Source organism: Pseudomonas sp. NFR02, from assembly GCF_900119375.1.
In the GTDB taxonomy this organism is placed as follows: Bacteria; Pseudomonadota; Gammaproteobacteria; order Pseudomonadales; family Pseudomonadaceae; genus Aquipseudomonas; species Aquipseudomonas paracarnis.
The window spans coordinates 398,043-628,728 of the sequence record NZ_FPJJ01000002.1; the positions used below are offsets into that span (position 1 = coordinate 398,043).

201 protein-coding genes and 2 pseudogenes (2 of these 203 only partly in view) are annotated in these 230,686 nt (G+C 60.0%); 123 read left to right on the forward strand and 80 right to left on the reverse strand.

Annotation, left to right across the window (positions count from 1 at the left end; all coding sequences use genetic code 11):
• The 4 genes from BT199_RS07570 to BT199_RS07585 form a co-directional block, all read right to left on the reverse strand.
• A protein-coding gene (locus BT199_RS07570) for a valine--tRNA ligase (protein WP_072434232.1) crosses the window boundary here: on the reverse strand, positions 1-1,883 show its 5' portion. 964 nt of this gene lie to the left of the window's left edge; the window shows 1,883 of its 2,847 coding nt (coding positions 1-1,883); its start codon is at positions 1,881-1,883; the stop codon falls past the left edge of the window.
• Positions 1,884-2,093: 210 nt separating this feature from the next.
• Positions 2,094-2,468: a hypothetical protein gene (locus tag BT199_RS07575; protein WP_003188844.1), complete on the reverse strand. Its 375-nt coding sequence runs from the start codon at positions 2,466-2,468 to the stop codon at positions 2,094-2,096.
• Positions 2,469-2,475: 7 nt separating this feature from the next.
• Positions 2,476-2,904, reverse strand: coding sequence for a DNA polymerase III subunit chi (locus tag BT199_RS07580; RefSeq protein WP_072434233.1), 429 nt, complete (start codon positions 2,902-2,904; stop codon positions 2,476-2,478).
• 74 nt (positions 2,905-2,978) lie between these two features.
• A complete protein-coding gene (locus BT199_RS07585; protein WP_072434234.1) occupies positions 2,979-4,469 on the reverse strand; it encodes a leucyl aminopeptidase in 1,491 nt (496 codons plus the stop codon).
• Positions 4,470-4,753: 284 nt separating this feature from the next.
• Here BT199_RS07585 and lptF point away from each other — a divergent pair, with 284 nt between their 5' ends.
• The 10 genes from lptF to tadA all read left to right on the forward strand — a co-directional run bounded on the left by lptF (position 4,754) and on the right by tadA (position 15,344).
• Positions 4,754-5,872: an LPS export ABC transporter permease LptF gene (gene lptF, locus BT199_RS07590; RefSeq protein ID WP_003188848.1), complete on the forward strand. Its 1,119-nt coding sequence runs from the start codon at positions 4,754-4,756 to the stop codon at positions 5,870-5,872.
• A complete protein-coding gene (lptG, locus tag BT199_RS07595) occupies positions 5,865-6,944 on the forward strand; it encodes an LPS export ABC transporter permease LptG (RefSeq protein WP_003188851.1) in 1,080 nt (359 codons plus the stop codon). Before lptF ends, lptG begins: the two co-directional genes overlap by 8 nt.
• A gap of 243 nt (positions 6,945-7,187) precedes the next feature.
• Entirely contained in the window at positions 7,188-8,987 is a 1,800-nt protein-coding gene (gene lepA, locus BT199_RS07605) for a translation elongation factor 4 (protein ID WP_003188853.1), read from the forward strand.
• A gap of 5 nt (positions 8,988-8,992) precedes the next feature.
• Positions 8,993-9,847, forward strand: a complete 855-nt coding sequence (lepB, locus tag BT199_RS07610) for a signal peptidase I (RefSeq protein WP_003188855.1) — start codon at positions 8,993-8,995, stop codon at positions 9,845-9,847.
• 144 nt (positions 9,848-9,991) lie between these two features.
• A complete protein-coding gene (rnc, locus tag BT199_RS07615; protein ID WP_003188856.1) occupies positions 9,992-10,681 on the forward strand; it encodes a ribonuclease III in 690 nt (229 codons plus the stop codon).
• A complete protein-coding gene (gene era / locus BT199_RS07620; RefSeq protein WP_005785147.1) occupies positions 10,674-11,576 on the forward strand; it encodes a GTPase Era in 903 nt (300 codons plus the stop codon). Before rnc ends, era begins: the two co-directional genes overlap by 8 nt.
• 154 nt (positions 11,577-11,730) lie before the next feature.
• The gene (gene recO, locus BT199_RS07625) at positions 11,731-12,417 is read left to right on the forward strand and encodes a DNA repair protein RecO (RefSeq protein ID WP_019817662.1); all 687 of its coding nucleotides are present in this window, start codon (positions 11,731-11,733) and stop codon (positions 12,415-12,417) included.
• A 51-nt stretch (positions 12,418-12,468) separates the two neighbouring features.
• Entirely contained in the window at positions 12,469-13,212 is a 744-nt protein-coding gene (gene pdxJ, locus BT199_RS07630) for a pyridoxine 5'-phosphate synthase (protein WP_069558075.1), read from the forward strand.
• A 249-nt stretch (positions 13,213-13,461) separates the two neighbouring features.
• The gene (locus BT199_RS07635) at positions 13,462-14,844 is read left to right on the forward strand and encodes a multicopper oxidase family protein (protein WP_038452078.1); all 1,383 of its coding nucleotides are present in this window, start codon (positions 13,462-13,464) and stop codon (positions 14,842-14,844) included.
• The gene (gene tadA / locus BT199_RS07640; RefSeq protein ID WP_072434236.1) at positions 14,844-15,344 is read left to right on the forward strand and encodes a tRNA adenosine(34) deaminase TadA; all 501 of its coding nucleotides are present in this window, start codon (positions 14,844-14,846) and stop codon (positions 15,342-15,344) included. Before BT199_RS07635 ends, tadA begins: the two co-directional genes overlap by 1 nt.
• Before the next feature lie 138 nt (positions 15,345-15,482).
• Here tadA and cmoB read toward each other — a convergent pair whose 3' ends face one another.
• The 5 genes from cmoB to lon form a co-directional block, all read right to left on the reverse strand.
• On the reverse strand, positions 15,483-16,439 hold the full coding sequence (cmoB, locus tag BT199_RS07645) for a tRNA 5-methoxyuridine(34)/uridine 5-oxyacetic acid(34) synthase CmoB (RefSeq protein WP_020301206.1): 957 nt from the start codon (positions 16,437-16,439) through the stop codon (positions 15,483-15,485).
• On the reverse strand, positions 16,436-17,179 hold the full coding sequence (cmoA, locus tag BT199_RS07650; protein WP_014717080.1) for a carboxy-S-adenosyl-L-methionine synthase CmoA: 744 nt from the start codon (positions 17,177-17,179) through the stop codon (positions 16,436-16,438). The genes cmoB and cmoA overlap by 4 nt, the downstream gene beginning before the upstream one ends.
• A gap of 36 nt (positions 17,180-17,215) precedes the next feature.
• Positions 17,216-17,872, reverse strand: a complete 657-nt coding sequence (locus BT199_RS07655; protein WP_014717081.1) for a lysoplasmalogenase — start codon at positions 17,870-17,872, stop codon at positions 17,216-17,218.
• A 1-nt stretch (position 17,873) separates the two neighbouring features.
• Entirely contained in the window at positions 17,874-18,263 is a 390-nt protein-coding gene (locus BT199_RS07660; protein ID WP_020301204.1) for a protease inhibitor I42 family protein, read from the reverse strand.
• A gap of 185 nt (positions 18,264-18,448) precedes the next feature.
• Entirely contained in the window at positions 18,449-20,869 is a 2,421-nt protein-coding gene (lon, locus tag BT199_RS07665) for an endopeptidase La (RefSeq protein ID WP_019817668.1), read from the reverse strand.
• Positions 20,870-21,201: 332 nt separating this feature from the next.
• On the opposite strand from lon, the gene BT199_RS07670 reads away from it, so the two are divergent.
• Positions 21,202-23,538: a putative bifunctional diguanylate cyclase/phosphodiesterase gene (locus tag BT199_RS07670; protein WP_072434237.1), complete on the forward strand. Its 2,337-nt coding sequence runs from the start codon at positions 21,202-21,204 to the stop codon at positions 23,536-23,538.
• On the opposite strand, the gene BT199_RS07675 is transcribed toward BT199_RS07670, so the two are convergent.
• From BT199_RS07675 to BT199_RS07690, 4 genes are all read right to left on the reverse strand, one after another.
• On the reverse strand, positions 23,535-24,941 hold the full coding sequence (locus tag BT199_RS07675) for a pyridoxal phosphate-dependent decarboxylase family protein (protein ID WP_072434238.1): 1,407 nt from the start codon (positions 24,939-24,941) through the stop codon (positions 23,535-23,537). The genes BT199_RS07670 and BT199_RS07675 overlap by 4 nt on opposite strands.
• A gap of 34 nt (positions 24,942-24,975) precedes the next feature.
• Positions 24,976-25,821, reverse strand: a complete 846-nt coding sequence (locus tag BT199_RS07680) for a 2OG-Fe(II) oxygenase (RefSeq protein WP_072434239.1) — start codon at positions 25,819-25,821, stop codon at positions 24,976-24,978.
• A gap of 167 nt (positions 25,822-25,988) precedes the next feature.
• Positions 25,989-28,406 carry a glucose/quinate/shikimate family membrane-bound PQQ-dependent dehydrogenase gene (locus BT199_RS07685; RefSeq protein WP_014717088.1) on the reverse strand — a complete coding sequence of 806 codons (2,418 nt, stop codon included), beginning with the start codon at positions 28,404-28,406 and terminating at the stop codon, positions 25,989-25,991.
• 480 nt (positions 28,407-28,886) lie between these two features.
• Entirely contained in the window at positions 28,887-30,905 is a 2,019-nt protein-coding gene (locus tag BT199_RS07690; RefSeq protein WP_072434240.1) for a TonB-dependent receptor, read from the reverse strand.
• Between the two features lie 170 nt (positions 30,906-31,075).
• Here BT199_RS07690 and BT199_RS07695 point away from each other — a divergent pair, with 170 nt between their 5' ends.
• Positions 31,076-31,309, forward strand: coding sequence for a VF530 family protein (locus BT199_RS07695; RefSeq protein WP_072434241.1), 234 nt, complete (start codon positions 31,076-31,078; stop codon positions 31,307-31,309).
• Between the two features lie 4 nt (positions 31,310-31,313).
• Complete coding sequence (locus BT199_RS07700) at positions 31,314-31,940, forward strand: Pr6Pr family membrane protein (protein WP_072434242.1); 627 nt, start codon at positions 31,314-31,316, stop codon at positions 31,938-31,940.
• A 113-nt stretch (positions 31,941-32,053) separates the two neighbouring features.
• Here BT199_RS07700 and BT199_RS07705 read toward each other — a convergent pair whose 3' ends face one another.
• Both BT199_RS07705 and BT199_RS07710 read right to left on the reverse strand, forming a co-directional pair.
• Positions 32,054-32,827 carry a siderophore-interacting protein gene (locus tag BT199_RS07705; RefSeq protein ID WP_072434243.1) on the reverse strand — a complete coding sequence of 258 codons (774 nt, stop codon included), beginning with the start codon at positions 32,825-32,827 and terminating at the stop codon, positions 32,054-32,056.
• Positions 32,824-33,333: a PadR family transcriptional regulator gene (locus tag BT199_RS07710; protein ID WP_072434244.1), complete on the reverse strand. Its 510-nt coding sequence runs from the start codon at positions 33,331-33,333 to the stop codon at positions 32,824-32,826. The genes BT199_RS07705 and BT199_RS07710 overlap by 4 nt, the downstream gene beginning before the upstream one ends.
• Positions 33,334-33,824: 491 nt before the next feature.
• Here BT199_RS07710 and BT199_RS07715 point away from each other — a divergent pair, with 491 nt between their 5' ends.
• The 5 genes from BT199_RS07715 (at position 33,825) to BT199_RS07735 (ending at position 39,536) form a co-directional block, all read left to right on the forward strand.
• Positions 33,825-34,322 (forward strand): CS1 type fimbrial major subunit, encoded by a 498-nt coding sequence (locus BT199_RS07715; protein ID WP_172832672.1) that lies wholly within the window; start codon positions 33,825-33,827, stop codon positions 34,320-34,322.
• Between the two features lie 122 nt (positions 34,323-34,444).
• Positions 34,445-36,967: a CS1-pili formation C-terminal domain-containing protein gene (locus BT199_RS07720; RefSeq protein WP_072434245.1), complete on the forward strand. Its 2,523-nt coding sequence runs from the start codon at positions 34,445-34,447 to the stop codon at positions 36,965-36,967.
• 21 nt (positions 36,968-36,988) lie between these two features.
• Positions 36,989-38,233, forward strand: a complete 1,245-nt coding sequence (locus tag BT199_RS07725) for a hypothetical protein (protein ID WP_072434246.1) — start codon at positions 36,989-36,991, stop codon at positions 38,231-38,233.
• 68 nt (positions 38,234-38,301) lie between these two features.
• Positions 38,302-39,054: a hypothetical protein gene (locus tag BT199_RS07730; protein WP_014717096.1), complete on the forward strand. Its 753-nt coding sequence runs from the start codon at positions 38,302-38,304 to the stop codon at positions 39,052-39,054.
• Positions 39,051-39,536: a CS1 type fimbrial major subunit gene (locus BT199_RS07735; RefSeq protein ID WP_072434247.1), complete on the forward strand. Its 486-nt coding sequence runs from the start codon at positions 39,051-39,053 to the stop codon at positions 39,534-39,536. The genes BT199_RS07730 and BT199_RS07735 overlap by 4 nt, the downstream gene beginning before the upstream one ends.
• 14 nt (positions 39,537-39,550) lie before the next feature.
• On the opposite strand, the gene BT199_RS07740 is transcribed toward BT199_RS07735, so the two are convergent.
• The 3 genes from BT199_RS07740 to BT199_RS07750 all read right to left on the reverse strand — a co-directional run bounded on the left by BT199_RS07740 (position 39,551) and on the right by BT199_RS07750 (position 53,295).
• Complete coding sequence (locus BT199_RS07740) at positions 39,551-44,731, reverse strand: NEL-type E3 ubiquitin ligase domain-containing protein (RefSeq protein WP_072434248.1); 5,181 nt, start codon at positions 44,729-44,731, stop codon at positions 39,551-39,553.
• Positions 44,732-44,957: 226 nt separating this feature from the next.
• Entirely contained in the window at positions 44,958-50,048 is a 5,091-nt protein-coding gene (locus BT199_RS07745; RefSeq protein ID WP_072434249.1) for an NEL-type E3 ubiquitin ligase domain-containing protein, read from the reverse strand.
• Between the two features lie 157 nt (positions 50,049-50,205).
• Positions 50,206-53,295, reverse strand: coding sequence for a transglycosylase domain-containing protein (locus tag BT199_RS07750; RefSeq protein WP_072434250.1), 3,090 nt, complete (start codon positions 53,293-53,295; stop codon positions 50,206-50,208).
• Between the two features lie 181 nt (positions 53,296-53,476).
• On the opposite strand from BT199_RS07750, the gene BT199_RS07755 reads away from it, so the two are divergent.
• Together BT199_RS07755 and BT199_RS07760 are read left to right on the forward strand one after the other, a co-directional pair.
• Positions 53,477-58,069: a coiled-coil domain-containing protein gene (locus tag BT199_RS07755; protein ID WP_072434251.1), complete on the forward strand. Its 4,593-nt coding sequence runs from the start codon at positions 53,477-53,479 to the stop codon at positions 58,067-58,069.
• Positions 58,070-58,414: 345 nt separating this feature from the next.
• Positions 58,415-59,833, forward strand: coding sequence for an amino acid permease (locus tag BT199_RS07760; protein ID WP_014717102.1), 1,419 nt, complete (start codon positions 58,415-58,417; stop codon positions 59,831-59,833).
• A 41-nt stretch (positions 59,834-59,874) separates the two neighbouring features.
• On the opposite strand, the gene BT199_RS07765 is transcribed toward BT199_RS07760, so the two are convergent.
• The 5 genes from BT199_RS07765 to BT199_RS07785 form a co-directional block, all read right to left on the reverse strand.
• Positions 59,875-66,369: an NEL-type E3 ubiquitin ligase domain-containing protein gene (locus tag BT199_RS07765; RefSeq protein WP_072434252.1), complete on the reverse strand. Its 6,495-nt coding sequence runs from the start codon at positions 66,367-66,369 to the stop codon at positions 59,875-59,877.
• A gap of 65 nt (positions 66,370-66,434) precedes the next feature.
• Positions 66,435-67,565, reverse strand: a complete 1,131-nt coding sequence (locus BT199_RS07770) for an OpgC family protein (RefSeq protein WP_014717104.1) — start codon at positions 67,563-67,565, stop codon at positions 66,435-66,437.
• Between the two features lie 125 nt (positions 67,566-67,690).
• On the reverse strand, positions 67,691-67,987 hold the full coding sequence (locus tag BT199_RS07775) for a cupin domain-containing protein (protein ID WP_014717105.1): 297 nt from the start codon (positions 67,985-67,987) through the stop codon (positions 67,691-67,693).
• 60 nt (positions 67,988-68,047) lie between these two features.
• Positions 68,048-68,332, reverse strand: coding sequence for a putative quinol monooxygenase (locus BT199_RS07780; RefSeq protein WP_014717106.1), 285 nt, complete (start codon positions 68,330-68,332; stop codon positions 68,048-68,050).
• Positions 68,333-68,344: 12 nt separating this feature from the next.
• Positions 68,345-69,964 (reverse strand): FMN-binding glutamate synthase family protein, encoded by a 1,620-nt coding sequence (locus BT199_RS07785; protein ID WP_020301187.1) that lies wholly within the window; start codon positions 69,962-69,964, stop codon positions 68,345-68,347.
• A 302-nt stretch (positions 69,965-70,266) separates the two neighbouring features.
• On the opposite strand from BT199_RS07785, the gene BT199_RS07790 reads away from it, so the two are divergent.
• On the forward strand, positions 70,267-70,539 hold the full coding sequence (locus BT199_RS07790) for a type B 50S ribosomal protein L31 (RefSeq protein WP_014717108.1): 273 nt from the start codon (positions 70,267-70,269) through the stop codon (positions 70,537-70,539).
• Positions 70,540-70,559: 20 nt separating this feature from the next.
• On the opposite strand, the gene BT199_RS07795 is transcribed toward BT199_RS07790, so the two are convergent.
• From BT199_RS07795 to BT199_RS07810, 4 genes are read right to left on the reverse strand one after another with little or no spacing between them, the layout of a single operon-like run.
• Positions 70,560-71,939 carry an ATP-binding protein gene (locus tag BT199_RS07795; RefSeq protein ID WP_072434253.1) on the reverse strand — a complete coding sequence of 460 codons (1,380 nt, stop codon included), beginning with the start codon at positions 71,937-71,939 and terminating at the stop codon, positions 70,560-70,562.
• Positions 71,936-73,753 carry a DAHL domain-containing protein gene (locus BT199_RS07800; RefSeq protein ID WP_014717110.1) on the reverse strand — a complete coding sequence of 606 codons (1,818 nt, stop codon included), beginning with the start codon at positions 73,751-73,753 and terminating at the stop codon, positions 71,936-71,938. Before BT199_RS07800 ends, BT199_RS07795 begins: the two co-directional genes overlap by 4 nt.
• On the reverse strand, positions 73,750-74,715 hold the full coding sequence (locus BT199_RS07805; protein WP_072434254.1) for a cytochrome-c peroxidase: 966 nt from the start codon (positions 74,713-74,715) through the stop codon (positions 73,750-73,752). The genes BT199_RS07800 and BT199_RS07805 overlap by 4 nt, the downstream gene beginning before the upstream one ends.
• A gap of 34 nt (positions 74,716-74,749) precedes the next feature.
• Positions 74,750-76,624 (reverse strand): putative bifunctional diguanylate cyclase/phosphodiesterase, encoded by a 1,875-nt coding sequence (locus tag BT199_RS07810; protein ID WP_072434255.1) that lies wholly within the window; start codon positions 76,622-76,624, stop codon positions 74,750-74,752.
• A 199-nt stretch (positions 76,625-76,823) separates the two neighbouring features.
• Between BT199_RS07810 and BT199_RS07815 the strand changes: the two genes are divergently transcribed.
• Genes BT199_RS07815 through BT199_RS07825 form a run of 3 tightly spaced genes read left to right on the forward strand, consistent with a single transcriptional unit; the run spans position 76,824 to position 79,050 of the window.
• Positions 76,824-78,137 (forward strand): response regulator c-di-GMP phosphodiesterase, NosR family, encoded by a 1,314-nt coding sequence (locus BT199_RS07815; protein WP_014717113.1) that lies wholly within the window; start codon positions 76,824-76,826, stop codon positions 78,135-78,137.
• Positions 78,134-78,547 carry an NUDIX hydrolase gene (locus tag BT199_RS07820; protein ID WP_072434256.1) on the forward strand — a complete coding sequence of 138 codons (414 nt, stop codon included), beginning with the start codon at positions 78,134-78,136 and terminating at the stop codon, positions 78,545-78,547. Before BT199_RS07815 ends, BT199_RS07820 begins: the two co-directional genes overlap by 4 nt.
• Positions 78,544-79,050 carry a GNAT family N-acetyltransferase gene (locus BT199_RS07825; RefSeq protein WP_032903295.1) on the forward strand — a complete coding sequence of 169 codons (507 nt, stop codon included), beginning with the start codon at positions 78,544-78,546 and terminating at the stop codon, positions 79,048-79,050. The genes BT199_RS07820 and BT199_RS07825 overlap by 4 nt, the downstream gene beginning before the upstream one ends.
• 240 nt (positions 79,051-79,290) lie before the next feature.
• Here BT199_RS07825 and metR read toward each other — a convergent pair whose 3' ends face one another.
• Both metR and BT199_RS07835 read right to left on the reverse strand, forming a co-directional pair.
• Positions 79,291-80,208 carry a transcriptional regulator MetR gene (gene metR, locus BT199_RS07830; RefSeq protein ID WP_058410480.1) on the reverse strand — a complete coding sequence of 306 codons (918 nt, stop codon included), beginning with the start codon at positions 80,206-80,208 and terminating at the stop codon, positions 79,291-79,293.
• Positions 80,209-80,285: 77 nt separating this feature from the next.
• Positions 80,286-85,856, reverse strand: coding sequence for a dermonecrotic toxin domain-containing protein (locus tag BT199_RS07835; RefSeq protein WP_256575934.1), 5,571 nt, complete (start codon positions 85,854-85,856; stop codon positions 80,286-80,288).
• A gap of 190 nt (positions 85,857-86,046) precedes the next feature.
• On the opposite strand from BT199_RS07835, the gene BT199_RS07840 reads away from it, so the two are divergent.
• The 5 genes from BT199_RS07840 (at position 86,047) to BT199_RS07860 (ending at position 89,704) form a co-directional block, all read left to right on the forward strand.
• Positions 86,047-87,066 (forward strand): alpha/beta fold hydrolase, encoded by a 1,020-nt coding sequence (locus BT199_RS07840; protein WP_019817689.1) that lies wholly within the window; start codon positions 86,047-86,049, stop codon positions 87,064-87,066.
• A gap of 58 nt (positions 87,067-87,124) precedes the next feature.
• Entirely contained in the window at positions 87,125-87,778 is a 654-nt protein-coding gene (locus BT199_RS07845; protein ID WP_058410460.1) for a DsbA family oxidoreductase, read from the forward strand.
• Between the two features lie 227 nt (positions 87,779-88,005).
• The gene (locus BT199_RS07850) at positions 88,006-88,926 is read left to right on the forward strand and encodes an arginase family protein (RefSeq protein WP_072434429.1); all 921 of its coding nucleotides are present in this window, start codon (positions 88,006-88,008) and stop codon (positions 88,924-88,926) included.
• A complete protein-coding gene (locus BT199_RS07855; RefSeq protein ID WP_003188930.1) occupies positions 88,923-89,303 on the forward strand; it encodes a DMT family transporter in 381 nt (126 codons plus the stop codon). Before BT199_RS07850 ends, BT199_RS07855 begins: the two co-directional genes overlap by 4 nt.
• Entirely contained in the window at positions 89,300-89,704 is a 405-nt protein-coding gene (locus BT199_RS07860; protein WP_014717122.1) for an EamA family transporter, read from the forward strand. Before BT199_RS07855 ends, BT199_RS07860 begins: the two co-directional genes overlap by 4 nt.
• Positions 89,705-89,838: 134 nt before the next feature.
• Here BT199_RS07860 and BT199_RS07865 read toward each other — a convergent pair whose 3' ends face one another.
• Entirely contained in the window at positions 89,839-90,609 is a 771-nt protein-coding gene (locus tag BT199_RS07865) for a MipA/OmpV family protein (protein WP_072434258.1), read from the reverse strand.
• A gap of 241 nt (positions 90,610-90,850) precedes the next feature.
• Between BT199_RS07865 and BT199_RS07870 the strand changes: the two genes are divergently transcribed.
• The 6 genes from BT199_RS07870 to BT199_RS07895 all read left to right on the forward strand — a co-directional run bounded on the left by BT199_RS07870 (position 90,851) and on the right by BT199_RS07895 (position 98,214).
• Positions 90,851-91,555, forward strand: coding sequence for an MtnX-like HAD-IB family phosphatase (locus tag BT199_RS07870; protein WP_020301178.1), 705 nt, complete (start codon positions 90,851-90,853; stop codon positions 91,553-91,555).
• Positions 91,548-92,942 (forward strand): aspartate aminotransferase family protein, encoded by a 1,395-nt coding sequence (locus BT199_RS07875; protein WP_003188936.1) that lies wholly within the window; start codon positions 91,548-91,550, stop codon positions 92,940-92,942. The genes BT199_RS07870 and BT199_RS07875 overlap by 8 nt, the downstream gene beginning before the upstream one ends.
• Positions 92,939-93,832, forward strand: a complete 894-nt coding sequence (locus BT199_RS07880) for an alpha/beta hydrolase (RefSeq protein WP_058410457.1) — start codon at positions 92,939-92,941, stop codon at positions 93,830-93,832. Before BT199_RS07875 ends, BT199_RS07880 begins: the two co-directional genes overlap by 4 nt.
• Positions 93,833-93,924: 92 nt before the next feature.
• Positions 93,925-95,049 carry a GNAT family N-acetyltransferase gene (locus tag BT199_RS07885; RefSeq protein ID WP_020301176.1) on the forward strand — a complete coding sequence of 375 codons (1,125 nt, stop codon included), beginning with the start codon at positions 93,925-93,927 and terminating at the stop codon, positions 95,047-95,049.
• Complete coding sequence (locus BT199_RS07890) at positions 95,049-96,827, forward strand: sensor histidine kinase (protein WP_032903293.1); 1,779 nt, start codon at positions 95,049-95,051, stop codon at positions 96,825-96,827. Before BT199_RS07885 ends, BT199_RS07890 begins: the two co-directional genes overlap by 1 nt.
• Positions 96,817-98,214 (forward strand): sigma-54-dependent transcriptional regulator, encoded by a 1,398-nt coding sequence (locus BT199_RS07895; RefSeq protein WP_072434259.1) that lies wholly within the window; start codon positions 96,817-96,819, stop codon positions 98,212-98,214. The genes BT199_RS07890 and BT199_RS07895 overlap by 11 nt, the downstream gene beginning before the upstream one ends.
• A 150-nt stretch (positions 98,215-98,364) precedes the next feature.
• On the opposite strand, the gene BT199_RS07900 is transcribed toward BT199_RS07895, so the two are convergent.
• The 11 genes from BT199_RS07900 to BT199_RS07950 form a co-directional block, all read right to left on the reverse strand.
• Positions 98,365-98,703: a GlpM family protein gene (locus BT199_RS07900; RefSeq protein WP_014717129.1), complete on the reverse strand. Its 339-nt coding sequence runs from the start codon at positions 98,701-98,703 to the stop codon at positions 98,365-98,367.
• Positions 98,703-100,040, reverse strand: a complete 1,338-nt coding sequence (locus BT199_RS07905) for a two-component response regulator AauR (protein WP_014717130.1) — start codon at positions 100,038-100,040, stop codon at positions 98,703-98,705. The genes BT199_RS07900 and BT199_RS07905 overlap by 1 nt, the downstream gene beginning before the upstream one ends.
• Positions 100,037-101,938, reverse strand: a complete 1,902-nt coding sequence (locus tag BT199_RS07910; RefSeq protein WP_014717131.1) for a two-component sensor histidine kinase AauS — start codon at positions 101,936-101,938, stop codon at positions 100,037-100,039. Before BT199_RS07910 ends, BT199_RS07905 begins: the two co-directional genes overlap by 4 nt.
• Before the next feature lie 172 nt (positions 101,939-102,110).
• Positions 102,111-102,845 carry an amino acid ABC transporter ATP-binding protein gene (locus BT199_RS07915; protein ID WP_003188952.1) on the reverse strand — a complete coding sequence of 245 codons (735 nt, stop codon included), beginning with the start codon at positions 102,843-102,845 and terminating at the stop codon, positions 102,111-102,113.
• On the reverse strand, positions 102,842-103,513 hold the full coding sequence (locus BT199_RS07920; protein WP_003188954.1) for an amino acid ABC transporter permease: 672 nt from the start codon (positions 103,511-103,513) through the stop codon (positions 102,842-102,844). Before BT199_RS07920 ends, BT199_RS07915 begins: the two co-directional genes overlap by 4 nt.
• Complete coding sequence (locus tag BT199_RS07925) at positions 103,513-104,259, reverse strand: amino acid ABC transporter permease (protein ID WP_014717132.1); 747 nt, start codon at positions 104,257-104,259, stop codon at positions 103,513-103,515. Before BT199_RS07925 ends, BT199_RS07920 begins: the two co-directional genes overlap by 1 nt.
• Before the next feature lie 194 nt (positions 104,260-104,453).
• The gene (locus BT199_RS07930) at positions 104,454-105,380 is read right to left on the reverse strand and encodes a glutamate/aspartate ABC transporter substrate-binding protein (RefSeq protein ID WP_005785249.1); all 927 of its coding nucleotides are present in this window, start codon (positions 105,378-105,380) and stop codon (positions 104,454-104,456) included.
• Between the two features lie 362 nt (positions 105,381-105,742).
• Entirely contained in the window at positions 105,743-107,281 is a 1,539-nt protein-coding gene (gene glpD, locus BT199_RS07935; protein ID WP_072434260.1) for a glycerol-3-phosphate dehydrogenase, read from the reverse strand.
• Between the two features lie 286 nt (positions 107,282-107,567).
• Entirely contained in the window at positions 107,568-108,323 is a 756-nt protein-coding gene (locus tag BT199_RS07940; RefSeq protein WP_014717134.1) for a DeoR/GlpR family transcriptional regulator, read from the reverse strand.
• A gap of 94 nt (positions 108,324-108,417) precedes the next feature.
• Positions 108,418-109,923, reverse strand: a complete 1,506-nt coding sequence (gene glpK, locus BT199_RS07945; protein WP_014717135.1) for a glycerol kinase GlpK — start codon at positions 109,921-109,923, stop codon at positions 108,418-108,420.
• A gap of 76 nt (positions 109,924-109,999) precedes the next feature.
• Positions 110,000-110,857: an MIP/aquaporin family protein gene (locus tag BT199_RS07950; protein WP_014717136.1), complete on the reverse strand. Its 858-nt coding sequence runs from the start codon at positions 110,855-110,857 to the stop codon at positions 110,000-110,002.
• A 325-nt stretch (positions 110,858-111,182) separates the two neighbouring features.
• On the opposite strand from BT199_RS07950, the gene ybaK reads away from it, so the two are divergent.
• Positions 111,183-111,653, forward strand: coding sequence for a Cys-tRNA(Pro) deacylase (ybaK, locus tag BT199_RS07955; RefSeq protein ID WP_014717137.1), 471 nt, complete (start codon positions 111,183-111,185; stop codon positions 111,651-111,653).
• 133 nt (positions 111,654-111,786) lie between these two features.
• Here the strand turns inward: ybaK and BT199_RS07960 are convergent, their stop codons facing one another.
• Positions 111,787-112,896 carry an ABC transporter ATP-binding protein gene (locus BT199_RS07960; protein ID WP_014717138.1) on the reverse strand — a complete coding sequence of 370 codons (1,110 nt, stop codon included), beginning with the start codon at positions 112,894-112,896 and terminating at the stop codon, positions 111,787-111,789.
• Positions 112,893-113,813, reverse strand: a complete 921-nt coding sequence (argF, locus tag BT199_RS07965) for an ornithine carbamoyltransferase (RefSeq protein ID WP_072434261.1) — start codon at positions 113,811-113,813, stop codon at positions 112,893-112,895. Before argF ends, BT199_RS07960 begins: the two co-directional genes overlap by 4 nt.
• A gap of 433 nt (positions 113,814-114,246) precedes the next feature.
• Between argF and BT199_RS07975 the strand changes: the two genes are divergently transcribed.
• Together BT199_RS07975 and grxD are read left to right on the forward strand one after the other, a co-directional pair.
• Complete coding sequence (locus BT199_RS07975; RefSeq protein WP_072434262.1) at positions 114,247-116,355, forward strand: molybdopterin oxidoreductase family protein; 2,109 nt, start codon at positions 114,247-114,249, stop codon at positions 116,353-116,355.
• 77 nt (positions 116,356-116,432) lie between these two features.
• On the forward strand, positions 116,433-116,771 hold the full coding sequence (grxD, locus tag BT199_RS07980; protein ID WP_054898038.1) for a Grx4 family monothiol glutaredoxin: 339 nt from the start codon (positions 116,433-116,435) through the stop codon (positions 116,769-116,771).
• A gap of 77 nt (positions 116,772-116,848) precedes the next feature.
• Here the strand turns inward: grxD and bfr are convergent, their stop codons facing one another.
• Both bfr and BT199_RS07990 read right to left on the reverse strand, forming a co-directional pair.
• A complete protein-coding gene (gene bfr, locus BT199_RS07985; RefSeq protein WP_012722487.1) occupies positions 116,849-117,319 on the reverse strand; it encodes a bacterioferritin in 471 nt (156 codons plus the stop codon).
• Between the two features lie 201 nt (positions 117,320-117,520).
• Positions 117,521-117,739 (reverse strand): bacterioferritin-associated ferredoxin, encoded by a 219-nt coding sequence (locus BT199_RS07990; protein WP_003188977.1) that lies wholly within the window; start codon positions 117,737-117,739, stop codon positions 117,521-117,523.
• Between the two features lie 243 nt (positions 117,740-117,982).
• Between BT199_RS07990 and BT199_RS07995 the strand changes: the two genes are divergently transcribed.
• Entirely contained in the window at positions 117,983-118,585 is a 603-nt protein-coding gene (locus tag BT199_RS07995) for a peroxiredoxin (protein WP_003172097.1), read from the forward strand.
• A 64-nt stretch (positions 118,586-118,649) separates the two neighbouring features.
• Here the strand turns inward: BT199_RS07995 and rnt are convergent, their stop codons facing one another.
• Positions 118,650-119,321: a ribonuclease T gene (gene rnt / locus BT199_RS08000; protein WP_003188980.1), complete on the reverse strand. Its 672-nt coding sequence runs from the start codon at positions 119,319-119,321 to the stop codon at positions 118,650-118,652.
• The gene (pyrC, locus tag BT199_RS08005; RefSeq protein WP_014717142.1) at positions 119,318-120,364 is read right to left on the reverse strand and encodes a dihydroorotase; all 1,047 of its coding nucleotides are present in this window, start codon (positions 120,362-120,364) and stop codon (positions 119,318-119,320) included. The genes rnt and pyrC overlap by 4 nt, the downstream gene beginning before the upstream one ends.
• Before the next feature lie 156 nt (positions 120,365-120,520).
• On the opposite strand from pyrC, the gene BT199_RS08010 reads away from it, so the two are divergent.
• From BT199_RS08010 to BT199_RS08020, 3 genes are all read left to right on the forward strand, one after another.
• Entirely contained in the window at positions 120,521-121,429 is a 909-nt protein-coding gene (locus tag BT199_RS08010) for a flagellar protein MotY (protein WP_019817696.1), read from the forward strand.
• A 128-nt stretch (positions 121,430-121,557) separates the two neighbouring features.
• Positions 121,558-122,775, forward strand: a complete 1,218-nt coding sequence (locus BT199_RS08015) for an argininosuccinate synthase (RefSeq protein WP_003188984.1) — start codon at positions 121,558-121,560, stop codon at positions 122,773-122,775.
• Positions 122,776-123,382: 607 nt separating this feature from the next.
• Positions 123,383-124,015, forward strand: coding sequence for a response regulator transcription factor (locus BT199_RS08020; RefSeq protein ID WP_003188986.1), 633 nt, complete (start codon positions 123,383-123,385; stop codon positions 124,013-124,015).
• Positions 124,016-124,098: 83 nt separating this feature from the next.
• On the opposite strand, the gene BT199_RS08025 is transcribed toward BT199_RS08020, so the two are convergent.
• The 4 genes from BT199_RS08025 to metG form a co-directional block, all read right to left on the reverse strand.
• Positions 124,099-124,281: a PA3496 family putative envelope integrity protein gene (locus tag BT199_RS08025; protein ID WP_014717144.1), complete on the reverse strand. Its 183-nt coding sequence runs from the start codon at positions 124,279-124,281 to the stop codon at positions 124,099-124,101.
• A gap of 107 nt (positions 124,282-124,388) precedes the next feature.
• On the reverse strand, positions 124,389-125,027 hold the full coding sequence (gene nth / locus BT199_RS08030; RefSeq protein WP_003188989.1) for an endonuclease III: 639 nt from the start codon (positions 125,025-125,027) through the stop codon (positions 124,389-124,391).
• 60 nt (positions 125,028-125,087) lie between these two features.
• Positions 125,088-126,056 carry an electron transport complex subunit RsxB gene (gene rsxB, locus BT199_RS08035; protein WP_072434263.1) on the reverse strand — a complete coding sequence of 323 codons (969 nt, stop codon included), beginning with the start codon at positions 126,054-126,056 and terminating at the stop codon, positions 125,088-125,090.
• 87 nt (positions 126,057-126,143) lie between these two features.
• On the reverse strand, positions 126,144-128,195 hold the full coding sequence (gene metG, locus BT199_RS08040; protein ID WP_072434264.1) for a methionine--tRNA ligase: 2,052 nt from the start codon (positions 128,193-128,195) through the stop codon (positions 126,144-126,146).
• Between the two features lie 173 nt (positions 128,196-128,368).
• Between metG and apbC the strand changes: the two genes are divergently transcribed.
• Entirely contained in the window at positions 128,369-129,463 is a 1,095-nt protein-coding gene (gene apbC / locus BT199_RS08045; protein ID WP_014717147.1) for an iron-sulfur cluster carrier protein ApbC, read from the forward strand.
• A gap of 522 nt (positions 129,464-129,985) precedes the next feature.
• Here apbC and fdxA read toward each other — a convergent pair.
• The 3 genes and pseudogenes from fdxA to BT199_RS08060 all read right to left on the reverse strand — a co-directional run.
• Positions 129,986-130,309 (reverse strand): ferredoxin FdxA, encoded by a 324-nt coding sequence (fdxA, locus tag BT199_RS08050; RefSeq protein ID WP_014717148.1) that lies wholly within the window; start codon positions 130,307-130,309, stop codon positions 129,986-129,988.
• 142 nt (positions 130,310-130,451) lie between these two features.
• Entirely contained in the window at positions 130,452-133,043 is a 2,592-nt protein-coding gene (gene mutS, locus BT199_RS08055; protein ID WP_038449077.1) for a DNA mismatch repair protein MutS, read from the reverse strand.
• A 214-nt stretch (positions 133,044-133,257) separates the two neighbouring features.
• A pseudogene (locus BT199_RS08060) lies at positions 133,258-133,461 on the reverse strand (DUF3077 domain-containing protein); the annotation flags it as partial.
• A gap of 451 nt (positions 133,462-133,912) precedes the next feature.
• On the opposite strand from BT199_RS08060, the gene BT199_RS27395 reads away from it, so the two are divergent.
• The 4 genes from BT199_RS27395 to BT199_RS08075 all read left to right on the forward strand — a co-directional run bounded on the left by BT199_RS27395 (position 133,913) and on the right by BT199_RS08075 (position 138,055).
• Complete coding sequence (locus tag BT199_RS27395; protein WP_256575935.1) at positions 133,913-135,298, forward strand: phosphoenolpyruvate carboxylase family protein; 1,386 nt, start codon at positions 133,913-133,915, stop codon at positions 135,296-135,298.
• Positions 135,295-136,254 carry a hypothetical protein gene (locus BT199_RS27400; protein WP_256575936.1) on the forward strand — a complete coding sequence of 320 codons (960 nt, stop codon included), beginning with the start codon at positions 135,295-135,297 and terminating at the stop codon, positions 136,252-136,254. The genes BT199_RS27395 and BT199_RS27400 overlap by 4 nt, the downstream gene beginning before the upstream one ends.
• A gap of 64 nt (positions 136,255-136,318) precedes the next feature.
• Positions 136,319-137,374 (forward strand): NAD(P)-dependent oxidoreductase, encoded by a 1,056-nt coding sequence (locus BT199_RS08070; RefSeq protein ID WP_072434265.1) that lies wholly within the window; start codon positions 136,319-136,321, stop codon positions 137,372-137,374.
• Between the two features lie 27 nt (positions 137,375-137,401).
• Positions 137,402-138,055 (forward strand): RraA family protein, encoded by a 654-nt coding sequence (locus tag BT199_RS08075; RefSeq protein WP_072434266.1) that lies wholly within the window; start codon positions 137,402-137,404, stop codon positions 138,053-138,055.
• A gap of 297 nt (positions 138,056-138,352) precedes the next feature.
• On the opposite strand, the gene BT199_RS08085 is transcribed toward BT199_RS08075, so the two are convergent.
• Together BT199_RS08085 and BT199_RS08090 are read right to left on the reverse strand one after the other, a co-directional pair.
• A complete protein-coding gene (locus tag BT199_RS08085) occupies positions 138,353-138,724 on the reverse strand; it encodes a hypothetical protein (protein ID WP_072434268.1) in 372 nt (123 codons plus the stop codon).
• Positions 138,717-139,205 carry a Panacea domain-containing protein gene (locus BT199_RS08090; protein WP_014717156.1) on the reverse strand — a complete coding sequence of 163 codons (489 nt, stop codon included), beginning with the start codon at positions 139,203-139,205 and terminating at the stop codon, positions 138,717-138,719. Before BT199_RS08090 ends, BT199_RS08085 begins: the two co-directional genes overlap by 8 nt.
• A 225-nt stretch (positions 139,206-139,430) precedes the next feature.
• On the opposite strand from BT199_RS08090, the gene BT199_RS08095 reads away from it, so the two are divergent.
• The 41 genes from BT199_RS08095 to recX all read left to right on the forward strand — a co-directional run bounded on the left by BT199_RS08095 (position 139,431) and on the right by recX (position 169,424).
• A complete protein-coding gene (locus tag BT199_RS08095; protein WP_172832690.1) occupies positions 139,431-140,174 on the forward strand; it encodes a LexA family transcriptional regulator in 744 nt (247 codons plus the stop codon).
• A 590-nt stretch (positions 140,175-140,764) separates the two neighbouring features.
• A complete protein-coding gene (locus BT199_RS08100; RefSeq protein WP_005785384.1) occupies positions 140,765-141,103 on the forward strand; it encodes a phage holin family protein in 339 nt (112 codons plus the stop codon).
• A gap of 23 nt (positions 141,104-141,126) precedes the next feature.
• The gene (locus BT199_RS08105) at positions 141,127-141,642 is read left to right on the forward strand and encodes a hypothetical protein (RefSeq protein WP_014717158.1); all 516 of its coding nucleotides are present in this window, start codon (positions 141,127-141,129) and stop codon (positions 141,640-141,642) included.
• 3 nt (positions 141,643-141,645) lie between these two features.
• Positions 141,646-142,257 carry a phage baseplate assembly protein V gene (locus BT199_RS08110; RefSeq protein WP_038449087.1) on the forward strand — a complete coding sequence of 204 codons (612 nt, stop codon included), beginning with the start codon at positions 141,646-141,648 and terminating at the stop codon, positions 142,255-142,257.
• 9 nt (positions 142,258-142,266) lie between these two features.
• Positions 142,267-142,599, forward strand: a complete 333-nt coding sequence (locus BT199_RS08115) for a phage baseplate protein (RefSeq protein ID WP_014717160.1) — start codon at positions 142,267-142,269, stop codon at positions 142,597-142,599.
• On the forward strand, positions 142,596-143,591 hold the full coding sequence (locus tag BT199_RS08120) for a baseplate J/gp47 family protein (protein WP_014717161.1): 996 nt from the start codon (positions 142,596-142,598) through the stop codon (positions 143,589-143,591). The genes BT199_RS08115 and BT199_RS08120 overlap by 4 nt, the downstream gene beginning before the upstream one ends.
• Entirely contained in the window at positions 143,588-144,226 is a 639-nt protein-coding gene (locus tag BT199_RS08125; protein WP_072434269.1) for a phage tail protein I, read from the forward strand. Before BT199_RS08120 ends, BT199_RS08125 begins: the two co-directional genes overlap by 4 nt.
• Positions 144,223-144,753, forward strand: a complete 531-nt coding sequence (locus tag BT199_RS08130) for a tail fiber protein (RefSeq protein WP_014717163.1) — start codon at positions 144,223-144,225, stop codon at positions 144,751-144,753. The genes BT199_RS08125 and BT199_RS08130 overlap by 4 nt, the downstream gene beginning before the upstream one ends.
• Before the next feature lie 53 nt (positions 144,754-144,806).
• The gene (locus BT199_RS08135) at positions 144,807-145,559 is read left to right on the forward strand and encodes a hypothetical protein (protein ID WP_020301162.1); all 753 of its coding nucleotides are present in this window, start codon (positions 144,807-144,809) and stop codon (positions 145,557-145,559) included.
• A 9-nt stretch (positions 145,560-145,568) separates the two neighbouring features.
• Positions 145,569-145,805 (forward strand): phage tail assembly chaperone, encoded by a 237-nt coding sequence (locus BT199_RS08140; protein ID WP_014717165.1) that lies wholly within the window; start codon positions 145,569-145,571, stop codon positions 145,803-145,805.
• An 88-nt stretch (positions 145,806-145,893) separates the two neighbouring features.
• The gene (locus tag BT199_RS27215) at positions 145,894-146,067 is read left to right on the forward strand and encodes a hypothetical protein (protein WP_003189022.1); all 174 of its coding nucleotides are present in this window, start codon (positions 145,894-145,896) and stop codon (positions 146,065-146,067) included.
• 2 nt (positions 146,068-146,069) lie between these two features.
• A complete protein-coding gene (locus BT199_RS08145; RefSeq protein WP_072434270.1) occupies positions 146,070-147,236 on the forward strand; it encodes a phage tail sheath protein in 1,167 nt (388 codons plus the stop codon).
• On the forward strand, positions 147,236-147,742 hold the full coding sequence (locus BT199_RS08150; RefSeq protein ID WP_014717167.1) for a phage major tail tube protein: 507 nt from the start codon (positions 147,236-147,238) through the stop codon (positions 147,740-147,742). Before BT199_RS08145 ends, BT199_RS08150 begins: the two co-directional genes overlap by 1 nt.
• Before the next feature lie 180 nt (positions 147,743-147,922).
• Positions 147,923-148,495 (forward strand): phage tail assembly protein, encoded by a 573-nt coding sequence (locus tag BT199_RS08155; RefSeq protein ID WP_072434271.1) that lies wholly within the window; start codon positions 147,923-147,925, stop codon positions 148,493-148,495.
• Positions 148,496-148,622: 127 nt separating this feature from the next.
• Entirely contained in the window at positions 148,623-150,452 is a 1,830-nt protein-coding gene (locus BT199_RS08160; RefSeq protein ID WP_072434272.1) for a phage tail tape measure protein, read from the forward strand.
• A complete protein-coding gene (locus BT199_RS08165) occupies positions 150,452-150,835 on the forward strand; it encodes a phage tail protein (protein ID WP_057701379.1) in 384 nt (127 codons plus the stop codon). The genes BT199_RS08160 and BT199_RS08165 overlap by 1 nt, the downstream gene beginning before the upstream one ends.
• The gene (locus tag BT199_RS08170) at positions 150,828-151,040 is read left to right on the forward strand and encodes a tail protein X (protein WP_072434273.1); all 213 of its coding nucleotides are present in this window, start codon (positions 150,828-150,830) and stop codon (positions 151,038-151,040) included. The genes BT199_RS08165 and BT199_RS08170 overlap by 8 nt, the downstream gene beginning before the upstream one ends.
• Positions 151,041-151,049: 9 nt before the next feature.
• A complete protein-coding gene (locus BT199_RS08175; protein WP_072434274.1) occupies positions 151,050-152,060 on the forward strand; it encodes a contractile injection system protein, VgrG/Pvc8 family in 1,011 nt (336 codons plus the stop codon).
• 54 nt (positions 152,061-152,114) lie between these two features.
• A complete protein-coding gene (locus tag BT199_RS08180; RefSeq protein WP_256575938.1) occupies positions 152,115-152,312 on the forward strand; it encodes a hypothetical protein in 198 nt (65 codons plus the stop codon).
• Positions 152,313-152,404: 92 nt separating this feature from the next.
• Complete coding sequence (locus BT199_RS08185) at positions 152,405-152,896, forward strand: phage tail tube protein (RefSeq protein WP_072434276.1); 492 nt, start codon at positions 152,405-152,407, stop codon at positions 152,894-152,896.
• Between the two features lie 8 nt (positions 152,897-152,904).
• Positions 152,905-153,255 (forward strand): phage tail assembly chaperone family protein, TAC, encoded by a 351-nt coding sequence (locus tag BT199_RS08190; RefSeq protein ID WP_032893278.1) that lies wholly within the window; start codon positions 152,905-152,907, stop codon positions 153,253-153,255.
• A gap of 29 nt (positions 153,256-153,284) precedes the next feature.
• Positions 153,285-153,539, forward strand: coding sequence for a hypothetical protein (locus tag BT199_RS08195; protein ID WP_032803291.1), 255 nt, complete (start codon positions 153,285-153,287; stop codon positions 153,537-153,539).
• 152 nt (positions 153,540-153,691) lie between these two features.
• Positions 153,692-154,762 carry a phage tail tape measure C-terminal domain-containing protein gene (locus tag BT199_RS08200; protein ID WP_256575939.1) on the forward strand — a complete coding sequence of 357 codons (1,071 nt, stop codon included), beginning with the start codon at positions 153,692-153,694 and terminating at the stop codon, positions 154,760-154,762.
• 28 nt (positions 154,763-154,790) lie between these two features.
• Complete coding sequence (locus BT199_RS08205) at positions 154,791-155,129, forward strand: phage tail protein (protein ID WP_005785426.1); 339 nt, start codon at positions 154,791-154,793, stop codon at positions 155,127-155,129.
• A gap of 218 nt (positions 155,130-155,347) precedes the next feature.
• Positions 155,348-156,031, forward strand: coding sequence for a phage minor tail protein L (locus tag BT199_RS08210; RefSeq protein ID WP_072434277.1), 684 nt, complete (start codon positions 155,348-155,350; stop codon positions 156,029-156,031).
• A gap of 2 nt (positions 156,032-156,033) precedes the next feature.
• Positions 156,034-156,807 (forward strand): C40 family peptidase, encoded by a 774-nt coding sequence (locus BT199_RS08215; protein ID WP_057711472.1) that lies wholly within the window; start codon positions 156,034-156,036, stop codon positions 156,805-156,807.
• A gap of 33 nt (positions 156,808-156,840) precedes the next feature.
• Complete coding sequence (locus tag BT199_RS08220) at positions 156,841-157,470, forward strand: tail assembly protein (RefSeq protein WP_072434278.1); 630 nt, start codon at positions 156,841-156,843, stop codon at positions 157,468-157,470.
• A gap of 32 nt (positions 157,471-157,502) precedes the next feature.
• On the forward strand, positions 157,503-158,111 hold the full coding sequence (locus BT199_RS08225) for a tail assembly protein (protein ID WP_072434279.1): 609 nt from the start codon (positions 157,503-157,505) through the stop codon (positions 158,109-158,111).
• Between the two features lie 59 nt (positions 158,112-158,170).
• Positions 158,171-162,001, forward strand: a complete 3,831-nt coding sequence (locus BT199_RS08230; protein ID WP_072434280.1) for a TipJ family phage tail tip protein — start codon at positions 158,171-158,173, stop codon at positions 161,999-162,001.
• Complete coding sequence (locus BT199_RS08235) at positions 161,998-162,327, forward strand: hypothetical protein (RefSeq protein ID WP_032893270.1); 330 nt, start codon at positions 161,998-162,000, stop codon at positions 162,325-162,327. Before BT199_RS08230 ends, BT199_RS08235 begins: the two co-directional genes overlap by 4 nt.
• Positions 162,324-163,007, forward strand: coding sequence for a hypothetical protein (locus BT199_RS26800; RefSeq protein WP_139271605.1), 684 nt, complete (start codon positions 162,324-162,326; stop codon positions 163,005-163,007). Before BT199_RS08235 ends, BT199_RS26800 begins: the two co-directional genes overlap by 4 nt.
• A 95-nt stretch (positions 163,008-163,102) precedes the next feature.
• The gene (locus tag BT199_RS08240) at positions 163,103-164,134 is read left to right on the forward strand and encodes a pyocin knob domain-containing protein (RefSeq protein ID WP_072434281.1); all 1,032 of its coding nucleotides are present in this window, start codon (positions 163,103-163,105) and stop codon (positions 164,132-164,134) included.
• Positions 164,135-164,136: 2 nt separating this feature from the next.
• The gene (locus BT199_RS08245) at positions 164,137-164,463 is read left to right on the forward strand and encodes a hypothetical protein (RefSeq protein ID WP_072434282.1); all 327 of its coding nucleotides are present in this window, start codon (positions 164,137-164,139) and stop codon (positions 164,461-164,463) included.
• A 68-nt stretch (positions 164,464-164,531) separates the two neighbouring features.
• Positions 164,532-165,611, forward strand: a complete 1,080-nt coding sequence (locus BT199_RS26805) for a hypothetical protein (protein ID WP_139271606.1) — start codon at positions 164,532-164,534, stop codon at positions 165,609-165,611.
• Positions 165,602-165,955 (forward strand): hypothetical protein, encoded by a 354-nt coding sequence (locus BT199_RS08255; protein ID WP_072434284.1) that lies wholly within the window; start codon positions 165,602-165,604, stop codon positions 165,953-165,955. Before BT199_RS26805 ends, BT199_RS08255 begins: the two co-directional genes overlap by 10 nt.
• Positions 165,952-166,164 (forward strand): hypothetical protein, encoded by a 213-nt coding sequence (locus tag BT199_RS08260; RefSeq protein WP_072434285.1) that lies wholly within the window; start codon positions 165,952-165,954, stop codon positions 166,162-166,164. The genes BT199_RS08255 and BT199_RS08260 overlap by 4 nt, the downstream gene beginning before the upstream one ends.
• Before the next feature lie 39 nt (positions 166,165-166,203).
• The gene (locus BT199_RS08265; RefSeq protein WP_072434286.1) at positions 166,204-166,743 is read left to right on the forward strand and encodes a glycoside hydrolase family 19 protein; all 540 of its coding nucleotides are present in this window, start codon (positions 166,204-166,206) and stop codon (positions 166,741-166,743) included.
• Complete coding sequence (locus tag BT199_RS08270) at positions 166,731-167,225, forward strand: lysis system i-spanin subunit Rz (RefSeq protein ID WP_034135795.1); 495 nt, start codon at positions 166,731-166,733, stop codon at positions 167,223-167,225. The genes BT199_RS08265 and BT199_RS08270 overlap by 13 nt, the downstream gene beginning before the upstream one ends.
• 80 nt (positions 167,226-167,305) lie before the next feature.
• Entirely contained in the window at positions 167,306-167,806 is a 501-nt protein-coding gene (locus BT199_RS08275; RefSeq protein ID WP_020301157.1) for a CinA family protein, read from the forward strand.
• Positions 167,807-167,889: 83 nt separating this feature from the next.
• Positions 167,890-168,948, forward strand: a complete 1,059-nt coding sequence (gene recA / locus BT199_RS08280) for a recombinase RecA (RefSeq protein ID WP_014717176.1) — start codon at positions 167,890-167,892, stop codon at positions 168,946-168,948.
• A gap of 8 nt (positions 168,949-168,956) precedes the next feature.
• Positions 168,957-169,424, forward strand: coding sequence for a recombination regulator RecX (recX, locus tag BT199_RS08285; RefSeq protein ID WP_072434287.1), 468 nt, complete (start codon positions 168,957-168,959; stop codon positions 169,422-169,424).
• 61 nt (positions 169,425-169,485) lie between these two features.
• Here the strand turns inward: recX and BT199_RS08290 are convergent, their stop codons facing one another.
• On the reverse strand, positions 169,486-170,598 hold the full coding sequence (locus BT199_RS08290; RefSeq protein WP_014717178.1) for an LOG family protein: 1,113 nt from the start codon (positions 170,596-170,598) through the stop codon (positions 169,486-169,488).
• Between the two features lie 294 nt (positions 170,599-170,892).
• Positions 170,893-171,327, reverse strand: a complete 435-nt coding sequence (locus tag BT199_RS08295) for a PA3611 family quorum-sensing-regulated virulence factor (protein ID WP_014717179.1) — start codon at positions 171,325-171,327, stop codon at positions 170,893-170,895.
• Between the two features lie 178 nt (positions 171,328-171,505).
• Here BT199_RS08295 and BT199_RS08300 point away from each other — a divergent pair, with 178 nt between their 5' ends.
• From BT199_RS08300 to BT199_RS08310, 3 genes are all read left to right on the forward strand, one after another.
• Positions 171,506-172,225, forward strand: coding sequence for a tRNA-uridine aminocarboxypropyltransferase (locus tag BT199_RS08300; RefSeq protein WP_032903391.1), 720 nt, complete (start codon positions 171,506-171,508; stop codon positions 172,223-172,225).
• 251 nt (positions 172,226-172,476) lie between these two features.
• The gene (gene erdR, locus BT199_RS08305) at positions 172,477-173,127 is read left to right on the forward strand and encodes a response regulator transcription factor ErdR (RefSeq protein ID WP_003189050.1); all 651 of its coding nucleotides are present in this window, start codon (positions 172,477-172,479) and stop codon (positions 173,125-173,127) included.
• A 75-nt stretch (positions 173,128-173,202) separates the two neighbouring features.
• Positions 173,203-173,565 (forward strand): diacylglycerol kinase, encoded by a 363-nt coding sequence (locus BT199_RS08310; RefSeq protein WP_019817716.1) that lies wholly within the window; start codon positions 173,203-173,205, stop codon positions 173,563-173,565.
• Between the two features lie 3 nt (positions 173,566-173,568).
• Here the strand turns inward: BT199_RS08310 and BT199_RS08315 are convergent, their stop codons facing one another.
• Positions 173,569-174,495 (reverse strand): LysR family transcriptional regulator, encoded by a 927-nt coding sequence (locus BT199_RS08315; RefSeq protein WP_003189054.1) that lies wholly within the window; start codon positions 174,493-174,495, stop codon positions 173,569-173,571.
• A gap of 125 nt (positions 174,496-174,620) precedes the next feature.
• Between BT199_RS08315 and fpr the strand changes: the two genes are divergently transcribed.
• On the forward strand, positions 174,621-175,400 hold the full coding sequence (gene fpr / locus BT199_RS08320) for a ferredoxin-NADP reductase (RefSeq protein WP_003189055.1): 780 nt from the start codon (positions 174,621-174,623) through the stop codon (positions 175,398-175,400).
• Between the two features lie 134 nt (positions 175,401-175,534).
• On the opposite strand, the gene tsaA is transcribed toward fpr, so the two are convergent.
• From tsaA to BT199_RS27655, 7 genes and pseudogenes are all read right to left on the reverse strand, one after another.
• Positions 175,535-176,230 (reverse strand): tRNA (N6-threonylcarbamoyladenosine(37)-N6)-methyltransferase TrmO, encoded by a 696-nt coding sequence (tsaA, locus tag BT199_RS08325; protein ID WP_014717182.1) that lies wholly within the window; start codon positions 176,228-176,230, stop codon positions 175,535-175,537.
• A 4-nt stretch (positions 176,231-176,234) separates the two neighbouring features.
• Positions 176,235-176,696, reverse strand: coding sequence for a YehS family protein (locus tag BT199_RS08330; RefSeq protein ID WP_005785469.1), 462 nt, complete (start codon positions 176,694-176,696; stop codon positions 176,235-176,237).
• 68 nt (positions 176,697-176,764) lie between these two features.
• On the reverse strand, positions 176,765-177,475 hold the full coding sequence (locus BT199_RS08335) for an rRNA pseudouridine synthase (RefSeq protein WP_032903270.1): 711 nt from the start codon (positions 177,473-177,475) through the stop codon (positions 176,765-176,767).
• A 207-nt stretch (positions 177,476-177,682) separates the two neighbouring features.
• Complete coding sequence (locus tag BT199_RS08340) at positions 177,683-178,153, reverse strand: GNAT family N-acetyltransferase (protein WP_072434288.1); 471 nt, start codon at positions 178,151-178,153, stop codon at positions 177,683-177,685.
• A 100-nt stretch (positions 178,154-178,253) separates the two neighbouring features.
• Entirely contained in the window at positions 178,254-179,594 is a 1,341-nt protein-coding gene (gene rimO, locus BT199_RS08345; RefSeq protein WP_003231334.1) for a 30S ribosomal protein S12 methylthiotransferase RimO, read from the reverse strand.
• Positions 179,595-179,775: 181 nt separating this feature from the next.
• On the reverse strand, positions 179,776-180,111 hold the full coding sequence (locus BT199_RS08350; RefSeq protein ID WP_014717185.1) for an addiction module antidote protein: 336 nt from the start codon (positions 180,109-180,111) through the stop codon (positions 179,776-179,778).
• Positions 180,108-180,431 (reverse strand): annotated as a pseudogene (locus tag BT199_RS27655) (type II toxin-antitoxin system RelE/ParE family toxin). Before BT199_RS27655 ends, BT199_RS08350 begins: the two are co-directional and overlap by 4 nt.
• A gap of 414 nt (positions 180,432-180,845) precedes the next feature.
• Here BT199_RS27655 and BT199_RS08360 point away from each other — a divergent pair.
• From BT199_RS08360 to BT199_RS08375, 4 genes are all read left to right on the forward strand, one after another.
• A complete protein-coding gene (locus BT199_RS08360) occupies positions 180,846-182,747 on the forward strand; it encodes a potassium transporter Kup (protein ID WP_014717187.1) in 1,902 nt (633 codons plus the stop codon).
• A 135-nt stretch (positions 182,748-182,882) separates the two neighbouring features.
• Complete coding sequence (locus BT199_RS08365) at positions 182,883-183,989, forward strand: NADH:flavin oxidoreductase/NADH oxidase (RefSeq protein ID WP_072434290.1); 1,107 nt, start codon at positions 182,883-182,885, stop codon at positions 183,987-183,989.
• A 103-nt stretch (positions 183,990-184,092) separates the two neighbouring features.
• Entirely contained in the window at positions 184,093-184,629 is a 537-nt protein-coding gene (locus BT199_RS08370) for a GNAT family N-acetyltransferase (protein WP_014717189.1), read from the forward strand.
• Positions 184,630-184,834: 205 nt separating this feature from the next.
• Positions 184,835-185,020: a hypothetical protein gene (locus BT199_RS08375; protein WP_014717190.1), complete on the forward strand. Its 186-nt coding sequence runs from the start codon at positions 184,835-184,837 to the stop codon at positions 185,018-185,020.
• A gap of 54 nt (positions 185,021-185,074) precedes the next feature.
• On the opposite strand, the gene BT199_RS08380 is transcribed toward BT199_RS08375, so the two are convergent.
• The gene (locus BT199_RS08380) at positions 185,075-186,700 is read right to left on the reverse strand and encodes a glucan biosynthesis protein D (protein WP_072434291.1); all 1,626 of its coding nucleotides are present in this window, start codon (positions 186,698-186,700) and stop codon (positions 185,075-185,077) included.
• A 304-nt stretch (positions 186,701-187,004) separates the two neighbouring features.
• Between BT199_RS08380 and BT199_RS08385 the strand changes: the two genes are divergently transcribed.
• The 15 genes from BT199_RS08385 (at position 187,005) to BT199_RS08455 (ending at position 203,263) form a co-directional block, all read left to right on the forward strand.
• On the forward strand, positions 187,005-187,712 hold the full coding sequence (locus BT199_RS08385; protein WP_014717192.1) for a tellurite resistance TerB family protein: 708 nt from the start codon (positions 187,005-187,007) through the stop codon (positions 187,710-187,712).
• 210 nt (positions 187,713-187,922) lie between these two features.
• Complete coding sequence (locus tag BT199_RS08390) at positions 187,923-189,545, forward strand: methyl-accepting chemotaxis protein (protein WP_014717193.1); 1,623 nt, start codon at positions 187,923-187,925, stop codon at positions 189,543-189,545.
• Positions 189,545-190,057, forward strand: a complete 513-nt coding sequence (locus BT199_RS08395) for a chemotaxis protein CheW (RefSeq protein ID WP_014717194.1) — start codon at positions 189,545-189,547, stop codon at positions 190,055-190,057. Before BT199_RS08390 ends, BT199_RS08395 begins: the two co-directional genes overlap by 1 nt.
• Positions 190,054-191,316 carry a CheR family methyltransferase gene (locus tag BT199_RS08400; RefSeq protein ID WP_072434292.1) on the forward strand — a complete coding sequence of 421 codons (1,263 nt, stop codon included), beginning with the start codon at positions 190,054-190,056 and terminating at the stop codon, positions 191,314-191,316. Before BT199_RS08395 ends, BT199_RS08400 begins: the two co-directional genes overlap by 4 nt.
• A complete protein-coding gene (locus BT199_RS08405) occupies positions 191,313-192,014 on the forward strand; it encodes a chemotaxis protein CheW (protein ID WP_072434293.1) in 702 nt (233 codons plus the stop codon). Before BT199_RS08400 ends, BT199_RS08405 begins: the two co-directional genes overlap by 4 nt.
• Positions 192,011-194,287 (forward strand): hybrid sensor histidine kinase/response regulator, encoded by a 2,277-nt coding sequence (locus tag BT199_RS08410; RefSeq protein WP_032903262.1) that lies wholly within the window; start codon positions 192,011-192,013, stop codon positions 194,285-194,287. Before BT199_RS08405 ends, BT199_RS08410 begins: the two co-directional genes overlap by 4 nt.
• Positions 194,284-195,294, forward strand: a complete 1,011-nt coding sequence (locus BT199_RS08415) for a chemotaxis response regulator protein-glutamate methylesterase (protein WP_003189079.1) — start codon at positions 194,284-194,286, stop codon at positions 195,292-195,294. Before BT199_RS08410 ends, BT199_RS08415 begins: the two co-directional genes overlap by 4 nt.
• Positions 195,295-195,346: 52 nt before the next feature.
• Positions 195,347-196,348 (forward strand): response regulator, encoded by a 1,002-nt coding sequence (locus BT199_RS08420; protein ID WP_014717198.1) that lies wholly within the window; start codon positions 195,347-195,349, stop codon positions 196,346-196,348.
• Positions 196,349-196,523: 175 nt separating this feature from the next.
• Positions 196,524-197,619 (forward strand): peptide chain release factor 2 gene (gene prfB / locus BT199_RS08425; RefSeq protein ID WP_096001736.1). Its coding sequence is split into 2 segments (ribosomal slippage): positions 196,524-196,595 and positions 196,597-197,619, totalling 1,095 coding nucleotides; the frame shifts between segments, so codons are not numbered across the junction.
• A gap of 79 nt (positions 197,620-197,698) precedes the next feature.
• A complete protein-coding gene (gene lysS / locus BT199_RS08430) occupies positions 197,699-199,201 on the forward strand; it encodes a lysine--tRNA ligase (RefSeq protein ID WP_003189082.1) in 1,503 nt (500 codons plus the stop codon).
• Between the two features lie 143 nt (positions 199,202-199,344).
• Positions 199,345-200,061, forward strand: coding sequence for a TetR/AcrR family transcriptional regulator (locus BT199_RS08435; protein ID WP_014717200.1), 717 nt, complete (start codon positions 199,345-199,347; stop codon positions 200,059-200,061).
• A gap of 95 nt (positions 200,062-200,156) precedes the next feature.
• Positions 200,157-201,434 carry a flavohemoglobin expression-modulating QEGLA motif protein gene (locus BT199_RS08440; protein ID WP_014717201.1) on the forward strand — a complete coding sequence of 426 codons (1,278 nt, stop codon included), beginning with the start codon at positions 200,157-200,159 and terminating at the stop codon, positions 201,432-201,434.
• Positions 201,435-201,526: 92 nt separating this feature from the next.
• Complete coding sequence (locus BT199_RS08445; protein WP_014717202.1) at positions 201,527-202,432, forward strand: alpha/beta hydrolase; 906 nt, start codon at positions 201,527-201,529, stop codon at positions 202,430-202,432.
• Positions 202,429-202,755, forward strand: a complete 327-nt coding sequence (locus tag BT199_RS08450; RefSeq protein ID WP_003172217.1) for a PA3694 family proteiin — start codon at positions 202,429-202,431, stop codon at positions 202,753-202,755. The genes BT199_RS08445 and BT199_RS08450 overlap by 4 nt, the downstream gene beginning before the upstream one ends.
• 151 nt (positions 202,756-202,906) lie before the next feature.
• Positions 202,907-203,263: a hypothetical protein gene (locus tag BT199_RS08455; RefSeq protein ID WP_014717203.1), complete on the forward strand. Its 357-nt coding sequence runs from the start codon at positions 202,907-202,909 to the stop codon at positions 203,261-203,263.
• A gap of 491 nt (positions 203,264-203,754) precedes the next feature.
• On the opposite strand, the gene BT199_RS08465 is transcribed toward BT199_RS08455, so the two are convergent.
• From BT199_RS08465 to BT199_RS08475, 3 genes are all read right to left on the reverse strand, one after another.
• Positions 203,755-204,540 carry a lipotoxin F family OmpA-related lipoprotein LptF gene (locus BT199_RS08465; RefSeq protein WP_003189093.1) on the reverse strand — a complete coding sequence of 262 codons (786 nt, stop codon included), beginning with the start codon at positions 204,538-204,540 and terminating at the stop codon, positions 203,755-203,757.
• Between the two features lie 56 nt (positions 204,541-204,596).
• On the reverse strand, positions 204,597-205,022 hold the full coding sequence (locus BT199_RS08470; RefSeq protein WP_003189094.1) for a DUF4398 domain-containing protein: 426 nt from the start codon (positions 205,020-205,022) through the stop codon (positions 204,597-204,599).
• Positions 205,023-205,305: 283 nt separating this feature from the next.
• Positions 205,306-205,650 carry a pilin assembly protein gene (locus tag BT199_RS08475; protein WP_072434294.1) on the reverse strand — a complete coding sequence of 115 codons (345 nt, stop codon included), beginning with the start codon at positions 205,648-205,650 and terminating at the stop codon, positions 205,306-205,308.
• 199 nt (positions 205,651-205,849) lie between these two features.
• Between BT199_RS08475 and ppc the strand changes: the two genes are divergently transcribed.
• The 6 genes from ppc to BT199_RS08505 all read left to right on the forward strand — a co-directional run bounded on the left by ppc (position 205,850) and on the right by BT199_RS08505 (position 212,232).
• The gene (ppc, locus tag BT199_RS08480) at positions 205,850-208,495 is read left to right on the forward strand and encodes a phosphoenolpyruvate carboxylase (RefSeq protein WP_060767075.1); all 2,646 of its coding nucleotides are present in this window, start codon (positions 205,850-205,852) and stop codon (positions 208,493-208,495) included.
• Positions 208,496-208,775: 280 nt separating this feature from the next.
• Positions 208,776-209,423, forward strand: coding sequence for an adenylate kinase (gene adk / locus BT199_RS08485; RefSeq protein WP_003189104.1), 648 nt, complete (start codon positions 208,776-208,778; stop codon positions 209,421-209,423).
• Between the two features lie 90 nt (positions 209,424-209,513).
• Complete coding sequence (gene tsaB / locus BT199_RS08490; protein ID WP_072434295.1) at positions 209,514-210,200, forward strand: tRNA (adenosine(37)-N6)-threonylcarbamoyltransferase complex dimerization subunit type 1 TsaB; 687 nt, start codon at positions 209,514-209,516, stop codon at positions 210,198-210,200.
• Between the two features lie 160 nt (positions 210,201-210,360).
• Positions 210,361-210,663: a hypothetical protein gene (locus BT199_RS08495; protein ID WP_034126521.1), complete on the forward strand. Its 303-nt coding sequence runs from the start codon at positions 210,361-210,363 to the stop codon at positions 210,661-210,663.
• Positions 210,663-211,523, forward strand: coding sequence for a DUF72 domain-containing protein (locus BT199_RS08500; RefSeq protein ID WP_038449171.1), 861 nt, complete (start codon positions 210,663-210,665; stop codon positions 211,521-211,523). The genes BT199_RS08495 and BT199_RS08500 overlap by 1 nt, the downstream gene beginning before the upstream one ends.
• 10 nt (positions 211,524-211,533) lie before the next feature.
• Complete coding sequence (locus BT199_RS08505; RefSeq protein WP_014717211.1) at positions 211,534-212,232, forward strand: extensin-like domain-containing protein; 699 nt, start codon at positions 211,534-211,536, stop codon at positions 212,230-212,232.
• A gap of 3 nt (positions 212,233-212,235) precedes the next feature.
• Here BT199_RS08505 and BT199_RS08510 read toward each other — a convergent pair whose 3' ends face one another.
• Positions 212,236-212,856 carry a hypothetical protein gene (locus BT199_RS08510; RefSeq protein WP_019817732.1) on the reverse strand — a complete coding sequence of 207 codons (621 nt, stop codon included), beginning with the start codon at positions 212,854-212,856 and terminating at the stop codon, positions 212,236-212,238.
• Positions 212,857-212,952: 96 nt separating this feature from the next.
• Here BT199_RS08510 and BT199_RS08515 point away from each other — a divergent pair, with 96 nt between their 5' ends.
• On the forward strand, positions 212,953-213,735 hold the full coding sequence (locus BT199_RS08515) for a class I SAM-dependent methyltransferase (protein WP_014717213.1): 783 nt from the start codon (positions 212,953-212,955) through the stop codon (positions 213,733-213,735).
• Between the two features lie 603 nt (positions 213,736-214,338).
• On the opposite strand, the gene BT199_RS08520 is transcribed toward BT199_RS08515, so the two are convergent.
• Complete coding sequence (locus BT199_RS08520; RefSeq protein WP_072434296.1) at positions 214,339-214,995, reverse strand: TetR/AcrR family transcriptional regulator; 657 nt, start codon at positions 214,993-214,995, stop codon at positions 214,339-214,341.
• Positions 214,996-215,088: 93 nt separating this feature from the next.
• On the opposite strand from BT199_RS08520, the gene BT199_RS08525 reads away from it, so the two are divergent.
• The 3 genes from BT199_RS08525 (at position 215,089) to BT199_RS08535 (ending at position 219,642) form a co-directional block, all read left to right on the forward strand.
• Complete coding sequence (locus BT199_RS08525) at positions 215,089-216,189, forward strand: efflux RND transporter periplasmic adaptor subunit (RefSeq protein ID WP_072434297.1); 1,101 nt, start codon at positions 215,089-215,091, stop codon at positions 216,187-216,189.
• Positions 216,190-216,194: 5 nt separating this feature from the next.
• A complete protein-coding gene (locus tag BT199_RS08530; protein WP_072434298.1) occupies positions 216,195-219,260 on the forward strand; it encodes an efflux RND transporter permease subunit in 3,066 nt (1,021 codons plus the stop codon).
• Positions 219,261-219,402: 142 nt separating this feature from the next.
• Positions 219,403-219,642 carry a type III secretion protein gene (locus BT199_RS08535; protein ID WP_072434299.1) on the forward strand — a complete coding sequence of 80 codons (240 nt, stop codon included), beginning with the start codon at positions 219,403-219,405 and terminating at the stop codon, positions 219,640-219,642.
• 93 nt (positions 219,643-219,735) lie between these two features.
• Here BT199_RS08535 and BT199_RS08540 read toward each other — a convergent pair whose 3' ends face one another.
• From BT199_RS08540 to plsB, 3 genes are read right to left on the reverse strand one after another with little or no spacing between them, the layout of a single operon-like run.
• Complete coding sequence (locus BT199_RS08540) at positions 219,736-220,425, reverse strand: DUF4197 domain-containing protein (protein WP_003189124.1); 690 nt, start codon at positions 220,423-220,425, stop codon at positions 219,736-219,738.
• Between the two features lie 27 nt (positions 220,426-220,452).
• On the reverse strand, positions 220,453-220,854 hold the full coding sequence (locus tag BT199_RS08545) for a YbaY family lipoprotein (protein ID WP_014717218.1): 402 nt from the start codon (positions 220,852-220,854) through the stop codon (positions 220,453-220,455).
• A gap of 51 nt (positions 220,855-220,905) precedes the next feature.
• Entirely contained in the window at positions 220,906-223,425 is a 2,520-nt protein-coding gene (gene plsB, locus BT199_RS08550) for a glycerol-3-phosphate 1-O-acyltransferase PlsB (protein ID WP_072434300.1), read from the reverse strand.
• A gap of 181 nt (positions 223,426-223,606) precedes the next feature.
• On the opposite strand from plsB, the gene BT199_RS08555 reads away from it, so the two are divergent.
• Complete coding sequence (locus BT199_RS08555; protein ID WP_003189131.1) at positions 223,607-223,816, forward strand: cold-shock protein; 210 nt, start codon at positions 223,607-223,609, stop codon at positions 223,814-223,816.
• A gap of 119 nt (positions 223,817-223,935) precedes the next feature.
• On the opposite strand, the gene BT199_RS08560 is transcribed toward BT199_RS08555, so the two are convergent.
• From BT199_RS08560 to BT199_RS08575, 4 genes are all read right to left on the reverse strand, one after another.
• Positions 223,936-224,313, reverse strand: a complete 378-nt coding sequence (locus tag BT199_RS08560) for a hypothetical protein (RefSeq protein WP_014717220.1) — start codon at positions 224,311-224,313, stop codon at positions 223,936-223,938.
• A gap of 54 nt (positions 224,314-224,367) precedes the next feature.
• A complete protein-coding gene (locus tag BT199_RS08565) occupies positions 224,368-225,177 on the reverse strand; it encodes a putative RNA methyltransferase (RefSeq protein WP_060767067.1) in 810 nt (269 codons plus the stop codon).
• Positions 225,177-226,328: a succinyl-diaminopimelate desuccinylase gene (gene dapE, locus BT199_RS08570; RefSeq protein ID WP_005785553.1), complete on the reverse strand. Its 1,152-nt coding sequence runs from the start codon at positions 226,326-226,328 to the stop codon at positions 225,177-225,179. The genes BT199_RS08565 and dapE overlap by 1 nt, the downstream gene beginning before the upstream one ends.
• Before the next feature lie 256 nt (positions 226,329-226,584).
• Positions 226,585-229,176 (reverse strand): glycosyltransferase, encoded by a 2,592-nt coding sequence (locus BT199_RS08575; protein WP_014717222.1) that lies wholly within the window; start codon positions 229,174-229,176, stop codon positions 226,585-226,587.
• Positions 229,177-229,393: 217 nt separating this feature from the next.
• Here BT199_RS08575 and tcdA point away from each other — a divergent pair, with 217 nt between their 5' ends.
• Positions 229,394-230,203 carry a tRNA cyclic N6-threonylcarbamoyladenosine(37) synthase TcdA gene (gene tcdA / locus BT199_RS08580; RefSeq protein ID WP_370706277.1) on the forward strand — a complete coding sequence of 270 codons (810 nt, stop codon included), beginning with the start codon at positions 229,394-229,396 and terminating at the stop codon, positions 230,201-230,203.
• Between the two features lie 117 nt (positions 230,204-230,320).
• Here tcdA and BT199_RS08585 read toward each other — a convergent pair whose 3' ends face one another.
• On the reverse strand, positions 230,321-230,686 hold the 3' portion of the coding sequence (locus BT199_RS08585; protein WP_072434302.1) for a SufE family protein. Its footprint extends 48 nt past the window's final position; the window shows 366 of its 414 coding nt (coding positions 49-414); the start codon falls outside the window, past its right edge — the gene reads right to left on this strand; it ends in the stop codon at positions 230,321-230,323.

The following is a 230,686-nucleotide window of genomic DNA, read 5'->3' on the forward strand; positions in this document are numbered from 1 at the left end:
TCGAACTTGATGTCGCGACCGGTGGAGGCCAGCGAGCAGAAGGTGAAGCGCAGAGCGTCGGTGCCGTAGCTGGCGATGCCGTCGGCGAATTCGTCGCGGGTCTGCTTCTCGATCTTTTTCGCCAGTTTCGGCTGCATCAGGCCCGAGGTGCGTTTCTGCACCAGAGTTTCCAGGTCGATGCCGTCGATGATGTCCAGCGGGTCCAGGACGTTGCCCTTGGACTTGGACATCTTCTGGCCCTGGCCGTCGCGTACCAGGCCGTGTACGTACACGGTCTTGAACGGTACCTGCGGGGTGCCGTCTTCGTTCTTCACCAGGTGCATGGTGAGCATGATCATCCGGGCAACCCAGAAGAAAATGATGTCGAAGCCGGTGACCAGCACGTCGGTGGAGTGGAATTTCTTCAGGAACTCGGTCTGCTGCGGCCAGCCCAGGGTAGAGAAGGTCCACAGGCCCGAACTGAACCAGGTGTCCAGTACGTCGTTGTCCTGTTGCAGCGCGATGTCGGCGCCGAGGTTGTGCTTGGCACGCACTTCGGCTTCGTCGCGGCCTACATAAACCTTGCCCGATTCGTCATACCAAGCCGGAATACGGTGGCCCCACCACAGCTGACGGCTGATGCACCAGTCCTGGATGTCGCGCATCCACGAGAAGTACATGTTTTCGTACTGTTTGGGCACGAACTGGATGCGGCCATCTTCCACGGCGGCAATCGCAGGTTCTGCCAGCGGCTTGGTGGACACGTACCACTGGTCGGTCAGCCACGGCTCGATCACGGTGCCGGAGCGGTCGCCCTTCGGCACTTTCAGGCCGTGGTCGTCGACGCTGACCAGCAAACCGGCGGCGTCGAAGGAAGCTACGATCTGCTTGCGCGCTTCAAAACGGTCCAGACCTGCGTATTCGGCGGGGATCTTGCCGTCGATGCTGTCGTTCAGCGAGCCGTCCAGGTTGAACACCTGGCAGGCCGGCAATACGGCGGCATTTTTGTCGAAGATGTTCAGCAGCGGCAGGTTGTGGCGCTTGCCGACTTCGTAGTCGTTGAAATCGTGGGCCGGGGTGATTTTCACGCAGCCGGTGCCGAACTCAGGGTCGCAATAGTCATCCGCGATGATCGGGATGCGGCGGCCAACCAGCGGCAGTTCGACAAACTTGCCGATCAGCGCCTGGTAGCGCTCGTCGTTCGGGTTAACAGCGACGGCGGCATCGCCGAGCATGGTTTCCGGACGGGTAGTGGCGACGATCAGGTAATCATTGCCTTCAGCGGTCTTGGCGCCGTCGGCCAGCGGGTACTTGAGGTTCCACAGGAAGCCTTTCTCGTCGTGGTTTTCCACTTCAAGGTCGGAAATCGCCGTGTGCAACTTGGTGTCCCAGTTGACCAGGCGCTTGCCGCGGTAGATCAGACCGTCTTCGTGCAGGCGCACGAAGGCTTCCTTTACGGCTTCGGACAGGCCGTCGTCCATGGTGAAGCGCTCGCGGCTCCAGTCTACGGACGAACCCAAGCGACGGATCTGACGGCTGATATTGCCGCCGGACTGGTCTTTCCATTCCCAGACTTTCTCCAGGAATTTCTCGCGACCCAGGTCGTGACGGTTCTGGCCGGTGGCTTCCAGTTGGCGTTCCACCAGCATCTGGGTGGCGATGCCGGCGTGGTCGGTGCCCGGTTGCCACAGGGTGTCGCGACCCTGCATGCGGCGGAAGCGGATCAACGCATCCATGATCGCATTGTTGAAGCCATGGCCCATGTGCAGGCTGCCAGTGACGTTCGGTGGCGGAATCATGATGGTGTACGAGTCGCCCGCACCTTGTGGGGCGAAATAGTTCTCGGACTCCCAGGTGTTGTACCAGGAAGTTTCGATAGCGTGGGGCTGGTAGGTCTTATCCATGCGCGGCGGGACCCTAGTTGGCATTTATTCAGGAAAGCCGGCAAGTATAACGGGGGATAGGGGCGAGGGCGAGGCGAAGACGGTTAAGACCGATGCAGAATTAATGTGGGAGCTGGCTTGCCTGCGATGGCGGTGTTTCAGTCAGCATCGTCGGCGACTGATGCGCCGCCATCGCAGGCAAGCCAGCTCCCACAAGGATGGGGGGGACTTTCAGTTCTGGTATTGGCTGAGCAACCGCTCCATCCGCGCATCCATCCGACGCTTGATCTCGGCTTCGATATGCGGCGCAAAGTCGTCGATCACATCCTGCATGATCAATTGCGCGGCGGCGCGCAGTTCGTTGTCCAGGTGCAGCAGCAGGGCATCGGGGGCTTTTTCGGCGGCTGGGGCGGGTTCAGCAACCACAGGTGCCGGCGCGGCAGGCTTGCCGCCGACCATGTCGAACAGCAGCGGGATCTGTACCTCGCCATCGGCCGTCTCGGTCAGCAGCGGCGGTTGCAGGTTGTCATCACCCAGCAACTGACGGATCGACTCCAGGTCATCCAGCAGGTGGTCGTCTTTTTTCAGCGGGTTTGGAGTGTCCATCATGTACTCAAAGTCGTTGTAGCCGGTGATCTTGCGGAGGATAGCCCTGTTCGCGGTAGAAACGGAAACTCTCCCGCGCGGCCTGACGAATAGCCGGGTCTTCCACCACCACTTCCGCCACACGGGCGAACGCTTGGGCAAAGGCCGGTACTTTCAGGTCGAGGTTGACCAGCAAGTCATGGTGATCGCCGCAGTTGTCTCCCAAGCCCAGCACAACCAGGCTTTCAGGTTCGGATTCGGCGTGGCCGTGGGGCACGAAGCTTTCGCCCTTGAAGCGCCACAGACGGGCATCAAGTTCGTCACGTTGGGCGGCATCGCTGCAGTGCAGGTAGATGCGATGGCCCATACGCCAGGCTTTTTCGGTGAGTTTGCAGGCAAAGTCCAGGCGCGCGAGGGGATCGGCGCTGGGCAATATATAGAAGTCGACTTGGGGCATTGAAAATCCTGGGGTTGGCCTGATGGCCCCTCTGTAGGAGCAAGCTCGCTCCTACAGAGGGGCGCAGGGGCCGCTTAAGCCTTGGCGCGATCCAGCAGGTATTGGGTCAACAGGGGCACCGGACGGCCAGTGGCGCCCTTGTCCTTGCCGCCGCTGGTCCAGGCCGTGCCGGCGATGTCCAGGTGAGCCCAGTTGAAGTTCTTGGCAAAGCGCGACAGGAAGCAGGCCGCCGTGATGGTGCCGGCTTTCGGGCCACCGATGTTGGCGATGTCGGCGAACGGGCTGTCGAGCTGTTCCTGGTACTCATCGAACAGCGGCAGTTGCCAGGCGCGGTCGTCGGCGGCCTTGCCGGCGCTGAGCAGTTGCTCGATCAGTTCGTCGTTGTTGCCCAGCAGGCCCGAAGTGTGGGCGCCCAGGGCAACTACGCAGGCACCGGTCAAGGTAGCGATGTCGATCACGGCCTGGGGCTTGAAGCGCTCGGCGTAGGTCAGGGCGTCGCACAGCACCAGACGGCCTTCAGCGTCGGTGTTGAGGATTTCCACGGTCTGGCCGCTCATGGTGGTGACGATATCGCCCGGGCGAGCCGCGCCGCCGCTCGGCATGTTCTCGGCGCAGGCCAGGATGCACACCAGGTTGATCGGCAGCTTGAGTTCCAGCACGGCACGCAGGGTGCCGAACACGCTGGCGGCGCCGCCCATGTCGTACTTCATCTCGTCCATGCCGGCGCCCGGCTTGAGGCTGATGCCGCCGGTATCGAAGGTGATGCCTTTACCTACCAGGGCGTAAGGCTTCTCGGACTTCTTGCCGCCGTTGTATTGCATCACGATCAGGCGTGGCGGCTGGGCGCTGCCCTGGCCCACGGCATAGAACGAGCCCATGCCCAGGTCCTTGATCTTCTTCTCGTCCAGCACTTCAACCTTCAGGCCCTTGAACTCTTTGCCCAATGCCTTGGCCTGTTCGCCCAGGAACGTCGGGTGGCAGATGTTCGGCGGCAGGTTGCCCAGGTCGCGAGTGAACGACATGCCGTTGGCGATGGCCTGGGCGTGGGTGACGGCGCGCTGGACTTCAGCCTGGGCAGCCTTGATGGTCAGCAGGGTGATTTTCTTCAGGGCGCGGGGTTCGGCTTTCTGGCTCTTGAACTGGTCGAAAATATAGCCGCCGTCCACCAGCGACTCAGCCAGCAGTCGGGTCTTGCCGTAGCTGTCGCGGCCCTTGACCACGATTTCATCGAGTGCCAGCACCGCATCGCTGCCGCCCAGGCCCTTGAGGGTGGTGAGGAGGCCGCTGACGATCTTGCGAAACGGACGGTCGCCCAGTTCGGCATCCTTGCCCACGCCCACCAGCAAAACGCGCTCGGCTTTAAGGTTGGGCAGGCTCTGCAGCAGCAGGCTCTGGCCGACCTTGCCGGCCAGGTCACCGCGCTTGAGCACTGCGCTGATAGCGCCGCCGCTCAGTTCGTCCAGTTGCTTGGCGGCGACGCCGAGTGTGCGGCCTTCGCCGACAGCGACCACGAGGGTGGCGGTTTTCAACGTTTCGGGGCTAACGCTTTTTACAACCAATTCCATTTTCGGGTCCCTTATCAAGGTCTGTGAGCCGGGAGCTTGTACTCCGGCTTTAAAGCTCGGCAGCGTTGTAAACCGCCAGCGACAAAGGCCGCAGTTTGAACCTCGCCAGCGGAGCCTGACAACCCTTGGCGCACGCTTTGTGCGTGCGCATGAGTAAGCTCCGTGACAGGCGCGGTCAATCACAGGATAATGCGCCATCTTTTTAGCCGGCCCGTGGTAAACGGGTCGACTCGGTATGCTTGCTTGTTTGGCCGCCTTAGCCTGACAACCCTGGAGTGTCTGGTTTGATTGTCTTCCGTTATCTGTCCCGCGAAGTCCTGTTGACCCTGAGTGCCGTGAGTGCGGTGTTGCTGGTCATCATCATGAGTGGTCGTTTCGTCAAGTTCCTGGCCCAAGCCGCCGCTGGCGCCCTGGATCCGGGCTCACTGTTCCTGATCATGGGCTACCGGATGCCCGGCATGCTGCAGTTGATCCTGCCGCTTGGCCTGTTTCTCGGCATATTGCTGGCCTATGGCCGGCTGTACCTGGAAAGCGAGATGACCGTGCTGTCGGCCACCGGCATGAGCCAGCAGCGCCTGCTGGCCATGACCATGGTGCCTGCCGCCGGTGTTGCCCTGGTGGTGGCCTGGTTGAGCATGAGCCTGGCGCCCCAGGGGGCCATGCAATTCCAGCTGCTGCTGAACAAGCAGGATGCGATGACTGAGTTCGACACCCTCGAGCCCGGTCGCTTCCAGGCGCTCAGCGACGGTTCGCGGGTGACCTACACCGAAACCATGACCGACGACCGTTCCAACCTCGGCGGCGTGTTCATTTCCCAGAAGAACCTCGGCCAGAACCAGAAAGACCGTGGCATTACCATCTTGGTGGCCGACAGCGGTCGCCAGGAAATCCGCCCCGATGGCAACCGCTACCTGATCCTGGAAAACGGCTACCGCTACGACGGCAGCCCTGGCCTGGCGGATTATCGGGCGATCAAGTACGACACCTACGGCGTCATGCTGCCCAAGGCCGAGATCAGTGACGAGGTCACCGACCGCGACGCACTGCCCACCTCATCGCTGTTCGGCAGCCCGGAGTTGCGCTCCATCGCCGAGTTGCAATGGCGCCTGTCCCTGCCGCTGCTGGTGTTTATCGTGACCTTGATGGCCGTGCCGCTGTCGCGCGTCAACCCGCGCCAAGGGCGTTTCCTCAAGTTGCTGCCGGCGATCCTGCTGTACATGGCCTACCTGACCATCCTGATTTCTGCCCGTGGTTCCCTGGAAAAGGGCAAGTTGCCGCCAGCGCTGGGCCTGTGGTGGGTGCACGGGGTTTTCCTGATGATCGGCCTGGGGCTGCTCTACTGGGAACCTATCCGTTTGAAAATGAAGAGCCGTCGTGGCCTGAAGGAGTTGGCCCGTGGCTAAGCTTGATCGCTACATCGGCATTAGCGTACTGATCGCCATCCTCGCGGTACTGGGCATCATCCTCGGCCTGGCCTTGTTGTTCGCCTTCATTGATGAAGTGGGCAACGTTACTGACACTTACACAGTCACGGACGTGCTGAGCTACGTCGCACTGACCGCGCCGCGTCGTCTCTACGACATGATGCCAATGGCCGCGCTGATTGGTTGCCTGATCGGCCTGGGTACCCTGGCCAGCAACAGCGAGCTGACCATCATGCGCGCCGCCGGGGTGTCTATCGGCCGTATCGTCTGGGCGGTGATGAAGCCGATGCTGCTGCTGATGGCGTGCAGCGTGCTGATCGGTGAGTACGTCGCGCCACCGGCCGAAGCCACCGCCCAGGCCAATCGCGCCCTGGCCCAGGGTTCGGGCGATGCGCAAAGCGCCAAGCATGGCCTGTGGCACCGCCAAGGTGACGAGTTCATCCACATCAATGCCGTGCAGCCGGGTGGCCTGTTGATCGGGGTGACCCGCTACACCTTCGACAAAGAACGGCACATGCTGTCGTCCAGCTTCGCCAAGCGCGCGCAGTACAGTGGCGAGCAATGGCAACTGAGCGACGTCACCACCACGCACTTCCGTAACGTGGGCCAGGGCACCCAGTCCAGCACCGAAGTGGTCAACGTGCCGACCGAACAGTGGGATATCGCCCTCAAGCCGGAATTGCTCAATACCGTGGTCATGGTGCCGGAAGCCCTGCCGATTTCCGGTTTGTGGAGCTATATCCACTACCTCAAGGAACAGGGTTTGAACAATGGCCGCTACTGGCTGGCGTTCTGGGTAAAAGTCTTGCAGCCGGTGGTTACCGCCGCCTTGGTGTTGATGGCGATTTCCTTCATTTTCGGGCCATTACGCTCCGTGACCCTGGGTCAACGGGTATTTACCGGCGTGCTGGTGGGCTTCACCTTCCGCATCGCCCAGGATTTGCTTGGGCCGTCGAGCCTGGTATTCGGCTTCTCGCCGCTGTTTGCGGTGCTGGTGCCTACGGCCATCTGTGCCGTGGCTGGGTTCTGGCTGCTGCGCCGGGCGGGTTGAAGCCGCGCTAACTGTAGGAGCGAGCTTGCTCGCGAAAATCTGCGAAACGCCGCGTTTATCCCGGATAAGCGCGTTATCGTTGACGATCTTCGCGAGCAAGCTCGCTCCTACAATTTTAAGCCCCATTAAGATGGGGCTTTTTTGTATTGGTCAGCAAAGATGACGTCTGGCCTGAGCATCAGGTACAATTCCCGGCTATTTTTCAGCGGGCAATCTGCCTGCAGCCTTTTTGAGTGTTGATCCGTGAGTGATTTGAGTCATATCCGCAATTTCTCCATCATCGCCCACATTGACCATGGCAAGTCGACGCTGGCCGATCGATTTATCCAGATGTGCGGCGGCCTTGCCGAGCGTGAAATGGAAGCCCAGGTACTGGACTCCATGGACCTCGAACGCGAGCGCGGGATCACCATCAAGGCCCACAGCGTCACGCTGTACTACAAGGCCAAAGACGGCATCACTTACCAACTGAACTTCATTGACACCCCTGGCCACGTTGACTTCACCTACGAAGTCAGCCGTTCGCTGGCGGCCTGTGAAGGTGCGTTGCTGGTGGTCGATGCCGGCCAGGGCGTCGAGGCGCAGTCGGTTGCCAACTGCTACACCGCGATCGAGCAGGGCCTGGAAGTCATGCCCGTGCTCAACAAGATCGACCTGCCCCAGGCCGAGCCTGAGCGCGTCAAGGAAGAGATCGAGAAGATCATCGGCATCGATGCCACCGACGCCGTCACCTGCAGCGCCAAGACCGGCCTGGGTGTCGACGAAGTGCTCGAACGCCTGGTGCACACCATTCCCGCGCCGACCGGCAACTACGAAGATCCGCTGCAAGCGTTGATCATCGACTCCTGGTTCGACAACTACCTGGGCGTTGTGTCCCTGGTGCGCGTGCGCCATGGCCGTGTGAAGAAGGGCGACAAGATCCTGGTCAAGTCCACCGGCAAGATCCACCTGGTGGACAGCGTCGGTGTATTCAACCCCAAGCACACCGCTACCGTTGATCTGAAAGCCGGTGAAGTAGGCTTCATTATCGCCGGCATCAAGGACATTCATGGTGCGCCAGTGGGTGACACCCTGACCTTGAGCTCCACGCCAGACGTCGACGTGCTGCCCGGCTTCAAGCGCATCCAGCCACAGGTCTACGCCGGCCTGTTCCCGGTCAGCTCCGATGACTTCGAAGATTTCCGCGAAGCCCTGCAAAAACTGACCCTCAACGACTCGTCGTTGCAGTACACCCCGGAAAGCTCCGACGCCCTGGGCTTCGGCTTCCGTTGCGGGTTCCTGGGCATGCTGCACATGGAGATCATCCAGGAGCGCCTTGAGCGCGAGTACGACCTGGACCTGATCACCACCGCGCCAACCGTTATTTTTGAGTTGCTGCTCAAAACCGGTGAAACGATTTACGTCGACAACCCCTCCAAGCTTCCGGACCTGTCGGCCATCGAAGACATGCGCGAGCCGATCGTGCGGGCCAATATCCTGGTACCGCAGGAACACTTGGGCAACGTCATTACACTGTGTATCGAAAAGCGTGGCGTGCAGCGCGACATGCTGTTCCTCGGTACTCAGGTACAAGTGACCTACGATATGCCGATGAACGAAGTGGTCCTGGACTTCTTCGACCGTCTCAAGTCCACCAGTCGCGGCTATGCTTCGCTGGACTACCATTTCGATCGTTACCAATCGGCTAATCTGGTGAAACTGGATGTGCTGATCAACGGCGACAAGGTAGATGCCCTGGCACTGATCGTGCACAAGGACAACGCGCATTACAAAGGTCGCCAACTGACCGAGAAGATGAAAGAACTGATTCCGCGCCAGATGTTCGACGTCGCGATCCAGGCCGCCATCGGCGGGCAGATCATTGCACGGACCTCCGTCAAGGCTCTCAGAAAGAACGTACTGGCCAAATGCTACGGCGGTGACGTAAGCCGTAAGCGCAAACTGCTTGAGAAGCAAAAGGCCGGTAAAAAACGCATGAAGCAAGTAGGCAACGTGGAAGTTCCACAAGAAGCCTTCCTTGCGGTGCTCAGGTTGGATAGTTAGGTCCTATGTCACTAAATTTCCCGCTGTTGCTGGTCATTGCCGTTGCCGTCTGTGGTCTCCTGGCGTTGCTCGATCTGGTGTTCTTCGCCCCGCGTCGTCGGGCGGCCATTGCTTCCTATCAGGGCAGCGTCAGCCAGCCCGATGCGGTGGTGGTCGAGAAGCTGAACAAAGAGCCCTTGCTGGTTGAGTACGGCAAGTCGTTCTTCCCGGTGTTGTTCATCGTGCTGGTGTTGCGCTCGTTTCTGGTAGAGCCGTTCCAGATCCCTTCGGGGTCGATGAAACCGACCCTGGATGTGGGCGACTTCATCCTGGTGAACAAGTTTTCCTACGGCATTCGCCTGCCGGTGATCGACAAGAAAGTCATCCCCGTGGGTGACCCGCAGCGCGGCGATGTGATGGTGTTCCGCTACCCAAGCGACCCGAACGTCAACTACATCAAACGTGTGGTCGGCCTGCCGGGCGACGTGGTGCGCTACACCAGCGACAAGCGCCTGTTCATCAACGGTGAGTCGGTGGCCGAGAAGCTGCTGGGCGCCGAGCCGAATACCCTGGGCAGCGCCGAGCTGTACCAGGAAAAACTCGGCGCGGTGGAGCACCAAATCCGCAAGGAAATGAGCCGCTACCGCGCGATGCCGGATGGCCAGTGGAAAGTGCCTGCCGGGCATTACTTCATGATGGGCGACAACCGCGACAACTCCAACGACAGCCGCTACTGGGATGACCCCAACATTCCCAAGGACCTGCTGGGCATGGTGCCCGACGAGAACATTGTCGGCAAAGCCTTCGCGGTCTGGATGAGTTGGCCGGAACCCAAGCTCAGCCACCTGCCGAACTTCTCGCGGGTCGGGCTGATCAAGTAATACAAGCGGCGCTGTGAACACAGCGCCGAATGCTTTTCTGGGGCTTGGACATTTTCCGATGCCCGGTACCCATCAGGATTTGAATTTGAACACTGCGTCAATCGTCGATGGCCGCCGGTGCCATCAACTAGATATGGATAAACCGTGACCGTTTCTCTAAGTCGTCTCGAGCGTCAGCTCGGCTACACCTTCAAGGACCAGGAATTGATGGTCCTTGCCCTCACACACCGCAGCTTTGCAGGGCGCAATAACGAGCGCCTGGAATTCCTCGGTGACGCTATCCTCAATTTCGCCGCCGGCGAGGCGCTGTTCGAGCGCTTCCCCCAAGCGCGAGAAGGCCAGCTGTCGCGCCTGCGCGCACGCCTTGTGAAAGGCGAGACCCTGGCTGTGCTGGCTCGAGGCTTTGGCCTGGGCGAGTACCTGCGGCTGGGTTCCGGTGAGTTGAAAAGCGGCGGTTTCCGTCGCGAGTCAATCCTGGCTGATGCCCTGGAAGCCTTGATCGGTGCGATCTACCTCGATGCCGGGATGGAGACGGCCAAGGAACGCGTTGTCGCCTGGCTGGCCTCGGAAATCGAAAGCCTGACGCTGGTAGACACCAACAAGGATCCCAAGACCCGCCTGCAAGAGTACCTGCAGTCCCGCGGTTGCGAACTGCCACGCTACGAAGTGGTGGATATCCAGGGCGAGCCCCATTGCCGGGTGTTCTTCGTGGAATGTGAAATCACTTTATTGAACGAAAAAAGCCGAGGTCAGGGTGTGAGCCGTCGTATTGCCGAACAGGTAGCGGCCGCTGCAGCACTGATTGCCCTGGGCGTGGAGAATGGCCATGACTGATTCAACCGCAACACGCTGTGGCTATGTTGCCATCGTCGGCCGCCCGAACGTGGGCAAGTCCACGCTGCTCAACCACATCCTCGGCCAGAAGCTCGCGATCACCTCGCGCAAGCCCCAGACCACCCGCCACAACATGCTGGGCATCAAGACCGAAGGCAACGTGCAAGCGGTGTATGTCGATACCCCTGGCATGCACAAAGGCGGCGAGAAAGCCCTGAACCGCTACATGAACAAGACCGCCTCGGCCGCGTTGAAAGACGTCGACGTGGTGATCTTCGTGGTTGACCGCACCAAGTGGACCGACGAAGACCAGATGGTCCTCGAGCGTGTGCAATACGTGACCGGCCCGTTGATCGTCGCGCTGAACAAGACCGACCGTATCGAAGACAAAGCCGAGCTGATGCCGCACCTGACCTGGTTGCAGGAGCAACTGCCGAACGCCCAGATCATGCCGATCTCGGCCCAGCACGGCCACAACCTCGAAGCCCTGGAGCGCGTGATCGCCGGTTACCTGCCAGAAAACGAGCACTTCTTCCCGGAAGACCAGATCACCGACCGCAGCAGCCGTTTCCTTGCCGCTGAACTGGTGCGTGAGAAAATCATGCGCCAGATGGGCGCCGAGCTGCCGTACCAGATCACCGTCGAAATCGAAGAGTTCAAGCAGCAGGGCAAGACCTTGCACATTCATGCCCTGATCCTCGTCGAACGTGACGGCCAGAAGAAAATCATCATTGGCGACAAGGGCGAGCGCATCAAGCGCATCGGCACCGAAGCGCGCAAGGATATGGAGTTGCTGTTCGACTCCAAGATCATGCTCAACCTGTGGGTGAAGGTGAAGGGTGGCTGGTCCGATGATGAGCGTGCGTTGCGCTCCCTGGGCTACGGCGACCTGTAACGGGCCTCGAACACACTGCAAAACTTTGTGGGAGCGGGCTTGCCCGCGATGAGGATGTAACATTCGGCAGAGATGTTGACTGTGACGCCGCCATCGCGGGCAAGCCCGCTCCCACATTGGATCGGCGCTGTTTCACGTTCTGCGAGAGAGCCTCATGTCCGCCTCCCCCCCCAGCCAACTTGCCTATGTCCTGCACAGCCGCGCCTACCGCGAAACCAGTGCGCTGGTGGACTTCCTCACGCCCCAAGGCCGCCTGCGCGCGGTATTGCGCAGCGCGCGGGGCAAGGCGGGCACCTTGGCGCGGCCGTTCGTGGCGCTGGACGTGGAGTTTCGCGGCAAGGGCGAGCTGAAAAACGTCGGCCGCCTGGAAAGCGTTGGCACCTCGGCCTGGCTGAATGGCGATGCGTTATTCAGCGGCCTTTACCTCAATGAGCTGCTGATCCGCCTGCTGCCCGCCGAAGACCCGCACCCGGCAGTCTTTGATCACTACGCTGCCACCTTGCTGGCCCTCGCTGAAGGCCGTCCGCTGGAACCGCTGCTGCGCGCTTTCGAATGGCGTTTGCTCGACGACCTTGGCTACGGCTTCGAACTGGCCAACGACTTGCACGGAGAGCCCATCGCCGCCGATGGCATGTATCGCCTGCAAGTCGATGCGGGGCTTGAGCGCGTGTACCTGCTGCAGCCCGGCCTGTTTCAGGGCACCGAACTGCTGGCCATGAGTGAGGCCGACTGGCACGCTCCCGGTGCGCTGTCCGCCGCCAAGCGCCTGATGCGCCAGGCCCTGGCCGTGCACCTGGGCGGGCGTCCGCTGGTCAGTCGCGAGTTGTTTCGAAAGCCCTGACATCCCCGTGTATGCTGTGCACCGATTCTTTCCCTTTTCAGGAGCGCTTCCGTGACCACCAGCAATCGCATTCTTCTTGGCGTCAACATCGACCATGTCGCCACCCTGCGCCAGGCCCGGGGCACCCGTTACCCTGACCCGGTCAAGGCCGCGCTGGACGCCGAAGAAGCGGGCGCCGACGGCATCACCGTGCACCTGCGCGAAGACCGCCGTCACATCCAGGAGCGCGATGTGCTGCTGCTCAAGGACGTGCTGCAAACCCGCATGAACTTCGAAATGGGCGTCACCGAAGAAATGATGGCGTTCGCCGAGCGCATTCGCCCGGCGCATATCTGCCTGGTACCGGAAACTCGCCAGGAGCTGACCACCGAAGGCGGCCTCGACGTCGCCGGCCAGGAAGCGCGGATCAAGGCCGCGGTGGAGCGCCTGTCGCGGATCGGCAGCGAAGTCTCGCTGTTTATCGACGCCGACGAACGCCAGATCGAAGCCTCCCGCCGCGTCGGCGCCCCGGCGATCGAGCTGCACACTGGCCGTTATGCCGATGCCACCACGCCGACCGAAGTGGCCGACGAACTGCAACGCATCATCGACGGCGTGAACTGCGGGCTCAACGAAGGCTTGATCGTCAATGCCGGCCATGGCTTGCATTACCACAACGTCGAAGCCGTGGCTGCGATCAAGGGCATCAACGAACTGAACATCGGCCATGCGCTGGTCGCGCACGCGCTTTTCGTCGGTTTCAAAGGCGCCGTGGCCGAGATGAAAGCCCTGATTCTGGCCGCTGCCAAGGCCTGAGTGAACGCAGTCTAAAGAACACTGGGGACCAAAATGTGGGAGCGGGCTTGCTCGCGAATGCGGTGGGTCAGTTAAAGATGCATTTACTGAGACCCCGCATTCGCGAGCAAGCCCGCTCCCACATTTGATCTTCATCGGGTTTTACAATTGCGCCATGCGGCAATGCGAAGCCTTACTGTTTAGCCGACGCAGGTGTATCGTATCAGCCCTTTGCGGGCCCTTGGCCTGCGGCAGATACGCGAGGTTGTTGTGTCCCGATCCTTTTCCCGTCGACAAATCCTGGGTGGTCTTGCTGGCCTGGCCGTAGTAGGCGTCGGTGCCGGTGGTGGCTACCGCTACTGGCTGGGGAAAGTCGCTGAGTCCGAGGCGGGGCACGATTACGAGCTGATCGCCGCGCCCCTGGACGTAGAGTTGGTGCCGGGGCACAAAACCCCAGCCTGGGCGTTCGGCCCTTCGGCGCCAGGCACCGAGTTGCGGGTGCGCCAAGGCGAGTGGCTGCGGGTGCGCTTTATCAACCATCTTCCAGTCGCCACTACCATCCACTGGCACGGCATCCGCCTGCCGCTGGAAATGGACGGCGTGCCCTACGTCTCGCAATTGCCGGTGCTGCCTGGCGAATACTTCGACTATAAATTCCGCGTACCCGATGCCGGCAGCTACTGGTATCACCCTCACGTGAGCAGCAGCGAAGAACTCGGCCGTGGCCTGGTCGGCCCGTTGATCGTGGAAGAGCGCGAACCCACCGGTTTCAAGTACGAACGCACCTTGAGCCTGAAGAACTGGCACATCGACGAAGAGGGCGCGTTTGTCGAGTTCAGCATCCCCCGTGAAGCGGCGCGTGGCGGCACGGCCGGGCGCCTGTCGACCATCAATGGGGTGCCCCAGGCGGTCATCGACCTGCCGGCTGGGCAAATCACCCGCGTGCGCCTGCTCAACCTCGATAACACTGTGACCTATCGCCTCAATATTCCCGGGGTCGAAGCGCAGATCTACGCGTTGGACGGCAACCCCATCGAGCCGCGCCCGTTGGGCAAGGAATATTGGCTGGGCCCGGGCATGCGTATTTGCCTGGCGATCAAGGCGCCACCGGCGGGCGAAGAACTGTCGCTGCGCAACGGCCCGGTGCGCCTTGGCACCTTCCGCTCTGTCGCCAATACCGACGCGCCTACCGCATGGCCACCGGCATTGCCGGCCAACCCGGTTGCCGAGCCAGACCTGGCCAATGCCGAGAAACTCAACTTCAATTTCGAATGGGTCGGCTCAGTGTCGGTCAACGTCGAAAACGGCAAGCCGCCGAGCCTGTGGCAGATCAACGGCCAGGCCTGGGACATCACCGACAAGACCTGTGCCGACCGCCCGATTGCCAAGCTGGAGAAGGGCAAGAGCTACATTTTCGAATTGAAGAACATGACCCAATACCAGCACCCGATCCACCTGCACGGCATGAGCTTCAAGGTGCTTGCGTCCAACCGCCACAAGGTGATCCCGTATTTCACCGACACCTATCTGCTGGGCAAGAACGAACGCGCCCGCGTGGCCTTGGTGGCGGATAACCCAGGGGTGTGGATGTTCCATTGCCATGTGATCGACCACATGGAAACCGGCCTGATGGCCGCCATCGAGGTGGCGTGATGCGCCAGATTCGTCCCGCCGCGATTATCGACCGCAGCCGCGACCAGGACTTTATGCGCGAAGCCCTGGCGCTCGCCGCCCAAGGTGCTGCATTGGGCGAAGTGCCGGTGGGTGCGGTGCTGGTGCAGGGCGGTGAAATCATCGGCCGCGGCTTCAACTGCCCCATCAGTGGCAACGACCCCAGCGCCCATGCCGAAATGGTCGCGATCCGCGCTGCTGCACAAGCGATCAGTAACTATCGGCTGGTGGGCAGCACGCTGTACGTGACGCTGGAACCGTGCAGCATGTGTGCCGGGCTGATCGTGCATTCGCGGGTGGCGCGGGTGGTGTATGGCGCGTTGGAGCCGAAGGCGGGCATCGTGCAAAGCCAGGGGCAGTTTTTTACCCAGGGTTTTCTTAACCATCGGGTGTTGTTTGAGGGCGGGGTATTGGCCGAGGAGTGTGGGGCTGTCCTGAGCGAGTTCTTCAAGGCTCGCCGGGCCAAGCCACCTTCTAACTGACACTGAAAAAACCCATGTGGGAGCGGGCTTGCTCGCGAATGCGGTGTGTCAGTCACATTATCTTTGACTGACACACCGCATTCGCGAGCAAGCCCGCTCCCACAGTTTGATCTCCATTTATTCAAGAAGATCGGCGGGTTATTTGCGCGCGATGATCACCGCCCGCATCGGTGCCGGCAGCCCTTCAATGGTCTTGCTGTGATCCTCAGGGTCCAGGAAATCACTCAGCGACTGATACTTCATCCACTGCGTTCCACGCTGCTCCTCAACCGTGGTCACGCTCACATCCACGCACCGCACATCACTGAACCCGGCCCGGCGCAGCCACAGCATCAACGCCGGCACCGACGGCAAGAACCACACGTTGCGCATCTGGGCGTAACGGTCTTCTGGCACCAGCACTTGTTGTTGGTCGCCTTCCACCACCAATGTTTCCAACACCAACTCGCCGCCCTTGACCAGGGTGTCCTTCAACGCCAGTAGATGCTCGATGGGCGAGCGGCGGTGGTAGAACACGCCCATGGAAAATACCGTGTCAAAGCCTTCCAGGTTCGCCGGCAAGTCTTCGAACGGGAACGGCAGGTGCCAGGCCTTGGGCTCGGACAAGTAGCGCTGCACTGCCTGGAACTGGCAGAAGAACAGCCAGTTGGGGTCCACGCCAATCACGCTGTCGGCCCCGGCGCCGAGCATGCGCCACATGTAGTAGCCGTTGCCGCAGCCCACGTCGAGGATGCGCTTGCCTTTGAGGTTCAGGTGCGGCGCCACCCGCGACCACTTCCAGTCCGAACGCCACTCGGTGTCCACATGCACGCCGAACAGATGGAACGGGCCTTTGCGCCAGGGGCTCAGGCCCATCAGCGCCGTGTGCATCTGTTCGCGGGTGGCGTCGTCGCAATCGGTGTCCAGCACCAGGCCGTTGAGCAAATCTACGCTGTTGGGCTGGATCTTCGGCAGTGCATCCAAGGCGCTCTGCCAGCGCTCCAGGTCGCCATGGCCTTTTTCCATCTTGCTATCGAGCTGCGCTTGCAGGCCCTGGGCCCACACGGCCAGGGGAGTGCCGACCAGATGGCGGGCGAGGGGGGACAAATCAATCATGGCAAGGCAATCAACGAGGCAAAGTTAAGACACTGGAACCACGGCACGACTTTCGAGAACCCGGCCGCCAGCAGGCGTTCGCGGTGTTCTTCGAGGCTGTCGGGCTTCATGACGTTTTCGATGGCGCTGCGCTTCTGGGCGATTTCCAGTTCGCTGTAGCCGTTGGCGCGTTTGAAGGCGATATGCAGGTCGGTCAGCAGCGCGTGCTCTTCAACATCGTTAAAGCGCAGCTTTTCCGAGAGGATCAACGCCCCGCCCGGCAGCAGCGCCTGGCGAATGCGCCCCAGCAACGCCAGACGCTCCTGGGGGGCGATAAATTGCAGGGTGAAGTTCAGGGCCACCACCGAGGCGGGCTTGAATTGCAGGGCGAGGATGTCGCCCTCGATCACCTCCACCGGCAGCAACTCCTGGAACATCGAGTCCTGGCCATTGAGGTATTCGCGGCAGCGCTCGACCATCGCGGCGGAGTTATCCACGGCGATCACCCGGCAACCCTCGGTGCGTACATGGCGACGCAGGGCTTGGGTCACGGCGCCCAGGGAAGAGCCCAGGTCATACAGCACGCTACCCGGTTGGGCAAATTGCGCGGCCAGCACGCCGAGGTTTTCGACGATGGTGGGGTAGCCCGGCACCGAGCGCTTGATCATGTCCGGGAACACCCGCACCACATCCTCGTTAAAGGCGAAGTCCGGCACCTGGGGCAGGGGCTGGGCGAATAGGCGATCGGGTTCTTTGCTCACGGCTGTTCCGGCGACGATGGGGGAAAGGCCGGCATTTTAGCCAAGTTGCTCCTCGGATGCGCGGGTTGTCTGATGGAAAGCCGAGGCGGTGATGCCCCACTGCCCGAGCCAGTAGGTGGTGATCAGCAAATACGGCGCTGCCTCGAACGCCAGCACAAACCGGTTGATGCCGATCAGCGCGTCGGAAACCACAAACGACACCGCACCCACCGCCGCCAGCCACGCTGAACGTTTGGGCACCTCGCTGCCCAGTCGCGCCAAAGCACGCCAGAGCATGGCGCTGATCACCAGCGCGTAAACCACCACCGGTATCAGCAGTTCACCGAGGCCGTGGGAGATCAGGATGCTCAGCAAGATTGCGCCTACGCCGAGGGCCAGCACCAGCGGCAGCAGCGCCAAGCGCCGACAGTCACTGAAATAAGCTTTGAGATAAGCCAAATGCGCGAACAGAAACGCGCCCAGGCCAAAGATAAACAGGTCGCCTGGCCAGGCAAGTAACACGTCGCCCACCACGGAAAAAATCAACCCCAGGCTGATCCAGCGTCGATACTCGGTGGGCGGCGCGTCATGCAGCCAACCCAGCAGCGCCAGCACCGGCAGCGGCTTGACCAGCAGGCACAGCAGCGTTGCATGGGTCGCCAGGCCGTAGACAAAGGTGCCGGCGCCCATCAAGGCAAGGATCAGCCAGGGCATATCAGTTCACCGTAATGGCGCAGTCAAAGGTTTCGACAGGTTCGGCCTCCGGCTCCCAAGGTTGCTGGGATGTCAGGCGCAAACGCCCTTGCCCTGGGGCAAACGCCTGGAAGCGCCAGGTGGACTGGCCGCCCCCGCCGATCACGCCGGACTCGGTGCTGCTGTAGACCTCAGGGCTCAAGGCGCGCAACACGCCGCCCGCGGAGTCCTGGATGGCCCAGCGGTAACCGGTGGTGGGGTTGCTGGGCAGGGTGAGGATCAGGTTTTGCCCGTTTTTAAGCTGGAGCGGGCAGGCGCTCTGGTTGTCCACGCTGACGTTTTGCTTGGGGGCACTGGCGCATGCGGCCAGCAGGGCAAGGCTCAAGGGGAGAAACAGGCGGGCAGCGGTCATGAAGGCTCCGTTAATACACGACGAAGGGGGAGCATAACCGAAGATGAGACAAGGTGTGACAAGGTGGGTTTTTGCGTTGATCTGGCTGGCCTCTTCGCGAGCAAGCCCGCTCCCACATTTGGAATGCGATCAAATGTGGGAGCGGGCTTGCTCGCGAAAGGGCCAGCTCAGGCACTACATAACCGTCAGAAGAGCACCTTCGCCACATCCGCAAACCGCTTGGCAAAGTGCACCGTCATCCCTTCCTTCAAATAGTCCGGCAGCTCTTCAAAGCTGCCACGGTTGGGCTCCGGCAAGATCAACTCGTGAATCTTCTGGCGCCGCGCCGCGATCACCTTCTCGCGCACCCCGCCAATCGGCAGTACATGCCCGGTCAAGGTCAGTTCGCCGGTCATCGCCACGCCTTTTTTCGGCGGTTGGTTGCGGGCCAGGGACAGCAACGCACTGGCCATGGTCACGCCGGCACTCGGGCCGTCTTTCGGCGTGGCGCCTTCCGGCACGTGCAAGTGCACGAAGGCCTCGTCGAAGAATTTCGCATCGCCGCCAAACGACTTCAGGTTGGAACTGATGTAGCTGTAGGCGATTTCGGCGGACTCTTTCATCACTTCACCCAACTGCCCGGTGAGCTTGAAGCCGCGATTGAGCGTGTGGATGCGCGTCGCTTCGATCGGCAAGGTGGCGCCGCCCATGCTGGTCCAGGCCAGGCCGGTAATCACGCCGGTGCCGGACAGCACTTGCTCATTACGGAATACCGGCATGCCCAGGGAGCTTTCCAGGTCCTTGTTGCCGATCTTGATCACCGACTCCGGTTCATCCAGCAGCTTGACCACCGCCTTGCGCACCAGCTTGCCCAGTTGCTTCTCCAGTTGGCGCACGCCGGCTTCCCGAGCATAACCATCGATCAATGCGCGCAGGGCGCCGTCGGTGATGGTCAGGCTGTTTTTGGCCACGCCGGCTTTTTCCAACTGCTTGGGCCACAGGTGGCGCTTGGCGATGGCGACTTTTTCTTCGGTGATATAGCCCGACAGGCGAATTACTTCCATGCGGTCCAGCAACGGGCCCGGGATCGAGTCCAGGGTGTTGGCGGTGCACACAAACAGCACTTTGGACAGGTCCAGGCGCAGGTCCAGGTAATGGTCGAGGAATTCGACGTTCTGTTCCGGGTCCAGGGTTTCCAGCAACGCCGACGCCGGGTCGCCCTGGAAGCTCTGGCCCATCTTGTCGATTTCGTCGAGCATGATCACCGGGTTCATCACTTCCACGTCTTTCAACGCCTGCACCAGCTTGCCGGGCAGGGCGCCGATGTAGGTGCGCCGGTGGCCCTTGATCTCGGCCTCGTCGCGCATGCCGCCAACACTGAAGCGATAGAACGGCCGCCCCAGGGATTCGGCGATGGACTTGCCCACACTCGTCTTGCCCACGCCGGGCGGGCCCACCAGCAACACGATGGAACCGGCGACTTCGCCTTTGTAGGCGCCCACGGCGAGGAATTCGAGGATGCGGCTCTTGATGTCATCCAGGCCCGCATGGTGCTTGTCGAGCACTTTGCGCGCGTGCTTGAGGTCGAGTTTGTCTTCACCGTACACGCCCCACGGCACCGAGGTGGCCCAGTCCAGGTAGTTGCGCGTGACGGCGTATTCCGGCGAACCGGTTTCCAGGATCGACAGTTTGTTCAGTTCTTCATCAATGCGTTTTTTCGCTTGCGCCGGCAGCACTTTGCCTTGCAGGCGCTGTTCGAACTGTTCGACGTCGGCGCTGCGATCGTCCTTGGTCAGGCCCAGCTCCTGCTGGATGACCTTGAGTTGTTCCTTGAGGAAGAACTCACGCTGGTGCTCGCCGATCTTGCGGTTCACTTCGGCGGAGAGTTCTTTTTGCAGACGCGCGACTTCTACCTCTTTGCGCAGCATCGGCAGCACTTTTTCCATGCGCTTGAGCATGGGCACACAGTCCAGCACTTCCTGCAGCTCATTACCTGTCGCCGAGGTGAGTGCCGCGGCAAAGTCGGTGAGCGGCGACGGGTCGTTGGGGCTGAAGCGGTTGAGGTAGTTCTTCAACTCTTCGCTGTACAGCGGGTTGAGGGGCAGCAGTTCCTTGATCGCATTGATCAGCGCCATGCCGTAGGCCTTGACCTCATCGGTCGGCTCGCTGGGCTGGTGCGGGTATTCGACTTCCACCAGGTAAGGTGGGCGGTGGTGCTTGAGCCAGGTCTTGATGCGCACGCGGGTCAGGCCCTGGGCGACGAACTGCAGCTTGCCGTTCTCGCGGCTGGCGTGGTGCACCTTCACCAGGGTGCCGTACAGCGGCAGGGCGGAGGTGTCGAAGTGGCGTGGGTCTTCGGGCGGCGTGTCCATGAAAAACAGCGCAAGGGAGTGGTGGTCGGATTTGCTCACCAACTCCAGGGTTTCGGCCCAGGGCTCTTCATTGACGATCACCGGCAACACTTGGGCCGGGAAAAACGGCCGGTTGTGGATCGGGATGATGTAAACCTTGTCCGGCAGGTTTTGCCCAGGCAGCGCCAGGCCGGTGTTGGACGAGGAGGTTTCGGCGTTTTCGGGGTCGGCGTAATCGTTGAGGTCGTAATCTGGAAATTCTTGCTGGTCGCTCATGGGGCACCTGCATCAGTAAGTATGCAGGTTAGATGGGGCGGGGTTGCGGTGGTTTCAATGGGGCGGCGTCGTTAGCAACAATTTGCATGAAATAACGGGAGAGGTGGGGTCAACGTACTTTACCCCTCCGCTTCTCGAATTGATCGTCAATAATATGACAGTCAGGCCCAGCTTTTATTGGGTTTACTTATCCTCAGTCCCAGCTAACCTGCCTAAATAAAATAATCCATTAAAAAGGATGTTTTTTTGACGCCGGTTAGCAGTCGGCAGGGACGCGTATGACACAAGGAAAGCACGGCCAAGAGCGACGAGCACGGCCCGAGGGCGCGGCCATGCATTGGCGCCACACGTTTCAGACCCGCATAGCCGGGGTGCTGGCGCTGTTGTTACTGGTGGTCGTGGCCGCCACCTATTTTGCCGTGAACGCTGCCACCACTCGGGCGGTGGAGAACCAGGCCGACGTACAGCTGAACACGGGGCGGCAGGTGTTCGAGCGCCTGCTGGACCTGCGCGGGCGGCGCTTGCAGTACGGGTTGGACTGGCTCACCGCCGATGGGCCGTTCAAGCAGGCGGTGGCCGGCGGCCGGACGCTGCCGATCCTGGAGGCCCTGGGCACCCATGGCACCGGGGTCAGTTCCAGCGAAGTGATGGTGCTGGGCCTGGATGACAGGGTCATGGTCAGCACCCTGCTGATGCAGACGCGCGGCCAGCTGTTCCCGTATGCCGATGCCTTGCGCAAGGCGCGGCGCAGCGGCCAGCAAATGTTGATCGTCGCCATGGCCGGGCGCCCCTATTTGCTGGTGCAAAAAGATGTGCTCGGGCCTGTGCCGATCGCACGCGTGGTCATGGGCTTTCCCATGGACACGCAATTCGCCCATGAACTGCGCTCCATGAGCAACCTGGAGGTGTCGTTCCTCAGTGTGCAGGACGGCCATCTCGGTCAGCTGTTCACCACCCACCCTGGCAATTGGCGCCCAAGCATCATCAGCCTCTTGCATGGCACGCAGGTCGATCCTGAGGCGAAGATCCAGCTGTTCCACGGCCAGCGTGTGCTCAGCCAAGTATTGCCCTTGGCCAACAGCGGCGAAGGCGATGAAGTGCGCGTGTTGCTGCAAAGCCCGCTGGACCATGCGCTGGAATCCTTCGCGCCGCTGGACCGGCAGTTCATGGGGATTGCCCTGGCGGTGCTGCTGGTCTCGCTGGCGGTGGCATTATTCCTGGCGCGGCGAGTGTCACGCCCGCTCAATGCGCTGGTGCAAGCCGCTGAACGGATCGGGGCTGGTGACTACCGTACCCCGGTGCGGGTGCGCAGCCACGACGAGTTCGGCCTGCTGGCGCGTGCGTTCAATGCCATGCAAAGCGGCATCGCCCTGCGCGAGCGGCAACTGGCCCACAATGCCTTGCATGACCCGCTCACCGGCCTGCCCAACCGCGCCCTGGCCATGGAGCGCCTGGGCAGCGCGATCAGCGCACGGCGGCCGGTGGTGTTGCTGTACGTGGGGATTGAAAACTACCGGGTCATCAACGAAGGGTTTGGCCCCGAAGGTGTCGAGCACATGTTGTGCGAGGCCAGCCGCTGCTTGTCCAGCAGCCTGTTGGCCAGCGACACCGCAGCACGCATCGCCGGCAGTGAGTTTCTGTTGTTGCTGGAAAACACCGAGATCGACTCAGCCGTGGCCCGCGCCGACCAGTTGCATGGGGCGTTGACCGAACCCCTGCGCATCGGCAATGACGAAGTGCGCCATGAAGTGAGCATCGGCATCGCCGCGTACCCTGCTGATGGGCAGCAGGTGGAAGAGTTGATCAACCGCGCGGCCATCGCCCGGCACGACGCGGCCAACCTGCCGGGGCATTTGCAGATCTACCAACCGGACCGCGACCTCGCCCACCAACGCCAGATCACCCTGATTCGCGACTTGCGCCGCGCCGTGATCGAAGGCGAGTTGTACCTGTGCTACCAGCCCAAGCTCGATCTGCGGCACGGCCATGTGAGCCAGGCTGAAGCCTTGCTGCGTTGGCAACACCCGACGCTGGGGCAAGTGTCCCCCGGGGAGTTCATTCCCCTGGCCGAACGCACCGGTAGCATGAGCGCGCTAACGCTGTGGGTGATCGAGGAAGCCATCCGCCAGATTGCCGAATGGGCGCAGCGTGGGCTGGTTATCCAACTGTCGGTGAATATCTCCGTGAACGACTTGGCGGATGATGACTTGGCGATTCGCGTCACTGCGCTATTGGCTCAATACCACGTGGACGCCGAGCATTTGATTTTTGAAATCACCGAGAGCGCCATCATGCACAACCCGCAGCAGGCCCTCAGCGTGCTGGAGCAGCTGCGCAATTGCGGAATCAGCCTGTCGGTGGATGATTTCGGCACCGGCTACTCGTCCCTCGCCCAATTGCAGCGCCTACCGGTGCAAGAGCTGAAGATCGACCAGTCCTTTGTGCGCAACCTCGACAGCACCAGTGGCGACGGCGTGATCGTGCGTTCCACCATCGAGATGAGTCATAGCCTGGGGCTCAAGGTGGTGGCCGAGGGCGTGGAGTTCGAGCACAGCCTCACCTTGCTCAAACGCTGGAACTGCGACACGGCCCAGGGCTACCTGATCAGCCGGCCGCTCAACGCCATGGCGTTCGAGCGGTGGTTGCGGCGTGAGCGGGTGCCTACTTAGACCAGTGTTTGCAACCGCGCCCACAACCTTTGAACATGCTGGCGTTCGGTGCCCAGCGCGCCGATGGACACCCTCACCATCCAGCGCTCATCGAGGAGGGCGGGGGTGACGTAGGCATCGCCTGACTGGTTGAGTTTTTCTGCCCAGGCTCGGGTGTGATGGTCCAGTGCCTGGCCTTGCAAACCCGGCGGCTCATGGCGAATGCACAAGGTTTGCAAGGCGGGCGTGGCCACCAGCGTCCAGTGTTCGCTGGCTTCGATCTGCTCTGCCAGCCAGCGCGCATTGGCCAGGTCTCGCCGCAACCGCGCTTGCAGGCCGCTGACGCCTTGCTCGCGTATCAGGAACCACAACTTCAAAGCGCGGAAACGGCTGCCCAGAGAGATCCGCCAGTCACGGTAGTTTCGCACTTGGCCGTCTGCGCTGGACTGCAGGTAACTCGGGTTGGTGGTCATGATGCGAATCAAATGCTCGGGGTCGCGCACGAAATACACCGAGCAATCGAAGGCCGCGCCCAGCCATTTGTGCGGGTTGAGCACTAGGGAGTCAGCCTTTTCGATGCCATGCCACAAGGCCCGGCATTCTGGCAGGATCATCGCGGCGCCAGCCATGGCCGAGTCTACATGCAGCCACAGGCCGTGGCGTTGGGTCAGGTCGCCAATGGCCGCCAGAGGGTCGATCGCCATGGCGGCCGTGGTGCCGGTGGTGGCAATCACCACGCAGGGCGTGTTGCCGGCGGCCAGGTCCTGTGCGATGGCGTGCGCCAGTGCCAGGGGCGACATTGCATTGTGTGCATCGGTGGCGATGGTGCGGATATGGTTCTGGCCGAATCCGGCCAGGATCGCCGCCTTGTTGACCGAGCTGTGGGCATGGGCTGAGGTGTAGACGATCAGGGGCGCGCCGCTGTTTTGCAGGCCGTTGTGCATCAGCGCGTAATCGGAGCTGCGTTCCCGGGCGCTGATAAGCGCCACCAGCGTGGACGTGGACGCAGAGTCCTGGATCACACCGCTCCACGTGCTGCCCAGGCCGAGCATGTCGCGCAGCCAATCGGTGGTGACTTCCTCGATTTCGGTGAGGGCCGGGCTGGATTGCCAGGACAACCCAATCACACCCAGGCCGGTGCTCAGGCAATCGCCCAGCACTGAGGACAGTTCCACATTGGAAGGGAAGAACCCGAAGAAACTGGGATGCTGCCAATGCAGCAAGCCGGGCATGATCAGTTTTTCGACATCGCCCATGATCTGTTCGAACGGTTCGGCGGTTTCAGGCGGGCTGACCGGCAGGGCGGCTTTGATCTCGCCAGGTTGGGTGGTGGGCTGCACGCCGCGTTGTTCGATGTTCTGTCGGTAGTCTGCAATCAGGTCGATCATGGCATAGCCATGTTGGCGGAATTCTTCGGGGGTCATAGATAAACGTCCATGTGCACGAGCAATAAAAGTATTAGCACCAGAAGTAAAACGGTTCGCCGGCGTTATAGCCGATAAACGACTGCATGCTGACGCGTTTTCCCGAATCGAACCCGCAGATGGCGTGGGGGCGGCGGGTATTGATGAGCACCAGTTCGTTCTGGCGTGGGCGGATGCGCAGCGGTTTTTGTAAACACTGTTCGGGCAGTTGGGCCCCCTCGAAGCGCTTGACCTCCTCATAGTCAAAGGCTTGGGTATCCCAGATGACCAACTCGCCCCCCGAAGGCGGTGTTTGCAGGTAGATATTGGCGCTGAATTGATGCTGCAGTTCAGCGACTGTGCGGGGCAGGCAATCCACATGGGGCACCGTTTCCGAGAGGTGCGCCGTCTCCGGGAACATGACGCGGATGATCCCGCAAAACATTGGGCGGCCCTGGAACGCAGCGGCTGTTGCACCTTGCGGCCAGAGCGCCTGGAACTGTTCCATCAGCTGTTGAATGGGCGGCGTTTGCGGCGCACAGAGGCTGTCGATAAGGCCGCGCATACGGGCCGCGTCTGCATAATATTTTTCTTGGGCGTCACCGCCGGCGGCCTTGCCGTACGTGGAGTTGAACGGCGTGCCCCAGCGATGCACACCGTAGAAGTGCTGAACGACGCGCCCCTCTTCGTAGGTTTCATGGCCGTAGTGTTCCAGGGTGGCGGTATCGTCGATGGCCTGAATCAACCGTGCGCTGGTGGTTGCGTTGGCAAACTCAGGTACCCGAATGGCAAGCACTTCACCACTGATGAGTTTTTTCAAACTGGCAGTATTGAGGTGTTCAAGTTCCAGGATTTTTGTGGGGGTGGAAAGCATCGGTTTTGTAGCGACATGGTCCGTCATGCAGTGAAGCTCCCTTTAAAGTTTTATCCGTACGCCTTTTGTATTACGCAGGGCGTGCGCACTAAATTAGTTTTAAAGGGTTGAGGGGAAACGCTGGGGCATTATCAGCAGGCAAAAAAAAGCGGCTGCCCATTCGGGCCGCCGCTTTTTTGTACCGCCAGCGTTGCTTAATCCGGCAGTTTGAACGCCATTACATAGTCACCCTGCTTGGTCCCCAGGGAGCCGTGACCGCCCGCCATGACCAGCACGTATTGCTTGCCGTCCTTGCCGGTGTAGGTCATCGGGGTGGTTTGCGCGCCTGCAGGCAGGCGGCCTTCCCACAGTTGCTTGCCGTTTTTCACGTCATAGGCACGCAGGTACTGGTCCAGGGTGCCGCTGAGGAACGCGACGCCACCGGCGGTGGTGAACGTACCGCCCAGGCTAGGCACGCCCATGGTCAGTGGGATTGGAACCGGCGAGCTATCACGCACGGTGCCGTTCTTGTGCATCCAGATGGTCTGGTGGGTGGTCAGGTCGACCGCCGCCACGTAGCCCCAGGCCGGTGCCTGGCACGGCAGGCCCATCGGCGACAGCAGCGCTTCAAGGATCACACCATACGGGGCGCCTTTGTTCGGCTGCACGCCTTCGGTTTCGCTGACGCGTGGGCCTTGCTTGGCAATGTCGGCAGCCGGGATCAGCTTCGATTTGAACGCCATGTAGCTTGGGTTCACGAAGGCGATCTGGCGCACCGGGTCAACCGAGATGCCGCCCCAGTCGAACACGCCGAAGTTGCCTGGGTACACGATCGAACCTTGCAGGGACGGCGGTGTGAACGGGCCGTCGTAGCGCATGGATTTGAAGTCGATCCGGCACAGCATCTGGTCGAACGGGGTCACGCCCCACATGTCGCGTTCTTTCAACGGCGGCGGCATGAAGTTCAGGTCGGACTTGGGTTGGGTAGGGGAGGTGCGGTCGCCCGCCACTGCGCCTTGTGGCACCGGGATTTCATTGACGGGCACCACTGGCTGGCCAGTGGCGCGGTCCAGCACGTAGATGCTGCCTTGCTTGGTCGACGCCATCACTGCCTGCTTCACGCCCGCAGCGGTCTTGATGTCGATCAGCGAAGGCTGGCCGCCCACGTCCATGTCCCACAGGTCGTGGTGGGTGAACTGGAAGGTCCACTTCACGTGGCCGGTGTCGATGTCCAGGGCGGTCAGGCCAGCGGCGTACTTCTCGGACTCATCGGTACGGTCGCCGCCGTACTGGTCGGGCATCTGGTTGCCCATCGGCAGGTAGAGCATGCCGAGTTTTTCATCCACGGCGAACATGGACCACATGTTCGGCGAGTTGCGGGTGTAGGTCTTGCCCTCGGCCAACGGGGTGGTGTCGTCCGGGTTGCCGCTGTCCCAGTTCCACACCAGCTTGCCGGTGTGCACGTCGAACGCGCGGATCACGCCGCTTGGCTCGTCGATGGAAACGTTGTCGGTCACGTGACCGCCGATCACGACCAGGTTCTTGGTCACGGCCGGTGGCGACGTGGAGTAGTAACCGCCTGGGGCGAAGCTACCGATGTTGGCACGCAGGTCGACCTGACCTTTGTCACCGAAGTCTTCGCACATCTTGCCGGTGTCGGCGTTCAGGGCGATCAGACGGGTATCGGCGGTCGGCACGAAGATGCGTTTCGGGCAGGCATTCGGAGCGGCGGCCGGGCTGGCAGTGCCAGTCGGGCTCTGCTCGGAAGCGTAGGCGGCGTCATCGTGGTACGACACGCCACGGCAGGTCATGTGCGCCCAACCTTTGAAGCTCTCAGCACCCTGGGTGGTGATCTTCGGGTCGAAACGCCAGATTTCCTTGCCGGTATCCGGGTCCAGGGCAATCACTTGGCTGTGCGGTGTGCACACGTAGAGCATGCCATTGACTTTCAGCGGGGTATTTTCCGCGGTGGTTTCACCGGGATCGCCTGGGCCAGGGATGTCGCCCGTGCGATAAGTCCATGCCGGCACCAGCTTATGGGCGTTCTCCGGGGTGATCTGTGCCAGTGGCGAGTAACGGTCACCGAAGGCCGAGCGGCCATAGGAGTTCCAGTCGCCATCGGCCTGGGTTGGCGCAGCGCTGGCCATGCCCGGCACCGCGTCGCGGTCCAGTTGGCCGGTCTTGACCATTTCACCTGGGTTGGTGAATTGGCTGGCCAGGGCGGTCGCGCCCGCCAGCACCACGGCAACGCTCAGCGCGCCGGTACCCAGCGGGGCCGCTTGGCCACGCAGCAACGGACGACGAAACCACGGCAACAGCATGACGATGCCCAAGGCGAACAGCAGGGCCAGGCGCGGCACCAACTGCCACCAGTCCAGGCCGACTTCCCACAAGGCCCACACGGTGCTGGCGAACAACACCAGGGCGTACAAGCCCAGCGCGGCGCGGCGGGTGGCCAGCAGCAACACGCCGGTCAGGGTGATGCCGATACCGGCGAGCAGGTAGTACAGCGACCCGCCGAGCATGCTCAGCTTGACGCCGCCAGCCAGCAAGGCCAGCCCCATGATCAGCAGCAAGACGCCTAGCAGCCTGGGCAACAGGCGGCTTGGGCTTGAGGCACCATCAGTGCTCATAGTGTGTTTCTCCGTTACGTTGGAATTATGTAACCCCGTGCTTCACTCACTGTAGATGACGATTCGGCTCGGGCTTGGTTCATCGTTATTTTTGGTTTTTTCTGTGGGTAACCGGGTTATCCACAGGCAGGCAATAAACTCCCGAGCGCAGGTCGGATTAAGACAGCGCTGTCTTTGAGCAAAAAGAGATTCGGCAAAGGAGTCGACCGGGAGCTGAAGCGTTTCAGATTGTTGCGAAGGATAATGCGGCGGGGCGTTTTGAGAAAGGGTGAATCGCAAGATGCATCATTTCAGTTTTGGTAACAGTGACAGATAGTCGCCCCGATCCCGATCAGTCAAGCGAACGCAATGCTCAACGCAACGACGTTCAAATGTGGGAGCTGGCTTGCCTGCGAAGACGTCGGCCCAGCAAAAATTGATGTTGACTGACCCAACGCTTTCGCGGGCAAGCCCGCTCCCACAGGGGATTTTCGGTGATGATTAGAAGGTAGTGCGAACGCCGAACTGCACGCTTCTACCTGGCGCCGGCGCGATATCGCGCAGGATCGAGCTGGCATAGCGCACGGTCTGGTTGGTCAGGTTTTCTCCGTTGACGAAGGCCAGCCACTGGCTGCCGCCCACATTGAAGCGATACCCCGCGCTGGCGCCGAGGGTGGTGTAGCCGTCGGTGCCGCTTTCGTTATCCGGCACGCGCCCTTGGCCTGCGGCATGTTCCACATCGATACGTGCCTGCCAGCGATCCAGTTCCCACAGCAAGCCGCTGTTCAAACGCAGGGGCGCAATGCGCGGCAAGGCTTCGCCGGTGTCCAGGTTGGTGGCGCGGGTGTAATCGCCCGACAGTTCCAGCGCGAACTTGCCGTAGGCGCCTTCGCCGAGCTTCCAGTGATCCTGGGCTTCGAAGCCGGCGAAGCGTGCTCGTACGCCAGAATATTCGTACTCGGGAATACCGCCCGCGTCCTCTTCACCTTCGTCGTTTAGCGTACGGCCAGTGCCGAGCAAACCGATGTAATTGGAGAAGCGGCTATAGAACACGCCAAAGCTGCCCTTGTGGGTGCCGTTGTCAAAGCGCAGCGCCAGGTCGCTGGACACGGCTTTTTCTTTCTTCAGGTTGGCATCGCCCAACTCGTAGGTGCCGGTGGCGACGTGGGCGCCGTTGGCATACAGCTCGTAGAAGGTCGGTGCGCGTTCGGTGTAGCCCAGGGTGGCGGCCAGGGACCAGACCGGCGTAAGGGTGTAGACAGCGCCAGACGACAAGCTGCCGGCGGTGAAGTTATTGCTCTTGTCGGCATTGGCAAAACGCTCGTTGCCTTTGGCGTTCGGGTCGACGCTGGTGTGTTCCACGCGTGCGCCGAGGCTGAGCTTCAGGCGTTCAGTGGCTTGCATTTCTTCGAGGATAAACAGCGCGCCGGCGTTGGTGTCGCTCTGTGGCACGAAAGCTTCTTCGCCCAGGGCCGAGAATTCGTTGCGCGTCACTTGGGCGCCGACCACGCCATCGAACGGGCCAATCGGCTGGTGTCGGGCTTCAACGCGGGCTTCATAGCCTTTGTTCTTGAAGGTGGTGCCGGTTTCGCCGCCTTCGATTTCCCGGTGTTCGTAGTCGGTGTAACCGGCGTCTATTTTCACCGAGGTAAACGGCCCTTGCAGGTTGCGGATCTCGGACGCAAAGGCGTAATGGTCCTGTTTCATGCGGATGCGCACATCCTGCTCGGCGGGTGAGCCGTAGTTACTGTCGTAATTGCTGTATGACAGCCCGGCATAACCATCGTCCCAGGTGTAGGAACCGCCCACCGCACCGCCGTCCTGGCGCCCATTGCTGTTGCCCAGGCGCCCGTTTTTGCCGGGGCCGTCCTCGCTCTCCGGTGCATGCCGGCTGCGGGCATAGCCTGGGATTTTCAAGTCATTGAACTCGCGCCCATTGGCATCCAGATGCAAAGCGAAGGTACCGTTACCGGCCTCCAACTTGCCCGCGCTGCTGCGGGTGGTGTCGGCACCGCCGTAGCGCAACTCGCCAGCGCCATGGATGCCCTCGATGGCCTCGGTGGGGATGCGATTGTCGAAGGTGTTGACCACCCCGCCGATGGCGCTGCCGCCGTACAGCAGGGCGGCCGGGCCCCGCACGATTTCGATGCGGTCAACGTTGATCGGGTCCAGCGGTACCGCGTGGTCGTAGGACAGCGACGAGGCATCCAGCGCCCCCACACCGTTGCGCAGAATACGAATGCGGTCGCCGTCCTGGCCGCGAATGATCGGGCGGCTGGCCCCCGGGCCAAAGTACGAAGACGACACACCCGGCTGCTTGTTCAGGGTTTCACCGAGGCTGCCTTTTTGTTGCAGGGTCAGGTCATCGCCTGTCAGCACAGTGGTGGGCGAGGCCAGCTGTTCGCTGCCCAGCGGGTTGCCAGTGATCACTTGGGGTGGCAGTTCCAGGGCATGGGCCTGGGAGCCAATCAACAGGGCGGCGGCGAGGGGCGACAAGCGCCAGAGAGAAGGCAGCGACATCGGAGATTCCTGGGCAAAATGACTGATAATTTAAGTTACAATATAACATCTCTTTTTTGTGTAGAAGGGGAACTTTTCCTGGCGGGCTATATTCAATGCGATGCTTCCACCTGCACGCCCCGTCGGCTAAGGTGCGCGGCTGTGTTTCCTCTTTTTGCAAAAGGCCTGGCATGACCGCGACAAGCAACGACCCGCTCCACGGTGTGACCCTGCAACACGTGCTCACCACCCTGGTGGAGCATTACGAGTGGAGCGGCTTGGCCGAGCGCATTGATATCCGCTGCTTCAAGAGTGACCCGAGCATCAAGTCGAGCCTGACTTTCCTGCGCAAAACCCCGTGGGCGCGGGAAAAGGTCGAAGGTTTGTACGTCAAGCTGATGCGTACCAAGCGCCCAATGGATTAAAGGCATGAAGCGCTTTGTCGCAGCGGCAGCCTTGGCGGGTTGGGTGGGGTTGGCGATCCAGCAATACCTGATTCTCTATTCGCGCTGGACCAGTGGCGCGAGCTTGCTGGGCGGCCTGGTCAGTTTCTTCAGCTTCTTCACCGTGCTGACCAATACCCTGGTGGTCGTGGTGCTCAGCTACGCGCTGGTCAAGCGCGACTCTGGCGCCAAGCGGTTTTTCCTCGCGCCTCGCATCAGTAGCGCGATTGCCGCGAGCATCGTGGTGGTAAGCCTGGCCTACAACCTGCTGCTGCGGCATCTGTGGAGCCCGCAAGGCTTTCAATTTATCGCCGATGAGTTGCTGCACGACGTCATGCCGTTGTTGTTTGTGGTGTATTGGTGGCGGTGTGTGCCCAAGGGTACGTTGCGGCTCAAACACATTGCCGGCTGGGTGATCTACCCATTGGTGTACTTCGGTTATGTGCTGCTGCGGGGGCATATGCTCGGGCAGTATCAGTACCCGTTCATGGATGTGGACAGCCTCGGTTATCCACAGGTGTTTATGAATGCCGCAGGGATTTTGGTAGGGTTTATAGTGATCGCTTTGGCGATGGTGGGGCTGGATAGGCGCCTGAAATCATCCTCGTCTTAAAGTGAGCACCGTCAATGTGCGGGCTTGCTCGCGAAGGCGATGGGGCAACCAGTACATCTGCTGCCTGATACTCCGTCTTCGCGAGCAAGCCCGCTCCCACAGTATGAGTTGAGTCAGCTCTGTTCTTCTTCGCTGCCCTCAGCACGCCAGTAACCCACGGCCTTGAGGTATTCCTCGTTGACCTTGTGCGTATCCAGCAGTACCCGCCGTACCTGGCGCGACAGCTTGGTTTCGGTGGCGACGAAGCTGTACAACGCCCCGCTGGGCAGCGTCAGGTTGCGCACTACATCGAGCAGTTCATCGTGGCCGCGCAGAACCCAGATCACCTCGACTTCGGCTGCGCTGCCGAGCACCTGTTGTTCCGCCGCATCGGCGATTTCAATCACCGCCAGCACCTTGCGCCCGGCCGGTAATTCTTCCAGGCGTCGACCGATGGCGGGCAGGGCGGTTTCATCACCGATCAGCAGGTAGCTGTCGAAGATGTCCGGCACGATCATCGAACCCCTTGGCCCACCGATATACAGGTGCTGACCGACCCGTGCCTGCTCGGCCCAGGTGGAGGCAGGGCCATCGCCGTGCAGCACGAAGTCGATGTCCAGCTCGCCGATGTCCAGGTCGTAACGCCGTGGCGTGTAGTCGCGCATGGCGGGTTGCGGGCCGTCGCCCTTGATGGCGAACGTCGGGCTTTCCAGCGCCGCTTGTTCGGCGGCGTTCTGCGGGAACAGCAGTTTGATGTGATCGTCGCTGCCCAGGCTGATGAAACCTTCCAGTTCCGGCCCACCCAAGGTGATACGGCGCATACGCGGGGTGATATCCACCACCCGCAGTACTTGCAGGCGGCGGCGTTTGATGTCGTGGGTCACGCGATGGATGGCTTGTGTGGTCATTGATCTCTCCCGTCGGCAATAGCTTGGGCGGTGCCGTTGAGCAGCGCCGCGACACGAACGATTTCTTCCGGGCTCCAGTGCCCGTGGTGTGAGTGCAAGGCATGGCGCAGGTTGTGCACCGCCTCGTGGATCTCGGGTGGGCGGTCGTGCCCGCGCAGCGAGCGCTTGCTGACATCGATACGCATGCGCACGCCGTCCAGGGCAACGGCTTGCTCGCTTAAGAAGAGACGACCGGCGTCGGTGATTGTGTAGCGCTTTTTTCCGCCATCGGCGTCGCCGCTGATCAACTCGCTCTCTTCAAGAAAGGTCAGGGTGGGGTAGATCACGCCGGGGCTGGGGCTGTAGGCGCCGTCGAACAAGCCTTCGATGCGGCGGATCAGGTCGTAGCCGTGGCAGGGCTGTTCAGCGATGAGGGCTGATAGCAGCAGCTTGAGGTCGCCTGGGGCGAACACCCGGGGGCCACGGCCACCCCGTTTTTCAAATTCGCCGCGATGATCATGCTTCATGTAGGGCTTCTCTGCTCAGGTTTAGATATTACGTAAGATATATCTTATGTCGTTGGTAGACTATGGCGACCAACGGTCGTGGCAGCGTGAGACGCAGCCGGAAATCGGAATATGTGAATAGACGAATAGCGTCTTTAGAGTTATAACTTTAATTAGAGTTGGCGCTCCAATTCGAGCTAAGTGTCGTGAGTTTTTAATCGAGTGTATGTATGGTGTAGTCCAGTTCTTACAGTAGTTTTCAGGTTATGCTTTTACTGCCGTGTAGCCTGTTTCTTACAGCGGATTTTAAAGTTTGGTCAAAGTGCCATTTTTTTCCCGCACGCCCTGATTACAAGGGCTACGAGCGTGTGAGAAGAAGACTGCATACCTGCTTTTAATTTTATTGAATGATTGTTTGGCGTTGTGTGGTTCAACTAACCAGCGGCGTAATTCGTTGTTGAGGTGGTACTTGGCAACGAACCAATCAATGTTAATAAATGCAGGTACTGATCATGTTCAAGAAGTTTGCTGTTGCTGTTCCCCTGGCTGTTTTGGCTTTGTCTTCCTCGGTAACAGCTATCGCTGCAGGTGAAGCCAGTCACACCGTCAACCTCAAGGCAAACATCCCGACCACCGTGTTCCACGCACAACCGCGTGACCCGAACTGGGGCCGTGACGAAACCATGAGCTACAACCTGGTCAGCGGCGAGTTGGCTCCGTTGAGCGCCATCTACGATCTCAAGAACACCAACGGTTCGGTACACGCTTACATCGAAGGTGGCCCGGCTGTGTTGTTCAATGGTGACGTGTCGCAGAACATCCCGCTCACCACCAGCCTCAATGGCGTCACGCTGACCGGCACCCCCCAGGAAGTAGTCAATGAAGCCGACTCCACCCCTGGCGTGGGTGCTGAAATGCGCATCGTCGCGGCCAAACCGTCGGCCACCCAGCGTGGTTCCTACACCGCGGTGATGCCGGTGGTGTTCGACGCGGTATTGCCAACGCCTTGAAACCCATAAGTGCCCGCGACGTACGGGCACCCCTTGTATGACTTGCAGGTCGGCTGATTTTTCCTCCTCGGTCTGCCGACCTGATTTTCATTTTTGGCCCTGGCATTCCGAGTATTCCGTTCATGTTTCCGATGACGCCTATCGCGGCAGCGCTTGCGCTGTTGGTGTGTACGAGTGCCCTGGCAGCGCCCGCCACTTCTGGCGCTGCCACCCCCGGCAGCCTGATTTCTCAGGCCCAAGGCTTGCCCGCAGGGTTTGCCGACCATTTTTTTGATGTGCCGCTGGCGGTGCGTGTGGACCTGGACCAACAACTGCTCGGCGAAGCCTTGATCGTGTTGTCTCAAGACGACCGCGTGACCCTTCTGGAATTTACCGATACCGGTGACAGTAAAGTCCCGGCGGCCACCCGCGACACCTGGCAGGCCGTGCTGGAACAAGGCGTGGCGCTGGGCGCCTGCACCCAGTCCTGCCCGCAAAAAATGATCTCGGCGTACTACAACCTTGAAAGCTCGCAGTTGTCGATCCTGACGCAAAACGTTGAATTGGCAGACGACACCCCGCGTTTCTATGACCAACCGGAAGGCGGCAGCCTGGGGTTGATCATCAATAACCAGCTCAATCTCAATGGCAGCCAGCAAGACAGCCTGGGTGGCCGCTATGGCCTGCAAGCCAGCTCCAGCGTGGGTAACTGGAGCCAGGTGTTCAACCTGCAGTTGGCCCGCCAGAGTGGCGATGAGGCGCAAATGCGTCATGCGATCCACGAGCTGTACACCCAGCGCGAACTGCAAGGGCAGTTTTTCCGCCTGGGCCACTTCACGCCGAATTCCGATGGCCTCACCCGTCAACTGCGCAGCTTCGGCGCCAGCCCCGATACGGCGCTGGGTGTGATGTATGGCAGTTCCGACACGTTGGCGATCAATGACGCCAAGCCCAGCGTGTATCCGATCTACGTCACCGCCAGTCGGCAGGCGGCGGTAGAGATTTATCGCAATGGCTTGTTGATCAACACCCAGTCGGTGACGGCCGGCCTGCAAACCCTGGACACCCGGCCACTGCCGGGCGGCATCTATGAGGTCGAAGTGCGCCTGGTGGAAGATGGTCTCACCACCAGCACCAGCCAGGAACTGGTGTACAAGCCCAGCAACTGGCGCAACGCCGACGACCCGTGGCGCTACAACCTGTTTGCCGGGCGCGAGACCAAGCTGTTCAGCAACTGGGATGAGCAGGCCTCCGGCGCGATCACCGCCGGTGCGTCACTCAACTACCTGGTGCATCCGCGCGTGATCCTCGGCCTGTCTGCTCGCCAGGTGCGCGAGCAACTGCAGTACGGCGGCTCGGTGGATTGGACCGTGGCCGGCAATACCAGCCTCTACGCCAACCTGTATCAAACCCAGGAACATGGCACTGGCATGGACCTGCAAGGGCTTTACAGTTTCGGTGCGACCAACCTGGTGTTCAGCCATAACCGCAGTTGGCTCGACACTCGCGACACTTACGAAACCCTGCCCGACGGTACACGCCTGCGGCGCAACACCTTCGTCGGCCAGGCGAGCAATTCTGCCCTGTCGGTCAACCACCGCCTCGACGCACAGAACACCTTGAACCTGCGGGTTTCCCACAGCCAGGGCAATGTGGAAGGGGCAGGCGTGGACTTGGGCTGGAGCCGCCACGACAAACTGTTCGGCAGTGATGCCAACTGGCGTTTCTCGGTATTCGACCGACCCGGCAGCAGCGGCACCAACGACCAACGCAACCGTGGCGTCGACGTGACCCTGAGCATGAACCTGGGCACAAACGGCCGGCAGATTTCCGGCAGCGTCGGCACCCGCACCGCCCGCGATGGTGGGCGTGACAACAACGCCTCGCTGACGATTCGCCAGGACCTCACCGACCACGTGCTGCAAAGCGTTTCGGCCACCGCCATAACCGACACCTACGGCGTCGGCTTGTCGAGTATGGCCAGCTTCAGTACCGATGCGCTCAGTGGTGACGGCTTTGTGCAGCGCAGCTCCTTCAACGGTGATTTCAGCGGTGGCTTGAACCTCAACAGCACGTTCGTCGCGGGCGCCGGCAAGATGTTGCTGAGCAGCCAGTACCAGGGCAATGGGGCAGGCATGATCATCGATGTGGAAACCGACCTCGATGAAATTGCCCTGCGCGCCGACGACCTGGGCGGCGGCAGCGCCGTGTTGCGGCCAGGACGCAACTATGTGCCGGTCTCGGCCTACAAGAGCAGCAGCGTGAGCTTCGACTTCGAAGGCAATCACCCGCCGGCAGCCAATATCCAGCCCACCCGTTCCAGTTACCACTTGAACAAGGGCGGTGTGGACTACCGCAAGGTCACCGTGATGAAAACCGTCACCGTACTGGGTCGCCTGCTGGATGGGCGAGGCACCCCCCTCAAGGGGCATCACGTGATCAACCACGCCAGCCGTGGCGTCAGCGAAGTGGACGGGTTTTTCTCCATGGAGATGAGTTCCAGTTCACCGACCCTGCAAGTGCGCTACCAGAACCAGTTGCTCTGCCAGTTCCGCCTCGACCCGAGGCATACGACTAATGAAAACGATGTGTTGATGATCGGTGATCTGCGCTGCACGCCGGACACGCTGGCTGAAGCTAACCACAAGGCCGACACCGCCGGTTGACGGCGGCTTGGATGGGATTCGATGACTTTTATCACTGCAATAAAAACACTGTTGAGGCCGTTGCCCCTGGCACTCGCCCTCGGCTGTACGAGCTTGACGGCGCAGGCGTTCGTTGAGGACATCACCGCCGTGTTTCGCCCTGATCCGACGAACCCGATGAGTAACAAGTTCAAGAATACGACGGTGCACAGTGGCGTATGTGCTTGGCATATACCGGCGCGATGCGAGGCATTGAATATTTTCAGCATCCGCAACATGGAATTTCGGGCTCAATCGAATGCGCCGATTTCCGCCGGGCATACCGACCCACGACAAGGCGCCTACTTCAAACTGCCATCCGCCTGGCGCGATGTTCAAGTCACCCATACCGCAACCGGCGAAATGGCAACGGTACAAATGCGCATCGCCGGTATTGGGACCCGCTGGAATATTGCCTATCCCCCCGGCGTCAGCGCCTGGACCTATGGGGGTGTTAACTGGGATTACTATTGGGTAAGTGGCCCGCCGCCTTGTGTAGGGCTGGGCTATCAAGCGGCTGGGGTTAATTTTGGCTTGTTTTTCTGGAGTGTTCCCGAAAACGCAGGGGCCTGCAGCATCACGCCGGGATACGATATTCCGTGGTTGACTTACAACTATCTGGAGTATGGCTACGAACTCAGGACGCCGAACCCGTTGACGATGGCCGCCGGCGAGTATCGCGGGTCGTTGACTTACAGCATGGGGCCTGGCGGTGACTTTGACTTCGGTGACGTGATGATTCCCAGCGACAACATCGCCACCTTCAATTTCACCCTGCAAGTCGAGCACATCCTCAAAGTCACCCTGCCTCCGGGCGGCAACCGTGTCGAACTGCTCCCCGAAGGCGGCTGGCAAGCCTGGCTCAACCGCGGGCGGCAACCCTCGCGATTGTCCCGTGATCAGACCTTCAGCATTTTCTCCAGTGGGCGTTTCAAGATGACTCTTGAATGCGGCCTGGCGATCGGCAACACCTGCGGCCTGCGCAACGGCGCGGGGGATGAGGTGCCGTTGCAGGTCGCGGTCAGTTTGCCGTTTGGCCTGCACAACCAGCGCGACGAGCCCGTAAACCGGCAGCCGTTACGCCGGGATGGGGTAGGCACCGAGTTGATCCAGTCCGTGCACTACGTCAACAACCGCCCCGGCACGCTGCACTTTCAAGTCGACAAAGAAGACGTGGGCGACATGCTCAAGCATCCCGGGAGTACCTATTCAGGCGTAGTCACCGTGATCTGGGATTCGGAAGTCTAGGCGGGTTTGCCCGCACATCGGCCCGCTGTCGTGGCGGGCCGCGTTCAATCAACAAGGCGTAATCAACTATGAAACATGCAGTGCTATGGGCCGGGCTTTTCCTGATGTCGTTGACAGCGCAGGCGGGGCCGGCAATCAACGTCGGCGTCGTGTACGACTACCTGGAAGGCGACCGCAGCTCCTACCTCAAGCGGGTATTCAACGGCGGCACCAGTACCGCGTTCATCAAGGTCAATGTGCTGGAGATTATCTATAACGCCGACGGTACCTCCCGGGAAGTGCCGGTCGCCTCGATGACCGACGCCAAGGGCAGCACCACCAATCGCGACGGCCTGATGGCCAGCCCGGCGCGCCTGATCGTGCCGGCCGGCGGACGCCAGGGCACTCGTCTGTTGTACATGGGCCAGCGTGACAAGGAGCGTTACTTTCGTGTGCGCTTTATCCCCGTCGTGCCGGAAAAGGAAGATGACTTTGCGGTCACCGACGCAGAGCGCAGCGAATACAAAAAAGACCTGGCAGCCGGGGTCAACGTCATGGCGGGCTATGGCACGGTGTTCTTCGTGCGCCCCAAGGATACCCGCTTCGATACGCAGATCAGCGAGACCGCCAGCCAGTACACCCTGCGCAATGCCGGCAACAGTACGGTCGTGCTCGATGAGTTCCGGGACTGTTCAGTGGCAAAGAAAACCGACTGTGAACCCACCACCAAGCACCACATCCTGCCTGGCCGCCAGCTGGTATTCGAGAAGAAAGTCGAACGTCAATTTAGCTTCCAGTTGGTTGAAGGCCGGGACAAAAAACCGATGAAGGTCACCCGATGATATTTAGACAATTGACGCGACTGGCGGCGCTGATGGTGCCGTTGACCCTGGGCGGGCAAGCGATGGCGTTTCAGGAACGCCAGAGCTTTGATGTGTCGGTGACCATCCCGGTCCACGAAGCCTATGTGTTGCCTTCCGAACCCGACTGGATGGGGCAGGATCAGCTGCTGGCCTGGGACTTGGCGACCTCCCGGCTCGGCCGCCTGCGCAAGAACTTCGACGTCAAGAATCTCAATGGCGGCGTTGCGGCACGCCTGGGAGACGTGCCCTATCTGTTGAGCGGCAATGACCGTATCGATTTGCGCGTGCTGTTCAACCGGGTGCCCCTGACCCTGGACTCGACCCAGGTACTCAGCGCTGACGAAGCGGGCATGGGCCGGCGCGTCGAGCTGGATATTTCGGCGATCGAGCCGCAGGGGGGGTACCAGGGCGGGGCCTACTACGGCACGGTGCATCTGATGTTTGATTTTCTTGCGCCTTGAACGCCAGGGCCGCATCAAGCTCGGTTTTTACGTGCTCCGGCCCGGTTCAGCGCAACACGCGTCAGATCTCGCAGCCACTGATTGTGCCGGTACCCCAGCTCATTGAGTGCTGTGTCGTACTGTGTTGAACTCATAGGGTTGCCGGATAACACGCTGTCTTCGTCCAATCCCAGGGCTTGCGCCAGGCCGCGCAGTTTTACCCGCTGGGCTTGCCGATCAATCTCCGGCAGCTCCTGTGACTGCGCGTATTGCGCTTGCAGTGCCTGTAATTCATCGAGTTGGAGGTACTTCAAGTCGAAGGCTGTGTCATTGTTCCATTTGGCGGTGGGGTTGTGCTGCTCAAGGTAACGCTCCCAACCTTTGTCCAACAGCATCTGGTTCACCAGCCCGTCACCCTCTTCCAACCTGGCTACTGCGGCGGCCACCTTTTCGATCTGCGCGGGGGTTACATCGGCAAGTGTGCGGTAAGTCATATGGGTCGATAGCCACGGCAGGTCCAGCCGGTCTGCCAGGGTGCTGCGATAGGCTAAGTGAATGCCGGCCTCGTCGACCTCGCCATGCTCGCCGTCGATGACCTGCGACCATAGCCGTTGCCCCAGCCCGCCCTGATCTTTGGGTTTGAGGCGGTGGGCGATGTCTTCACCAATGGCTTTGCCCATATAGGCATCGCGCGCGGCTCCGCGGGCCAGCACCACCAGCCTGGCCTCGAGTTCTGCCGGTGTGGTGCTGGTTCGATAGGCTTCGCTGGCGAGTACTTCGACGCCCAGTTTCTGGAATATCAGCGCGCCGGCGTCGGGGCACAAGCCGGGGTAGCGAGTATCCTTGAACACGCGCTCGCGCAGGTTGCTGTCGGCTTCGACCGCCCTCAGCAGGCGCCATACCCTCTGGCTCAGCTCAGGCCGGTTGTTCTGATAGGCCAGGCGGTCTTCCTCGGCCTGGAACTCGTCCGGCTCTTCGAGCGATTTGATCACCTCAAACAGACCCTGAGAGCCGGGTTCCTTTTCAATCGCGTCCCACAGCTGCCGGTGCTGCTCATGCTCCTCAGGCTTGATGTCACTCAGCCAGGGTGCGCTTTCACCTCTAGGCGCGTAGAAGCGCAGCGGGTCCAGCCCCACAGACTCGCGGTATTCAGCGAGCAAGTCCTGAAAGTCCGAGGTGAGCCTGCTCTGGTCCAGGCGGGTACGGGCAATGATGTCGGCATCATCCGAACCTGGGGCGACATGGGGTAACTGGGTGATCGGGTTCTCGCTCAGGTCCAGTTGGAACCCGCGCGCGCGTGAGCGACCGACGAGCCCGACGGGCCAGTCCTTTATTTGCGTATTGCGCAGGTTCAGCAAGGTCAAGGCCGGCATTTGGCTGATATTCGGTGTTTGCCCCAGTGGGTTGCCGGCCATCTCAAGCTGTTTGAGACGCTTGAGCCGTCCAAGTGTTGCAATGGCGGCATCGTCCAGAACCAGGGCATTTGCTTCCAGATGCAAGCGTCGAAGACGTTTGAGCTTGCCCAGGGTCGCAGGTAACTGGGTGAGCTGGTTGTGACTCAGATCGAGGTCGCGCAGATGCGGAAAATTGTCTAGAAAGGCGGCGTGGCGATCGGAAAAATCACAACCGCGCAGGTCCAGGTCGCTGATGTGGTTCAGTGGCACGTTAAGGGTGGGCAGTTCGTCGGGCATGGGCGTATTGAACAAGTCCAGAGCGATACCGCCGCGGTGTTCGAAGCTTTCGTCCAGATGCACCGTCAGGCCATTGCTCCAGCCATCATAGAGGCGGGTCGCGACTTGCGCCCGGCGTTTGCGGACTTCGGGCTCCAACAGCGTGCCCGCCCTGGGCGTCGGACCCTTTATGTAGGCGTCGAGCTGATTGAACAACTGCTGTTTTTGCGACTCCATCTGCATCAGCGTTTGCTCGCCTTCGGCTGTGCTCATCGTGATTGATAAGCGTCGAACGCTGTCGTTGCTCATCGCGGGCAGTAACTGTTTGATGCGTTCTTCAATGGTTTTGGGTTGCATGTCATAGCTGTCGACCCGGGACATTTTGCAGGATGCGCCTCCGCCCAGCAGCACCTCGGTCTCGGGAGCGGGCCGCATGCGTAAGGGCGGCTCAGCCAATGCCAGGCGTCGCTCGGCCGGTGCCTGGTTATGTTCGATCACCCACTGCCTGAGCTGTTCACCTTCGCCGACGGTGTAGGGCGGGGCGCGCTGCGGATCCTGCGCCAGGGTCCACAGCAGGGACTCGTACAGCGTGGTGGCTGGGTTGAGTGGGTTGGCATCGGCGTCGAACACGGTGTAGGTCCCGTCTGCGCTGCGTACCAGTGTGCGGGCCTGCGGCGCGTCGGTTTCACCGACGCTGCAGCGCAACGGGCCGGTGGGGCTGTTGTCCCGGATGTCGATGTTCAGATGGCTGAACACGTCGCTGTGCAGGCGCAGGGTATTGAGCACCAACCGTTCGCTGTGCGCCGAGGGTTGCCGGGGAGGGTAAAGCCCTTCGACAGCGCGGCTGGCCTGATGGTCGAAGTCCAACTCCCGTGCCAGGCTTTTGAGGCGCAGGGGCAGGCGCTGTGTGTCGTTCATCACCGTTGTTTCTTCAGGCCAGGCCTGCTTGAGCAACGCGTTCGCACTGCTCAGCGCCAGCTCGGGAAAGTCCTGGCGCAACAGGGCCACGTGTGGGTCGCTGCTGGCTTGGCCCAACTGGTAATGACTTTTGGCGACATGCCCGCCATAACCCTCTACGTAGTTCGCCAGTTTATTGCGCAGTGCCTGGGCCTGTTGAGCCTGGGGCAAGGTTTCACCCAACAACGTATTGACCTGATGTTCGTCCAGAAAACCCAGCACGCGCTCGGGCAGCCTGGCAGCCATCACGTCAGCCAGGCTGATGCGCAGAGTATCGGCGGGCGCGGCGTGGGTATCGCCGTATTTGCGCGACTCGCCGCTCAGATCGCTGTTGTGAAACACCTCCAGGGCTTTGCTCGGCGGCCAGCCGGGGAGGTCGGTAACGGCTTGTTCGAACCAGTAGGAATAGGGGGCGAGTGTCTGGCCCGTACGTATTTTCTGGACAGACGCCTGGGCGAAACGGTCTGCGCTAAAGCGTTCGATGCTGTCGGCCAGCAGCGGCGGGGACGGCTGGTTGCGCGCATACATGTGGCGCAAATGGTCTGGCTCGCTGCCGCTGATGATACGGATCTGTTCAAGCTGCTCGTTGGTGAGCGCCTGGGTAGCGGGGCTGATGCGGCGCATCAGCGTGTGATCGTCCCAGCTGCGCGGTTGTTCGCCTTCATGTACCCAGGCGCCGTGACCATTGAAGCGCACTTTCGGTTGATAGGCGTGTGGCCGGCTGGGGTGCACGATTCGGTGATGCGGCAATTGCGGGTCCGGTTCTACCTGGTAGTGATGGTCGGCATGGGCCAGCCAGTGTTTCTGGGCATGCTGATACAAACCCTGTGTATCAGAGGCGATGCCTTGGGGCAGGCTGATGGTCTGCTGGTAAGGCGAAAGATCGGGGTTCCACAAGCGCTTGTCACCGCCATCCAGCGTCACCGGGTGCAGGCCCTCGACGAAGGGCGACAGCTTAAGGGTGACAGCCTGGCCGACAGTACCGGCCCCCGCCAAAATGCCTAGTTGCACCACCGTTTCCACCACGTCCATGACATGCCCGATGGCTTCCAGTCCGTTGCCTTGCGCCCAGTCAACAATACCTTCGAACACATCGCTGGCCACCTGGTAGGCGGTGTAGGCGAGCATCAACTCCCCCAGGAACGGCACGAAGGGGGTGACCACCAGGAGCGCCGCATTGAAAATATCCGAGAGGATCTTGCCCAGGTTATTCCACCAGGCCCAGCGCGCCATCAAGTCGGCGTAAGCGGTGCTGATCGCCACGTCCCGGGTATCGTTGACAATTTTATTGACGTTGACCCGGTACAGGTAGTGCCACAGCGTGTCAGGCTCCGAATGCCCGGAAGGCGCTCGGTTCTCGTGGTCGTCAAAAATGTTTTGCACGCTGAAGTGCAACCGCGGCGTGTCCACCGCGATGGTTTGCCAACTGGGGCCACTATCGGTGCGCTTCTTTTCGTGCCACTGCACCTTGAACAGGCGGCTTTGCAGCTCGGCAAAAAAAAGCCCGCGTTGTTTATGGTCGACAAATCGACTGAAAAACTGCCGGTAGGTGGTCTTTGCAGGCGCTTGGCCGTGGGCATCCAGGGTGGCGGTGCTGTCGCGCAATTGGCGCGTCAACTCATTCATGAACTCAATCGGCGAGGGGTACTCCTTCAACGGATGCTCCGGGTCTTCAGGAACATAGGCAATCAGGCGTTCGATGTGTTTGTCGCTGCCCTGTGGCGCGGCAATCAGCACGATACCGCTGAGCCGGGCATTCAGCAGGCTGAGGTTGTAGTACTCCACCGGTATGCCGTCCAACGCTGGGTCGGGCTTGCCCTCGACAATATCGAACAGCAGACGTCGGGCGTCCTCCTGAATGTGCTGCTGCGACCAGGCGATGCAGGTGGCGTTTTTCAGCGTGGCCTTGTCGCAGGCAATCACTTTGCGCCGTAGCGTATCGGCCTGGACTTGATTGCCGAAGCCAAGGGTGCGCAACAATCGCGTCTGGTACTGCCGGCCCATATCGAGGGTGCGGCACAGGTTTTTGAATACTTGCGCGGTCAGGGGCTGGCCGCTGGTATTGGAGGTGAACGTCAGGATGGCCTGCTGGCCGCGGGCGTCGGGCTTGGACAAGAACCCATAGTCGGCAAACTGCTCGCTGGCGGAAAAGTTATGCAGAGCGGCATCCAGTAGTGTCACGGTCCGGCTGGTTACGCCTTTGCGAACGCCAATGACCCACCAGCTTTTTTCGGCGGGGGCATACAGGCGAATGAACGTGTTTTTTACATCAATGTCGCCGTATTCACGCAAGGCCTTTTTGAGCAGAGGCTCTGCGAATGAGTACACGTCCTTGATGTATTTGAAGTGTTCATCCAAGGCATTCCTGGCGGTCCACTGCTCGGCCATGGTCTCTGTGGAAACCGTATCTGCGCGCGTGTCGAGCGACTTGAGTCGGGTGTAGACAAAAGGGCTTGCGGCTTTCAGTGCGCGAGCGCGTGTCAGCGTGGTCGCGCTGAGCCAATGTGGAATGGAGCGCTGGATGACATCAAAGTGCATGCCCTTGTGGGCATGGCTCGCAGCCTGTGGGTAGGGGCGTTCGAAGAACATGGTTGTGTTGCCTTGAGATGAGTAGTGGGGTGGTCAACCCGATCTACACTAATCACCCTCATGAAAAGTCCAGGCATACATAACCACTACTTGGCCCCTCCCATATTCACACCGCGACCATCAGTTGGATACTTATCAGTTGTCAGGCCGTCACGGGAGCAAGCGCCCTCGCCACAGGTTCGGCGGCGCACACAACGTTAGGCAGGGCCGCGCATCGTGTGCCTGCTTACGAAGCGCGGTTGCTACGCCCCGTGTCACGGGCGAGGGCCTGGCGGGTCAGTTGGCGCAGCCAATCCTTTTCCTTGTACCCCAGGTCGTTGAGCAGCCCGTTATACACCTCATCGGACATGGGCTCGTCGGCAAATACCACACTGTCCGGGGCCTGGAGCGCTTCGCCCAGCGTGCGCAATGTGTCGCGCAGCAGGGCTTTTTTTTCCGCTGTCAGCTCGTCTGCTCGCGCCCATTGGGCCTGCGCGGTTTGCAGGTCATCGAGTTGCAGAAAACGTGTGGAATACAGCTGGTCATTGTCGCGCAATGCCTGGTCGTGGCTGTTGCGCAGATACTGTTCCCAATAAGGTTCCAGCAACATTTGATTGACCAATCCGTCGCCTTCACTCAGCGCCAGCACCTGGGTGTAGGCGTGGTTGATTTGCTCCTCGCTGACGTTGGCCGTTGCGCGATACAGCATGTGGTTGGAGATCCAGGGCAAATCCAGCCTGGCCGCCAGGTCGGTCTGGTAGGCCAGATGCACATCGACTTCGTCGACCTCTCCTGGCACGCCGTCGCGTACATCCGACCTGAACCGTTGTCCCTGCCCGCCTTCGCTCACCGGTCGCACGCGTTGGGCGATGTCTTCACCAGCCACCTTGCCCAACAGCTTGAGGCGCGCACTGCCTTTGGCCAGGGTCACGAGTTTTTCTTCACACTCGGCGGCGTCTTGTGAGTAACGCAAGGCTTCACTGGCCATGACCTCGATCCCCATCTCATTGAAGATCTGCGCACCGGCGTCGGCGCACAGGCCTGGGAAACTGGACATCTTGAACAGTCGTTCGCGCAACGGGGTGTCTTCATGGGCGGCGCGTATCAGTCGCCAGACCCTTTGCGTCATGGCCCTGCGGTTGTTGTCGTAGCGCAGGCGGTCCTCGGCCTGTTCAAAGAACTCGGGAAGTTCAAGGTAGCGGATGACTTCGAAGAAACCCTGGGATCCATGCTCGTGTTCAACCGCATTCCATACCTGCTCGGCGATGGGGCGGGTTTGCGCGTCAGCCTCCAGCATCCATGGGCCGCTGTTGCCCATGGGTTCGTAGGTGCGGTTGGGGTCCAGGCCGGCAGCGGTCCGGTAGTGTTCGTAACGGGTAAGCGCCTCGACCGTCAGGGCGTTTCGATCCAGGCGTGCGCGGGCAATCACACGAGCCTCGGGCGTGCCTGCGGTGGCGTCCGGTAGCGCGTCGATGGGATTGGCGCGCAGATCGAGCAAAAATTCGTCAACACGAGGTTGTGCAAACAGGCCGCGTGGCCATTGGGTGATCGCCGTGCGGCTCAAGCCCAGGTGGCGCAGCGCAGGCATCAGGCTGATGTCGGGTGCGAGTACCAGCGGGTTGTTGCTCAGTTCAAGACGTTCCAGGCGACGGGCTTTCCTCAGGCTGCGAATATCGTCGGGGCTGAACGTCAGGTCATTGCCGCTCAAGTCGAGGTCTTTGAGCAAACGCATGTGCACCAGCGCCGGCGGAAGATCCATGAGCTTGTTGTCGTGCAAGTCCAGGCTGCGCAGGGTGGGGAAGTGTTTGAGAAAGTCGCTGTGTGCTGGGCCAAATTCGGTATTGCTCAGGTTCAGGGCGGTCACATGTTCGAAATTGGCGGTCAGTCGAGGCAGTGTCGATGGCAAGGGCCAATGGTGCAGATCCAGGCGGGCACCGCTTTGAGGGTGGCCGTAAGCATCGGTGTGTTGTGCAAATCGATCGCCCCAGCATCGCTCGATGGCCACGGCTAAATGTCTTCTCCTGGCTCGTTGCACACGGTCATCTCGACTGCCTCTGGCGTGTTGTGTCGGGCTGTCTTTCCAGGTTTGCAGCTCGACATGCAGGCGTTGTTTTTCTTCGGTCAGCTCGTTGAGCAGATTGCGCAGGTGTCGAGGAGGGACGCTGTCGATAAACAGCTCAAGGCGCTGTTCGTCGAGTGTGGGAAACAGCAGCTGCAACGTTTGCCGGGCATGTTGAGCGTAGGTTTCGACAGGGGGCTCGGCGCAGCGGCTCACACCGCCGCCGCCCAGCAGTTGCACGGTTTCTCGGTCGGCCCGACGGTAGGTCGGAGGCTCGGCCAGCACCACACGCCGTTCGGCCAGTGATGCGACCTGGTCCATCAGCCACTGTTTGAGTTGCGCGCCTTGGCCTGGGTGGTAACCCAGCGCCTGGGCTTTATCGGCGGGTAATGTACCGAGCACCGCCTCATACAGGTCTGTGTGGGAGGACAGCCGCGTGCCCGCTTCATCGAACAGGTCATAGCCACGTACGGTCGGCACCAGGACTCGTCGAATCGTCGCTTCGACAGGGCCGGCCTCACAACGCAAGGTGCCGGTGGGCGTCTGCTCGCGGATTTGAAGGTGCAGGTCGGCAAAGCTGTCGCTGTGAACCTTGAGGGTGTTCAGGGCCATCCGCTCGGTGGTGACCGGCAAGGGCGGTGCCGCATAAAACCCTTCGAAGGCCTGCACCGACTGCGCGGCCACGTCCAGTTCACGGGCCTGGTTATGCAGGCGCAAGGGCAAGCGTTGCTCTGCCATGCTTGTATGCTCTTCGCTGCTGGCAGTACTGAGCAGGCGTGTCTGCATGGCCGTATCCAGATGTGGGAAGGATTGGCGCAACAGCAAGTGCTCCGGGTCGTCCGTCATTTCCCATACCTGCCGGTACACGTTGTCGGTGAAATCCCGGCGCCAGTGCAACACGTGATCTGCCAGTAGCTCTCGCAGGTGTTGCACCCGTTGCGATTGAGCAATGTCGCCACCCAGCAGTCGGCGGCTCGCTTCTTCATCGAGAAAGCCCAGGACATGTTCGGGCAACTGTCCCGACATCACTTGAGCAAAACTGAGGGGCAAGGTGTCTGTCGGTGCTGCGTCGGGGTTGCCGACCTTGATGCTGCGTCCCGACAAGTCGGGGTTGAGGAACACTTCGATGGCTTTGTCAGAGGGCCAGCCGTCCAGCTCGGTGACCGTTTGTATGAACCAGTCTGACGAAGGGTCCGACGCCAGCGCTTGGCCGGTGCGGATTCTTTCGCTGGCAATGGCCGGATAAGCCTGAGCCTCGAAGCGCCTGAGCGTGCCCGCCAACAGCGGCGGCATGGGCTCGTGGTACAGATGCATGGCGCGCAACACGGCCTCGTCGGTGCCGCTGGCCCGGCGCATTTGTTCCAGCTGCTGATCGGTGAAACCTTCGACCCGATGTCCCAGGCGACGCATCAGGGTGGCGCTGTCCCAGGTTTGCGGCTGCTCTCCTTCATGCAATACCGCGCCGTCACCGTTGAGAAATACCTGCGGGCGATAAGCATCCGTGCGTGTTGGGTGGTTGATCCGATGCTCTTCTGTATCGGCGTCGGGCAACACCTCATAGTGCTCGCCGTTCAGTGCCAGCAGATGCTTGCCTTGATGCTCATGCAGGCCCGATGGCGACGGCAGCGAGTCGGCAGGCAGGCCATGCGCCTGTTGCGCGTAGGGGCGCAGGTCAGGGTTCCATAATTTGAGTTGGCCGTCGGGCACGCGCACCGGGTGCAGGCCGTCGACAAACGACGAAGGCTTGAGCTGGATGACCTCACCGAGTTTTCCCGTGCCGGCAAAGAGCGCTGCCTGGATCAGGTTCTGCGCCACGTCGAGCAGGTGTTGTGCAGCTTCCGTGCGCTGGCCTTGAGACCAGTCGACAATGCCTTCAAACACCTCATCGAGCACTTGATAGGCGGTGTAGGCCAACATCAGTTCTCCCACCAGGGGCACAAAGGGGGTGATCAGCAGTAGGCTGGCATTGAGCAAGTCCGACAGCACCTGCTGCAAGTTATCCCACCAGGCCCAACGGGCCAGGTGGTCGACGTAGGCGGTGGACACCGCCATGTCCCTGGCGTCATTGACGATCTTGTTCAGTTGGACACGGTACAGGTAACGCCACAGGTTGTCGGCGGCCGGGTCGTCCGAGCGGTTCTGATAATCCTCGGTGATGTCCTGCAGGCGAAATTGCAGGGTGGGCCGTTCGGTCTTCTGGCTGAGTCGCGCATTGAGCTGTGCGAAAAACCGGCCGCGCAATTGGTGAGGGACAAACTGGCTGAAAAACTGCGGGTAGGGGCCAGTGGTTTGCATGGAGCTGCCCTTCAACTGGCGGGTCAGTTCTCGTACAAAAGCGATGGGGTCGGGGTATTCCTTGACGGGGTGTTCAGGGTCTCCCGGTACATACGCAATGAGCCGGCCACTGGCGGGTTGTGCCATGAACAGCAGGATGCCCGTGAGTGGGCAATCCAGCAGGCTCAGGTTGTAACTGTTGATGGGCAGGCCATCGAGCCGCACGTCGGCGCGTTCTTCGATCAAGCCCCGCACGGTCTCCAGTGCATCGGCGCGCAGATCGCCTTTGAGTTGCGCCAGATGGGCCGCGCTCTTGAAGGCGGCCTTGTGGGCGCTGACAGCTTCATCGCGCACGGCGACTGCAACGGGGGGGTTATCGAACCCCAGTCGTTGCCGGAGGCTGGCCTGGTAACGAGCGCCGATGTCCAGGCTTCGGCAAATGTTCTTGAAGGTGTCTGCGTCAAGTCGCACGCCGGTGCGGCAGTGGGGAAAATGCAGGATGTCTTGTTGCCCACGCGGGCCTTGCGCGCTGAGAAAGGCAAAATCGACAAAGCGGTCTTTCGCGGAAAAGTTACTCAGGGCGGCATCCAGCAACGACAGGGTTTTGCTGTGTACGCCTTGTGTGACATTGACCGTCCACCAGGCCAGGGCGGCATCGGTATACAGGCGCAAAAAGGTGTTCTTGACGTCAATGTCGCCGTAGTCAGTGAACAAAGCCGCTTTGAGTAACGGCTCGGCAAACGCGTAGAGATCGTTGATATCCCCCAGGCGTTTGTCCAGGGTGTTCTGGGCCCGCCAATGCTCGGCAATGGCCTGTTTGAGTGGTGAGTGAGCTTCGGTGGGAGCGTGCGGATAAGGCCGCGCCAAGGGCAGTTTTGCGGTTTTGAGCGTGTTGATACGCGCCAGGGACGCGCCTGTGAGCCAGTCGGGCACGGCGTTTTTCAGGTGTTCGATATGGCGGCCCTGAAAACTGTCCGTCGTGGCTGGGGGGAGCAAAATGGGCATTTCTTTTAACCTGAATAGTCCTTTAAAGGCTTTGGAGTCTATTCAGCTGAATGCTTGAAAATAAGCTTGAAAAATAAAACCCAGGGCCCTGGAAGCGGGCGTTTTGGATCAATAAACCAGGAGTAAGCTACAGCGGGTTACCACCCTGGTGCGGCTGTCATCGAGGCAGGCATGCGCTCTGACTCTCGCCTTGCAGATAAGGCATCAATAGCGGTGCCATGCCTTTGAGCACTTGTACCGGCAACGCCGAGGTGAACTTGAAGCCCTGCGCCGAACTGCCTGGTACGAACGCGGTGAGTGTGCCGAAATGCCGCTCGCCGATGTAGAACACGAAGGTGGCGGTGCGGTTGATCGCCTTGGAACTGATGATGCGTCCGCCCGAACCGATCGCTTCGATGCGGTTGTCGCCGGTGCCGGTCTTGCCGCCCATGGCCAGTGGTGTGCCGTCGGCCTGTTTGAAACTGCCGGCGACGCGTTTTGCAGTGCCGGCGTCCACCACTTGGGATAACGCGCCGCGCAAGGCCGTGGCAACTTCGGAGGGCATGACACGATGCGCCCGGTCGGGGTCGTTGATCACGCGGGTGTCGTACGGTGTACCGGCGGCAAAGTGCAGGCTGTCGATGCGCAGTACCGGGATGCGCACGCCATCGTTGAGGATGATGCCCATCAACTCGGCCAGTGCGGCAGGGCGGTCGCCGGAGCTGCCGATGGCGGTCGCCAGGGACGGCACCAGATGATCGAAGGGGTAGCCTACGTCCTTCCAGCGTTGATGAATCTCCAGGAACGCTTCGATCTCCAGCATGGTGCGGATACGGCTGTCGCGTGCGCTCTGGTGGCGGCTCTTGAACAGCCAGCTGTAGACCTCCTGGCGCTCGAACTGGCTGGCCTTGACGACTTCGCTGAACGTCGCCTCCGGGTGGTTGATCAGGTAGCCCAGCAACCACAGGTCCAGGGGATGCACCTTGGCAATATAGCCCTGATCGGGCAGGTCGTAGGCGCCGGGGCCGTAGCTGTCATAGAGTGCATCGAGGCGCTTGTCGGTCAGCGTCTGCTCGCCCTTGGTGCCGGCCAGGCGCGCGCGCACGAAGCTGTTGAAGCTGTCGCGGCTGGCCTCCGGCAGCAGATAACGGTGGACCGCGGCCAGGCAGATCGCCGTGGGATGCAGGCTGTCGAGGAAGGTTTCCTGGCGCGCCTGGGTGTCTTTCTTCTGGTATTTCTTCCAGAACTTGAGCAGGAACGTGGTGCCTTCGCGGTCGGCGAATTGCGCCAGGTATTCCTGACGGCGCGGCTCGTTGTCGTCCTTGAGCAAATGCGCGCTGTTGTTGGCACTGGTGTAGGTGGTGTAGCGCACCAGATCGCGCATCAGGCGGATAAAGGGCAGGTTGATCGATTCACGCAGGGCGTCACGCAGGGTGGGGTTGCGGCCATTGTCTTCGTTGCGAAAGTTATGGAAGCGGTGCAGGCCACCACCGGTGAAAAAGCTCTCGCCCGGGCTTGCCGAATAGGTGCGGTCAAGCGCAGCGTCGAGCATGTCGGCCAGGGATTTGCGGGGGTTTTGGAGCAGGTAATCGACGGCCCAACGGCTGATGCGGTCCTGCTCCGCAACCTCGATTTTTTTCAGTGCCGCAGGTGTTGCGGCGCCGTAGCGCTCATGCAGTTCGGCGACGATTTGCAGGTAAGTGGTGAGCACCCGCAGCTTGGCGGTGGAGCCCAGTTCCAGTTTGCTGCCGTTGTTGATGTCGAAGGGTTGGTCCGTGTTGTCGGTCTGCACCCGTACCCGTGCGCCGCCGTTGGTGCGCTCGAACAAGGTGAAGCTGTAGCGTACCTGCGGGGTACTCGCCGGGGTGAGCAAGCGCTCGCCGAGTAACCCGACCTGGGCGGCATAGTCAGGGGCGGCAAGGCGTTTGAGGTAGGCGGTGACTTGCTCTTGCAACTGGCCCTGCAAAGTACTGGTGGCCGACAGGTCCAGGCGGTCCAGGTCGTACAGTGGGCGGTCGAGCAGGGCGGCCAGGCGGCTGCGCGCGACGCTGATACCTTTGTTGGTCTCGACTTTTTGCAGGGTCGGCTGCTGCTGCCAATCACGGTAGCTGACCTTGCTTGCCAGCGCCGCCGTCACCCATTCGGCCGGCACCACACCATTTTGCGCCAGCAACCGCAAGTGGCTGTCGGTCAGTTGCACCAGGTCGTCACGGCCCTTGGTCAAATAATAGGAGGGGCGGCGCTGGGCGATGATCAGCGAGAGCACTTGGCGCAACGCCAGGCCGCGCGCTGCGAGGCTGGCCGGGGTTTGTGCGGTGTCGTTCAAGGCCCGGTTGACCTGGGCAAACTCGGCGCCGTACCACACCCGCAACCCCTCGGCGATGCCATGCACTTCGCCGTGCCCAGGGACCGCCGACAGGGGCACGCTGTTGAGGTAGTCGCGCACTACGTTTTGCCGTGCGGTGAGGGTGTCGGGCCCGTTCTGGTAGGCGCGTACGCTGGCGGACAGCATCTGGCGGATCTTTTCGCTGCCCGACAGGGTCAAGCCGTCCGGGGAGTGGCGGTACTTCTCCAGTTGCGTCGCCAGGGTACTGCCGCCCGCCGATTGCCCTGGCAGGTGCAACTGACGGGCGACTTGCGACCAGGCAGCCTTGGCAAAGCGCGGCCAGTCCACGGCGGGGTTCGCCTGGGGCGGGTCAGGGTCGAGCAATTGGCGGTTTTCAATGAACAGCAGGCTGTGGACCATTAGCGCTGGCACCTCGTTGAAGTGCTTATACAGCTGAGGCGGATAGTTGAATTGATAAAGCGGTGCGGCGCGGCAGTCGGTGATGGTCAATCCGGCTTGCAGCTTTTCGGCATAGGGAATGAACAGGCCATGGCGGCTGTAGTCCATCAGCGCGTCGGAAAAGCGCGCCTGGGATTCGATCAGATAGTTGCGCTTGAGCAGGCGCGGCAGGAACTCACCCAAGGCGCTGTAGCCCAGGCGCCGATCGAACGGACCGTCGCCGGGGTACACCATGGCATCGCTGGCGCCGGGGGCCACCGTGTAGGTCAGTTGGGCCGCCCACTGGCTGAATGTGCGGGCTTGCCAGTGGGCCGTGTGCATTTCACGGGTGGCGGCAAACCCCAGGGCGATCAGAGCCATCAACAGAATCATCCAGTAGAGCCGGCGCCACGACTGGGCGGGTTTGAGTTTTTTTGCCAGCGGCGTGGCTGACGGGCTGTCAGCTTGCGCCTGGTGTGAATCGGTTTGCCACAGTGCGCCCATAGTCGATTGACCATTCTTATAGATTGATCGGACTTGTCTGAAGCGTAGACGCTGATTGACTGCACTACGAAGTTTGTAGGGCGCTAAAGATCGAGTCGTCAGACGGGAGAGTAGATAACTACCGCGTCGCCAGGATGGCAGCGGGTAGCGTTCGTGATTTAAACCATCATAGAGCTCTGCCATGACCCTTTCCGACACCGCTTCAGGCTCGCCGCGCCAAGCCACCATTGAGCAAATCCAAACCTTGTTCGGCGAGCCGCCGAGCCTGCTCACAGTCGCGAACGACAGTGTCCAGGCTTATCTGGACGAGCATTTGGGCGCGGGAAAATGGCAGGTTGGCTTGATTTACATCGCCACCCCGACCGATGACGACGACGCGCTGGCCTACCGGTCTTTGCCCGAGTGGGTGCTGCAACGCTTGGCCAGCAGCAAGCCCTTGCTGTTGGTGGCGGACTATCACGTCGTGGTGCAGCGCGTGCGGGAAGTGTTTGTGGTCGGTGGCCCGACCCTCAGCGAGCTGGAGCCGCTGCTCAATCGCTGCGGCGCGGGGTTGTTGGGGGCGTATGCACAGCGCTTGCAAGCCTGGTGGCGTGAGGCGTTGCCGGTGGAGATGACGCGTTGGGGCTACCTGTCGGATGATCTGCTGACGTTGCTGTACGATGCCGGCAAACCACCTGGTTTCAATGACGAGGGGTTTGCCCGGCTGTTCCCCAAGACCCTGCTGCACCCGACGCGGCCCGACCGCGAGTGGAGCGCCCACGGTGAGGCGTTGCGTGTACAGGCGGTGTTCCTGGCCGGCGCGACGCCGCTGATGTTGCCGTTGCTGATCCTCAGCCACGGGCAACAGACGTTGCTGTTCAGCCCGGCCAGCGGTGTTCATCCATTGGGCAGCATTGACGATGTGGCGGCGCTGTTACCGGCCTGTGTGCCCGAAGACGCCGACACTGAGCAGTGGTTTGCCCAGGACGTGGAAAGCGATCCCTTCGATGCGTTGGCCGCCAGTTACCTGGCGCTGCAGCTGCGGGAAATCGATCGCATCGACCGCAACCTGCCCCTCGCGCCGGGCCAGCACCAAGCGTTGCTTGCGTACATCACCAACCCCCACCGCTGGTTTGTTGCGCACCTGAGTGCAGGCCAGCGCAAGCTGCGTGAGGCCCTGCCGTTGTGGCTGGTCCATGCCAACCGTGACGACAGCATCACCTACGCACGTCTGGTCCAGGCGCTGGTGCTGGCCCGTGAGCACAGTGGCGGGCAACATTTTCTGGACGGTATTGATTCAATTCAGGTGTTTGCCGACCGGGCCTTGCGCACTTGCCTGCAAGCCGAACCCGCCGCCAAAACAATGCGGCCCGCCGACGTTCAGTTGACCTTCAACCGCGTGATTGCCGCGGCGATTCCAGTCCCAGGGGGCTTTGTCGCCGGTGAAGTCGACCCGGTCACGGTGAGCCTGACCGAGTTGGCCCTGGAAAACCTGGCCGGCTTCCCGCATACCGTCACCGAGATCACCCTCAAGGGTGCCCAAGCCCCCAAGTGGTTGACCTATGGCCTGCTTCAAGGTTGTGTGGAAAAAGCCGATGTGGGCCAGACCTACCCGGACCTATTGAAGAAAAAGCTGCTGGATGACCCGTTGGAGCGCAGTCGTCGCTCAGGGTTGTTCACCCGCCAGTTACGGGTGCAACTGCCGATGCTGGCGCTGGAACTGAAACTCAAAGGTGAGCACGGCCTGACTCAGGAAGGTGTCGACCGCGTACAGGCCGCGTTGCAAGCCAGCCTTGCCGAGCGCAAGGTGCAAGGCCAGGCGATGACGTTGTGGCCGCTGGCATTCAAGGCTTCGCCTGAGGCTGCGCAGGATGTGGTCACTAATCACTTCATCATTGGGCCTGCTACCGGGAACGCTGGCGTTCATCTGCTGTACCGGCCCTTGCTCAAGCCGATGTTGCAAGGGTTCGAGTCGATCAAGGCTTTGTTTGACGCCATCAAGGCTAACGGCCCGCTGCAGGATGACGTGCTGACGTGGCTCGCCCCGGCACGCCAGGCGGTGTATGCCAACGGCGGCTTCCTTGAACCGCATATCCGCCGCTTTTTACCCGGTGATGAATTTACGCTGTACGAGAAACCTGCCCCGGTCCAGCTCAGCAAACAATTGAACGACGAGGACGCTTGCAGCCTGGTCTTTGAGGGCACTGCCCAGGCCCTGGTGGCTCTGGCTGACCGGCAATCGGTATCGAATGCCGAGCAGCGCTGGGCCAGGCTCAAAGAGGTGGGGTGGCTGCTGTTCGGCAGCGTCCTGCCGTTTGCCAGCGAGCCCTTGCAACTGGGGGGGTGGTTGGTGCAACTGATCGACAGCCTGCAGCAAGACATTCAGGACTTGGCCAGCCAGGATGAACAGGTCCGGAACAAAGCGGTCATGGACGTGTTAAGCAATCTGATGGTTGTCCTTGCCCATCAAGCCACGCCCCATGATCCTTTACCGCCATTGCAGCTGGAGCATCCGGTGTTCGCCCCCCTGGCCCGAGCCACTGCCACCACCAGGGTGCCCACACGTGGCGCACCGCCCGCGACGTTCAGCTCGCCGACCCGTTGGAGTAACGCCCGCGATACCCTGACCGCCGCGCAACATGCACGGGCCCGTACCTTGAGCCTGGGCGCGTTCTCAGGCGGCTGGGACCACGCCGAGTCAAGCGGCCCGCGCCGTGGCTTGTTGCGTGACACCGCTTATTCGCCGCCGCAATGGCGAGCCTTGGTGCGTGGGCATCTTTATCGGGTGGTGGACGAGTCGGGCGCGTGGCGGGTGATCAGCGCCGATGGTGCCCAGAAAGGGCCGTGGCTCAAGCCGTTGGGGGACGGGCATTGGGATTTCGATGGGCGCTTGCGCTTGGTCGGCGGCAATGCCGATGCGGCGATGGAGGCTCAGTTGCAGGCGCTGGAGCTTTCACTGCCACGCCTTGAAGAACAGTACCGTGAGGCTGGACGTTCGCGTGCCAAAGCGGCTGCCGCCATGCAGGTGGCGCGCAAGCTGGTGGTTGAGTCCAAAGATAAAATCGACGCCCAGCAGCTTGCCAGGCTTGAGCAGCGTTACCAGCAGGAACTGCGCAACAAGGTCGAGTTTTCCGAGAAGGAACTGCAACTGCTCATGCGTCTGCGGGCAATCAAGCCCCGTCCCCGTTACGAGGAAAATCTGTGTGAAATACTCGAGTCGCTGATTCTCACCTTGCGATTGATGGACGCTGACACCCGTGAGCGCATGATCCAGATCAATCGGCGGATCAAACCTTTGTTGGATCTGCTGCAAGACGAAACCGATGACGAAGCCGGCTCCGACCTTAACCGTCAGGCCCATGCCAACCTGGAAAAAAACATGCGCGAACAGGTGGCGGCCGAGGACGCAGCTATCAGCAATCGCAAGTTGGAAAGCGCCTATATGGAGCAGTTGAACAGCGTACCGCGCCTGGGCCGTGACAAAGCCCGGGCGCTGGACGCACAGCTGCCTTCGCGCCCCTCCATTCTGGATTTGCAGGCGTTGCAGGTCACCACGCTGTGGGGCATCACCATCGACATTGAAGGGCCGCCCCTGGAAGTAGAGTTTTTCGACAGCTTGAACCGGGTGATCAATCGGGCCCGTTGGGCCAGCCGCTCCCTGGCCGAATTGGAGAACCTGACCACCACGGTTGAGGAGCGTATCGAACTGCTTAAAAGCCTCAGTCATGTCTACGCGGTGACCGACGACCATATTCAGTTCTGGCGAACCATGGCACCGGACACCTTTGACTTGCCCAACCTGGAAAAACTGCAGGCGCTGTTGGCCGACCTGCACCAGCAAGCCGATGGGCAACTGGCTGATCTGCTGGCACCGTTGCCTGGCGGCAGACAACCCAGACAACCCAGGCCGCCCAGCGCAGCAGGGGCGCGGGTCAAAAAGATCATCCGCACCCGTAACCGGGATGTTTATGTGGCACGCATCAAGACGCCAGCGGGCACGGCAGAGCTGGTGGATGACAAAGGCAGTGTGCTTGCCACCTTCACCGAGGCTGAAGACGGCATATGGGAGCCGGTTGAGCCTGCGCCCCGGCGCACGGCCAACCCACAATTGGGCGCGCTGCTGAACAAGGGCCAGCGTTTGTTGGCGGATGTAGATATCGCCATCCTCAAGGTGCAGGCCTTGGCCAGCAAATGCGAGCCTTCATCTCTGCAAGCCTTACTGGCGGCTCAGGCCAACAGCCGGCGGATGGTCGCTGCGGATATCGACAAGAAACTGCTGACCTTGAACCCGTCACGGCTGAAGCCTACCCAGCAAAACACGGCGAGAGTGCGTGCCACCCAGTTGCGTGCCGCCGCGCTGCGGTTGGACGCAGCGGGTGTGGAGGCGCGGGTGCGCGCGAGCAAGCTGAAGTTGAGTCGCGCCGAAGACGTGGACTTTCTGCACGGGCTCAATGAAGTTCGCATCGTTCGCCAAGACGCGCGCGTGCCCATCAAGGACAAAGCCCGGGATTTTATCCAAGTGTATGTCGTGCTGGACGCGGACACTGGGCTGCCCCTGTGTTACGCACATTTTCACTATGAAAACCGCCAGGGGCCGGACGACCACTACACCGCTGCCCACCTCAAGAGCCCTGAACAGGAACGCCTCGGGCGCCAGGCCCAGGCCCAGGCCGAAGCCCAGGCGTTCGCGCGGATTCGCACCGGCCAGACCGGCCGTGTACAGCAGACCCTGGAGATCGAACGGGCGAGCATTTCCAGGCTGTTGGCGCGGCGTTTGTTCTTCAGTGTTGACTGACTGCCAAGGTGGGCTCGCTCGCGCCTGCGGCGGATGAGCGAGCCCAACCGGTAACAGGTTATGCAATACTCTGCGCCGTTTTACCCTGGGAAGGCCGGTCTAGAGGCCTGGTACTTCCCCCGCCCAAGGACTTTTTTACGGGGCATATCGCCAAATTTGTGTGTTTATAGAGTGAAATATCCTACCGCTTGCTTTTTATACTGACGCCCCGCTGACCTGGCCGCCTACGCCCGCCAGGCGGGTTTGCCCACGAGGCAGACCCGGTCAAGCCGGTGTATCGGCCTATACGCTGCTGCACCACAGGCTCGGTGGCTTAATCCAATAACAAAATGAGGTTGTATCCCTATGCCTGTCGGCAAACCACTGCCCCCTGGCGAGACCGCTCAAGGCGGACCGCTCAAACGCGAACTCGGTGAACGGCATATTCGCCTGATGGCGCTTGGCGCCTGTATCGGTGTGGGCCTGTTCCTGGGTTCGGCCAAGGCGATTGAAATGGCCGGCCCGGCGATCATGCTCTCGTACATCATCGGTGGCCTGGCCATTCTGGTGATCATGCGCGCCCTCGGTGAAATGGCGGTACACAACCCCGTGGCCGGTTCGTTCAGCCGCTATGCCCAGGATTACCTCGGGCCGTTGGCGGGTTTTCTCACCGGCTGGAACTACTGGTTCCTGTGGCTGGTGACCTGCGTCGCGGAAATCACCGCCGTAGCGGTGTACATGGGCGTCTGGTTCCCCGACACGCCGCGTTGGATCTGGGCCCTGGCGGCACTGATCAGCATGGGCACCATCAACCTGATCGCGGTAAAGGCTTTCGGTGAGTTCGAATTCTGGTTTGCACTGATCAAGATCGTCACCATCATTGCCATGGTAATCGGCGGCGTCGGCATCATTGCCTTCGGCTTCGGCAATGACGGCGTTGCACTGGGCATTTCCAACCTGTGGGCCCATGGCGGCTTCATGCCCAATGGCGTGCAGGGCGTGCTGATGTCATTGCAGATGGTGATGTTCGCCTACCTGGGCGTCGAGATGATCGGCCTCACCGCCGGTGAGGCGCGCAACCCGCAGAAGACCATCCCCAGCGCCATTGGCTCGGTGTTCTGGCGCATCCTGTTGTTCTACGTCGGCGCGTTGTTCGTGATCCTGTCGATCTACCCGTGGAATGAAATCGGCACCCAGGGCAGTCCGTTCGTGATGACCTTCGAGCGCCTTGGCATCAAGACTGCTGCCGGCATCATCAACTTCGTGGTGATCACCGCCGCGCTGTCCTCCTGCAACGGCGGTATCTTCAGCACCGGGCGCATGCTCTATAGCCTGGCGCAGAACGGCCAGGCGCCAGCTACCTTTGGCCAGACCTCCAGCAATGGCGTGCCGCGCAAGGCGCTGCTGTTGTCAATCTTTGCCTTGCTGCTCGGCGTATTGCTCAACTATCTGGTACCGGACCAGGTGTTCGTCTGGGTGACCTCCATCGCCACCTTCGGCGCGATCTGGACCTGGCTGATGATCCTGCTGGCTCAGCTCAAGTTCCGCAAAGGTTTGAGCCCTGCCGAGCAGGCAGGCCTCAAGTACCGCATGTGGCTGTACCCGGTCAGCTCCTACCTGGCGCTGGCGTTCCTGGTACTGGTGGTGGGCCTGATGGCGTACTTCCCGGACACCCGCGTGGCCTTGTATGTGGGGCCTGCGTTCCTGGTATTGCTGACTGTGCTTTACCATGTGTTCAAATTGCAGCCAACGGCTACCCATAGCACTGCAACGCGCTCGGTTTAACCTGTTGCAACGGCCTGCCGCAGCAGGCGGGCCGTTTTCTTTCAGGGCCGGGTGATTGACGCCCGTATGGCTTGCGTCAGTTGTCGCAGCAGCGAGGCCAACTCCTCCTTTTCATCGTCGATGATTGCCTGGCGCCGGTCCAGGTAGGCGTCCGAGCGTCTGTCCAATTCCTCCCGATTAAGCCTTTCGATTTTGTGGCGCGTGGTGTCCCGAATGGCCGTGAATGGCTCTGGCAGGTGGCGCGTCATGAACTCGATCCAGAAGGGTTCGGTCATCAGCGCTTCGTACGCGGCGTCGGTGTTCTTGAGCGCTTGCAGCCGCTGGCGAGCGCGGGTGACGTCTGCGGCGCTGACCCAGCTGTCGACCGAGTACAGCATTTCCTCGCGACCTACCGGCAGGCTGAACTCCTGAGCCAGCGCTATGCGCAAGTAAAGCTTGATTTCAACGTCGTCCGGGTTTTTGTCAGCGGCACGCAGCGCCAGAATATGTTCCTCGGCGAATTGGTCCAGTTCACGCAGGAAGAATACGCTGATGCTCAGTTCCATCAGTTCGCGGCTGGCTTGCAGAGTGGCGGGTTGCACCTTGGCCTGGTGACGCCGGTGCGCGATTTCCATATCAATGAAGGTCAACAGCGCACCGTCGCCGCAGGTGCCTGCCAGGTAGGTGTTGAGGAAGATTTCATTGCGCAATTCAGTGGAGTCGCCCATGGCCTCCATCAGTTTCCAGACACGTTTGGTCAATGCTGGGCGCAAATGCGTATTGCGATAGGCATAAGCGCTGGTCAAATCCCGGAACACCCGAAAGGCGTCATCGGGCCTGGGCTCTTCGATCTGCAGCAGTTGGTCCCAGAGGGTGCGGCGTTGTGCGTGTTCAGCCTGCGGTATGCCGCTCAACCAATCGGAACAATCTGCCGGGAGCAGTTGATGGACAATTCCGGGTAGTGGCCCACCGGCGGTGTTCCCGGTGCGCAGGCGGTATTCACCTATCAATGCCAGGGACTCGGCATTCAGCGGGTTGTCATGCAAATTGATATTGCGGCTGGAGCGGACCCTTCGATCGGATTGGAACAGCGTCGGCGGCAACGTCGTCAGTTGATTCTCTTGGAGCAGCAGTTGGGTCAGGAGAGGCCTGCTTTCAGCCCCGGCGGGCCATTGATCGAGCTGGGTGTTACGCAGGTTGAGGATTCGTAAACGCTCCATGGCGCTGACGTCCGGAGCCAGGCGCAACGGGTTGTCGTTCAGGTTCAACTCCTGCAACGCCGTCATTTGCCCCAAGCGTTGGCGAGCCTCCTCGGTCAAGGTGATGTTGTTGCCACCCAGGTTCAGAATTTGCAGCTGGCGCATCTGGGTGATTTCGACGGGCAGCTCGTTGAGCAGGCAATCGATATTCAGCGTACGCAGATTGGAAAAGCGACTCAGAAAGGCGTTGCCGGTGGGCGGGAAAGCATTGCCCGAGATGTTCAGGTATTCAATGTGTTCAAAGCCCCGTGTTCCCAGGATGAAGTCGGCGTCGGGCAGGTTGTTGTCATCCAGACGCAGGATCATACAGTGGGTATCGAACTGGCCGTGGATATGGCCGCGCCAGGTTTCCCGGCGCCAGGCCCGACGAATGTGCTGGGCCAGGTGGCGCCGCCGGCCCATGTTCAGCCCCAAGGGGTCGGTGGCAGAGTCGTCAATGGGCTGCGGGGTTTCTGCCCACCGGGTCAAACCGTAATCCAGGCTGGCGTATTCGACTCTGCGCCGTTCCAGTTCCAGCAGCAGGGCGGGTTGTGACAGGCCCAGTGAGTCGATCAGATCACCGGCGTGCATCGCATTGAGGCTGGGGTAGAGCGCCTGGACTTTGCTGATCAGGTCTGGCGACCGAAGGGGGCGGGCGGGCCACAGGTTTTGCAGCGAAAGCGGGTACACCACGAACGAGCTGTTTACCTGCATGGGCGGCTGCAGCCATGGCGGAATATGGGGCAGGTCGAGCAACCGTTTGATCGACACACGCTGGTTGAGCGCCAGGTCGACGATACGCGCCTGCAGCGCCGTTGGGTCCAGCCGGTCAGCCACGCCCAAGGCCTCGCATTCGCGTGTCGACAGCAGCAGGATAATCGCGCTCAACAGGTCACAGGTACTGTCTGCCGGATCGTTGAGTGAACGGCCTTGTGCGTCGAGCGCACGGTAACGCCCACCCTCCCGGACAAGTGAGCGGCGATCGGTGCCGTTCAGATTACCGCCGCTCTCGAGCAGGCGCCCCGGGTCGCGTTCAGAGTGAACATCCAGGCGCAATTGTGCAGGCCAGCCCGGAAGGGTTTTGAGCAAGTGCAGGATGATGGAGTCGCTGTCGGGGTTCATCAGGGTGGTCAGGTACAGGCCTTCATACGCACGGTTGAGGCGCAGATCGTTGGCGGTCAGCCGGGCTTGTTCGGCCAGGCGCAGGCCGACCTGATCCTTGTCCTGGAGCTGGCGCTGTTCTTTGAGCGTGGCCTGGCCGAGGATAGCCCTGACGGCACTGACGGGCAGATGGGGATGTTGAGCTTTCAGGCGCGTCTCCAGAAGTGTTCCGGGCTGTTCGCTTTGCGTGTAAAACTGCTCGAACAACTGGGCCCGTTCCTGGTAGGCGTACTCGGCGATTTTCTTTGCCAACTTGAACTGGCGTTCTTGCACGGTGCCTGGCAGTTCCCCCAGCAGCGCCTGGACCAGGGCGTCATTGAGTGCCGCATCGTGCAGCGGCGTCGGCCCTCGGGCGTCGGCTTCTGAAATCAAGATCTTCTCTATGGGGTTTTTGACCCTGGCCGGGTATTGCGCCAGTACTTGGCGTTGTCTGCCCACCACTTGCAACACATGGGTCTCAGGCCAGCCCGGCAGCAGGCTCAGCAACATCAATTGCAGGGTCGGGCGGGCGTTGTGGCGGGCTGACGCCGTGCGCATGGCCTCGATGAAGTGCAGGATTTGCCGCTCGATAGCCACCCGCTTACGGGTATCGGCAAGCAGCGGCGGTGGCGGCAGGCCGGCGCTGTGCACTTCACGCAGGGCCCGAGCCGGGGTATCGGTGATGGCGAGGATGCGTGCCGAGGTTGGCCGGTCGATGTGGAGCTCTTGCGGGCCCAGGCGATAGAGCAATGCATGGTCATCCCAGCTAAGCGGGTCTTCGCTGGCCAAGCGCCAGGCGCCGTGGCCATTGTGTTCGAGCCGTGGTGTATCGACGCCGACTTTCTGCGGATGCTTGAGCCGCCACTTGAGCACTTGTTGATCGAATGTGATCGGATACAGCGAGCCGTAGAGGGCAATCAACTGCTGGTCTCGCCATTGATAGATGCCCTCGGCATTGGCCTGCACGTGCGCCGGCAGCAGCACATTCTGTTCGTACTGCCCCAGAGAACCGTTGAGCAGGCTGACACCTTCGGGGCCGCGCCGTTCGCTCATCAGGTCGCCCAGGGTTTTGCGCAGGCCCTTGGCATCGGTGTCGGCGGTCATGCCCAATTGGGTGCGTTCGTGAGGTTGCAGCACCGAGGCAATGGCCAGGTAAAAACTGTCGGTGGTGGGCGATACAGGAATGGTGCCGCCGTTGCGCATGTCATACGCCTCGTAGCGGCCTTCGCCGTAATGGCGCAGTTCAACGGTGGTGTCATCAGGCCCCGTCGAGACATAGGGCCGGGTGATGACGCCATCGACGACCTCGGTCACCACGAAAGCGCGGTTGAGCCGCGTGCGTAGCAGGCTGGATGCAAACTCCCGGGCCCACTGGTCGTTGTCTGGATTGAACGGGCGCGAATGGTACAGGCCGTCGATGGTGGCATCGAGACGCAACGCGATGCGGTGTTGTTCCAGCCCTTGATGGACTGTGGGTGGCAGGGTGGCGTCCTGTAAAAAGCGTGCTTGCTGCTCTGAGGTCAGTGGGTGTTGCTCAAGCAATTGTGCCAGGTTGGCTGGCGTGAGCGGGGGATAGCGTTCGTGCAGTTTTCGCAGCAATGGCGTGATCGCTACCAGCGGTTGAGCCACCCTGGTGGGTACAAGCGAACGGGCCGGATGGTCCGCAGGCATTTCGTGGCGGGCGTAACCGGCGAAACGAGTCATGGCGTTGAACAGGTCGGCACGTCGGGCCTGGGCCAGGGCGCTGATTTGCAGGCGCAAGCGGGCGATACGCTGGGTATTGTTGAGCAGCGGGCTACCGGCCTTGCCCAATACGGAACCGGCGGGTTGCTGACGCAGGATCAGCTCAAACAGTGCCTGCCTCGTCGTTTCGCTGTCAGCAGGATCATCAAGCCCCGCGTAGCGGCCATCGTCGCGCCGCTTGATATTAATGGCCGTGGTCGTCTGCTCACTGGCGCTGTAGGTTTCGCTCAGATTGCCTTGGCCGTCATACACATTGATTGCCGCGCCCGCCGGCCACTCCGGTAATTGAGTCAGCAGGCACAGCACGGCACCGTCGGCGTGGGGCGGCATGTGGCCGCGTCGATGAAAGGTGTGGATGAGTTGTTCGATCACACGGTCGGCCTGCAGTCGACGCACCCCTTCGGTAAGGTTGACCGGCGTCGGCTGGCCTGCCCAGATAGCATCCAGGGTACTGCGGCTGGTGGCCGTGCTGCGCAGCAGGTTTTCCATGGACTCAATGGGCACGGCGGCAGCGCCATTGGGCAGCATGCGTTCGGCCAATTGCACGTTGGACAGGGTGTGTGCGTTTTGCAGGTCCAGCGTCCAGGCGTCCAGGTGCGGGGCGAACACAATCGGTGGGGCAAAGCCGCCCTGGTGGTCGTTCTTGAGCACAAAGCGCATCAGGCGGTTGTCGTAGCCCACCTCCACCACGTGTTTTTGCTCGGCCGCTTGAAGCCACACGTACTGTTTGCCCCTGAGCGAATAGATCCCCTGGGCATTGGCTATCTGGCCGTTGAGCAGATGCTGGTCGAGGATCGCGTAAGGGCTGATGTCGGGTTTCCACAGCGCAGGGCTGCCATCGTTGCGCGTGACTTTGCGCGGGTTGCCCAGTTGCTGGAGCAACTGGTTCATGCGGCGACGATGTACTCGGCCGGCGGTAGAGATCAGCAGGCCGCTGATTGCCAGGTCGGCGACGTCACCTATCGCGGCGGCAAAGGTACTGGCCTCGCCCTTGAGCGCTTCGTTGACGCCCTGCGTGACGCTGTGGGCCAGGCTGCCGAATACCGCCACTTGCATGACCCGGTTCAAGCCTGTGACGCCGCCCGGTACAGGCGTCAGCAACAATTCCAGGACTTCGGCGGCAATCGCGGCGGCGCCATCGATGACGGCTTGCACGTCGCGGTCCGTACGGGTATTGGCCAATGTGGCCAGGTTGGACTGCAATTGTTGCACCATCGAGGCGGTCAAGGTGTCGACCACTGAAACGGGACGCGGGCTCTTGGGCACGGGTGTGAAGCGCAGGTCTGCCAGCGTGTGCTCGGGGAACAGGTAGTGCAGGCTGTCGTACAGAAAAGCGGCAGCGGCAGACAAACCCTCGGGGCGCTCTTGCGCGTACAACAGGCGTTTGAACTCGTTGAGTTCGGTGATCGGCAACTGGCGAGAAAACCAGCCCAGGTCGTGTTTGCGATGGCTTTCTTTGAGTTGCGCCAGAAATTGGGCATGGGCGCTGCGTGCATCGGGATGGAAACGCAGCGCGCCACCGGGGCGGAAAGGGAAGTAGGAGACTACTCCAAGGCTGGCGACCGGAATCAGCAGCAGCGGCAATGGAACAGCGCTGGCGGGCGGCGTGAGGGTGACCTGCGGAAACGCACCTGACGGTTTGCTCAGCGCCAATTGCTCAATGTGCTGGACCGTTTCATCCTTGTCGATGGCCTCGATCAACGTGTTGTAAAGCCCAAGGGTCAGGCCAGAGCTGCGGCGATTGCGATAGGCCTCTAGGGCCTCGAAGCGCAGGCAGGCGCGTGCACTGGTGCGCAACAGGGCATGCAGGTTGCCGTCCGGGCGCAACTGCGCATTGAGGGTTGCTTGCAGCGCGCCGCCCAGGTCCAGCTCGCGGGTGATCGCGATAAACGACTCCACCGTCAGCGACTTGTCGTGGCTGCCGGACAGGTAGGAAGCGTCGACGAATGTGTGGCCGGAAGCCTGGCGCGTCTGGGTGGCGAAACTGAAGTTCAGGCATGCGGCTTCCCACAATGACATCGTCGACAGGTGCGGCCGGTATTTCCATTCGTCATACGCCCTGCGAAAGCGCTTGGGGTTCAGGCCGTTGACCGTGCTGGCACGGGGCTCCCACGGGAGGGGCGGCGAGACCGGTTCCAGATAGCGTGTGTGCAGGTAGATTTTTTCTGGATCCTGGCCGCCGACCTTCGCCCTCAGGCGTGCCAGGCCCTGCGCCTTGAAGGTGCTGATCAGGGTGTTGTTGGCGGCTTCCACCGCCATGAGTGCGCGATGTGCTTCGCGCTGCAGCTTCACATACTCACGTTGTTGGGTGGGCGTGAGGCTGGCCAGGGTTTGGGCGACGGTGTCGCGGATCATTGCCAGGGCTTGTTGCCGGTTCCAGGACTCGCTGTCTTGCAAGGTCCCGGATAAACCGTTGAGCAGTAACTGGGTGGGCATGGCGCCATTTCCTTTCACGGTGAGGTGGAAGGGCAATGGAACCATCCTGCTGATGGGCGCCGTGGCTAACTATGTAGCGATGCGGCGCGGGCGGCGGCGCGTTGGTTCAGTTGCTTGTTGACGTCCAGCCACCCCGCGAGTGCCGCCATCAGCGCCGCCCCTGCCAGGGCCGTGGTCAGCTTGATCGCCAGGGAGTCGCCGGCCATGGCATTGAGCATATCGGCCAACGGTGCCAACACCACCCCCAGGCAAAACACTTCCAGGGAATAACGCCCCATCCGCGCCAGTTGTCGGGCCAGCCACTGTTGCGTCCAGCCGACATCGGGAAGGAGTTTGGCGGTGACGTAGGCCAAGGCCAGGAAGTGCAGCAGGCGCACGGGGGACAGGTCAGTCTTGCTGATGGGGTACAGCCATTCGCCAATCGCCCTCGGCATCCAGGCGTCGTGCACCTCGGGCCAGCGCCACGACAAGGTGATCACGCAGGTCACCAACACGTAGACCGCAGCGGCAACGAATAGCGGTTGGCGCAGCAGCGGGCGTGCATCGACCGGGCCTGGCGAACGCAAGGCCGACGCACCGCCGAGGATAAACAGGCATTGCCAGGTGACAGGGTTGAAGTACCACACGCCGCCGTTGCTGGCCGGCAGGTTCCAGCCTTGCCAAGGCGCCAGCAGATACACCGCTAACGATATCGCCACCATCAGCGTGGGCGCTCGCACCAGCAGCGGCAGGGTAATGGGCAGGCTCATCATCAGCACGATATACAGCGGCAATGGGTCGGTCAGGTTGGGTTTGAAGCGCAGCAACAGCTCATCGAGCAGGGCCTGCTGGGTGTGAGTGAGGAAATACTCGAGGCCCATCTCCTGCACCAGATCGCGGGTTTCGATATGGCTGTTGGCAAAAATCACGATGCCCATCAACAACGCCAACAGGAAAATATGCACCACGTAAAGCGTCCATACCCGGCGCAGGACCTTCACGCAGGCAAACACGTAGCCGTCGCGCAGCAGGATCTTGCCGTAGGCCAGCACCGCCGCGTAGCCGGCCAGGAACACGAAGATTTCGGCGGCGTCACTGAAGCCGAAATTTTGCACGGTGACATTGGCCAGGGGGTTGTGAGGCACGTGATCCCAGAAAATGAAGATCAACGCCAGGCCCCGAAAAAAATCGATGCGCGGGTCGCGTCCGTTCAGCATGGCAGCGGGCTCTTGAACAAGTAGTTGATTGACGATAGGTGAGCGTGGGCGTCGCCGCACGTAGGGCGGGCGCAGGTTGGCGGTATTTGTAAGCAATTGCAAAGGCTGGGTATTACTGAATGTCTCTAGAGATCAATGATCACCAGGGTGCCCTGGCTGCCTATGAGCACACCGTGGGCAGTGCCGGCTTCCACCAGGTACATCTGGCCGGCGTCCACCCTGATGGCTTGATCACCGATGCGCAGGTGCAAGTACCCGCTGATCACCAACAACCCTTCGTTGTAGTCGTGGGTCTCTTCCTCGTACGCCTGTTCATCCATGCGCAGTACTTTGATCCGCGCCGGGCCAACCTGGCCCAGACGTGTGGATGTCCAACTGTCGGGCAGTTGCGCGGCGATAGCGACGAAGTCCAATAACGGCATGTGAATCTCCTTGTTTCAACGATGCCGTCGGTGGTCCGGTTCAGCAGGCGGCGGGTCTTGTCAGAAAGCGTCCATCAACAAGACCCGGCATGGCTTGGCTTGATGCTCATTGATCTGGGGCACCAACCGGGTGAAGTGCTCGGTCTGGCAGTGCGCATCCAGCGCCGCCTGATCGGGCCATTGCTCGATAAAAATGAAGTGCCCGGGGTCTTTTTGATCGACAAACAAGTCGTAGGCAATGCACAGCGGTTCCTGGCGGGTTTTTTCCACCAGTTCGGCGTACCAGGGGCGCACGGTTTCCACATGTTCGGGCTTGATAAAGTCTTCGGCGATGACTTTCAACATGCTAGGTGTCCTTTAGGCTGCAGCAATTTCATGCGGCTCAAAACTGTCCGCCCGCGCCATCTGCCACATCCGCGAATAAAACTCGCCGTTCACTTCCCCGGTGAGCAATTCCCCAGGCTTCAGGAATACATGCAACTGCGAAAACAGTTTGATCTCGGTCGCCGACATGCGTCGCACCAAGTGCTTGGCCGACAACTGCGACGGGTGATCGAGCCCGGCGGCGGCGAGCATTTCGGCCAAAGCGTGCAGCGTGTTGCGGTGGAAGTTGAATACCCGCTGGGCCTTGTCCGGCACCACCAAGGCACGTTGACGCAGTGGGTCTTGCGTCGCCACGCCGGTCGGGCATTTGTTGGTGTGGCATGACTGCGACTGAATGCAGCCAATGGCGAACATGAAACCACGCGCCGAGTTGGCCCAGTCGGCGCCGATGGCCAGGACGCTGGCGATGTCGAACGCACTGACAATCTTGCCGCTGGCACCCAGCTTGATCTTGTCGCGCAGGTTCAGGCCCACCAGGGTGTTGTGCACGAATAGCAAGCCTTCACGCAGTGGCACGCCAATATGGTCGGTGAACTCCACGGGGGCGGCGCCGGTGCCCCCTTCCTTGCCGTCCACCACGATAAAATCCGGAAGGATGCCGGTTTCGAGCATGGCCTTGGCGATGCCCATGAATTCCCACGGGTGGCCCAGGCAGAACTTGAAGCCCACCGGTTTGCCGCCGGACAGTTCGCGCAATTGGGCGATGAATTGCATCAGCTCGATGGGCGTGGAGAACGCACTGTGGCGTGACGGTGATATGCAGTCTTCGCCCATCATGATGCCGCGCGTATCGGCGATTTCCTGGGTGACCTTGTGCTTGGGCAGGATCCCGCCATGGCCGGGCTTGGCACCTTGGCTCATCTTGATTTCGATCATGCGCACTTGCGGGTTCTGGGCCTGTACGGCGAAGCGTTCGGGGTCGAAACGGCCGTCGCTGGTGCGGCAACCGAAGTAACCGCTGCCCAGTTCCCAGGTCAGGTCGCCGCCGTTTTCTCGGTGATAGGGGCTGATGCTGCCTTCGCCGGTGTCGTGGGCAAAGTTGCCGAGCTTGGCGCCGTGGTTGAGTGCCCGGATCGCGTTGGCGCTCAATGAGCCGAAACTCATGGCCGAGATATTGAACACCGACGCCGAGTATGGCTGTGCACACTGCGGGCCGCCGACCATCACGCGAAAGCTGCTGGGGTCGCTCAGTGGCGCAGGGCGCATGGAGTGGCCGATAAATTCAAAGCCTGACTGGTACACGTCAATCAGGGTGCCGAAGGGTTTGTCCGCCGTTTCGTTCTTGGCGCGCGAATACACCAGCGAGCGCTGGGCGCGGGAGAAGGGCAGGGCGTCGCTGTCGGACTCCAGCAGGTACTGGCGGATTTCCGGGCGGATGGTTTCTACCAGGTAACGGATATTGCCCAGGATCGGATAGTTACGGCGCACCGCATGGGGGCTTTGCAGCAGGTCGACAATGCCGATCAGGCTGAGTACGCCGGTGACCAGCGTGATCGGCCACAGCCATTCATGTTCGATAAAGGGGAGGCTGGCGAGGGTGAAAATGACGCACACAGCAAAGAAGGCGTAGCGGCTTAACAAGGACAGGCTCATACGGTTTCCTTGGGTTCGGACTCTTCAGGTCGATCCGCCATTCTGCGCCTGTCAGGAAACCATAGACAACCTGTGGGAATATTCAGTTTGGCAACGCGGGTGGGACAGACTGGCCTGGGATAGACACCTGTCGGCGCTTGATTCGGTTCAACCCTTGTCAGCATTGATAGTTTCGGGCCGCTCTCAGCATCGGCTTACTAGACGCAACAAGCCTAACCTTATTGCAAAAGGTTCTCGTTTGGGTGCTTTATGTTGTGTTACTGTATAACAAATCAACCGCACCCAGACGCCCCGGAGGCCTCATGAAAGCTGGTATCCACCCCGACTACCGCACCGTGCTGTTCCACGACACTGCCGCCGACGTGTTCTTCCTCATCGGTTCCACCGCCGACAGTGATCGCACCCATAAGCACAGCGACGGCAACACCTATCCCTACATCCCGCTGGACGTCTCCAGCGCCTCGCACCCGGTCTACACCGGTCAGCAGCGCAAGACCCAGGCCGAAGGCCGGATTGCCGGGTTCAACAAGCGTTTTGCATCGTTTGGGTCGAGCCCGAAAAAAGCTGACGCATGAGCATGATTCGGCGGCGTGCCCTACGCCGCCGTCTGCCGAATCGGCAGTACTACCCGAAACTTCGTACCCTTGCCTACCTCACTGCTGACGCTGATATCGCCACGGTGTTTCTTGACGATCCCGTAGGACAACGACAACCCCAACCCCGTCCCTTCGCCCACCGGCTTGGTGGTGAAGAACGGGTCGAAAATCTTCTGCACGGTGTCGGGGGCAATCCCACAGCCGTTGTCTGCGACTTCCAGCCACACGTTTTCGCCTTCCACTCCGTTGCTGATGGTAATGGTGCCGCGCTCAGGGCCCATGGCTTGTGCGGCGTTGATCACCAGGTTCATCACCACCTGGTTGAGTTGGGAGGCCAGGCATTCGATTTCCGGCAGCGGCGTGTAGTGCTTGACCACATCGGCCTTGTACTTGAGTTCGCTGGCGACGATGTTCAGCGTCGAATCGATGCCTTGCTGCAGGTTGGCGAATTGCCAGGTCTGGTCGTTATCCACCCGTGAGAAGTTCTTCAGGTCCTTGACGATCTGCACCACACGGCCGATGCCGTCCTTGGATTCGCGGATCAGGATCGGAATGTCGTCCTTGAGAAAATCCAGGTCCAGCTCGTTGCGCAATGCCGTGAGCGGTTCGCGATGTTCTGGCGCCCCGATGTGCGCTTCGCTGCGCTGGTAGGCATCGAGCATCTGTTGCAGCTGCTTGAAGTAGCTGTCGAGGGTGCTGAGGTTGGAGGAAATAAAGCCCACCGGGTTGTTGATCTCATGGGCGACACCGGCCGCGAGTTGCCCCAGTGAGGCGAGTTTTTCCGACTGCACCAGTTGGCTTTCCAGGAGCTTGCGCTCTTCAATTTCCAGTTGCAGCGCTTGGGTGCGTTCTTCCACCAACCGCTCCAGTTGCGAGGTTTGCAGGGACGCGCGGCGCGCCATGTCCCATTTGTTGGCCAGGGTGTTGGCCATTTGCTGGACTTCAATGTTGTCGAACGGCTTTTTCAGGATCAGCAGGCGGTCGTGGGCGTGCAGGCGAAACAACAGGTCATCCCAGGAATAGTCCGAGTAGGCGGTGCACACCACCACTTGCAGGTCAGGGGCGACTTTCCACAGTTCTTCAATGGTCTTGGCGCCGTCCCAACCCTGGGGCATCCGCATGTCAACGAAGGCCAACGCATAGGGGCGCTCTTGCGCCATGGCGCTGGTCAGCAAGCCCAGGCCTTCTTCGCCGCCATAAGCCCCGTGCAGTTCGAATGCCTGGGTTTGAGGTTTGGCCGCGTCGCCAAACAGTGCCGACTCCATCTCATCCAGCGCTTCGGTTGAGGCTTCGTCGGGCATCAGGATCTTGCGAAAATCCTCATGGATGGACGGTGTGTCATCGATCAGCAGGATGCGCCGGTTGGGAGGTTGGTTCATGAGCTGCTTCCGGCAAGGGTCAAGGGGATGGTCAAGGTGAAGACGGCGCCAAGGCCCGGCCCGTCGCTGTGGGCGCTGAGCTGGCCGTTCATTTCCACGGCGGCCAGGGCGCAGCTGTGCAGGCCGAAGCCGTGGCCTTCCTTGCGGGTGGTAAAACCGTGGGTGAAGATGCGTGCCATGTTCTCGGGCGGTATGCCTTCGCCGTCGTCCTTCACACTGATCTTCAGGGTCTCATCGCCTACCGATTCCACCGCCAGGGTGATTTGCCGTGGCCGCTCAGACAGTTTGTCCATGGCGTATTTGGCATTGCTGATCAGGTTGACCATGATCAGCAGTAACCGGTGCTTGTCCGCCAAGATCTCCGGCACCGGGGCGTACGCCTTCACAACAGTGACATGGTGACGGCTCAGCGCGCCGGCGTTCATGCGCAGGGCGTCATCCATCAAGGCGCTGATATTGACCGGCTCCAGCAAGGTAGACGCACCCGCATAGGATTGCTGGGTCGAGACGATGTCCTTGATGTGGTCCACGCTTTTGCTCAACTGCGCCAGCTCATCGCTCATGCCTTGCTGTTCGGTGGCAATCGCTTCGACCAACTGGTTCAGATAGCCCGGCAGCAACTTGCCCTTTTCATCCTCGGTAAGGAAGGTACCCAGGTCGCCTTGGTGAGCGTTGATCAGTTGCATGGCCTTGCCCAGGCCGAGCGCCTTGCTGCTGCGCAACTTGCGGCTGACCAGGTCGGCGGAGATGTTCACACTGTTGAGCACGTTACCGACGTTGTGCAGCACGTTGGTGGCGATCTCCGCCATGCCGGCCTGGCGGGCGCTGTCCATCAGCTCGCTCTGGGCATCCTTGAGCTGTTGCGTGCGCCGCTCCACCCGTTGCTCCAGGGTTTCGTTGGCGGCCTGCAACGCGCGGTTGACGCGGTTGATCTCGGCGAAGCTGCGCAGCAGGCGCACCGCCAGATAAAGCAGTAACACCACCAGCAAGGTCGAGAAGATCAGCAGGTAGCGATGGTACTGATGATCGATGAGGTCTGTAGCCTGCTGGTCCTGATTGAGGTGAGTGGTCAGGTCATCGAGGTGTTCGGCCACCGGTACGGCGGCAATCCGCTCGAGCAGGCTGTTGACCAGTGGCTGTTCGCGCAGGATCAGCGAAATATGATTGCTGAGGATCTCCACCGGTGCCTGGAACTCGCTGGGCAGGCTCTGTTGGTTGATGGCCAGCTTGCCCAGGCCCACCAGGATATCGGCGGCACGTTCGTCGCTGGTGACCTGGGCGAACTCCAGGCTGCTGAGCAGCAGGTCGTAAGTGTCGGTGGCCACGCTTTGCAGTTGCAGGCGGCCTTCGTCGGTCATGCTGTTGAATTGGGCCTGGATGTCGTCTTCGGCCGTCGGCAAAAAAGCCAATGAGTTACGCAGCACTGCGTTGTGGGATTTGAACTGGTCGACGAGCCGGGCTTTTTCCTCGATGGCCGTCAGGTACGCCGCATGGCTGGCTTGCCAACCGGGCAGGTCGGCAGCGCTGTGGTAGGTGTCGCGGCTCTCCAGTTCAGCGCCGATGCGGGTCATTTCGGTCAGCGGTGTGACCAGTGGGTCGTAGTTGTGGGTGATCGCGATGCGGGCCTTGAGTACTTCGCTGTCCCACTGGGCATTGAGCTGCTGGAGTTGGCGGATCAAGTCGCGCGACTGGGTATAAGTGGCTGTCTGGTCGCGTGAAGACTTGAAGTACAAAAACACCAGGGTGGAGGCCAGGAGCAGGGTGATGAGACCTAGCAGGATCTGACTGGTGCGTCGGCGTGACAAGGGTCTCATAACGGCTTGCCCGCCCATTCACCGGTCAGGGTCTTGAGAAACTGGATAATCAGGTCCTTGTCTTCCTGGGACGGGTTGCGCCCCAACTGGTACTTGAACATCACGTCAACCGCCTCTTCAAGAGTCTTGGCCGAGGCGTCGTGGAAGTACGGCGCCGTGACGGCCACATTGCGCAGGCTGGGCACCTTGAACACATGGCGGTCCTCTTCATCCTGGGTCAGCAGGTAGCGCCCCAGGTCTGATTCCAGCGGGTTGCCGCGGGCCTTGAAGTAGTCGCCCATCACGCCGAACTTCTGGAACATATTGCCGCCAATGTTCACGCCCTGGTGACAGGCGATGCAGCCGTAATCCTTGAAGCGTTGGTAGCCGTATTTTTCCTGGCGGGTCAGGATATCGGTGTTGCCCAGCAAGTATTGGTCAAACCGCGAGTTGGGTGTCAGCAGCGTGCGCTCGTAGGTGGCCAGGGCGTTTTGCACATTGGGAGCGGTAAGGCCATCGGGATAGGCCTGTTTGAACGCGTTCTGGTAGGCGGGCAGGGCAGACAGGTTGCGCACCACGGTATTCCAGTCGCTGCCCATTTCCACCGGGCTGATCACCACCTGCTCGACCTGGGCCTCCAGCGTGTCCACCCGACCGTTCCAGAACTGTTTGAAGTTCAGGCTGGCGTTGAACACGGACGGGGTGTTGATCTGCACCGGTTTGCCGTCAAAGCCAATGGAGAATGGCTTGTTGTCGGCGCCGCCGCTGGTCAGTTGGTGACAGCTCGCGCAGGACAAGGTGTTGTTGACCGACAAACGCGGCTCGTTGAACAGTTGGCGACCCAATTCAACCTTGGCCGGGTCCAGTACTGGAACCGCCGGCAAGGGCTTGAGTGCTTCGTCCAGCGGCGCGGCTGACAGCGATGCGGTGCCCAGGCATAACGCGAACATCAGGCCGGAACGGTGGTTTACGACATTGCTCAAGCGAGCACTCCTTGCAGGCCCAGGGCTATTGATTTTATTGATCCGGCATCAGTGTCGCGCTATCCGTTTGCAGCAACTGCACGAAATCTTTCGAAGGCAGCGCCTTGCTGAACAGAAAGCCCTGGCCCTCCTCACACTGCTGGGCTTTGAGGAAATTCAGTTGGTCGACGGTTTCCACGCCTTCGGCAATGATGTTCAGTTCCAGGCTCTTGCCCATGCCGATGATAGCGCTGATCAGTTGTTCGTCCTGGCTATTGATGCGCAGGCCGCGCACGAAGGATTGATCGATCTTCAGCACGTCGATGGGAAAGCGCCGCAGGTAGCTGAGGCTGGAGTAGCCAGTGCCGAAATCGTCCAGGGCCAGGCGGATGCCCATGGCCTTGATCTTTTGCAGGGTTTCCACGGTTTCGTCGACGTTCTGCATCAGCACGCTTTCGGTGATTTCCAGTTCCAGTTGGGTGGGCGGCAGGCCGGTGTCCTTGAGGATGGCGGCCAGGTTGTCGACGAAGTCCCGTTGGCGAAAGTCGATCGCCGAGATGTTCACCGACATGCGCAGGGGCGCCAGGCCCATCTCGCGCCAGGCTTGGGCCTGTGTACAGGCTTGGCGCAGTACCCACTGAGTCAGGCGTACGATCAGGCCGCTGTCTTCGGCGACCGGAATGAACTCCGTCGGGCTGACCCAACCCGACTGCGGTCGAAACCAGCGTGTCAGCGCTTCCGCACCGACGATGCGCCCGGTCTCCAGCGCCAGCTTGGGCTGGTAATGCAGCACAAACTCATCGCGGTCCAGCGCCTGGCGGATCGCGCTTTCCAGGTTTTGCTGGTGCTGGGCGCGCAGGTTCATGTCTTCGGTGTAAAAGCTGAGATCCCCCGGGCCGCGCTCTTTGCTGGTACGCATCGCGGTTTCAGCATGCTTGAGCAAGCCCACGGCATTGTCGCTGTCATCGGGGTAAATGCTGATGCCCAGGCTGGCGCTCACACTGAGGTCATGCCCCGCGACATGGCGAGTCGCGCTGACGGCATTGAGTACCTTTTGCGCAATGTGCTGGGTTTGCTGGGGATGCTGGATATCGTTGAGCAGCACCACGAACTCGTCGGAGCCGTAACGAAACACCGAATCCGACGCCCGTACCGCCGCCACCAGGCTCAGGCTCACCTGCGCAAGCACATCGTCGCCTGCCGGATAGCCCAGGGCGTTGTTGATGCGCTTGAAGCGGTCGAGCCCCAGAAACATCACCGCCAGTTGCGTGTCGTGCCTGCGGGCCAAGGCGATCGCCTGGGTCAGGCGGTCGCCCAGCAACGTGCTGTTGGGCAACTCCGTCAGGGCGTCGTATTGCAATAAGTGCGAGACCTTGAGCAGCTCCTGCACGCGTTCCTCGATGGTGCGCTCCAGGCTGATCACCTTGAGGGCCGCGTCCTGGGCCAGTTGCCATTTCCAGGTCAGGGCGCTGGCCATCTGGCGGATTTCCAGGTGGTCGAAGGGCTTTTTCAGGATCAGCAGTTGGTCGTTGTACTTCAGGCGCGCTTCGATGGCCTCGAAGGAATAGTCGGAATAGGCCGTGCAGAGCGCGATTTGCAGGTTGGGGTCCACCTCCCACAACTGTTCGATGGTGTGCAGGCCGTCCCAGCCAGGGGGCATGCGCATGTCGATAAACACCATGGCGTAGGGCGAGTGGGCGTCCAGGGCTTTCTTGACCAGCGCCAAGGCTTCCTGGCCCTGATAGGCCGAGTCCAGGTCAAACGCCTGGCGCACCGGCACCGTGGTGCCGAACAGGGCGGACTCCAGAGTGTCGAGGGAGGGCTCGCCGTACTCGTCGGCACAAAGGATCTTGCGGAAATCCTGGTGGATCGAAGCCGTGTCATCCACGATCAGGATGCGCCGGTTGGCCCGGCCCGATTCCGTCCTCATGGCGCACTCGGCACGTGCAAAAGGCTTGATGGCATGACAATTCCTTCCCTGGTTCTACAACTGAACGGGGCGCGAGCATGCAGTGCAGCATAGTTGAGTTCCCTTGATATCGACGGCCAGTTGGCGTCAAATCAATCGCGCTTTGTATTGCGCGGATTCAATTTAGCCTAACTTCGTTTAATTTGAAGGCAGAGTCGCCATGGATGAACAACTCGCTACGAAGTCCGTTGTTTTGCTGGTCGACGATGAAGAGTCGATCCTTAACAGCCTGCGCCGCCTGCTGCGCGGCCAGCCCTATGACGTGGTATTGGCCACCAGCGGCGCCCAGGCGCTGGAGATCATGGCGACCCGGCCTATCGATCTGGTGATGAGCGATGCGCGCATGCCCGGCATGGACGGCGCCACGCTGCTGGCCGAGGTCCACCGCCTGTATCCCGCCACCAGCCGCATCCTGCTCACCGGCTACGCCGACCTGACCACCATCATCAAGGCGATCAACGACGGGCAGATCCACCGCTACATCAGCAAACCCTGGAACGACGAGGAGTTGCAACTGGTGTTGCAGCAAACCCTCGAGCACCAACGGCTTGAACGCCTGGCCCGAGACCAGACCGAACAGCTCAAGCTGCTCAACGCCACCCTGGAAAAACGCGTGGCGGCGCGTACCGCCGAGTTGCAACAAACCGCCGACATGCTCGACCTGGCCTACGACGAGCTCAAGCGCAGCTACGTGACCGGCACCGAAGTCTTCTCGCTGCTGGCCAACCTGCGCTTGCCCAAGGACAAACAGACCAACCGTGCGTTGATCGAGTTGATCCGCGTGTATTGCGCCGCCCAGTCCATGGACGAATCCAGCACCCGTGACCTGACCATGGCCGCCGCGTTGTACAACATCGGCAAGTTGAGCTGGACCGACAGCATGATGGTTGCACCGTCGGACAAACTGCATAGCACCGACCGCGGTTTGTACCGTGAGTATCCGGGGCAGAGCGAGTCGTTGCTGATGACCCTGGAGCCGATGAAGGACGCGGCGCGGATCATTCGTCATCACCAGGAACGTTGGGACGGCACGGGGTTTCCCGACCACCTCAAGGGCGATACCATCCCGCCCGGTTCACGGCTGCTGAAGCTGGCGGTGGACTTTATCGAATTGCAGAAAGGCCTGATCCTGGAGCGACACCTCAACAGCGACGAAGCGCTGTTGTATATCCGCAAGTACGCCGGGCGCCTGTATGACCCGGCGTTGGTGGAAGATTTTGTGCAAGCCTGCGCCACCTTCCTCAGCGACGTGACCCTGGGCGACCCTACGGTCAAAGTCCTCACCACCCGTGAGCTTGAGGCCGGTATGGTGTTGGCCCGTAACCTCAACGCCGATAACGGCATGCTGTTGCTCAATGCCGGCAAAGTGCTGAACTTGCCGCTGGTGGACAAATTGATCGCGTTCGAAGCGATGGAAGGCGCCAAGTACAGCGTATTTATCAAACAGCCCGAAGAGACCTCGATTCTTTCATGAATGATTCAACCATCCGCATCGCCGCCGCCATCCTCATTGATCAAGCCGGCCAGACCCTGCTGGTGCGCAAGCGCGGCACCCAGGCGTTCATGCAACCTGGCGGCAAGATCGACGCGGGCGAACAACCAGTCCAGGCGCTGGCCCGTGAGCTGTATGAAGAGTTGAACCTGCACATCAAGGTAGAGGACGCCACGTACCTCGGCCAATTCTCGGCGCCTGCCGCCAACGAACCGGGCTTCACCGTGCAGGCCGAGCTGTTCCAGGTGCAGATCGACGTTGCGGTCACGCCAGCGGCGGAAATTGAAGAAATCCGCTGGATCGACCCCTCGGGCGATGGCGGCCTGCAATTGGCGCCGCTGACCCGCGATACGATCCTGCCGCTCTACCGCGCGTCGCTGATCGACGCATGATCATTCGCGCGCTGGAGGCTAAAGACGCGCCTGCTTACCGGGCGTTGATGCTACAGGCGTATGGCGCTTATCCCCAGGCGTTCACCTCCAGCGTGGCCGAGCGTGCTCTGATGCCCCTGAGCTGGTGGGAAAAACGCCTCGACAGCCCGCTGGACCGCCTGTTTGGCGCCTTCGACGGCGATCAGTTGGCGGGTATTGTCGGCCTTGCGTTCGAGCCACGGGAAAAGGCCCGGCACAAAGTCACCTTGTTCGGCATGTACGTGACCGAGGCTTATCAACAGCAGGGGCTTGGGCGGCAACTGGTGCAAGCGGCACTGGAAGAGGCCCGCCGCCACCCGCGCCTGAAGCTGATCCAACTGACGGTCACCGCCGGCAATGACGCCGCCTTTGCGCTCTACCAGCGCTGCGGTTTCATTCAGTACGGCCTGGAGCCACTGGCGGTGCGGGTAGGCGTCGAATACTTCGACAAGATCCACATGTGGCGTGAATTGCACGTTGACTGAAATTCACTGTGGGAGCTGGCTTGCCTGCATCGCTGGCAAGCCCTGATCCCGGTCAGTTAAGCGAACGCAATACTCAAAGCAACGAAGATCAAAATGTGGGAGCGGGCTTGCTCGCGAAAGCGCGATACCAGTCACTGGATACGTTGACTGACCCACCGCATTCGCGAGCAATCTCCCACAGGGGGGGCTGCGTTTAACTGACCAGCATTACTCACACAAGGCCACACACTTGAAGCCCGCTCAACGCACCGCGCTGACGCCATCCAAGGTGGAAAATGAGGTGTCCTTGGCCGTCAGCAAAAAGTCGCGCATGTAAGGCGCATCGAGCATGTCGGCACGAATGCCCGCATACAAGGTGGCGAACAAACCCTTCTCACCCAAACGCTTGGCCTTCACATACCCGCGCGAGCTGTATTCATGCAGCGCCCAGTGAGGCATGCCGCACACCCCACGGCCGCTGGCCACCAGTTGCATCATCATCACCGTCAGCTCCGAAGTCCGTACCTGGGCCGGTTCAACGTCGGCCGGTTCCAGGAAGCGGGTGAAGATGTCCAGGCGGTCACGTTCCACCGGGTAGGTGATCAGGGTTTCTGTCAGCAGGTCTTCCGGCACGATGTAGGACTTGTTCGCCAACGCGTGCTGGTTGGCCACCGCCAGCATGGCTTCGTAAGTGAACAGCGGCACGTAGGTGATGCCCGGCAGTTCCAGCGGGTCGGAGGTCACCACCAGGTCCAGGTCGCCACGGGCCAGGGCCGGCAGCGGCGCGAAGGCAAAGCCCGAGGCCAGGTCCAGCTCGACTTCCGGCCAGGCATCGCGGAACTGGTCGATGGTCGGCATCAGCCACTGGAAACAACTGTGGCATTCGATCGCCATGTGCAAACGCCCGGCGGTGCCCCCGGCCAGCCGCGCAATATCGCGCTCGGCGCCGCGCAGCAAGGGCAGGGTGGCGTCGGCCAATTGCAGCAGGCGCAGGCCGGCACTGGTGAAGCGCACAGGCTTGGTCTTGCGCGCGAACAACTGCATGCCCAAGCGCTCTTCCAGCTCCTTGAACTGATGGGACAGGGCGGACTGGGTCAGGTGCAGGCGTTCGGCGGCCTCGACCAGGCTGTCAGCTTCGCGCAAGGCGTGAAGCGTCTTGAGGTGGCGAATTTCGAGCATGGCGGCCTTCATGAGTGCAATTTGCGTTCAATGATAATGCATTGAGCTTTGTTCATGTTGGCCGCAGCGTAACGGCGTCAACCCAATGGCAGGAAGTGGGTTTCGGCGATCGACTTGTCGATGTTGCCGCGCCAGATCCTGGTGTCGGCAAAGGCAGCGCCAGCACCCTCTTTGGCGGCTTGCCATTTCATCCCGAGATATTGCTGATGTTGCAGCTTTAAATGTGCTTTGCGAAAACTGTCGAATGCCGAGTTCGGCGCATCGTAATGAAAATGGGCGTACCAGATCGGTTTGTCGGTTTTCGCCTGCTTGCTCGCCTCGTATATTTCATATTCTTGCAGGTAGTCGTCTTGTCCATCGGGACGTTTTTCGCGCATTTTTTGCCGTGTGCCTTTTTTGCGGATTACCACGCGACCTTTGTCCATCAGGTAATCCAGGTAGCCCTCGGTAGGCGTACTGCTTTGCAGGCTGCGCGTGATACGCAACGCTTCACCGGACTTTTCAAGCGCACTGGCTCGAGTGTTCAGTTGTTCGATGATCGGGTTGTTTGCATCCAGGCTCTGCACTTTGCTGGCGCGGGCACGCAGATCGTTGGCCTCGGTCACCAGCATATGTTCAAGATTGATCGGTTCCATGGTTTTGTAGCTTCGCACCTTATTTTCAAAGGCATCCGCCGCCGCCAAGCGTGCACGGGCGTTGGCGAGCAAGGCGTTTATGTCGGTGGGGAGCTTCGGTGGGGCGGCAACCGTTCGGCTTTGGTTGGTGTTCAAGCGAAAGGTGTTGCTGTCGCCAATCTTGTCCCACACTTCAACAGTCGCCCCATCCGCATCGTTGATGATGAATTGCCTCGGCGATTGTTTTCCGGCCGGCTTCTCGATACCAATCAATAACTGACCCTCTTCAGTTTCAAACACCGTTTGGGTGGTGTTCGATGTTGACTGGGAAGCGGGCTTTTTTATCGTGCGCTGGGCTTTTCGTATCAGGCGGGCAAGATCCTTCTGCAGCAGCGCCAGAAAGCTTTGGTCGAAATGGCTGGGCGATTTTTCGTTCCAGGTTATCAAGTCAAGCGACAAGTCTTCATAGACCTTGATGCAGTTTTGCAGGACCCGGTTGCGTTCGACACGGCTGATGTTGGCATCGGGCAACGTCATGTGGCTGGTGACGGCACGATCGAACTTGCTTCTGGCTCGATGCACTGCGGCCTCCAGAAACAGCCAGTCAATGCTCAAGGTGTCTGGCCGCAGGCTGAGCGCTTGCATGAGATTGCTGCTTCTCGTGCTCGCCATGCGCAGGTCGGTAAACCTGTTTTTCCAGGCATCCAAGTAGGTGGAGACCTCCGTGCGCGTGTGCCTGACGGTGATGCGTTTGACCCACGTGCTCATGTCTTTCATCGAGGCCTCTATCCGGTTCAGCTCATCGAGCAAGTCCAGGCGACACTGTCTGATTTCTTGGGTCAGTGCTTGAAGAGCCCGTGGTGTGTGAGATGAGCGGTTCAGTTGGTGGTTGATCTCGATGATTCGATCGATAAGCACACCGGCCCGGTCTTTTGCATTCTGGATCAGATGGTTCAGGCGGTCCGCTACGATGTGGGCTGTCCGGTTCAGTTCCTCGGAATAGTCGAGGTCGCGAATATGCACTTGACGCTGTTTAGCCGTTTCGAACGATGCATACAGGTGCTTGGCATCGTCGACGTCTTTGGTCAGCGCGATATCCAGGATTTTGCTGTCCGTTAATTTTTGTGGCGATACGTCTGACGGGGCCGGATAGTCGCTGGCAAATTTCTTTAGCTTGCTGGTGGTCTCGCTGACCTGACCGTAACAGGCACGGGCCTGGTTTTGCAGGGATTGGCCGAGTTCGAGGCGCTGCATATTGACCTCAAGCGCGTCTGCAGGCAGTTGCCGAGCGACGGTTGCTGGCACGTTGGCCCGCGCCCGCGATGCGTCACGTCCTGTGCGCCTGCTGCCGCCGCCATAACCCGTGAGGTGGCCGCCATGCAGTGCCGAGTAAGTGTCCCACTGCAACGCGTGGTCCAGGGCAACGGCCGGTGAGTAATACTTGCCCTTGGCGACCAGACGCATCTCGTGAGCCGTTGGGTCAAACTTGACGTTGTAATAGCGCCCCTCACTGAGGATGAAATGCTCGCCAGAGGTGTGGCGCAGGGTATGGCGATAAGGCCCGGTATGTACCGGTTGCAGGCTGTCGATACTGAAGATATGCGGGTGTTCGTAACCGGCAAAACGCTGGCGTGCGGTTGTGCGCTGGTGTGTTTTGACAGAGCGCCAAAAGTTTGGGCGTCGCGGATGCTTGAGCTGGTGTGCGGCGCTCAATCGCCGGGCCGAACTGCCGCGTGAGCCGGGCACGGCCGCCAGCGCCAGGGTATCCATCGCCGCGTATACCAGGCACTCGAACACCGAGGCTAATTGTTCGATGCCATGCCCGGTGTCACCGCGCCTGAATGCAGCTACCGCTTGATACAGGCTGGTAGTGGCGTCTGCCAGGGACACTGCAGTGCCGATAAAGGGTACGAACGACAGAGCGATTTTGATGCCGTTGAACACCTTGCCGCTTTTGAGAGAATATTTTTCGTGGGCCAGGTCATCATTGGATCGCGCATCATTACGATGCGCTTCCAGCAAACGGCCCATCTGAGCATTCAACTGATGGGCGGCCAACGAAGTGGTGACTGGCCAGGGGAGTCCGGCCTGTATCATCGCGTCGTAGCCTTTACCGGTGGCATGGTCGATACGACCCAGGTGTGCTCGCACATCACCCTTGATTGCGCGACCCGCCACGTATAGCGCCATGCTGTCGAGACGGCAGAGTTCGAACAGGGCAATGCGCGCCTGCTCCAGATTGGCATAACGGCGCAGGTAGCGTTCGTCAGGCGCGTCCGGAAGGTAAAGCAAGGTGCTGCCCGAGTTTTGTTCCTCGATGAATGTGATGCCCGACAGGGTAATCTGGCTCTCCTGCCGGGTGTCCGCACCACCAACACTCAGATGAGCCGGCAGCAGACGGATGCGCTTCGCGCTGGCGTGCCAGGCGGCCTGGGTATCGGCGTCGATGGCGGTGTTCAACACCTGTACTTCGTCGGCGCTGATGTGGTTCTGCATGTGCGCCAATATGCCCTGCGTTTTGAGCATCAGGCGCAAAGGCTCCACCAGGCATTCGCGGCGGTAGAGTTTTTGATGGATGGATTCGCCCTGGGCGCCCTTGAACGCGTCGAGGATGCGGACTTCGTACTGTTTAGCCAGGTCAAGGCCGGTGACTAGCTTCTTCAGGTAGCTTTTTGTGATGCCAGCTTTGAGTGTGTCACGCTCCTCGACATCGTCGGCCGTCACCTGGACAGTCACGAACCCCAGGCGCTGGCTCAGCTCGGCGTCGATGTTGCGTAGCGCCAGGTCGTCCAACGTCATCTGGCTGCGCCTGGCACTGGGTACATCAATGATTTTGACCGGAGTACCCGGTGCTGCGCCGGCAATGATGTCGCGTTTTTGCTCCACCGAGTCAGGCAGTTCCAGTTGAAGAGTAAAGCCTTTGCGGATGGAAAAATCCTTGCGTATACGCGCATCGAGCTTGTGCCTGACGAACGCGTCACGCGGTGGCAGGGAGCGCTCCAGCAGCGTCTGGGCATTGTTCAGCGCCGGTATATAGGCGCGTAGCAGGGCCTTGAATGCCTCGCGTTTTTCAACGGGTTGAGTGATCAGCCATGACGGCAGTCGTTCGGCCAGCAGCCGCGCATTATGTTGTTCGACAAGTAGCAGAAACGCCGCCTCACGCGCCGAGTTTTCGGGCACCAGCAAGCCAGGCAGCGTTTGCTCAACCCGTTGCTCCAGTTCACCGACGCGCTGTGACGCGTGTTCATCGGCTGACCACGTCTGGCGCACGCGGGCGGCCTGTTCTTCAAAGGCGGCCTGTTGACTGCTCAAGCTGTAGTCGAATGGGTCCTGGGTCAGTGTCGTGAATTGCAGCGCCAGTTGTTGATCCTCGGGCTGGATGCCAAATATCCCATCCTCCAGTGCCTGGCGCGACGAGAAACGCTGCAAACCACCGTCGCTGCCGGGCCAGTAAATGATATGCACGCCTTCACGTATCCCGGCCGTGGATTCGTCCTGGGGTGGAAGGAAAACCAGTGGCCCGTTGAGTTCGGTGCGGGTAGGCGTTGGATTCCCGGTTTGAGTGACCGACAAGGTCAACGCGACGACATCCGGCGAGGGTGCGGCCAGGGCGTTTTCGATCAGTTGCAGTTCGTCCTCACTTAGTTGATCGAGGGTTCGCTGGATACGCGCTTCGGTCTTCACCCCCTGCAAACGTGCCTGGTACAGCGCAGTGTAGTGGGTGTTGAGCGTGTCGAAATCCAGGGGCGCTCGGTTGAGCATGGCCCGCGCCGCCGCTTCGGCAGCGTGTTGTAGCGCCTTGAGTGCGTCCAGTTGTTGCTTGAATGACTGCCAGCGCTCACTCGTTGGTGTGTCGTTGCCCAACAGGTTTTCCAGGGCGCGCCGTTGGTGCTCGATCAAAGCTTTGCGTTGGCGGGTATCGACACCGTTATGCAGCCGGCCGAATTGGGGAACGGGTGGGGGGCTAGTGGTGCCGACGGCCGATTCCGGGTGTTCAGGCTCCGAGGCAAACAGACAGCGGGTTTTACGCATGTCATCAAGCCGGTCGACGTGCTGGAGGGCCAAGTAAGCGTTGTGGATCTGTACGTTCGCAAGAGGACTCAGCGCGTCCTGATATTGCGCCTCGGTCAATTGCTTCAGCCAAAGGGTGATGCCCGTTTCCAGCGGGTTGTGGCTGGCCTTATAGTCGATCCTTGCCAAAGGATCGACCTCGGTGATGCCGAACAGCGCTTGCTGTCGGTCGAGCAGCCAGCGTTCCAGGTCTTCGCGTCTGCTCAATACCTTCCATGTCGGAACCTGAGTGGGCAGGTACAGCAGTTGACTGGCCGGCGTTTCCGTATCGAGGCTCAATACCCAGGCACCAGGCAGGGCGATGGCTGGGGCGTCGTGGGGCTTGAGAAATAGGTGTTCGGTGTAGCGGCGAGGTGTCTGCGCTGTAGCCGACTGCGAATGGAGCAGTGAAAACACGGGATCGAGGACTTCGGCATGCACCTTCCCCGAGGCGAGTGACCGCTCAGCGCTGGCTTCAATGTGAATCCGGTACAGCTCCAGCACCCGCTTGTAGCAAGTTACCGGCGAGCGGGGCGCTCGCTCTGTACGCCAGTAGCGCAGCCAGTGGTCATCCAGGCTTTGTTCCAGGTCCAGGCCCTTGAGCTCGTCGAGCAGCATCGCCGCGGTGTAGCGCGACAACGCGTGGGACCGCGGCAGGTTGAGCACACGTACGTCTGGCACCTGCGCTGTATCCAGGGCCGGATGCTGTTGCATATAGAGGCAGGCATCTGTCAGGACAATGCGGCTGCGCCCACGTCGCTCGGTGGCGGGAAACTCCAGTGCTACGCGCTCGCCGTCCAATTGAAGCTGCGCTTGGAGCATCCGATTGATGGTGTCGCGCACCGTCGGGATACCCTCCATTAGCACGAGCAGCTCGGCGCGGCAGTTCTGCAAGCGTTGCGTGGCATCGGCGAGCAGGTGTTCGTCGATGGCCGGTTGCATCAGTGGGTGTGTCGCAGGAGGTAGGGCAATGGAAGAAGGCATGGGGCGGAGTCGCTCTATCTAAAAGGCCAAAGCCCTATTAGAGATCGACATGCCAAGTGGGCTGCGGCACATAGCTATCGACATGACCGCTGGGCACTCTTCATCAAACTGTCATCGAACTGTGGCAGCGCGCTTGAACAAACTTCATCAGACTCGCGCTCTACTGGGGTTCTGCGTTTTGGTGTTTTTCATGCGTGCGTTGTTTTTAGTGGCCGCTCTCCTGTTCGGCCTGCCGTCTTTTGCGGCTTCTCGGTGTGATGTCAATGTCCCGACCCAAACGGTCGACCTGGCTCAGGTGAGCATCGCCTATCAAAGTATCGGCCGTGCGTCCGACCCTGCGTTGCTGCTGGTGATGGGGCTGGGCGGGCAGTTGATTCACTGGCCGGATGAAGTGGTGGTGGCCCTGTGCGAACAAGGCTTTCGGGTGATTCGCTACGACAACCGCGACGTCGGCCTGTCCACCTGGCGGCAGGCGCCGGCGAGCGCCAACCTGACCTTCGAAGTGCTGCGCTACAAGCTCGGTTTGCCGGTGGCGGCACCCTATACGTTGACCGACATGGCCGACGACGCGCTGGGCTTGATGGATGCATTGCAGGTGCAGCAATTTCATGTCCTTGGCGCAAGCATGGGCGGCATGATCGCTCAACACCTGGCGGCCATGGCGCCACAGCGTGTGGAAAGCCTGACCCTGATCATGACCAGCTCCGGCGCCGAGGGCCTGCCCGCACCGAACGCAGCCCTGGTGCAATTGCTGTCGCGGCGCAGCGCGCCCAATCGTGAGGTGGCGCTGGAGCAACAGGCAGACTTGCTCGCGGCGTTGGGCAGCCCGGATATCAAGGACGATCGCCAGGCGTTGCTGCACCAGGCGGCGCTGTCCTATGACCGCGCCTTCAACCCCGAAGGCGTGAAGCGCCAGATCATGGCGATCCTGGCCGAGCCGAGCCGTGTGCCCTTGCTCAACCAACTGCGGGTGCCGACCCTCGTCGTACACGGCACCGCCGACCCGTTGTTGCCGGTAATGCACGGCGTGCATCTGGCCGCGCATATCCAGGGCAGCCAGTTGAAATTGATTCCCGGCCTGGCCCACCGTTTTCAGGAAGCGTTCAAGGCGCCCTTGCTGGCGGCGGTGTTGCCCTACCTGCAAGCCCATCGCCAGGATGCCGCGCACTGGGCGCAGATCGATTTGAGCGAGCCTTCGAAGGTGCTGTGAAGGTGGTGTATCGTGCAACCTTTATGTATGCGCATGACTGCACGCGAGGTTGCCCACCATGAGTACTCCCCTGAAAATCGATTTCGTCAGCGACGTATCCTGCCCCTGGTGCATCATCGGCCTGCGCGGCCTGACCGCAGCCCTCGACCAGCTCGGCAGCGAAGTGCAGGCCGAGATTCATTTCCAGCCGTTCGAACTGAACCCGAACATGCCCGCCATCGGGCAGAACATCGTCGAGCACATCACCGAAAAGTACGGCTCCACGGCGCAAGAGTCCCAGGCTAATCGTGCGCGTATCCGCGACATGGGCGCCGCATTGGGCTTTGCGTTCCGCACCGACGGCCAGAGCCGTATCTACAACACCTTCGACGCGCACCGCCTGTTGCATTGGGCCGGGTTGGAAGGTTTGCAATACAACCTCAAGGAAGCGCTGTTCAAGGCGTATTTCAGCGATGGCCAGGATCCTTCCGACCACGCGACCCTGGCGATCATCGCCGAGAGCGTAGGGCTGGACATTGCGCGCGCCGCCGAGATTCTTGCCAGCGATGAATACGCCGCCGAAGTCCGCGAGCAGGAGCAGCTGTGGGTTTCTCGTGGGGTGAGTTCGGTGCCGACCATTGTCTTCAATGACCAATATGCGGTGAGCGGTGGGCAACCGGCGGAAGCCTTCGTCGGCGCGATTCGCCAGATCATCAACGAATCGAAATCCTGAGGCCGAGCACGGAGCAAAATGTGGGAGCTGGCTTGCCTGCGATAGCGGACTGTCAGTTGCAAATGGGCTGGCTGACACACCGTTATCGCAGGCAAGCCAGCTCCCACACGTGATACTCATTGTTTGCAAACATGGCGCTCATCCAAGCGCTGGCCCATCCCTTGCATTACCCCCCTAAAGCCCAACCGGCCTGCGGTTGGGCGCTGCCATTAGGGGTAAAACTTACCTTGAACATTCTAGACCTTGACCACAGCCTCACCGGCCAGGCACCGATTGCCCGGCGGTTGGCCAGCGGTCGGGCCACGCGCCTGGACCTGCTGGACCTGGGCCCGAAATTGCGTTTGTGGTCCACCGAAAAAACCTGGAAGCGTTTCGTCGAGCGCCTGGCCCAACGGCCACGGCCCCGTGACGCGCGCCCGGAAATCCTGTTTGTCGGCTCCGGCGATTATCACCACCTTACGCCGGCGTTTTTGGCCGACCTCAAGGAACCTGTCAGCCTGATTCACTTTGACAACCACCCCGACTGGGTGCGCTTTGCGCCCAAGCGGCACTGCGGTTCGTGGGTCAACCGGGCGCTGAAGATGCCGGCGATCCAACGCATCGTCACCCTCGGCCCGTGCAGCGATGACCTGCATAACCCGCAACTGCGCGGCGGCAACCTTGGCGCCCTCAAGCGCGGGCGTTTGCAGTTGTTTCCCTGGCAGCATCCGCCGTCCAAGGTCTGGGGCCGGGTGGGGGACGGCGCCGGCCACCAGCAACAGGAAAACCACCTGCATTGGCGCAACCTGGCGGACCTGGATTGGGCAGCCTTCCTCGACCAGATGATTGCCAGCCTGCCCACCGAGGCGATCTGGATCACCATCGACAAAGATGTGCTGGCCATTGAAGACGCCGCCACCAACTGGGACCAGGGCGGCATGCGCCTGACCCATTTGCTCCAGGCCCTGCGGGCGTTGGCGGCGGGTAAACGCATCATTGGCATCGACATCTGCGGTGAGTTCGCCACACCGGCGTTCAGCAACGCGTTCAAGCGCTGGGAAGCCAAGTCCGACCAGCCGCCACCGGAGCGCTGGAGCCCGCAAGACTTGCAGCGCAATGCCGCAACCAATGAAGCCTTGATCGACCTGTTTGAGGAGCTGTTCCCGTGACCCTGACCGTGGTGTTGTTACTGGCGTTTTCCATCGTCCTCGATGTGATTGGCCAGCTGTGTTTCAAATTGGGCGTGGACCGTTTGCCCCAACTCGATGGCGGTTTTCGCCTGCGTGCGTTCTGGGGCCAGGTGTTCAATGCGCCGCTGCTGTGGGCCGGCGTCGGCGCCTATGTGATTGAGTTTTTTGTGTGGCTCGAAGCGCTGTCCCGTGCGCCTTTGAGTCTGCTGTTTCCGCTGGCGGCGTTGGCCTATTGCCTGGTGGTGTTGGCGGGCAGGGTGGTGCTCAAGGAAACCGTCAGCCGACGTCGCTGGCTGGGCACATTGGTGATCACTTTGGGTGTGATGTTGGTAGCAATCGCGGGGAACCAGGCATGACAACGCAAACAATCAATACCGGCTGGCTGCATGGGCGGCTTGGCACCCTGGTGCTGTGGGCACTGCTGATCGCCACCGAAAGCGCCGGGCAGTTGTTCACCAAGGTGGCCGGCGATCAATTGGGGCCGATGGACTTCAGTTGGCAATGGCTGGCGGACGTGGCGCGCAACCCGGGGATTCTGGCGGCGATTGCCAGCTATCTGGGTGCGTTTTTTGTGTGGATGCTGATCCTGCGGCGTAGCAGTTTGTCCCTGGCGTTTCCGCTGAGTTCGCTGGTGTTTGTGGCCGTATTGCTGGGGTCTTGGCTGGGGCTGGGCGAGCACATCAGCGTGCTGCATTGGGTGGGCGTGGTGGTGATTATCGGTGGTATCGCGCTGTTGGCTGAAGGCGAAGAACACTGAAGTTAGTGCTATGAAACACAGGCTCAATGTGGGAGCGGGCTTGCTCGCGAATGCGGTGGGTCAGTTAAGTATCGGGTGACGGACACACTGCTTTCACGAGCAAGCCCGCTCCCACAATTTTGCTCCCGTGTAATTCAGTCGAAGGTGTAGCTGATCGCCGTCTGCACCTGGCCCTGATTCACATGGCCAGCCTCCTTGACGATGCTGCTCTTGGCCGCCGACCCCACCAGGTGTACCCAGCTGGCGCTGGTCAGCAGCGACCAATGGGGCGCCAGGGGGAAGGCGAAGCTTTGGCTCAGCGTCACATTCTGGAAGCCCCCGCTCGCGTTATAGGGTCGCAAGCCTGAAGCGACGGCTTCGTTGTTGTCCACGCCGAAGAAGGTATTGGTCTGGCGCGCATCGGCAAAATGCGCAACCAGGCTATTGCTGCCGATAATCCCGCCACCCACGGGGTAACCCAGTTCGCCGCCGATTTTACCCAGGGCGCCGCTTTGGGAATGCCCGCCGCCCACGGCCTGGCCCAATTGCGCATAGACCCGCCAGAAATTGGCCGGGGCGTATTGGACGAAGCCGCCCACCTCGGCCATGTCCGACACGTTGCGCAGGCCCTGCAATTCGCCGTTGGAAGTACGCCCCGGAAGGTAGTTGATATAGGGGCCAGCGGTCAGGCCGTGGGTATCCAGGGCGCTCCAGGTGAGGCCGTCATCGGTACTCAGGCTGACGTCGCCCCAATCCAGGTCCAGGTAAGGCACAGGCCGGGTTTCGTAGCGGCTGGCGCTGGGGTCGTGGGGCTGATAGCTGAGGCCCGCGCCCACGTCGCCTGTGATGCCGTCTGCCCACGCGGCACTGCAAAGGCCCCACCCTCCAAGTAAACCGGTGAATACAGCAGCAGCGAGCTTGGACATGGAGACGTTTCCTGAAGGTGGGCAGGCGCGCATGAACGCGCAAACCGACGCGCCTGCGCAAGCACTCATGTTGTTTGTAGCAAGCTACAAAAATTGTAGCTCCTGCGACATATATCGCTGCGCATTTCGCGCTCACCCCCAGCCCTGCGGGGTTTTGGCCAGTTGGCACAGTCCCTGCTCTATCCCTTGGCAAGCGCAGACAGCGCGCTCCTCCAAGGCCCTTTACCTAAAGGAAAGGCAGATGATCAACTGGCATATCGTGTGTGACTTCGACGGGACCATTACTCCCACGGATGTCATCGACAACGTCCTCCAACGCTTCGCCGGCCCCGAGTGGGAAACCATTGAGCAGGAATGGCTGGATGGGCATATCGGTTCACGCGAATGCCTGAGCCGCCAACTGGCGCTGATCAAGGCCACCCCGGCTGAACTGCTGGCGTACTTTGACAGCGTCGAGATCGACCCGGACTTCCCGGATTTTGTCGATCACGTCATGGGCCTGGGTGCTTCCATCGAAGTGGTCAGCGATGGCATCGAGCAGGGCATTGCCCGCATCCTTTCGCGCAACTACGTGACCTTGTTGCCGATCCTCGCCAACCGCCTGCGCCAGGTCGACCAGGACAGCTGGCGCATCGACTTCCCGTATGCCAGCGATGCCTGTCGCGCCGCTGCCGGCAACTGCAAGTGCAAATCCACGCCGCGCAACAAGCGCGTGCTGGTGATCGGCGACGGCAAGTCCGACATGTGCGTGGCCTCCACCGCCGACTTCGTGTTCGCCAAGGGCAGCCTCGCCGACTACTGCGTCGCCCACCAGATTCCTCATGCGCGCTTCGACAGCTTTGCGCAAGTGCCGGCGTTGCTGGCCAAGCTGCCACAAGGCCTCGCCGCCAACGCCACCACCTTCAACACCTCTTCTGACAATCAGGAACTCTTCCATCATGTCTGATATCCGTATCGCTACCGCTGAAGACCAGGTGCTTCTGGATAAAGAAGCCAAGTATTGCTCCTACGGCGACACCGTTCACTACATCGAGCCGCCGCGTATTTTCAGCCGCTGCGAAGGCTCCTATGTGTGGGACACCGAAGACCAGGCCTACCTCGATCTGCAGATGTGGTACTCGGCCGTCAACTTCGGCTATGCCAACCCGCGCCTGAACAACGCGCTGAAAAAGCAGATCGACACCCTGCCGCAAATCGCCAGCCAGTACCTGCACAAAGGCAAGATCGAGCTGTCGGAAATGATCGCGGTCGATGCCAAGAACAAGTTCGGCCTCGACGGCCGTGTGCACTTCAACGTCGGCGGTTCGCAGTCCATCGAAGATTCCCTGAAGGTGGTGCGCAACGCCAGCAACGGCAAAAGCTTGATGTTCGCCTTCGAAGGCGGCTACCACGGGCGCACCCTCGGCGCCTCGTCGATCACCTCTAGCTTCCGCTATCGTCGTCGCTACGGCCACTTTGGCGAACGCGCCAATTTCATCCCATTCCCTTACCACTTCCGTGGCCCGAAGGGCATGACCAAGGAAGAGTACGGCAGCCATTGCGTGCAGCAGTTCGCCCGCTTGTTCGAGACCGAATACAACGGCGTGTGGGACCCTAAGACCAACCAGTGCGAATACGCAGCTTTCTATGTCGAGCCGATCCAGGGCACCGGCGGCTACGTGATCCCGCCGATGAATTTCTACCGCGAGCTCAAGCACGTCCTGGACCAGCACGGCATCCTGATGGTGTCCGACGAAATCCAGATGGGCTTCTATCGCACCGGCAAACTCTGGTCGATCGAGCACTTCGATGTACAGCCGGACGTGATCGTGTTCGGCAAGGCGTTGACCAATGGTCTCAACCCATTGGGCGGTATCTGGGCCCGTGAAGAGTTGATCAACCCGAAGGTGTTCCCGCCAGGTTCGACTCACTCCACCTTCGCCTCCAACCCGTTGGGCACCGCGGTGGGCCTGGAAATGTTCAAGATGACCAGCGAAGTCGACTACGGCGCCATGGTCATGGCCAAGGGCAAATACTTCCTGGAAGGCCTGCAAGACTTGCAAAAACGCTTCCCCATCATCGGCGATGTGGACGGCCTGGGCCTGGCGCTGCGCTGCGAAATCTGCGGCCCGGATGGCTTCACCCCGGACAAGGCGACCCTGGACTACATGGTCGAAGAAGGCATGAAAGGCGACATGCTGGTAGACGGCCAGAAGCTCGGGTTGATCCTCGATGTGGGCGGTTACTACAAGAACGTGATCACCCTGGCGCCGTCCCTGGAAATCAGCTACCCGGAAATCGACCTGGGTCTGAAGTTGCTGGAGCAACTGCTGGTGCGAGCGACCACGCGGTGAATGCTCAAGGGATCGACCTCGGTGAAGGCACTGCCGGTTTCGTTCTCGGTGATGGTCCGGTCGGGATCCTGTTGATCCACGGCCTGACCGGCACACCGACCGAGTTGCGCCAGGTCGCCAAGGGCCTGGCCAAGGCGGGCAACTGCACGGTGTATGTGCCCACGCTGGCCGGGCACTGCGGCGACAACAGCGACTTGCAGGCCACCGGCTGGCAGGACTGGTACGAAGGCGTGCGCAAGACCTTCGTACAGGTCAAGCAACGCCACGGGCAGGTGTTTGTCGGTGGCTTGTCCATGGGCGCGGTGATGTCGATGTATGTGGCGTCCGAACACCCAGGGCAAGTCGCCGGGTTGCTGATGTATTCCACCACCTTGAAGTACGACGGCTGGAGCATCAACAAACTGGCGTTTCTCACGCCCTTGCTGATGAAGATTCCGTTCGGCGTGCACATTTGCAGCTTCGAAGAGAAGCCGCCCTATGGCATTAAGAACGAGCGCCTGCGGGCCATCGTCGAGCGGCAGATGAAGGAAGGCGAGAGCAGTGAGGCGGGGTTGCTGACCATGGAAGGCATCACCGTGCGCGAGCTGCACCGCATGAACGCGGTGGTCAAGAAACGCATGCCCCAGATCAAGGTGCCGGCGCTGGTGCTGCATTCCATCGAGGACGACATCACCAGCCGCTGGAACGCCGATTACGTGGAGCGCCACCTCGGCGGGCCGGTGACCAAGATCCTGCTGGACAACTGCTACCACATGATCACGGTCGATTTGCAGTACCGCCGGGTGATCGAGTTGAGTGCCAGGTTTGTCGAGCAGCACGCAGTCTTCAAGCCAACGCAGGCACCTGTGGGAGCTGGCTTGCCGGCGATGGCATCACTGCAATCTGCCTGATACACCGCGGCGCCTGCATCGCAGCGATGCGGCGACCCGACAAGCCAGCTCCCACATTGGATCGGCGTTCGCCATTGAAATAAGGGCAATCTGTGATAACCACCCAAGCCTTCCCGACCATCCGGGCTATCCAGCGCGATGCCTGGAACGACTGTTTTCCCGGTGCCCTGGAGGATTGGGACTATTACCTGGCCGTGGAAAACGCCGCAATTGATGACTTTCAGTGGCGTTACCTGGCGGTCTTCGAGGATCAAACGCTGGTGGCCGTGGCTGCCGCGTTCATCACCCATTATCGCCTCGACACTACGCTGTCGGGGGCCGGCAAACGCTTGACCGAGCGCCTGGAGCGGCTGTGGCCGGGCGTTTTGCAACTGGCGTTGTACGCCATCGGTTCGCCGGTGGCTGAGCGCTGTGATGCCGGTGTCGCCAGCCATGTGGCCGAATCCCGGCGCCCGTTGCTGTTGCAGCAGTTACTGGCGGCTGCGCGCAGCGATGCCAACGCGCTCGGTATCGGCTTGCTGGCGGTCAAGGATGCGCCCACCAACGACCCGCATTGGGCCCAGAGCTGCCTTGCCGCAGGCTTTCAAAGCATGCCCAGTTTGCCCACGGGGGTGTTGCCCCTGCCTTATGGCTCGGTGGATGCCTACCTGGGGTCGCTGGGCAAATCCACGCGCAAGGACCTGCGCCGCAAACTGCGCGCACCAGGGCCGCGGGTCGAGTGGCGGCGCAATATCGATGACGTGCTGCCCGAGGTCATGCGCCTGTACGAGGCCACGCTCGCGCGCGCAGACTTGCAGTTCGAACGCCTGCCCGCCGGTTACTTCACGGGGGTGCTCGAACACCTGCACGAGCGGGCGGTCTGTGTTCTGTACTGGGTGGACGAGCGCCTGGTGGCGTTCAACCTGATCCTGCTGGATGAGCATCGGCTGGTGGACAAGTTCTTTGGCCATGACCTTGCGTTCAGCCGCGAGTACAACCTGTACTTCCGTAGCTGGTTGACCAATGTCGACTACTGTATTGAACACCGTATTGCGCTGTACGAGTGCGGCCAGGCCGGGTATGCCAGTAAACTGCGCCTGGGGTGCGAGTTCGAGGGCAACAGCCTGTTCTTCCGCCACCGTAACTGGCTGGTCAACGGCCTGCTCAAGCTTGTAAAACTGTTTATTCGACCGGATCGTTCCGACCCTGCCATGGCTGCTGCGATAAGCGAAACCTGATGATTACCAAGACCCGCCAGAAAGCCCGCCCCTTTGCCATTTCGCGTTGGAGCGTCCAGCGCAAGCTGGTGCTGGCGTTCTGGCTGGTCAGCGTGATTCCTACGATGATCGCGGCTGAGCTGGCTGCCACCACGCTGTCGCAGATTTTCGACAGCAACGTGCGGATCTGGCTGCAAGAGTCGACCAAGATCGTCAAGGACGAAATCGGCGACATCCTTCACGACAACGCGCGCATGGCCAAGCTGTTCCTGCGCTATACCAGCCCGCCGTCGTCCAAAAATGCCGAAAAGCATGACCGGCTCACCGCCGACATTGCCGATGCCACCGATATCGACGTGGTCGCGCTGATTCGCACCAGCGACCGCAAAGTGATGTTCAGCACGGCCGCCGATGACATCGTCAGGCAGATCAACCTCACCAGCAACGCGGTGCTGCAAACCGTGCAAGTCGCCGGCGTGAGCACGGGCCTGGTGGTGTCCACCTTCGAAACCAGCCGTGACGGCGTTGATTACCTGTTGCTGGTCGCCACTTACCTGGACAGCAGTTTCCTCACCAGCGTGGCCGATGTGCATTCCCTCGACCTGCGTCTGTATTTGGCCAACCCTGCCGGGTTTTCCGAAATATTTTCCACCCAGCGCTTCGCCAATCATCCCTCGCGCATCCCCAAGAATGTCGAGGCCTACCTGCGCAGCACCAAGCAGCCCAGCGAGCAGTTCACTAACCAGTACAGCGGTTTGTATTGGCCGATTTTCAATGACGCCGGTGAGTTGCAAGGCGTGATCTTCAGCGGCCTGCTACGCCATACCAGCCTGGTGGGGTTGGTGAACCAGAGCAACCTGTTCGTGCTGATCTTCCTGGTCAGCTCGGCGCTGTCATTGGCGGCTGGGTTGTTGGTGTCGCGGCGCCTGACCAAGCCTCTGCGCGATTTGTCCCAGGGCGTGGATGCGGTGATCTCGGGCAGTTATGCACACCGTGTGGTGGTCAGTGGCGGTGACGAACTGGCGCAATTGAGCAGCACCTTCAACCACATGACCGAACGCCTGGGCGAGTTGCATCATCTGGAAGCCCAACTGCGCCGGCGTGACCGCTTGCATGCCCTGGGTGAAGTCGCCATGGGCCTGGCTCACGAAATTCGCAACCCATTGGGCATCATCAAGACCGCCACCCAACTGTTGCATCGGCGCGCTGACCTGGCGGAAACCGACAAGCGTCACCTGGAATATGTCATCAGCGAGGTCAGCCGCATCAACGAGCTGATTACCGAGTTCCTCGATTTCGCCAAGCCCAACCCGCCGATACGCGTGCAGCAACCGGCACGCGCCCTGGTGGAAGAAATCCTCGGTTTCTGCGGCCCGGAGCTGAGCAGCCATCGCATTGACGCGCAGATCGACGACCAGGCGCCTGGCGCGACGATCTACGCCGATGCCAAGCAGCTCAAGCAGGCCTGTCTCAACCTGATTCTCAACGCCATCGACGCGATGCCCGACGGCGGGCGCCTGACCCTGGGCATTCGCAGCGTGGGCGACAACACCGTGATCAGCATCGCCGATACCGGCGAGGGCATCCCTGCGGACATGGTGGAGCGTATCTTCACGCCATTCGTCACCACCAAGGCCTCGGGCACAGGCCTGGGCCTGGCCAAAGTCTATTCGATCATGGAAAGTCACGACGGCAGCATCGAATGCGCCAGTGAGAAAGATGCCGGCGCGACCTTCAGCCTGTACATTCCGGCTGACGGTGAAGACGACGGTGAAGATGAGGAAGGGCATGACGCATAACGTATTGGTGGTCGACGACGAGCCCAAGCTCTGTGATCTGCTGACCCAGGCCTTGAGCCAGAACGGCATCCAGGTGTTCAGCGCGGGCAATGGCCTGCATGCGCTCAAGGTGCTGGGGGAGGAGGACATCGACCTGGTCATCAGCGACTGGCGCATGCCGGGCATGGACGGGCCGGCGTTGCTGGCCGAAATCAAGGTGCGTTATCCGACCTTGCCGGTGATCGTGATGACGGCCTACAGCACGGTGAAAAACGCCGTGCAGTCGATGCGTAACGGTGCCTATGACTACATTGCCAAGCCGTTCGACATCGACGAGCTGGACATCACCGTGGCCAAGGCCCTGCAGTTTCGCGACATCATGCGCGACAACGCGCGCATGCGCGCCGAGCTGGACGAGCATGCGCAGTTCGACAGCCTGGTGGGCGATAGCCCGGCGTTTCGCCAAGTGCTCCAGGCGGTCGATTCGGTGCGCGACAGCAACGCTACTATCCTGCTGACCGGCGAAAGCGGCACTGGCAAGGAAATGGTCGCCCGCGCCATCCACAAGCATGGCAGCCGTGCCGACCAACCCTTCGTGGCGGTCAATTGCGCGGCCATCCCTGAAGGCTTGCTGGAAAGCGAGATGTTTGGCCATCGCAAAGGCGCGTTCACCGGCGCCGTGGCTGACCGGGTAGGGCGCTTCATGCAGGCCGACAAGGGCACGCTGTTTCTGGATGAGGTGGGTGATATGCCCTTGGCGTTGCAGGCCAAGATTCTGCGCGCCTTGCAGGAGCGGGTTATCGAGCCGGTAGGCGACCCCCGCGAGCGCAAGGTGGATGTACGAGTAATTGCCGCCACCAACAAGAACCTGCTGGATGCGGTGGCGGCCAAGGAGTTTCGCGAAGACCTGTATTACCGCCTGAATGTCTTCCCGATTCCGTTGCCGTCGTTGCGCGAACGTGTGGAAGACATTGCGCCCCTGGCGCGCCACTTCGCCCACACCCTGAGCGCCACCACCGGCAAGCGCATCGCCGGTTTCAGCCCCGAGGCCTTGCAGGCCATGGCGGCGTATCACTGGCCGGGCAATATTCGCGAGCTGCAAAACTGCGTGGAGCGCGCAACCATCGTCGCGGCTTCATCGGTGATCGAGGATATTGATTTGCCGGGGTATCTGTTTGCTTCCAAACCGAGCGAGGGCGATGTGACCGCGATCCTCAGCGACGGGCCGGGCGTGCCGCGGGATCTGGATGCGGCGCTGGCCGAGGTGGAGAAAGCCTACATTCTTGCAGCGTTGCAGGAGAGCAATGGGGTGCAGGCCGCGGCGGCGCAGCGGATCGGCATTTCCGAGCGCAGCTTCTGGTATCGCCTGAAAAAGCTGGGGATTCAGGTAGACAAGATCGTGCGCTGATCTGAGTGTGGGAGCTGGCTTGCCTGCGATGATCGCTCCCACGCTTCGCGTGGGAGTGCCGCTGGTGACGCTCTGCGTCACGCGCGTGGACGCGGAGCGTCGTTGGCTGCATTCCCACGCGGGAGCGTGGGAACGATCTGCCGCGTTGTGTCAGGTGTGCAGGCGTACCCACACGCTGACCAACACCGTCGCGGCCATCAACCAGGCCACGGCGGCGACTGCCAGCGATGCCTCCAACCGCAGCCGATCGACCATTACATACAGCGTCGCCAAATACACAAAGTACGGAATGATCGACCACATCCCGAACAAGATGGTGGTCTTCAAATCCGCAACTGTTCGGCCTTTGCCGACGATGTAATGGGCGATCAGCGCAAAAGTGGGAAACAGCGGCACCAAGCCTGCGATGTAATAGTTTCTGGTCTTGGCCAGCGCCGCCAGGATCAGCACCACTGCGGCGCCAAGTGCAGCCTTCAAGAACAGATCCATCAGTGACTCAACCCGTATTTCTTGACCTTGTCGAACAGGGTGGTCTTGGCCATCCCCAGTTCCTGGCTGGCCTGGGTCAGGTTGCCGCCGCTGCGTTGCAGGGCATCGTTGAGCAGGTTGCGCTCAAAGGCTTCCACCGCCTCGGTAAAGGCAACCCCTTGGTTGCCGCTGCCGGCGCCGCTTTTCTTGAAGGCGGGCAGGCCCAGGGCGAAACGTTCGGCGACGTTGCGCAGCTCACGCACGTTGCCGGGCCAGTCGTGGCTCATCAGGCTGGACAGGGTCTGGTTGTCCAGCTCCGGCACGGCGCGGTCGAAGCGTAGCGACGATTGCTGCAGGAAGTGTTCGAACAGTTGCAGGATGTCTTCGCGCCGCTCGCGCAAAGGCGGCAGTTCCAGGGTGACGACATTGAGGCGGTAGTACAGGTCGCTGCGGAACTGGCTGGCGCGGCTCAACTCGTCGAGGTCGGACTTGGTGGCAGCGATTACCCGACAATCCACCGCCACGCTCTGGTTCGAACCCAGGCGTTCCAACGTACGTTCTTGCAGCACCCGCAGCAATTTGATCTGCAGGTTGATTGGCATGCTCTCTACTTCATCGAGGAACAGCGTGCCTTGATGGGCATGCTCGATCTTGCCGATGCGACGTTTGCCGGCGCCGGTGAAGGCGTTGGCCTCGTGGCCGAAAATCTCGCTTTCGAACAGGTTCTCCGGCAGGCCACCGCAGTTGAGCGCGACGAACTGGTGGGTATGGCGTCGGCTGAAATCATGCAGGCAGCGCGCGACCAGTTCCTTGCCGGTGCCGGTTTCGCCTTCGATCAACACGTTGGCCGAGGTGTCGGCGACGTTGGCGATCAGTTCACGCAGGTTTTGCATCGCCGGCGAGCGGCCGATGATGCGGCCTTCCAGCGAGTCGCGCTCGGCCAGTTGCCGGCGTAACGACCAGACTTCCCGCGCCAGGCCGCGCTGTTCCAGGGCGCGGCGTGCCACGTCCACCAGGCGTTCGGGCGAGAAGGGTTTCTCCATGAAGTCGTAGGCGCCGTTACGCATGGCGCCCACCGCCATGGAGATATCGCCATGCCCAGTGATCAACACCACCGGCAGGCTTTTATCCATGGCCTTGAGGCGGGTCAGCAGTTCCAGGCCATCGATGCCCGGCAGGCGGATATCGCTGATGACGATGCCAGCGAAGTTCTCGCCGATGCGCTTGAGCGCTTCTTCGGCGCTGCCCACGCCGACGCTGGTGATGTCTTCGAGCGCCAGTGCTTGCTGGCAACCGAGCAGTACGTGGGGGTCGTCTTCGACGATCAGGACGGTAAGGTCTTGGGCTTGTGTATTCATGTCGACTCAGCTCGTTGAGCGCCCACCAATGGCAGGTTAAGGACAAAGGCGGTACCACCATTGGCCGGATGTTCCACGGCAAGGCTACCGCCGGTAGCGGCCGCGAGGCTTGCGGAAAGGGTCAGGCCCAGGCCCAGGCCTTGTTCGCCGGGCTTGGTGGTAAAAAAGGGTTCGAACAAATGCTTGCGCGCCTCGGGGTCGATGCCGTGGCCATTATCACGCACCAACAGGCGGTATTTGCCATCGCCGCTCTGGCCTTCCAGCCACAGTTGCGGCACCGCTTGGGCTTGCATGGCATCGAGCGCGTTACCGATCAGGTTGACCAGGATCTGCTCCAGGCGGGTCTGGTCGATCTGCAATTGGGCGTTGGCAAAGTCACGGTGCACGGTCAACGGCAGGCTGTCCAGGCGCGCGCCGAGCACCTGGAACGCGGCGTCCACGGCCTTGCCGAGGCTGGCTTCGCCCTGGTCGTCGCCGCGCCGAGCAAAGGAGCGCAGGCTGGCGGTGATGCGGCCCATGCGGTCGATCAGTTCGTTGATGGTCTTGAGGTTGGTGCTGGCGGTGTCCAGGGCGCCGCGCTCAAGGAAGCGTACGGTGTTGCCCGACAGCGTGCGCAAGGCCGCCAGCGGCTGGTTCAGTTCGTGGGCGATGCTGGTGGACATCTGGCCGATGGCCGCGAGTTTGCCGGCCTGTACCAGTTCGTCTTGGGCGCGGCGCAAGGTTTCTTCGGCCTGGCGTCGTTCGCGAATCTGGCCCTTGAGCCGTTCGTTGCTGGCGCGCAGGTCGGCGGTGCGTTCGGCAATCCGACGCTCAAGCTGGCTGTTGGCTTCCTGCAAGGCTTCCCGTGCGGCGAGGCGGGTGGCGATGACCTTGCGTCGCTCGTTCCAGGCAATCAGCAGGAAGGCGACCAGGCCGAAGGCGACGGCCACCAGGATGCCCTGGTTGATCGCGGCGCGGCGCAGGTCGTTGAGCGGGGTGAGCAGGGTGAAGTTCCACGGCGTGTCGTTCAGCGGGCGGGTCTGCGCCAGGTAGCTGACCGCGTGCTGGTCGTTGACCACTTCGGTGTTGGCCGGGAAGGTCAGTTTCTCGGTGCCTTCGTTCAGGCGCTCACGGGCCAGGGGTTGCAGTTCATTGAGCGTCGCCCAGTAATATTGCAGGCTGTGGGCCAGGCGGTCCTTGGTGTCATCGCTCAGCGGGCGTACGGCCTTGAGGCGACGCGCCGGGTCGCTGGAAAGAATAATGATGCCGTTCTCATCGCTCACGAAAGCTTCGAGGCGCGCACGTTGCCAGCGCTCTTCTAGCGCTTCGAGGCGTACCTTGACCACAGCGACGCCGATGATCTTGCCGTGTTCTTCCAGGCCATGGGCCAGGTAATAGCCGGGCTCGCCGTTGGTGCTGCCGATGCCGTAGAAACGGCCGGGCTGGCCGCGTACGGCATTCTGGAAATAGGCGCGAAAGGACAGGTCTTCACCTTGGTAACTGTCGGCATCGCGCCAGTTACTGGTGGCCAGTACGCGGCCGGTGGTGTCCATCACATAGATAGCGCGGCTGCGACTGCGGCGGTTCAGGCCTTCGAGGTAGTCGTTGACCGTCTTGCGGGTTTCCTGGTTCGGGTCGGCGAGCAGTTGGGAAACACTGGACTCCAGTTCCAGCAGGCTGGGCAGGTAGGTGTACTTGCTCAGTTCGCTTTCGACGGTGCGGGCGTGCAGCTCCAACTGGCGTTCGCCATTGTCGCTGAGGGTGCGGATGCCGTAGTAGTCACTGACCCAGAAGCCGATATAACCCAGGCCGACCATCAGGGCGATGATCAACGGCGGCAGGAACAGTTGGCGTATCAGACGAGGCTTCACGGCAAGTGATGGCGGCGCGGCGCGATATTGATTGGGGTCGCATTTCATCACAGATGCCTTGGGTCAACCAGAGCGTGCAACCTGCGCGGTTCAGTGTGGGAGCGGGCTTGCTCGCGAATGCAGTCTGCCAGTTGATGCATCAGTGACTGACATGCCGCATTCGCGAGCAAGCCCGCTCCCACATTGGTCCAGTTTTTACAGGGCAAGCTATGTGTTGCTTTTAGTGCTGCAGGATTTTCTCAAGGAAGTGCTGCGCACGTTCGGAGCGGGCGCTGATGTCGCCGAAGAACTCTTCTTTCGGGCAGTCTTCGATGATCTTGCCGGCGTCCATGAAGATCACGCGGTCGGCCACTTTGCGCGCAAAGCCCATCTCGTGGGTCACGCACATCATGGTCATGCCTTCGTGGGCCAGTTGCACCATCACGTCGAGCACTTCGTTGACCATTTCCGGGTCCAGCGCCGAGGTCGGTTCGTCGAACAGCATGACGATCGGGTCCATGGCCAGGGCGCGGGCAATCGCCACACGTTGTTGCTGGCCGCCGGAGAGTTGGCCAGGATGCTTGTGGGCGTGAGCCGACAAGCCCACGCGGTCGAGCAGTTGCAGGCCCTTCTTGGTGGCTTCTTCCTTGCTGCGGCCCAATACCTTGATCTGCGCGATGGTCAGGTTTTCGGTGATGGTCAGGTGCGGGAACAGCTCGAAGTGCTGAAACACCATGCCCACGCGCGAACGCAGTTTTGGCAGGTTGGTCTTCGGGTCGGCGATGGAGGTGCCGTCGACGACAATGTCGCCTTTCTGGAACGGTTCCAGCGCGTTCACGCATTTGATCAGGGTGGATTTGCCCGAGCCGGACGGCCCGCACACCACGATCACTTCGCCTTTTTTAACCTCAGTGCTGCAATCGGTCAGCACCTGGAAGTCGCCATACCACTTGTTGATGTTCTTGATAGAGATCATACGGCAAACCTTTTTTGCAGACGCTTGACCAGCAGCGAGGCGGAAAAGCTGATGATGAAGTAGACGACACCGGCAAAGATCAGGAACTCGTTGGAGCGGCCGATGATGTCGCCGTTGGAGCGGGCGGAGTTGAGGAAGTCCACCAGGCCCACGGTGTAGACCAGGGAGGTGTCCTGGAACAGGATGATCGACTGTTGCAGCAGCAACGGCGTCATCTTGCGGAACGCCTGGGGCAGGATGATCAGGCGCATGGTCTGGCCGTAGGTCATGCCCATGGCTTGTGCCGCCGCCATCTGGCCCTTGGGAATCGACTGCACGCCGGCTCGTACGATTTCGCAGAAGTACGCAGCCTCGAACATCATGAACGCCACGACGCAGGAGGTGAACGCGCCGATCGGGGTGTCTTCGCCGGTGATCCAGCGCAGCACGAACGGCACCGCCAGGTAGAACCAGGTGATCACCAGCAGCAGCGGGATCGAGCGGAAGTAGTTCACATAGGCGCCGGCCACGCGGGACAGCAGTTTATTGGACGACAAGCGCATCAGGGCCAGAATGGTCCCGATGATGATGCCGCCGACCACACCCATGACCATCAGCTTCAAGGTCATGACCATGCCGTTCCACAGGCCCGGGATGGCGGGGATGATGCCGCTGAAATCGAAGTCCATTATTTGCCCCCCACGGAGATCAGGCCGGGCACTGCGACTTTCTTCTCGACCACGCGCATCAGCAGCATCAGGCTCATGTTCAGGGTGAAGTAGATCAGCGTGGCCAGGGTGAAGGCTTCAAACAGGTTGGCCGAGAACTCGGCGGTCTGTTTGGTTTGCGCCAGCAGTTCCATCAAGCCGATCAAGGACGCCACGGAGGAGTTCTTGAACACGTTGAGGAATTCCGAGGTAAGCGGCGGAATGATGATGCGGTAAGCCTGGGGCAGCAGCACGTTCCAGTAGATCTGCGGCAGCTTGAAGCCCATGGCGCGCGCCGCGGATTCCTGGCCCCGTGGCAGCGCCTGGATACCGGTACGCACTTGCTCGCACACACGGGCGGCAGTGAACAGGCCCAGGCACACTACGACACTCAGGTAGGCCGAAGTGGTCGGGTTCAGGTCTTGTTTGTACCAGTCCTGCAGGTTCTGCGGCAGCATGTCCGGTACCAGGAAGTACCAGATGAACAGCTGAACCAGCAGCGGCACGTTACGAAACAGTTCCACGTAGCAGGTCGCGATGCCCGATACGAGGCGGTTTGGCACCGTGCGCATGACCCCCAGAATGGAGCCCAGCAGCAAGGCGATAATCCATGCCACGACAGCAATGGCGATGGTCCAGCCCAGCCCGGAGAGGTACCAGTCGAGATAAGTCTCGCTGCCCACGCCGGTGGACTTGAAGAACACGCCCCAGTCCCAGTTGTAATTCATTAGGGTCTCCCCTCGAGATCGATCGATGTACAAGCACCCGCTTGGGGAAGATCCGTTCCCGCCTGACGTTGAACGCCAGGCACACACGATCGGCTCGAAAACCGCCAGGTCGAGTGTTCCAAGTTAAAACCAGCAGGTAATTACAGACGCCTGAGGGAGGGTTGGCTCCCTCAGGACATAAGCTTAGTCAGGTATCAGATTTTTACTTCTGGCGCTGGTTTGTCGCTAGGGTTAGCGATCAGCTCCTTGACCTTGTCGCTCATCGGGAAGTTCAGGTTCAGGCCTTTCGGTGGGATCGGGCTTTCGAACCATTTGGCGTAGATCTTGTTGATCTCGCCGGACTTGTACAGGGCGACAATGGCGTCATCCACGGCTTTCTTGAAGTCCGGGTCGCCTTTGCGAACCATGCATGCATAGGCTTCGAATGACTGCGGAGTGCCGGTGATAACCCAGTCATCGGGCTTCTTGGCCTTGGCTTCTTCACCGGCCAGCAGGGCGTCGTCCATCATGAATGCAACGGCACGGCCGCTTTCGAGCATCTGGAAGGATTCGCCGTGGTCTTTGGCGGAGATAACGTTCATGCCCATCTGCTTGTCGGCGTTCATCGCCTTGATGATGCGCTCGGACGTGGTGCCGGCGGTGGTCACGACGTTTTTGCCTTTCAGGTCGGCAAAGTCAGCGTAGGACGGCTTGCCTTCCTTGTCTTTCTTGACCAGCAGGCGGGTGCCGATTTCGAAGATGTTGACGGTGAAGTCAACTTGCTGGGCGCGTTCGGCGTTATTGGTGGTGGAGCCGCACTCCAGATCCGCGGTGCCGTTCTGGATCAACGGGATACGGGTTTGCGAGGTCACCAGGTTGTACTTGGCTTTGAGGTCGGGTTTGTTCAGGTCTTTTTTCAGTTGCTCGACAACGGCCAACTGGATGTCGTGGGAGTAGCCCACGGGTTTGCCCGAACCATCCGCGATGTAGGAAAACGGAATGGAGCTGTCGCGGTGAGCGAGAGTGATGGTGCCGGAGTCGTTGATTTTCTTCAGTGTGCCGGTGAGTTCGGCGGCAAAAACTGGAGTGCTGATCAGAGCAGCAGCGATAGCTGCGCCCAGGATATGGGGAACGATGCGCATCAATACTTCCTCGACATTTGTTTTTTTTATGAAGCCAGCTGAACGGCTCTCTTGTACAGCAACTGCCCGTGACGGCTCCTAAGGCGCCTCAGGCAATCGTTGAAGAGTGTAGAGCATGAGTCGTGCCATACCGAAAATAAAAGGATAACTGCATGATTTATATGGAAATTAACTTTTTGTTTCGGTGATATTTTCGGTCTTTGATCCGGCAAACCGAATAGAGTTGAGGGGCGCGTTCGGAAAACCGAATAGTCTGTAGGAGCGAGCTTGCTCGCGAAAAACGCAAAAACGCCGCGTTTATGCTGAATAAACGCGGCGCTCTCTAGTTTTTCGCGAGCAAGCTCGCTCCTACAGTGAGGCGGTCAGGCCGCTTCGATCTTGCTGCGGTTCTGCTCGACCTTGGACAAATAGCGTTGCAGGTTTTCCTGCTCCTGCTCGGTGGTGAACAGGCCAAGCTTGGTACGGCGCCACAGCACGTCCTGCGGTTGCGTCACCCACTCTTCGGCGCACAGATAGTCGACTTCGCGGCTATACAGGCCGCCACCCAGATGGTCACCCAGATCGGCGAGCGTTTGCACGCCCTCCAGCAAGCGCCAGGTGCGGCTGCCGTAAGTGGTGGACCAGCGGCGGGCGATCTCGCTCGGTACCCAGTCGAACTTGGCGCGGATGGCGTCGGCCAGGGCTTCAGGGGTGGTCATGTCTTCACCGCCGGGCAGGCTGGCCGTGGCGGTCCAGCTAGGGCGCATCTGGGTGAAGTACGGCGCCAGTTGGGCCATGGCCGACTCGGCCAGTTTGCGATAGGTGGTCAGCTTGCCACCGAATACCGACAGGATCGGCGCTTCGCCGGTGCCGCCGGACAAGGCCAGGGTGTAATCGCGCGTGATGGCCGATGGGTTGTCGGACTCGTCGTTGCACAGCGGGCGCACGCCGGAGTAAGTGTGGACGATATCGTCACGGCTCAGTTGTTTCTTGAAGTGCGCGTTGACCACTTTGAGCATGTAGTCGGTTTCGCCTTCGGTGATCGCCACTGCAGCCGGGTCGCCGGTGTATTCGCGGTCGGTGGTGCCAATGATCGTCAAGTGGTTCAGGTACGGAATGGTGAAGACGATGCGCTGGTCTTCGTTCTGCAGGATGTGCGCGTGGGCGCCTTCGTACAGGCGCGGCACGATCAGGTGGCTGCCTTGAATCAGGCGGATGCCGTAGGGCGAATCCAGCTTCAGGTCGTCCCTGATGAATTTGGCCACCCAAGGGCCGGCAGCATTCACCAAGGCGCGGGCGCGGATCGAGAACAGGCTGCCGTCGGCACGCTCCATGTTCATTTCCCACAGGCCGTTACTGCGATGGGCGCTGACGCAACGGGTCTGCGTGTGGATGTGCGCGCCTTTCTCGCGGGCCGCCATGGCGTTGAGCACGACCAGGCGAGCGTCATCGACCCAGCAGTCGGAGTATTCGAAGCCTCGGGTAATTTCACTTTTCAGCGGGCTGTCGGCACCGAACTTGAGGCTTTTGGAGCCTGCCAGTTTTTCGCGCTTGCCCAAGTGGTCATACAGGAACAAGCCAGCGCGAATCATCCACGCCGGGCGCAGGTGCGGGCGGTGCGGCAGCACGAAGCGCATTTGCTTGACGATGTGTGGAGCTTTGCCTAGCAGCACCTCACGTTCGGCCAGGGCTTCGCGCACCAGGCGGAATTCGTAGTGTTCCAGGTAACGCAGGCCGCCGTGGATCAGCTTACTGCTGGCCGAGGAGGTGTGGCTGGCCAAGTCATCCTTTTCGCAAAGGAATACCGACAAACCGCGACCGGCTGCGTCTGCCGCAATCCCGACGCCATTGATCCCGCCACCAATTACGGCAACGTCATAGACTTCGGCAAGCGGTGGAGCAGGCAAGGTGGAAGGGTTCATCGGCTGGCCTCGCGATCTTTTCGTCTTGGAATTCGAACATTAATGTTCATTTGCGAAAATGGTAGCTGATAATTGCGGGCACAGCCACCCGACTTCGATTGAAAAAACTCATCGAAGGGCGGAGAAAGGAAAATTTATGAACATTAGCCTGGGGCAGGCTTGAGGTAGGGGCTACCAGATAGATCGCCTTCGCGAGCAAGCCCGCTCCCACATTTGATCGAGTTCCAACATAGGAATGCGGTCAAATGTGGGAGCGGGCTTGCTCGCGAAGGCGGCGGTACAGGCGCTACACGACTTCCAGCCGCACCTTGTGCTCATTCAGCACTTGCACCAAGGCCGGCACCGGCTGCTGGTCAGTCACCAGGCAGTCCACCAGGCTGATCGGCCCCAGGCGAATCATGGCATTGCGCCCGAATTTGCTGGAGTCTGCCGCCAGAATCACTTGCCGCGCATTGGCGATGATGGCCTGGGAAACCCGCACTTCTTGGTAATCGAAGTCCAGCAGGCTGCCGTCCTCGTCGATCCCGCTGATGCCCACCAGGGCAAAGTCGACCTTGAACTGGTTGATGAAGTCGACACTGGCTTGGCCCACCACGCCACCGTCACGGCGCACATTGCCGCCGGTGAGCAACACATCGAAGTCGTCCTTGGCGCTGAGCATGGTGGCAACGTTGAGGTTGTTGGTGATGATTTTCAGGTGGTTGTGATTGAGCAGCGCACGGGCGATGGATTCGGTGGTGGTGCCAATGTTGATGAACAGCGAGGCATGATCGGGAATCTGCGCGGCGATGGCTTCACCGATGCGTTGCTTCTCGTCGCGCATCTGGTCGGCACGCATGGCGTACGCGGTGTTCTCGACACTGGAGTCATAGGCTGCGCCGCCGTGGTAGCGGCGCAACAGGTTGGCGTCCGCCAGCTGGTTGATATCGCGGCGGATGGTTTGCGGGGTGACAACGAATAGCTGCGCCATTTCCTCGATACTGACGTAGCCGCGTTCGCGGACCAGTTCGAGGATTTGTTGTTGGCGGGGAGGCAGATTCATGGGGCGTCCTTTGGGCTGCCATACAAAAGTGGCCCATGATGACGCAGGAATCCGCTCCCTGCCAGTTACAACCTACCGTAAGCCAGCGCTTGGCTTATTCGGCGCCTTCGTGCGGCTCCCAGTCACGGGTGCGGCTCACGGCTTTTTGCCAGCCGGCATAGAGTTTTTCTTTGGCCGCTTCATCCAGCTGTGGTTCGAACTCGCGCTCGATCACTGCTTTGCCGCGCAACTCGTCCAGGCTGCCCCAGAAGCCACACGCCAGGCCGGCCAGGTAGGCTGCGCCCAAGGCAGTGGTCTCACGCATTTGCGGGCGTTCTACCTGGGTGCCGAGGATGTCGGCCTGGAATTGCATCAGGAAATTGTTGGCAACCGCGCCGCCGTCCACGCGCAAGGCCTTGAGGCGTTCGCCCGAGTCCTGTTGCATGGCGTCGAGGACGTCGCGGGTCTGGTAGGCAATAGATTCCAGGGCTGCGCGAATAATGTGGTCTACGCGTACGCCACGGGTCAGGCCGAACAGTGCGCCACGGGCATACGGGTCCCAGTAGGGCGCGCCGAGACCGGTGAAGGCCGGTACCAGGTACACGCCGTTGCTGTCCTTGACCTTGCCGGCAAAGTATTCGGTGTCGTGGGCATCGTTGATGATCTTCAGCTCGTCACGCAGCCATTGCACGGTGGAGCCGCCGTTGAAGACCGCGCCTTCCAGGGCATAGGCCACCTCACCGCGCGGGCCGCAGGCAATGGTGGTGAGCATGCCGTGTTTGGATTTCACCGCCTTGTCGCCGGTGTTCATCAGCAGGAAGCAGCCGGTGCCGTAGGTGTTCTTGGCCTGGCCCGCTTCCACGCACATCTGGCCAAACAGGGCCGCTTGCTGGTCGCCGGCAATGCCACCGATAGCGATGCCGCTCTTGGTACGGCCATAGATTTGCGACGATGACTTCACTTCAGGGAGCATTTCCCGTGGGATGTCGAGAATCTCCAGCATCTTCGCATCCCACTCCAGGGTGTGGATGTTGAAGAGCATGGTGCGCGACGCGTTGGTGTAGTCGGTGACGTGGGTCTTGCCGCCGGTGAATTTCCAGATCAGCCAGCTGTCGACGGTGCCGAACAGCAGTTCGCCATTGCGCGCACGTTCGCGACTGCCTTCGACGTTGTCGAGGATCCACTTGAGCTTGGTGCCGGAGAAGTACGGGTCGGTCACAAGGCCCGTGGTGTCGCTGATGTATTGCTCATGGCCGTCGCGCTTGAGCTGCTGGCAGATCTCGGTACTGCGACGGCACTGCCAGACGATGGCGTTGTAGATCGGGCGGCCGGTGATCTTGTCCCAGACCACCGTGGTTTCGCGCTGGTTGGTGATACCGATGGCGGCCACCTGGTCATGGTGCAGGCCGGCCTGGGCCAGCGCTTCGACCATCACCGCGCTCTGGGTGGCGAAGATTTCCATCGGGTCATGTTCAACCCAGCCCGCCTGCGGGTAGTGCTGGACGAATTCACGCTGGGCGGTACACACCACGTTGGCGTCACGATCGAAGATGATCGCCCGGGAACTGGTGGTGCCCTGATCAAGGGCAATGATGTAGTTCTTATTCTGAAGGTCGGTCATGTCAATTGCCTTGGACGAAATAAGGAAGTCAGAAATCAGCCTGGGCCGCGAAGGGCAGGGGACCAGGCTGGCGCTTTCAGGAAATACGAGTCTTGCCGTTGACAGCCGTGTCAGGTGTTTCTTCAGCGATAGCCGGTGCGGCGCTCGGCAGATGGCGGGCAATCAGCCCGCGATAGGCCGCAGCACCCAGGCATGCGCCGACAATCGGGGCGAAAATCGGCACCAGGAAGTAAGGAATATCTCGACCGCCAGTAAAGGCCATTTCACCCCAACCGGCGAAAAAGGTCATCAGCTTGGGGCCGAAATCCCGTGCCGGGTTCATCGCAAAGCCGGTCAGGGGGCCCATGGCGCTACCAATCACCGCGATCAGCAAACCGATCAGCAGGGGCGCCAGGGGGCCGCGTGGCAGGCCGTTGTTATCGTCGGTGAGGGCCATGATCACGCCCATCAGGATGGCGGTGATGACCATTTCCACCAGGAATGCCTGGGCCGTGCTCAGCAGCGCATGAGGATAGGTGGAGAACACCGAGGCCAATTCCAGGCTGGCTTGGGAGCCGCGGACCATGTGGTGGGTTTGTTCGTAATCGAAAAACAGATTGCTGTAGAGCGTGTACACCAGGGCGGCGGAGCAAAAGGCGCCGGCGACCTGGGCAAGAATATAGAAGGGCAGTTTGCGCTTTTCAAAATCGGCAAAGATGCACAGGGCGATACTGACCGCCGGGTTGAGGTGAGCCCCGGAAATACCGGCACTCAGGTAGATCGCCATGCTCACGCCGACCCCCCAGATGATACTGATTTCCCACAAGCCAAAGCTCGCACCCGCGACCTTGAGCGCGGCGACGCATCCTGTGCCGAAGAAGATCAGCAGCGCGGTGCCCAGGAATTCGGCCATGCATTGGCTCGAAAGTGAAGGCTGTTGAAGAGCAGTTGTCATGGAAAACCTCAATTGTTGTTCTTGTCTTGCGCACGGCCTCAACGGGCAGTTGCGCGATATTCACCACGAGAAGGATCCCCATCCTGGATCGCGGCTTACTGCGGAGTACCAGAGGATTATTCCTACGGTATTCGGAAACGAAAAAATATAGACAAGAATGACCGCTGTCAAAGGTCGAAAGTGAACCATTGGTCATTTCCGAACTATTGGTGTGATGAATGATCATGGCCAAGGCGCGTTGCTTAAGCGGTAATAGGTCTGTGCTAGAGCGTTTTAGGTAGGCTTGGCCTAGAATTGGCCATCAGTTTGCCCGCCCGGAGCCGCTATGACCCCTGCATTGGACCTGTTGAAAAAAGTTCGCGCCGAACATCGTGTGCATAGTTATGAACATGATCCCAAGGCAGCCTCGTATGGGCTGGAGGCCGCGGAGAAATTGAGCCTGGACCCGGCCCAGGTGTTCAAGACGCTGCTGGCGAGCAGTGAGAAGGGTGAATTGTTGGTGGCGGTGGTGCCGGTCGTCGGAAGTCTGGACTTGAAAGCCCTGGCTCACGCTGCGGGTGTGAAGAAAGTCGAAATGGCTGACCCGGCAGCGGCGCAGCGCTCCACGGGTTATCTGTTGGGCGGCATCAGTCCGTTGGGGCAGAAAAAGCGCCTGCGCACGTTTATCGATGAAACGGCGCAACCCTTTGCAACGATTTTTGTCAGCGCGGGCAGAAGAGGCCTGGAAGTTGAATTGCCAGCGGCGGTGCTGGCAGAACACACCCAGGCCAAATTCGCACCGATCGGGCGGGCCTGATAATCATCTTTGAAGTCTATGAGGATCAAATGTGGAAGCTGGCTTGCCTGCGATAGCATCAACGCGGTGTAACAGATAACCCGAGTTGTCTGTATCGCAGGCAAGCCAGCTCCCACAGTTTGATCCGGTTTCGTCAGTGAGCGACGCTGTGGCGGCGCACGCCTGACTCAACAGCGGGAATCTGCGCCGCTGTGCTGCCGGATGCCTGGAACACCACCAAATGTTCAGCCGCCACACGGATCCCCACCTCTGCGCCCACTTGGTGATCGGCATGGCTGGGGAAAATCGACTCTAATTGCGCGCCGGTCGGCAGCTGTAACCGGTACAGCGTTGAGGCGCCGAGGAAGGTCTTGCCGACGATCCGGGCTTTCAACGCGCTGTCCGGCGCATACACGATGTCGTCCGGGCGCAGCAGCACATCCACTGCTGCACCGGTCGGCAAGGTATAGGCTCGGTTTCCGCGCAAGTCGCCCAGTTCAGTGCTGACCGATTCCGGTGAGTTCAGCCGCCCACGGATGAAATACCCCTGGCCGATGAAACTGGCAACGTAAGGCGTCTGCGGTTCGTGATAGAGGTTGTAGGGTGTGTCCCACTGCTCTAGTCGGCCTTCCTTGAAGACCCCGACGTGGTCGCTGACGGCGAAGGCCTCTTCCTGATCATGGGTCACCAGGATCGCGCTAGTGCCGCGTGCCTTGAGGATGTCGCGCACTTCATGGCTGAGCTTGCGGCGCAGTTCGCCATCGAGGTTGGAAAAGGGTTCATCCAGCAACAGCAGCTGCGGCTCCGGCGCCAGGGCGCGGGCGAGGGCGACGCGTTGTTGCTGGCCACCGGAAAGCTCATGGGGGAAGCGCTTGCCCAGGTTCTTCAAGTTGACCAGTTCCAGCAACTCGGCGACCACGCGCTCTTTTTGCGGGTGTTTGCGAATGCCAAAGGCGATGTTGTCAGCCACGCTCAGGTGCGGGAACAATGCGTAGTCCTGGAACACCATGCCGATGCGACGCTTCTCCGGCGCGAGGGTGAAACCGGCGCGGGAGATGACGTCGCCCGCCAGGCTGATTTCGCCTTCATGCACCGGCTCAAAGCCTGCGATCGCGCGCAGGGTAGTGGTCTTGCCGCAGCCCGAAGAGCCGAGCAGGCAACCGATATCACCGGCGTTGAGGTGCAGGTTGAGGTTCTGCACCACCCGCTGGTCTTGATAGCCGCATGCCAGATTGCGCAGGTTCAGCAGTAATGGCTGGCTCATGCGTGGTGGTACGACGGCGGGACGAGGAATTCGAGCAAGGCTTTTTGCGCATGCAGGCGGTTCTCGGCCTGATCCCACGCGACTGAGCGCGGATCGTCGAGCAGGTCCTGGCTGATTTCTTCGCCCCGGTGGGCGGGTAGGCAGTGCATGAACAGCACGTCCGGCGCGGCCAGGTCGAGCAACGCGCGAGTCACCTGGAACGGCGCGAACCGGGCCAGGCGCTTGGCGGTTTCGTCTTCCTGGCCCATGGAGGTCCAGACGTCTGTGCTCACCAGGTGCGCGCCGACCACTGCGTCTTTTGGATCGCGCAGCAGTTGCACACGGCCATCGGCCTTGGCCATGAACTCGGCGCTGGGCTCGTAGCCTTCAGGGCAGGCGATACGCAGGTGGAAGTCGAACTGGATCGCCGCTTCTATATAGCTGTTGCACATATTGTTGCCGTCGCCGATCCAGGCCACGGTCTTGCCTTGGATCGAGCCACGGTGTTCGAGGAAGGTTTGCATGTCGGCCAGCAACTGGCAGGGATGCAGGTCATCGGACAGGCCGTTGATCACGGGCACACGGGAGTTGGCGGAAAATTCGGTCAAGGTGCTGTGGGCGAAGGTACGGATCATCACGGCATCGAGCATGCGCGACATCACGATGGCGCAATCGCTGATCGGCTCACCACGGCCCAACTGGGTGTCGCGCGGTGACAGGAAGATGGCCTGGCCACCCAGCTGGATCATGCCGGCTTCGAACGACAGGCGTGTGCGCGTCGAGGACTTTTCGAAAATCATCCCGAGCACCCGGTTTTTCAACGGCTCAAACAGTACACCGCGGTTACGCAGGTCTTTAAGCTCAATGCCGCGACGGATCACGCTGACCAGCTCTTCGGGCGTGCAATCCATCAGGGAGAGAAAGTGCCTTGCGCTCATCATTAACTACCTTTTGCAACAGACCGCAGATACTCAAAGCCTTGTTTATTGCGACAACGGGCGAGACCTGCGGCGAAAGCCGCACGGGGCGACGAAATAGGGGAAGACGCGATATTGACATTAAATGTCGCGTTTTACCAATAGGGCTACGGCTTTAGGGATGTTCAAGCAGGGCGCTGGCGCGCGTTTGAAGACGATTTCCTGACAGCAGCGAGCCATTTGTACACTGGCGTCCAGGCCTTTTGCAATGCGCGGAGGCGGGCTTGGGCCAGGCCGCGTCGGTTTCAGCGCCTGCTGGCAAGGTTTCTGAAACATTTGCTCATGCTTAGCCATGCCCTGGCCTATGCCTGTCGATTCACAACGCGAAGGTTGCTGGCGCCCCAAGTGGTCGCGGCCCATAGTTGAGCCAAAGCCCCTATAAAAGAGACTGGCCATGACCAAGACTCTCCACCACCGTGCCTGCCACCTGTGCGAAGCCATCTGCGGCCTCACCCTGGAAACCACCCAAGGCGAAGACGGTCGCCTGGCGATCACCTCGATCAAGGGCGACCCTCTGGACAGTTTCAGTCGCGGCCACATCTGCCCCAAAGCCGTGGCCCTGCAGGACATCCAGAATGACCCGGACCGCCTGCACCAACCCATGCGGCGGGTGGGCAGCGAATGGCAGCCGATTGGCTGGGATGAAGCCTTTGCCCTGGTGGCCGAGCGGCTTGCGGGTATCCAGGCGCGGCATGGGCAGAACGCGGTGGCGGTGTATCAGGGCAACCCAAGCGTGCATAACTATGGGTTGATGACCCACAGCAACTACTTTCTAGGGCTGTTGAAGACGCGCAATCGCTTTTCCGCGACCTCGGTAGACCAGTTGCCTCATCACCTCACCAGCCACCTGATGTACGGCCACGGCCTGTTGTTGCCCATCCCCGACATCGACCAGACCGACTTCATGTTGATCCTCGGCGGCAACCCGCTGGCCTCCAATGGCAGCATCATGACCGTGCCCGATGTGGAAAAACGCCTCAAGGCCATCCAGGCGCGGGGCGGAAAAGTGGTGGTGGTCGACCCGCGGCGCAGCGAGACGGCAGCCATCGCCGACCAGCACGTGTTCGTACGCCCCGGCGGCGATGCGGCGTTGTTGTTTGGGGTGCTCAACACGTTGTTCACAGAAGGGGTGACACGCGACAGCCATTTGCCGGTGGAAGGCCTGGATGATGTACGCAAGGCGATTGCCGGCTTCGATGCCGAGGCCATGAGCCGCCAGTGTGCGGTGCCTGCCGAGCAGATCCGCCAGTTGGCCAGGGACTTCGCCGGCGCTGACAAGGCCGTTTGTTATGGCCGCATGGGGGTCTCGACCCAAGCGTTTGGCACGCTGTGCCATTGGCTGGTGCAACTGATCAACCTGGTGACCGGCAACCTGGACCGTGTCGGCGGCGCGCTCTGCACCAGCCCCGCGGTGGACCTGGTGGCCTCCACCAGCGGCGGCCATTTCAACCGCTGGCAGAGCCGCGTGTCCGGGCGGCCGGAGTACGGCGGAGAACTGCCGGTGTCGGCGCTGGCCGAAGAAATGCTGACCGAGGGTGATGGGCAGATCCGCGCCCTGGTGACGGTGGCCGGCAACCCGGTACTGTCCACGCCTAACGGCCGCCAATTGGAACAAGCCCTGGACGGGTTGGAGTTCATGGTCAGCATCGACCTGTATATCAACGAGACCACGCGTTATGCCGACCTGATCTTGCCCTCCACCTCGGCGCTGGAAAACGATCACTACGACACCACCTTCAATCTGTTTGCGGTGCGCAATGTCACGCGTTTCAATCGTGCCATCCTGCCCAAGCCTGAGGGGGCGTTGCATGACTGGGAGATTTTTGTCGGCTTGGCCAAGGCGTTTGCGGCGCACACTGGCGCGGTGCTCAAGCCCACCCTGCCACCGGCACAGATGATCGACTTCGGCCTGCGTGCGGGTGCCTATGGTGACGCATCCAGTCATAAACTGTCGGTGGCCATGCTGGCGGATCATCCCCATGGCGTGGACCTGGGGCCGCTCAAGCCCAACCTCGGGGCACGTTTGAAAACCGCGGATGGCAAGGTGCAAGCGGCACCGGCCGTGATCCTGGCAGACCTGGCGCGTTTCACCGCGCAGCCGTTGCCGGTGGCCGACGAACTGCTATTGATTGGCAGGCGGCATGTGCGCAGCAATAATTCCTGGATGCATAACTATCACCGGCTGGTGAAGGGTAAGCCACGCCATCAACTGCTGATGCACCCCGATGATCTGGCTAGCCGTCAGTTGAGCGATGGCCAGCGGGTGCGGGTGAGTTCGCGTATCGGTATGGTCGAGGTGGAAGTAGCGGCCAGCACGGACATGATGCCGGGTGTGGTCAGCTTGCCTCACGGCTGGGGCCACGGTCGCCCGGGCGTGCAGATGAGCATCGCGAGCAACCAGCCGGGGGCGAGTGCGAATGACTTGACCGACGAGCGGCAATTGGATGAGTTGTCGGGTAATGCGGCGCTCAATGGCGTACCGGTGAAGGTGGCGGCGGCCTGAGCATCCTGCTGGATTTTTGCGTTACAATGCGCCACCGTGCCGACCCGTGAGTCGCAAAGTTCCTGCAGAGGTGTTCCATGGATATCATCGAAACGATCAAAGAGCAGATTGCCAACAACACCATTCTGCTTTACATGAAAGGCGCTCCAAACGCGCCTCAGTGCGGTTTCTCCGCGAAAGCGTCCCAGGCAGTCATGGCATGTGGCGAGAAGTTCGCTTACGTGGATATCCTGCAAAACCCCGAGATCCGCGCCAACCTGCCAAAGTACGCCAACTGGCCGACTTTCCCGCAGTTGTGGGTAGCCGGTGAGCTGGTTGGCGGTAGCGACATCATCACTGAAATGGCAGCTGATGGTTCGCTGCAAGCGCTGATTAAAGACGCAGCGCAAAAAGCAGCAGTCAAGACTGACGCCTAATTGGCGAGCAATAAAAAGCCCCGCTTCTCACAAGAGAGCGGGGCTTTTTTTGAGCTTTTCTTTAGGAGCGAGCGCAGTTATTCGCCCATCTGCGATTGCAGGTAATTCTCCAGGCTGACCTTGTCGATCAGGCCCAACTGGGTTTCAAGCCAGTCGATATGCTCTTCCTGATCTTCCAGGATATCTTCCAGCAGTTCACGGCTGCCGAAATCGCCCTTGGTTTCGCAGTGAGCGATAGCGGCTTTCAGATCGCTGTGGCTCTTGCGCTCAAAGCCCAGGTCGCTGCTGATCATTTCCTGGGTGTGCTCGCCGATGTTCAGCTTGCCCAAGTCCTGTACGTTCGGCAGGCCTTCCAGGAACAGGATGCGCTTGATCAGCGCGTCGGCGTCCTTCATGGCCTTGATCGACTCTTTGTATTCACGCTTGCCGAGCTTTTCCAGGCCCCAATCGTCGTACATGCGCGCATGCAGAAAGTACTGATTGATCGCGACCAGTTCATTGGCAAGGATTTTGTTGAGTTGCTGGATGACTGAGATGTCGCCTTTCATGACTGGGGTCCTGCCCTGTAATAGCTGTGTATAGGGCGGAGTCTGAGCGGTGAAAATCCTAGTGTCAAACCTAAGTTATTGAATAATAAATGAAAATTAATCGGAATAAGAATGTTTGTGTTCCGCGTCTTGGCGCTAACTATTTGAATTGATGGCATAAAAAAACCGGACACTAGGTCCGGTTCTTCAAAACATGCCTATTCAGGCGTGTTTAAATTCTGCTGGGTAGGGGAGCGCGGCCTGGGCTGTTTGCAGCTGCGTCAGGGTTTCCCGTACCACTTGCTTGGCCAGGCAAGCACATTTGCCACACTGGCTGGCAACGCCGGTGGTTTCACGTACTTCCTTATAGCTGCAGCAACCTTCGTAGATTGCTTCGCGGATTTGTCCGTCGGTGACGCCAGTGCAGAGGCAGACATACATAAGTGAGAACCGTCGCGGGTTTATGGCTTAAGTGCGATGGATCTTAATGTTAACGAGAATGATTGTCAAAATAGTTTCAGCAGCAATCCGGGGGGAATTGCCCGTGCGCTGACGAACGGTTTTTTCGGTGTATGATGGTCGGTCTTCACGAAGCGTGATTGCGTCATATTTTTGTCTGTTTCCACAGGCAGATTCGACCGGTCCTTTTACTTCAATCGTCACCCCTATATCAGGAGATATCCAATGAGCGTACTCGTCGGTAAACAAGCCCCGGATTTCGACGTACCAGCCGTCCTCGGCAATGGCGAAATCGTAGACAGCTTCAAGCTGTCTGAAGCCATCAAAGGCAAATACGGCCTGGTGTTCTTCTACCCGCTGGACTTCACCTTCGTCTGCCCTTCGGAGCTGATCGCCCTGGACCACCGCATGGACGATTTCAAGGCGCGCAACGTTGAAGTGGTCGCGGTTTCCATCGACTCCCATTTCACCCACAACGCCTGGCGCAACACCGCCATCAATGACGGCGGTATCGGTAAAGTCAAATACACCATGGCTGCCGACATGAAGCACGACATCGCCAAGGCCTACGACGTTGAGTCCGAAGGCGGCGTGGCGTTCCGTGGCGCGTTCCTGATCGACGACAAGGGCGTTGTGCGCTCGCAGATCATCAACGACCTGCCGCTGGGCCGTAACATGGAAGAGCTGATCCGCCTGGTCGACGCGCTGCAATTCCACGAAGAGCACGGCGAAGTCTGCCCTGCCAACTGGAAAAAAGGCGACAAAGGCATGAACGCTTCGCCAGAAGGCGTTGCGGCTTACCTGACCGAGAACGCTGGCAAGCTGTAAGCCAACGTCACGGTAAAAAAAACCGGCCTGAAAAGGCCGGTTTTTTTATGCGCGGGATTTGACTTCAGTCGTTGAAGTCTTCCCAGCCGCCCATCTGCTTCCAGCGGTTGACGATGCCGCAGAACAGCTCGGCGGTCTTCTCGGTGTCGTAGCGGGCCGAGTGGGCTTCACGCCCGTCAAAGTCGATACCGGCCGCCTGGCAGGCTTTGGCCAGAACGGTCTGACCGTAGGCCAGGCCTGCAAGCGTTGCGGTGTCGAAACTGGAGAACGGATGAAACGGGTTGCGCTTCATGTCCAACCGCGCCACGGCGGCGTTCAGGAAGCCCAGGTCGAAACTGCTGTTGTGGCCGACCAGGATCGCACGTTTGCAGCCATTGGCCTTCAATGCCTTGCGCACGCCACGGAAGATGTCGGTCAGCGCCGCTTCTTCACTTACCGCCATGCGCAGTGGGTGGTCGAGCTTGATCCCGGTGAATTCCAGGGCAGCGGCTTCGATATTGGCGCCTTCAAACGGCTCGACGCGAAAGAAATGGGTGTGCTCCGGGTACACAAAGCCCTGTTCGTCCATGCCGATGGTGGTTGCGGCGATTTCCAGCAAGGCATCGGTGGCGCAGTTGAAACCACCGGTTTCTACGTCGATGACAACCGGCAGATAGCCGCGAAAACGCTCGGCCATCGGATGGCGCGAGCCACCACCGCCGTGCTCTTGTTCGTCGTCGTAATGGTCTTCACTCACTTGCTTTCCTCCAGCAGGCGCCAGCGCAGTGTTTCACCGGCGCGCAGCGGGATAACGGTCAGCTCGCCAAACGGCAGGCTGGCAGGGGCGGTCCAGTCTTCACGAACCAGGGTAATGCGGTCGGTATTCGCCGGCAGGCCGTAGAAACGCGGGCCGTTGAGGCTGGCGAAACCTTCGAGCTTGTCCAGAGCATTACGTTGTTCAAACGCTTCGGCGTACAACTCGATGGCGGCAAACGCGGTGTAGCAGCCGGCGCAGCCGCATGCGGCTTCCTTGGCGTGCTGGGCGTGGGGCGCCGAGTCGGTGCCTAGGAAGAACTTCGGGTTGCCGCTGGTGGCGGCATCCAGCAGGGCTACCTGATGGGTGTTGCGTTTGAGGATCGGCAGGCAGTAGAAGTGCGGCCGAATCCCGCCCACCAGCATGTGGTTGCGGTTGTAGAGCAGGTGATGGGCCGTGATGGTCGCGCCAACGTTGGCCGACGCCTCGCTGACGAACTGCACCGCATCGGCGGTGGTGATGTGTTCAAACACCACCTTGAGCGTGGGGAACAGCTCGACCACACGACGCATGTGTTCATCGATGAAGATTTTTTCGCGATCGAACACGTCCACATCGCCACGGGTGACTTCCCCGTGGATCAGCAATGGCATGCCGACCTCCGCCATGGCTTCGATTGCCGGCAGGATCTTATCGATGCTGGTCACGCCGGAATCGGAGTTGGTGGTCGCGCCTGCCGGGTACAGCTTGGCGGCGTGCACGTAACCGCTGGCCTTGGCTTCACGGATTTCTTCAGGCTGGGTGCGGTCGGTGAGGTAGAGCACCATCAACGGTTCGAAGCGGCTGCCGGCCGGTCGCGCAGCGAGGATGCGCTGGCGATAGGCGTCGGCTTCTGCGGCATTGCGCACCGGAGGTACGAGGTTAGGCATGATGATGGCGCGGCCAAACGTGCGCGCGACATCGGCCACGGTTTGAGGTAACGCAGCACCATCGCGAAGATGAATATGCCAGTCGTCGGGACGCAGCAGGGTCAGGCGGTCGGACATTGGGGATTCCAGGCGGGTCAATCTGGTGGGAATGCTACCGGAAAAGACTCTTGCAGGCACTCGCTATCAAGTTTTGCCGGATGCTACCGATATCTCCGGGTATGCCTTAACGATGTATGACGCTTTGAAGTGTTGTAGAAACCAGTGGAGCCTCCCGTGCGCCAGTATTATCTAGCCCTGCTCAGTGTGTTCGCCAGCCTGCCTGCGGCGGCCCTCACGTTCCAGACACGTCTGGAGAATATTGAGTGGAAGGTAGAGGGCGATCAGTTCGAGTGCCGCCTGACCCAGCCGATCAGCGATTTCGGTTCCGGTGAATTCGTACGCCGGGCCGGCGAACAGGCGACGTTTCGTCTGAAAACCTATGGCGGCACCCTTGGCGCCGGCTCGGCAACCTTATTGGCCGCGGCCGCGCCGTGGCAGCCGGGCCGAGGTGATATCAACCTTGGAGCCGTGCGTGTCGGCAGCGGCGACGTCCTGTTCAATAGCTCCCAGGCCCAGGCCGGCCGCCTGTTCACGGGTTTGCTTGAAGGGCGCAGCCCGACCGTGCGGCATTACGGGCGTCAAGGCGGCTACTCGGAAATTCGCCTGCTGCCTGTGAAGTTCAACAAGGCGTACAACGATTATCAGGTGTGCACCACCAAGCTGCTGCCCATGAATTACGACCAGGTCAAACAGACTGAAGTGGGCTTCCCCGGTGGTGGTATTGAGCTGGACGCGGCGGCCAAGAAGAAGTTGTCGGTGATCCTGGCATTCATGAAAGCCGATCCCACGGTCAATCATGTCGAGTTGAACGGTCATTCCGATAACAGTGGCAATCGCCTGACCAACCGTGACGTCTCACGGCGCCGCGCCCTGGCGGTGATGGACTACTTCAAGGCCAACGGCATTCAGGAATCGCAAATCACGATGCGCTTCCATGGCGAAAGCTACCCCTTGGCGCCCAACACCAATGCCGCCAACCGTGCGCGTAACCGCCGTGTGAATATTCAGCTGGAGCGCGTGGCTGCCCCCGAGAAACCGGCGCCCCAGACCATTGCGCCAAGCAACCCGGCGGCTACCTCATAAGGGCGACCATCGGTCGCCCACTCGACATAATCTGTCGCTTTATCTTCATTTGCTGTCGCGCCCCTGTAATTTCACGGTTTTGATCGGTAGAATCGTCGCCTTTCCGTACAACCCCGTGGAGTGATGGCATGGCCGACGTAAACAAGGTCGTTCTCGCGTATTCCGGCGGCCTGGACACTTCGGTGATCCTCAAGTGGCTGCAGGATACTTATAACTGTGAAGTGGTGACCTTCACCGCTGACCTGGGTCAGGGTGAAGAGGTCGAGCCTGCACGTGCCAAGGCGCAAGCCATGGGCGTGAAAGAGATCTACATTGACGACCTGCGCGAAGAGTTCGTCCGCGATTTCGTCTTCCCGATGTTTCGCGCCAACACTGTCTACGAAGGTGAGTACCTGCTGGGTACCTCCATCGCACGTCCACTGATCGCCAAGCGCCTGATCGAGATCGCCAACGAAACCGGCGCCGACGCCATTTCCCATGGCGCCACCGGCAAGGGCAACGACCAGGTCCGTTTCGAACTGGGTGCCTACGCACTCAAGCCAGGCGTTAAAGTCATTGCGCCGTGGCGTGAATGGGACCTGCTGTCCCGTGAAAAGCTGATGGATTACGCTGAAAAGCACGCCATCCCGATCGAGCGCCACGGCAAGAAGAAGTCGCCGTACTCAATGGACGCCAACCTGTTGCACATCTCCTATGAAGGCGGCGTGCTGGAAGACACCTGGACCGAGCACGAAGAAGACATGTGGAAATGGACCGTCTCCCCGGAGAACGCTCCAGACAAGGCGCAGTACCTGGAACTGACTTACCGTAACGGCGATATCGTTGCGCTGGACGGCGTTGAAATGACCCCGGCCACCGTACTGGCGACCCTGAACCGGATCGGTGGCCAGCATGGTATCGGCCGTCTCGACATCGTCGAGAACCGTTACGTGGGCATGAAGTCCCGTGGCTGCTACGAAACCCCAGGTGGCACCATCATGCTGCGCGCCCACCGCGCCATCGAATCCATCACCCTGGACCGCGAAGTCGCTCACCTCAAAGACGAGCTGATGCCCAAGTACGCCAGCCTGATCTATACCGGTTACTGGTGGAGCCCTGAGCGTCTGATGCTGCAACAGATGATCGACGCCTCCCAGGCTCATGTGAACGGTGTTGTGCGCCTGAAGCTGTACAAGGGCAACGTGATCGTCACCGGCCGCAAGTCCGATGAGTCGCTGTTCGACTCCAACATCGCCACCTTCGAAGAAGACGGCGGGGCCTACAATCAGGCGGACGCGGCAGGCTTCATCAAGTTGAACGCACTGCGCATGCGCATTGCTGCCAACAAGGGCCGCTCGTTGTTCTGAACCGTGCGCCTGTCGTGAAGAATGGCCCCTTATGCAAGGGGCCATTTTTTTTGCTTGGATTTTAGATGTCGCACTGTTTATTAGCGTTTAGCGTGTGTTTAAGGTTTTTTCGTAACTTGCGCAATTATTTACCGGTTTATTTTTTTTAAGGCTGAATCATTTTTTACATCTGGGGAGGAACTATGTCTGACAGAAAATTCACTCATGTAGTTGCAATGGAGATGTGAGTTGTTGAATTTTCTGTAGGAATTGCGGAAGTGTTGAAATATGTTAAATGGAACTAATGCGGACGGTTTTTCCGGGTCGGTTTGCGGGCGTCATTGCGACAAGCAAGGGGCATTTCCTGAAAGTCTTGTGCGGCACGTTTACCTTCAGGGGCTCATGCCCCAGACATTTCACTCAAAATATGTGCGCGCCGGGAAAGGTCTGAAAGCAACCATAAAGCTACATGCATCTAAGTTGGCGAATTTTTGTAGGTTAATTCCTATCTTCTTGTGGGTTGGGTCTCTGCCTGCTCTTGCTCGGGGTGGAATGCTATGCCAACTAGTAATCGACTAGGCTATTGTGTTTGCTCTAAATAATTCGAACAGCGAAATTGGACTTTCTCATGAATAAAGTGCTGATCGTGGATGATCATCCCGTCATTCGTCTTGCTGTGCGCATGCTAATGGAGCGTCATGGTTATGAGGTCGTTGCCGAGACTGATAACGGTGTCGATGCGTTGCAACTTGCACGGGAACATATGCCGGATATTGTGATACTGGATATCGGAATCCCCAAGCTCGACGGCTTGGAAGTTATTTGTCGGCTGGCTTCGACCAAGCAAGCCGTCTCGTTCAAGGTGCTGGTGCTGACGTCCCAGGCGCCTGGCCATTTTTCCATGCGCTGCATGCAGGCGGGTGCCGCCGGCTATGTGTGCAAGCAGCAGGATCTGACAGAGTTGCTCAGTGCCATCAAGGCGGTGCTTTCCGGCTATAGCTATTTCCCGAACCAGGCGCTCAACTCAGTGCGGTCAACCATGGGCAATGCCAGTGAAGCCGACATGGTCGAACGCTTATCGGGGCGGGAGATGATGGTGCTGCAGCAACTGGCCCGTGGCAAAACCAACAAGGAGATTGCCGATGGCATGTTCCTCAGCAACAAAACCGTCAGTACCTACAAGACGCGCTTGCTGCTCAAGCTCAATGCCAGGTCCCTCGTGGACTTGATCGAACTGGCCCAGCGCAACGGCCTGGTCTAGGAGGATATTGCATCTCTTGAATACCCGTGTAACCGGCAGAAAAAAGCCTCCGTCAGGGAGGCTTCCGGCCGCCAACGGCTCGATCAGAGATCGAAGTCGTAATCGGCCAGCTGTTTTTGCAAGCGTCGCTCTTCCAGAAGATTGTCGATAGTGCGGCGTTTGCTTAAATTGGTCTTGGCCACCTCTGCCACAGGTGCCTCTACCACATCGTCATCCGACTCAACGAGGTCGTCTTCCACTTCCAGTTGTTCGTTGCCAGCGCTCATAAGGTCAACTCCAGGCTAAGACTGCCGTTGGGGCTCCTTATAGCGATAATCCGCGAACGGGTAAAAAAGATTTTTTCAATCGCCTGATCACAAAAAGCAATGATCGCTCAATCGTCGGAGGTCTTGTCCTTGTATTCGCACAAGTCTTCGATACGGCAGCTGCCGCAGCGCGGCTTGCGGGCCTGGCAAACGTAGCGTCCGTGGAGGATCAGCCAATGGTGGGAGTCGAGCAAATAGGGCTTGGGCACGAACTTCATCAATTGCTTTTCCACCTCAACCACATTCTTGCCCCGTGCAATGCCGGTTCGGTTGCTGACGCGGAAAATGTGCGTGTCCACCGCCATGGTCAACTGCCGAAACGCCGTATTGAGCACCACGTTCGCCGTTTTGCGGCCCACGCCTGGCAAGGCTTCGAGGGCTTCGCGGGTTTGTGGCACCTCACCCCCATGCAGCTCCAACAACAGGCGGCACGTTTCGATCACATTCTTGGCCTTGCTGTTATACAGGCCGATGGTCTTGATGTATTCGGACAAGCCTTCCACACCCAGGGCGTAAATCGCGGCGGGTGTATTGGCCACGGGGTACAACTTCGCCGTGGCCTTGTTAACGCCTACGTCTGTGGATTGAGCCGATAGGATCACCGCAATCAGTAATTCGAACGGTGAGGAGTAGGCCAGTTCGGTTTTCGGTTCCGGATTGTCTTCGTGAAACCTGCGGAAGATTTCCAGGCGTTTTGCGGCATTCATAGGGACAGGCGTTTCCTTGCAGGCGGTCGGCGTGATGTTAGCAATACACAGCGCACTGGGTCAGCCGTTGGCCTCGGCATCTTGCAGCGTTTGCTCGGCGGCATTCAATGCGGCTTTCAAGGTTGCCAATTGATGCTCGTCGGCATGGTGATCCTGAGCCTTTTTCAACGCTGCACGGCGCATGGCCAGCTGGATTTTTGCGCGCTTGAACTCGGCGCTTTTAGTGGTCGTCTTTGGTGGCTGCGGTGAGCTGTTGGCCTCCAGTGCGGCAAGCGCCTGCTCGGATGCCTCGAACTGCCGCTGCAGCATAATCAATTGCGACTGTTGCTCAAAGGTCGGCGGATGCCCAAACGCTTTCAAGGATTTGTGCAACTGAGCGCGACTCATGGCGACGCTGCTTTTGGCCTGCTTGATCGCAGTGTCCTGAGCGGCCTGAGTGTTATCAACCGGTGCCACCTCCATCGGCGCTGTGCGCTTGGCTCGTGCCAGGCGTTCGGCGAGCTTGTAGGCTTCTTCACGTTGCAGGCGGGCGTTACGTTGCTCGAAGCGCCGCCGCGCCCGGTTGCGTTTGCGGTCGCGTACACGCCGTTCATCATCGTTGCTGGCTAAGTCACCGACGATAGGCAGAACGTCAGCAAGTGGGCGCATCTCGATACAGTCGACAGGGCAAGGCGCAACGCACAGGTCGCAACCGGTGCACTCGTCGACAATCACGGTGTGCATCAACTTGGCGGCACCCACAATGGCGTCCACCGGGCAGGCCTGGATGCATTTGGTACAGCCGATGCATTCGGCCTCGCGGATATAGGCGACTTGCGCAGGCGCATCTCCACGGCTGGTGTCCAGCTCCAGTACCGGCAGGCGCAGCAGTTGCGCGAGCCCGGCAATGGTTTCCTGCCCACCGGGCGGGCACTTGTTGATGGCTTCGCCTTTAGCGATGCCTTCTGCGTAGGGCTTGCAGCCCGGGTGCCCGCACTTGCCGCATTGAGTCTGCGGCAGCAGCGCGTCGATACGTTGAATGAGGTTCATGCTGTGATCATAGCGTTGATGCCCGGTCCAGGGAGGAGGGCAAGCTGAGAAGCCCCGCTGTAGCAACAGCGGGGCATTTTGCAGAGGTTACTTGATGCGTTGACCCGGCTTGGCACCGCTGTCCGGGCTCAGCAGGTAGATTTCTTCGCCGCCAGGGCCCGCAGCCATCACCATGCCTTCGGAAATGCCAAACTTCATTTTTCGTGGCTTGAGGTTGGCGATCATCATGGTCAGGCGACCATCGAGCTTGGACGGGTCCGGGTAAGCGCTCTTGATGCCGGAGAACACGTTGCGCTGTTCGTCACCGATATCCAGCGTCAGGCGCAGCAGCTTGTCGGCGCCTTCCACGGCCTCGGCCTTGATGATCAGCGCCACGCGCAGGTCCACGGCGGCAAAGGCGTCGAAATCGATTTCCGGGGAAATCGGGTCCTTGACCAGCTCGCCATTGCCCGCCGGCGCGGATTGGCCGGTATCGGTCTGGCTGGCCACCAGGTCTTCTTTCGAAGCATCGGTCATGGCCTGGACTTTCACCGGGTCAATCCGGGTCATCAAGGGCTTGAACGCGTTCAACTGATGATTACCGAGCAAGGTGGTGTGATCGTTCCAGCTCAACGGCGCCACGTTGAGGAACGCCTCGGCATCGGCGGCCAGCAATGGCAGCACCGGCTTGAGGAAGATCACCAACTGACGGAACAGGTTGACCCCGGTGGCGCAGATCGCCTGAACCTCCGCTTCCTTGCCTTCCTGCTTGTTCAGCGACCATGGCGCCTTGTCGGCGATCCAGGCGTTGGCGCGGTCGGCCAGGCCCATGATCTCGCGCATGGCGCGGGCAAAGTCGCGGGCTTCATAAGCGTCGGCGATGCTCGGCGCGGCGGCCAGGAAGGCGTCGGTCAGTTCCGGTGCGGCGTTCTCGGCTACCAGTACACCGGCGTTGCCCTTGTGGATGAACCCGGCGCAACGGCTGGCGATGTTGACGACTTTACCTACAAGGTCCGAGTTGACCTTCTGTACGAAGTCTTCCAGGTTCAGGTCCAGGTCGTCCACACCACGGCCCAGCTTGGATGCGTAGTAATAGCGCAGGTATTCCGGCGACAGATGGTCCAGGTAGGTGCGCGCCTTGATAAAGGTGCCACGGGACTTGGACATTTTCTGGCCGTTGACCGTCAGGTAGCCGTGCACGGCGATGCCGGTCGGCTTGCGGTAGCCCGAGCCTTCAAGCATTGCCGGCCAGAACAGCGCGTGGAAGTTGACGATGTCCTTGCCGATGAAGTGGTATAGCTCGGCGGTGGAGTCCTTGCCCCAGAACGCGTCGAAGTCCAACTCCGGGGTGCGATCGCACAGGTTCTTGAAGCTGGCCATGTAGCCGATCGGCGCGTCCAGCCATACATAGAAATACTTGCCTGGCTCGCCCGGAATCTCGAAGCCGAAGTACGGCGCGTCGCGGGAGATGTCCCACTGCTGCAGGCCACTGTCGAGCCATTCGGAGAGTTTGTTGGCCACGGCGTCCTGCAAGGTGCCGCTGCGCGTCCAGGTTTGCAGCATTTGCTGGAAATCCGGGAGCTTGAAGAAGAAGTGCTGCGAGTCCTTGAGCACCGGCGTGGCGCCGGAGATCGCTGACTTGGGATCCTTCAAGTCGGTCGGTGCGTAGGTCGCACCACATTTTTCGCAGTTGTCGCCGTACTGGTCTTCGGTGCCGCATTTCGGGCAGGTGCCCTTGATGAAACGGTCGGCCAGGAACATTTTCTTTTCCGGGTCGAAATACTGGGTCACCGAACGTTGGTCGATGTGCCCGGCTTCCTTCAACCGCAGGTAGATCTGGCTCGACAGCTCGCGGTTTTCGTCGGAGTGGGTCGAGTGGAAATTGTCGAAGTCCACCAGGAACTCGGCAAAGTCGGCGCTGTGTTCAGCCTGCACATTGGCGATCAGCTGTTCCGGGGTGATGCCTTCCTTTTCGGCGCGCAACATGATGGCCGAACCGTGGGCGTCGTCCGCGCAGACATAAATGCATTGATTGCCGCGATGCTTCTGGAAGCGCACCCACATATCGGTCTGGATGTACTCAAGCATATGGCCAAGATGGATCGAACCATTGGCATAGGGCAGGGCGCTGGTGACGAGGATCTTGCGTGGCTCGGACATGGGGCTCGGCTACTTGATGAAACGGAGGTCGGCCACTATAAAGCGCCGGGAAATTTATTTCACCCCGTGACGCTGTTTCAGAATCTTCCGTACTTTCGAAAGCATGCCGTTCGGCGGCTGGAACGGTTAGGATAGCCGCCTGTTTCAGTCAGTCTTTTTTTCGGGAGTAGCCCATGAGCGCCGTCAATCGCGCAGCGGTGGAAGCCGTTCTTCGCCAGTACACCGACCCCTATTTGAACCAGGACCCGGTCAGTGCCGGCTGTGTACGTGCCATCGAGGTCCAGGGCGACCAGGTGTCGGTGCAGTTGCAACTGGGTTATGCCGCGGGCCTGTTCAAAAGCGGTTGGGCGCAGATGCTGCAAATGGCTATCGAGGGCCTCGACGGTGTGGGTTCGGCCAAGGTCGACATCCAATGCGTGATCACGCCGCACAAGGCCCAGGCGCAGATCCCGGGTCTGGCCAACGTCAAGAATGTGGTGGCGGTGGCTTCCGGCAAGGGTGGCGTGGGTAAATCCACCACCGCGGCCAACCTGGCCCTGGCCTTGGCCCGGGAAGGGGCGCGCGTGGGCATTCTCGATGCCGATATCTACGGGCCGAGCCAGGGCGTGATGTTCGGCATCGCCGAAGGCACACGGCCGAAGGTCAAGGATCAGAAATGGTTTGTACCGATCGAGTCGCTGGGTGTGGAAGTGATGTCCATGGCGTTTCTCACCGATGACAACACGCCGATGGTCTGGCGCGGGCCAATGGTCTCTGGTGCGTTGCTGCAACTGGTCACACAAACAGCTTGGGGCGACCTCGACTACCTGGTGATCGACATGCCGCCAGGCACCGGCGACATTCAACTGACCCTGGCGCAGAAAGTGCCGGTGGCCGGTGCGGTGATTGTCACCACGCCTCAGGACCTGGCGCTGCTGGACGCCAGGAAAGGTGTGGAGATGTTCCGCAAGGTCAACATCCCGGTGCTGGGCGTCGTGGAAAACATGGCGGTGCACATCTGTTCCAACTGCGGGCATGCCGAGCATTTGTTCGGTGAAGGTGGGGGAGAGAAGCTGGCTACTCAGTATGGCGTTGAACTGCTGGCATCGCTGCCATTGGCGATGGAGATTCGCGAGCAGGCCGATGGTGGCAAACCTACCGTCGCGGCAGAGGCCGATGGGCAGATCGCGATGATCTATCAGGAATTGGCCCGTCACGTCGGTGCGCGGATTGTTTTGCAGGAAGCGACGGCGCCGGCAATGCCGACCATTACCGTGAGCGACGATTGATTAGGCTTTAACGGTTACGCGAAAAGCCTGACGATCCGTGGTGCTCTCAGGTTTTTCGCGAGCGAGCTCGCTCCTACAGGTGGGGCGCCAAAAGGGCTTGTTGCTACTTTGCGCAATGCACGTGTAAGCATTCGCTTACTTTTTCGTAAGTGTTTGGTTTTTTTAGCGGTTGCGTACGTCTTGAATCGACGAAGCTATTATCTATCTTTTTGAAAAATAACGATTATTTTCATGCTGGCGAGCGGCAAAGTTTGTCAGCCCGCCGTGGGGATCGCGTTGAACTTCCCTTGGAACGCTCTAACATCAGCCCTGTGTCCACGGATTGGCACAGCCATCAAGGAACGATGGTTTGAAGGAACGTCGCAGGATGCGATTCATCAGGATGATGAAAAGGAATACAGGGACTAGGGAAAAAATGTGGGCGGGTCATACCGCCCCTTTTTTTGCCTGTAGAAAAGTGAACCCAGGCACCCGAACGCAAAAAAGGCCCTCAAGGGCCTTTTTTTGTTGGGCAGTGGCGCTTTAGCGCTCTAGTTGCTCAATCTTGTTGGGCTTGCCATCCCATTCGGCGGCGTCCGGCATCGGATCTTTGCGCTCAGTGATGTTTGGCCAGATGTCTGCCAACTCGACGTTCAACTGAATGAATTGCTCCATGCCCGCAGGCACTTCGTCCTCGGAGAAAATCGCGACGGCCGGGCATTCTGGTTCACACAGGGCGCAGTCGATGCACTCATCCGGGTGGATAACCAGGAAATTCGGGCCTTCGTAGAAGCAGTCCACCGGACAGACTTCTACGCAGTCGGTGTACTTGCACTTGATGCAGTTGTCGGTGACGACGAAGGTCATTTCTAATTTTCTCCTCAGGCGGCGGCAGCGAAACCCCTTGTGGTGGGGTTCGCGAGGTTTGAGAGCGATAGTCTGCGGACCAGGCTAAAAGCCCGCAGCATCCCAAACCGCGCGAGATTCTATCAGCTTGCAAGCGTCTGCGTTATATCCGAGTCTTCAGTGCATATAACATTTCGAGCGCTTTACGCGGCGTCAAGTCATCCAGATCAAGCTTTGCCAACTCATCCAGCACTGGATGGGGCAGGCTGGCGAACATATCGCTCTGGTGCGGCGCGGCGGGTTTCTTGCTGGCTTTGGCCGGGCTGGCGACCACCGTTTCATGGGGCAGGGCCGTGGTTTCCAGGCGGCTGAGGTGTTCGCGGGCACGGGTGATCACCTCGTTCGGCACACCGGCCAACTGCGCCACGGCCAGGCCGTAGCTCTGGCTCGCAGGCCCTGGCAGCACATGGTGCAGGAACACGATGCGCTCGTTGTGCTCGGTGGCATTGAGATGCACGTTGGCCACCAGCGGCTCGCTTTCCGGCAACACCGTCAGCTCGAAGTAGTGCGTGGCGAACAGCGTGTACGCACGCAAATGCGCCAAGCGTTCGGCCGCGGCCCAAGCCAGGGACAGGCCGTCGAAGGTGCTGGTACCGCGACCTACTTCGTCCATCAGCACCAGGCTGCGTTCGGTGGCGTTGTGCAGAATGTTGGCGGTTTCGCTCATTTCCACCATAAAGGTTGAACGGCCACCGGCCAGGTCATCGCTGGAGCCGATCCGCGTGAAAATGCGGTCCACCAGCGACAATTCGCAACTGGCTGCGGGTACGAAGCTGCCGATATGCGCCAACAGCACGATCAACGCGGTCTGGCGCATGTAGGTGGATTTACCACCCATGTTCGGACCGGTGATTACCAACATGCGGGTATCGTCGTCCAGCGACAGGTCATTGGCAACGAACGGCGTGGTCAGCACCTGCTCTACCACCGGGTGACGGCCTTGCACGATGCGCATGCACGGTTCGCTGACAAACCGTGGGCAGTTGAGGTCCAGGTTCAGCGCCCGTTCGGCGAGGTTGCTCAACACATCCAGCTCCGCCAGGGCGGCGGCGGTGTCTTGCAACGGCGCCAGGCGGCTGATCAGGTCCTCGAGCAAGGCTTCGTACAGCATCTTTTCCCGCGCCAGGGCGCGGCTTTTGGCCGACAGCGCCTTGTCTTCGAACTCTTTGAGCTCTGGGGTGATAAAACGCTCGGCGCCTTTGAGGGTCTGGCGACGTTGATAGTCGATAGGCGCCGACTCCGCCTGCTTGCTCGGCAACTCGATAAAGTAGCCATGCACGCGGTTGTAGCCGACTTTCAGGTTAGCCAGGCCGGTACGGGCTTTTTCGCGGGCTTCCAGGTCGATCAGGAACTGCCCGGCGTTTTCGCTCAGGGATTGCAGCTCATCCAGCTCACTGTCGTAGCCGGTTTTCAACACACCGCCGTCACGAATGATCGCCGGCGGGTTGTCGATGATGGCTTTTTCCAGCAGTGCTGCGAGGTCTGGATAAGTACCGGCCGTCACGGCCAGCTGTTGCAGGTGCGGCGTGTCCAGTTCGGTCATCGCCACTTGCAACTGCGGCAGGGCGCTCAAGGCATCGCGCAGACGAGCCAAGTCACGGGGCCGCGCATTGCGCAGGCCGATCCGCGCGAGGATGCGCTCGATATCGCCAATCTCTTTCAGTTGCGGCTGCAATTTTTCAAAGCGGTAGCCGTCGAGCAGGCAAGTAATAGAAGACTGGCGTGCTTGCAGCACGGTCAAGTCCCGCAGCGGACGGTTCAGCCAACGGGTCAGCAAACGGCTGCCCATGGCGGTCTGGCAACGGTCTACCACCGATTGCAGGGTGTTATCGCGGCCACCGGCCAGGTTGGTGTCCAGTTCCAGGTTGCGACGGCTGGCGCCATCAAGCACCACGGTATCGTCCAGACGCTCATGGCGCAGGCTGCGCAAGTGCGGCAGGGCGGTACGCTGGGTTTCCTTGGCGTAGCTGAGCAGGCAGCCGGCAGCGCCGATAGCCAGGGTCAGGGTTTCGCAACCAAAGCCTTTAAGGTCCTGCACCGAGAACTGCTGGCACAGACTTTTCAGTGCCGAATCACGTTCAAAATCCCACGGTGCACGACGTTTGGTTCCCCGACGCTTCTCGGCGGGCAAGTCCTTGGGCCAATCATCCGGGATCAACAACTCCACCGGATTGATACGCTCCAGCTCCGCCAGCAGGTTTTCCCAACCCTTGATCTCCAGCACGCTGAAGTTGCCACTGGTGATATCCAGCACCGACAGGCCGAACAGACGCTCATCGCCCAATACCGCAGCGATCAGGTTGTCGCGACGCTCATCCAGCAACGCCTCATCACTCACCGTGCCTGGGGTGATGATGCGCACCACCTGGCGTTCCACCGGCCCTTTGCTGGTGGCCGGGTCACCGATCTGCTCACAGATCACCACCGACTCGCCCAGCTTGACCAGCTTGACCAAGTAGCCTTCCAACGAGTGATAAGGAATCCCACACATCGGAATCGACTGCCCCGCCGACTGCCCGCGCGCGGTCAGGGTAATGTCCAGCAGCTTGGCGGCCTTCTTCGCGTCTTCGTAGAAGATCTCGTAGAAGTCGCCCATGCGATAGAACATCAACTGATCAGGGTGCTGGTTTTTCAGGCGCCAGTACTGCTGCATCATCGGGGTGTGGGAGGACAGGTCTGAAGTGTTTTTACTCATTGGGTAGTAGGCAAATTCGTTGAAAGTGATGGGGCAAAGGGGGCGCTTGGCCCAGCATTTTTTGCGATGGCGGCAAGGTTAACACGCGAGGTCGGGGGTTCGCAGGTCGCAAACGGATAGGTAAAAAGCAAAAGTGGTGCCGCCCCGATATCCACCACTAAAGGAGCGGCGCCGCCACAGGTTAGCGGTTGCCCGCCTTTTCTATTTTCGCGGCTTACTGGGTATTAACCGGCGAATCCAACACCTTCACCCCATCATCAACCACCGCCTTGACCATTTCCTGCAAGTCATGCGAAGCCCAGGCGTAACGGTCCGTCTCCTTGGTCATCGCCGCATCTTCTACGAGCAGCTTGGCGACGTGGAGAAGATTGGAGGTGGGGTGCAAGGCGTTTTGCAAGGAGACACCGCTGTTAATGCGTGAACCTGCTCTGGTTTTTCATAAAGCCGTGTTTATGAAGAATTGTTTAAGTTGCGCTCGCAGGTCGTGCCTTCGCGAGATCCTTCCTGGGGCGAGCGTTTTTGAGCGGGTGAATATAATTTCGAATAATCAGGGTTTTAGAAAAAACATCCGCACTAAAAAGAATCGTTGATGTGATTTTTATTAGCTTCCTATCATTTTTTTCTGGCTCTCTATTCCAAAAAGGTCTTTTGTCGAAAAATTCGGAGCATGTTTTATTGCTCACAGATGTAACAAATTGTTTCATTTTTTTTGCCGTTTTTCGGTATCGACAAGGGGGCTTTCTGTCGGCGAACAGGTGAGTTCCGTTCGTTGCGACGCAGTGGGTTAAGCCTGGGACATTGATGATTTTGCGTGTGTCTGTTCGGCGCGCTGCAAACAAGGGATTTGACAATTATCGAGGCTTGAACCCATGAATCATGTGATCAACTCCATACTGGAAAATGCATCAACTCGCCCCTCAATCGGCCATACCAACCCCGCGCTACTGCATGACGTCCTATGGCGAGCCCTGGAGCACGCACTCAAGGCCAACACGGATGATGCTTCCCACACCCCGCATGCCCGTGCCTGTCTCAGGATCTATGCTGAAATCGATACGCTGTCGTATCTGGACAAGGGTGATTCGAAATTGGCCGCAGCTCTGGGCAAGGCGTTCTTCGAATCGCGCTCCAGCAAAGACGTCGAGGCATTCTGGAAGTTGTTACTGATCAAGCAACTGCTGTTCGAATTGTCGGTCAGGGGTGTGGCGACCCAGATTGCTTCGCAAGCCAGTCTGCCTCGTCAGTTGCTCACGCTCGATCCGCAGTTGATTGCAGCGCCTGCGGGCGTGAATATCAGCCTGGGAGTGCTGTGCAAAGAAACCGATCAGCTCAAGCATTCCGTTGTGCTGGTCTTGCAGAAACTGGCACAGCACGTCGAGGATCGTGGCCTGAAAAAGCCTCAAGTCACTGCGCAGCTTCTGCTGGAGTTGTACAACGCCGTGTGGTCGGGCAGTAATGGCACCGATATCGAGTCACAGATTTTTTACGCCGACAGTGTGTATGACGCGTTGCCCGACGTGCATCACGCCCTGGGCCTGGCGCCGCAGGAAAAATGGCTGACTTTGTTCACCTGGTTATACGGCGACAAGGATGGCCGCCCCTATGACACCAACCAGCACACCGAAACCCTGGTGGTGGCGCTGGAAACGGCGCTGCGCAATCGCTACATCGCTGATATCGACAGTCTGATCAAGGACGGCGGCGCACGGCATCGCCTTGAAGAGATTCGTGCTCGCGTGGGCAAGGATCATCCCGAGCATTTCAAGCGTCCCGCCGAACTGATCGACGCACTGAGCAGCATCCGTTTTACCCAGCCCGCCGCCATCGACCGTCTGCTGCTGCGGGTGCATGCGTTTGGCTTTCACTATCTGGATATCGAGTTTCGTGAAAACGCCGAGATGTTCAGCTGCGTGGTCGATGAGATCCTTTCCAGTCAGTGGCTGGAAACCATCGGCCTGGGCCAGGGCCGGCACTATCACGAGCTGGATGAGCGTGCGCGTCAGGCCGCCCTTGAGGTCGCGCTGGAGGGCGGGGCGGCCCGGACGCCCGCTGCCCTGTGGCAGGAGTATTTGCAACGCACCACGCCGATTTACACGCGGAAAGTCGAGCAATATGCCGGCCAGGATTACATTGCGCTGATGGAGCAGGATGCGAGCTATATCCGCATGCACGATGCGCGCAACGCGGTGGAACGGTTTGAAATGATTGACCGTTATCGCGACCGGATGAAAATCCCGCACGGTGTAATGGGGTGATCGCCGAGACCTTGCAGGAGTTCGGCGCGCTGGAGGGCCCGGAAACCCGCTTCATGCTGGCCGGCTGCGCGGAGATGCGCGCTCATCTGCTGACCCGCAACCAGTCCGTCAACTTTCTCAGCCAGTTGTACCGTATGCACGCCGAGCCCAAGCCGCAGCCGTCCGAGGAGGTCATTGCCGGCAGGGTTCAACGTTGGGGGGGCGTGGTGCGCCGCTACCAGGCGACGTTCTTCGAGCATCCGGCGCTGCCTTCCCTGCTGCGGGACCTGGCGCGATTCGATGTGGTCAGGGCCACCGCCAAAGGCACCCGGCCGCCTTCTCGTATCTTCAACATCAAGGTGTTCGAGTCGCGTCCCGATGCCATTCGTGCGATTCCCTGGACCCGCGCCTTGCTGGCCGGTGGATTGCACAGCGAACTGATCGGCGTCGGGCAGTTTGCGCAAGAGCCGGCAACTTGCTTGTCCAAGGCCTTCAACGAGGATGAGAGCTTTCACACCTACGTCAAAGGCATGGCCTACGCCATTGCGCGAACCGACCTCAAATGCGCCTGGCTGACCCTGACCGGCAGCATCCCGGAAAAGGCCCACATCCAGAGGCTGGCGCAAGCCTTGAAGACCGAAGCCGTCGGTACCGCCGAACAGCTGCTGGCCAGCCTGCACCTGGAAGTGATTGAAGGTAAGCGCTTCGTGTACAAAGCCACCAACGGCACCGAGCCGGCGGATCCATGGAAAATCAAGGAAGGCAGCTTGCTCAACCTCTGGCCCAGCCTCAGGGCCGAGGTCTATCTCAAGGAAAAGAACTTGCGAATCTATCGCTTGTTTCTGCTCTACGCCAAAAGCAATCCCGCGTTCATCCAGTCGTCATCGCTGAATGATTTCTACAGCGGGTTCCTCGCGGCCGTGAGTACCGATGCAGGTTTGGTCGATCCCGCAAGCGCCCACCATTTCACCTGGTGATTAACCCCGATGCCCAGGGCAACCTGGGTATCGGCAGGCGCTACCCTCCAAGAGGATCAACTGTATGGCATTTACCACCTTGATACTGGATGCCCCCGGGCCGCCGTTACTGTTTGAGGAAGTCGATCGCTTTCTTGAACTGGGCCTGGGCGTCACCCTCAACCTGCATTATTTCGCGGACAAAGAGTGCATCCGGCAGCACTACGGCACGCGCATTCACTATGCCGAGATCAACTGCCATGACGAGCCTGGCTTTATTGCCGCCGTGAGTCAGGCCGGGGGTTACAGCGTGTTCAAGACGCGCCTGAACATCCCGTTGGGCGCTGGCCTGATCCGCGCTGCCACCTCGCCGGCGTTGGCCACGCCACTGCGCGCCATTGCCCAGGCTGGCACAGGGATCAATCATATTGATCGGCTGGCGTGCGAGCAGTGTGGCGTGGCGATCCTCAACACACCGGGCTCCAACGCGACCGCTGTTGCCGAATACGTCGTGGCCCAGGCGCTGTTTCTGTCGCGCGACCTGGATGACTACAACGCTGAAACGCACAACGGCCATTGGGCAAAAGGCTCCTTGGCACCTGCCTGCGAATACGCCGAACTGACGCTTGGGCTGGTGGGCACCGGCAGCATTGCCCGGCAGGTGGCGCGCAAGGCTGCGGCGCTGGGCATCAAGGTGATCGCCACCGGATCCGAACGTTTTACCGAACCGGTGGCGCACAGCCTTGGGCTTGAACGGCGGGCAGGTCTTGAACAGTTACTGGCCGAGGCGAACATCGTCTCGATCCACGTGCCGCTCACCCCGCAGACCCGAGGCTTGTTCGGCACCGCCGAGTTCCAGCAGATGCGCCAGGGATCAATCCTCATCAATACCGCGCGCGGCGGGATCGTCGACGAACACCGGTTGGCCGCTTTCATGCGCCAGTTTCCCAGGCATATCAAAGCCGTCGCCATCGATACCTTTGCCCTTGAAAAAGACCGCTTCGACTCGCCATTGACCGCTATTGCCAATGCGCAATTGACGCCGCACATCGCTGGCAATACCACCACGGCAATCCGGACGGCGTCACGCCAGATCGTCGACAAGATCCACGCATTCAGTGCCGACGCCACCGCGCGTTAACCCACAGGACACAAGGAAGGCCACATCATGCAAACCTCTATTGTTACCCGCCTCGAAGCCCTGAGTTGCACCGACCTCAGCGATGCGATGGACCGCCTGAAAATCGTTTGCCAGTGCACCGACATCCTGCCTCTGGACGGGTCGTTCAACCTCACAGGCAAAGCCTGGACCCTGCGCTACGGCCCTATTGGCCTGGACGGCGGCTCGGTGGGTGACTACATCGACGACCTTGAGGCTGGCCAGGTGGTAGTGATCGACAACCAGGCGCGGCTCGACACCACCGTGTGGGGCGATTTACTGACCTCTACCGCCGCCCGTAAGCAGTTGGCCGGGACGGTGATTGACGGTATCTGCCGCGATGTCGACCGTGCGTTGGAGCTTAACTACCCGATCTTTTCCCGGGGGAACTGGATGCGCACTGGCAAGGATCGCGTGCGTGTCGAAGCGATCCAGGCGCCCGTTACGCTGGGTGGCGTGCGGGTACAACCCGATGATTGGTTGCGCGGCGACGCTGACGGCCTGGTGGTGATTCCGGCCGGCTCACTGAGCGAAGTGCTGGAGGTGGCCGAAGAAATCCACCAGGCCGAAGAACATATTCGTGCGGCTATCGAGGCGGGCGTTCCTTTACGCAAAGCTCGCGCCGATTACGGCTACCACGCCTTGCAGACTCCGCGCCGCTGACTGGCCGACGACAGAAGCCGCCGCGGCTGCGGCTTCAGTTGATGCTGGTCGGGGTGGTCAATAGCACCGACCCGGTTAAGCGGGACCGGGTCTTGCGCAATACAGACGTGGCGGAAATCCGAGGTGTTGGCCGCAAGATGAAACTCCACCTCGGTGCGATTTTTGCAGCCGGTCGCTGCTGGATAGCTCGGCAAAAACTAAAAAAACCGATCAGTGCCTTGAAGATGATTAACTGACTTTTGCGTGCTCACACCTCAATGCCGGATAGAGAGAAGTCAGGGTATGAGTACGACCAGACTATTTGGATTTACGCCCACTAGCCGGAAACAACCCTCTGATCACCCCAAGAAACGCCGCAAACAAGTTGATTGAAGTCGCCGTAGTGATGGCAATCAACACATTGTCCGAGAACGGCGCGTTACCCGAGTAATACGTCGACCAGCCATTCCACACCAGCAGGACCCCCCAGAAGATCACCCCGCACGCAGCGAACCAAAACGCACGCCCCGCATATTTCTTGCGCAGTTGCCTTTCAGCCTTCTGGTCTTTGAGGTTCTGGCTTCTTTCATCGTCGGTGCCTATGGCTTGCTCGCCACCGGCTTGGGTGTCCTGGTCAGGCCCTGCCACGGGGGGCAAGGTGAGTTCCAGGTTGTCGAGTTCTTCACTCACGGATGCGGCTCTTTGGGTGAATGAGTGTGGCCATGTCTTCCCAGTCGATGGCCGAACCGTCGGCGCCCTTGAGGGCCCAGGCTGTGCCGTCCTCGTGGGAGAGGTTGGACAGTTGGGTGCCAGACCACTTGCCGTATTTGTTGATGATCCGGTCAATCAAACGATGGGTGTAGGTATCGCTCTCAGGCACTCTCGGTGTCACGAAGACAATGTCTTCGGCGTCGGGCTTCAGGTTGCTGAGCAACGCGGTCACCGGGCGATTACCGTAGGATTTTAACTCATGGTAAAGCGACGGAATGACCGGGCCATATTGCCAGCGGGCGAAGTGATCATCCATGAGGGGCTGATCCCGTTCGCGCAAATGCCAGGACTGCGTATAAAACAGCAGTTTTTGCAGCTTCATGGGCGTCAGGCCCGAAAGCTTGCCTTCCTTCGCACGTTCAATGAAGGCGTTAGCGACAGCTAGCGCTGAATAAGCCATGAGCACCTCCGTCGTTGCTGGCTACGTTGTCAAAGAGTTTTATACATAGGCCTTGAGTTGTCGACATGCAAGGTGTTGATCGGCAGCAATACCAAGCTGTCGGAATAATAGAGCGTCGATAACTGGTTGTATATACAGTATTCCGATTCGAATTAAGTGAGGTCCGGATGTTTAATGCATAAATATGCAAATTAGCATTTGCCAACCCCCCAAACTCCCGTCACTATCCGCGCTATGCAAAAACGCAACGTTTCTATCGTCTTAAGAGAGCTGCTGGACCGCGACCGGATCTCCCCCACGGAGCTTCACCGACGCACTGGCGTGCCTCAATCCACACTGTCCCGGATCCTCAGCGGCAAGATCGTTGATCCGTCGGATAAACACATCTCCCGTATCGCCGAGTATTTTCGCGTGAGCACTGATTACCTGCGCGGGCGCGCAGCAGTGGGCGCTTTGCGCGATGACGGGCGCGACCCGATGCATTCGGAACTCAAGGACATAAGCCTGTGGGACGACGACACCCCCGTCAATGATGACGAGGTGTCGATCCCCTTTCTGCGCGAGGTTGAATTGGCTGCTGGATCAGGAAGATTCGTCATCGAGGAAAGCGAAAAGGCCAGCCTGCGGTTCGGCAAGCGCAGCCTGCGGCATAACGGTGTGCAGTTCGACCAGGCCAAGTGCGTGACGGTGCGCGGCAACAGTATGTTGCCGGTGTTGCGCGACGGCGCCACGGTGGGGGTCAATGCCGGCAAGAGCGGCATTGGCGACATCGTCGATGGCGACCTGTATGCCATCAATCACAACGGCCAGTTGCGGGTTAAACAGCTCTACCGCCTGCCTTCCGGTATCCGCCTGCGCAGCTTCAATCGTGATGAACACCCCGATGAGGACTACAGCTTCCAGGATATCCAGGACGAGCAGATCAGCATCCTCGGTCATGTTTTCTGGTGGGGTATGTACGCCCGCTAACCCCCACGCGTAAGAAGAAACCCGCCCATGTGCGGGTTTTTTTTCGCCCGCAGAAAACCGGCAAACCCCAATCCAGTAAGGCTTCTAATGCATATGCGCATTTCCGCAGCAAAAATAAATGCGTTTGTGCATTGACTGGATATGCATACATGCATATTCTTCATCTCAAGCCAGCCAACAAGGCCTGGTGGAGGCGGCAAGGATGCTGCCAAGGAAGACAAGGAAGGCACGCAACATCGGCAAGGACGCCATCGAAGCGATGGCAGGGATGCCAGGCAACACCGGCAAGGATGCCGACGCTCTTTAGTTTCACCGCTTCAACAACAGGCAGCGATGAACCGGCCTTAACGGTTCAGAGGGTTGGCAACTGACCCGGGTGTGCAGCATAAAGCACCAGAAGCAGTTATCCGGCAGACAGGGATCGTGGTCGGAAAAACATCGAGGAAAGGACCGTACCGCGCCAGTAGCGCCGAAAGTCCGAGGACATCATTACTGAAAAGCCCGGGCGACCGGGCTTTTTGGAATGCCTACCTACTCAAGCATTTGTAAATGAAAGACGGACTATCTATTGCTCAGCCAGGAGGCGTGACATGACAAATGAACAGCAAGCGTTAGCGGAAATGCCTATCTGGCTGGTGATCGTATTGGCAGTGATCGGCGGCGTATCCGGCGAGATGTGGCGGGCCGACAAGGAGGGCGCCCGCGGTTGGTCACTGATCCGCCGTCTGGCCCTGCGTTCCGGGGCGTGCATGGTTTGCGGGGTTTCCGCCCTGATGCTGTGCTACGCCGCCGGAATGTCGATCTGGACCGCCGGCGCCATTGGTTGCCTGACCGCCATGGCCGGTGCCGACGTGGCCATCGGTCTTTATGAACGGTGGGCAGCCAAGCGCATCGGGATCAACCAAGGCTCCCGCCAGGACCCGCAGTAATTGTTGCAAGGACGCTACTTAAAATGACGCTTATCGAAAAGCCATCCCAACTGCCCCAGGCCATCGGCGCGGTGCTGCACGCGGCCTTCCCGGACATCAAGGTCGGTAGCCACCAGGACTTTAAGGGCGACGCCGAAAAAACCGGTGTGCAGGTCACGGTCGAAGGCAATGGCCCGGGCATTCGCTCTCGCGAAGGGCGCAAGGCTCACGTGCTGAGCATTTCACTGAGGGCCATGGTCGCCCCCGGTGCATTGCCGTTCGATGCCTGCGACCTGGCCAGCCAACTCATGGACCTGGTGTTGGATAACCGTTGGAACCTGCCCCAGACGCAGTGCGATTTGCCGGCGAATATCGTCGCCGCTCCCGCTGCGCGCACTTCCGTGGAAACGGACTACGACACCTGGACGGTTTCCTTCACGCAAACCCTCTATCTGGGGCCGGTGTTACTCGACGATCCCACAGGCCAACCGCTATTTGCCTGCACTTGGGACGTCTCCAACATCGACGACCCAACCCAATACCAGCCACTGGCGGAGTAGCCCATGTTCGACGCGCTGTTACGCATGCAATTGGGACCGATCGTCGAACGCCTGGCTGAGATGGAGTCCCAGCTTGAGGACCTCTACCGCCGCGCCGAGAGCTTCTGCCGGATCGGCATCTGCCAGCACGTCGATGCGGCCAGCAACACCTGCAAGGTCAGCCACGGTGACCTGCTCACCCCGGCGATCCGCTTTTTCAACCCCAGTGCCGGTGCACAAACCGAAACCCGCATCCCCACGGTGGGTGAGCAATGCCTGCTGCTTAACTACGGCGGGGGGGAGGGCGGTGTGCAATCCGTGGCCCTGTTCGGCCTCAACAGTGATCGCTTCCCGCCGGTCTCCAGCGTGGCAACGCTGACCCGGCGGCGCCATCAAGACGGCACCCAAAGCGACTACGACGATGCCAGCCATACCTTCAACTGGGTCAACGGCCCAACCACCGTCAGCGGCTCCCGTGAACAGGTCGACATTAAAGTCGGCGCTGCCAGCCTGACCATGAATGCCCAGAGCATCACCCTGCAAATCGGCGGTACCAGCCTGTTGCTGGATGCCGGCGGCGCGCACTTCAGCGGCCCGGTGGTGGACCATCAAGGACGCGTCATCAGCCCCCGATAAGGACACCCCATGCTCGGAATCGATAGGAACACCGGGGCGGCCGTCGACGACTGGCTGCAATTTGTGCAGCGCGCCACCCGAGCGCTGACCACCCCCATCGGAACGCGGCAAAAGCGCCCGCTGTACGGCTCACTGATCCCGCAATTGCTCGGCCAGAACCTGGGCGATGACTTGCTGATCCTCGCCCAAAGCCACGCCGCCCAAGCGTTCTACAACATTCATAACGGCATTGGCGATTTTGACCCTCAGGTCATTGTCGCTACCCGCCAGGGCGCCGGCCTGCTGCTGCGGTTTGCCGGCACCTGGAAAAACCGCCAACAATCCTTCGAGGTCGTGACATGAGTATGCTGATCCCCGGCCAGAACCAACTGGCGGAACCGGCCATCATTAAGGTCGATGAGTTCGAACCGTTGCTGGCCGAATTCAAAGCGTTTGTCATCGACTACGTCGCCACTCGCGCGCCGCAAAGCGCAGCCAAACTCCAGGTCAGCCTCGACAACGAAAGCGAACTGCTGACCCTGGCCCTGGAAGCGTTTTGCGTGCGCCTGCAAACCCATGAGCGCAAATACAACGCCCGCATCAAGCAGATGCTGGCGTGGTGGGCCACCGGTAGCAACCTGGATGCGCGCCTGGCCGATATGGGCCTGGAACGCCAAGTGCTCGACCCAGGCGACCCGGCCGCTTTCCCGCCGGTGCCGCCCACCTTGGAAAGCGACGACGACGCCCGCCTGCGCTACTACCTGGCACCCCACGCCCCAGCGGCGGGCTCGCGCATGCAGTATCGCCGCGAAGTGTTCACCTTGGGCGAGCGCCCAGCAGTGAAAGTACAAAGCGCGACGCCCGGTGTGGTCACGGTCACCTACACCTTCGACCCCGACGGCTACGCGGCCCAGGTCAAGGACGGCAACGCTCGCCGCACCGCACCGGGGGAAGTCATGGTCACCGTGCTTTCCAGGGAGGGCGACGGCACGCCATCTGTCGACTTGCTTGACGGTGTACGTCGACATTTCGCACGGCCGGATGTACGGCCAGAAACCGATCTTGTCAGCGTCCAAGGCGCGCAGATTCAACCCTATAAAATTCGTGTGGTGGCCAAGATCAACGCCGGCCCGGACTCGGGGCTGACCCAAGTGGCCGCGCAGAAACTGCTGCAAGACTACGCCGAGTCCTGCCACCGTCTGGAAGGGCGGGTGGACCCCAGCTGGATCGACTACGCCATCCACAGTGCCGGGGCCGCGCAACTGCACATCCTCGAACCGCTGGCGCCGATTGTCAGCACGGCGTTCCAGGCCCCGTATTGCACGGGCGTCGAGGTGGAGGTGCGCACACTATGAGTGAACCCAAAGCGAGTTTGCTGCCCGCCAACAGCTCACCGCTGGAAAAGGCGTTGGACCTGGGCTTCGGCACATTGCTTGAGCGTGTCGCCCCGCCGTTTCCGGCGCTGATGAACCCGCTGTATACCCCTAGAGAGTTCCTGCCTTACCTGGCCGCCGACCGTGGCGTCAGCGAATGGGATGCCGAGGCCAGCGAAGCGGAAAAACGCCTGACCGTGGCCTTGTCCTGGCAGATTCAACGCCAGGCCGGCACGCCCAAGGCACTCAGTTATGCGGTGGAGTCACTTGGCTTCACGCCCAATATCAGCGCCTGGTACCAGCAACGTCCGCTCGGCGTGCCTTACACCTTCGACGTGCAGGCGATCATCGGGCGCAGTTGGTCCAGCGGTGATCACAACCGGCTGATTCGGCGTATCAATGCGGCCAAGAGTGAGCGGGATCTGGCGACGATTACCATCGTGCATGAGACCGAAGGCCAGCTCGCGCTCACGCAAGTGCTCGACGCGCCTTTAAGCGACGGCGAGTTCTACCTGAACGGCGCATTGCCGGACCTGGCGCTGGTGGCTCGCCTAAACAGTGCCGGGGTTGCCCAGCACTACACCATTAACGATTACGACCTCAGGGCGCAGCCATGACAGATGAAATCACGCGCCTGGTGCGCTTCACCTCCAAAGGTTTGGATGAAGTGCTGCAGGCAAAGAACCAGGGCCTCAAAGGCGAAATCACCCACATCGGCGCCGGCACCGGCCGCTACAACCCCGACGGCACGGAAGTGGCCTTGCGTGACGAGCGCCAACGGGTGGCCATCGTCGATTACGAAGACCTGGGCGAGCGCCAACTCAGGATGGCCGCGCTGTTTGATGGCGACGGCGAATATGAGATTGGCGAGTTCGGGTTTTACCTCGCCAGCGGCACCTTGCTGGCGGTGTATTCCGTGGCGGGGAAGTTGCTGACGTATAAAGCGGCGGCGGCGCGGGTGCTGCAGAAGTTTACGCTGGATGTTTCGCCGTTGCCGGCGGATAGCGTGACGATTGTGGTGGGGAATGACAATTTGAATGTGTTATTGACTGATGAAATTGCGGCCTTATCGGCCGCGAGCATAGACAATATGGCACGCGGTGTAGGGGTTCTATTTCGGGTGATGGAAGTCGAAAAGAAATAGGGCGTTTTTAATTGATTTCATATGACGCTCATCAGGCGTTTAGGAGCATCCATTTGAGTACTGAACAGCAACTTGCTGCCGTCGTTAGTGCGGCAAACAACTTAACTAACGTTATTACTGGAAAAGTCGGAGAAATTGACAAGGCGATAGCTAATGCCCGCTTGGCGTATGACGCACAATTGGCGGAGTTGAAAAATAGACTCCCAAGGTTAGCGGTCACCAAGAACTTCAATCTTTCCCCCAACGCCGACGGAACACTGATTGAAAATTGGGGGATTCATGCTGAAGTGACGCCCACTAAGCTGCGAACTATTACCCCTGTTTCTCAAGCGGCCGGACGCCCGCAAGCTGATGTGGATTTCATGCTCCAGGTGCAGGCAGATGTGCGGGAACAATATCCAAGCTTTGAAATCAGGGCGAGCGACTATTGGCGCACGTTTGTATATCTGTGGCAAATGAAGTGGTCGGTGTCAGACGTTAGTCCTTGGCTTGCGTTCCCATACACGGTCGATATGGCGCTCGCGAATGGCTCTGGTGCAGTACCGCAGAACTCCTACCTGACGGTAGGCGCCTTCGTGCGTCTTTTGGAAGGTAACGTGTCTGGAGCATGGAGTAATGGCGTTGAAAAAGGTAAATGGCGCTGGTGTTCCAGTGTTATTTCTCCTACTGAACTTTTTGGGAGTTATTACCATCTGCACCCAATGCGCACCTCTTCCACTGGCGTTGTTGAGGTGATGCTGGCAGGGGCTTGCACAGGCGTTGTAACCAACCCAGGTGATTGGGGAACGATGTTGGCTCTAGGCTAAGGAGAAAATATGAAACCGCTATTTGTACCTGCTGAACTTCATCCGATTATCAAGTGGGAAATGATCCGTAAGGCAAGGGATCAAGACTTGTCGGCGAGTGATTATGCTGCAATGCCAGACTATCCGATGCTCGAAACCCATAAGCTCATATTCGCTGAGTATCGTAAAAAACTGCGTGATATTCCAGATCAGGGAGAAGATCCAGACGCAGTGCTCTGGCCATCCAAACCCGATTTCCTGAAATAACTGATTACCGCGAAAGCGGTTTTTTTCCGCCTCCCCAAAGCCCCTCCCCGCAGGGGCTTTTGCATTTCCCACTCGGAGATTTCCACCCATGCCCACCCGCCAAACCTACACCGTCCTCATCCCATTCCCCATCGGCAACGGCCATTGGTCCACCGCCGGCGAGGAACTGGAACTGCTCGACGTCGAAGCATCCGCCCTGCGCACCGCTGGCCGTCTGGAACTGACCAGCGTCCTCAACTCCACCCCCAAGAAGGCTGAATAACCATGGCAGAAGTCCTGAACTTCGAGCACAACGGCATCACTGTGAATGCCACTGAATCCCCCGAGGCCATGGGTGGCCTTGGCGATAACGTCATTGGCCTGGTCGGCACTGCGCCGAATGCCCATGCGTCGATCCCCAAAAACGCGCCGTTTCGCATTAACAGCTTCACCGCCCAGGCGCTCCTGGACCCTACCGGCACTGAGTCGGGCACCTTGTTCCAGGCGGTGTACCAGATCCTCAAGGTGGTCAAGGTGCCGGTCTATGTGGTCATCGTCGAAGAAGGCACCACCCCGGCCGATACGATCAATAATGTGATCGGCGGCAACGACCCGGTCACCGGTCGCAAGCTGGGCCTGGCGGCCCTGAGCAGCGTGCCTGAAGACCTGACCATCATCGGCGCTCCAGGCTTTACCGGCACCAAGGCCGTGGCTGGTGAGTTCGCCTCCTTCGGCAAGCGCATCAAGGCCCGTGTGGTACTGGATGGCAAGGATGCGTCCGTTGCCGACCAAGTGACCTACAGCGGCGAACTGGGCGGGGCCGACCTCGGCTTCGACCGTTGCCTGCTGGTGCACAACATGCCGTCGGTGTACTCCAAAGCCGCGAAGAAGAACGTGTTCCTGTCGCCATCCTCGCTGGCCATCGCCGCATTGGCCAAGGTCAAGCAGTGGGAAAGCCCGGGTAACCAGGTGACCTTCGCCGAGGACGTTTCCCGCGTGGTCGAGTACAACATCCTCGACACCTCCACCGAAGGCGACCTGCTCAACCGCTACGGCGTGAGCTACTACGCCCGCACCATCCTCGGCGGCTTCTCGCTGTTGGGCAACCGCTCCATCACCGGCAAGTTCATCAGCTACGTCGGCCTGGAAGATGCCATCAGCCGCAAGCTGGTCAAGGCCGGCCAAAAAGCCATGGCCAAGAACCTCACCAAGTCCTTCATGGACCAGGAGGTCAAGCGCATCAACGACTGGCTGCAAACCCTGGTGGCCGACGAAACCATCCCCGGCGGCAGCGTGTACCTGCACCCGGAACTGAACAGCGTCGAGAAATACAAGAACGGCACCTGGTTCATCGTCATCGACTACGGCCGCTACGCGCCGAACGAACACATGGTTTATCAACTCAACGCCCGCGATGAAATCATCGAGCAGTTCCTGGAGGACGTTCTCTAATGTTTACCAACCGAGTCAGACAGGCCATTGCGGCCACCCTTCAAGGCCTGCCGTTGTCCGCAACCGTGGAAGAGTTCACCCCGCCGAAGATCGAGTTCGACATGGAGGCCATGTCCGGCGGGCGCTTTATCGCCGAGGAAATGGCCAAGAGCGGCAAGGTGCTCAATGCCAAGCTGGTGCTGCAAGGTGCCGGCCCGCAAATCATGCTGGCCCTGGGCGTGCGCATGGGCGACGACATTTTGCTGAACGTGCGTGAAGCCGGCCAGGATCAAGACGGCAAGACCTATTTCACCTACCACACCGTGGGCGGCAAGCTCAAATCCCTGGAGGAGGCGAAGCTGAAAATGGGCGACAAGGCCACCACCACGCTGGAGCTGTCCTGCCGTACCTACAACCGTCTGGAAAATGGCATTTCGGTGATCGATATCGATGTGCGCACCCAGAAGTTCGTGCTCAACGGCGTCGACATCCTTGGCGATGCCCGCCGCGCCGTGCTGATGCCTTAAGGGCCGGCGCAATCTGAAGCGAGCACGGTCAAGGTGGGAGCTGGCTTGCCTGCGATGCAGGCGACTCGGTATCTCTGGAGCATCGAGTGGATGCCATCGCAGGCAAGCCAGCTCCCGCAGGGGCCGTGCTCAGGTTTAGATTTTTTGCACTTTTCAACACCGCTCAACAAGGAATTCCCCATGGCCTGGATGCCACCGTTGCACATCCTGCTGTCCCCGATCACCGCCGACACCGGTGCAATGATCGAGCAGGTTCAACTCAAACCGTTGTTCTACGCCGCGCAAAAAGACGCGCTGGCCCGGGCCGGTGATGACGAGGACGACCAGTTCTTCGAACTGGCGAAACTCGCCACCGGCCTGTCGGAAAAAGAGCTCGACCAACTCAAGCGCCCGGACTACGTGAGCATTGCGCAGTACGTACACGAAATGTCGACACGCCCGGCCTCGTTCTTCCTGAAAGAACAGGACGTGACGACCCACGACCAGCCTGTCCACCTGCTATTGCCCCTGGAAGCCGCCGGCCGAACCCTGACCGAACTGCCCCTGGAAATACCCGCCTTGCGCGCCACCAAAGTGATGAAAAAACTCGCCACCAACAAAGAGCGCGCCGAGTTCATCACTGCCCATTGCACGGGCCTGATGATCCCCGACCTGGCCGGCTTGACCGTGCCCGACTGGACGGAACTGCAGGAGCGTATCGACGATTTTTTAAATCAACCGGCGGACTTCTTTCGCAGCGCGACATCGAAGTAATCCTCGATGTGGTACCGCTGATCTACTCGGTCAATGAGGCAGAGATCCTCGACTGGGACGCCGGAAAAGCATTGCGCCGCTACGACATCGCGATCACTCGCCTTGGCGTTAAACAGGAGTAAGCGGGATGCAGAACAGCTATTCGCTCGCATATGCCGTCGCCTTGAATGGCCGGGATGCGTTCGGCAATACAAACGGCGCACATGACGCCGATATCCTCAGCCCCGGTGCGTTGTCGGTTGGCAGCCCACCTCCGTCAACGGATTTGGCTGCTTTGTCCGGGACAGTTGCCGCGCTCGCCAACGCAACGCTGAAACTTGATGAACTGGCACTGTCGCTCGGCTCATTGCGTGAGGGTGTAGATTCGCTCGACACCGCCTTGTCGACGCTGCGGGCAATTGATGTGCGTTCATCCAATGTGGGTGAGCGAACAGAATCGAAGACGGTGTCTGAATCCGCTTCGCGCACTTCTGAGGATCTACGCCATACCCGCGAGGCTATGACCCTGGGCAACGCCCAGATACTAGACCTGGCAAGCGCGCTGCAGCATTCAGGCAGCTATTTGAAGTTCGACAAATCCGCGACGTCGGAGAAGTCAGTCAAGGTGCTGCGTGAGGAGTCGAGCGAAAGCAGCAAACGCTTCTCTACAACCCTGGATGCCACATCGGTCTGGGGAGAATCGCTTTGGCTGAAAGCCAAGACGAGCCTGACGGACAGCGCCAATGTCGCCGCTGAAGACTCACCGGTTCTGGCGAGCGCGATCAAAACGGCTGGAGCTGTTACGCCGGTGTTTACCGAACTGTTCTCAGGTTTGGGAGACACGATAAAAAGCCGCGTTGCCGGCAATGTGGTCGATGCGACGCTGGGTAAGCTCCCCGGTGTTGGCAAGCTGTTCAAGGATGGCGGTTCGGAGAAAGACAAAGCGTGCTGCTGTGCGACCGCAACTGAGCGCCCGATTGGAAGTCGACGTTCGCGCTCGCAGGGCTCCCGGGGGAAAAAGAGTTCTCGTCAGTCGTCCTCGCAAAAACCGCAGAGATCTCGAAGCCCTCAAAGCGCGCAGAGCATGCAAAAGAAACAGCCGCTTGCGCCGAAGACAGCTTCGACCAAACGATCACCGGCAGGCAGGAAAGGCGGTGTGTTTGCCAGGATTCTAAGCGGCCTCGAGCGTGATGCAAAAGTGTTGTTACCGCCGCCATTTTTAGGCCTGAATGCCGCTGGCCCGGCTCAGCGGTTGCAACCCCGTGAGGTGCTGGCGAACGGCCGAGCAAAGAACCCATCCGCAGGCCCGTTGACCGCGAACAAAGGCCCCGGGCTGATCGAGGCACTAGAGCGCAAGCTCATCCCCATGCCTTTCGAAAGCCGGGTAACGACTCCGGCCAATACTCCCGATTTCAAGCGTGAACCTCTGCCTGGCACGCTGAAGATGCCTGCCAACCCGCTGGGAACCGTGAGTAGATTGGGATTGGCCGGCGCCCGCCGTCTTGGTCCACTGAAGTACGTCGACACCGCCGTGGATGTGATCCAGGGCGTGCGCACAGGTGACGTCAAGGCTGTCGGTTCTGGCCTGAGCACCGCCGGTGGCGCTTGGGCCGGGGCGTCCGCCGGCGCCGCGCTCGGCACCCTGGTTTTCCCAGGTATCGGCACCGCAGTCGGCGGCGCCATCGGTGGCTTGCTCGGCAGCGAAGCAGGCAGTTGGCTTGGGGATAAGTTGTTCGCTTCAAGCGATCGTCTACCTGCGCCGAACGCCCTGAGTAAAGAGCTCAACAGCGCGCGAACAGACAACGTCCAGGTCACGCTCTCACCGAGCATCCAGATCACCGGCGTCAACCCGGCGGACGCTCAGCAGGTGGTCAATCAGGTGATCCAGGCCCTGCAGTTTCAATGCGTGCCGATGGTTACCGACTCCCTGGGCATCCGGCGCAACGCGGCCCTGGCCGATCCTTCAGGAGGTGATTGATGCGACAACAAATGGTGCTGGGCGACTTTATTTTTGGCTTGTCCCGAGGTTTTGCCTATTCGTCGCTGATGCGCAACAGCGACGGCGGTTGGAGTGACCTGGCGATCATTGCCAGTAAACCGCAGTCGCGCCAGAACGGCCAGAAGCTGGAAAAACTCACGTTCAGCGGCACCGCCATGTACGCCGTCGGTATGCAACGCCTGGACGAATTGCGCGCTCTGCAAAATGCGCGGGCGCCGTTGCCGCTGGTCGATGGCATCGGCCGTAACTGGGGCCAGTGGCGGATCAATGCGGTGGTGGAAAACCAGAGCCATGTGATCGATGACGGCACTGCCATGGTCATGACCTGGACCCTTGAACTGGAGGAATTCGTCAATGCGTAGAGTGCGAAGTATTGCCGGTGACTCGGTCAACCTGTTGCTCTACCGCGAATTGGGGCGTTGCGATGACGCGGCGGAAGAAACCCTCTGGCGCTTGAACCCTGAACTCGCCGAATACGGCCCGGTACTGCCCGCAGGTATATGGGTGATTGTGCCTGAGATGCAAGCCAGGCCGGCCGCGGTGCGTCCCGTCCTGGCCTGGGATTAAGGAGGCGGTATGGCACAGGGATTCACCCCGATCGTGGAGTTCTATGGCGCCAATGCGACGCTGCTCAATCAACGCCTGATGCACTGGAGCCACACCGACGCGGCGGGCATCGAGACCGATCGCCTGGAGCTGACCCTCAACATCGAAGGGTTGGAAGGCTTGCCCAGCCTCAGTGGCAAGATCGGCCTGCGCGTCGGCTATCAGGAAACCGGCCTGGTGGAAAAAGGCGAATTTGTCGTCACCCAACGAACCCCGGTGCTCTTTCCAATGCGCCTGATGATCGTGGCCACCGCCGCACCCTTCAGCGGGACGGATAAAAGCGGCTACCGCCAGCGCCGTTCCGCCAGTCATGGGCCGACCACCCTGGGCGCATTGTTCCGGCAACTGGTCAGCCGCCACGGTTTTTCGCCGCGTGTGGCACCCACGCTGGACGGTATTACGATCGAGCATATCGACCAGTCCAACGAAAGCGACATGGCCTTCATCACCCGCCTGGCCAAGCGTTACAACGCGGTCACCAAGCCGTTCAACGAGCTTTATGTGCTGGCCGAAGCGGGGCAGGCCAAGTCACTCACCGGCCAGTTGCTGCCCGAAGTAAAGCTGTCCGTGACACACGATAACCGCCCGGGAAACCAGGCCTTTATCACCGCCAAGCTTGATGAAAAATCGCGCTCCAAATACATGGGCAGCCGCGTCAGCTGGTGGGACGCCGCTGCAGGCAAACAGCGTGTGGTTCAGATCGGAATAGCCCCGTTCAAGACCTTGCGCCAGCCTTGCCAGAACGAAGCCGAAGCCCGCGCCGTGGCCGAAGGTGAACTACGCCGCGTGGGCCGTGAAGGCTTGAAGTTACAGATCGATTGCCCAGGCAACCCGTTGCTGGCAGCCGAAGGGTTGCTGGTGCTGGATGACACCTGGCCTGTTTACATGCAGGGGCGCTGGTCGATTACCAAAGTGACCCACGTTGGCGACCCGGCGACGGGGTATCGCAGTTCGATCATGGCTGGTGGGTTGGCGTCTTGATCGCCACCGTTGCACGTTGCGCACGCTCACCACTGACTCGCTACAGGAACCAGGATGCCTATGAATGACGAAGAATTGGCGGCGATCAACCGTTTGATCGCCGCCCTGCAAACCCAGACCGATGGCCAGGTGGCGCTAAATGCCGCCATTCGGCTGTTGGCCCAGAGTAACCAGGCGTTGGTCGAAGTGATCAAGAGCCGAGAACCGGACCCGAATGCACCGCCTTACCTGGACGGCAAACCGGCGCCCTGATCCCGTCTCGACCTGCCTTGTACGCAGCAACATAGCCGTTGCACCCCACAACCCGCCTTCGCGGGTTTTTTATTGTTCATGGAGAACACTCGATGTCGATTCTTACCCAAGGTACCCAGATTTTCGCCCTCGTTCCGCCGGTCTCCGGCACCGGGCCCTATACCGTGCTGGAAGTTGAGCACGCCACTTCGTTCGAGCCGGGCGGCGCGCCGGCTGAGCAGATTGAAGACACCAGCCTCAATGCCGAGGAGCGCAGCTACAAAAAAGGTTTGCGCACCCCAGGTACGGCGAGCCTTGGCCTGAATGCCGACCCGACCAACGCCAGCCATATCCGCTTGCACCAGCTGTCTGAAGCCAAGGGCGATACCGGCGTGAAGTGGGCCGTGGGCTGGTCCGACGGCAAGGATGTACTGCCGGCCGTCAACGCTAAAGGCGATGGCTTTGAACTGCCGGCGACGCGCACCTGGTTCACCTTCGACGGCTACGTGTCGGACTTCCCGTTCAACTTCGCCCTGAACGCGGTCGTGACCACCACCGTCACCATCCAACGCACCGGCGCCAGCGCCTGGATCAAGAAAGCCTGAGAGACGCCATGAACCTCAAACAACTGAAAGCCAAGGGCGGCATCGTCGATGGCCAACTGGTGAAGAAGGAAATCAGCTGGACGCACCTGGACAGCAAAACCGGCAAGGAAGTGACTGACACCTTCACGTTGCATATCCGCCGCCAGTCTTTCGGCGTGATCGAGCGTCTGTTCAGCCAGGGCGAATCAGCACAGAGCCGTAACGCCAGCTACCTCGCCGCGTCAGTGTCGTTGGGTGCCGAGGGTGATGAAGCCCTGAGTTATGACGATGCCTTCGGCCTTGAGCCGTCATTGGGGTTTGTGATGCTCAATGCAGTCAATGAGGTCAATGGCACCCAGGGTGGCGGCGCAAAGAACTGACGGTCGCCGATGAGTTCTGGCACGAACTGGTGCTGAACGGAGTCGGCGGCCGCACGATCGCCGAAGCCAAGGAACGCATGACCTACCACGAAGCCCTGGCCTGGGGGCGCTATATCGACCGATATGGCTCCCTGCACGCCGGTAGGCGGCTGGAGGCGGGCAGCGCGTTGGTGGCGCTGCAGACCCACCGGCTGGGCGGCGGCACGGCCGAGATGATTGACTTCATGCCCCACGAGCTGCGCCGGGGTGTGTCGCTCGAACGTGCGATGAACGAGTGGCGTTAAGGACGACGCGACTTTCCATGAAACCCGTTTCGACGGGTTTTATCCATGACCCGGAGAAACCTATGGCAACTGCTTCCCAGGGTAATCTGACGCTCAACCTCGGCAGCCTGGAGCAGGCCCTGGCGAAGGCGTCACGGATTACCGAAAACAGCATGCGCGAGATGCAGCAGAAGATCGAGGACGCCAGCAAAAAGGTCAGCGCCTCTGCCGCAGCGGCGCTACAGGTCACGTCCGGCCAGTTCAAGAGCTTTCAAAGGGCCTATGACCCGGCCACGGATGCGGCAGAAAAATTTATCCAGAAAAATGCGCAGTTGATGCAAGTGCTCAAACAGAGCCAGGGTGCGCAGAATGATTTTGTTGGGGCGTTGGATGCGCAGTCCAGTTATACCGAGCGGGCGGGGCTGAAGTTTCCAACGGGTGGGCCGTATGGGGATGCAGCTTCATCGGATCAGGAGGGGATGGCTCTTCTGAGTGAAGAAAAAACTGGGCAGGTTAAAAGTAATTTCGCCGATATGACCCAACTGCTCGATGATTGGCGCGAAGGCGCCAGTGCTGCGTTCAGAGAGTATTCTACTAACGCAGGTACGGCAGCCGAGCAATCGAAGGCGGTGTTCGCCAGTGCTTTTGAAAAGATGGACGCCGCGGTCCTGACGTTTGCGACTACGGGGAAGTTCAACTTCTCTGACTTTGCCACCTCGGTACTTAAAGACATGGCGGCGATGGCTGCCAAAACGGCGGCCTCTAGTGCCCTGAAGTCGTTGTTCAGTTTGGCCGGCTCGGCCATCACCAGTTGGTTGAGCCCTTCTGTTCCAGCAGGTTCAGTGCTGGGGCCAAGCGGGTATCAAAATGAACTCAATGTCTCCGGCATTAAGTATGCCAATGGGGGGGTATTCACCAACTCCATTGCGACCAGCCCCACACTGGCCCCCATGGCCCTCTTCGGCGAAGCCGGCCCCGAAGCCATCATGCCTCTGAGCCGTGGTTCCGACGGCTCCCTGGGCGTGCGCGCATTGGGCGGCGGCCAAGCAGGCAACACCAGCAGCAACCAGGTGGTGATCCAACAAACCATCAACGTTGCCGACGGCCAAGGCTCAGGCACCGACACCAACGCCCAGAACGTCGCCCGCGCCTACGCCGGCTCAGCCCGCCAGGGCGCCGCCGAGCAGATCGCCCGTGACCTCAAACCGGGCGGGCAAATCTGGTCGGCCATCAACGGCCGCTGACCCTCAACGGCTTACGCCTGGAGAAAACATGAGCACAGAAACTTTCACATGGGTGCCCAAGGTGGAGCCCGTCGGCAGCGTCGAGTTTCGTCTTAAGACGGCCAAGTTCGGCGATGGCTACCAGCAGACGGCAGCAGACGGGATCAACAACAAAACCCAGTCCTGGCCACTGACGTTCGTGGGTGACGAGGCGCGCATCAAAGCGATTGTTGCTTTCCTTGATCGCCATGCCGGCGCCAAGGCGTTCAACTGGACCGCACCACTGGCAGCGCCTGCGTTGTATCGCTGCAAGGGTTATCAGCCAACGCCCATGGGCGCCGGGCTCTATTCCCTGACGGCGACGTTCGAGCAAGCCTTCCACCCCTAGCGCCGCCTCCACCCCGCCACAGTGCGCAATGCCGTTCAGTTAAGCGTATATCGCCTCTGTAGGAGCGAGCTTGCTCGCGAAAAACGTCAACGATAACGCGTGTTTCCTGATTGAACGCGGCGCCTGTGAGTTTTTCGCGAGCAAGCTCGCTCCTACAAAAAGCCTTAACTGAACGGCATTACGCCACAGTGCGGGGTTTTCTTTGCCCGGAGAAACATATGTCTATCACCGCAGATATCCAGACCCTGGAGCCCGGGGCCTGGGTGGAGCTTTTCGAACTCGATGCCACCCCTTTGGGCGCCGAGCTGTACCGGTTTCACGGTTACCCCCAGGAATCATCGATCTTCTGGCAGGGCCACGAATATTCACCTTGGCCGATCCAGGCCGAAGGCTTTGAAATGTCGGGGCAGGGCACCCAACCGACGCCGACGCTGGCCGTAGGTAACGTCGGCGGTTTCATCACGGCGCTGGTGCTGTATTTCGAGGATCTGGTAGGCGCGCGGCTGATCCGCCATCGTACCTTGGCCAAGTACCTCGACGGCCAGCCCGAAGCCGACCCTGAAGAGGAACTGCCGCGGGACATCTGGTACGTCGAGCGCAAAGTCGCCGAAAGCAGCGAGACGGTGAAGTTTGAACTGGCCAGCGCGCTGGACTTCAACGGCGTGCAGCTACCACGTCGGCAGATCGTCGCCAACGTGTGTTGGTGGCTCAGTTGCGGTGGTTACCGCGGCCCTTATTGCGGCTATAACGGCGGCCCGGTGGCGGATGCCAATGATGTGATCGTCACCGACGCGGCCAAGGATAAATGCGGTGGGCGGCTGACCAGCTGCAAGCTGCGTTTCGGCGAAAACAACCCACTGCCCTACGGCTCATTCCCGGCAGCCGGACTGTTGCGGAGCTGAGCATGAACAAGACCAACCTGGCGGCGATTACCCGGCACGCCGTGGCCGCGTATCCCCATGAGTGCTGCGGCCTGCTGATTCGTGAAGGGCGCAAGCGTGTGTATGTGCCGTGTCGAAATACGGCGAGCACGCCCAGCGAACATTTTCGTCTGGCGCCCGAGGATTACGCCGCCGCCGAAGAGCGGGGCGAGATCCTCGCAGTAGTGCACAGCCATCCGGATTGTCCGGCGACACCCAGTGAAGCAGACCGTGTGGCGTGCGAAGCCTCCGGGTTGCCCTGGCACATCGTTGAAGTACACAAAGGCGACGACGGGCAGGTACGCACCGGAGAATGGGCCGGTTGCACGCCAAACGGTTACCAGGCGCCCCTGATCGGTCGTGCCTTCGCCCACGGCGTGCATGACTGCCTGAGCATTATCCTTGACTACTACCGCCGCGAGCTGGGTATCGAGCTGGGTGACTATCAGCGTGAAGACGGTTGGTGGGACAACGGCGGCAACCTCTACCTGGACAACCTGCCGGCCGCTGGCTTCGTGCAGGTCAGCCAACTGCAACAGGGCGATATCGTGCTCATGCAGATCCGCTCGCCAGTGCCCAACCATGCCGCGATCTACCTGGCCAATGGCGTGCTGCAAAGTGAACCCGAACATTACCCCGCGCCAGGTTCGATCCTGCACCACCTGTATGGCCGCGACAGCAAGCGCGACACCTACGGCGGCTATTGGGGCGAGGTGACGGTGAGCTATTGGCGACACGGCCTGCGGGCCAAACATTAACCACATCGGCGGATCATTCGCCGGGAGGATGCCATGCATCATGAAAAAGTCAGGACGGTGCGCCTCTACGGCAGCCTGGGCGCGAGCTTCGGGCGCGTGCATCGACTGGCGGTGAGCAATGCCTCGGAAGCTATCCATGCGCTGTGCATTCTGGTGCCAGGGTTCGAGCGTTTCTTGATGGAGTCCAAGGACCGGGGCGTGACGTATTCGATCTTCCTGGGCCGGGACAACATTGGTCAGGATCGCCTCAAGGCACCTCCAGGCGCTGCGGATATCCGTATCGCACCGGTACTGGTGGGCAGTAAGCGCGCAGGGTCGATGCAAACCATTATTGGCGTTGCGCTGATTGTGGCGGCGTCGTACTTCTCTGGCGGTCTGGCATCGGGAAGTTCCTCTACCCTGATCGGTGCTTCATCCGCCACCGGCTGGACCTTTGCCGCGAGCATGGGGATCTCCATGGCCATGGGCGGCGTCGCGCAGTTGATGTCGCCCATGCCCAAGGGCCTGGGCACCATGGACCGCCCGGATAATCGCTCCAGCTACAGCTTCAATGGCCCGGTGAACACCAGCATCCAGGGTGGCCCGGTAGGCCTGTTGTATGGCGAACTGACGGTGGGCAGTGCGGTGGTCAGCGCGGGTATCTATGCGCAGGACCAACTCTAGCCAACGTTGCGAAGATGACCAGGAGAGTGCTCATGGGATTGGCAGTAGAACAAAATATGATGCGAACCGTCCTGCTATCAGGCTCGCTCGCCAGGCTTTTCGGTCGAGAGCATCGTGTGACCACCACGGGTGGTTTCAAGGACGTGATGGGCTACTTCAAACAGTTTCCCGGCTTTGAACGTTACATGCTGCAGAGCGCTGACAAAGGTTTGCGCTTTGCGGTATTCAACGGCAAACGCAACATTAGCGAAGACGATATCCAAAAGCCTCTTGGCAAGGACGTGATTCGTATCGCGCCAGTTTTAACCGGCTCCAAGCGGGCCGGGGGGCTACAGACCATTATCGGCGCGGTATTAATCGCGGTGGCCTACTACAACCCGTTTGGCTTTCTCACGGGCCCGGCGGCCAGCATGATGATGATGGCAGGTGCGTCCATGGCGATGGGGGGCGTCATGCAGATGTTGTCACCTCCCCCCAAAGGGCTTGGCGCCCAGGATAGCCCCAACAATCGCCCGAGCTACAGCTTCAATGGCCCGGTCAATACCAACGCCCAGGGCAATCCGGTAGGGCTGCTCTACGGCGAGTTGGTCGTCGGCAGTGCTGTGATCAGTGCTGGCATCTACGCCCAGGACCAACTCTAACCGTCCTCCTTTTCACCCAGCCCGCCGAGTGCGGGCTTTATTTCGCCTGAAGGAAAGCCATGACTGACCTCACTCTCGCTGGCAGTAAAGGCGGCGCGTCCAAGCCCCGTCCCTCCGTGGAGGCGCCAGACAGCCTGCAAAGTACGGCCTATGCCCGTATCCTCGATCTCGTCAGCGAAGGCGAGATTGTCGGTTTGAAAAACGATAAGCGCTCGGTGTTTCTCGACGAGACCCCGCTGGCCAACGCCGATGGCAGCCTCAACTTCAGTGGCGTGACCCTCGACACCCGCAATGGCAGCCAGGACCAGTCACATATCCCTGGCTTCCCGGCAGTGGAAAACGAAAGCCCGGTGTCGATCGAGCTGCGCAGCGATCAGCCCTGGACCAAGTCCTATTCCAACCTGCAACTGTCGGCGGTACGGGTTCGCCTGGCCGTGACGCGCCTGTCGCAGACCAACACCAGCAACGGCGACACCAACGGTTATACCGTGCAGTACGCCATTGACCTGTCCACCGACGGCGGCGCATTTACAGAGGTGCTGGCCGCCGCGTTCAGTGGCAAAACCACCACCAAGTACGAACGTTCCCACCGTGTCGACTTGCCACCCGCGAAAGTCGGCTGGACCTTGCGCGTGCGCCGTATCACGCCGAACTCCACCAGTGGCACGATTGCCGATACCACCACCGTGGAATCGTCCACCGAGGTGATTGACGCCAAGCTGCGCTACCCGGGCTCGGCGCTGATCGGCCTGCAATTCGATGCCGCGCAATTTCAGTCGATCCCCTCGCGCTCCTTCGAACTGCGCGGGCGCATCATCAAGGTGCCAAATAACTACGACCCGCAAACCCGCACCTACAGCGGTGTATGGGACGGCACGTTCAAATCGGCCTGGACCGACAACCCTGCCTGGATTTACTACGATCTGCTGTTGCACCAACGCTATGGCCTGGGCCACCTGCTCAACGCCGGTCAAGTAGATAAGTGGGAGCTGTACCGCATCGGGCAGTACTGCGACCAGCCGGTGTCCGACGGCAAGGGCGGCACCGAACCGCGCTTCACCTGCAACCTGTACCTGTCGGTGCGTGCCGATGCATTGAAGGTGCTGCAAGACCTGGCGACTACCTTTCGGGGCATGTCCTACTGGGGCGCGGGTTCCGTGATGGCGGTGGCGGATATGCCGGAAGACCCGGTCTACACCTACTCCAACGCCAACGTGATCGGCGGCCAGTTCATCTACGGCGGTTCGGCGAAAAAGACCCGCTACACCGTCGCCCTGGTCAGTTGGAATGACCCGACGGATTTCTATCGCCAGAAGGTGCAATACGTCGACGACGCCGAAGGCATCGCGCGCTACGGCATTCAGCAAACCGAAATCAGCGCCACCGGTTGCACGTCGCAAGCCCAAGCCCAGCGCATCGGCAAATGGGCGTTGCTGACCAACCGCCTGGAAACCGAAAGCGTGACCTTCGCGGTCGGCCTCGACGGCACCCTGGCGCGGCCCGGCCAGATCATCCGCGTGGCCGACAACGACCGCGCCGGCCGCCGCATTGGCGGACGCCTGCGCGCTGCCACTCTCGACACCCTGACCCTGGATGCCGAAGTCACCGCCACTGCCGGCGACACCATCACCCTGGTGATGCCCAACGGCAAGGCTGTGTCCCGAGAGGTCAAATCCGTCAGCGCCGCAGGTGCGGATGAGCAGTTGGTTACGCTGCAAACCAAGCTCGACGACATGCCGCCGGCTCAATCGATCTGGGCTATCGATTCGGCGACCCTGGCTTTGCAACAGTTCCGCGTGCTGTCGATTTCCGAAGACTTTTCGGATGACGAAATCAAATACAGCCTCAGCGCGGTCAAGCATGTACCGAGCAAGTTCGCGGCCATCGACAACGGCGCCAAAATCGACAGCCCGCCGATCACCGTGATCCCACCGAGCGTGCAAGCGGCGCCGACCGGCGTGATGGTCAGCAACGACCATTTCGTCGAGCAAGGCAGCGCGGTCAATGTCATGACCATCGAGTGGCAGCGAGTGGCCAATGCCATTGCGTACGAGGCTTACTGGCGCAAGAACGACGGTGAATGGGTTTACGCAGGCCGCACGGGCGGCGGTTCTATCGAAGTGTCCGGCATTTATGCCGGGCGTTATGTGGCCAAGGTACGGGCGATCAACGCGCTGGATATCGGCTCCCTGTATAGCGAGTCTGTAGAGACTGTACTTAACGGCAAGACCACATTGCCGCCGACCGTGGCAGCGCTGACGACGGAGTCGTTGGTGTTTGCGATCAAGGTGAAATGGCTGATTCCGCAGGGAGTGAGCACGGCGGATTTGCAGCGTACGGAAATCTGGTACGGGAAGACCTCCGACTTGGCGCAAGCGACCAAGCTCGGGGATTACGCGTTCCCGCAGACCGATTTGACCATGATGGGGCTGGCGGCGGGGGCGTCGTTGTTTTTCTGGGCGCGGCTGGTGGATCGTACGGGGAATATCGGGCCTTGGTTTCCAAACGGATCGGGCGTCAACGGGCAAGCGAGTTCGGATGCATCTCCGATCCTGGATCTGATCGCCGGGCAAATCAGCGAGACGGAACTGGGTAAGCACTTGCTCGACCGTATCGAGCTGATTGATGGATCGGGCGCGGGTTCGGTCAACGACCGATTGGACAATACCCGTAAAGAACTGCAAGCACTGGTTGATCAAGTCACGGATGCGTTGCTGTACGACGCGGCCAGGGCATATGCCAGTGGCGAGTTTGTACGCCAGGAGAATCATCTTTACCAAGCTATCCAGGCAGTACCGGCTAACAGCCCACCGCCTAACGCGGCTTATTGGCTGGACATTGGCTCCCTTGTGCAAACCAGCAATGCATTGGCGTTGCAGATCCAGCAGAACAAAACGGCGATCGAGACGGTGGACGGCAAGGTCACCAGCACTGCCCAGAAAACCGACGGGGTGTATGCCCAGGTCAACCCGAAGATGGCAGGTGATGAGCAAACCTCATTCGCGGGTGATGACGTTTCCATGGCTGGCACCTGGTCGGTGATGTCAGCGATTGTCGAGGGTGATATTGCTCAGGCGATGAAGACCGATGCGTTGGAGGTGAGGGTCAGTCAGAACCAGGCCAGTATTACCAACGTAGACAGCGCTTCTGCTTCCCGGGATGAGGCCCTTGCCCAGCGGGTTACGCGGCTGGATGCAAGGGTCAGTCAGAACCAGGCCAGTATCACCAACGTAGACAGCGCTTCAGCTTCCCGGGATGAGGCCCTTGCCCAGCGGGTTACGCAGCTGGATGCAAAGGTCAATAACAACTCGGCGTCGATTGATACGCGACTGACGACCTTGGCCACTGCGGACAAAACGCTGGCCCAAAGTATTGAAACGGTGCAGACCAAAGTTAACCAACAGTCAGTGAGTATCCAGACCAATGCCTCGGCGATTGCGGATACCAATGGGAAGTTGGCGGCGAATTGGTCAGTGCGGATGCAGGTTGCCGCAGGCGGAGGGTACAAGTTCGCCGGTATTGGGTTGGGTATCGAGAATGGTCCAGGTGGATTGCAAAGTCAGTTTCTGATTTCGGCGGATCAGTTTGCGATTTATAACGAAAATACGCCGGGTATGCCTTCGACACCGTTCGCGGTTAGAGGTGCTGAAACATTTATCGATAGTGCGTTTATTCAAAATGGCACGATCACCAACGCCAAAATTGGCAGCACTATTCAATCTGATGCACTGGGAGTCAATGGGAAACCAGTGTGGATTTTGGACAAGTCAGGGTTGTTTGAACTCAATAGTTCCGGGCCAGGAGGGCGCCGTGAAGTTCGACCAAACGTTGACAAAATTTACGATGCGGAAGGAAATCTAAGGATAAAAATTGGAGATCTCAACTCATGACGCATGGTATCCAGTTTTATGATGATCAAGGAGGCGAAACCTTAGGGCTTAATTCAAAAACCATGAGAGCAGTTTCCCTTGTTCATGGACAGGGCTTGCCAACGAATGGTGCAATGGTAGCACTTCCAAAGTTTGATCCTCTAAAGGGAGTGGTTATGGTGGAGGCTTATGGCATAGAACAAACCATAATGCCGGGCTACTCCATTGTGGGTGCCTATCCAAATGCAAGTTTAAAATTCGATGTGCTGAATGCGGAATGGGCAGCTGCTTTCGCCGCGCAGTATGCGAATCAGCAATATTCGATTATGGCGGTGCACTATAAATGAGCTATGGAATACTATGTGTTGGTAACGAAGGTCAGACGATCATCGATGATGAAAACTCTCTATTTCATGTCATCTCATCAGGAAGCTATGCCGCTGCTGCACCCAATATTCAAGGGTGTTGGATCTATGTGACTTACACAGCGACGATAAGTTCGCCCAGACCACCGCTGGTATTTATTTCGCCGGACGGTGCGGGTGTTTATTTTCCGATTGTGCATACGGGCGCTGCTGGAGCATGGACGGGTTTTTCGGTTTACTTTGCTGGCAATTACCCAACTGTAGGTCTCGCCTACACTGGGAAATACTGCGCCTGTGTCGCTCATCCACCGGCAACAAGTGGTTATGGGTTCCAGATTTTTGATAAAAGTGGTCAGGTGGTGTTTGACAGCAATTACAAAATAATGAGTTTTGTAGGCGGGGTTCAGGATTGGGTCCCCCATGACTATCTGGATATGAACTTTTTCTTTCGAGTGTGGACGTATAGCCTGCCTTGGACCTACGGTAAGAATTCATATTTTTTAATGAATATGTTTCGGCAGGACTTTTTGTCTGGGTTGAGTTTGTCATCAGTGACTGTAGGGTTCCCCAATGCATCGAGAGGAACTATTGAGTTATCCATTGTGACCGGTAAAACGGCTGCGCCGAAGGTAAATTGGCCGCTGCTCGTCGGTATCCCTTAATCCTATGAAGCTGATTTTTAGTGCGAGTCCCCCTGTAGATATTTATGTGTGCGACGAGTGCTGAAGGTTCTTTGATCTATTAGCGGAAGGAAAAAATGGCACGACAAGAAATTGAACTAGGTACAAAACCCGCGGGCATCGGCGGGGATACCCCCCGCAGTGCTAATTTAAAAATCAACGCAATGACTCAAGAGCTGTATAGCCGGATGGATGCACTTGGCTCAGCGGCTTCCGGTATATTGACTACAAGTGCCGATGATCATACTCCAGGCCGAGTCGTTCGCGTGGGTGATTTTGGTGTGGGTGCCTACAATCCCCTCCCGGAGGCGGATCTTGATGGTGTGCGCAAAGCTGGCACCTATTACTCAATATCCGGCTTGCATACCCCGACAGGCCAAAACGGTTGGTTGACCGTCAATGAGGCCGGGGCCGGTTACACCATGCAAGAGTACTTCGTCGTCAACGACGCTTCTAAGTGGATCCGCGTGGAGGTCGTGGGCGTTTGGCAACCCTGGCAAAAAGTCCTCACCGACGGCCCGGGCCTGGCCTCCACCCAGCAGCGGTTGGGCCTCAAGTCACGTGCCTTTCAGGCCGATGGTGAGCGGGTATTGGGGCAGAACACTACGGAGGCGGGGAAGGCCAATGGCTCGCTGGTTTCCTCGCTCACAATCCATACCGCCATCCGCTATACCGAGAGCGAATCGCCGTTGATTCGGTGTGTGGGCTGCATAAACGGCTACACGTCGCCGTTTACGCTCGACTTGTCCTGGTACTACTACCAGGGCTCGTTCAGTTCCGGCGTTGCACTGTTGAATGCGGCATCCCCGGCCATTGGCAATTTGCAAGGCGGACCCTCGTTGAAAGTCCGCGTGTACCGTCGTCCAGAGACCGGCCTGATGTCGATCTACATCGGTTTTCCTGGAGTGGTCTATCTACCCCGATTTGCGATGTACTCAATTCAGACCGGAGCCCTTGAAGTGCCAGCAGCCTTCGCATCGAACTGGCTCACGGAAGTGGACATTGCGCCGCCTACGTCGGACATGAACGTGGGCGTGTTGAATGTCATCACCACTCTGAATACGGCCAACTGCGCAAAGCAGGCTGATGGCTCTATAAAGGCGATTTGAAAATGAGAGCAGTCGTTGAACTACGTGGGGCCGAGGGCACTTGTACGGTTGTTCCGTTCAGCAGCCAAAAAGTCACTTCGAAGCGGAAGGCTCAGGGTGTTTATGAAGTGCGCGGTACGGTAGGGCTTATCCCGCTTGCGCCTGAAGGAAGTGGGTGGGGATACAGCATGGGCGTGGGCGAGAAAGAGGTGTTAGCAGTGATTACGTATTCCAGGAAAGTCATGACCATCAAATTGCAAAAAGATGGGCAACCCTATGAGTTGGTTGGGGGCATTTCTCTGCACTGTGAAATTGCAGACTCCGTTGCGGTGTTGTTGCCTGCATTTTGATTGAATAAACGGTGTTTTTTATACCGCCTTCGTGCGGCTTTTTTTTGCCTGCTTTTTGGGAGACTCAAATGGCACGACTGGAAATAGATCTAGGTACGCGGCCCAGTGGGGTAGGCGGTGATACGCCTCGCAGTGCAATGGTCAAACTCAATGCAATGACCGAAGAATTATACAAGGGGGATGCGCTGTCCAAGGCAAGCGGATGGGGGGCAAGCGCTCCTATTGCGATGAAGCCTTCGGACAGTGCCGATGCCTTACCAGCAATCAACGGTCTATTCATGTTCGGCAACGGCGGGGCTTCACTGCCATCGAGCTATGTTTTTATCATTCAAACCGTTAGTAGTGCCGGTGGAGGCTATGTACGACAAGTCGCTTTCGATCTGCTCAGTGAGCGGGAGTGGAGCCGGCAATTTGCTCAAGGAGCAATTGCTAAACCTTGGCAAAGTGGTGTTTACGGTGAATTGGATATTAGCTCTGCACTGACACTGCGTCATCGCCTCAAAACCTTTAATCCCTATACCTATATTGCTGATATCGATGATGTGACTGCAGCTCAAGTTCCTGGGTATGGGTATGTTTCTCTCAATACGAAAGGCACAATACCTCCGGGTTATGCATATGGCGTAGTCAATACGGTTTTGAATCCGAGCGATCAGGTCTTTCAGGACTTTGTAGGTTTGACAGGTCTTCCAGGCGCTACCCAGAACGCTTTTAGGCGGACCGGTTATGGCACTGGCGAGACTCGCTGGGGCCCTTGGCGACTGATCATGGACAGTGCCAGTGCGCTGCAACCAGTGAATGAAAGTGAGCGCAGCGGGTTGATGGATGTGACCATCATGAACGGCAACGCTGCGGTATGGCGCTACAAGAACGGGAAAGCCGTCATCAATATCTGGACCGGCACCAGTGTATCTCTACAGCCGGGTGACATCATCAGCCAAGTCGTTGCACTGCCCATCCAAATTGTCGATGCGCGTTTCGCTGTGTGCGACGTTAACTTTCAACCCACTATCAGCTATGACCATTATGGAATCAATACGAAGTGGGTCAACGGTGACGGTACCTCGGTAGGTTTTACTTGCCGTAACGGTGCGACGGCACAGCAATTTACAAACTTCAAGGTACAGGTAGTGGGAGCGTGGAAGTGATCATTATCAAATTATTTGCTGTGCTGATGGATGGTGAGTTGACTGCAAGTCTCAAGGGTGAACGCCTGACCGTTGGAGAAGATGTCTTGGACCTGTCCATGATCCCTGACGGTTACCAAGTCCATTCGAACGATATCGAGTGCAAATGGTTGGCGCCCATGTCGGTGATTGAGCGCAATAACGGAGTGTTGAGCTTGACCCTGAAGTTGCCAGTAACCCCGGACTCGCCTGAGTCGATGCGCAATCCGGAACCGCTGGCTGTTACGCGAGACGGGCCAGTCTCTATTCCCCGTGCACCGGTTGTCGCCGTCTCGGTTATCAAACCCATCGAGGTTGAAGTATGAGTCTGATAAAACTTGATGCCATTCAGAAGATTGGGAGTGTTGCAGAGGATCGCGAGTTGGCCAGAATGAAGGCGGTGGCTTATTTACAATCAACCGACTGGCAGGTAATCGCCAAGTATGAGCGTGATCGGCCAATCCCTCATGAGGTCACACTGAAACGCAAGGCCGCTTTGAATATCGTCAACGATGTGCCTGATGCACAAAACTGACTGCAAGCGGGGGCGCGTATTTATCATCTGGAGCAACTCATGCCGATGACACAGCAGCAGCTACTGCAGATCCTCCCTGACGCCGGCCGAAAAGCCGGCGCTTTTATTCCTGTATTGAACAGCTCAATGGGTAAATATGGCGTTGTCACCCCGCTGCGCATTGCTGCCTTTATTGCTCAAGTTGGACATGAGTCCGGTCAGTTACGTTGGTTGAAAGAACTTTGGGGGCCGACAGTTCAGCAGGCGAAGTATGAGGGGCGGGCTGATCTGGGCAATTCGGTTGTGGGAGACGGTTTCAAGTTTCGCGGACGAGGCTTGATACAGGTCACAGGGCGAACTAATTACGCTAACTGTGGCAAGGCGCTCGACCTGGATTTACTCGAGCATCCGGAGCTTTTAGAGATACCCCGATGGGCCTGCGAATCCGCCGCCTGGTTCTGGCAAAGCAACGGCCTCAACGAGCTCGCCGACAAAGGCCAGTTCACCACCATCACCCGCCGCATCAACGGCGGCCTCAATGGCCTGGACGCCCGTTTGCAATTGTGGGCGCGGGCGAAGGCGGTGCTATGCGTTTCCTAGGCGCGTTTGGCTTGATCGGTGTGTGTCTGCTCATGGCGCTTGTGTGGCAGGTGCAGGCATGGCGATACGGGGCGCAGTTGGAGCTGCAATCAGTCCGACATGCACAGGCGCTCAGCCAGCAAAACCAGGCAATCCTCGACCAGCAACAGGCCGAACAGACCAAACGCCAGGCCCTTGAACAACAGCTCTCTACTAGTGACCATCAATACATTCAGGAATTGAACGATGCCCAACGCAACCAAGCTGCTCTGCGCGACCGCCTGGCCACTGCTGATGTGCGGCTGTCAGTCCTTCTCGCCACCGTCGCCAGTGGCTGCACAGTGCCAGCCGCCCCCAGCGCCGGCGGCGTGGTTCATGCAGCCTCGCGAGCCCGACTTGACCCGGCGCATGCTCAGCGAATTATCCGCATCACCGACGACGGCGATAACGCCCTGATCGCCTTGCGTGCTTGCCAGGCCTACGTGCAGGCCGTCGCGCATTAGTCTCTTGATGCACTCTGTGTCTTGCATGGTCGATGGGCTCCTGTAGGGTAGGCAAACCCCGCTCATTCTTGGAGACGACCGTGAAGGAAATCACTCAACTGGCTGCCGAACTGGGGCGCCGTTTGCAGGTGCTCAGTGCCCACGTCACCACTGCCGAGTCCTGTACCGGCGGCGGTATTGCCGAAGCCATCACGCGGATCCCGGGCAGTTCGGCCTGGTTCGAGGCGGGCTATGTCACTTATTCCAACCGGCAGAAGACCCGGCAACTGAATGTGCCGGAAAAGCTGTTTGCCAAAGTCGGGGCCGTCAGCCAGGAAGTGGTGGAAGCGATGGCCCGCGGCGCGCAGGAAAAAAGCCTGGCGCGGTTTGCCGTGGCGGTCAGTGGGGTCGCGGGCCCCGATGGCGGTTCGCCGGACAAGCCGGTGGGTACCGTTTGGCTGGCCTTTGCCGTGGGCGACGAGGTGACGGCCGAGCTTGCGCACTTCCCTGGCAACCGCGACGAGGTTCGCCGACAAACGGTAAAAGCCGCGCTGGAGGGCTTGTTGCGACGAGCTGCAGCAGAAATAGACAATCAGGGGTAGGCGATCACCGATCTTTGTGGAACAATACTGTCTACTTATACAGGTGTTGGCCGTCAGGCCTTATTGATTACGTGAGGACTTTAATGGACGACAACAAGAAGAAAGCCTTGGCTGCGGCCCTGGGTCAGATCGAACGTCAATTCGGCAAGGGTGCCGTAATGCGTATGGGCGATCACGACCGTCAGGCGATCCCGGCTATTTCCACTGGCTCTCTGGGTCTGGACATCGCGCTCGGCATTGGTGGCCTGCCAAAAGGCCGTATCGTTGAAATCTACGGTCCTGAATCTTCCGGTAAAACCACCCTGACCCTGTCGGTGATTGCCCAGGCGCAAAAGATGGGCGCTACCTGCGCGTTCGTCGACGCCGAGCACGCCCTGGATCCTGAATACGCCGGCAAGCTGGGCGTCAACGTCGATGACCTGCTGGTTTCCCAGCCGGACACCGGCGAGCAAGCCCTGGAAATCACCGACATGCTGGTGCGCTCCAACGCCATCGACGTGATCGTGGTCGACTCCGTGGCGGCCCTGGTGCCCAAGGCTGAAATCGAAGGCGAAATGGGCGACATGCACGTGGGCCTGCAAGCCCGCCTGATGTCCCAGGCGCTGCGTAAAATTACCGGTAACATCAAGAACGCCAACTGCCTGGTGATCTTCATCAACCAGATCCGTATGAAGATCGGCGTGATGTTCGGCAGCCCGGAAACCACCACCGGTGGTAACGCGCTGAAGTTCTACGCTTCGGTCCGTCTGGATATCCGTCGTACTGGCGCGGTGAAGGAAGGTGACGAGGTTGTCGGTAGCGAAACCCGCGTCAAGGTCGTGAAGAACAAAGTGGCCCCGCCATTCCGTCAGGCTGAGTTCCAGATTCTCTACGGCAAGGGTATCTACCTGAACGGCGAGATGATCGACCTGGGCGTACTGCACGGTTTTGTCGAGAAGTCCGGTGCCTGGTATGCCTACAACGGCAGCAAGATCGGTCAGGGCAAGGCCAACTCGGCCAAGTTCCTGGCAGACAATCCGGATATCGCTGCCACGCTTGAGAAGCAGATCCGCGACAAGCTTCTGACCGCAGCGCCGGACGTGAAAGCGGCTGCCAACCGCGAGCCGGTAGATGAAATGGAAGAAGCCGATACTGACGTCTGAAGCAAACGATGACTGTTGTACTGGATACACTCGTCGCCGTTCGGCGCACTGCGATGGACCTGCTCGCTCGCCGCGAGCATGGTCGAGTCGAGCTGACACGTAAGTTGCGTCAGCGCGGCGCAGAGCCAGAGATGATCGAAACAGCCCTCGACCGGTTAACGGAAGAAGGGCTGTTGTCGGAAGCCCGTTACCTTGAAAGCTTTGTGTCTTACCGCGCACGTTCCGGTTACGGCCCTGCGCGGATTCGCGAGGAGTTAAGCCAACGTGGACTGCAACGTGCCGATATTGACCTTGCGCTACGTGAGTGCGGTATCAATTGGCAGTCGCAGTTGGAAGACACCTGGCGTCGCAAATTTGCGGGGCATCTTCCGATTGATGTCAAAGAACGTGCGAAGCAAGGTCGCTTCTTGAGTTATCGCGGGTTTTCGATGGACATGATCAGCCGCTTGTTGAGCGGCCGGGATATGGACGACTGAACGCCAAAAAACAAAAGGCCCACTATGAAAATAGTGGGCCTTTTTTTTTGCCTGCAAAAAATCACGCTGTCTCTGGCGTCATCCGTTGCTGGGCCTTGCCCTGAGCCTCTGCCCAGTTCTCCGGCAGGTTGATGTAATCCACCAACTCCCGCAATCGCCCCTGATCGCGACCGTTGAAATTGAACACCAGGCGCGTCAAATGGCTGAATCTCGGCTCGTCATGGTCTTCGCCCGTATAGGCGAGTTGCTGGAATTCGCCACTGAGCCGCAGGCTGGCAAACGCTTGCTGCATATGGGCGAGGGCGCGCTCACTCAGGGGATGATTCATGCGCACCACAAACTCACGCTTAAGCCAGCGGGTGGAGTGGAAGTTGGCGTAGAACTGGTTGATTTCGTCTACGGCCTCTTCGGCGCTGTAGACCAGGCGGACCAGTTTGAGGTCGGTGGGCAGGATATAGCGATTGGCTTCCAACTGACTGCGGATGAAATCCAGGGCGCCTTGCCAGAACCCACCGCCCGGCGCATCCAGTAGCACTACCGGCACCAGTGGGCTCTTGCCGGTCTGGATCAGGGTCAGCACTTCCAATGCCTCGTCGAGGGTGCCGAAACCGCCAGGGCACAACACCAGCGCGTCGGCTTCCTTGACGAAGAACAGCTTGCGGGTAAAGAAGAAGTGGAATGACAGCAGGTTGTCGGTGCCATCAATGGTTGGGTTGGCATGCTGTTCAAAGGGCAGGGTGATATTGAACCCTAGGCTGTGCTCCAGGCCCGCACCTTCGTGGGCCGCGGCCATGATGCCGCCACCGCCACCGGTGATGACCATCAGGTCGGACCGTGCCAACGCCGCACCTACCTCTCGGGCTAGCGCATACAGCGGGCTTTCCACTGGCGTACGCGCCGAGCCAAATACCGTGACTTTGCGCCGGCCCTTGAATTGTTCGAGCACCCGAAAGGCATGGTCCAGTTCGCGGATAGCCCGCAGGGTGATCTTGGCGTTCCAGCGATCACGGTCGTCCTGGGCCATGCGCAGGACGGTGAGGATCATGTCTCGATAAAGGGAGATATTCGGGCTGTTGGGGGCGATCAACTGAATTTGTGCGTCGACCTGCTGGGTGAGGTCGGTCCCGTTTTCTTCAAAATGACGAAGCAACAAATCATTCGATTCATAAGGCATTCAATTTCTCCTTCTCTACAGGGCCTGGGTAGTCGACGAGAACGTCGCCTGGGCCACGACACTGCTTGTGTCGCGGCATGCCGCAGGAGGGCAGGCCTTTTTTGCCCTGAAAATGTGACAGAACAGCGTTAAAAACTGTGGTGGGCGGGCATCTGGGATGAGCTGATCATGGGCCGAAAAACCCTTGGCTGGCAACCGCTTATTGATGGCTCATTAGGCAGTTTAGTCGTTGACAGCAAACGCAGCGGGGGCGTGCGCGCCGCTGGGCAGCGGCGCGGGAGGGGCAAGCAAAGGTTACTTTTTCTTCTTCGTCGGAGCCGGGCAATCGGCCTCTGCGAACTTGACCGAGGCCACCGGGCGATTGGTCTTGTTCTCGGTGATTTCATAGCGCATCACTGCGCCCTTGGCCATCAGCTCGCGGTAGCCCGGGTTGGTGCATACACTGCGGCCCAGCTGGAAATACACAGCCTTGGGGTTGGCGCGCATCTGTTCGGCACGGTCAGGCAACACGCTGAGGTGATCGATCAGTTGCATCCCTTCAACGGTGTAGGCGACTTCCAGGGTTTTTTCGTCGATTTCCCGGGGCAGGTCCTTGTTGCTTTCGGCCGCGACGCTTTGCAGCTTCTTGTTCATTTGAGCCTCCAGCAGCGAGGCCGCGTGGGCGCCCATAGGCAAGACCAGCGCAAGGGCGACGGATGGGGCAACAAGGCGCAGCATGGAACGCAGCATGAAACTCTCCTGATTCGGTTACTGGTGCATAGACCAGCCACTGGGCTGTGCGTTCAGTGGCGCGCAATTATAGGTGAGCCCTTGCCACTACAGCCAGGCGTATCGCTGGTAAACTGCGGGACTTCTGTTTTTCACGAGTTTGTTCCGTGTCGATTTCTTCTACTTCGCCGCGTGCCCGATGAGTCACGCCGTCTCCCGTTTGCGTACCCAGCGTCTGGCGCGTGCCGTCAGGCCGTTTCTCAATCGGGGTTCCCGTGCTGAGCGCTGTCCCGGCTGTCGGGTCATTCCTGAGTACTGCCTGTGTGCCTGGCGGCCGCAGGTAGAAGCCAAGTCCGCCATGTGCCTGTTGATGCATGACGTTGAACCGATGAAGCCCAGTAACACGGGCTGGCTGATCGCCGATGTCATACACGACACCACCGCGTTTGCCTGGTCGCGTACCGAAGTCGACCCCGAGTTGCTCAGGTTGCTGGCCGACCCGCAGTGGCAACCCTACATTGTATTTCCCGGTGAATTCGTGGCGCCGCAACGGGTGGTCAGTGAAGTGCGCGTGGAGGAGGGCAAGCGCCCACTGTTCATCCTGTTGGACGGCACCTGGAGCGAAGCGCGCAAGATGTTTCGCAAAAGTCCCTATCTGGAACATTTACCGGTGCTGAGCCTGGCGCCCGAACAGTTGTCACGTTACAAGCTACGGCGCTCCAAGCGTGATGACCATTTCTGCACCGCCGAGGTGGCGGCGCTGTGTCTGGAGCTGGCCGATGACCTGGCCGCTAGCGAAGTGCTGGATGCCTATCTTGATGTGTTTAGCACCCATTACCTGGCTGCCAAATTCCAACTGCCATTGGATGCGGCGGACACCGTGCATACCCGCCTTGCACCCTACATCCCGGCGGGATAACCAGACGACGTTTGCATGATGGCACTGTAAGCCCGCAACCCGCTAAAATCCCCACGGGCGTAGTGCTTGACCCTCCAGGCTACGCTGGGCATGCTGTGCGCCGATTGGGCGCAACCGTGAATTATCGACGTCGTTTCATGTGTTTTTGACGTTGAGCGGGCCCTGTGGCGATCGCTGCCTGGCCGTCGCCTCGTGTATTGGTGAACCCTGAACCCATCAGGGCTCCCATAAAAAACAGGATCATTTAACCAATGGCCACATACGAAATCCTGATTGCCGATGACCACCCGCTGTTTCGCAGCGCACTGCATCAGGCCGTAACCCTGGGCCTTGGCCCCGATGTACGTCTGGTCGAAGTGGCCAGCATTGCCGAACTGGAAGCCCGCCTGACTGAAAAATCCGACTGGGATCTGGTGTTGCTCGACCTGAACATGCCGGGCGCGTACGGTTTCTCCGGGCTGGTGCTGCTGCGCGGCCAATACCCGCAGATCCCCGTGGTGATGGTGTCGGCCCAGGAAGAAGCCGACGTGGTGGTGCGCTCCAAAGAGTTTGGCGCCAGCGGCTTCATTCCCAAGTCCAGCGCGATGGAGGATATCCAGAAAGCCGTGCGCACGGTGTTGGACGGCGATGTGTCCTGGCCACCCCAGGCGTTTGAAGAAATCAATGTGTCCGATGAAGCCAAGGCCGCCCGCGATGGCCTGGCCAGCTTGACGCCCCAGCAGTTCCGAGTATTGACCATGGTCTGCGAAGGGTTGTTGAACAAGCAGATTGCTTACGAATTGAGTGTGTCGGAAGCGACCATCAAGGCCCACGTTACGGCGATTTTCCGTAAGTTGGGCGTGCGTACGCGCACTCAGGCGGCGTTGCTTTTGCAGCAACTCGAGTCCATCTCGCAACATTAAGTTACAGCCGCTTCACGCTTTTTTGACTTTGCGTGATCTAGCTTCCCCACTTCTTTGGTTCAGTTGCCTACATCTATGTCGCCTTTCAAGGGTCAAACCGGTATCAAACGTATCTTCAATGCAGGGGGCTATTCCCTGGATGGCCTGCGTGCGGCTTTCACTGGCGAGGCGGCATTCCGCCAACTGGTATTGCTGAATGTCATCCTGATTCCCGTGAGCTTTTTCCTGCAGGTCAGCCGGGTTGAACGGGCGCTGCTGATTGCAGTGTGTTTGTTGGCGCTGATCGTCGAATTGCTCAACTCAGCGGTAGAAGCGGCCATTGACCGTATTTCCCTGGACCGCCACCCGCTGTCGAAAAACGCCAAGGACATGGGCAGCGCCGCGCAATTCGTGGCACTGACCATGATCACCCTGGTATGGGCCGTAATCCTGATCTGACGATCACGCGATACTCGGCAGCACGATCTCGTCGCTGCGCTGCACCCCAGCGGTGAAGGCGCGGCACAGTTCGAGAAACTCGCGCATCGCCGAGGTCTGGTACTTCTGCTTGTGCCAGATGAAGTAGAACTGCCGGGCCAGGTCCAGGTCCGGGGTTTCTACCGGCACCAGGCTGCCACGGCGGAAGGCATCGCGCAGCGCCAGCCGCGAAATGCAGCCAATCCCCAAGCCCGACTCCACTGCCCGTTTGATCGCCTCGGTGTGTTCCAGCTCCAGGCGGATATTCAGCGCGCTGCGGTGATGACGCATTGCCTGATCAAAGGTCAGTCGCGTGCCCGAGCCCTGTTCCCGCAGGATCCACGCTTCGTGGGTCAACTCGTCCATGGTGGCCACGCCACGCTTGGCCAAATGATGCTGGGGCGCACAGAACACCACCAGCTCATCTTCTACCCACGTCTGCACCTCGATATCCGGGTGGCTGCAGTCGCCTTCAATTAGACCCAGGTCAATTTCGTAGTGGGCAACCTGATGCACGATATGGGCAGTGTTCTGCACATGCAGCTTTACCTGGCTCTCGGGGTGTTGCTGCATAAAGCTGCCAATCAGCAGCGTCGCCAGGTAATTGCCTATGGTCAGCGTGGCGCCGACCGCCAGGGAACCGAAGCCTGACTTGCCGTTGAGCAGGTCTTCGATCTCCTTGGCCTGGTCCAGCAATGCCACCGCCTGGGGCAACAGCTGGTGACCGAGGGCGTTGAGGCTCAGGCGTTTACCGGCGCGGTCGAATAATTGACAGCTGGATTGACGCTCCAGCTCGGTGATTGAGGTGCTGGCGGCGGATTGAGATAAGGCCAGAAGGCCAGCAGCGCGCGAGACGCTTTCCTGCTGGGCGACGGCGACGAAAACTTGCAGTTGACGGAGAGTAAATCGCATATCGATATAACCGATAACCCTTATCTTAATAATCCAGTTAACAGATATTGTCGCCGCCATTAGAATGCTGTGCAATTGCGCATCCTTACCTTTGGCGCAGACCCATTTCCAGGAGTCCCCCGTACATGAGCAACATGAACCACGAGCGTGTCCTCAGTGTTCATCACTGGAACGACACTCTGTTCAGCTTCAAGTGCACCCGCGATCCGGGCCTGCGCTTCGAGAACGGTCAGTTCGTGATGATCGGCCTGCAACAGCCCAACGGCCGCCCGCTCATGCGCGCTTACTCCATTGCCAGCCCGAACTGGGAAGAGCATCTGGAGTTCTTCAGCATCAAGGTGCCCGATGGCCCGCTGACTTCCCAGTTGCAGCATCTGAAGGAAGGCGACGAGATCATCATCAGCAAAAAACCGACAGGCACCCTGGTGCTTGACGATTTGAAGCCGGGCAAGCATCTGTACCTGCTCAGCACCGGTACTGGCCTCGCCCCGTTCATGAGTGTGATCCAGGACCCGGAGACCTATGAGCGTTTCGAAAAAGTGATCCTGTGCCACGGCGTGCGTTACGTCAACGAAGTTGCCTACCGCGAATTCATCACCGAGCACCTGCCGCAGAACGAGTTCTTCGGTGAGGCCCTGCGTGACAAGTTGATCTACTACCCGACCGTGACCCGCGAGCCGTTCGAAAACGAAGGCCGCCTGACCGACCTGATGCGCAGCGGCAAGCTGTTCAGCGACATCGGCCTGCCGCCAATCAATCCCGAGGACGACCGCGCCATGCTGTGCGGCAGCCCAAGCATGTTGGACGAGACCAGCGAAGTGTTGAACAGCTTTGGCCTAAAGGTTTCGCCACGGATGCGTGAGCCGGGTGACTACCTGATCGAGCGTGCGTTCGTCGAGAAGTAATACGAGAGTCAGTAACACCAGCGATCCCAAAAAATGTGGGAGCTGGCTTGCTTGCGATAGCATCACCTCGGTTCAACTGAACCACTGAGGTGTCTGCATCGCAGGCAAGCCAGCTCCCACATTTGGTTTTCGCCCTATTTAGCCGAAACCACTTCCAGCACACAAATCATCCCCGGCTCCGGGTAGTGCCAGCGCACATCCACATCCCAGAACCGCACACCGTATTCCCGTTCTGAGGTAGGAACCTGATACGCCGGCCGCGGATCCTGTGCCAGACACTGTTCAATCAACTCCACCAACGGTTCACCAAGGCGCTGTGCATGGCCTTGCGCCTGTTGCAGTGCAGCCTTGAGCCATTGCACGCCGATCAGCGCGGGCGCATTGCTGGCGATGTCGTTGGTGGCCGCATCCACGATATCGGCATACGGCACATACGGCTTGATATCCAGCACCGGCGTGCCATCGAGCAAATCTATGCCCGATATCCACAACCGCCCCGGTTCCACCTTGTCCAGCTTCACCACCGACTGGCCGATGCCATTGGGACGATGGGTTGCGCGGGTGGCAAACACACCCATGGACGTATTGCCGCCCAGGCGTGGCGGGCGCACTTTCAGGCGTGGCTTGTCTTCCAGTGCCTGATGAAACAGAAACAGCAGCCACACATGGCTGACCTGCTCCAGCCCCTGCACCGCCTCACCCTGGTCGAACGGCGCCACCAGCTCCAGCACGCCACGGGCAGCCGGTGCCAGTTGCGGTTGGCGCGGGATGGCGAACTTCTCCTTGAAACAGGAGCGTACGAAGCCGACGGGCGAGACCTGGTAACTCATGGGCTTAGGCACGGACCCGCAAGGTCAGGCCCTTGAGGAAGTTACGCAGCAACTGATCGCCACAGGTGCGGTAGTTGGTATGACCAAACTTACGGAACAGCGCGCTCAGCTCTGGCTTGGACACCGGGAACTCCGCCGCCTTGAGGATTGCATGCATGTCGTCTTCCTTCAGTTCGAAGGCCACGCGCAGCTTTTTCAGGATGATGTTGTTGGTCACCGGGGTTTCGATTGGTTGCGGCGGGCGGCTTTCGTCCTTGCCGCGCTTGAAGATCACCAGACCATCGAGGAAGTGGGCCATGACTTCATCCGGGCAGAACACAAAGCCTTCTTCCTCATCTTTCTTGAGGTAGGTCAGCAGGTCTTCCTTGGTCACGTCCATGCCGCCGAGCTTGATGATCTCGACCATCTTGTTGTCGCTGATGTCGAGCATGTAGCGCACGCTGCGCAGTACGTCGTTGTGAATCATGGTGGGCAATCCTGGTATTCAACTGATGACACCGCCGGAATCAGGCGGTGTCGGGAAAAGGGAACGGCTTAAAACTTTTCTTTGCCGGACAGGTAACGCCATTGGCCCACTGGCACCTTGCCAATGGACACGCCGCCGATGCGGATGCGGCGGATGGCGATGACTTTCAGGCCAACGGCTTCGCAGAACAGCGCGATCACGCCGGGTTGCGGGTTTTTCAGCGCAAAGCGCAGGCGGTTCTCGTTCTGCCAGCTGGCTTTGACGGCAGGCAGCTCTTTGCCTTTGTAGGTCAGGCCGTGGTTCAGGCGGTTAAGGCCGTGGGCAACCATGTCGCCTTCGACTTCCACCACGTATTCCTGCTCGATCTTGGCGGCATCGGCGGTCAACTTGCGCAGAATCTTCCAGTCTTGGGTGAACACTAGCAGGCCACTGGCCTTGGCTTGCAGGTCGGCGCTGGCGCTCAGGCGCAGGAAATGCCCCTTGAGCGGACGCTTGCCGAAGCGGTGTTCTTCAGAGAGGGTTTCGGCGCTGATCGAGGCCATGGCGGTTTCAGCATCCATGCCTGCGGGGGCGTGCATCAGGATGGTCACCGGCTCTGGCGCGGTGGCTTTAGCTTCCGGGTCCAGCTCGACCTTCTCGTCAGTGACCTTGAACTGCGGCTCGTCGATCACTTCGCCGTCCACCGAGACCCAGCCGCCTTCGATAAACAGCTCAGCCTCCCGACGGGAGCAACCGACCAGTTCGATAAGGCGTTTGGAGAGGCGTATGGGGTCAGTCATGACAAGGGCCGTAACAAAAGGGGGCCACTATTGTACCTGCCTGGCGCCGGTTAATCCCGGCCCCATTTCAGCCCATGTGCCATAACAATTACTTAACTGACGCAACACGGGTCAAATGTGGGAGTTGGCTTGCCTGCGAAGGCGGTATACCAGCACCGGATGGGTAGACTGACCCGACGCCTTCGCGGGCAAGCCAGCTCCCACAGTTCAGGCATTACGGGCCTGTTGCTGCTGGCGCAGACGCAGGTGCAGCAATGGATAAGGCTGCCCAAGCCCATCATGTTCTGTTCGCCCGATTACCTCGAAGCCTTGCTTGAGGTAAAAACCCAGGGCCTGGGGGTTCTGTTCGTTGACGTCCAGTTCATCGGCGTTCATGTGTTCGATCGCGTAGCCCAGCAATTGCCGGCCCAGCCCCTGGCCACGGTAGCGCGGGTCGATAAACAGCATTTCCACCTTGCCCGCCGACACCCCGGCGAAGCCGGTAATGTGCTGGCGCACGTCCTTGGTGCAGACCAGCATGACCGCATCGAGGTAGCGGCTCAGCACCAGGTTTTTCAACATGTCGATATAGCTGTCCGGGAGGAAGTCATGGGTGGCGCGTACCGAGTCCTCCCAGATCTGCACCAGGCGTGCGTAGTCGCTGGTTTTAGGTGTGTGAATCACCGAATGCTGACGCATACCCGCTGTCCCTTGCTGTATTCGGGGTTGATGGACAATACGATAGACCTAAAAAAGCCCCGCATCTTCTCAGAGGCGAGGCTTTTTTATCACCGTGCGATCAGTCGCGCTTTTCAGCCCACAAGTCGTACTCGTCGGCGTCGGTCACGGTGCACCACACTTTGTCACCCGGCTTCAGGCCGCTGGCATCGTCGATAAACACGTTACCGTCAATTTCAGGGGCGTCGAAGAAGCAACGACCCACCGCGCCTTGCTCGTCGACTTCATCGATCAGCACTTCGATTTCCTTGCCGATGCGCAGTTGCAGGCGTGCCGAGCTGATCGCCTGCTGGTGCGCCATGAAGCGCTCCCAACGGTCTTGCTTGACGTCGTCCGGTACCACGGCCAAGTCCAGCAGGTTGGCCGGAGCACCTTCCACCGGCGAGTACTGGAAGCAACCGACGCGGTCCAGCTGCGCTTCGGTCAGCCAGTCCAGCAGGTACTGGAAGTCTTCCTCGGTCTCGCCGGGGAAACCGACGATGAAGGTGGAGCGGATGATCAGCTCCGGGCAGATCTCGCGCCAGTTCTTGATGCGTGCCAGGGTCTTGTCTTCAAACGCCGGGCGTTTCATCGCCTTGAGCACTTTCGGGCTGGCGTGCTGGAACGGGATGTCCAGGTACGGCAGGATCTTGCCGGCGGCCATCAACGGGATCAACTCGTCCACATGCGGGTAAGGGTAAACATAGTGCAGGCGCACCCACACGCCCAGGCTGCTGAGGGCTTCGCACAGCTCGGTCATGCGGGTTTTCACCGGCGCGCCGTTCCAGAAACCGGTGCGGTATTTCACATCGACGCCGTAGGCGCTGGTGTCCTGGGAGATCACCAGCAGCTCCTTGACGCCAGACTTGACCAGACGCTGGGCCTCGTCGAGCACATCACCCACCGGGCGGCTTACCAGTTTGCCGCGCATCGACGGGATGATGCAGAAGCTGCAGCTGTGGTTGCAGCCTTCGGAAATCTTCAGATACGCGTAGTGGCGTGGGGTCAGCTTGATGCCTTGAGGCGGCACCAGGTCGATCAGCGGGTTGTGATCCTGGCGTGGCGGCACCACCTCGTGCACAGCGTTGACCACTTGCTCGTACTGCTGCGGGCCGGTCACCGCCAGCACACTCGGGTGCACGTTACGGATATTGCCTTCTTCCACCCCCATGCAGCCGGTCACGATGACCTTGCCGTTTTCCTTGATGGCTTCGCCGATCACTTCCAGGGATTCGGCCTTGGCCGAGTCGATGAAGCCGCAGGTGTTGACCACCACCACATCGGCGTCCTGGTAAGTGGACACGACGTCGTAGCCTTCCATACGCAATTGCGTGAGGATGCGCTCGGAGTCGACAAGCGCCTTCGGGCAACCCAGGGAAACAAAGCCAACCTTGGGGTTGGCTTTTGCGATGGTGGTGGACATGTCTAACCTCGGTATTGAATGACGCTGCCGGTCGTGCACGACAAGGCAACGGATGGGCGCTTGGTGCGCCTCTGATCAAAAAGTGCGCAATTCTATCGGTGGGCAACGCACTTGACCAGCTTTATGCAGGGAAATGCGACGAGTGCTGCGCCGGGTCATCCCCATAGCCACTGGCGCGCGCTTAAGCCCGGATGTCTTGTTCGGTTCGGTGCGATACCACTTTAGACATGCCCACACCTAACGCCTGGAGGACTTTAAGCAAAGTGGAGAGCTTAGGATCGCCGCCGACGCCGATGGACCTGTAGAGGTTTGCTCTATTGAGTCCTGTGTTCTGCGACAAGCTGAGCATCCCACCACGGGCTTCCGCCACTCGACGGATAGCGACAAGGAAAGCGTCCTCGCCACCGGCTTCATCTATTTCCTCAAGCGCGACAGATAAATATTCGAGGGCGAATGCTTCGTCGTTGCGAAGCATTTCCAGAACGCTATCTTCGTGCGGGCGGGTACGAATGGTCATTTTTGCTGCACCTTGTAAGATTTCCAGAGAGCCTTGGCCTGATCGATATCGTTCTGCTGTCTGGCCTTCGAACCACCGCCCAATAGGAAAATGATTTTTCGATCCTGGACTGCCTAATACACGCGAAACCCCGAGCCGAAATCGAGCTTCATCTCAAAGACCCCATCACCCACTGGCTCGGTAACGCCAAAGTGACCAAGGGACGCTCGATCCACTCTGGTGGTGATTCTTGCTTTCGAACGCGCGTCCTGCACTGTATCCAGCCAAGCCTGGAAGATATCCACGCCGTTGATTGACAGTACGTGTTTCACTTCGTACATGAGGAGTGTACCTTAAAAGAGACAGTCCGATAGTTGAGTTTTTATATCGACTGCGCGCCCTGCGAATGCACGATTGACTGATCAGGTAATCCGGCCAAGGCGCTCCTGCTCACACCACCCAGGCAGCACGACTGAGCCGGGCCAGGAATATACGGTTGGCCGTAAATGTGATCAATGCAGGCAAAAAGGCGCCAAAGTGCTGCTGTGCCCGCTATGACTGATTGCCTAAAACGACACCCCGTTCACTTGAACGGGGAAATACGACGAGTGCTGCGCTATGCTTCGCGCCGTTGCGCACGGGTAAAGCCCTTGGGTCAATAAAACGTCTGTTACGAGAAGTAAAACAGCGCATGCTAGGGTCAGCTTAGAAGCGCTGTTTATAAAAGACCTCAGGTCAAAGGGCAGGAGTGGTTGATGGGTCAGGCAAGTAGTCAGGCAGCAGGTGCCGAGCATTCAAAAGCCAAGCCGATTGGCATGCTAGTGGCGGCGGTCGGGGTGGTTTATGGCGATATCGGGACCAGCCCGCTCTACACCCTTAAAGAGGTGTTCAACGGCGGTTATGGGGTGCAGGTCAACCATGACGGTGTCTTGGGGATCCTTGCGCTGATCTTCTGGTCGCTGATCTGGGTGGTGTCGATCAAGTACGTGCTGTTCGTGCTGCGTGCCGACAACCAGGGCGAGGGCGGCATCATGGCCCTCACCGCGTTGGCCCGGCGAGCTGCCGGGAAGCACACGAAATTGCGCAGTTTCCTGGTGGTGTGTGGCCTGTGTGGCGCGGCGTTGTTCTACGGCGACAGCATGATCACCCCGGCAATTTCGGTGTTGTCGGCCATCGAAGGCTTGGAACTGGCGTTCGACGGCCTGGAAAAATGGGTGGTGCCCATTGCCCTGGTGGTGCTGGTGGCGCTGTTCCTGATCCAGAAACACGGCACCGACCGCATCGGCAAGCTGTTTGGCCCGGTGATGGTGACCTGGTTCCTGGTGTTGGGCGGCCTGGGGGTGTACGGCATCCTGCAGCAACCCGAAGTGCTCAATGCACTGAACCCGGCATGGGGTGTGCGCTTCTTCATGGTTCACCCCGGTATTGGCGTGGCGATCCTCGGCGCGGTGGTGCTGGCATTGACCGGCGCTGAAGCGTTGTACGCCGACATGGGCCACTTCGGCCGCAAACCCATCGCCCGCGCCTGGTTCCTGCTGGTGCTGCCGGCGCTGGTGCTCAACTATTTTGGCCAGGGCGCGATGCTGCTGGGCGATCCGGAGGCGGCGCGCAACCCGTTCTACCTGCTGGCGCCGAGCTGGGCCCTGGTCCCGTTGGTGGGCTTGTCCACCATGGCCACGGTGATTGCTTCCCAGGCGGTGATTTCCGGCGCGTTTTCGTTGACCCGTCAGGCGATCCAGTTGGGTTACATCCCGCGCATGCATATCCAGCACACCTCCAGTGCCGAACAGGGCCAGATCTACATCGGTGCGGTGAACTGGTCGTTGATGGTCGGTGTGATCCTGCTGGTCCTAGGCTTCGAATCCTCCGGTGCCCTGGCCTCGGCCTACGGCGTAGCTGTGACGGGCACCATGCTGATGACCACCATCCTGGTGTCGGCGGTGATGCTGCTGCTGTGGAAATGGCCACCGGTGCTGGCCGTGCCGCTGTTGCTCTGCTGCCTGTTGGTGGATGGCCTGTTCTTCGCAGCCAACGCGCCGAAGATCCTCCAGGGCGGCGCCTTCCCGGTACTGGCGGGGATCGTGTTGTTTGTGCTGATGACCACCTGGAAGCGCGGCAAGCAATTGCTCGTCGGCCGTCTCGACGAGGGTGGCCTGCCGTTGCCGATCTTCATCAGCAGCATCCGCGTACAGCCGCCCCATCGCGTTCAGGGTACGGCAGTGTTCCTCACCGCGCGGCCCGACGCCGTGCCCCATGCTCTATTGCATAACCTGCTGCATAACCAAGTGCTGCATGAGCAGGTGGTACTGTTGACCGTGGTTTACGAAGACATTCCACGGGTGCCAGCGGCGCGACGCTTCGAGGTGGATGCCTACGGCGAAGGCTTCTTCCGCGTGATCCTGCACTTCGGTTTCACCGATGAGCCGGATGTGCCTGAAGCGCTGAAACTGTGCCATCTGGATGACCTGGACTTCAGCCCGATGCGCACCACTTACTTCCTCAGCCGTGAAACGGTGATTGCCTCGCGCATCAAAGGCATGGCCCGTTGGCGCGAAGTGTTGTTTGCCTTCATGTTGAAAAACGCCAACGGCAACCTGCGGTTCTTCAAACTGCCGGTCAACCGTGTGATCGAGCTGGGTACCCAGGTCGAGATGTAAGGCGCTGCCTACCGGGAGCCGGCAATCGGCTCCCGCTTTCCTTCTGAACCCTGTGCAAACGATGGTTGTCGACTAGGCTGGTAGGAGCGAGCTCGCTCCTACAAAAATGCCTATGAAGCCCAGAAGAGGTGCGCCATGAGTCAGCTGCTCGAACCTTACACCCTGCGCCAATTGACCCTGCTCAACCGCATCGCGGTTTCACCCATGTGCCAATACTCCAGCGACGATGGCCTGGCCAATGACTGGCACCTGGTGCATCTCGGTAGCCGGGCCGTGGGTGGCGCCGGGCTGATTTTTACCGAGGCCACGGCGGTGACCGCCGATGGCCGTATCACCGCCCAGGACCTGGGCCTGTGGAACGACGCTCAGATCGAACCATTGCGGCGCATCACCCGTTTTATCGCGGCCCAGGGCGCGGTGGCTGGGATCCAGCTGGCCCATGCCGGGCGCAAGGCCAGCACCCATCGGCCATGGATCGGCAAACACGGCAGCGTCAAGCCGGAGGAGGGCGGCTGGGTGCCGGTGGGGCCCTCGCCGATTGCCTTCGACCCCAATCACACCCAGCCCAAGCCACTGGACGAAGGGCAGATCCAGCAAGTGATCGCTGACTTTGTCGCCGCCGCCAAGCGCGCCTTGACCGCAGGCTTTGAGGTGGTGGAAATCCACGCCGCCCACGGGTATCTGCTGCACCAGTTCCTCTCGCCGATCAGCAACCAGCGTCAGGACCACTATGGCGGCTCCTTCGAAAACCGCATTCGCCTGGTGCTGGAAGTGACCAGGGCCGTGCGTGCCGTGTGGCCAGAGGAGCTGCCGCTGTTTGTGCGCGTGTCGGCCACCGACTGGGTGGAAGATGGTTGGAACCCGGATGAAACCGTGGAGTTGGCGCGCCGCCTGAAAGACTTGGGCGTTGACTTGATCGACGTGTCCTCTGGCGGCACCGCTGCCAATGCCGAGATTCCCACCGGCCCCGGCTATCAGACGCGCTTCGCCGAGCGAGTGCGCAAGGAGTCGGACATCGCCACCGGCACGGTTGGCATGATTACCGAACCGGCCCAGGCCGAGCATATCCTGCGCACTTGCCAGGCCGACATCATCTTCCTGGCCCGGGAACTGCTCCGCGACCCGTACTGGCCTTTGCATGCCGACGATGATCTGGGTGGGCGCAAGGCCATCTGGCCCGCGCAATACCAGCGCGCCACCCACCGCGACCAGCCGATTCATGAGTCGGATCTGCGCGATTGATCCTGCACACGGCCCTACCGGACCCACCCTGACACGGTGGGTTTTTTCTTGCTCGCGTTTATAGGAAGGCTGATCCTTGGCGGTTGTTAAGCAGGAGAAGCTTATGCTGGTGGAACGCGCGTTAACCGAAGACGATATCCCTTTGCTGGCAACCATCGATCGTACGGAGCTGATCCCGGCGTGCTATCGCATGGACTGCGGCGAACTGGTGTTGTATGCCACACATCATGATATGCGCGGCTGGCCTGAAGGCGAGGCTGAACAGGATGCGGTGGCGCTGCATGCCTGCCTCCAGCGCGGCGGGTGGTTGTGGGGCGTATTCGACGGCCCGGTGCTGGTCGCCGCAGTGGTGGTGGACAATCGGTCCTTCCATCACCAGGGCTTGCTGATGCGGCAGTTGAAATTCCTGCATGTCAGCCATAGTGCCCGCGGTACTGGCCTGGGCGGTCGGTTGTTGGCGCTGGCTTGCGAGCACGGCCGGCAAGTGGAGGTCCAAGCGCTCTATATCTCGGCGACGGAGTCGCGTAACACCGTGGACTTTTACCTGCGCCATGGTTGCCATTTGTTGCAGCAACCCCACGCTGAGCTTTATGCGCAAGAACCGCTAGACATCCACCTGTATCGACCCCTGCGTGAGTAATGGCTGTAGGCTTTTATTACCGACGTTATTTTTTTAAGTTAATACTCTAAAAAAATCCCACGAATGGTGAGATAGTTTCTACGCTAAGGGTAAGCCCGACTCCTGGCCCAGGGAGACAGGCGGTTGGTCCGCGAAGCCGTTGCGCTTCCCGGGAGTTGGGAAATGGGCACCAGGAGTGTTTGACTGATATCAGGAGTAGCGGTCCATGGCCAAGTCCTATGGCGTAGCGGGTGCGGTGGCGTCTTTTCTGAGTCGCCGGATGTCCTTGCGGGGTCGAAGGTTGAGTTCAGATGAGATGGAGTTGCTGGTGCAATACCGGGCGCTGACCGAGAGCGATCAGGTGGCGATGCGCTATCTGATTGGCGCGATGAAAAGCGTGTCGCGATTCTGAGCCAAATCCGATCATTCCCACGTTATTGCGTGGGAATGATCGTGCAGTGTGGCATCAGGTGTATTTGCGTTGCTCTGGGGCAGGTGGGAAGTACTGATACAGCCAGGTTTCACTGAGGGTGCGGTCCTGGGTTCGTATAAACAGGCGCAATTCGACGGGTTCCACGCTGTCGCTGGTGGGGTACCAGTCGAACAGGATGCGGTAGCCCTTGATGTTGTCCAGCACCAGCACACTGAAGTCCTTCACCTCACCATGGGAACAGGTCACCACGGGCTCGATGCCGGTGCCCGCTGGCAGGCGATCCAGGCCGCCGCCCTTGAAGTCCACGGCGAAACGCCGCGCCCATACCTTCGGATAATGCTCGCCGGGTGCCCAGCCTTCGGTAAAGCCGCCCATGCCGGAACGGGTCGCATCGACCTGTGCCAGCGGCGTGCTCACTGGCGGCAGTGCGCTCCAGTACAGCTTGTAGCCGTAGTTGAGCGAATCACCGGCGGCCACAGGCTTTTTCGGGGTCCAGAAGGCCACGATATTGTCCAGGGTTTCGCCAGTGGTGGGGATTTCCAGCAAGTCGATGGAGCCTTCGCCCCAGGCCGTGGTCGGTTCAACCCACAGGCTTGGGCGTTTGCTGTACCAGTCGACGGTGTCCTGGTAGCTGGCGAACTCATGGTCGGTCTGCACCAGGCCGAAGCCTTTGGGGTTGGTGTCGGCGAACGCGTTGAATTGCAACTTGGCCGGGTTGTTCAGGGGGCGGCAGATCCACTCGCCGTTGCCGCGCCACATGGCCAGGCGGTCCGAGTCGTGGATTTGCGGGTGGATGGTGTCGCACATGCGGCGCTCATGGGTGCCGCAGCTGAACATACTGGTCATGGGCGCGATGCCCAGTTGCTCGATGGCGGTGCGCGCATTGATGTGCGCGTCGATCGCCATCACCACTTGGTTGGCCTGGCAGTCGATGTCGAAGCGGTAGGCACCGGTGGCGCTTGGCGAGTCGAGCAGGGCGTAGACCACAAAGCGCGTGGCGTCCTTGTCCGGAGTTTCGAACCAGAACTGCGTGAAATCGGGGAACTCCTCGCGTTTTTTCGCGTAGGTATCAATCGCCAGGCCACGCGCCGAGAGGCCGTACTGGCCGGTGGAATCCACCGCACGGAAGTAGCTGGCGCCCAGAAACGACAGCACGTCATGGCGGTCCAGCTCCGGCGCCTTGAACAGCTTGAAACCGGAGAAACCCAGGTCGCCGGTCAATTGCTGGGTGTCCACCGTGGTTTTTTCATAGTTGAACAACGAAGGGCGAAAATGCACTTCGCGGGCTTCACGGGTCTTGGGGTCGACGCTGTGCATGCGCACCGGCGTCTTGAAGCCCATGCCGACGTGGAAGAAATGCACGTCCAGTTGGCCGTTCAACTCTTTCCACAGCGAATGGTTACGGTCATAGCCGATGGCGTTGAAATTCTGCGGGGTCATGGTAGCCAGGGTCGGCGGCAGCACCTGCTTAGTGTCCTGGTAGCCACGGGTGGCCAATTGCTTGGCCTGGGCCTTGAGCGATTCGAAATCGAACGCCACGGCCTTGCCATCGGCAGCCCGATTCCCGGCCCAGGCCTGCGCGGCCAGCAGGCCACTGGCCGACAAACCGGTGTAAGCCGCAATGGCCATGGATGCTTTGAGCAAATTCCTGCGGTGCATAGAGACAACCTGTCGTGAGCAAATCCCGCGCCGTTCCTGGCACGTAGCGGATCAGAAATAACGGTTCGGACATGCCTTCGGCCAAACGCAACGGACAATAAACAGACGCCGGATAGCTTAAGCGGTTCGATGAACAAGGCAAATTGATTGATGGCGGGATGATGGCGTTGCATATGCAACAAGACATTTCCAGCATCGCAGTAGAACGTTACATCTGGAAGCACTCTAGATCGCGGCTTTTTGGCACTTAGTTTTACGCTGAAGGCCTATTGGTCCTACGAACCCAAGTGTCTGGAGGCTACGAATGAATACCCGTGGATTGCTCGATCAACTGCTTAAGTCTGGCCAGGATATGTTGCAAAACAAGGCGGGTGGCCAGCCTAAGTCGAATGACAAGGGCGCCCTCGGCGGCTTGCTCAGCGGTGGCGGGCTCGGCAGCATGCTCGGCGGTGCAGGCGGCGGGGCCCTGGCGGCGGGGGCCATGGGCTTGCTGCTGGGCAACAAGAAGGCGCGTAAATTCGGTGGCAAAGCGCTCACCTACGGCGGCCTGGCCGCACTGGGTGTGATTGCCTACAAGGCTTACGGCAACTGGCAGTCCCAGCAAGCCAGCGCGCCCCAAGGCGAGCCGCAAACCATCGACCGCCTGCCAGCGGCCCAGGTCGAACAACACAGCCAAGGCATTCTCAAGGCATTGGTGGCCGCGGCCAAGGCTGACGGCCATGTGGATGAGCGCGAGCGTGCCTTGATCGAAGGCGAGTTTACCAAGCTGGACAACGATCAGGAGCTGCAGCACTGGCTACACGCCGAACTCAACAAACCCCTGGACCCCACCGACGTCGCCCGCGCCGCAAGCACCCCGGAAATGGCCGCCGAAATGTACATCGCCAGCGTGATGCTGGTGGACGAAGAAAACTTCATGGAAAAAGCCTACCTGGACGAACTGGCACGCCAACTGAAACTTGAGCCCGGCTTGAAGCTTGAGTTGGAAAAACAAGTACGGCTTAACGCATAAACAAGGCCACACGCTCATCAAAAATGTGGGAGCGGGCTTGCTCGCGAATGCGGTAGACCAGTCACTCTATTTCTGGCTGACTCACCGCATCCGCGAGCAAGCCCGCTCCCACTTTTGCATTCTGTGCACTGCACATCAAAAGCCTTGATAAAAGCGCGCAGCCGCTCAGCTATACTCCCCTCCATTTGAATGGCCCTGCGAGGAATTACTGTGAAGAACTGGACCCTGCGCCAAAGGATTTTGGCGAGCTTTGCGGTAATTATCGCGATCATGCTGCTGATGGTCGTGGTCTCGTATTCGCGCTTGCTGAAAATCGAAATCAGCGAAAACTCAGTGCGGGACGATGCGGTGCCCGGGGTGTTTTTCAGCTCGATGATTCGCAGCGCCTGGGTCGACAGCTACCTGCAAACCCAGGAGTTGGTCGGAATCCACGAGAACCAGGGCATTTCCGAAACCGACAAACAGGATTACAAGTCTTTCGAAGCTCGGCTTGAGCAGCATATGGCCAGCTACGCGGGGACGATCAATATCACCCAGGATCGCACCGAATTCGATGCCTTCGAAAAACTGCACCAGAGCTACAACCAGATTCTCGCCCAGGTTTTGGCGGCCCATCAGAGCAATAACGCCGCCGAAGCACTGAGGTTGTTCAACGAGCAACTGACCCCCGCCTGGACAGCAGGCCGCATGAAGCTCAATGACATTATCAATGAGAACAAGCAGGTCGCCGACAACGCCACCGCCGCCATCGATGATGCGGTAGCGGCCGCGAAGATCAGCATGGGCGTCTCGCTGTTGCTGGCGATTCTCGCCGCCGCGCTGTGTGGCCTGTTGCTGATGCGCGCGATCATGGCGCCGATGCAGCGCATCGTTCAAATCCTCGAAGTCATGCGCACCGGTGACCTGAGCAAGCGCCTGAACCTGGAGCGCAAGGACGAATTCAACGCGGTTGAAACCGGCTTCAACGACATGATGACCGAGCTGACTGCCCTGGTGTCCCAGGCGCAGCGTTCATCGGTGCAGGTCACCACCTCGGTCACCGAGATTGCCGCGACCTCCAAGCAGCAACAGGCGACCGCGACAGAAACCGCAGCCACCACCACCGAAATCGGCGCCACTTCCCGCGAGATTGCCGCCACGTCCAAGGACTTGGTCCGCACCATGACCGAAGTGTCCACCGCCGCCGACCAGGCCTCGGTGGCTGCCGGCTCCGGCCAGCAGGGCCTGGCCCGCATGGAAGAAACCATGCACTCGGTGATGGGCGCCGCCGACCTGGTCAACGCCAAGCTGGCGATCCTCAATGAGAAGGCCGGCAATATCAACCAGGTGGTGGTGACCATCGTCAAGGTGGCCGACCAGACCAACCTGTTGTCCCTGAATGCTGCGATCGAGGCTGAGAAAGCCGGTGAGTACGGGCGCGGCTTTGCCGTGGTTGCCACCGAAGTGCGCCGCCTGGCCGACCAGACCGCTGTGGCGACCTACGACATTGAGCAGATGGTGCGTGAGATCCAGTCGGCGGTGTCGGCAGGGGTGATGGGCATGGACAAATTCTCCGAGGAGGTGCGCCGTGGCATGTCGGAGGTGCAGCAAGTGGGCGAGCAACTGTCGCAGATCATCCATCAGGTACAGGCCCTGGCGCCGCGGGTGCTGATGGTCAACGAAGGCATGCAGGCCCAGGCCACCGGTGCCGAGCAGATCAACCACGCGCTGGTGCAATTGGGCGATGCCAGCAGCCAGACCGTCGAATCCCTGCGCCAGGCCAGCTTTGCCATTGATGAACTGAGCCAGGTTGCGGTCGGTCTGCGCAGCGGCGTCTCGCGTTTCAAAGTCTGATGAGCGAACTCGCGGCTAAACGCGGTGCCGTCCCGGCAGCGAAAAAGGCATTGTTTCTGGTGTTTCGCATCGGCAACGAACGCTTTGCCCTCAAGGCCACGGAAGTGGCCGAGGTGCTGCCGCGCCTGGCGCTTAAACCTATCGCCCAAGCGCCCTTATGGGTGGCGGGTATCTTCGCCCATCGTGGGGCGCTGGTGCCGGTCATCGACTTGAGCGCCCTGACGTTCGGCACTTCGGCCCAGGCGCGTACCAGTACGCGCCTGGTGTTGGTCAATTATCAGCCGCAGCCTTGGAGTGAGGCGCGTTGGCTAGGGCTGATCCTGGAACAGGCCACCGACACCCTGCGTTGCGACCCCGCCGAATTTCAGCCCTATGGCCTGGACAATCAGCAGGCGCCATACCTGGGGCCGGTGCGCGAGGACGCACAGGGCTTGATGCAGTGGATTGGCGTCGCCGATCTGTTGACCGCGCCAGTGCGTGCCTTGCTGTTTTCCGCCGAGTTGAGCCTATGAGCAATGACCCGCGGTTTTTCGCGTTCTTGAAAGAACGCATCGGCCTGGACGTCGCTTCGGTGGGCGAGGCGATCATCGAGCGCGCGGTGCGCCAGCGCTGCCAGTCGTCCCAGTCGCCGTCGGCGGAGGCTTACTGGCAACACCTGCAAACCTCCCATGACGAGCAGCAGGCGCTGATCGAAGCGGTGATCGTCCCCGAAACCTGGTTTTTCCGCTATCCCGAATCCTTTGCAACCCTGGCTCGCCTGGCCCAGGCACGCTTGGCCGAGATCAACCAGATGCGCGCCCTGCGTATTCTCAGTCTGCCGTGTTCGACCGGCGAAGAGCCCTATTCGATTGCCATGGCCTTGCTCGATGCGGGGTTGGCGCCCCACCAGTTCAAAGTGCAAGGCATGGACGTCAGCCCGCTGTCGGTGGAGCGCGCGCGGCGGGGCGTGTATGGCAAGAACTCGTTTCGCGGCGCCGATCTTGAATTTCGCGACCGCCACTTCACTGAAGACGCAGGCGTTTACCGCATCGCCGACCGGGTGCGTGAACAAGTGCGCCTGCAAGTCGGCAACTTGCTGGACCCGGCACTGCTGGCGAACGAGCCGACCTACGATTTTGTGTTCTGCCGCAACTTGCTGATCTACTTCGACCAGCCGACCCAGAAACAGGTCTTTGATGTGCTCAAGGCATTGACTCACGTGGACGGCGTGCTGTTTATCGGCCCGGCCGAGGGCAGCCTGCTGGGGCGCCACGGCATGCGCTCCATCGGCGTGCCGCAGTCCTTTGCCTTCAGTCGGCATGTAGAACCGGCCGCGCCGGCTGCACCTGTGGTCAAACCGACGCCCGCGCCGCTACCGCAGCGCAGGGCGGCGCCGATACCGCCCAAGCCGCGACCGTTCAGCTCGGTCACCCCCCACGTGCCACCGGTCAAAGCTACGCATACCGATGCAGGGGATCTGCTCAGCCAGATCGCAACCCTGGCCAACGAGGGCAAAAGTGCCGAGGCCCGAGCGGCCTGCGAGCGGTATTTGAGCAGTCACCCGCCGGCCGCCCAGGTGTTTTACTGGTTGGGGCTGCTCAGCGATGTGGCTGGCAGTGCCCTGGAGGCCCAGGGGTATTACCGAAAAGCTCTGTATCTGGAACCGCAGCATCCCCAGGCCCTGATGCACCTGGCCGCGTTGCTCGAGTCCCAGGGTGACAGTGTCGGCGCGCGTCGTCTTCAGGCACGCGCCGCCCGTAGCGAGCGAGCTGACAGTGAGACCAAACGATGAGTAGCCCTGACGCGCTCGACACCGCAGGCCTGGACCTGACGCTGACCGATACCCAAGCCATTGACGACTGTTGGAACCGCATCGGTATTCATGGCGACAAGTCCTGCCCGCTGTTGGCCGAGCATATCCACTGCCGCAATTGCTTGGTGTATTCCGCCGCCGCCACACGCCTGCTCGACCGCTACGCACTGCAACAAGACGACCATCACGCGCAGGCAGCTGCCGAAGCGGATAGCGATGTGGTCACCCGTTCGCTGTTGATGTTCCGCCTCGGCGAAGAATGGCTCGGTATCGCCACCCGCTGCCTGGTGGAAGTGGCGCCGTTGCACCCGATCCACTCGCTGCCGCACCAGCGCTCCCGAGCGCTGCTGGGCGTGGCCAACGTACGCGGGGCGCTGGTGGCGTGCCTGTCGCTGGTGGAACTGCTGGGCCTGGACAGCACCAGTGCCGGCGCCAGCGGCGGGCGGATCATGCCGCGCATGCTGATCATCGCTGCCCAGGACGGCCCGGTCGTCGTACCGGTAGATGAAGTAGACGGCATCCACGCCATCGATGAGCGCACCTTGAAGGCTGCGTCGGTGTCCGGCACCCAGGCCAGCGCACGCTACACCCAAGGCGTGTTGCAGTGGAAAGGCCGCAGTCTGCGCTGGCTGGACGAAGCGCAATTGTTGTCCGCCGTGACCCGGAGCCTCGCATGACCCCCGACCAGATGCGCGATGCCTCGCTGTTGGAACTGTTCAGCCTGGAAGCCGATGCGCAGACCCAGGTGTTGAGCGCGGGCCTGCTGGCGCTGGAACGCAACCCGACCCAGGCCGACCAGCTCGAAGCCTGCATGCGCGCCGCGCATTCACTTAAAGGGGCGGCGCGGATTGTCGGCGTGGATGCCGGGGTCAGCGTGGCCCACGTCATGGAAGACTGCCTGGTCAGTGCCCAGGAAGGCCGCCTGTACCTGCAACCTGAACATATCGACGCGTTGCTGCAAGGCACCGACCTGCTGATGCGAATCGCCACGCCGGGCAATGACGTGGGGCCGGCGGATATCGAGGCGTACGTAGCGCTGATGGAGCGCTTGCTCGATCCCTCGCAGCCGATTGCCACGCCCGTGCCAAATCCCGAGCCCATCCCCGCGCCGCGGGTTGACGCATTGCTGCTGGAGCCCGAGCTGGAGCCCGCGCCGGTCAGCAGTGAAGCGCCGCGCCAGAGCAAACGCATGACAGAAGGCGGCGAGCGTGTGCTGCGGGTGACGGCTGAGCGCTTGAACAGCCTGTTGGACTTGTCCAGCAAATCCCTGGTGGAAACCCAGCGGCTCAAGCCGTACCTGGCCAGCCTGCAACGCCTCAAGCGCATTCAGAGCAACAGCTTGCGTGCACTGGATGCCCTGGATGGCCAGCTAAAATCCCTGGATCTGAACCTGGAAGCTCAGGAAGCCCTGGCCGATACCCGTCGCCTGCTGAGTGAAGCTCAGGCCCTGCTGGCGGAAAAAAACGCCGAGCTGGATGAGTTCGGCTGGCAGGCCGGCCAGCGCGCCCAGGTGCTCTACGACACCGCATTGGCCTGCCGCATGCGGCCGTTTGCCGATGTGCTGGCCGGGCAGGTGCGTATGGTGCGTGACCTCGGTCGCAGCCTGGGCAAGCAAGTGCGCCTGGAGATTGAAGGCGAAAAGACCCAGGTCGACCGTGACGTGCTGGAAAAACTCGAAGCGCCGCTCACCCATTTATTGCGCAATGCCGTCGACCACGGCATCGAAACCCCTGAGCAGCGCGTGCTGGCGGGCAAGCCGGCGGAGGGCTTGATTCGCCTGCGCGCGTCCCATCAGGCCGGGTTGCTGGTGCTGGAATTGAGCGATGACGGCAACGGTGTCGACCTCGAGCGCCTGCGCGGCACTATTGTCGACCGGAATTTGTCTCCGGTGGAAACGGCTCTGCGCCTGAGCGAAGAGGAGCTACTGACCTTCCTGTTCCTGCCGGGGTTCAGCCTGCGGGACAAAGTCACCGAAGTGTCCGGGCGCGGTGTGGGCCTGGACGCGGTGCAGCATATGGTTCGCCAGTTGCGCGGCGCAGTGGTGCTGGAACAGACGGCGGGGCAGGGCAGTCGCTTCCATCTTGAGGTGCCGCTGACCCTGTCGGTGGTGCGCAGCCTGGTGGTGGAAGTCGGCGAAGAAGCCTATGCGTTTCCCCTGGCGCATATCGAACGCATGTGCGACCTGGCCCCCGACGACATCGTGCAGTTGGAAGGCCGCCAGCACTTCTGGCATGAAGGCCGACACGTCGGCCTGGTTGCCGCCAGCCAGTTGCTGCAGCGCCCGCCGGGGCAGACCCCTTCAGATACCTTGAAAGTGGTGGTGATCCGCGAACGCGATGCCGTGTACGGGATTGCCGTGGAGCGCTTTATCGGCGAGCGCACGCTGGTGGTGTTGCCGCTGGATGATCGCCTGGGCAAGGTCCAGGACATTTCTGCCGGGGCCTTGCTCGATGACGGCTCGGTGGTGTTGATCGTCGATGTCGAAGACATGCTGCGTTCAGTGGACAAGCTGCTCAATACCGGCCGCCTGGAGCGCATCGCCCGGCGCAACCAGCAGGCCACCGAAGCGCCGCGCAAGCGCGTGCTGGTGGTGGACGACTCACTGACGGTGCGCGAGCTGCAACGCAAATTGTTACTCAACCGGGGTTATGAAGTTGCCGTGGCGGTCGATGGCATGGATGGCTGGAACGCATTGCGCTCCGAGGACTTCGACCTGCTTATCACGGATATTGATATGCCTCGCATGGACGGTATTGAATTGGTCACACTTTTGCGCCGTGACAGTCGCCTGCAATCATTGCCGGTGATGGTGGTTTCCTACAAGGATCGTGAAGAAGACCGCCGCCGTGGCCTCGACGCCGGGGCCGACTATTATCTAGCCAAAGCCAGTTTCCATGACGACGCCTTGCTCGACGCCGTGGTTGAACTGATTGGAGGCGCCCGGGCATGAGGATTGCGATCGTCAATGACATGCCCCTGGCCGTAGAGGCCTTGCGCCGTGCCTTGAGTTACGAGCCCGCCCACGAGGTGGTGTGGGTGGCCAGCAATGGCCTGGAAGCGGTGCAGCGTTGCGCCGAGCTGACCCCGGACCTGATCCTGATGGACTTGATCATGCCGGTGATGGATGGCGTGGAAGCTACCCGCCAGATCATGGCCGACACGCCATGCCCGATCGTGATCGTCACCGTTGACCGCCAGGCCAACGTCAGCCGTGTATTCGAAGCCATGGGCCACGGCGCCCTGGATGTGGTGGACACCCCGGCACTGGGCGTGGGCAACCCCAAGGATGCGGCGGCGCCCCTGTTGCGCAAGATCCTCAATATTGGCTGGCTGATCGGCCAGCGCGGCACGCGGGTGCGTGCCGAAACCCCGCCGCAGCGGGTCACCGGCAAGCGTCAACGGCTGGTGGCGATTGGTTCTTCGGCCGGTGGGCCGGCGGCCCTGGAAGTTCTGCTCAAGGGGTTGCCCCGGGATTTCCCTGCCGCCATCGTGCTAGTGCAGCATGTGGACCAGGTGTTTGCCGCTGGCATGGCCGAGTGGCTGAGCAGCGCTTCCGGCCTGCCGGTGCGCCTGGCCTGTGAAGGCGAGCCGCCTCAACCCGGCGTGGTATTGCTGGCCGGCACCAACCACCATATTCGCTTGTTGAAAAATGGCACGCTAGCCTATACCGCAGAGCCGGTGAACGAGATTTACCGGCCGTCGATCGACGTGTTTTTCGAAAGCGTCGCCAGCCACTGGAACGGTGACGCCGTCGGCGTCTTGCTCACGGGCATGGGGCGCGACGGCGCCCAGGGCCTCAAGCTGATGCGGGAACAAGGATATTTGACCATCGCCCAGGACCAACAGAGTTCGGCGGTGTATGGCATGCCCAAAGCGGCGGCGGCGATTGATGCTGCTGTTGAAATTCGCCCACTGGATAGAATTGCGCCCCGATTGCTGGAGGTCTTTGCAAAATGAACAAAAATCTCCCGCCGTGCTGGCTTGCAGGTAGTAATTCAGGTGACTGCACATGAATGATTTACAGCTCGACGACTTCAAGACCGACGAAAACGCCGCCATGGTGTTGCTGGTCGACGACCAGGCCATGATCGGTGAAGCCGTGCGGCGTGGCCTGGCCCATGAAGAAAACATCGACTTCCACTTTTGTGCCGACCCGCACCAGGCGATTGCCCAGGCGATCCGCATCAAGCCCACAGTGATCTTGCAGGACCTAGTGATGCCGGGCCTGGACGGCCTCACTCTGGTGCGCGAATACCGCAATCACCCGGCCACCGCGAATATTCCGATCATCGTGCTGTCCACCAAAGAAGACCCGCTGATCAAGAGCGCGGCCTTTGCGGCCGGGGCCAACGATTACCTGGTCAAGCTACCGGACAACATCGAGTTGGTGGCGCGCATCCGCTACCACTCGCGCTCCTACATGACCCTGTTGCAGCGCGACGCGGCCTACCGCGCGTTGCGCGTCAGCCAGCAACAGTTGCTGGACACCAACCTGGTGCTGCAACGCCTGATGAACTCCGATGGCCTGACCGGGCTGTCCAACCGCCGCCACTTCGACGAATACCTGGAGTTGGAATGGCGCCGCGCCATGCGCGACCAGACCCAACTGTCGCTGCTGATGATCGACGTGGATTTCTTCAAGACCTTCAACGACAGCTTCGGCCACGTCGAGGGCGACGAAGCCTTGCGCAAAGTCGCCAACACCATCCGTGAAGCCAGCAGCCGCCCTTCGGATTTGCCGGCGCGCTACGGCGGCGAGGAGTTCGCGCTGGTCCTGCCCAACACCTCACCGGGCGGCGCACGCCTGGTCGCGGAAAAGCTGCGCATGGCGGTAGCGGCGTTGAAAATCCCGCACATCGCCCCGGCTGAAGGTGCCAGCCTGACCATCAGTATTGGGCTGTCGACGTTGACGCCGGTCCAGGGTACCGATTGTCGGCAGTTGATCATGGCGGCGGACAAGGGGTTATACACGGCCAAGAATAATGGGCGTAATCAGGTGGGCATCGAATAATCCCAAGCGCCGGGCGCCTCTGTGGGAGCAGGTAAGCCAGCTCCCACATTTGATCGCTATCTGGCTATGGATCCTGTACAAACCACCGCCTTTTCGGCCAAGCGGACTGCCGTTCGCAGCCGTTTGCCGTTATACTCGCCGGCTTTCAAAAGTTCGCCAACGAGTGCTGCCCGCCATGGAAATCAACCCGATCCTTAACACCATCAAGGACCTGTCCGAGCGCTCCGAAACTATTCGGGGGTATCTTTGACTACGATCAAAAGCATGAGCGTCTGACCGAGGTCAATCGCGAGCTTGAAGATCCGAGTGTCTGGAACAAACCTGAGTACGCCCAGGAACTGGGGCGCGAGCGCGCTGCGCTGGCACAGATCGTCGATACCCTCGACGAACTGAACACCGGCCTGGGTGATTGCCGCGACCTGCTGGACATGGCCGTCGAAGAAAACGACGAAGGCGCAGTGGGCGATGTCGTCGCCGAGCTGGCCCGTCTCGAGGAAAACCTCGCCAAGCTTGAATTCCGCCGCATGTTCAGCCATGAAATGGACCCGAACAACGCCTATCTGGATATCCAGGCCGGTTCCGGTGGCACCGAGGCCCAGGACTGGGCCAACATCCTGCTGCGCATGTACCTGCGCTGGGCCGACAAACGCGGTTTCGACGCGACCATCATGGAACTGTCCGCCGGTGAAGTGGCCGGTATCAAGGGCGCGACCGTGCACATCAAGGGCGAATATGCCTTTGGCTGGCTGCGCACCGAGATCGGCGTGCACCGCCTGGTGCGCAAGAGCCCGTTTGACTCCGGCAATCGTCGCCACACCTCATTCTCTGCGGTGTTCGTCTCGCCAGAGATCGACGACAAAGTGGAAATCGAGATCAACCCGGCCGACCTGCGGATCGACACCTACCGTTCCTCCGGCGCCGGTGGCCAGCACGTAAACACCACCGACTCGGCCGTACGTATTACCCACGTACCGACCAACACCGTGGTCAGCTGCCAGAACGAACGTTCCCAGCACGCCAACAAGGACACCGCCATGAAAATGCTGCGGGCCAAGTTGTACGAGCAGGAAATGCAGAAGCGCAACGCGGCTTCCCAGGCGCTGGAAGACACCAAGTCGGATATCGGCTGGGGCCACCAGATCCGTTCGTACGTGCTCGATGCCTCGCGGATCAAGGATCTGCGCACTAACATCGAACGCAGCGACTGCGACAAGGTACTCGACGGCGATATCGACGAATACCTGGAAGCCAGCCTGAAATCCGGCCTCTAATACCCTCTGTGGGAGCGGGCTTGCCCGCGATCCCCCGCCGAAGGCTGGGGGCAACGAACCTGATGGAATATTTAAAGACATGAGCGACCAACAACTCGACCCGCAAGCCCTGCAACAGGAAGAAAACTCCCTGATCGCCCTGCGCAAGGAAAAGCTTGCTGCCGAGCGCGCCAAGGGTAACGCCTTCCCCAACGACTTCCGTCGCGACAACTACTGCGATGCCTTGCAGAAGCAATACGCGGACAAGACCAAGGAAGAACTGGCAGAGGCTGCGATCCCGGTCAAGGTGGCAGGTCGCATCATGCTCAACCGTGGCTCGTTCATGGTGATCCAGGACATGACCGGTCGCATCCAGGTCTACGTCAACCGCAAGACCCTGTCCGAAGAAACCCTGGCCTCGGTGAAAACCTGGGACATGGGCGACATCATCGCAGCCGAAGGCACCCTGGCCCGTTCCGGCAAGGGCGACCTGTACGTCGAGATGACCAATGTGCGCCTGCTGACCAAGTCCCTGCGCCCGCTGCCAGACAAACACCACGGCCTGACCGACACCGAACAGCGCTATCGCCAGCGCTACGTTGACCTGATCGTCAACGAAGACGTGCGCCAGACCTTCCGCGTACGCTCGCAAGTCATTGCTCACATCCGCAGCTTCCTGATGCAGCGTGACTTCCTGGAAGTGGAAACGCCGATGCTGCAGACCATCCCGGGTGGTGCCGCAGCCAAACCGTTCGAAACCCACCACAACGCGCTGGACATGGAAATGTTCCTGCGTATCGCGCCGGAGCTGTACCTCAAGCGCTTGGTGGTGGGCGGCTTTGAAAAGGTGTTCGAGATCAACCGCAACTTCCGTAACGAAGGCGTCTCGACCCGTCACAACCCTGAATTCACCATGTTGGAGTTCTACCAGGCCTACGCCGACTACGAAGACAACATGGACCTGACCGAAGAACTGTTCCGCGAGCTGGCACAGCTGGTGCTGGGCAGCACTGACGTGCCGTACGGCGACAAGGTGTTCCACTTCGGCGAGCCATTCGTGCGCCTGTCGGTGTTCGACTCGATCCTCAAGTACAACCCCGAGCTGACCGCTGACGACCTCAACGACATCGACAAGGCCCGTGCCATTGCCAAGAAAGCCGGCGCCAAGGTGCTGGGCTTCGAAGGCCTGGGCAAGCTGCAGGTGATGATTTTCGAAGAACTGGTGGAGCACAAGCTGGAGCAGCCGCACTTCATTACCCAGTACCCGTTCGAAGTGTCGCCGCTGGCCCGTCGCAACGACGACAACCCCAACGTCACCGACCGTTTCGAGCTGTTCATCGGTGGCCGCGAAATCGCCAACGCCTATTCCGAGCTTAACGACGCGGAAGACCAGGCCGAGCGCTTCATGGCCCAGGTGGCCGACAAGGACGCCGGTGATGACGAAGCCATGCACTACGATGCCGACTTCGTTCGGGCCCTGGAATACGGCATGCCGCCCACCGCCGGTGAAGGTATCGGCATTGACCGTCTGGTGATGTTGTTGACCAACTCGCCGTCGATCCGCGACGTGATCCTGTTCCCGCACATGCGGCCGCAAGCGTAACCGTAGCGAAATCCGAAGCCGCCTTTTATAAGGCGGCTTTTTTATGTGGCCTGTTCAAGTGGTGCTCGTCAGTGATCATTCCCACGCTCCGCGTGGGAATGCACCCTGTGACGCTCCGCGTCACCTCTAAAGGAAGAAGTGTGGTGAACCGCGTAATAGCTCAAGAAGGTGCCGCCGGCATTGCTGCTGCCGTGGCTGAAAGCGTTCAGTACCAGGGCCGCAAGGCCAGCCGACGGGGCAGCGAGCAACGCCGGCAAGACATCCTCGATGCGGCCATGCGTATCGTCGTGCGCGATGGCGTGCGGGCCGTACGTCACCGGGCAGTGGCGGCAGAGGCGGGGGTGCCGCTGTCGGCCACCACCTATTACTTCAAAGACATCGACGACCTGCTCACCGATACCTTCGCCCAGTACGTGGAACGCAGCGCCGCTTTCATGGGCAAACTGTGGGTGCGCAACGAAGGCCTGTTGCGCGAGATGGTCGCCTATGGCGATGGCAGTCCGGAGTCGCGCTCGCAACTGGCCGATGATATCGCGCGCCTGACCGCTGACTATGTGCTGCGCCAGCTGACCAACCGGCGCGAATACCTGATGGCTGAGCAGGCTTTTCGCCAGGAAGCCCTATTGAACCCGCGGCTGGCCGAACTGGTACGCTCCCATCAACAGATCCTGTTGCAGGGTACCGGGCAGTTTTTCCAGGTATTGGGCTCCCGTGAGCCGCAGCAGGATGCCAAGGTGTTGACGGCTATCATCAGTCGGATGGAATATCAGGGCCTGTTGGGCGGCGCAGAGCCTCTGACCGGTGACGAGATGCTTGAAATTCTCAAGCGTTACATGCACCTGGTATTGGCCTCGGTCTAGCCCTGTGCGCAATCTGCTTTGGGGGAGCTGGGCTTGCTGCTGAAGCCGTGCGCTACCTGCGCGTGGGCCAATAACGTTTAAAGAGGAAGCACCGGGTGGACGATTACCAGCAGACGATACGCACCTTGTCCGATCGCATTGTGCTGGCGCAAACACCGATCCGCGTTCTCGATGCGGTGAAATGGGACGAAAACATTCGCCAGGGATTTCTCAAGGCCAAGGGCAAGGCGATGCCTGCCGTAGACCGTGATTACTACCTGAACCGACCGCTGTCGTTCGACTCCAGCGCGGTGAAGCTGGAATTCCAGAACATCGAGCGCGACATCACCCGTCGCCTTGGACAATTCAGCCCGGTGGGGCAGATCATGCGGCGCATGTGCCGCGAATACCGCATGGTGGTGCGCATGCTTGAAGCGCGCGGCACCGAGGACTTCGGTCTGATTTCCCAAGAGCTGTACGGCGCCGCCTCCGATGCGTTCCACGCTGGCGACCCGACCCTGGCCGACCTTGGTCTGATGCTCTCCGATTACCTGAACAACATTGATGGCCGGGGTGACCTCAAGGACGAAGCCAAGACCCTCACCGCCAAAGATGCGGTCAGCCTGCTGCAAACCCGTCTGAACAAAGTGTTTGGCGAAGCGGAGGAGACCATCCGCGTATTCGAGTCCGATGGCATTGTCGCCGACGCAGCGGCGGGCGCTGACTACATCAAGATCCGCGCCGACGCGATGTTCAACGACCGCGACGTGCGCGCTTTGGAGGTGCATGAAGGCCTGGTGCATGTGGGCACCACCCTCAACGGCCAGAACCAGCCGATCTGCACGTTCCTGTCCAAGGGCCCGCCGTCGTCCACCGTTACCCAGGAAGGCCTGGCGATCCTGATGGAAATCATCACGTTTGCCTCCTACCCCAGCCGCCTGCGCAAACTCACCAACCGGACACGCGCCATCCATATGGTGGAGGAGGGTGCCGACTTCCTGCAGGTGTTCGAGTTCTTCCGCGAGCAAGGCTTTGAAATGGCCGAAAGCTATGGGAATGCCAGCCGGGTATTCCGTGGTTCGGTGCCCACCGGTCTGCCGTTTACCAAGGATTTGTCCTACCTCAAGGGCTTTATCATGGTTTACAACTACATCCAGCTCGCTGTACGTAAAGGCAAGCTGGAGCAGGTGCCGCTGCTGTTCTGCGGCAAGACCACCCTTGAAGACATGCGTACCCTGCGCCAGTTGGTCGACGAAGGCCTGGTGGTGCCGCCCAAGTACCTGCCGGAGCAGTTTCGCGACATGAACGCGCTGGCGGCCTGGATGTGCTTCTCCAATTTCCTCAACCACTTGAGCCTGGACCGGATCGAGGCGGATTATTCCAATATCCTTTAACTGACGAAACCGGATCAAAATGTGGGAGCAGGCAAGCCAGCTCCCACATTTGATCTGCACGGGTCTTCAGAACTTTCGCGAGGCTTCAACGGATGAGAATCCTCGGCATTTTATGCCTGCTACTCACACTGAACGGCTGCAGCTCCTTGCTGTTCTACCCCGAGCCCGGCCTGCCCTTCACGCCGGAAAAAGCCCATCTTCCCTACCGCGACGTCACGCTCACCACCGCAGATGGCGTGAAACTGCATGCCTGGTGGCTGCCGGCTAAACCCGGTGTACCGCTCAAGGGCACCGTTCTGCATTTGCACGGCAATGGCGGTAACCTCGCCTGGCACCTGGGGGGCAGTTGGTGGTTGCCGGAACAGGGCTATCAAGTGCTGTTGCTGGACTATCGTGGCTATGGGCTTTCGGAAGGCAAGCCATCGTTGCCGGCGATCTACCAGGATATCGACGCCGCTTTCAGCTGGATCGACAAGGCGCCTGAAACCCAGGGTCAACCGCTGATTATCCTCGGCCAAAGCCTGGGTGGTGCACTGGCAGTGCATTACCTGGCAGCCCACCCGGAGCGCCAATCCCAACTCAAGGCGCTGGTATTGGACGGCGTACCCGCCAGTTATCGTGACGTAGGACAATTCGCCTTGAGCACTTCCTGGTTAACCTGGCCGTTGCAGGTGCCGCTGTCATGGCTGGTGCCTGACGGCGATAGTGCGATCAAGGCCATGCCAGGGCTGACCGGCGTGCCCAAGTTGCTGTTCCACAGCCTGGATGACCCTATCGTGCCGGTGTCCAATGGCATCCGCTTGTATCAGGCCGCCCCCCCGCCCAGGGTGTTGCAACTGACCCGTGGCGGCCATGTGCAGACCTTTGCCGACAAAACCTGGCAAACCGTCATGCTGCGTTATCTGGACGACCCGCAGCACTTCAACGGCTTGCGCCGCCTGGGAGAAATCCCGAATTACCCTGTTCCTAAAGTTGATTCATCAGAGAGCCCGCAATGAGCGAAGAACGCAATATGATCCCGCTGATTCTCACCGGCATCGGCACCATCATCGGCACCGTAGGCTGCCTGTGGTACTACGGCTACCTGCACTTCGCCAAGCCCGAAGATGCGTTGCTGCTCAGCGATTTCACCATGCTCAAGACAGTGCCGGGCGAGGATTACAAGATCTCCCTGACCCCGGCTGCGCAAGTGGCGCAGTGCGTTGACGGCGTGTTGGTGATGTTTGATACCGAACAGAAAGGCTTGAGCGGCGTGCTGGTCAATAACAAGAAGCAGGCCGTGCGATGCATGGGGCAGGAAACCCCGCAGTTGCAACAGTGAGCCCAAAAACCATCCGGTGTGCAGCTTAGTTGCTCAAGGGCTTTCGAGCCTTTACAGATTGGAACCATCTTCATTCGTACGCCACAGATGAGGTACTGATTGGCCTGGCTGATCAGCGCACTTTATTTCATCAATCTGGAGTACGAGTTTTATGAATGGTATTGGCGCAGCACCTTCAATTGGCGTCGGCAATTCGGGAGGTTCTCAGGGGGCTTCGCAAGGTCTTGATCAGCAAATCCAGCAACTTCAAGAGCAAATCCGCGCTAAGCGCGGTGAAGGTTCGCAAGGTTCTGGTTCCGGTGGTTCCCAGGGGGGTGGAGGCGCTCAAGGTTCCGGAGCAAGCCAAGGCGCTGGTGGGGGAGAAAGCATTGAAGAGCTGCTTGAAATGCTGAAGCAACTGCTGGAAAAAAAAGCGGCTCAAAGTGGCCAAGCCGGTGAAGGTGGCTCAGCTGGCCAAGGCCAGATTCAGGCCGGCGGTGGCGAGAATCAAGGCTCAGTCACCTACTGATAGGCAACCCTTAAAAACCTGTCAGTTATCGACAGGTTTTTCATGTCAGCGGCATTGCACTTATCGGCGTACCGGGGGCGTGTAACGAAATTGTTTGGAACCTAATTGCGTCAGGTACCACAAAGGGCGATGTAACTTACGCACAGTGGGGGCGGGAAGGCAGTGATAAGAATTGATGCGATATGCAATATGCTGGCTATGGCCAGGGCGCATCAGGCGTTGGAGCGGGCGGATGCGCAAGAACAGGCGCGTAATCAGTTGGCAGGTTGCTCATCTGATACCTCCCGTCATAACAAAAAGATAACGCCGCCGGATGAAGATACTGATCGCATGATCAAGTTTCCCTAGTCAAAAAAACCACCGTTTCTGGTGGTTTTTTTGTGGCAATCGCATCACCTTCGGATACCTCAATGACTAAAGCTTGAATACGCTTTCATGAATGGCAACGAAAAAGCCCCGCCTGAAGGCGGGGCTTTTTACCAGACCAATGATCAGTTAGCGACGGAAGACCGTGGCTTGACCGGCTGGTTGTCGTTGGAGATTGTCACCTCAACGCGACGGTTCATGGCGCGGCCGGAAACGCTGCCGTTATCGGCAACCGGATATTCCTTGCCATAGCCCTGGGTCACGATGCGCGAGATATCCACGCCTTGTTGAGCCAGTGCACGTTGAACGGAAGCGGCACGACGCTCCGACAGGCTCTGGTTGTACGAGTCAGAACCGGTGCTGTCGGTGTAGCCTTCGACGATCACTTTACGGTCTGGGTTGTCGCGCAGGAACTGAGCCAGCTTGGTGATGTTCACCAGGCCGCTGGATTTCAGGTCGGACTTGTTGGTGGCGAACAGCACGTCACCGAAAGTCACCAGGGTGCCACGATCGGTTTGCTTGGCGTTCAAGCTGTTTTGCAGTTGCTTGATCTGCGCATCACGCGCGTCCAGCAGGGCACGGGCGCGTTCGTCACCGGCGTTTTTCAGCTTGGCTTCGGATTCGCGCAGGACGATGGTGTCCTTGGCCACTTCAACGCGCTGGTTGGTCAGGTATGCGAGTTGGTCGACTTTCTTCTCGTCTTCTTTGTCGCGGTAGGCCTTGTCAGCCTTGTCCAGCCAGTCGCTGGCGTCTTTGGTTTCCAGCGCAGCCAGCTTGGTGGCTTGTGGGTTGGTTTGCAGGGACGAGAAATTGGTCCGCGCATTTTCCAGGTTCGCGTTCGGCGGGGTGGAGCAGGCCGCCAAGGCAACGCTCATCGCCAGCAGGGCAGGGATCATCAATTGTTTACGCATAGTCGTGTCGTCCTTTCAATTCGATATCAGGTGCGATGCAGTCAAGTGGCAGCGGCTTACTTCTGCATGATTGCAGCTGGGCGCATGCCTTCTTTACGCAGTTCGTCAACAGCCTTCTGGGAATCCTTCACAGCCTGTTGAGCCTTGGCAGCCTGGGCTTTACGCTCAGCGACGCGAGCATCCCACTCGGCTTGTTCAGCCAGTTGGCGAGCTTTGTCGTAGTTCTTGTCGTGCATGGCAATCTCAGCTTCTTTGAGCTTGTCCTGGGCCGACTTCATTTCCACCGCCGCATACTCGGTACCGCCGGCGCTGACTGCGCTGTTGACGGCCGATTGGGTTACGGCGTACTGCTCGGTTGGAGGGTTGCCGGCGCAGCCCGCCAGAACGAAGCTGGTGCCGATTGCCAGCGCGGCCAATTTGAGCCCGCGCAGGTGGTTAAACGAGGATTTGGCAGTGCTGGTGTTCATCGTCTTCAACTCCATTGGATAACTCCTGAAAAACATCAAAATCCATCGGGGCGTATCGATTTCGGGCCCGTCGGTAAAGCACATGGCGTCCGTTCAAACGACCGTTCCACAAGTGATGGCTACTGGCTGTGACCGGAGGCTTTTTTCAAAAGTTCAGCGGATATGGCGATTTGCCTAAAAAAATATCTGACTGACTGGTCAATGTTTAAAAAATGGAACTTTCGCGGCGGGCAGCGGTACCTCCGGGCCTGTAAAAGACCCGGAATACGTGGGTTTAATTGACGTCAATAAATGTTTATCAGTGTTTTTGTTCGTCAGCAACGGCTGATAAATCATGCAAATGGCGACGGGATAACGTGAGAAAACGTGGGGTGGGGCCGACGTCTTCATACAGCGGATCACCCTCTTCGTCGGTGGCAATCACCTGCTGGCCCTGGATGTAGGGAAAGCTGGCTTCCAGCTCTTCCAGTGCGGCGCCGATCAGCTCGCCGAGCAGTTCTTCGACGTGGCGCTTGGGGTACATCTCGGCAACGGCCGCCAGCCGGGCAGCGGCTTCTACATCCAGATGAATGGCGTATTCAGTCTTGGTCAAACGACCCTTGGCGGTTTCTTCCCAATGCTGGGCCAGTTCTCGAATTTTCATGGCTACCTCAATAAAGCCTGCGATGGCAGGCGGTGATGAGTGACCAGCCGCCTGCGTGAAAATAACGCGGCGACTCATCGTTGAGACTAGCTGTAAGCGCCAAGGTTTAAAGTCGTTCGCGTTCGGCCTTGTCAGAAACCGACGTCGGCGGCACTCTGAAGCACCTGCGCGTCCCGGATTTCTGGCTGGAGATTGGCTGATGAGTGATATCGATGCACGCTTGCGTGAGGATGTTCACCTGCTGGGTGAGCTGTTGGGCAACACCATTCGAGAGCAGTACGGCGAGGCTTTCCTCGATAAGATCGAGCAGATCCGCAAAGGCGCCAAGGCCGACCGCCGTGGAGCCGTTTCGCAGAATGCCGCTGGTGATGAACTGAGCGCCAGCCTCAATCAGTTGCAGGAGGAGGAGTTGCTGCCCGTGGCGCGGGCCTTCAACCAGTTCCTCAACCTGGCCAACATTGCCGAGCAATATCAGTTGATTCATCGGCGCGATGAATCGCAATCTGCGCCGTTCGAATCCCGCGTCTTGCCAGAATTGCTGGCCCGTCTGCAAAGCGAAGGGCACAGCAATGAATCCTTGGCCCGGCAGCTGGCGCGGCTGGACATCGAGCTGGTGCTCACCGCCCACCCCACCGAAGTGGCCCGCCGCACGCTGATTCAGAAATACGATGCCATTGCCGCGCAACTGGCCTTGCAGGATCACCGCGATCTCACCACCGCCGAGCGCGAGCAGATTCGCGAGCGCTTGCAACGCTTGATCGCCGAAGCCTGGCACACCGAAGAAATCCGGCGCGTGCGCCCCACGCCGGTAGATGAAGCCAAATGGGGCTTTGCGGTGATCGAGCATTCGCTGTGGCACGCCATTCCCAATTACCTGCGCAAGGCCGACCAGGCCCTGCACGCCGCCACCGGCTTGCGCCTGCCCCTGGAGGCTGCGCCGATTCGCTTTGCTTCGTGGATGGGCGGCGACCGTGACGGCAACCCGAACGTCACCGCGCCGGTCACCCGCGAAGTGCTGCTGCTGGCGCGTTGGATGGCGGCGGATTTGTATCTGCGTGACATTGATCAACTGGCTTCCGAGCTGTCGATGCAACAGGCCAGCCCGGCGTTGCAAGCGAAAGTCGGCGACAGCGTCGAACCTTATCGTGCCTTGCTCAAGCAACTGCGCGAACGCCTGCGCGCCACGCGCCAGTGGGCCCACACCTCGTTGACCAGCACCACCCCGGCGCCGGCCGAGGTGTTGCAGGACAACCGCGACCTGCTCGACCCGCTGCAGCTGTGCTACCAGTCCCTGCATGAATGCGGCATGGGTGTGATCGCCGATGGCCCGCTGCTCGACTGCCTGCGCCGTGCCGTGACGTTCGGCCTGTTCCTGGTGCGCCTGGATGTGCGTCAGGACTCCAGCCGTCACTCGGCGGCCATGACCGAAATCACCGATTACCTGGGCCTGGGGCGTTATGAGGACTGGGATGAGGATGCGCGTATCAGCTTCCTGACCCAGGAACTGACCAATCGGCGGCCCTTGCTGCCGGGTTACTTCAAACCCTCGGCGGACACTGCCGAGGTATTGAATACCTGCAAGGAAATCGCCGCCGCACCGGCGGCGTCATTAGGTTCGTATGTCATCTCTATGGCGGGCGCCGCGTCGGATGTATTGGCGGTGCAACTGCTGTTGAAAGAGTCGGGCGTACAACGGCCGATGCGCGTAGTGCCGTTGTTCGAGACCCTGGCCGACCTGGACAACGCCGGACCGGTGATGGAGCGCCTGCTGCAATTGCCGGGTTACCGCGCACGCTTGCAGGGCCCGCAGGAAGTGATGATTGGCTACTCGGACTCGGCCAAGGACGCCGGCACCACGGCCGCCGCCTGGGCGCAGTACCGGGCGCAGGAACGTCTGGTGGATATCTGCCGCGAGCAACAGGTGGAGCTATTGTTGTTCCATGGTCGCGGCGGCACCGTTGGTCGTGGCGGTGGCCCGGCACACGCGGCTATCCTGTCGCAGCCGCCGGGCTCGGTGGCGGGGCGTTTCCGTACCACTGAGCAGGGCGAGATGATTCGCTTCAAATTCGGTCTGCCGGATATCGCTGAGCAGAACCTCAATCTCTACCTGGCGGCGGTACTGGAAGCGACCCTGTTACCGCCGCCCCCTCCCGAGCCTGCCTGGCGTCATCTGATGGACGAACTGGCGGCAGACGGTGTCAGCGCTTACCGGGCCGTGGTGCGGGAAAATCCGCAGTTCGTCGAGTACTTCCGCCAGTCCACGCCGGAGCAGGAGTTGGGCCGTTTGCCCTTGGGCAGTCGCCCGGCCAAGCGCCGTGCGGGCGGGATAGAAAGCTTGCGCGCCATCCCATGGATCTTTGGCTGGACCCAGACGCGTCTGATGCTACCCGCCTGGCTCGGCTGGGAAGCGGCACTGAGCAAGGCGCTGGAGCGCGGTGAAGGTCAATTGCTGGGGCAGATGCGCGAGCAGTGGCCATTCTTTCGCACGCGCATCGACATGCTGGAAATGGTGCTGGCCAAGGCCGATGCCGATATCGCCCGTCTTTATGATGAGCGTCTGGTGCAGCCGGACCTGCTGGCATTGGGTGCGCACTTACGCGACCTATTGTCGCAGGCGTGTGACGTGGTGCTTGGCCTGACCGGCCAGTCGCAGCTGCTGGCCCATAGCCCCGACACCCTGGAGTTCATCCGCCTGCGCAACACCTACCTGGACCCCTTGCACCTGTTGCAGGCCGAGTTGTTGGCACGTTCCCGTCAGCAGGAGGCTGCGCAAGACAGCCCTCTGGAACAGGCGCTGCTGGTGTCCGTGGCCGGTATTGCGGCCGGTTTGCGCAACACCGGTTGAGGTTTTTTGCGTGTACTCAATGGCTTGCGGATAAACCACGACGACCGCCCGGAAACGGGCGGTCGTCTTTTGAGCAGGCGGGTTGCGCTCAGGCACACCCTGGCGCTGACGCATGTGCGGCGCGGGTTTCTCCTACTTTTGGCGGCTTGTATGGTGAGGGCCCGCTGTGTATCTTGATCAGCCTTTGGCCGTTTGATCGGCCTAGAACCACATTTTTACGAGATTGGCCCCACGCGGCGAATCCGAGCGTCATCTCTATAAAAAATTGAGGAGCACATCGATGCGCGTCATTCTGCTGGGAGCTCCCGGGGCCGGTAAAGGTACTCAGGCAAAGTTCATCACTGAAAAATTCGGCATTCCACAAATCTCCACCGGCGACATGCTGCGTGCGGCCGTCAAGGCTGGCACCGAGCTGGGCCTGATCGCCAAGAGCGTGATGGACAGCGGCGGCCTGGTCTCCGATGACCTGATCATCAACCTGGTCAAGGAACGCATCAGCCAGGAAGACTGCAAGAACGGTTTCCTGTTCGACGGCTTCCCACGCACCATTCCCCAGGCTGAAGCCTTGGTGAAGGCGGGCGTGGAGTTGGACGCCGTGGTCGAGATCGCAGTTGAAGACGAAGAGATCGTCCAGCGTATCGCTGGCCGTCGCGTTCACGAAGGCTCGGGCCGCGTGTACCACATCGTCTACAACCCGCCGAAAGTCGAAGGCAAGGACGATGTCACTGGCGAAGACCTGGTGCAGCGTAAAGACGACACCGAAGAAACTGTGCGTCATCGCCTGTCGGTCTACCATTCCCAGACCAAGCCCCTGGTGGACTTCTACCAGAAGCTGTCCGCAGCCCAGGGCAAGCCGAAATACAGCCACATCCCAGGTGTGGGTTCGGTAGAGGCCATCACCGCCAAGGTGCTGCAAGCACTGAGCTGATCCTGTGATCGGCGGCACAGACAACGGCCCGCTTGCGGGCCGTTGTTGTTTATACTGGCGCACTTTTTTCCGACTTGGACACCCACACCGATGAGCACCCTGCTGGCCCTGGACACCGCGACTGAAGCTTGCTCCGTTGCCTTGCTGCACGATGGCAAGGTTACGAGCCACTACGAGGTGATCCCGCGCCTGCACGCGCAGAAATTGTTGCCGATGATCAAGCAACTGCTTGAAGACGCCGGTACCACCCTGGCGGCCGTAGACGCCATCGCGTTCGGCCGTGGCCCCGGGGCATTCACTGGCGTGCGCATTGCCATTGGCGTGGTGCAGGGCCTGGCCTTTGCGCTGGAGCGCCCGGTGCTGCCGATGTCCAACCTGGCGGTACTGGCCCAGCGCGCGTTGCGTGAGCACGGGGCGTCGCACGTGGCAGCGGCAATTGATGCGCGCATGGATGAAGTTTACTGGGGTTGCTACCGTGAGACCGCAGGCGAAATGCGCCTGGTCGGCACGGAAGCGGTGCTGGCCCCCGAAGCGGCGCAACTGCCCGCTGACGCCAGCGGCGATTGGTTCGGTGCCGGCACGGGCTGGGGTTATGGCGAACGCATCAAGGTGACCTGTGCCGAACAGGACGCGGCGATGTTACCCCACGCCGAAGACCTGCTGGCGTTGGCACGTTTCGCATTCGAGCGCGGCGAGGCGATTGCGGCGGACCAGGCAGCACCGGTGTACCTGCGCGATAAAGTCGCGCAGACCAAGGCCGAACGCGGGATTATTTGACGTCAAAAATGTGGGCGTTACGCGGCAAATTTCGCCAATCGTCAGAATTTGCCTGGGTTTTTAAACCTTTTACAAATTATGTGTTCTAGTTATCACCAGAGCATTTGCGCGCCATGGAAAGTGCCGCTAAATTGCCATCATTGATACCGAGTCTGCATGTATGCGTATAGACGGTTTTTCCTCACAGTCGTACCCCCTCAAGCGTAAGCCGCGCAAGGCGAGCGTGACGGTAGACGAGTCCGTCGAGGATTCACCGGACTTCATCGAAGTACACACCGATACGCCTTCCAAAGCTCAAGGCGCCTCGAGCGCACGTATCAGCGGCGTTCCTGCCCGTCAGCAAGACATGGTCTTTCCCCGTTCCATGAGCAAAAGCGTTGCCACCGCCCTGGCCAGCTACCTGACCACTGCCGGCTTTGTCGAATGGGATATGGAAGTGCTGGGTCTCGATATCCATATCTGATGCGTTTGCCTTATTACATTGGCTGCCCGTCCTGGAGTGAAAACGCCTGGCGCGAGTACCTGTATCCCGTTGAGGCACGTTCCAGCGATTACCTCGGGCTCTATTCCCAGGTCTTCAACGCCGTTGAGGGCAATACCACTTTTTACGCTCGCCCCTCGGCCGCCACTGTGCAGCGCTGGGCCGAAATCATGCCTGATGATTTTCGCTTCACCGCCAAATTCCCCGGCGATATCAGCCATGCTGGCGATTTGCGTGAACAGTTGCCGGCGGCAGAAAGTTTTGTCGGCTTGATGAGCCCGTTGGGTGAGCGCGTTTCACCGCTGTGGCTGCAACTCTCAAAGAGCTTTACGCCGCCACGCCTGGCGGAGCTGGCTGGATTTCTCGATGGCATTGATCGGCCGCTGGCCGTGGAGGTGCGTCATGAACAGTTCTTTGCCAAGGGTGATGCTGAGCGCATGCTCAACCGCCTGTTGCGCGATCGCGGTGTCGAGCGCATCTGCCTCGATCCCCGTGCACTGTTCAGTTGTACTTCTACCTCGGAAGCGGTGCTGCATGCTCAGTCAAAAAAGCCCCGGGTGCCACCGCGCCCGGCGGCCCTGACGCAGTTTCCCCAGGTGCGCTTCATCGGGCATCCGGACCTTGAGGCCAATGACCCGTTCCTGATTCCCTGGGTGGAAAAGATTGCCAGTTGGATCGAAGAGGGCCGCACGCCCTATATGTTCCTGCACACGTCGGACAACCGTCTCGCGGCACAGCTGGCGCTGCGCTTCCACGCCAAGCTGATGGTGCGCCTGCCAGGGCTACCGCCGCTGCCTGCCTTGCATCGAGAACCCGTGGCGGAGCAGCTCGGACTACTTTGAGGGTTGAGCCGTGGGTGTGGTCAAGACATTGAGTGTGTTGCTGTTGTTGGTGGGGGCATTTGCGTTGGCTGTCTGGCGCGGTTGGGTGCCGATGCCGCCTGAATGGAACCCCTGGGCGCCCTTGGATGTGCGAGCGAGCCCCAACCTGTTGACGCGCTACAAGCTCAGTCGTTTGCAGGATGATCCAGCGCTGTGTGACCAGGTGTTGAACACCTCTGGTCTGCGCGTGAGCCGCCAGGCCGATACACCGACTGATGCAGCGTGCCCCTTGCGCAGTGTCCTGCGCGTGCAGGGCGCTGACGTGGCCTTGAGCAGCAGCTTTCTTGCCAGTTGCCCGCTGGCGGTGGCGTTCGCCTTGTTCGAGCGACATAGCCTGCAACCGGCGGCCCAGGCCGTGTTTGGCCAAGCGGTGAGCCGCGTCGAGCATTTGGGCAGTTTTGCCTGCCGTAATATCTACAACCGTGCCGACGGTCGACTCAGCCAGCATGCGTCGGCCAATGCCCTGGATATCGCCGGTTTTCGCCTGGCCGATGGGCGCAGCATCAGCGTGCTCAAGGATTGGCCGGGCCAGGGCGACAGTGCGCGTTTCCTGCGCTTGGTACGCGATGGCGCCTGTGATGATTTCAACGTGGTGTTGAGCCCGGACTACAACGCCGCCCATCGCAACCATTTCCATCTGGACATGGGGCGTTGGTGGGTGTGTCGCTAAGGTTCAGGCGGCCAGGCGCAGGTTGTGGGTCACCAGCGGGCGCGCCCAGTAGTAATCGAAATCCAGGGCCTTTTGCTGCGCCAGCAGTTCTTCTTCGGGGTACGGCGTGGCGGCCGGTGGCAGCAGGTCCAGCTCGAATTCGGCAATTGGCAGGTGCAGGGGGCGTGGTTGTGGCGCCGGGCCTGGCTCGGGTAGCGGTTGGCCGGCGTTCAGCACGATGGGGCGCACCCACTCGCTCTCAAACGCTTGCTGGCGTTGCTGGGCGACTATTTCTTCTTCCGGGAACGGCGTCGCGGCCGGTGGCAGCAGCTCGGTTTCGAACTCGGCAATTGGCAGGAAGAGCGGTTCCGGCGGGGCGATCTCGGTGTCTTTCACATCGCACTCACGCTGGGTGAGGATCTGCGCCAGCAGGTCGGCGCCTTCGCGGGGTTCAACCGCCGGGTCTGCCGGGGCAGGCGTCTTGGCGGCGAGCGCGTCCGACGTTTCACCGAGCTGCTCGGCCAACGCACGGGCGAAGAAGTCCTGCCACACATGACTCACCCCGGCCAGCGCTTGGGTATTGCGCAGGCCGTAATGGTTGTGGGTCGGCAGTACACCGATGGAAAGGGGAAGAATGTCTGACATTTTTCTCGGTCGACGCTCAGCTCTGGCAAAATACCTGACTGTGATTTTTATCGGCCGTTGTTTGCCGATCCTTAATATTTTTGAGCGTGGCGATTGATGAACGAACAACCAGCGGCCAGCCGCATCCAGGTCCAAGCCTTGGCTGACAGCTTCCAGGCCCGCGCTGAACAGTGGGCTTCGCTGCTGGGGTTGCCTCTGCAGGTGGCCGATGCGGATTTTTCCCTGCAAGTGGGGGAGCACGGCTTGCAGTTGCAACAGCTTGGGCCTGATGCGCCAGGGCCGGTGCGGGTCGACTTTGTCGAAGGCGGCGCGGCGCATCGGCGGTTGTATGGTGGCGGCAGCGGGCAGATGATCGCCAAGGCGGTGGGCATCGCCCAGGGCGTGCGCCCGCGGGTGCTGGATGCCACGGCTGGCTTGGGCAAGGACGCGTTCGTGCTGGCCAGCCTCGGGTGTGAGATGAGCCTGATCGAGCGCCAGCCGCTGATCGGCGCCTTGCTCGAAGATGGTCTGGCCCGCGCTGCCGAGGATTTTGACGTGGCGCCGATTGTGGCGCGCATGAAGCTGCTCAAGGGCAACTCCATCGACGTGATGCTCAACTGGCAGGGCGAGCCGCCTCAGGTGATCTACCTGGACCCGATGTTTCCGCACCGTGAGAAAACCGCCCTGGTGAAGAAGGAAATGCGCCTGTTCCGCCCATTGGTGGGCGATGACCCGGATGCCCCGGCGTTGCTCGCGGCGGCTCTGGCCCTGGCCAGCCATCGTGTGGTGGTCAAGCGTCCGCGCAAGGCACCCTGCATTGAGGGGCCGAAGCCGAGCCATGCGCTGGATGGCAAGTCCAGCCGCTACGATATTTATCCCAAGAAAGCGCTCAAGCCGTAAGCTGCAAACAGCAGCACTTATCTCCCAGGTGCGGCGAGATCCAACTGTGGGAGCTGGCTTGCCTGCGAAGACGGCCTGACAGCCGATACCTATCTCTCTGGCGCGCCGCAATCCAAATGTGGGAGCTGGCTTGCCTGCGATGACGGCCTGAAAGCCGACACCTGTCTACCTGACGCCCCGCTATCCAAACTGTGGGAGCGGGCTTGCTCGCGAAGGCTGCCTGGCAGTCAACACAGTTGGATTGTGTACATATCCATTCCTGCGGTAACGGCCACCTAGGGTTCCGCTCTGACAGCGGCTCACTTTTGAAAAGCCGGAATGCCGGCCCAGACAAAAGTAAGCAAAACGCTCTTGCCCCACCACTCGGCACCTCGCCTGGGCTCGGTGTGCCCGTAATCCGCCAGTGAGTTGGGGGGCCGCCGCCACGCGCCATCCATGGCGCGGGGCGGCTAAACCGGCATCCCTGCCGGTTTACCCCCCAAATCCCTGTCGAATTCCGGCCAGCGTGGTTTGACGGGGCGCTTAAGATCAAAATCAAAAGCAGATCAAGAGCAGATCAAGAGCGACTCGCTTCGCATCGTGGTTACCGTCGGTTGCTACCGCCTATGCGGTGCTGTCGAGCCCCGTGCTGCGATAGGCCCGCATAAACAACTGCACCACGTCCTGCACATGCTCTTCAGCCTCTGCGGCGCTCAATTGTCCGCCGCAGCCATACAACAAGCGAAAGTTCGCGGTGCCCTTGAGCAGGCAAAAGAAGTGTTCCGCGGCCTTGAACGGTGTGTCGATGCTCAAGGCACCGCTCTGGTGAATCTTGCCGAGCAAGCGCTCCATGCCTTGCAGCATGCGCATGGGGCCGGCGTTGAAGAAGATCTGGGAGAGTTTCACGTCCTGATTGCCGGTGGTCATCATCAGGCGATGCAGGTTTACCGACTCCTCGCTGTTGATCAGCCGATGAAAGCCGCGTGCGATGTTGAGCAACACCGTCTCGACGGGCATGCCTTCGGGAAGCTCGAAGTACATCACCGGCAATTGCTCTTCACATTTGGCCACTACCGCCGCGGTGAACAGCGTCTCCTTGTCGGTGAAGTGGCTGTAGACCGTGAGTTTCGATACGCCGGCCGCCAGGGCGACGGCGTCCATGCTGGTGTTTGCATAGCCCTTATCCAGGAACAGCGATTTTGCCGATTCGAGGATTGCCTGGCGTTTTGCCATGTCCTTGGGGCGCCCTGGGCTTGCGGTGTTCAGAGGATTGTCGGACATTTTCACCTTTAATACTGGACTGGTGAGTTTGGTATTAATAACATACCGGCCAGTATAATTATTCCAAGCTCTATTTGCGAAAGGTCCTTCAGCATGCGCAGCGCTTTCCTGCCCCTTGCTTTGCCTGTCAGCCTGATCTTCCTGTTGGCCGCTTGCGGCCATGAAGAAGCGGCCCAGACCACCGTGCGCCCGGCCATGGTGGTGCAACCGCAGCCGTCGGCGCAGGCAATGGACAGCTACCCCGGTGAGGTGCGTGCCCGTTATGAGCCGGACCTGGCCTTTCGCATCGGCGGCAAAGTCAGCAAGCGCCTGGTGGAGGAGGGCGAACGGGTCAAGGCCAACCAGCCGCTGGCCGAACTCGACCCTCAGGACGTGCGCCTGCAATTGGAAGCCACCCGTGCCCAAGTGGCCGCCGCCGAGGCCAATCTGAGCTTGGTACGTGCGGAGCGGGATCGCTACAAGACCTTGATGGATCGTCAGATGGTCAGTCGGTCGCAGTACGACAATTCCGAAAACCTCTACCGAGCCGGTGAAGCACGCCTGAAGCAGATCAAGGCCGAGTTCGATGTGTCCAGCAATCAGGCCGGCTACGCCGTGCTGCGTGCGCCTCAGGATGGGGTAGTCGCCAAGCGTGCCGTCGAGGTGGGGCAAGTGGTTTCCGCTGGCCAGACGGTGTTCACCCTGGCCACCGATGGCGAGCGTGAAGTCTTGATCAGCCTGCCCGAGCAGGGCTTTGGCCGCTTCAAGATCGGCCAGCCGGTGTCGGTGGAGTTGTGGAGCCAGCCAGAGCAACGCTTCGCCGGGCGCATTCGTGAACTGTCTCCTGCCGCCGACCCCAAGTCTCGCACCTTCGCCGCGCGCGTAGCCTTCACCGACGGCAAAGTGCCCGCCGAACTGGGCCAAAGCGCACGGGTTTTCATCCAGGTCGACGGTGTCATTCCTCTATCGGTACCGCTGTCTGCCCTGAGTGCCGAGAACGGTGCGTCCTACGTTTGGCGTGTAAAACCGGACAACACCCTTGAACGCACCCCTGTACGCATTGGTGCGTTTGGCGAAAACACCGTGCCGGTACTCGAAGGCTTGGCCGCCACCGATTGGGTGGTGGCCGCAGGCGTGCATGTGCTCCATGAGGGCCAACCCGTGCGCCCGGTGGATCGCTCCAACCGTGTAGTGAATCTGGCGGCCAAGGAGTAGTCCCCATGGGTTTCAATCTTTCCGAATGGGCGTTGCGTAATCGCCAGATCGTACTGTTCCTGATGATCCTGCTGGCCGTGGTTGGCACCTTGTCCTACACCAAGTTGGGACAAAGCGAAGACCCGCCCTTTACCTTCAAGGCCATGGTGATCAAGACCAACTGGCCTGGAGCCACGGCCCAGGAGGTCTCGCGCCAGGTCACTGAGCGAATCGAGAAAAAACTCATGGAGACCGGTGAGTATGAACGCATCGTGTCGTTCTCCCGTCCTGGTGAATCCCAGGTCACCTTTATTGCCCGTGATTCGATGCGTTCGGCGCAGATTCCTGAGTTGTGGTACCAAGTGCGCAAGAAAATCAGCGACATCCGCCACACCTTGCCGCCGGATATCCAGGGGCCGTTTTTCAACGACGAGTTCGGCACCACCTTCGGCAATATCTACGCCCTGACCGGCGACGGCTTTGACTATGCGGTGCTCAAGGACTACGCCGACCGCATCCAGATCCAGCTGCAACGCGTCCCGGATGTGGGCAAGGTCGAGCTGCTCGGCCTGCAGGACGAGAAGATCTGGATCGAGCTGTCCAACCTCAAGCTCGCCACCCTCGGCTTGCCTCTGGCTGCTGTACAACAGGCGTTGCAGGAGCAAAATGCGGTGTCCACCGCCGGCTTCTTTGAAACCCCCACCGAGCGCGTGCAACTGCGCGTTTCGGGCAACTTCAAGACAGTAGAGGAGATCCGCAACTTTCCGATACGCGTGGGGGATCGCACCTTCCGCATCGGTGACGTGGCTGACATCCATCGAGGCTTCAACGACCCACCGGCACCGCGCATGCGCTACATGGGCGCAGATGCCATCGGCCTGGCCGTGGCTATGCGCGACGGTGGCGACATCCTCGTACTGGGCAAGGCCCTTGAAGCGCAATTCGCACGCCTGCAAAAGAACCTTCCGGCAGGGATGGAGCTGCGCAAGGTGTCGGACCAGCCGGCAGCTGTGAAGACCAGCGTCGGCGAATTCGTCCAGGTATTGGCTGAAGCGCTGGCGATTGTTTTGCTGGTGAGCTTTTTCTCCCTCGGCGTGCGCACCGGCATGGTCGTCGCCCTGGCGATTCCGCTGGTACTGGCGATGACCTTTGCCGCCATGTATTACCTGGGCATCGGCCTGCACAAGATTTCCCTGGGCGCCTTGGTCTTGGCCCTGGGCTTGCTGGTGGATGACGCGATCATCGCCGTGGAAATGATGGCGATCAAAATGGAACAGGGCTACGACCGCCTCAAAGCCGCGAGTTTCGCCTGGACCAGCACCGCATTCCCCATGCTCACCGGCACCCTGATCACGGCCGCAGGCTTCTTGCCGATTGCCACCGCGCAATCGAGCACTGGCGAATACACCCGTTCGATCTTCCAGGTGGTGACCATTGCACTGCTGGCCTCCTGGGTGGCGGCCGTGGTGTTTGTGCCCTACCTGGGGGAAAAACTCCTGCCCGACCTGGCGAAGATTCATGCGGCCAAACACGGCACCGACGGCCCGGACCCTTACGGCACACCCTTCTATCAGCGTGTAAGGCGTCTGGTGGAGTGGTGCGTGCAGCGGCGTAAAACCGTGATCGTGCTGACCCTGCTGCTGTTTATCGGCTCGGTTGCACTGTTTCGCTTCGTGCCGCAACAGTTCTTCCCGGCTTCCGGTCGCTTGGAGTTGATGGTCGACCTGAAACTGGCCGAAGGCGCTTCCCTGAGCAACACCGCCGAACAGGTCAAGCGCCTGGAGGCGTTGCTCAAGGAGCATGCCGGCATCAATAACTATGTCGCCTACGCGGGCACCGGTTCGCCACGGTTTTACCTGCCACTGGACCAGCAATTGCCCGCTGCCAGCTTCGCCCAGTTTGTGGTGCTGGCTAACACCATCGAGGAGCGAGAAAGCCTGCGCACCTGGCTGATCGAAACCCTCAACGAGCAATTCCCCGCCCTGCGTTCGCGGGTCACTCGCCTGGAGAACGGCCCGCCCGTAGGCTACCCCGTGCAGTTTCGTGTGACTGGCGAGCACATCGAAGAAGTCCGTTCGCTGGCGCGCAAAGTGGCGGCCAAGGTTCGCGAAAATACCCATGTGGTGAATGTGCATCTGGACTGGGAAGAACCGAGCAAAATCGTATACCTGAATATCGACCAGGACCGTGCCCGTGCCCTGGGTGTGAGCACTGCCAACCTGTCGAAATTCCTGCAGAGTTCCCTGACCGGCGCCAGCGTCAGCCAGTATCGGGAGGACAACGAATTGATCGAGATCCTCCTGCGCGGCACGGTGCATGAGCGTAGCGAGCTGTCGCGCCTGTCGAGCCTGGCCGTGCCCACCGACAATGGTAAAAGCGTGGCGCTGTCGCAAATTGCCACCCTCGAATATGGATTCGAAGAAGGCATCATCTGGCATCGCAACCGTCTGCCCACGGTGACCGTACGGGCCGATATCTATGGCAAGGAACAGCCGGCGACCCTCGTGCAGCAGATCTTGCCGACGCTCGCCGATGTGCGAGCCGAGCTGCCGGACGGCTATCTGTTGGAGGTGGGCGGTACGGTTGAAGACTCTGCGCGGGGGCAAAACTCGGTGAAGGCCGGCGTGCCGCTGTTTATCGTGGTGGTGCTGACCTTGCTGATGCTGCAACTGCGCAGCTTTTCGCGCACGGCCATGGTCTTTCTCACCGCACCGTTGGGGCTGATCGGCGTGACCCTGTTCCTGTTGGTGTTCCGCCAACCCTTCGGTTTCGTCGCCATGCTCGGCACCATCGCGCTGTCGGGCATGATCATGCGTAATTCGGTGATTCTGGTGGACCAGATAGAACAAGACATCAAGGCCGGCCTGGCACCCTGGCAGGCAATTATCGAAGCCACCGTCCGACGCTTTCGCCCGATTGTGCTGACGGCGCTGGCAGCGGTGCTGGCGATGATTCCGTTGTCGCGCAGTGTGTTCTTCGGGCCCATGGCTGTGGCGATCATGGGGGGGTTGATCGTGGCGACGGCGTTGACGCTGTTGTTCTTGCCGGCGTTGTACGCGGCTTGGTTCAGGATCAGGAAGGACGTGGAGTAAATCTGTGACTGTTTTTGGGTGGGCCCAATGGGAACCTTTTTTTCAGGCTTGCCACAGATAGTTACCTGTTCGCAGGTACTTTATTCGGTGGTTTTTATCACGTGGATAAAATTTCCAGAACGTTCATAGAGGCGAAATAGATATGCTCCTACAAGCAGTGGGAAACTTTTACTCGGCGATTGGCATGATGCTGGGCGGCGGTCAGGTGGGCGGCGCTTGCGCCAAACATTCACATAATGACTCCGTCAGTCGGCGTGAGCTTTCAGACGCGCTCAAATCGTTCAAATACGGTCATTCCCAGCCCACCACTAATTTGACGATCAACAACAGCGTTTCCAACGCGAACAGCAATGCGAATACCAACGCTCAAATCGGCCGTTGAATGCGCTGAGTTCTGATATTCAGCCATTGCAAACACTCTGCACCCGCAGAGTGTTTGCCGCGTTACGTCCCAGTACAAGTCGCTGGCGAAGGCTTAAAGTGCCCCAAACACCTTCTTGGCCAAGCTGGTGGCTGCCGCCGCCGGGTTCTTGCGAATGGTTTCTTCCTGCTGCGCAATCATCTTGAACAAACCATCCAGCGCCTGCTCGGTCACGTAGTTTTCGACGTTGGCGCTCTTGGCATCCACGGCGCCAAAGGCTGCGGCCTTGCCGGCCAGAGCGTTGTACTGCTGAGCCACGCCGACTTTGTCGGTGGCGGCCTTGACGATGGGCAGGAACTTGGCGCGAATTTCTTCACGGCTGCTTTTGTTCAGGTATTGGGTGGCGGAGTCCTGGCCTCCACTGAGAATGCCCTTGGCGTCGGTCACGCTCATGTTCTTCACGGCGTTGACCAGAATTGGCTGGGCCTGGGTCACGGCGGTTTCTGCGGCCTTGTTCATGCTGGTTTCCAGTTGCGTGACCTGGTCACCCATACCAAACATTTTAAGCTTGTCGGCGACTTTGCCGAGTTTGCCCGGCAGGCCGATCTTCACGTCCGGGTTGTTGCTGAAACCACCGGGTGTCCCGAGTTGTTTCACAGCAATCTGTGCACCTTGGGTCAAGGCATCCTTGAGGCCGCCGCTGGCGTCACCCTGGGACAGGCTGCCCAGATCCAGGGCCATGGCGTTGGCGCCGAACAGCAAGCCAGCACACAGGGCGGTGAGGCGAAGAGATTTGCGGAGCATGGGCGCTTCCTTATGAAGTGGGAATGATCAATGTGCGGCCGCATCTACCCGCAGGCGCAGCGGTTGTGGGTCCTGGCCGTTGAGTTGCACGGTGTGCCGCTCGGTGGTGATAAACAGTAGCTTGCCGTCCAGCTCAATGCGAGCGCTGACCGAATAGGTGTGGCCCGGTTTGACCTGAGCCGGGTCATAGCTCAGGTGAAACGGCAGCGGCACCTGGCCTTTGACCGGGCCTTTCTGTTCGGCGAGGGTCACGGCCGGGGCGTCCATCAGGGACACGTCCTGCAGGCTGACACTCAAGGTGGCGGCCGGCGGCAGGGCGATGCGTTGCAGGTAGAACACTTCGCCGTCCAGACTGGCCTTCGGGGTTGGGGTCATCGAGTGGCAGGCTCCGAGCAGGGCGGTCAGGCCCAGGAGGATGAGTTTTTTCACGGTGCAACTCCTTTTCAACGGCGCCGGAATCCGCCCGACGCCTCGTTCAATTTAGCGGTTTTCTTCAGGAGGGGCGGCAACCGGTTCAGGCGCGGTCTCGGTTGCGCCGTCCACGCGGTGCAAGGCCACCTGGCGGATCGACAGGCGAATATCCGCCGGCAACACGCGTTTGGCCGCACCTTCTGCCAGTTCGCCGAGCAGGTCGTGATAGCCCAGCTTGCCGGCTTCATCGCGGCGTAGCACATCTTGCTCCAGCAACGTCTGGATGAAATGTCGGAAAAGGCTCTTGTCGAAGAATTCCGGAGCATTGAGGCCGTGCAGGATTGACAGGCGCTGGGCCATGATCGTGCACAGGTCTTCCAGCTCTTCGGCGCTGATACTGTTCTGGCCGCTGTTGAGCAGCAACGAGATCGCCATGTAGAAGCGTTGCAGGGTCTGGGCGATGCTCTTGGACAGCAGCGTCAGCAGCACAAAGTGCCGCGAACTCGGCGCCGGGCGCAGGTACACGGCGTTTTCGAAACGCAGCAGGCCTTGTTCGACAAACGCGTCCAGCCATTGATCGACCACGTTGTCCAAGTCGTCCAAGGACCAACGAATAAACAGTTCCGATTGCAGGTACGGGTAAAGCGCGTGGGTGTAGCGCAGGATCTGTTCGCGACTCATCCGCGAGCTGCTCTGGAAGAAGCTCGCCAGCAACGCCGGCAGGGCGAAGATGTGCAGCACGTTGTTGCGGTAGTAGGTCATCAGGACGGCATTCTGCTCATCCAGATAAACGATTTTGCCCAGGGCGTCACTCTGCTCGGACAACAGGTTCATGTCCTTGACGTGCTTGATCAGCGCCAGGCCATCGCCTTCCGGCAGGGTGGTGTGGGGCGAGTAGGGCACACGACGCAACAGCGCGAGGTACAGGTCCAGCTGGCGGGCCATGGCCTGTTCATCCAGCGCCAGGCGGGTGGTGGACAGCAGGGCCAGCGCCACCAGGTTCACCGGGTTCACCGCAGCGGCTTCGTTCAAATGACGCGCCACCTGTTCGCCGAGGCGATTGGTGGTTTCGTTGAGCCAGGCCGGTTTGTAGTTCGGCCCCAGTTCCTGGGCGCGCCAGTCCGGTTGCTCGGCGTCGAGGAACTCTGCCAGCTTGATCGGTTCGCCAAAGTTGACTGCCACTTGGCCGAAGCGCTGCTTGAGCGCGCCGACCACTTTGAAGATATCGAAGATCGACTCTTTCTTCTTGCTGGCGCCACGCAGTTCGCCCAGGTAAGTGCGGCCTTCGAGGACACGCTCATAGCCGATATACACCGGCACGAACACGATAGGCATGCGCGAGGAGCGCAAGAAGCTGCGCAGGGTGATCGCCAACATCCCGGTTTTCGGTTGTAGCATGCGCCCGGTGCGCGAGCGGCCGCCTTCGACGAAGTACTCCACCGGGAAGCCCTTGGTAAACAGGGTGTGCAGGTATTCGTTGAACACCGAGGTGTACAACGGGTTGCCCTTGAAGGTGCGGCGCATGAAAAACGCACCGCCACGGCGCAGCAGGCTGCCGATCACCGGCATGTTGAGGTTGATGCCGGCGGCGATATGCGGTGGGGTCAGGCCGTTCTTGAACAGCAGGTAGGACAGCAGCAGGTAGTCGATATGGCTGCGGTGGCAAGGCACGTAGATCACCTCGTAGCCTTGGGCCACCTTTTGCACGCCTTCGATGTTATTGACCTTGATGCCGTCGTAGATCTTGTTCCAGAACCAGCTCAAGACCACTTCCAGGAAGCGGATCGCGGTGTAGGTGTAGTCCGAGGCAATTTCGTTGCCATAGCGCAGGGCCAGGGCCTTGGCTTTTTCCGGCGAGATTTTTTCGCGTTCGGCCTCATCAGAAATGGCCTGGCGCACTAGCGGCATATTGACCAGGCCCTTCACCAGATTACGGCGGTGGGACAGGTCAGGGCCGATCACCGCCGTCTTCAGGTTACGAAAGTGCACACGCAAGATGCGCTGGGCCATGCGCACGGTGCGTTCGTGGCCTTTATTGTGCTCGATCAATTCGCGCAGGTTGATAGGCGCGGAGAATTGCACACGGGTCTTGCGCCCCAGGATCAGGATGCTCAACAACCGGCGTAGACGCCCGGTGACCGCCCAGCTGTCGGCGAATAAAAGCTTCCAGGGGCTGGACTCGCTTTCGGGGGATTGGCCCCAGAACACACTGACCGGAATGATTTGTGCATTCTCTTCGGCGTGTTCGGTGAGGGTATTGACCAGCCGCGTCAGGGTGGGTGGTGCGCCACGCTTGTCCTGGCGCCCAAGCCAATCCGGATCCGGCGTGAGGTAGAAGAACGCCGCAGGCTCCATCAACGGCCCCACTGACACTGGCAGCACCGGGCGTGGCAGGCCGGCCTTGGTGCACTCGGCGTCGACCACTGCCAACTCGGTGAGGGAGGGTGATTGCAGGACGTAGAAAACCGGCCGGCTGCGGTCCAGGTTAAGGGTGAGGGACGACTGGTTGATCGTCTCTGAGCGAACCCAGAGGTACAACAGTCGGCGCAAGGTGCCAAACACCAGACGGCGGAACGGGGAGCGGGTCATAGGCGAACTGCTTCAAGTGGAAAAAACCGAGCAGGCGCTCGGGCGGGTAGTGTGCCGTATTCGCCGAAAATCGGCAAAAAAGCAGCGATGTAAAGTTGAGTTGATGGTTTTTGAGCCTGTCTTATACTCGGCAGTTCAATGCGAGCGACTCAACAATAAAAAAACCAGTGGGAGTGAACAGATGACAACGCGTGAAACCGGCAATGTGAAGTGGTTCAACGATGCAAAGGGCTACGGCTTTATCCAGCGTGAAGATGGCAAGGATGTGTTTGTGCACTACCGCGCCATTCGCGGTGAAGGCCACCGCTCGTTGGCCGAAGGCCAGCAGGTGGAATACGCCGTGGTGACCGGCGAGAAGGGCTTGCAGGCGGAGGATGTGGTCGGCCTGTAACAACTTTGTTTGATCGTTCCCACGCTCTGCGTGGGAACGCCTCTTGTGACGCTCCGCGTCACGCTTCGGGACGCAGAGCGTCCCAGGCTACTTTCCCACGCAGAGCGTGGGAACGATCTTCAGGCGGTTTTCCAAGTGATCTGTTCTTCACCGTCTACGCTGATGCGAATCCAGGTGTCGGCACTTTCCTCACCCTCTTCTTCAACCCAGGTGCCCGGCGCGCAGCGCACTTCGACGTTCAGTGCGGCAAACGCGGCGCGGGCGCAGGCGATGTCGTCGTCCCACGGGGTCTGGTCGCTTTCCAGGTACAGGCTGTTCCATTTGCCCACCGCCTTGGGCAGCCAGGTCACCGGCACGCTGCCGGCCTTGCACTTGTAGGTCTGGCCTTTCTGGACCCAGTCGGTGCACGGGCCCAGGGCGGCACCCAGCCAGGCGGCGATGGCCTTGTGATCGACGTCGGCGTCCTTCAGGTAAATCTCAATATCGGGTTGGCGCATGGATGTTCCTCGTTGCGGGATTCGAAAATCCATTCGCGGGTGGGTGAACGTCAGTCATTGAAGCACGAAATAATCGTAACGCATCGACACCGTGACCTGCAGCGGCTCGGCCGCCTCGATCACCTCGTGGCGGCGCTCGGCACTGGCTCGCCAGCCGTGGGGCGTCATCGCCAGCAGGTTGGCGCGGTCCTGGGCTTCGGCCAGGCTCAGGGTGAATTCCAGTGTTTCACTGTGTGCCAGGTGCATGCCATCCGGCACCAGGGCCAGGTGTTTATCGTCGGTATACTCGCGTACCTCGTCGTAAAGACGCTCGCGCAGTTCCATCAAGTGGCCGCTGGTCGGGCCGACCTTCATCAAACCGCCGCCGGGACTGAGCAGGCGCTTGGCCTCTTGCCAATCCAACGGGCTGAACACGCTGGCGAGGAACTGGCAGCTGGCATCGGCCAATGGCACGCGGGCCATGCTGGCGATCAACCAGGTCAGCGCCGGGTTGCGTTTGCACGCGCGCTTGACCGCTTCCTTGGAGATATCCAGGGCATAGCCATCGGCGTGGGGTAGGGCCTGGGCAATTTGCGCGGTGTAGTAACCCTCGCCACACCCAATGTCGACCCAGCGCTGCGGTGCACGCTCGGCGGCCAGTTCGGCCAGGCGCTTGGCCACCGGGGCGTAGTGCCCGGCGTTGAGGAAGTCGCGGCGCGCCTCGACCATGGCCAGGTTATCGCCTGGGTCGCGGCTGTTCTTGTGCTGCACCGGCAACAGGTTCAGGTAACCCTGGCGCGCGCGATCGAAACGGTGCCCGGCCGGGCACGCCACGCCATTGTCCACCGCATTGAGCGGTGCGCTGCAAATGGGGCAGGCAAGCATCAGGCGAGCAACTTGATCAGGGTCTGGTAGTAGATTTCGGTCAGCACATCGAGGTCGCTGGCCAGGATGCGTTCGTTGACCTGGTGGATCGTCGCGTTGACCGGGCCCAGCTCGACCACCTGGGTGCCCAGCGTGGCGATAAAGCGCCCATCGGAGGTACCGCCGCTGGTGGATGCCTTGGTCTCACGCCCGGTGATCGCCTTGATACTGGCAGATACCGCATCCAGCAGCGCACCCGGCTCGGTGAGGAACGGCAGGCCCGATAGCGCCCAGTCCACATGCCAGTCCAGGCCATGTTTATCCAGGATCGCCGCGACCCGCTGTTGCAGGCCCTCGACGGTGGACTCGGTAGAGAAGCGGAAGTTGAATACCGCCGTCAGGTCGCCGGGGATCACGTTGGTGGCGCCGGTACCCGAATTGAGGTTGGAAATCTGGAAACTGGTCGGCGGGAAGAAGGCGTTGCCGTCATCCCAATGCTCGGCAGCCAATTCAGCCAGGGCCGCCGCAGCCAGGTGGATCGGGTTCTTCGCCAGATGCGGGTAAGCCACATGGCCCTGTACACCGCGCACGGTCAAGGTGGCACCGAGGGAGCCACGACGGCCGTTCTTGACCACATCGCCCACCAGGGTCGTGCTCGACGGTTCGCCGACGATGCACCAGTCCAGGCGTTCCTTGCGCGCGGCCAGACGTTCGATCACCGCCTTGGTGCCATGGTGCGCCGGGCCTTCTTCGTCGCTGGTGATCAGGAAGGCGACCGAACCCTTGTGGTCCGGGTAGTCGGTGACGAAACGTTCCGCTGCCACCAGCATCGCCGCCAGGCTGCCTTTCATGTCAGCCGCGCCACGGCCACAGAGCATGCCGTTTTCATCGATCAACGCGTCGAACGGGTCGTTCTGCCAGGCCTGTACCGGACCGGTCGGCACCACGTCGGTGTGACCGGCAAAGCACAGCACCGGACCTTCATGCTTGCCATGGGTGGCCCAGAAATTGTCCACATCTTCGATGCGCATCGGTTCAAGCGCAAAACCGGCGTCGCCCAGGCGCTGCATCATCAGCTTCTGGCAATCGGCATCGATCGGCGTGACCGACGGGCGACGGATCAGGTCGATGGCCAGTTGAAGGGTCGGCGAAAGGTCGGCATGGGCCGTCATGGGGGGAACTCCGGAAAGCGTGTGATGGGGCGCAGGACGAATGTGGAAATACAGAGCCTGGAGCGACGCAACTCCAATGTGGGAGCTGGCTTGCCTGCGATAGCATCGCTGCGGTGTGCCTGTCAGACCGCGGCGTCTGTATCGCAGGCAAGCCAGCTCCCACATAGAATTGGGCCAGGCCAAGTCTCACAAAAGGGCCGTTATCTTATAGCAAAACGGCGGCCAAGGGCCGCCGTTTAGTGCATTGCGTCACTTTTTACGCCGCCGGTGCGGGCTCGGGCGCCGCCGAAGGTTTGGGCAGCGACGATAAGAACGCCATGATCAGCGCCGCCACATAGGGCAGCGACTGCACCAGCAACATCACCACCCAGAAGCGAATGTCGTTGCTCGGCAGGCCTTGCACCAGGTAGATCCCCAGCGCCGCGCCCCACAGCAGCAGCATGATGAACATTTCTTCGCGGGCTTCGGAAATGGCCACCCAGAAGCCGTGGTTATCGGCGTTTTTCGGCGTGCGAAAGAACGGAATGCTGGTGGTGAAGAAACCATACAGCACCGCCTTGGCGATGGTATGGGACAACGCCAACCCAGCCAGAGCCGCGCAGAATGCATCTTTCAAGTTCACGCCTACCGCACGACGGTAGAGGAAGATGATCTTGCCGACCTTGAACACGAACAACGCCAACGGCGGGATCGCGAAAATCAGCAATGGCGGGTCGACCCGAGTCGGCACGATGATCATCGCCGCAGACCACAACAGGGCGCCGACGGTAAAGAAGATGTTCATGCCATCGGCCACCCACGGCAACCAGCCCGCGAGGAAATGGTAGCGCTGACCGCGGGTCAGCTCGGTGTCTTTGCCCCGTATCAGGCTGGCGGTGTGGCGCTTGATGATCTGGATCGCGCCATAGGCCCAGCGGAAACGCTGTTTCTTGAAGTCGATAAAGGTATCCGGCATCAAACCCTTGCCGTAGCTGTCGTGGTAGTACGCCGCCGACAAGCCTTTCTCGAACACACGCAGGCCCAGTTCGGCGTCTTCACAGATGCACCAGTCGGCCCAGCCCAGCTCTTCGAGCACCGAGCGGCGGGTCATGGTCATGGTGCCGTGCTGGATGATCGCGTCGCGGTCGTTACGGGTGACCATACCGATATGGAAGAAGCCCTTGTATTCGGCGTAGCAGAGCTTCTTGAAGGTGCTTTCGTTCTGGTCGCGGTAATCCTGGGGCGACTGCACCACGGCGATTTTCGGGTCGGCGAAGTGCGGCACCATGTGCTTGAGCCAGTTGGGCGATACGCAGTAGTCCGAGTCGATCACCGCGATCACTTCGGCATCCTTGGCGGTGTGCGGGATCAGGTAGTTCAGCGCGCCGCCCTTGAAACCGGCCAGGGGCGCGACGTGGAAGAACTTGAAGCGCGGGCCCAGGGTTTCGCAGTAATCGCGCACCGGCTCCCACACCGCCGGGTCCTTGGTGTTGTTGTCGATGATCAGGACTTCGTAGTCCGGATAGTCGAGGGCGGCCAGCGCGTCGAGGGTCTGTTTGACCATTTCCGGCGGCTCGTTGTAGCACGGCACATGGATCGACACTTTCGGGCGGTAGTCCGAATCGCCTTCCACGGGCAGGAATTCACGCCGACGCTTGTGGGTCCAGACTGCTTCCGCCAGCTCATGGGCTTCGGTCAGCAACACAATGAACACGCCCAGGGCACCGAGTGCCAGCAACACACCGACCGTCACGCTGAACCAGGTGCTGTATTGCTGGCTGTAGTCGTAGCCGATCCAGACCAGCACCGACCCGCACAGGAACGCAATAAAGGTCAGGAAGGTGCGGCCACGCTGGCGCAGGGCCGAGCCATCGATCATCAACAGGGTCAGGGACAGCAGCGCAAGCACCACTGAACCGATGGCCAGTACCCGCCATTGCGGAATCGCCACCACCGGGCCGTCAAAATTGAATTTCTGCTGGCGCGCGGCGTTGAATACACCCCAATACGCACCCGCCGAACCTTCATCGCTGACCTTCCACGGCTGGTCGAAGGCCTCGATCACGAAGTAGTTGTAACCCTGGCGATTGAGCTTGTTGACCAGTGTACGCAGGTAAATCGCCTGGTCTGCCGGCGACGATTCATTGCCGCCGCGCATACGGCCGTTGCTCGGCCAGCCCACTTCCGACAGCAGCAGTGGCTTTTTCGGGAAGGCTTTCTTCAGGTCCTTGGCGCGGTCCAGGACGTACTGGCCGGCCTTGTCCATTGGGATGTATTCCCAGAATGGCAGGATGTGCGCGGCGATCAGGTCGACGTGCTTGGCCAGTTGCGGGTTCTTTTCCCAGATGTGCCATTGCTCGGAGGTGGTCACCGGGACTTTCACGGCGGCGCGCACGCGGTCGAGCAGCACGATCAGGGCTTCGGGGGTGATTTCTTCCCGGAACAACGCTTCGTTGCCCACCACTACGCGCACGACACTGCGCGAGGTGTTGGCGATCTCGATAGCGCGCTGGATCTCCCGCTCGTTACGCTCAAGGTCCGGGCTGATCCAGATCCCCAGGGTCACGCGCAGGCCAAACTCTTCGGCCAGCTTGGGAATATCCCCCAGGGGGCCGTCCACCGAGTAGGTACGGATGTTGTCCGTCAGCTTGCTCATGATCGCAAGGTCCTGACGCATCTGTTCGTCGGTAGGGTACTGGCCTTTCTGCGGGTACTGGCCTTGCTGGAACGGCGAGTAGGAAAAACCGGAGATCTGATCGGGCCAGTTGGGAGCGGTGACCGGGCGGTTGATCAGCGCCCAGAAACCGGTGAACAGCGCGGCAATTGCCAGCACCACCACCAGGTTGAGTCCAAATTTACGCGATGCCATGGTTATGTCGGGTTCCAAAGGGTGCGGAACGAAAGAGGTGTCGGCCTGCGCCGAACGGCGCGCATCCTACACCGGCCCTTCCCTGAGCGTACAGCAGACAGAGAAAAGCCGGACGTTAGTCTGCGAAACTCCATCTAAGTTCTTCACTTGTAACTTGTAGCTTAAAACTTGCTGCTGCGTAGCCCTATAATGCGCGCCGGTTTTTGGGGTAATGATGATGAGTACAGAAGATCCGCGGTTTGCAGGCGTTGCCCGCTTGTACGGCCTTGAGGGCCTGGAACGCTTGAAAGCGGCCCATGTGGCGATTGTCGGCGTCGGCGGCGTGGGTTCCTGGGCGGCAGAAGCGATTGCCCGCTGCGGGGTGGGTGAGATTTCGCTGTTTGACCTGGACGATGTCTGCGTCAGCAACAGCAACCGCCAGTTGCATGCCCTGGACAGCACCGTGGGCAAGCCCAAGGTCGAAGTGATGGCTGAGCGCCTGCGCGGCATCAACCCCGATTGCACCGTGCACGCGGTGGCAGACTTCGTCACCCGCGATACCATGGCCGAGTACATCACTGCGACTATCGACTGTGTGATCGACTGCATCGACGCGGTCAACGCCAAGGCGGCGCTGATTGCCTGGTGCAAGCGCCGCAAGATCCAGATCATCACCACCGGCGGCGCCGGTGGGCAGATTGACCCCACGCTGATCCAGGTGTGTGACCTGAACCGCACCTTCAATGACCCGTTGGCCTCGAAAGTGCGCTCTACCTTGCGCCGCGATTATGGCTTTTCGCGCACCGTGACTCGTCATTACAGTGTGCCGTGCGTGTTTTCCACCGAGCAACTGCGCTATCCCAAGCCCGATGGCAGCATTTGCCTGCAGAAGAGTTTTGTCGGTGATGGCGTGAAGCTGGACTGCGCCGGAGGGTTTGGCGCAGTGATGATGGTCACGGCCACGTTCGGCATGGTGGCGGCGACCAAGGCGGTGGACAAGATTGTGGCGGGAGTGCGCAGGCCGTCGGAGCGCATCAAACCCAGCTAAATCTCATTGCCGAACATAGATCCAAATTGTGGGAGCTGGCTTGCCTGCGATAGCGGTGTGTCAGCCACTGAAAATACTGACTGATTCGCCACTATCGCAGGCAAGCCAGCTCCCACATTAGTTTTGTGTATGCGTCAGGTCTTGCATGCGTTGCAGTACGGCATTCAAACCATTGCTGCGCGACGGCGATAACTGGCGCGACAAGCCCAGTTGATTGAACCAGTCAGGCAGGTCAACCGCTTGCAGTTCATCAGCCGACAGCCCATTGACCCGCGCCAGCAGCAACGCCACCAACCCACGAATCATCCGCGCCTCGCTGCTCGCCGTAAACTGCCAATGGCCGTCCTGCAAACGCCCCACCAGCCACACCAGGCTTTCGCAACCTTGCACCAGGTTGGCGTCGACCTTTTCATCATCGGCCAGGGCGGGCAAGCGTTCACTCCATTGCATCAGCACCCGGGCGCGCTGCTCCCAACTGCCAAT

Excerpts from the sequence above, each read along its gene's own strand:
- BT199_RS07575 (WP_003188844.1), bottom strand. The coding sequence starts at position 2,468 with ATGGACACTCCAAACCCGCTGAAAAAAGACGACCACCTGCTGGATGAC.
- BT199_RS07580 (WP_072434233.1), bottom strand. The coding sequence starts at position 2,904 with ATGCCCCAAGTCGACTTCTATATATTGCCCAGCGCCGATCCCCTCGCG.
- BT199_RS07585 (WP_072434234.1), bottom strand. The coding sequence starts at position 4,469 with ATGGAATTGGTTGTAAAAAGCGTTAGCCCCGAAACGTTGAAAACCGCC.
- lepB (WP_003188855.1), top strand. The coding sequence starts at position 8,993 with ATGTCACTAAATTTCCCGCTGTTGCTGGTCATTGCCGTTGCCGTCTGT.
- era (WP_005785147.1), top strand. The coding sequence starts at position 10,674 with ATGACTGATTCAACCGCAACACGCTGTGGCTATGTTGCCATCGTCGGC.
- recO (WP_019817662.1), top strand. The coding sequence starts at position 11,731 with ATGTCCGCCTCCCCCCCCAGCCAACTTGCCTATGTCCTGCACAGCCGC.
- tadA (WP_072434236.1), top strand. The coding sequence starts at position 14,844 with ATGCGCCAGATTCGTCCCGCCGCGATTATCGACCGCAGCCGCGACCAG.
- cmoB (WP_020301206.1), bottom strand. The coding sequence starts at position 16,439 with ATGATTGATTTGTCCCCCCTCGCCCGCCATCTGGTCGGCACTCCCCTG.
- BT199_RS07655 (WP_014717081.1), bottom strand. The coding sequence starts at position 17,872 with ATGCCCTGGCTGATCCTTGCCTTGATGGGCGCCGGCACCTTTGTCTAC.
- BT199_RS07660 (WP_020301204.1), bottom strand. The coding sequence starts at position 18,263 with ATGACCGCTGCCCGCCTGTTTCTCCCCTTGAGCCTTGCCCTGCTGGCC.
- lon (WP_019817668.1), bottom strand. The coding sequence starts at position 20,869 with ATGAGCGACCAGCAAGAATTTCCAGATTACGACCTCAACGATTACGCC.
- BT199_RS07670 (WP_072434237.1), top strand. The coding sequence starts at position 21,202 with ATGCATTGGCGCCACACGTTTCAGACCCGCATAGCCGGGGTGCTGGCG.
- BT199_RS07675 (WP_072434238.1), bottom strand. The coding sequence starts at position 24,941 with ATGACCCCCGAAGAATTCCGCCAACATGGCTATGCCATGATCGACCTG.
- BT199_RS07680 (WP_072434239.1), bottom strand. The coding sequence starts at position 25,821 with ATGACGGACCATGTCGCTACAAAACCGATGCTTTCCACCCCCACAAAA.
- BT199_RS07685 (WP_014717088.1), bottom strand. The coding sequence starts at position 28,406 with ATGAGCACTGATGGTGCCTCAAGCCCAAGCCGCCTGTTGCCCAGGCTG.
- BT199_RS07690 (WP_072434240.1), bottom strand. The coding sequence starts at position 30,905 with ATGTCGCTGCCTTCTCTCTGGCGCTTGTCGCCCCTCGCCGCCGCCCTG.
- BT199_RS07695 (WP_072434241.1), top strand. The coding sequence starts at position 31,076 with ATGACCGCGACAAGCAACGACCCGCTCCACGGTGTGACCCTGCAACAC.
- BT199_RS07700 (WP_072434242.1), top strand. The coding sequence starts at position 31,314 with ATGAAGCGCTTTGTCGCAGCGGCAGCCTTGGCGGGTTGGGTGGGGTTG.
- BT199_RS07705 (WP_072434243.1), bottom strand. The coding sequence starts at position 32,827 with ATGACCACACAAGCCATCCATCGCGTGACCCACGACATCAAACGCCGC.
- BT199_RS07710 (WP_072434244.1), bottom strand. The coding sequence starts at position 33,333 with ATGAAGCATGATCATCGCGGCGAATTTGAAAAACGGGGTGGCCGTGGC.
- BT199_RS07715 (WP_172832672.1), top strand. The coding sequence starts at position 33,825 with ATGTTCAAGAAGTTTGCTGTTGCTGTTCCCCTGGCTGTTTTGGCTTTG.
- BT199_RS07720 (WP_072434245.1), top strand. The coding sequence starts at position 34,445 with ATGTTTCCGATGACGCCTATCGCGGCAGCGCTTGCGCTGTTGGTGTGT.
- BT199_RS07725 (WP_072434246.1), top strand. The coding sequence starts at position 36,989 with ATGACTTTTATCACTGCAATAAAAACACTGTTGAGGCCGTTGCCCCTG.
- BT199_RS07730 (WP_014717096.1), top strand. The coding sequence starts at position 38,302 with ATGAAACATGCAGTGCTATGGGCCGGGCTTTTCCTGATGTCGTTGACA.
- BT199_RS07735 (WP_072434247.1), top strand. The coding sequence starts at position 39,051 with ATGATATTTAGACAATTGACGCGACTGGCGGCGCTGATGGTGCCGTTG.
- BT199_RS07740 (WP_072434248.1), bottom strand. The coding sequence starts at position 44,731 with ATGTTCTTCGAACGCCCCTACCCACAGGCTGCGAGCCATGCCCACAAG.
- BT199_RS07745 (WP_072434249.1), bottom strand. The coding sequence starts at position 50,048 with ATGCCCATTTTGCTCCCCCCAGCCACGACGGACAGTTTTCAGGGCCGC.
- BT199_RS07750 (WP_072434250.1), bottom strand. The coding sequence starts at position 53,295 with ATGGGCGCACTGTGGCAAACCGATTCACACCAGGCGCAAGCTGACAGC.
- BT199_RS07755 (WP_072434251.1), top strand. The coding sequence starts at position 53,477 with ATGACCCTTTCCGACACCGCTTCAGGCTCGCCGCGCCAAGCCACCATT.
- BT199_RS07760 (WP_014717102.1), top strand. The coding sequence starts at position 58,415 with ATGCCTGTCGGCAAACCACTGCCCCCTGGCGAGACCGCTCAAGGCGGA.
- BT199_RS07765 (WP_072434252.1), bottom strand. The coding sequence starts at position 66,369 with ATGCCCACCCAGTTACTGCTCAACGGTTTATCCGGGACCTTGCAAGAC.
- BT199_RS07770 (WP_014717104.1), bottom strand. The coding sequence starts at position 67,565 with ATGCTGAACGGACGCGACCCGCGCATCGATTTTTTTCGGGGCCTGGCG.
- BT199_RS07775 (WP_014717105.1), bottom strand. The coding sequence starts at position 67,987 with ATGCCGTTATTGGACTTCGTCGCTATCGCCGCGCAACTGCCCGACAGT.
- BT199_RS07780 (WP_014717106.1), bottom strand. The coding sequence starts at position 68,332 with ATGTTGAAAGTCATCGCCGAAGACTTTATCAAGCCCGAACATGTGGAA.
- BT199_RS07785 (WP_020301187.1), bottom strand. The coding sequence starts at position 69,964 with ATGAGCCTGTCCTTGTTAAGCCGCTACGCCTTCTTTGCTGTGTGCGTC.
- BT199_RS07790 (WP_014717108.1), top strand. The coding sequence starts at position 70,267 with ATGAAAGCTGGTATCCACCCCGACTACCGCACCGTGCTGTTCCACGAC.
- BT199_RS07795 (WP_072434253.1), bottom strand. The coding sequence starts at position 71,939 with ATGAACCAACCTCCCAACCGGCGCATCCTGCTGATCGATGACACACCG.
- BT199_RS07800 (WP_014717110.1), bottom strand. The coding sequence starts at position 73,753 with ATGAGACCCTTGTCACGCCGACGCACCAGTCAGATCCTGCTAGGTCTC.
- BT199_RS07810 (WP_072434255.1), bottom strand. The coding sequence starts at position 76,624 with ATGAGGACGGAATCGGGCCGGGCCAACCGGCGCATCCTGATCGTGGAT.
- BT199_RS07815 (WP_014717113.1), top strand. The coding sequence starts at position 76,824 with ATGGATGAACAACTCGCTACGAAGTCCGTTGTTTTGCTGGTCGACGAT.
- BT199_RS07820 (WP_072434256.1), top strand. The coding sequence starts at position 78,134 with ATGAATGATTCAACCATCCGCATCGCCGCCGCCATCCTCATTGATCAA.
- BT199_RS07825 (WP_032903295.1), top strand. The coding sequence starts at position 78,544 with ATGATCATTCGCGCGCTGGAGGCTAAAGACGCGCCTGCTTACCGGGCG.
- metR (WP_058410480.1), bottom strand. The coding sequence starts at position 80,208 with ATGCTCGAAATTCGCCACCTCAAGACGCTTCACGCCTTGCGCGAAGCT.
- BT199_RS07835 (WP_256575934.1), bottom strand. The coding sequence starts at position 85,856 with ATGCCTTCTTCCATTGCCCTACCTCCTGCGACACACCCACTGATGCAA.
- BT199_RS07840 (WP_019817689.1), top strand. The coding sequence starts at position 86,047 with ATGCGTGCGTTGTTTTTAGTGGCCGCTCTCCTGTTCGGCCTGCCGTCT.
- BT199_RS07845 (WP_058410460.1), top strand. The coding sequence starts at position 87,125 with ATGAGTACTCCCCTGAAAATCGATTTCGTCAGCGACGTATCCTGCCCC.
- BT199_RS07860 (WP_014717122.1), top strand. The coding sequence starts at position 89,300 with ATGACAACGCAAACAATCAATACCGGCTGGCTGCATGGGCGGCTTGGC.
- BT199_RS07865 (WP_072434258.1), bottom strand. The coding sequence starts at position 90,609 with ATGTCCAAGCTCGCTGCTGCTGTATTCACCGGTTTACTTGGAGGGTGG.
- BT199_RS07870 (WP_020301178.1), top strand. The coding sequence starts at position 90,851 with ATGATCAACTGGCATATCGTGTGTGACTTCGACGGGACCATTACTCCC.
- BT199_RS07875 (WP_003188936.1), top strand. The coding sequence starts at position 91,548 with ATGTCTGATATCCGTATCGCTACCGCTGAAGACCAGGTGCTTCTGGAT.
- BT199_RS07890 (WP_032903293.1), top strand. The coding sequence starts at position 95,049 with ATGATTACCAAGACCCGCCAGAAAGCCCGCCCCTTTGCCATTTCGCGT.
- BT199_RS07895 (WP_072434259.1), top strand. The coding sequence starts at position 96,817 with ATGACGCATAACGTATTGGTGGTCGACGACGAGCCCAAGCTCTGTGAT.
- BT199_RS07900 (WP_014717129.1), bottom strand. The coding sequence starts at position 98,703 with ATGGATCTGTTCTTGAAGGCTGCACTTGGCGCCGCAGTGGTGCTGATC.
- BT199_RS07905 (WP_014717130.1), bottom strand. The coding sequence starts at position 100,040 with ATGAATACACAAGCCCAAGACCTTACCGTCCTGATCGTCGAAGACGAC.
- BT199_RS07910 (WP_014717131.1), bottom strand. The coding sequence starts at position 101,938 with ATGAAATGCGACCCCAATCAATATCGCGCCGCGCCGCCATCACTTGCC.
- BT199_RS07915 (WP_003188952.1), bottom strand. The coding sequence starts at position 102,845 with ATGATCTCTATCAAGAACATCAACAAGTGGTATGGCGACTTCCAGGTG.
- BT199_RS07920 (WP_003188954.1), bottom strand. The coding sequence starts at position 103,513 with ATGGACTTCGATTTCAGCGGCATCATCCCCGCCATCCCGGGCCTGTGG.
- BT199_RS07925 (WP_014717132.1), bottom strand. The coding sequence starts at position 104,259 with ATGAATTACAACTGGGACTGGGGCGTGTTCTTCAAGTCCACCGGCGTG.
- BT199_RS07930 (WP_005785249.1), bottom strand. The coding sequence starts at position 105,380 with ATGCGCATCGTTCCCCATATCCTGGGCGCAGCTATCGCTGCTGCTCTG.
- glpD (WP_072434260.1), bottom strand. The coding sequence starts at position 107,281 with ATGAACCCTTCCACCTTGCCTGCTCCACCGCTTGCCGAAGTCTATGAC.
- BT199_RS07940 (WP_014717134.1), bottom strand. The coding sequence starts at position 108,323 with ATGAATCTGCCTCCCCGCCAACAACAAATCCTCGAACTGGTCCGCGAA.
- glpK (WP_014717135.1), bottom strand. The coding sequence starts at position 109,923 with ATGACCGACCTTCAGAATAAGAACTACATCATTGCCCTTGATCAGGGC.
- BT199_RS07950 (WP_014717136.1), bottom strand. The coding sequence starts at position 110,857 with ATGACAACTGCTCTTCAACAGCCTTCACTTTCGAGCCAATGCATGGCC.
- ybaK (WP_014717137.1), top strand. The coding sequence starts at position 111,183 with ATGACCCCTGCATTGGACCTGTTGAAAAAAGTTCGCGCCGAACATCGT.
- BT199_RS07960 (WP_014717138.1), bottom strand. The coding sequence starts at position 112,896 with ATGAGCCAGCCATTACTGCTGAACCTGCGCAATCTGGCATGCGGCTAT.
- argF (WP_072434261.1), bottom strand. The coding sequence starts at position 113,813 with ATGAGCGCAAGGCACTTTCTCTCCCTGATGGATTGCACGCCCGAAGAG.
- BT199_RS07975 (WP_072434262.1), top strand. The coding sequence starts at position 114,247 with ATGACCAAGACTCTCCACCACCGTGCCTGCCACCTGTGCGAAGCCATC.
- grxD (WP_054898038.1), top strand. The coding sequence starts at position 116,433 with ATGGATATCATCGAAACGATCAAAGAGCAGATTGCCAACAACACCATT.
- bfr (WP_012722487.1), bottom strand. The coding sequence starts at position 117,319 with ATGAAAGGCGACATCTCAGTCATCCAGCAACTCAACAAAATCCTTGCC.
- BT199_RS07990 (WP_003188977.1), bottom strand. The coding sequence starts at position 117,739 with ATGTATGTCTGCCTCTGCACTGGCGTCACCGACGGACAAATCCGCGAA.
- BT199_RS07995 (WP_003172097.1), top strand. The coding sequence starts at position 117,983 with ATGAGCGTACTCGTCGGTAAACAAGCCCCGGATTTCGACGTACCAGCC.
- pyrC (WP_014717142.1), bottom strand. The coding sequence starts at position 120,364 with ATGTCCGACCGCCTGACCCTGCTGCGTCCCGACGACTGGCATATTCAT.
- BT199_RS08015 (WP_003188984.1), top strand. The coding sequence starts at position 121,558 with ATGGCCGACGTAAACAAGGTCGTTCTCGCGTATTCCGGCGGCCTGGAC.
- BT199_RS08020 (WP_003188986.1), top strand. The coding sequence starts at position 123,383 with ATGAATAAAGTGCTGATCGTGGATGATCATCCCGTCATTCGTCTTGCT.
- BT199_RS08025 (WP_014717144.1), bottom strand. The coding sequence starts at position 124,281 with ATGAGCGCTGGCAACGAACAACTGGAAGTGGAAGACGACCTCGTTGAG.
- nth (WP_003188989.1), bottom strand. The coding sequence starts at position 125,027 with ATGAATGCCGCAAAACGCCTGGAAATCTTCCGCAGGTTTCACGAAGAC.
- rsxB (WP_072434263.1), bottom strand. The coding sequence starts at position 126,056 with ATGAACCTCATTCAACGTATCGACGCGCTGCTGCCGCAGACTCAATGC.
- metG (WP_072434264.1), bottom strand. The coding sequence starts at position 128,195 with ATGTCCGAGCCACGCAAGATCCTCGTCACCAGCGCCCTGCCCTATGCC.
- apbC (WP_014717147.1), top strand. The coding sequence starts at position 128,369 with ATGAGCGCCGTCAATCGCGCAGCGGTGGAAGCCGTTCTTCGCCAGTAC.
- fdxA (WP_014717148.1), bottom strand. The coding sequence starts at position 130,309 with ATGACCTTCGTCGTCACCGACAACTGCATCAAGTGCAAGTACACCGAC.
- mutS (WP_038449077.1), bottom strand. The coding sequence starts at position 133,043 with ATGAGTAAAAACACTTCAGACCTGTCCTCCCACACCCCGATGATGCAG.
- BT199_RS27395 (WP_256575935.1), top strand. The coding sequence starts at position 133,913 with ATGAATCATGTGATCAACTCCATACTGGAAAATGCATCAACTCGCCCC.
- BT199_RS08070 (WP_072434265.1), top strand. The coding sequence starts at position 136,319 with ATGGCATTTACCACCTTGATACTGGATGCCCCCGGGCCGCCGTTACTG.
- BT199_RS08075 (WP_072434266.1), top strand. The coding sequence starts at position 137,402 with ATGCAAACCTCTATTGTTACCCGCCTCGAAGCCCTGAGTTGCACCGAC.
- BT199_RS08090 (WP_014717156.1), bottom strand. The coding sequence starts at position 139,205 with ATGGCTTATTCAGCGCTAGCTGTCGCTAACGCCTTCATTGAACGTGCG.
- BT199_RS08100 (WP_005785384.1), top strand. The coding sequence starts at position 140,765 with ATGACAAATGAACAGCAAGCGTTAGCGGAAATGCCTATCTGGCTGGTG.
- BT199_RS08105 (WP_014717158.1), top strand. The coding sequence starts at position 141,127 with ATGACGCTTATCGAAAAGCCATCCCAACTGCCCCAGGCCATCGGCGCG.
- BT199_RS08110 (WP_038449087.1), top strand. The coding sequence starts at position 141,646 with ATGTTCGACGCGCTGTTACGCATGCAATTGGGACCGATCGTCGAACGC.
- BT199_RS08115 (WP_014717160.1), top strand. The coding sequence starts at position 142,267 with ATGCTCGGAATCGATAGGAACACCGGGGCGGCCGTCGACGACTGGCTG.
- BT199_RS08120 (WP_014717161.1), top strand. The coding sequence starts at position 142,596 with ATGAGTATGCTGATCCCCGGCCAGAACCAACTGGCGGAACCGGCCATC.
- BT199_RS08125 (WP_072434269.1), top strand. The coding sequence starts at position 143,588 with ATGAGTGAACCCAAAGCGAGTTTGCTGCCCGCCAACAGCTCACCGCTG.
- BT199_RS08130 (WP_014717163.1), top strand. The coding sequence starts at position 144,223 with ATGACAGATGAAATCACGCGCCTGGTGCGCTTCACCTCCAAAGGTTTG.
- BT199_RS08140 (WP_014717165.1), top strand. The coding sequence starts at position 145,569 with ATGAAACCGCTATTTGTACCTGCTGAACTTCATCCGATTATCAAGTGG.
- BT199_RS27215 (WP_003189022.1), top strand. The coding sequence starts at position 145,894 with ATGCCCACCCGCCAAACCTACACCGTCCTCATCCCATTCCCCATCGGC.
- BT199_RS08145 (WP_072434270.1), top strand. The coding sequence starts at position 146,070 with ATGGCAGAAGTCCTGAACTTCGAGCACAACGGCATCACTGTGAATGCC.
- BT199_RS08150 (WP_014717167.1), top strand. The coding sequence starts at position 147,236 with ATGTTTACCAACCGAGTCAGACAGGCCATTGCGGCCACCCTTCAAGGC.
- BT199_RS08155 (WP_072434271.1), top strand. The coding sequence starts at position 147,923 with ATGGCCTGGATGCCACCGTTGCACATCCTGCTGTCCCCGATCACCGCC.
- BT199_RS08160 (WP_072434272.1), top strand. The coding sequence starts at position 148,623 with ATGCAGAACAGCTATTCGCTCGCATATGCCGTCGCCTTGAATGGCCGG.
- BT199_RS08165 (WP_057701379.1), top strand. The coding sequence starts at position 150,452 with ATGCGACAACAAATGGTGCTGGGCGACTTTATTTTTGGCTTGTCCCGA.
- BT199_RS08170 (WP_072434273.1), top strand. The coding sequence starts at position 150,828 with ATGCGTAGAGTGCGAAGTATTGCCGGTGACTCGGTCAACCTGTTGCTC.
- BT199_RS08175 (WP_072434274.1), top strand. The coding sequence starts at position 151,050 with ATGGCACAGGGATTCACCCCGATCGTGGAGTTCTATGGCGCCAATGCG.
- BT199_RS08180 (WP_256575938.1), top strand. The coding sequence starts at position 152,115 with ATGCCTATGAATGACGAAGAATTGGCGGCGATCAACCGTTTGATCGCC.
- BT199_RS08185 (WP_072434276.1), top strand. The coding sequence starts at position 152,405 with ATGTCGATTCTTACCCAAGGTACCCAGATTTTCGCCCTCGTTCCGCCG.
- BT199_RS08190 (WP_032893278.1), top strand. The coding sequence starts at position 152,905 with ATGAACCTCAAACAACTGAAAGCCAAGGGCGGCATCGTCGATGGCCAA.
- BT199_RS08200 (WP_256575939.1), top strand. The coding sequence starts at position 153,692 with ATGCGCGAGATGCAGCAGAAGATCGAGGACGCCAGCAAAAAGGTCAGC.
- BT199_RS08205 (WP_005785426.1), top strand. The coding sequence starts at position 154,791 with ATGAGCACAGAAACTTTCACATGGGTGCCCAAGGTGGAGCCCGTCGGC.
- BT199_RS08210 (WP_072434277.1), top strand. The coding sequence starts at position 155,348 with ATGTCTATCACCGCAGATATCCAGACCCTGGAGCCCGGGGCCTGGGTG.
- BT199_RS08215 (WP_057711472.1), top strand. The coding sequence starts at position 156,034 with ATGAACAAGACCAACCTGGCGGCGATTACCCGGCACGCCGTGGCCGCG.
- BT199_RS08220 (WP_072434278.1), top strand. The coding sequence starts at position 156,841 with ATGCATCATGAAAAAGTCAGGACGGTGCGCCTCTACGGCAGCCTGGGC.
- BT199_RS08225 (WP_072434279.1), top strand. The coding sequence starts at position 157,503 with ATGGGATTGGCAGTAGAACAAAATATGATGCGAACCGTCCTGCTATCA.
- BT199_RS08230 (WP_072434280.1), top strand. The coding sequence starts at position 158,171 with ATGACTGACCTCACTCTCGCTGGCAGTAAAGGCGGCGCGTCCAAGCCC.
- BT199_RS08235 (WP_032893270.1), top strand. The coding sequence starts at position 161,998 with ATGACGCATGGTATCCAGTTTTATGATGATCAAGGAGGCGAAACCTTA.
- BT199_RS26800 (WP_139271605.1), top strand. The coding sequence starts at position 162,324 with ATGAGCTATGGAATACTATGTGTTGGTAACGAAGGTCAGACGATCATC.
- BT199_RS08240 (WP_072434281.1), top strand. The coding sequence starts at position 163,103 with ATGGCACGACAAGAAATTGAACTAGGTACAAAACCCGCGGGCATCGGC.
- BT199_RS08245 (WP_072434282.1), top strand. The coding sequence starts at position 164,137 with ATGAGAGCAGTCGTTGAACTACGTGGGGCCGAGGGCACTTGTACGGTT.
- BT199_RS26805 (WP_139271606.1), top strand. The coding sequence starts at position 164,532 with ATGGCACGACTGGAAATAGATCTAGGTACGCGGCCCAGTGGGGTAGGC.
- BT199_RS08260 (WP_072434285.1), top strand. The coding sequence starts at position 165,952 with ATGAGTCTGATAAAACTTGATGCCATTCAGAAGATTGGGAGTGTTGCA.
- BT199_RS08265 (WP_072434286.1), top strand. The coding sequence starts at position 166,204 with ATGCCGATGACACAGCAGCAGCTACTGCAGATCCTCCCTGACGCCGGC.
- BT199_RS08270 (WP_034135795.1), top strand. The coding sequence starts at position 166,731 with ATGCGTTTCCTAGGCGCGTTTGGCTTGATCGGTGTGTGTCTGCTCATG.
- recA (WP_014717176.1), top strand. The coding sequence starts at position 167,890 with ATGGACGACAACAAGAAGAAAGCCTTGGCTGCGGCCCTGGGTCAGATC.
- recX (WP_072434287.1), top strand. The coding sequence starts at position 168,957 with ATGACTGTTGTACTGGATACACTCGTCGCCGTTCGGCGCACTGCGATG.
- BT199_RS08290 (WP_014717178.1), bottom strand. The coding sequence starts at position 170,598 with ATGCCTTATGAATCGAATGATTTGTTGCTTCGTCATTTTGAAGAAAAC.
- BT199_RS08295 (WP_014717179.1), bottom strand. The coding sequence starts at position 171,327 with ATGCTGCGTTCCATGCTGCGCCTTGTTGCCCCATCCGTCGCCCTTGCG.
- BT199_RS08300 (WP_032903391.1), top strand. The coding sequence starts at position 171,506 with ATGAGTCACGCCGTCTCCCGTTTGCGTACCCAGCGTCTGGCGCGTGCC.
- erdR (WP_003189050.1), top strand. The coding sequence starts at position 172,477 with ATGGCCACATACGAAATCCTGATTGCCGATGACCACCCGCTGTTTCGC.
- BT199_RS08310 (WP_019817716.1), top strand. The coding sequence starts at position 173,203 with ATGTCGCCTTTCAAGGGTCAAACCGGTATCAAACGTATCTTCAATGCA.
- BT199_RS08315 (WP_003189054.1), bottom strand. The coding sequence starts at position 174,495 with ATGCGATTTACTCTCCGTCAACTGCAAGTTTTCGTCGCCGTCGCCCAG.
- fpr (WP_003189055.1), top strand. The coding sequence starts at position 174,621 with ATGAGCAACATGAACCACGAGCGTGTCCTCAGTGTTCATCACTGGAAC.
- tsaA (WP_014717182.1), bottom strand. The coding sequence starts at position 176,230 with ATGAGTTACCAGGTCTCGCCCGTCGGCTTCGTACGCTCCTGTTTCAAG.
- BT199_RS08330 (WP_005785469.1), bottom strand. The coding sequence starts at position 176,696 with ATGATTCACAACGACGTACTGCGCAGCGTGCGCTACATGCTCGACATC.
- BT199_RS08335 (WP_032903270.1), bottom strand. The coding sequence starts at position 177,475 with ATGACTGACCCCATACGCCTCTCCAAACGCCTTATCGAACTGGTCGGT.
- BT199_RS08340 (WP_072434288.1), bottom strand. The coding sequence starts at position 178,153 with ATGCGTCAGCATTCGGTGATTCACACACCTAAAACCAGCGACTACGCA.
- rimO (WP_003231334.1), bottom strand. The coding sequence starts at position 179,594 with ATGTCCACCACCATCGCAAAAGCCAACCCCAAGGTTGGCTTTGTTTCC.
- BT199_RS08350 (WP_014717185.1), bottom strand. The coding sequence starts at position 180,111 with ATGACCATTCGTACCCGCCCGCACGAAGATAGCGTTCTGGAAATGCTT.
- BT199_RS08360 (WP_014717187.1), top strand. The coding sequence starts at position 180,846 with ATGGGTCAGGCAAGTAGTCAGGCAGCAGGTGCCGAGCATTCAAAAGCC.
- BT199_RS08365 (WP_072434290.1), top strand. The coding sequence starts at position 182,883 with ATGAGTCAGCTGCTCGAACCTTACACCCTGCGCCAATTGACCCTGCTC.
- BT199_RS08370 (WP_014717189.1), top strand. The coding sequence starts at position 184,093 with ATGCTGGTGGAACGCGCGTTAACCGAAGACGATATCCCTTTGCTGGCA.
- BT199_RS08375 (WP_014717190.1), top strand. The coding sequence starts at position 184,835 with ATGGCCAAGTCCTATGGCGTAGCGGGTGCGGTGGCGTCTTTTCTGAGT.
- BT199_RS08380 (WP_072434291.1), bottom strand. The coding sequence starts at position 186,700 with ATGCACCGCAGGAATTTGCTCAAAGCATCCATGGCCATTGCGGCTTAC.
- BT199_RS08385 (WP_014717192.1), top strand. The coding sequence starts at position 187,005 with ATGAATACCCGTGGATTGCTCGATCAACTGCTTAAGTCTGGCCAGGAT.
- BT199_RS08395 (WP_014717194.1), top strand. The coding sequence starts at position 189,545 with ATGAGCGAACTCGCGGCTAAACGCGGTGCCGTCCCGGCAGCGAAAAAG.
- BT199_RS08400 (WP_072434292.1), top strand. The coding sequence starts at position 190,054 with ATGAGCAATGACCCGCGGTTTTTCGCGTTCTTGAAAGAACGCATCGGC.
- BT199_RS08405 (WP_072434293.1), top strand. The coding sequence starts at position 191,313 with ATGAGTAGCCCTGACGCGCTCGACACCGCAGGCCTGGACCTGACGCTG.
- BT199_RS08410 (WP_032903262.1), top strand. The coding sequence starts at position 192,011 with ATGACCCCCGACCAGATGCGCGATGCCTCGCTGTTGGAACTGTTCAGC.
- BT199_RS08415 (WP_003189079.1), top strand. The coding sequence starts at position 194,284 with ATGAGGATTGCGATCGTCAATGACATGCCCCTGGCCGTAGAGGCCTTG.
- BT199_RS08420 (WP_014717198.1), top strand. The coding sequence starts at position 195,347 with ATGAATGATTTACAGCTCGACGACTTCAAGACCGACGAAAACGCCGCC.
- lysS (WP_003189082.1), top strand. The coding sequence starts at position 197,699 with ATGAGCGACCAACAACTCGACCCGCAAGCCCTGCAACAGGAAGAAAAC.
- BT199_RS08445 (WP_014717202.1), top strand. The coding sequence starts at position 201,527 with ATGAGAATCCTCGGCATTTTATGCCTGCTACTCACACTGAACGGCTGC.
- BT199_RS08450 (WP_003172217.1), top strand. The coding sequence starts at position 202,429 with ATGAGCGAAGAACGCAATATGATCCCGCTGATTCTCACCGGCATCGGC.
- BT199_RS08455 (WP_014717203.1), top strand. The coding sequence starts at position 202,907 with ATGAATGGTATTGGCGCAGCACCTTCAATTGGCGTCGGCAATTCGGGA.
- BT199_RS08465 (WP_003189093.1), bottom strand. The coding sequence starts at position 204,540 with ATGCGTAAACAATTGATGATCCCTGCCCTGCTGGCGATGAGCGTTGCC.
- BT199_RS08470 (WP_003189094.1), bottom strand. The coding sequence starts at position 205,022 with ATGGAGTTGAAGACGATGAACACCAGCACTGCCAAATCCTCGTTTAAC.
- BT199_RS08475 (WP_072434294.1), bottom strand. The coding sequence starts at position 205,650 with ATGAAAATTCGAGAACTGGCCCAGCATTGGGAAGAAACCGCCAAGGGT.
- ppc (WP_060767075.1), top strand. The coding sequence starts at position 205,850 with ATGAGTGATATCGATGCACGCTTGCGTGAGGATGTTCACCTGCTGGGT.
- adk (WP_003189104.1), top strand. The coding sequence starts at position 208,776 with ATGCGCGTCATTCTGCTGGGAGCTCCCGGGGCCGGTAAAGGTACTCAG.
- tsaB (WP_072434295.1), top strand. The coding sequence starts at position 209,514 with ATGAGCACCCTGCTGGCCCTGGACACCGCGACTGAAGCTTGCTCCGTT.
- BT199_RS08495 (WP_034126521.1), top strand. The coding sequence starts at position 210,361 with ATGCGTATAGACGGTTTTTCCTCACAGTCGTACCCCCTCAAGCGTAAG.
- BT199_RS08500 (WP_038449171.1), top strand. The coding sequence starts at position 210,663 with ATGCGTTTGCCTTATTACATTGGCTGCCCGTCCTGGAGTGAAAACGCC.
- BT199_RS08510 (WP_019817732.1), bottom strand. The coding sequence starts at position 212,856 with ATGTCAGACATTCTTCCCCTTTCCATCGGTGTACTGCCGACCCACAAC.
- BT199_RS08515 (WP_014717213.1), top strand. The coding sequence starts at position 212,953 with ATGAACGAACAACCAGCGGCCAGCCGCATCCAGGTCCAAGCCTTGGCT.
- BT199_RS08520 (WP_072434296.1), bottom strand. The coding sequence starts at position 214,995 with ATGTCCGACAATCCTCTGAACACCGCAAGCCCAGGGCGCCCCAAGGAC.
- BT199_RS08525 (WP_072434297.1), top strand. The coding sequence starts at position 215,089 with ATGCGCAGCGCTTTCCTGCCCCTTGCTTTGCCTGTCAGCCTGATCTTC.
- BT199_RS08530 (WP_072434298.1), top strand. The coding sequence starts at position 216,195 with ATGGGTTTCAATCTTTCCGAATGGGCGTTGCGTAATCGCCAGATCGTA.
- BT199_RS08535 (WP_072434299.1), top strand. The coding sequence starts at position 219,403 with ATGCTCCTACAAGCAGTGGGAAACTTTTACTCGGCGATTGGCATGATG.
- BT199_RS08540 (WP_003189124.1), bottom strand. The coding sequence starts at position 220,425 with ATGCTCCGCAAATCTCTTCGCCTCACCGCCCTGTGTGCTGGCTTGCTG.
- plsB (WP_072434300.1), bottom strand. The coding sequence starts at position 223,425 with ATGACCCGCTCCCCGTTCCGCCGTCTGGTGTTTGGCACCTTGCGCCGA.
- BT199_RS08555 (WP_003189131.1), top strand. The coding sequence starts at position 223,607 with ATGACAACGCGTGAAACCGGCAATGTGAAGTGGTTCAACGATGCAAAG.
- BT199_RS08560 (WP_014717220.1), bottom strand. The coding sequence starts at position 224,313 with ATGCGCCAACCCGATATTGAGATTTACCTGAAGGACGCCGACGTCGAT.
- BT199_RS08565 (WP_060767067.1), bottom strand. The coding sequence starts at position 225,177 with ATGCTTGCCTGCCCCATTTGCAGCGCACCGCTCAATGCGGTGGACAAT.
- dapE (WP_005785553.1), bottom strand. The coding sequence starts at position 226,328 with ATGACGGCCCATGCCGACCTTTCGCCGACCCTTCAACTGGCCATCGAC.
- BT199_RS08575 (WP_014717222.1), bottom strand. The coding sequence starts at position 229,176 with ATGGCATCGCGTAAATTTGGACTCAACCTGGTGGTGGTGCTGGCAATT.
- tcdA (WP_370706277.1), top strand. The coding sequence starts at position 229,394 with ATGAGTACAGAAGATCCGCGGTTTGCAGGCGTTGCCCGCTTGTACGGC.